At 59.8% G+C, this 230686-nt stretch carries 205 protein-coding genes, 2 pseudogenes and 1 riboswitch (1 of these 208 cut by a window edge); of the genes and pseudogenes, 109 read left to right on the forward strand and 98 right to left on the reverse strand.

Going from position 1 to position 230686, the window contains the following annotated elements:
* The first annotated feature begins 967 nt into the window (after positions 1 to 967).
* From ATO7_RS10990 to ATO7_RS11040, 11 genes are all read left to right on the forward strand, one after another.
* Positions 968 to 1918 (forward strand): restriction endonuclease, encoded by a 951-nt coding sequence (locus tag ATO7_RS10990; RefSeq protein WP_158523166.1) that lies wholly within the window; start codon positions 968 to 970, stop codon positions 1916 to 1918.
* Between the two features lie 668 nt (positions 1919 to 2586).
* Positions 2587 to 3219: a class I SAM-dependent methyltransferase gene (locus ATO7_RS10995; RefSeq protein ID WP_083561844.1), complete on the forward strand. Its 633-nt coding sequence runs from the start codon at positions 2587 to 2589 to the stop codon at positions 3217 to 3219.
* A 137-nt stretch (positions 3220 to 3356) separates the two neighbouring features.
* Positions 3357 to 3941: a nucleotidyltransferase family protein gene (locus tag ATO7_RS11000; RefSeq protein WP_206044900.1), complete on the forward strand. Its 585-nt coding sequence runs from the start codon at positions 3357 to 3359 to the stop codon at positions 3939 to 3941.
* Between the two features lie 776 nt (positions 3942 to 4717).
* Positions 4718 to 5545 carry a hypothetical protein gene (locus ATO7_RS11005; protein WP_083561845.1) on the forward strand — a complete coding sequence of 276 codons (828 nt, stop codon included), beginning with the start codon at positions 4718 to 4720 and terminating at the stop codon, positions 5543 to 5545.
* 906 nt (positions 5546 to 6451) lie between these two features.
* Complete coding sequence (locus ATO7_RS11010; RefSeq protein ID WP_146680301.1) at positions 6452 to 8287, forward strand: hypothetical protein; 1836 nt, start codon at positions 6452 to 6454, stop codon at positions 8285 to 8287.
* A 1279-nt stretch (positions 8288 to 9566) separates the two neighbouring features.
* On the forward strand, positions 9567 to 10235 hold the full coding sequence (locus ATO7_RS11015) for an FRG domain-containing protein (protein WP_083561847.1): 669 nt from the start codon (positions 9567 to 9569) through the stop codon (positions 10233 to 10235).
* Between the two features lie 149 nt (positions 10236 to 10384).
* Complete coding sequence (locus tag ATO7_RS16825) at positions 10385 to 10894, forward strand: hypothetical protein (protein ID WP_146680302.1); 510 nt, start codon at positions 10385 to 10387, stop codon at positions 10892 to 10894.
* Positions 10895 to 11144: 250 nt separating this feature from the next.
* Complete coding sequence (locus ATO7_RS11025; protein WP_083561849.1) at positions 11145 to 11654, forward strand: GNAT family N-acetyltransferase; 510 nt, start codon at positions 11145 to 11147, stop codon at positions 11652 to 11654.
* 391 nt (positions 11655 to 12045) lie between these two features.
* Positions 12046 to 15486 (forward strand): FG-GAP repeat domain-containing protein, encoded by a 3441-nt coding sequence (locus ATO7_RS11030; protein ID WP_146680303.1) that lies wholly within the window; start codon positions 12046 to 12048, stop codon positions 15484 to 15486.
* Between the two features lie 537 nt (positions 15487 to 16023).
* A complete protein-coding gene (locus ATO7_RS11035) occupies positions 16024 to 16314 on the forward strand; it encodes a hypothetical protein (RefSeq protein ID WP_146680304.1) in 291 nt (96 codons plus the stop codon).
* Positions 16304 to 17848: a collagen-like domain-containing protein gene (locus ATO7_RS11040; RefSeq protein WP_206044901.1), complete on the forward strand. Its 1545-nt coding sequence runs from the start codon at positions 16304 to 16306 to the stop codon at positions 17846 to 17848. Before ATO7_RS11035 ends, ATO7_RS11040 begins: the two co-directional genes overlap by 11 nt.
* A gap of 40 nt (positions 17849 to 17888) precedes the next feature.
* Here the strand turns inward: ATO7_RS11040 and ATO7_RS11045 are convergent, their stop codons facing one another.
* The 5 genes from ATO7_RS11045 to ATO7_RS11065 form a co-directional block, all read right to left on the reverse strand.
* Complete coding sequence (locus ATO7_RS11045; RefSeq protein WP_083561852.1) at positions 17889 to 18389, reverse strand: GNAT family N-acetyltransferase; 501 nt, start codon at positions 18387 to 18389, stop codon at positions 17889 to 17891.
* A 166-nt stretch (positions 18390 to 18555) separates the two neighbouring features.
* Positions 18556 to 18879, reverse strand: coding sequence for an ArsR/SmtB family transcription factor (locus tag ATO7_RS11050; RefSeq protein ID WP_083561853.1), 324 nt, complete (start codon positions 18877 to 18879; stop codon positions 18556 to 18558).
* Positions 18876 to 19418, reverse strand: a complete 543-nt coding sequence (locus tag ATO7_RS11055; RefSeq protein WP_240499466.1) for an SRPBCC family protein — start codon at positions 19416 to 19418, stop codon at positions 18876 to 18878. The genes ATO7_RS11050 and ATO7_RS11055 overlap by 4 nt, the downstream gene beginning before the upstream one ends.
* 15 nt (positions 19419 to 19433) lie before the next feature.
* Positions 19434 to 20306, reverse strand: a complete 873-nt coding sequence (locus ATO7_RS11060; protein ID WP_206044902.1) for an alpha/beta hydrolase — start codon at positions 20304 to 20306, stop codon at positions 19434 to 19436.
* A gap of 15 nt (positions 20307 to 20321) precedes the next feature.
* Positions 20322 to 21836, reverse strand: coding sequence for a flavin-containing monooxygenase (locus ATO7_RS11065; RefSeq protein ID WP_083561855.1), 1515 nt, complete (start codon positions 21834 to 21836; stop codon positions 20322 to 20324).
* A gap of 113 nt (positions 21837 to 21949) precedes the next feature.
* On the opposite strand from ATO7_RS11065, the gene ATO7_RS11070 reads away from it, so the two are divergent.
* Positions 21950 to 22972: an AraC family transcriptional regulator gene (locus tag ATO7_RS11070; protein ID WP_158523167.1), complete on the forward strand. Its 1023-nt coding sequence runs from the start codon at positions 21950 to 21952 to the stop codon at positions 22970 to 22972.
* A 134-nt stretch (positions 22973 to 23106) separates the two neighbouring features.
* Positions 23107 to 24987 (forward strand): DUF1302 domain-containing protein, encoded by a 1881-nt coding sequence (locus ATO7_RS11075; protein ID WP_158523168.1) that lies wholly within the window; start codon positions 23107 to 23109, stop codon positions 24985 to 24987.
* A 4-nt stretch (positions 24988 to 24991) separates the two neighbouring features.
* On the opposite strand, the gene ATO7_RS11080 is transcribed toward ATO7_RS11075, so the two are convergent.
* Positions 24992 to 26359, reverse strand: coding sequence for a DUF1329 domain-containing protein (locus tag ATO7_RS11080; protein WP_158523169.1), 1368 nt, complete (start codon positions 26357 to 26359; stop codon positions 24992 to 24994).
* A gap of 176 nt (positions 26360 to 26535) precedes the next feature.
* A complete protein-coding gene (locus ATO7_RS11085; protein ID WP_083562827.1) occupies positions 26536 to 27573 on the reverse strand; it encodes an AraC family transcriptional regulator in 1038 nt (345 codons plus the stop codon).
* Between the two features lie 114 nt (positions 27574 to 27687).
* Here ATO7_RS11085 and ATO7_RS11090 point away from each other — a divergent pair, with 114 nt between their 5' ends.
* A complete protein-coding gene (locus ATO7_RS11090; RefSeq protein ID WP_083561859.1) occupies positions 27688 to 28569 on the forward strand; it encodes a fatty acid desaturase family protein in 882 nt (293 codons plus the stop codon).
* Here ATO7_RS11090 and ATO7_RS11095 read toward each other — a convergent pair whose 3' ends face one another.
* On the reverse strand, positions 28570 to 29331 hold the full coding sequence (locus ATO7_RS11095) for an alpha/beta hydrolase (protein WP_158523170.1): 762 nt from the start codon (positions 29329 to 29331) through the stop codon (positions 28570 to 28572).
* Between the two features lie 118 nt (positions 29332 to 29449).
* Between ATO7_RS11095 and ATO7_RS11100 the strand changes: the two genes are divergently transcribed.
* Both ATO7_RS11100 and ATO7_RS11105 read left to right on the forward strand, forming a co-directional pair.
* The gene (locus tag ATO7_RS11100) at positions 29450 to 30139 is read left to right on the forward strand and encodes an enoyl-CoA hydratase/isomerase family protein (protein ID WP_083561861.1); all 690 of its coding nucleotides are present in this window, start codon (positions 29450 to 29452) and stop codon (positions 30137 to 30139) included.
* Between the two features lie 4 nt (positions 30140 to 30143).
* Positions 30144 to 30632 (forward strand): DUF6231 family protein, encoded by a 489-nt coding sequence (locus ATO7_RS11105; RefSeq protein ID WP_083561862.1) that lies wholly within the window; start codon positions 30144 to 30146, stop codon positions 30630 to 30632.
* On the opposite strand, the gene ATO7_RS11110 is transcribed toward ATO7_RS11105, so the two are convergent.
* Complete coding sequence (locus tag ATO7_RS11110; protein ID WP_083561863.1) at positions 30633 to 31232, reverse strand: TetR/AcrR family transcriptional regulator; 600 nt, start codon at positions 31230 to 31232, stop codon at positions 30633 to 30635.
* A 72-nt stretch (positions 31233 to 31304) separates the two neighbouring features.
* Between ATO7_RS11110 and ATO7_RS11115 the strand changes: the two genes are divergently transcribed.
* Complete coding sequence (locus ATO7_RS11115) at positions 31305 to 32192, forward strand: fatty acid desaturase (protein WP_083561864.1); 888 nt, start codon at positions 31305 to 31307, stop codon at positions 32190 to 32192.
* Positions 32192 to 32344 (forward strand): annotated as a pseudogene (locus ATO7_RS11120) (rubredoxin); the annotation flags it as partial. The gene ATO7_RS11115 and the pseudogene ATO7_RS11120, both read left to right, overlap by 1 nt.
* Before the next feature lie 11 nt (positions 32345 to 32355).
* On the opposite strand, the gene ATO7_RS11125 reads toward ATO7_RS11120, so the two are convergent.
* Genes ATO7_RS11125 through ATO7_RS11140 form a run of 4 tightly spaced genes read right to left on the reverse strand, consistent with a single transcriptional unit; the run spans position 32356 to position 35202 of the window.
* Complete coding sequence (locus ATO7_RS11125) at positions 32356 to 32784, reverse strand: PaaI family thioesterase (protein ID WP_083561866.1); 429 nt, start codon at positions 32782 to 32784, stop codon at positions 32356 to 32358.
* Positions 32781 to 33236, reverse strand: coding sequence for a PaaI family thioesterase (locus ATO7_RS11130; protein WP_083561867.1), 456 nt, complete (start codon positions 33234 to 33236; stop codon positions 32781 to 32783). The genes ATO7_RS11125 and ATO7_RS11130 overlap by 4 nt, the downstream gene beginning before the upstream one ends.
* Positions 33233 to 34012 (reverse strand): thioesterase family protein, encoded by a 780-nt coding sequence (locus tag ATO7_RS11135; RefSeq protein WP_083561868.1) that lies wholly within the window; start codon positions 34010 to 34012, stop codon positions 33233 to 33235. Before ATO7_RS11135 ends, ATO7_RS11130 begins: the two co-directional genes overlap by 4 nt.
* Entirely contained in the window at positions 34012 to 35202 is a 1191-nt protein-coding gene (locus ATO7_RS11140) for an FAD-dependent monooxygenase (RefSeq protein ID WP_206044903.1), read from the reverse strand. Before ATO7_RS11140 ends, ATO7_RS11135 begins: the two co-directional genes overlap by 1 nt.
* A gap of 120 nt (positions 35203 to 35322) precedes the next feature.
* Between ATO7_RS11140 and ATO7_RS11145 the strand changes: the two genes are divergently transcribed.
* From ATO7_RS11145 to ATO7_RS11155, 3 genes are all read left to right on the forward strand, one after another.
* Positions 35323 to 37203, forward strand: a complete 1881-nt coding sequence (locus ATO7_RS11145; RefSeq protein ID WP_083561870.1) for an ATP-binding cassette domain-containing protein — start codon at positions 35323 to 35325, stop codon at positions 37201 to 37203.
* 70 nt (positions 37204 to 37273) lie between these two features.
* Complete coding sequence (locus ATO7_RS11150) at positions 37274 to 37855, forward strand: YceI family protein (protein ID WP_083561871.1); 582 nt, start codon at positions 37274 to 37276, stop codon at positions 37853 to 37855.
* A complete protein-coding gene (locus ATO7_RS11155) occupies positions 37855 to 39060 on the forward strand; it encodes a cytochrome b/b6 domain-containing protein (RefSeq protein WP_083561872.1) in 1206 nt (401 codons plus the stop codon). The genes ATO7_RS11150 and ATO7_RS11155 overlap by 1 nt, the downstream gene beginning before the upstream one ends.
* Positions 39061 to 39095: 35 nt before the next feature.
* Here the strand turns inward: ATO7_RS11155 and ATO7_RS11160 are convergent, their stop codons facing one another.
* A complete protein-coding gene (locus ATO7_RS11160; protein WP_083561873.1) occupies positions 39096 to 42545 on the reverse strand; it encodes a pyruvate carboxylase in 3450 nt (1149 codons plus the stop codon).
* Between the two features lie 107 nt (positions 42546 to 42652).
* Here ATO7_RS11160 and ATO7_RS11165 point away from each other — a divergent pair, with 107 nt between their 5' ends.
* A complete protein-coding gene (locus ATO7_RS11165) occupies positions 42653 to 45151 on the forward strand; it encodes a TonB-dependent receptor (protein ID WP_083561874.1) in 2499 nt (832 codons plus the stop codon).
* Positions 45148 to 45945, forward strand: a complete 798-nt coding sequence (locus ATO7_RS11170; RefSeq protein ID WP_083561875.1) for a sterol desaturase family protein — start codon at positions 45148 to 45150, stop codon at positions 45943 to 45945. The genes ATO7_RS11165 and ATO7_RS11170 overlap by 4 nt, the downstream gene beginning before the upstream one ends.
* A gap of 65 nt (positions 45946 to 46010) precedes the next feature.
* Here ATO7_RS11170 and ATO7_RS11175 read toward each other — a convergent pair whose 3' ends face one another.
* The 4 genes from ATO7_RS11175 to ATO7_RS11190 form a co-directional block, all read right to left on the reverse strand.
* Positions 46011 to 46892, reverse strand: coding sequence for a hypothetical protein (locus ATO7_RS11175; RefSeq protein ID WP_083561876.1), 882 nt, complete (start codon positions 46890 to 46892; stop codon positions 46011 to 46013).
* A gap of 189 nt (positions 46893 to 47081) precedes the next feature.
* Complete coding sequence (locus tag ATO7_RS11180; RefSeq protein ID WP_083561877.1) at positions 47082 to 47660, reverse strand: MOSC domain-containing protein; 579 nt, start codon at positions 47658 to 47660, stop codon at positions 47082 to 47084.
* 17 nt (positions 47661 to 47677) lie between these two features.
* Positions 47678 to 48055, reverse strand: coding sequence for a hypothetical protein (locus ATO7_RS11185; protein ID WP_083562828.1), 378 nt, complete (start codon positions 48053 to 48055; stop codon positions 47678 to 47680).
* Complete coding sequence (locus ATO7_RS11190; RefSeq protein WP_083561878.1) at positions 48052 to 48906, reverse strand: alpha/beta hydrolase family protein; 855 nt, start codon at positions 48904 to 48906, stop codon at positions 48052 to 48054. The genes ATO7_RS11185 and ATO7_RS11190 overlap by 4 nt, the downstream gene beginning before the upstream one ends.
* A 311-nt stretch (positions 48907 to 49217) precedes the next feature.
* On the opposite strand from ATO7_RS11190, the gene ATO7_RS11195 reads away from it, so the two are divergent.
* From ATO7_RS11195 to ATO7_RS11235, 9 genes are all read left to right on the forward strand, one after another.
* Entirely contained in the window at positions 49218 to 52199 is a 2982-nt protein-coding gene (locus ATO7_RS11195) for a hypothetical protein (protein ID WP_083561879.1), read from the forward strand.
* Between the two features lie 3 nt (positions 52200 to 52202).
* Positions 52203 to 52994, forward strand: a complete 792-nt coding sequence (locus tag ATO7_RS11200; protein WP_083561880.1) for an OmpA family protein — start codon at positions 52203 to 52205, stop codon at positions 52992 to 52994.
* On the forward strand, positions 52994 to 53176 hold the full coding sequence (locus ATO7_RS11205) for a hypothetical protein (protein WP_083561881.1): 183 nt from the start codon (positions 52994 to 52996) through the stop codon (positions 53174 to 53176). Before ATO7_RS11200 ends, ATO7_RS11205 begins: the two co-directional genes overlap by 1 nt.
* Positions 53173 to 53589, forward strand: a complete 417-nt coding sequence (locus tag ATO7_RS11210) for a hypothetical protein (RefSeq protein ID WP_083561882.1) — start codon at positions 53173 to 53175, stop codon at positions 53587 to 53589. The genes ATO7_RS11205 and ATO7_RS11210 overlap by 4 nt, the downstream gene beginning before the upstream one ends.
* A gap of 32 nt (positions 53590 to 53621) precedes the next feature.
* A riboswitch (cobalamin riboswitch) is annotated at positions 53622 to 53788 on the forward strand.
* A 131-nt stretch (positions 53789 to 53919) separates the two neighbouring features.
* A complete protein-coding gene (locus ATO7_RS11215; protein WP_158523171.1) occupies positions 53920 to 55788 on the forward strand; it encodes a TonB-dependent receptor plug domain-containing protein in 1869 nt (622 codons plus the stop codon).
* A gap of 11 nt (positions 55789 to 55799) precedes the next feature.
* A complete protein-coding gene (locus ATO7_RS11220; protein ID WP_083561884.1) occupies positions 55800 to 56963 on the forward strand; it encodes an NHL repeat-containing protein in 1164 nt (387 codons plus the stop codon).
* Positions 56964 to 56983: 20 nt separating this feature from the next.
* Positions 56984 to 58006, forward strand: a complete 1023-nt coding sequence (locus ATO7_RS11225) for a FecCD family ABC transporter permease (protein ID WP_083561885.1) — start codon at positions 56984 to 56986, stop codon at positions 58004 to 58006.
* On the forward strand, positions 57970 to 58791 hold the full coding sequence (locus tag ATO7_RS11230) for a heme ABC transporter ATP-binding protein (RefSeq protein WP_083561886.1): 822 nt from the start codon (positions 57970 to 57972) through the stop codon (positions 58789 to 58791). The genes ATO7_RS11225 and ATO7_RS11230 overlap by 37 nt, the downstream gene beginning before the upstream one ends.
* Positions 58781 to 59671 (forward strand): cobalamin-binding protein, encoded by an 891-nt coding sequence (locus ATO7_RS11235; RefSeq protein ID WP_083561887.1) that lies wholly within the window; start codon positions 58781 to 58783, stop codon positions 59669 to 59671. The genes ATO7_RS11230 and ATO7_RS11235 overlap by 11 nt, the downstream gene beginning before the upstream one ends.
* Here the strand turns inward: ATO7_RS11235 and ATO7_RS11240 are convergent.
* Positions 59668 to 60855, reverse strand: coding sequence for a hypothetical protein (locus tag ATO7_RS11240; protein ID WP_083561888.1), 1188 nt, complete (start codon positions 60853 to 60855; stop codon positions 59668 to 59670). The two genes, ATO7_RS11235 and ATO7_RS11240, sit on opposite strands and share 4 nt — an antisense overlap.
* Before the next feature lie 57 nt (positions 60856 to 60912).
* The gene (locus ATO7_RS11245) at positions 60913 to 61749 is read right to left on the reverse strand and encodes a PaaX family transcriptional regulator C-terminal domain-containing protein (RefSeq protein ID WP_083561889.1); all 837 of its coding nucleotides are present in this window, start codon (positions 61747 to 61749) and stop codon (positions 60913 to 60915) included.
* Positions 61750 to 61860: 111 nt separating this feature from the next.
* Here ATO7_RS11245 and ATO7_RS11250 point away from each other — a divergent pair, with 111 nt between their 5' ends.
* The 7 genes from ATO7_RS11250 (at position 61861) to ATO7_RS11280 (ending at position 70585) form a co-directional block, all read left to right on the forward strand.
* Positions 61861 to 62655 carry a crotonase/enoyl-CoA hydratase family protein gene (locus ATO7_RS11250; protein ID WP_083562830.1) on the forward strand — a complete coding sequence of 265 codons (795 nt, stop codon included), beginning with the start codon at positions 61861 to 61863 and terminating at the stop codon, positions 62653 to 62655.
* On the forward strand, positions 62652 to 63572 hold the full coding sequence (locus ATO7_RS11255) for a crotonase/enoyl-CoA hydratase family protein (RefSeq protein WP_083561890.1): 921 nt from the start codon (positions 62652 to 62654) through the stop codon (positions 63570 to 63572). Before ATO7_RS11250 ends, ATO7_RS11255 begins: the two co-directional genes overlap by 4 nt.
* 52 nt (positions 63573 to 63624) lie before the next feature.
* On the forward strand, positions 63625 to 65334 hold the full coding sequence (locus tag ATO7_RS11260) for an acyl-CoA dehydrogenase family protein (protein ID WP_083562832.1): 1710 nt from the start codon (positions 63625 to 63627) through the stop codon (positions 65332 to 65334).
* A gap of 21 nt (positions 65335 to 65355) precedes the next feature.
* Complete coding sequence (locus ATO7_RS11265; protein WP_083561891.1) at positions 65356 to 66312, forward strand: fatty acid desaturase family protein; 957 nt, start codon at positions 65356 to 65358, stop codon at positions 66310 to 66312.
* A gap of 59 nt (positions 66313 to 66371) precedes the next feature.
* Positions 66372 to 66842, forward strand: a complete 471-nt coding sequence (locus ATO7_RS11270; protein WP_083561892.1) for a Dps family protein — start codon at positions 66372 to 66374, stop codon at positions 66840 to 66842.
* Positions 66843 to 67058: 216 nt separating this feature from the next.
* Positions 67059 to 68768 (forward strand): alkaline phosphatase D family protein, encoded by a 1710-nt coding sequence (locus ATO7_RS11275; RefSeq protein ID WP_206044904.1) that lies wholly within the window; start codon positions 67059 to 67061, stop codon positions 68766 to 68768.
* 545 nt (positions 68769 to 69313) lie between these two features.
* Positions 69314 to 70585, forward strand: a complete 1272-nt coding sequence (locus ATO7_RS11280) for a serine hydrolase domain-containing protein (RefSeq protein ID WP_158523172.1) — start codon at positions 69314 to 69316, stop codon at positions 70583 to 70585.
* Positions 70586 to 70605: 20 nt separating this feature from the next.
* Here the strand turns inward: ATO7_RS11280 and ATO7_RS11285 are convergent, their stop codons facing one another.
* From ATO7_RS11285 to ATO7_RS11295, 3 genes are read right to left on the reverse strand one after another with little or no spacing between them, the layout of a single operon-like run.
* Positions 70606 to 72135, reverse strand: a complete 1530-nt coding sequence (locus tag ATO7_RS11285; protein ID WP_146680306.1) for a DUF1302 family protein — start codon at positions 72133 to 72135, stop codon at positions 70606 to 70608.
* A gap of 8 nt (positions 72136 to 72143) precedes the next feature.
* The gene (locus tag ATO7_RS11290; RefSeq protein WP_146680307.1) at positions 72144 to 72950 is read right to left on the reverse strand and encodes an outer membrane lipoprotein-sorting protein; all 807 of its coding nucleotides are present in this window, start codon (positions 72948 to 72950) and stop codon (positions 72144 to 72146) included.
* Positions 72947 to 75439: an efflux RND transporter permease subunit gene (locus ATO7_RS11295; protein WP_206044905.1), complete on the reverse strand. Its 2493-nt coding sequence runs from the start codon at positions 75437 to 75439 to the stop codon at positions 72947 to 72949. Before ATO7_RS11295 ends, ATO7_RS11290 begins: the two co-directional genes overlap by 4 nt.
* A gap of 322 nt (positions 75440 to 75761) precedes the next feature.
* Here ATO7_RS11295 and traF point away from each other — a divergent pair, with 322 nt between their 5' ends.
* The 3 genes from traF (at position 75762) to ATO7_RS11310 (ending at position 81385) form a co-directional block, all read left to right on the forward strand.
* Positions 75762 to 76976, forward strand: coding sequence for a conjugal transfer protein TraF (gene traF, locus ATO7_RS11300; RefSeq protein ID WP_158523173.1), 1215 nt, complete (start codon positions 75762 to 75764; stop codon positions 76974 to 76976).
* A gap of 1168 nt (positions 76977 to 78144) precedes the next feature.
* Positions 78145 to 79842 (forward strand): hypothetical protein, encoded by a 1698-nt coding sequence (locus ATO7_RS11305; protein WP_146680308.1) that lies wholly within the window; start codon positions 78145 to 78147, stop codon positions 79840 to 79842.
* 172 nt (positions 79843 to 80014) lie between these two features.
* Positions 80015 to 81385 (forward strand): DUF1329 domain-containing protein, encoded by a 1371-nt coding sequence (locus tag ATO7_RS11310; RefSeq protein WP_083561899.1) that lies wholly within the window; start codon positions 80015 to 80017, stop codon positions 81383 to 81385.
* Here the strand turns inward: ATO7_RS11310 and ATO7_RS11315 are convergent.
* The 5 genes from ATO7_RS11315 to ATO7_RS11335 all read right to left on the reverse strand — a co-directional run bounded on the left by ATO7_RS11315 (position 81382) and on the right by ATO7_RS11335 (position 87096).
* Entirely contained in the window at positions 81382 to 82194 is an 813-nt protein-coding gene (locus tag ATO7_RS11315; protein ID WP_083561900.1) for an SDR family NAD(P)-dependent oxidoreductase, read from the reverse strand. The two genes, ATO7_RS11310 and ATO7_RS11315, sit on opposite strands and share 4 nt — an antisense overlap.
* 60 nt (positions 82195 to 82254) lie before the next feature.
* Positions 82255 to 84417, reverse strand: coding sequence for a hypothetical protein (locus ATO7_RS11320; RefSeq protein WP_083561901.1), 2163 nt, complete (start codon positions 84415 to 84417; stop codon positions 82255 to 82257).
* An 81-nt stretch (positions 84418 to 84498) separates the two neighbouring features.
* Entirely contained in the window at positions 84499 to 85266 is a 768-nt protein-coding gene (locus ATO7_RS11325; protein ID WP_083561902.1) for a heme ABC transporter ATP-binding protein, read from the reverse strand.
* A gap of 31 nt (positions 85267 to 85297) precedes the next feature.
* Positions 85298 to 86293, reverse strand: a complete 996-nt coding sequence (locus ATO7_RS11330) for a FecCD family ABC transporter permease (RefSeq protein ID WP_146680309.1) — start codon at positions 86291 to 86293, stop codon at positions 85298 to 85300.
* A 23-nt stretch (positions 86294 to 86316) separates the two neighbouring features.
* Entirely contained in the window at positions 86317 to 87096 is a 780-nt protein-coding gene (locus ATO7_RS11335) for a heme/hemin ABC transporter substrate-binding protein (RefSeq protein WP_158523174.1), read from the reverse strand.
* Positions 87097 to 87262: 166 nt separating this feature from the next.
* Between ATO7_RS11335 and ATO7_RS11340 the strand changes: the two genes are divergently transcribed.
* The 3 genes from ATO7_RS11340 to ATO7_RS11350 all read left to right on the forward strand — a co-directional run bounded on the left by ATO7_RS11340 (position 87263) and on the right by ATO7_RS11350 (position 91291).
* Positions 87263 to 87991: a HugZ family pyridoxamine 5'-phosphate oxidase gene (locus ATO7_RS11340; protein ID WP_083561905.1), complete on the forward strand. Its 729-nt coding sequence runs from the start codon at positions 87263 to 87265 to the stop codon at positions 87989 to 87991.
* A gap of 235 nt (positions 87992 to 88226) precedes the next feature.
* Positions 88227 to 88961: an HAD family hydrolase gene (locus ATO7_RS11345; protein WP_083561906.1), complete on the forward strand. Its 735-nt coding sequence runs from the start codon at positions 88227 to 88229 to the stop codon at positions 88959 to 88961.
* A gap of 8 nt (positions 88962 to 88969) precedes the next feature.
* Complete coding sequence (locus tag ATO7_RS11350) at positions 88970 to 91291, forward strand: TonB-dependent receptor (RefSeq protein WP_083561907.1); 2322 nt, start codon at positions 88970 to 88972, stop codon at positions 91289 to 91291.
* 82 nt (positions 91292 to 91373) lie between these two features.
* Here the strand turns inward: ATO7_RS11350 and ATO7_RS11355 are convergent, their stop codons facing one another.
* A complete protein-coding gene (locus tag ATO7_RS11355) occupies positions 91374 to 92258 on the reverse strand; it encodes a LysR family transcriptional regulator (RefSeq protein WP_083561908.1) in 885 nt (294 codons plus the stop codon).
* 109 nt (positions 92259 to 92367) lie between these two features.
* On the opposite strand from ATO7_RS11355, the gene ilvD reads away from it, so the two are divergent.
* Entirely contained in the window at positions 92368 to 94212 is a 1845-nt protein-coding gene (ilvD, locus tag ATO7_RS11360) for a dihydroxy-acid dehydratase (RefSeq protein ID WP_083562835.1), read from the forward strand.
* Positions 94213 to 94265: 53 nt separating this feature from the next.
* Here the strand turns inward: ilvD and ATO7_RS11365 are convergent, their stop codons facing one another.
* Complete coding sequence (locus ATO7_RS11365; protein ID WP_083561909.1) at positions 94266 to 94925, reverse strand: TetR/AcrR family transcriptional regulator; 660 nt, start codon at positions 94923 to 94925, stop codon at positions 94266 to 94268.
* A 137-nt stretch (positions 94926 to 95062) separates the two neighbouring features.
* On the opposite strand from ATO7_RS11365, the gene ATO7_RS11370 reads away from it, so the two are divergent.
* Genes ATO7_RS11370 through ATO7_RS11390 form a run of 5 tightly spaced genes read left to right on the forward strand, consistent with a single transcriptional unit; the run spans position 95063 to position 102744 of the window.
* On the forward strand, positions 95063 to 95866 hold the full coding sequence (locus tag ATO7_RS11370; protein WP_083561910.1) for an alpha/beta fold hydrolase: 804 nt from the start codon (positions 95063 to 95065) through the stop codon (positions 95864 to 95866).
* Positions 95863 to 97347: a carboxylesterase/lipase family protein gene (locus ATO7_RS11375; protein ID WP_083561911.1), complete on the forward strand. Its 1485-nt coding sequence runs from the start codon at positions 95863 to 95865 to the stop codon at positions 97345 to 97347. The genes ATO7_RS11370 and ATO7_RS11375 overlap by 4 nt, the downstream gene beginning before the upstream one ends.
* Before the next feature lie 52 nt (positions 97348 to 97399).
* Positions 97400 to 98860 carry a M28 family peptidase gene (locus tag ATO7_RS11380; protein ID WP_206044906.1) on the forward strand — a complete coding sequence of 487 codons (1461 nt, stop codon included), beginning with the start codon at positions 97400 to 97402 and terminating at the stop codon, positions 98858 to 98860.
* A 45-nt stretch (positions 98861 to 98905) separates the two neighbouring features.
* Positions 98906 to 101395: a TonB-dependent receptor gene (locus tag ATO7_RS11385; protein ID WP_083561913.1), complete on the forward strand. Its 2490-nt coding sequence runs from the start codon at positions 98906 to 98908 to the stop codon at positions 101393 to 101395.
* Positions 101392 to 102744: a serine hydrolase domain-containing protein gene (locus ATO7_RS11390; RefSeq protein ID WP_083561914.1), complete on the forward strand. Its 1353-nt coding sequence runs from the start codon at positions 101392 to 101394 to the stop codon at positions 102742 to 102744. Before ATO7_RS11385 ends, ATO7_RS11390 begins: the two co-directional genes overlap by 4 nt.
* Before the next feature lie 13 nt (positions 102745 to 102757).
* Here the strand turns inward: ATO7_RS11390 and ATO7_RS11395 are convergent, their stop codons facing one another.
* From ATO7_RS11395 to bfr, 8 genes are all read right to left on the reverse strand, one after another.
* Complete coding sequence (locus ATO7_RS11395; RefSeq protein WP_083561915.1) at positions 102758 to 102937, reverse strand: hypothetical protein; 180 nt, start codon at positions 102935 to 102937, stop codon at positions 102758 to 102760.
* Between the two features lie 35 nt (positions 102938 to 102972).
* Positions 102973 to 103668, reverse strand: coding sequence for a class I SAM-dependent methyltransferase (locus ATO7_RS11400; RefSeq protein ID WP_083561916.1), 696 nt, complete (start codon positions 103666 to 103668; stop codon positions 102973 to 102975).
* Positions 103665 to 103931: a hypothetical protein gene (locus ATO7_RS11405; protein WP_083561917.1), complete on the reverse strand. Its 267-nt coding sequence runs from the start codon at positions 103929 to 103931 to the stop codon at positions 103665 to 103667. The genes ATO7_RS11400 and ATO7_RS11405 overlap by 4 nt, the downstream gene beginning before the upstream one ends.
* Before the next feature lie 4 nt (positions 103932 to 103935).
* Positions 103936 to 104748 carry a ferredoxin--NADP reductase gene (locus ATO7_RS11410; RefSeq protein WP_276206690.1) on the reverse strand — a complete coding sequence of 271 codons (813 nt, stop codon included), beginning with the start codon at positions 104746 to 104748 and terminating at the stop codon, positions 103936 to 103938.
* 64 nt (positions 104749 to 104812) lie between these two features.
* On the reverse strand, positions 104813 to 105727 hold the full coding sequence (locus ATO7_RS11415; RefSeq protein ID WP_083561918.1) for an SDR family NAD(P)-dependent oxidoreductase: 915 nt from the start codon (positions 105725 to 105727) through the stop codon (positions 104813 to 104815).
* Between the two features lie 54 nt (positions 105728 to 105781).
* Complete coding sequence (locus ATO7_RS11420) at positions 105782 to 108025, reverse strand: TonB-dependent receptor (RefSeq protein WP_083561919.1); 2244 nt, start codon at positions 108023 to 108025, stop codon at positions 105782 to 105784.
* Between the two features lie 5 nt (positions 108026 to 108030).
* Positions 108031 to 110196 (reverse strand): TonB-dependent siderophore receptor, encoded by a 2166-nt coding sequence (locus ATO7_RS11425; RefSeq protein WP_083561920.1) that lies wholly within the window; start codon positions 110194 to 110196, stop codon positions 108031 to 108033.
* 217 nt (positions 110197 to 110413) lie between these two features.
* The gene (gene bfr / locus ATO7_RS11430) at positions 110414 to 110893 is read right to left on the reverse strand and encodes a bacterioferritin (protein ID WP_083561921.1); all 480 of its coding nucleotides are present in this window, start codon (positions 110891 to 110893) and stop codon (positions 110414 to 110416) included.
* An 81-nt stretch (positions 110894 to 110974) separates the two neighbouring features.
* Here bfr and ATO7_RS11435 point away from each other — a divergent pair, with 81 nt between their 5' ends.
* Complete coding sequence (locus tag ATO7_RS11435; protein ID WP_146680311.1) at positions 110975 to 111781, forward strand: YceI family protein; 807 nt, start codon at positions 110975 to 110977, stop codon at positions 111779 to 111781.
* A gap of 11 nt (positions 111782 to 111792) precedes the next feature.
* On the opposite strand, the gene ATO7_RS11440 is transcribed toward ATO7_RS11435, so the two are convergent.
* Positions 111793 to 112827 carry a sulfite exporter TauE/SafE family protein gene (locus ATO7_RS11440; protein WP_240499467.1) on the reverse strand — a complete coding sequence of 345 codons (1035 nt, stop codon included), beginning with the start codon at positions 112825 to 112827 and terminating at the stop codon, positions 111793 to 111795.
* Between the two features lie 25 nt (positions 112828 to 112852).
* On the opposite strand from ATO7_RS11440, the gene ATO7_RS11445 reads away from it, so the two are divergent.
* From ATO7_RS11445 to ATO7_RS11455, 3 genes are all read left to right on the forward strand, one after another.
* Entirely contained in the window at positions 112853 to 113782 is a 930-nt protein-coding gene (locus tag ATO7_RS11445) for a DUF6607 family protein (RefSeq protein WP_206044907.1), read from the forward strand.
* Between the two features lie 199 nt (positions 113783 to 113981).
* A complete protein-coding gene (locus ATO7_RS11450; protein WP_206044908.1) occupies positions 113982 to 115868 on the forward strand; it encodes a TonB-dependent receptor plug domain-containing protein in 1887 nt (628 codons plus the stop codon).
* 26 nt (positions 115869 to 115894) lie between these two features.
* Positions 115895 to 117133 carry an HmuY family protein gene (locus tag ATO7_RS11455; RefSeq protein WP_146680312.1) on the forward strand — a complete coding sequence of 413 codons (1239 nt, stop codon included), beginning with the start codon at positions 115895 to 115897 and terminating at the stop codon, positions 117131 to 117133.
* Here the strand turns inward: ATO7_RS11455 and ATO7_RS11460 are convergent.
* The 9 genes from ATO7_RS11460 to ATO7_RS11500 all read right to left on the reverse strand — a co-directional run bounded on the left by ATO7_RS11460 (position 117130) and on the right by ATO7_RS11500 (position 126057).
* Positions 117130 to 117681, reverse strand: a complete 552-nt coding sequence (locus ATO7_RS11460) for a GbsR/MarR family transcriptional regulator (RefSeq protein ID WP_240499468.1) — start codon at positions 117679 to 117681, stop codon at positions 117130 to 117132. The genes ATO7_RS11455 and ATO7_RS11460 overlap by 4 nt on opposite strands.
* 31 nt (positions 117682 to 117712) lie before the next feature.
* Positions 117713 to 118588, reverse strand: a complete 876-nt coding sequence (locus ATO7_RS11465; RefSeq protein WP_083561923.1) for an ABC transporter substrate-binding protein — start codon at positions 118586 to 118588, stop codon at positions 117713 to 117715.
* A 4-nt stretch (positions 118589 to 118592) separates the two neighbouring features.
* Positions 118593 to 119783: a YbfB/YjiJ family MFS transporter gene (locus tag ATO7_RS11470; protein WP_083561924.1), complete on the reverse strand. Its 1191-nt coding sequence runs from the start codon at positions 119781 to 119783 to the stop codon at positions 118593 to 118595.
* Entirely contained in the window at positions 119780 to 120460 is a 681-nt protein-coding gene (locus tag ATO7_RS11475) for an SCO family protein (protein ID WP_083561925.1), read from the reverse strand. The genes ATO7_RS11470 and ATO7_RS11475 overlap by 4 nt, the downstream gene beginning before the upstream one ends.
* Positions 120460 to 120795, reverse strand: coding sequence for a cytochrome o ubiquinol oxidase subunit IV (cyoD, locus tag ATO7_RS11480; RefSeq protein ID WP_083561926.1), 336 nt, complete (start codon positions 120793 to 120795; stop codon positions 120460 to 120462). Before cyoD ends, ATO7_RS11475 begins: the two co-directional genes overlap by 1 nt.
* A complete protein-coding gene (gene cyoC, locus ATO7_RS11485; RefSeq protein WP_083561927.1) occupies positions 120795 to 121418 on the reverse strand; it encodes a cytochrome o ubiquinol oxidase subunit III in 624 nt (207 codons plus the stop codon). The genes cyoD and cyoC overlap by 1 nt, the downstream gene beginning before the upstream one ends.
* A gap of 14 nt (positions 121419 to 121432) precedes the next feature.
* Positions 121433 to 123499, reverse strand: a complete 2067-nt coding sequence (gene cyoB / locus ATO7_RS11490) for a cytochrome o ubiquinol oxidase subunit I (protein ID WP_146680313.1) — start codon at positions 123497 to 123499, stop codon at positions 121433 to 121435.
* Positions 123500 to 123663: 164 nt separating this feature from the next.
* The gene (cyoA, locus tag ATO7_RS11495; protein WP_206044909.1) at positions 123664 to 124524 is read right to left on the reverse strand and encodes a ubiquinol oxidase subunit II; all 861 of its coding nucleotides are present in this window, start codon (positions 124522 to 124524) and stop codon (positions 123664 to 123666) included.
* Positions 124525 to 124677: 153 nt separating this feature from the next.
* Positions 124678 to 126057 carry a class II fumarate hydratase gene (locus tag ATO7_RS11500; protein ID WP_083561929.1) on the reverse strand — a complete coding sequence of 460 codons (1380 nt, stop codon included), beginning with the start codon at positions 126055 to 126057 and terminating at the stop codon, positions 124678 to 124680.
* 252 nt (positions 126058 to 126309) lie between these two features.
* Here ATO7_RS11500 and ATO7_RS11505 point away from each other — a divergent pair, with 252 nt between their 5' ends.
* Positions 126310 to 127626, forward strand: coding sequence for a sulfotransferase (locus ATO7_RS11505; RefSeq protein WP_083561930.1), 1317 nt, complete (start codon positions 126310 to 126312; stop codon positions 127624 to 127626).
* Positions 127627 to 127639: 13 nt separating this feature from the next.
* Here ATO7_RS11505 and ATO7_RS11510 read toward each other — a convergent pair whose 3' ends face one another.
* The 4 genes from ATO7_RS11510 to ATO7_RS11525 all read right to left on the reverse strand — a co-directional run bounded on the left by ATO7_RS11510 (position 127640) and on the right by ATO7_RS11525 (position 130689).
* Positions 127640 to 128038: a YbaN family protein gene (locus ATO7_RS11510; protein WP_083561931.1), complete on the reverse strand. Its 399-nt coding sequence runs from the start codon at positions 128036 to 128038 to the stop codon at positions 127640 to 127642.
* A 66-nt stretch (positions 128039 to 128104) separates the two neighbouring features.
* Entirely contained in the window at positions 128105 to 129304 is a 1200-nt protein-coding gene (locus tag ATO7_RS11515) for a methanobactin export MATE transporter MbnM (protein WP_083561932.1), read from the reverse strand.
* A complete protein-coding gene (locus tag ATO7_RS11520) occupies positions 129301 to 130188 on the reverse strand; it encodes an MbnP family copper-binding protein (protein WP_158523175.1) in 888 nt (295 codons plus the stop codon). Before ATO7_RS11520 ends, ATO7_RS11515 begins: the two co-directional genes overlap by 4 nt.
* A gap of 108 nt (positions 130189 to 130296) precedes the next feature.
* Positions 130297 to 130689 (reverse strand): hypothetical protein, encoded by a 393-nt coding sequence (locus ATO7_RS11525; protein WP_083561934.1) that lies wholly within the window; start codon positions 130687 to 130689, stop codon positions 130297 to 130299.
* 214 nt (positions 130690 to 130903) lie between these two features.
* Here ATO7_RS11525 and ATO7_RS11530 point away from each other — a divergent pair, with 214 nt between their 5' ends.
* The 4 genes from ATO7_RS11530 to ATO7_RS11545 are packed head-to-tail and all read left to right on the forward strand — an operon-like array spanning position 130904 to position 135281.
* Complete coding sequence (locus tag ATO7_RS11530) at positions 130904 to 133075, forward strand: TonB-dependent receptor (protein WP_158523176.1); 2172 nt, start codon at positions 130904 to 130906, stop codon at positions 133073 to 133075.
* A 57-nt stretch (positions 133076 to 133132) separates the two neighbouring features.
* The gene (locus ATO7_RS11535; RefSeq protein WP_083561936.1) at positions 133133 to 133408 is read left to right on the forward strand and encodes a hypothetical protein; all 276 of its coding nucleotides are present in this window, start codon (positions 133133 to 133135) and stop codon (positions 133406 to 133408) included.
* Positions 133405 to 135000 (forward strand): PepSY-associated TM helix domain-containing protein, encoded by a 1596-nt coding sequence (locus ATO7_RS11540; protein WP_083561937.1) that lies wholly within the window; start codon positions 133405 to 133407, stop codon positions 134998 to 135000. Before ATO7_RS11535 ends, ATO7_RS11540 begins: the two co-directional genes overlap by 4 nt.
* The gene (locus ATO7_RS11545) at positions 134997 to 135281 is read left to right on the forward strand and encodes a hypothetical protein (protein WP_083561938.1); all 285 of its coding nucleotides are present in this window, start codon (positions 134997 to 134999) and stop codon (positions 135279 to 135281) included. The genes ATO7_RS11540 and ATO7_RS11545 overlap by 4 nt, the downstream gene beginning before the upstream one ends.
* A gap of 158 nt (positions 135282 to 135439) precedes the next feature.
* On the opposite strand, the gene ATO7_RS11550 is transcribed toward ATO7_RS11545, so the two are convergent.
* On the reverse strand, positions 135440 to 135838 hold the full coding sequence (locus tag ATO7_RS11550) for a hypothetical protein (protein ID WP_083561939.1): 399 nt from the start codon (positions 135836 to 135838) through the stop codon (positions 135440 to 135442).
* Positions 135839 to 136018: 180 nt separating this feature from the next.
* Here ATO7_RS11550 and ATO7_RS11555 point away from each other — a divergent pair, with 180 nt between their 5' ends.
* Genes ATO7_RS11555 through ATO7_RS11565 form a run of 3 tightly spaced genes read left to right on the forward strand, consistent with a single transcriptional unit; the run spans position 136019 to position 141689 of the window.
* A complete protein-coding gene (locus tag ATO7_RS11555) occupies positions 136019 to 137368 on the forward strand; it encodes an efflux transporter outer membrane subunit (RefSeq protein ID WP_158523177.1) in 1350 nt (449 codons plus the stop codon).
* Complete coding sequence (locus tag ATO7_RS11560) at positions 137365 to 138591, forward strand: efflux RND transporter periplasmic adaptor subunit (protein WP_083561941.1); 1227 nt, start codon at positions 137365 to 137367, stop codon at positions 138589 to 138591. The genes ATO7_RS11555 and ATO7_RS11560 overlap by 4 nt, the downstream gene beginning before the upstream one ends.
* Positions 138588 to 141689: an efflux RND transporter permease subunit gene (locus ATO7_RS11565; RefSeq protein ID WP_083561942.1), complete on the forward strand. Its 3102-nt coding sequence runs from the start codon at positions 138588 to 138590 to the stop codon at positions 141687 to 141689. The genes ATO7_RS11560 and ATO7_RS11565 overlap by 4 nt, the downstream gene beginning before the upstream one ends.
* Here the strand turns inward: ATO7_RS11565 and ATO7_RS11570 are convergent.
* Positions 141686 to 142507 (reverse strand): prolipoprotein diacylglyceryl transferase, encoded by an 822-nt coding sequence (locus ATO7_RS11570; RefSeq protein WP_083561943.1) that lies wholly within the window; start codon positions 142505 to 142507, stop codon positions 141686 to 141688. The two genes, ATO7_RS11565 and ATO7_RS11570, sit on opposite strands and share 4 nt — an antisense overlap.
* Here ATO7_RS11570 and ATO7_RS11575 point away from each other — a divergent pair.
* Positions 142481 to 143425 (forward strand): diacylglycerol/lipid kinase family protein, encoded by a 945-nt coding sequence (locus tag ATO7_RS11575; protein WP_083561944.1) that lies wholly within the window; start codon positions 142481 to 142483, stop codon positions 143423 to 143425. The genes ATO7_RS11570 and ATO7_RS11575 overlap by 27 nt on opposite strands.
* A 78-nt stretch (positions 143426 to 143503) precedes the next feature.
* On the opposite strand, the gene ATO7_RS11580 is transcribed toward ATO7_RS11575, so the two are convergent.
* Together ATO7_RS11580 and ATO7_RS11585 are read right to left on the reverse strand one after the other, a co-directional pair.
* The gene (locus ATO7_RS11580; RefSeq protein ID WP_240499470.1) at positions 143504 to 145468 is read right to left on the reverse strand and encodes a PhoX family protein; all 1965 of its coding nucleotides are present in this window, start codon (positions 145466 to 145468) and stop codon (positions 143504 to 143506) included.
* Between the two features lie 98 nt (positions 145469 to 145566).
* Positions 145567 to 146514 carry an acyl-ACP desaturase gene (locus ATO7_RS11585; protein ID WP_083561946.1) on the reverse strand — a complete coding sequence of 316 codons (948 nt, stop codon included), beginning with the start codon at positions 146512 to 146514 and terminating at the stop codon, positions 145567 to 145569.
* A gap of 181 nt (positions 146515 to 146695) precedes the next feature.
* Here ATO7_RS11585 and ATO7_RS11590 point away from each other — a divergent pair, with 181 nt between their 5' ends.
* Positions 146696 to 148009: an MATE family efflux transporter gene (locus ATO7_RS11590; protein ID WP_146680315.1), complete on the forward strand. Its 1314-nt coding sequence runs from the start codon at positions 146696 to 146698 to the stop codon at positions 148007 to 148009.
* Positions 148010 to 148016: 7 nt separating this feature from the next.
* Here ATO7_RS11590 and ATO7_RS11595 read toward each other — a convergent pair whose 3' ends face one another.
* Complete coding sequence (locus ATO7_RS11595; protein ID WP_158523179.1) at positions 148017 to 148433, reverse strand: VOC family protein; 417 nt, start codon at positions 148431 to 148433, stop codon at positions 148017 to 148019.
* Positions 148434 to 148529: 96 nt separating this feature from the next.
* Here ATO7_RS11595 and ATO7_RS11600 point away from each other — a divergent pair, with 96 nt between their 5' ends.
* Positions 148530 to 149102: a helix-turn-helix domain-containing protein gene (locus ATO7_RS11600; protein ID WP_083561948.1), complete on the forward strand. Its 573-nt coding sequence runs from the start codon at positions 148530 to 148532 to the stop codon at positions 149100 to 149102.
* Here the strand turns inward: ATO7_RS11600 and ATO7_RS11605 are convergent.
* Both ATO7_RS11605 and ATO7_RS11610 read right to left on the reverse strand, forming a co-directional pair.
* Entirely contained in the window at positions 149099 to 149575 is a 477-nt protein-coding gene (locus tag ATO7_RS11605) for a methylated-DNA--[protein]-cysteine S-methyltransferase (RefSeq protein ID WP_083561949.1), read from the reverse strand. The genes ATO7_RS11600 and ATO7_RS11605 overlap by 4 nt on opposite strands.
* A complete protein-coding gene (locus tag ATO7_RS11610; protein WP_083561950.1) occupies positions 149572 to 151047 on the reverse strand; it encodes an AlkA N-terminal domain-containing protein in 1476 nt (491 codons plus the stop codon). Before ATO7_RS11610 ends, ATO7_RS11605 begins: the two co-directional genes overlap by 4 nt.
* A 317-nt stretch (positions 151048 to 151364) precedes the next feature.
* Here ATO7_RS11610 and ATO7_RS11615 point away from each other — a divergent pair, with 317 nt between their 5' ends.
* A complete protein-coding gene (locus tag ATO7_RS11615; protein WP_158523180.1) occupies positions 151365 to 153347 on the forward strand; it encodes an EAL domain-containing protein in 1983 nt (660 codons plus the stop codon).
* A gap of 19 nt (positions 153348 to 153366) precedes the next feature.
* Here the strand turns inward: ATO7_RS11615 and ATO7_RS11620 are convergent, their stop codons facing one another.
* From ATO7_RS11620 to ATO7_RS11635, 4 genes are all read right to left on the reverse strand, one after another.
* Complete coding sequence (locus tag ATO7_RS11620) at positions 153367 to 153702, reverse strand: STAS domain-containing protein (RefSeq protein ID WP_083561952.1); 336 nt, start codon at positions 153700 to 153702, stop codon at positions 153367 to 153369.
* Between the two features lie 50 nt (positions 153703 to 153752).
* Positions 153753 to 155528, reverse strand: a complete 1776-nt coding sequence (locus ATO7_RS11625) for a FimV/HubP family polar landmark protein (RefSeq protein WP_083561953.1) — start codon at positions 155526 to 155528, stop codon at positions 153753 to 153755.
* Positions 155529 to 155663: 135 nt separating this feature from the next.
* Positions 155664 to 156896, reverse strand: coding sequence for a lytic murein transglycosylase (locus ATO7_RS11630; protein ID WP_083561954.1), 1233 nt, complete (start codon positions 156894 to 156896; stop codon positions 155664 to 155666).
* Positions 156893 to 157309 (reverse strand): MerR family transcriptional regulator, encoded by a 417-nt coding sequence (locus tag ATO7_RS11635; RefSeq protein ID WP_083561955.1) that lies wholly within the window; start codon positions 157307 to 157309, stop codon positions 156893 to 156895. The genes ATO7_RS11630 and ATO7_RS11635 overlap by 4 nt, the downstream gene beginning before the upstream one ends.
* An 83-nt stretch (positions 157310 to 157392) precedes the next feature.
* Between ATO7_RS11635 and ATO7_RS11640 the strand changes: the two genes are divergently transcribed.
* The 4 genes from ATO7_RS11640 to ATO7_RS11655 are packed head-to-tail and all read left to right on the forward strand — an operon-like array spanning position 157393 to position 161784.
* The gene (locus tag ATO7_RS11640) at positions 157393 to 158586 is read left to right on the forward strand and encodes a glycine C-acetyltransferase (protein WP_083561956.1); all 1194 of its coding nucleotides are present in this window, start codon (positions 157393 to 157395) and stop codon (positions 158584 to 158586) included.
* Positions 158583 to 159620: an L-threonine 3-dehydrogenase gene (tdh, locus tag ATO7_RS11645; protein WP_240499471.1), complete on the forward strand. Its 1038-nt coding sequence runs from the start codon at positions 158583 to 158585 to the stop codon at positions 159618 to 159620. The genes ATO7_RS11640 and tdh overlap by 4 nt, the downstream gene beginning before the upstream one ends.
* 1 nt (position 159621) lies before the next feature.
* Positions 159622 to 161133 (forward strand): M20 family metallopeptidase, encoded by a 1512-nt coding sequence (locus ATO7_RS11650; protein ID WP_083561957.1) that lies wholly within the window; start codon positions 159622 to 159624, stop codon positions 161131 to 161133.
* A 54-nt stretch (positions 161134 to 161187) separates the two neighbouring features.
* Entirely contained in the window at positions 161188 to 161784 is a 597-nt protein-coding gene (locus tag ATO7_RS11655; RefSeq protein WP_083561958.1) for a DUF899 family protein, read from the forward strand.
* A gap of 70 nt (positions 161785 to 161854) precedes the next feature.
* Here ATO7_RS11655 and ATO7_RS11660 read toward each other — a convergent pair whose 3' ends face one another.
* The 3 genes from ATO7_RS11660 to ATO7_RS11670 all read right to left on the reverse strand — a co-directional run bounded on the left by ATO7_RS11660 (position 161855) and on the right by ATO7_RS11670 (position 168041).
* Positions 161855 to 165598 carry a beta strand repeat-containing protein gene (locus tag ATO7_RS11660; protein WP_158523182.1) on the reverse strand — a complete coding sequence of 1248 codons (3744 nt, stop codon included), beginning with the start codon at positions 165596 to 165598 and terminating at the stop codon, positions 161855 to 161857.
* 319 nt (positions 165599 to 165917) lie between these two features.
* Positions 165918 to 167354 carry an L-serine ammonia-lyase gene (locus ATO7_RS11665; protein ID WP_146680316.1) on the reverse strand — a complete coding sequence of 479 codons (1437 nt, stop codon included), beginning with the start codon at positions 167352 to 167354 and terminating at the stop codon, positions 165918 to 165920.
* A gap of 15 nt (positions 167355 to 167369) precedes the next feature.
* Positions 167370 to 168041, reverse strand: a complete 672-nt coding sequence (locus ATO7_RS11670; protein ID WP_146680317.1) for a TetR/AcrR family transcriptional regulator — start codon at positions 168039 to 168041, stop codon at positions 167370 to 167372.
* A gap of 30 nt (positions 168042 to 168071) precedes the next feature.
* Between ATO7_RS11670 and ATO7_RS11675 the strand changes: the two genes are divergently transcribed.
* Positions 168072 to 169343: a D-amino acid dehydrogenase gene (locus ATO7_RS11675; RefSeq protein WP_083561961.1), complete on the forward strand. Its 1272-nt coding sequence runs from the start codon at positions 168072 to 168074 to the stop codon at positions 169341 to 169343.
* A 9-nt stretch (positions 169344 to 169352) separates the two neighbouring features.
* Here the strand turns inward: ATO7_RS11675 and ATO7_RS11680 are convergent, their stop codons facing one another.
* From ATO7_RS11680 to ATO7_RS11700, 5 genes are read right to left on the reverse strand one after another with little or no spacing between them, the layout of a single operon-like run.
* A complete protein-coding gene (locus ATO7_RS11680) occupies positions 169353 to 169655 on the reverse strand; it encodes a hypothetical protein (protein ID WP_083561962.1) in 303 nt (100 codons plus the stop codon).
* 33 nt (positions 169656 to 169688) lie between these two features.
* Positions 169689 to 170765, reverse strand: a complete 1077-nt coding sequence (locus tag ATO7_RS11685; protein WP_158523183.1) for a M48 family metallopeptidase — start codon at positions 170763 to 170765, stop codon at positions 169689 to 169691.
* On the reverse strand, positions 170762 to 171679 hold the full coding sequence (locus tag ATO7_RS11690; RefSeq protein WP_083561964.1) for a YjgN family protein: 918 nt from the start codon (positions 171677 to 171679) through the stop codon (positions 170762 to 170764). Before ATO7_RS11690 ends, ATO7_RS11685 begins: the two co-directional genes overlap by 4 nt.
* Positions 171680 to 171694: 15 nt before the next feature.
* Positions 171695 to 172720 carry a 2-dehydropantoate 2-reductase gene (locus ATO7_RS11695; protein ID WP_083561965.1) on the reverse strand — a complete coding sequence of 342 codons (1026 nt, stop codon included), beginning with the start codon at positions 172718 to 172720 and terminating at the stop codon, positions 171695 to 171697.
* A complete protein-coding gene (locus ATO7_RS11700) occupies positions 172717 to 173106 on the reverse strand; it encodes an MAPEG family protein (protein ID WP_083561966.1) in 390 nt (129 codons plus the stop codon). Before ATO7_RS11700 ends, ATO7_RS11695 begins: the two co-directional genes overlap by 4 nt.
* Before the next feature lie 91 nt (positions 173107 to 173197).
* On the opposite strand from ATO7_RS11700, the gene ATO7_RS11705 reads away from it, so the two are divergent.
* Complete coding sequence (locus ATO7_RS11705) at positions 173198 to 175177, forward strand: alkyl/aryl-sulfatase (protein ID WP_083561967.1); 1980 nt, start codon at positions 173198 to 173200, stop codon at positions 175175 to 175177.
* Here ATO7_RS11705 and ATO7_RS11710 read toward each other — a convergent pair.
* Positions 175164 to 175820: a TetR/AcrR family transcriptional regulator gene (locus ATO7_RS11710; protein WP_158523184.1), complete on the reverse strand. Its 657-nt coding sequence runs from the start codon at positions 175818 to 175820 to the stop codon at positions 175164 to 175166. The genes ATO7_RS11705 and ATO7_RS11710 overlap by 14 nt on opposite strands.
* Before the next feature lie 70 nt (positions 175821 to 175890).
* Between ATO7_RS11710 and ATO7_RS11715 the strand changes: the two genes are divergently transcribed.
* From ATO7_RS11715 to ATO7_RS11750, 8 genes and pseudogenes are all read left to right on the forward strand, one after another.
* Entirely contained in the window at positions 175891 to 177414 is a 1524-nt protein-coding gene (locus ATO7_RS11715; RefSeq protein ID WP_083561969.1) for a flavin-containing monooxygenase, read from the forward strand.
* Positions 177411 to 178253, forward strand: coding sequence for an SDR family NAD(P)-dependent oxidoreductase (locus ATO7_RS11720; protein WP_083561970.1), 843 nt, complete (start codon positions 177411 to 177413; stop codon positions 178251 to 178253). Before ATO7_RS11715 ends, ATO7_RS11720 begins: the two co-directional genes overlap by 4 nt.
* A gap of 40 nt (positions 178254 to 178293) precedes the next feature.
* Positions 178294 to 178743, forward strand: a pseudogene (locus ATO7_RS17265) (DUF2157 domain-containing protein); the annotation flags it as partial.
* Positions 178744 to 179258: 515 nt separating this feature from the next.
* Positions 179259 to 180320: a DUF4401 domain-containing protein gene (locus ATO7_RS11730; protein WP_083561972.1), complete on the forward strand. Its 1062-nt coding sequence runs from the start codon at positions 179259 to 179261 to the stop codon at positions 180318 to 180320.
* Positions 180313 to 180819, forward strand: a complete 507-nt coding sequence (locus ATO7_RS11735) for a GDYXXLXY domain-containing protein (RefSeq protein ID WP_083561973.1) — start codon at positions 180313 to 180315, stop codon at positions 180817 to 180819. The genes ATO7_RS11730 and ATO7_RS11735 overlap by 8 nt, the downstream gene beginning before the upstream one ends.
* Positions 180820 to 180903: 84 nt before the next feature.
* The gene (locus ATO7_RS11740; RefSeq protein WP_083561974.1) at positions 180904 to 181884 is read left to right on the forward strand and encodes an NAD(P)H-dependent flavin oxidoreductase; all 981 of its coding nucleotides are present in this window, start codon (positions 180904 to 180906) and stop codon (positions 181882 to 181884) included.
* A 68-nt stretch (positions 181885 to 181952) separates the two neighbouring features.
* Positions 181953 to 183500 (forward strand): carbon-nitrogen hydrolase family protein, encoded by a 1548-nt coding sequence (locus tag ATO7_RS11745; RefSeq protein ID WP_083561975.1) that lies wholly within the window; start codon positions 181953 to 181955, stop codon positions 183498 to 183500.
* 138 nt (positions 183501 to 183638) lie between these two features.
* Positions 183639 to 184490, forward strand: coding sequence for a hypothetical protein (locus tag ATO7_RS11750; protein ID WP_146680318.1), 852 nt, complete (start codon positions 183639 to 183641; stop codon positions 184488 to 184490).
* Positions 184491 to 184540: 50 nt separating this feature from the next.
* Here the strand turns inward: ATO7_RS11750 and ATO7_RS11755 are convergent, their stop codons facing one another.
* Together ATO7_RS11755 and ATO7_RS11760 are read right to left on the reverse strand one after the other, a co-directional pair.
* Positions 184541 to 185026 carry a GNAT family N-acetyltransferase gene (locus tag ATO7_RS11755; RefSeq protein WP_083561977.1) on the reverse strand — a complete coding sequence of 162 codons (486 nt, stop codon included), beginning with the start codon at positions 185024 to 185026 and terminating at the stop codon, positions 184541 to 184543.
* Positions 185023 to 185946 carry a histone deacetylase family protein gene (locus tag ATO7_RS11760; RefSeq protein WP_083561978.1) on the reverse strand — a complete coding sequence of 308 codons (924 nt, stop codon included), beginning with the start codon at positions 185944 to 185946 and terminating at the stop codon, positions 185023 to 185025. The genes ATO7_RS11755 and ATO7_RS11760 overlap by 4 nt, the downstream gene beginning before the upstream one ends.
* Before the next feature lie 92 nt (positions 185947 to 186038).
* Here ATO7_RS11760 and ATO7_RS11765 point away from each other — a divergent pair, with 92 nt between their 5' ends.
* The 16 genes from ATO7_RS11765 (at position 186039) to ATO7_RS11840 (ending at position 196483) form a co-directional block, all read left to right on the forward strand.
* Positions 186039 to 186812: a hypothetical protein gene (locus ATO7_RS11765; protein ID WP_083561979.1), complete on the forward strand. Its 774-nt coding sequence runs from the start codon at positions 186039 to 186041 to the stop codon at positions 186810 to 186812.
* Positions 186809 to 187426, forward strand: a complete 618-nt coding sequence (locus tag ATO7_RS11770; RefSeq protein ID WP_083561980.1) for a LysE family translocator — start codon at positions 186809 to 186811, stop codon at positions 187424 to 187426. The genes ATO7_RS11765 and ATO7_RS11770 overlap by 4 nt, the downstream gene beginning before the upstream one ends.
* A 126-nt stretch (positions 187427 to 187552) precedes the next feature.
* Positions 187553 to 188455, forward strand: a complete 903-nt coding sequence (locus tag ATO7_RS11775) for a hypothetical protein (RefSeq protein WP_083561981.1) — start codon at positions 187553 to 187555, stop codon at positions 188453 to 188455.
* Positions 188456 to 188601: 146 nt separating this feature from the next.
* On the forward strand, positions 188602 to 189432 hold the full coding sequence (locus ATO7_RS11780; RefSeq protein WP_146680320.1) for a hypothetical protein: 831 nt from the start codon (positions 188602 to 188604) through the stop codon (positions 189430 to 189432).
* Positions 189410 to 189700 (forward strand): GNAT family N-acetyltransferase, encoded by a 291-nt coding sequence (locus ATO7_RS11785; protein WP_206044910.1) that lies wholly within the window; start codon positions 189410 to 189412, stop codon positions 189698 to 189700. Before ATO7_RS11780 ends, ATO7_RS11785 begins: the two co-directional genes overlap by 23 nt.
* Positions 189697 to 190167, forward strand: coding sequence for a GNAT family N-acetyltransferase (locus ATO7_RS11790; protein ID WP_240499472.1), 471 nt, complete (start codon positions 189697 to 189699; stop codon positions 190165 to 190167). Before ATO7_RS11785 ends, ATO7_RS11790 begins: the two co-directional genes overlap by 4 nt.
* A gap of 104 nt (positions 190168 to 190271) precedes the next feature.
* Complete coding sequence (locus tag ATO7_RS11795) at positions 190272 to 190952, forward strand: DUF4386 family protein (protein WP_083561984.1); 681 nt, start codon at positions 190272 to 190274, stop codon at positions 190950 to 190952.
* Positions 190953 to 191306: 354 nt separating this feature from the next.
* Entirely contained in the window at positions 191307 to 192173 is an 867-nt protein-coding gene (locus tag ATO7_RS11800; protein ID WP_158523185.1) for an oxygenase MpaB family protein, read from the forward strand.
* A 188-nt stretch (positions 192174 to 192361) separates the two neighbouring features.
* Positions 192362 to 192868: a GNAT family N-acetyltransferase gene (locus ATO7_RS11805; protein WP_083561986.1), complete on the forward strand. Its 507-nt coding sequence runs from the start codon at positions 192362 to 192364 to the stop codon at positions 192866 to 192868.
* 125 nt (positions 192869 to 192993) lie between these two features.
* Positions 192994 to 193449 carry a DUF3465 domain-containing protein gene (locus ATO7_RS11810; RefSeq protein ID WP_083561987.1) on the forward strand — a complete coding sequence of 152 codons (456 nt, stop codon included), beginning with the start codon at positions 192994 to 192996 and terminating at the stop codon, positions 193447 to 193449.
* Between the two features lie 193 nt (positions 193450 to 193642).
* On the forward strand, positions 193643 to 194161 hold the full coding sequence (locus ATO7_RS11815; protein WP_206044912.1) for a hypothetical protein: 519 nt from the start codon (positions 193643 to 193645) through the stop codon (positions 194159 to 194161).
* Between the two features lie 55 nt (positions 194162 to 194216).
* Positions 194217 to 194546, forward strand: a complete 330-nt coding sequence (locus tag ATO7_RS11820) for a DUF2834 domain-containing protein (protein WP_083561989.1) — start codon at positions 194217 to 194219, stop codon at positions 194544 to 194546.
* A gap of 2 nt (positions 194547 to 194548) precedes the next feature.
* Positions 194549 to 195061 (forward strand): GNAT family N-acetyltransferase, encoded by a 513-nt coding sequence (locus tag ATO7_RS11825; RefSeq protein ID WP_083561990.1) that lies wholly within the window; start codon positions 194549 to 194551, stop codon positions 195059 to 195061.
* A gap of 28 nt (positions 195062 to 195089) precedes the next feature.
* On the forward strand, positions 195090 to 195494 hold the full coding sequence (locus ATO7_RS11830) for a GFA family protein (protein WP_083561991.1): 405 nt from the start codon (positions 195090 to 195092) through the stop codon (positions 195492 to 195494).
* A gap of 26 nt (positions 195495 to 195520) precedes the next feature.
* Positions 195521 to 195907 (forward strand): DUF4345 domain-containing protein, encoded by a 387-nt coding sequence (locus ATO7_RS11835; RefSeq protein ID WP_083561992.1) that lies wholly within the window; start codon positions 195521 to 195523, stop codon positions 195905 to 195907.
* Between the two features lie 15 nt (positions 195908 to 195922).
* The gene (locus tag ATO7_RS11840; protein ID WP_083561993.1) at positions 195923 to 196483 is read left to right on the forward strand and encodes a GNAT family N-acetyltransferase; all 561 of its coding nucleotides are present in this window, start codon (positions 195923 to 195925) and stop codon (positions 196481 to 196483) included.
* 22 nt (positions 196484 to 196505) lie between these two features.
* Here the strand turns inward: ATO7_RS11840 and ATO7_RS11845 are convergent, their stop codons facing one another.
* The gene (locus tag ATO7_RS11845; RefSeq protein ID WP_407938468.1) at positions 196506 to 196952 is read right to left on the reverse strand and encodes a helix-turn-helix domain-containing protein; all 447 of its coding nucleotides are present in this window, start codon (positions 196950 to 196952) and stop codon (positions 196506 to 196508) included.
* Positions 196953 to 197011: 59 nt separating this feature from the next.
* Between ATO7_RS11845 and ATO7_RS11850 the strand changes: the two genes are divergently transcribed.
* Genes ATO7_RS11850 through ATO7_RS11870 form a run of 5 tightly spaced genes read left to right on the forward strand, consistent with a single transcriptional unit; the run spans position 197012 to position 199900 of the window.
* Positions 197012 to 197830, forward strand: a complete 819-nt coding sequence (locus ATO7_RS11850; RefSeq protein WP_158523186.1) for a class I SAM-dependent methyltransferase — start codon at positions 197012 to 197014, stop codon at positions 197828 to 197830.
* Between the two features lie 15 nt (positions 197831 to 197845).
* Positions 197846 to 198544, forward strand: coding sequence for a class I SAM-dependent methyltransferase (locus ATO7_RS11855; RefSeq protein ID WP_083561996.1), 699 nt, complete (start codon positions 197846 to 197848; stop codon positions 198542 to 198544).
* Between the two features lie 42 nt (positions 198545 to 198586).
* On the forward strand, positions 198587 to 199147 hold the full coding sequence (locus ATO7_RS11860; RefSeq protein ID WP_083561997.1) for a YdeI/OmpD-associated family protein: 561 nt from the start codon (positions 198587 to 198589) through the stop codon (positions 199145 to 199147).
* Positions 199148 to 199159: 12 nt separating this feature from the next.
* Positions 199160 to 199510, forward strand: coding sequence for an antibiotic biosynthesis monooxygenase (locus ATO7_RS11865; RefSeq protein ID WP_206044913.1), 351 nt, complete (start codon positions 199160 to 199162; stop codon positions 199508 to 199510).
* Between the two features lie 18 nt (positions 199511 to 199528).
* Positions 199529 to 199900 (forward strand): YidH family protein, encoded by a 372-nt coding sequence (locus ATO7_RS11870; RefSeq protein ID WP_083561999.1) that lies wholly within the window; start codon positions 199529 to 199531, stop codon positions 199898 to 199900.
* Between the two features lie 78 nt (positions 199901 to 199978).
* Here ATO7_RS11870 and ATO7_RS11875 read toward each other — a convergent pair whose 3' ends face one another.
* From ATO7_RS11875 to ATO7_RS11890, 4 genes are all read right to left on the reverse strand, one after another.
* The gene (locus ATO7_RS11875; protein ID WP_083562000.1) at positions 199979 to 200830 is read right to left on the reverse strand and encodes a 3-hydroxybutyryl-CoA dehydrogenase; all 852 of its coding nucleotides are present in this window, start codon (positions 200828 to 200830) and stop codon (positions 199979 to 199981) included.
* A gap of 2 nt (positions 200831 to 200832) precedes the next feature.
* Entirely contained in the window at positions 200833 to 202017 is a 1185-nt protein-coding gene (locus ATO7_RS11880; RefSeq protein WP_083562001.1) for an acetyl-CoA C-acyltransferase family protein, read from the reverse strand.
* Between the two features lie 175 nt (positions 202018 to 202192).
* Positions 202193 to 203488 (reverse strand): DsbA family protein, encoded by a 1296-nt coding sequence (locus ATO7_RS11885; protein ID WP_083562002.1) that lies wholly within the window; start codon positions 203486 to 203488, stop codon positions 202193 to 202195.
* A gap of 100 nt (positions 203489 to 203588) precedes the next feature.
* Positions 203589 to 205937, reverse strand: coding sequence for a PKD domain-containing protein (locus ATO7_RS11890; RefSeq protein WP_158523187.1), 2349 nt, complete (start codon positions 205935 to 205937; stop codon positions 203589 to 203591).
* A gap of 158 nt (positions 205938 to 206095) precedes the next feature.
* Here ATO7_RS11890 and rsgA point away from each other — a divergent pair, with 158 nt between their 5' ends.
* Positions 206096 to 207145, forward strand: coding sequence for a ribosome small subunit-dependent GTPase A (gene rsgA, locus ATO7_RS11895; protein ID WP_158523188.1), 1050 nt, complete (start codon positions 206096 to 206098; stop codon positions 207143 to 207145).
* On the opposite strand, the gene ATO7_RS11900 is transcribed toward rsgA, so the two are convergent.
* From ATO7_RS11900 to ATO7_RS11915, 4 genes are read right to left on the reverse strand one after another with little or no spacing between them, the layout of a single operon-like run.
* Positions 207142 to 207621: an SRPBCC domain-containing protein gene (locus tag ATO7_RS11900; protein WP_083562005.1), complete on the reverse strand. Its 480-nt coding sequence runs from the start codon at positions 207619 to 207621 to the stop codon at positions 207142 to 207144. The genes rsgA and ATO7_RS11900 overlap by 4 nt on opposite strands.
* 11 nt (positions 207622 to 207632) lie before the next feature.
* A complete protein-coding gene (locus ATO7_RS11905) occupies positions 207633 to 208649 on the reverse strand; it encodes an SDR family NAD(P)-dependent oxidoreductase (RefSeq protein ID WP_083562006.1) in 1017 nt (338 codons plus the stop codon).
* 5 nt (positions 208650 to 208654) lie between these two features.
* Positions 208655 to 209878, reverse strand: a complete 1224-nt coding sequence (locus tag ATO7_RS11910) for a sulfotransferase family protein (RefSeq protein ID WP_083562007.1) — start codon at positions 209876 to 209878, stop codon at positions 208655 to 208657.
* Positions 209879 to 209880: 2 nt separating this feature from the next.
* Positions 209881 to 211104: a DUF1214 domain-containing protein gene (locus tag ATO7_RS11915; protein ID WP_083562008.1), complete on the reverse strand. Its 1224-nt coding sequence runs from the start codon at positions 211102 to 211104 to the stop codon at positions 209881 to 209883.
* 32 nt (positions 211105 to 211136) lie between these two features.
* Between ATO7_RS11915 and ATO7_RS11920 the strand changes: the two genes are divergently transcribed.
* A complete protein-coding gene (locus ATO7_RS11920; protein ID WP_083562009.1) occupies positions 211137 to 211826 on the forward strand; it encodes a TetR/AcrR family transcriptional regulator C-terminal domain-containing protein in 690 nt (229 codons plus the stop codon).
* Here ATO7_RS11920 and ATO7_RS11925 read toward each other — a convergent pair.
* Positions 211823 to 212575 carry a DUF1295 domain-containing protein gene (locus tag ATO7_RS11925; RefSeq protein WP_083562010.1) on the reverse strand — a complete coding sequence of 251 codons (753 nt, stop codon included), beginning with the start codon at positions 212573 to 212575 and terminating at the stop codon, positions 211823 to 211825. The two genes, ATO7_RS11920 and ATO7_RS11925, sit on opposite strands and share 4 nt — an antisense overlap.
* Positions 212568 to 212954 carry a hypothetical protein gene (locus tag ATO7_RS11930; RefSeq protein WP_083562011.1) on the reverse strand — a complete coding sequence of 129 codons (387 nt, stop codon included), beginning with the start codon at positions 212952 to 212954 and terminating at the stop codon, positions 212568 to 212570. The genes ATO7_RS11925 and ATO7_RS11930 overlap by 8 nt, the downstream gene beginning before the upstream one ends.
* A 112-nt stretch (positions 212955 to 213066) precedes the next feature.
* On the opposite strand from ATO7_RS11930, the gene ATO7_RS11935 reads away from it, so the two are divergent.
* The 4 genes from ATO7_RS11935 (at position 213067) to ATO7_RS11950 (ending at position 215730) form a co-directional block, all read left to right on the forward strand.
* The gene (locus ATO7_RS11935; protein ID WP_083562012.1) at positions 213067 to 213474 is read left to right on the forward strand and encodes a secondary thiamine-phosphate synthase enzyme YjbQ; all 408 of its coding nucleotides are present in this window, start codon (positions 213067 to 213069) and stop codon (positions 213472 to 213474) included.
* Between the two features lie 39 nt (positions 213475 to 213513).
* The gene (locus ATO7_RS11940; RefSeq protein WP_146680321.1) at positions 213514 to 213912 is read left to right on the forward strand and encodes a hypothetical protein; all 399 of its coding nucleotides are present in this window, start codon (positions 213514 to 213516) and stop codon (positions 213910 to 213912) included.
* Positions 213913 to 213985: 73 nt separating this feature from the next.
* On the forward strand, positions 213986 to 214882 hold the full coding sequence (locus ATO7_RS11945; RefSeq protein ID WP_146680322.1) for a hypothetical protein: 897 nt from the start codon (positions 213986 to 213988) through the stop codon (positions 214880 to 214882).
* 29 nt (positions 214883 to 214911) lie between these two features.
* Complete coding sequence (locus tag ATO7_RS11950) at positions 214912 to 215730, forward strand: hypothetical protein (RefSeq protein WP_083562015.1); 819 nt, start codon at positions 214912 to 214914, stop codon at positions 215728 to 215730.
* Between the two features lie 46 nt (positions 215731 to 215776).
* On the opposite strand, the gene ATO7_RS11955 is transcribed toward ATO7_RS11950, so the two are convergent.
* The 5 genes from ATO7_RS11955 to ATO7_RS11975 form a co-directional block, all read right to left on the reverse strand.
* Positions 215777 to 216991 carry an acyl-CoA dehydrogenase family protein gene (locus tag ATO7_RS11955; RefSeq protein ID WP_083562016.1) on the reverse strand — a complete coding sequence of 405 codons (1215 nt, stop codon included), beginning with the start codon at positions 216989 to 216991 and terminating at the stop codon, positions 215777 to 215779.
* Positions 216992 to 217163: 172 nt separating this feature from the next.
* A complete protein-coding gene (locus ATO7_RS11960; protein ID WP_083562017.1) occupies positions 217164 to 218234 on the reverse strand; it encodes a phosphotransferase in 1071 nt (356 codons plus the stop codon).
* On the reverse strand, positions 218231 to 219217 hold the full coding sequence (locus ATO7_RS11965; protein WP_083562018.1) for an NADPH:quinone oxidoreductase family protein: 987 nt from the start codon (positions 219215 to 219217) through the stop codon (positions 218231 to 218233). The genes ATO7_RS11960 and ATO7_RS11965 overlap by 4 nt, the downstream gene beginning before the upstream one ends.
* 41 nt (positions 219218 to 219258) lie before the next feature.
* Positions 219259 to 220092 carry an SDR family NAD(P)-dependent oxidoreductase gene (locus tag ATO7_RS11970; protein WP_083562019.1) on the reverse strand — a complete coding sequence of 278 codons (834 nt, stop codon included), beginning with the start codon at positions 220090 to 220092 and terminating at the stop codon, positions 219259 to 219261.
* Between the two features lie 7 nt (positions 220093 to 220099).
* Positions 220100 to 220807 carry a histidine phosphatase family protein gene (locus ATO7_RS11975; RefSeq protein WP_083562020.1) on the reverse strand — a complete coding sequence of 236 codons (708 nt, stop codon included), beginning with the start codon at positions 220805 to 220807 and terminating at the stop codon, positions 220100 to 220102.
* 221 nt (positions 220808 to 221028) lie between these two features.
* On the opposite strand from ATO7_RS11975, the gene ATO7_RS11980 reads away from it, so the two are divergent.
* The gene (locus ATO7_RS11980; RefSeq protein ID WP_083562021.1) at positions 221029 to 221940 is read left to right on the forward strand and encodes an SDR family NAD(P)-dependent oxidoreductase; all 912 of its coding nucleotides are present in this window, start codon (positions 221029 to 221031) and stop codon (positions 221938 to 221940) included.
* Positions 221941 to 221991: 51 nt separating this feature from the next.
* Here ATO7_RS11980 and ATO7_RS11985 read toward each other — a convergent pair whose 3' ends face one another.
* The 8 genes in view from ATO7_RS11985 to ATO7_RS12020 are tightly spaced (at most 57 nt apart) and all read right to left on the reverse strand, a layout consistent with a single transcriptional unit that may run on beyond the window.
* Complete coding sequence (locus ATO7_RS11985) at positions 221992 to 222402, reverse strand: NINE protein (protein WP_083562022.1); 411 nt, start codon at positions 222400 to 222402, stop codon at positions 221992 to 221994.
* Complete coding sequence (locus ATO7_RS11990) at positions 222392 to 223726, reverse strand: paraquat-inducible protein A (protein ID WP_083562023.1); 1335 nt, start codon at positions 223724 to 223726, stop codon at positions 222392 to 222394. The genes ATO7_RS11985 and ATO7_RS11990 overlap by 11 nt, the downstream gene beginning before the upstream one ends.
* Entirely contained in the window at positions 223723 to 224364 is a 642-nt protein-coding gene (locus ATO7_RS11995) for a LuxR C-terminal-related transcriptional regulator (protein ID WP_083562024.1), read from the reverse strand. Before ATO7_RS11995 ends, ATO7_RS11990 begins: the two co-directional genes overlap by 4 nt.
* Complete coding sequence (locus ATO7_RS12000; RefSeq protein ID WP_158523189.1) at positions 224361 to 226532, reverse strand: sensor histidine kinase; 2172 nt, start codon at positions 226530 to 226532, stop codon at positions 224361 to 224363. Before ATO7_RS12000 ends, ATO7_RS11995 begins: the two co-directional genes overlap by 4 nt.
* 57 nt (positions 226533 to 226589) lie before the next feature.
* A complete protein-coding gene (locus ATO7_RS12005) occupies positions 226590 to 228914 on the reverse strand; it encodes a fimbria/pilus outer membrane usher protein (RefSeq protein ID WP_158523190.1) in 2325 nt (774 codons plus the stop codon).
* A complete protein-coding gene (locus ATO7_RS12010; RefSeq protein ID WP_083562027.1) occupies positions 228889 to 229644 on the reverse strand; it encodes a fimbrial biogenesis chaperone in 756 nt (251 codons plus the stop codon). The genes ATO7_RS12005 and ATO7_RS12010 overlap by 26 nt, the downstream gene beginning before the upstream one ends.
* Positions 229644 to 230180: a spore coat protein U domain-containing protein gene (locus tag ATO7_RS12015; RefSeq protein WP_158523192.1), complete on the reverse strand. Its 537-nt coding sequence runs from the start codon at positions 230178 to 230180 to the stop codon at positions 229644 to 229646. The genes ATO7_RS12010 and ATO7_RS12015 overlap by 1 nt, the downstream gene beginning before the upstream one ends.
* Before the next feature lie 15 nt (positions 230181 to 230195).
* Positions 230196 to 230686, reverse strand: the 3' portion of a protein-coding gene (locus ATO7_RS12020; RefSeq protein WP_158523193.1) for a Csu type fimbrial protein. 40 nt of this gene lie beyond the right edge of the window; the window shows 491 of its 531 coding nt (coding positions 41–531); the start codon falls outside the window, past its right edge — the gene reads right to left on this strand; it ends in the stop codon at positions 230196 to 230198.

Raw genomic sequence — 230686 nt, forward strand, 5'->3', positions numbered from 1 at the left:
ATCCTCCTTTAGCGAAACCCCTCAGGTGTTACACAGTTGCTGACGGCGCACAGGCCAGGGGGATTGGCTGCTCAGCGTTACTTTCGGCACAAATCCAGCAAGCGAGAATTCTTGTCGGTTTTTTGGGTTACTGTAATGTTGAATGTTTTGGCATTCATATATTTGGTGGTGAGTGGGGATGCTGGTCTAATAAACCAGCTAATGCGAGAGATCTGGAGCAATGCTGCCTAACAACACGTTGGAGGTGACGTTTGACCCGCCGCTGACCTTTGCTGCCGCAAAGGCAGGCGCCGCCTCAAACACACCTCAACGTGGGCGTTAGAAGGCAAGTGAATAATTGTTGTGTGTTGGCGTTGTTGCCAGGAGCGCAGGTCATCACATCTTCAAGCTTTCGGTCCTTTCGTTGTGCAGCTGCCGCTAGTTTGAAAAGCCGTGCTTTCGTTTAAGCTATGAACAAGGGAATGCTTCGTTTGGTTTTTGGGGAACGCGAACGTTAGTTGTTGCGGAAAGGCCGGAAGGCCTGTTGGCGCGGGCAAGTCGTTCGCTAAGCGTTGTTTTCCGCACTTTGAAAAGTGTGCAGAGTTGTCGCGTCAGATGGCACATTCAGCATTTGAAGCGGCAGCCATCGGAAAGGGGAGAGGGGATGTTTGGTTCGGCTGTTCTATCAAACTTAGGTGTGCGTGCTCGGACGCCAGGTGCTTTCGTTTGGCTTGGTTCCAATCATTGGTTGGTAGCGAGTTCTTGGCTGCCCGCCGCCGCATCACAATTTGGTTTGTTAAGAGCCGTTGAGGCTTGCCGTTCTAACAAGCTGTTGCAGGTGACGTTTGACCCGTCGCTGAGCTTTGCTACCGCAAAGCCAAGCGCCGCCTCAAACGCACCTAAACTGCGGCGTTAGGCATTTTGGGAGACCCAGTTGGGCATACTAGACTTTCGAGAAATCTGTTCTCCGAACCAGACACATAAGAGTGTGACTGACGCGCCGCTGGGGGTGTCCAACCAGCCGGCCGATTTTGAACTGTTTTGTCAGGAATTTTTTACAGTTCTTAAGCGATTTCAAATCTTTAGGAGTGTTTCAGTAGGTCCGGATGGTGGAATTGATATAGGGGCGTTAGATCCATCTACAGGAACTCGATGGCTAATTAGTTGCAAGCATTACGCGCACTCGTCGCAATCCGTTCCGGTTACGGTGGAAACAGGTGTGGTGGAAACTGTTGGAGAGTGGGGGTGTCAGGGCTTTATCCCGTTCTATACGACACCTCCGTCTGAGAAATTGAGGCGACAGATTGATGGCGCGGAAAAGTACATTAAGGTTGAGCGCTATACTCCTGAACGTATCGAGCGCGAACTGTTGTCGAGCGCATCCGGGCATCCCATTGCAGCCAGATATTTCCCGAAGTCTCTTGTCAACTACTATCCGAAGTTCATTGAAACCATAAGTGCCTTCGATATTTCTGACGTAGTGGTGTCAGCTGGCGTGGCTTCGGTCGAGAATATTTCTTTCGTAGTTGAAGGTGTTTCTGAGAGCGAATCACTCGCGGCACAAGAGAAGCTTGTTGAGCTTGCCAATGCGTTTGCTACATCCAGAATTCACGCACCCAACTTTCATAAGGCTCTTGAGGAGGTTATTTCGCTTTACCCTGAAGGGTTCGATGGGAACGGAAAGCCGGAATGGAGTGCTGAGGCACTTCATGTACTAGATGAGACGTATGGCCTTTCGAAAGCTTACTTTGTTGCATCAGTTTGGTCGTTTTGGGAGTGGTCTCGTGCACAAAGATTGTTCAATGAATTCATGGCCTCGAGAGGAAATGGTAGTGTTGCCATTGGATTGCTAACTCTTGGCGGAATCAACAATAAACTGCCGGATAGAGATAGGGAGTTAGCTGCAAGGCTGCTTGCATATGGCGGAACACCGTCATGAAAATGCCTAACAAATCGCTGCAGGTGACGTTTGACCCGCCACCCACTTTTGCTGTCGCAAAAGCGGGCGTCGCCTCAAACGCACCTGAGCTCAGGCGTTAGAAGGCAAGCAAAGAATTGTTGTGTATTGGCACCGTGCCAAGAACTCGGGCCATCACATCCTCAAGCTTCTAGCCCGTTCGTTTTACGGTCGCCGGCGGTTTGAAAAATCGCGGTTTCGTTTAAGCTGTGAACAAGGGAATGCTTCGCTTGGTTTTTGGGGAGCGCAAGCGATTGCTGTTGCGGAAAAGCCGCGAGGCTCGTTCGCGTGGGTAAGCTCCTTCGCTAAGCGTGGTTTCCTCAGCTTGAAAAGCTGTACAGAGTTGTAGCATCTGAAGTGGCGGCCATCAGAAAGGGGAGAGGAGATGTTTGGTTCGGCTGTTCTATCAAACTTAGGTGTGCGTGCTCGGGAGCCAAGTGCTTCTGTTTGGCTTGGTTCCAATTATTCGTTGGCAGCAAGTTCCCGGCTTCCTGCCGCGTTCACAATGTTTGGCTTGTTAGGGGCCGTTGAGGCTTGCCGTTCTAACAAGCTGTTGCAGGTGACGTTTGACCCGCTGCCCACTTTTGCTACCGCAAAAGCGATCATCGCCTCAAACGCACCTGAACGTGGGCGTTAGCCGCCAAAAGCGAATGCTTGAATATTACGAAAAGCGCTGCTCTGAATATGAGGCAATCTACGCCAAGCCTGAACGCCAGGGCTGCTTGGCTCAGTTAGAACAAGAGTTGTGCTCGTTGGTTGCTGGCAAGCAGGTGCTTGAGGTTGCTTGCGGTACAGGATTTTGGACACGCCGTATGGCCAACTCTGCCGCAAGCCTCTATGCATCAGACGCTTCTCAGCAGTTAGCTCTAGCCGCAAGAGAAAGTTGTGAGGGTGTGAACGTCCAAGCGGGTGTAGTCGACGTGTTCTCAATTCCACAGCGCGAGCAATTTAACTGCTTGGTAGCAGGCTTCTTCTTCTCCCACGTTCTAGTTCAAGAGCGCTCTAGCTTTTTGGCTGGCGTAGCGGAAGCTCTGAGTCCAAGTTCGCGCGTCGTTCTTTTTGATAATCGGTTTGTGCCGGGAAGTAGTACACCTATTTCCCGGACAACGGGGACGGGGGATACGTATCAGAACAGGTCGCTTGTTGATGGCGGTTCTTTCGAAGTTCTCAAGAATTTCCCAAGTACTGATCAAGTAGCCTCTTTGTTGGGCGAACTATGTAGTACCGTTTCCACGTATGAAAACGAGTATTTCTGGCTGGTGTCTGGTGAAACGCTTGGGTAGCTACCCATGTCGGGTGCAACTGGGAGTGTTGGCGGCTAACAAATCGCTGCAGGTGACGTTTGACCCGCCACATACTTTTGCTGCCGCAAAAGCAGGCGTCGCCTCAAACGCGCCTGAGCTCAGGCGTTAGAGCTCACTTGAAAATTTCCCGAGATTTGACTCTGGAACGTAGGCTTGTTGCCATAGCTGAGAGCTGCGATTGGCTCATGGTGGCCTTGGTCGAAGCTCGGGAGTTAGAGCTGAAGGATTGGTGTATCGGTGCCGGAGCGGTACGGTCTGTGGTTTGGGATACTTTGCACGATTACGCCAATCACACCGCAGTAGAAGACATTGATCTGGTCTATTTTGATCCTGATCAAACGGACATAGAAATCGATAAGTCTTTATCCAGTAGGCTGCCAGAGGTTTTCCCTGGTTCAGCTTGGGAAGTTGTGAATCAGGCAACAGTTCATGTTTGGTATCCATCGGCTTTTGGTCACGATGTTGATCCTTTCAAGTCGCTGGAGGAGGGCGTCGGTTCGTGGCCTGAATATGCAACTGCCGTTGGGTTGGGCCTCAACGACGATGAAACAATCCGTGTTATCGCACCACACGGGTTAGAGGATTTGTTTGAAATGCGGGTTCGTCATAACCCATCAAGAGCGAGCGTTGACGCATTTCAGGAGCGCATGAGAACGAAATGCTTTAAAGAGCGGTGGCCACAAGTTACCGTGTACTTATAAGCAATGGGGGCGATTTTGGGCACAGGTACTAAAAGTGCATCACTAGCCAAGGCGAATGGGTTGATTCTTATTCGGGTAGTTGAAGGGAGAGAGGTGAGCTCTAACAACACGTTGGAGGTGACGTTTGACCCGTCGCTGACCTTTGCTACCGCAAAGGCAGACGCCGCTTCAAACGCACCTCAACGTGGGCGTTAGAAGGCAAGCAAAGAATTATTGTGTGTTGGCACCGTGCCAAGAGTTTGGGCCGTCGCATCATCAAGCTGCGTGCCCTTTCGTTTTACGGCCACCGGCAGTTTGAAAAGTTGTGGTTTGGTTTAAGCTGAGAACAAGGGAATGCTTCGTTTGGTTTTTGGGGAACGCAAGCGTAGTTGATGCGGAAAGGCCGGAAGGCTTGTTGGCGTGGGGTAAGTCCCTTCGTTGAGCGTAGGTTTTTTGGTAGTTGCAAGATGTGCGAGGCTGCTGCGTCAGATGGCTCGTTTTGCATTTGAAACGGTGGCCATCAGAAAGGGGAGAGGGAATGTTTGGTTCGGTTGTTCTATCAAGCTTGGGTGTGCGTGCTCGGAAGCCAGGTGCTTCCGTTTGGCTTGGTTTCAACTATCCGTTGGCAACCAATTCTTGGCTTCCCACCGTTCTATCAACGTTCAGCTTGTTAGAGGCCGTTGAGGCTTGCCGTTCTAACCAGCTGTTGCAGGTGACGTTTGACCCGCTGTCCACGTTTGCTGCCGCAAACGCAGCCATCGCCTCAAACGCACCTAAACTGCGGCGTTAGAGCTCACGTGGCTAATTACTCGCAGCTTGCAACTCAGTACTACGATGCTTTTCATCGTTACGACCGCCATGTAGGTTTCTTTACGCGGCACACTCTCTTTGTCTTTACGAGTTTCTTACTATTCGCAGCGTTGTCCGTTTGGCTGCTTGCCTGGATCGTTCAAAAACGCCCTGGATCAGAAGTCACCATACTTGGTGTGCTTACGGCCTCTTCCGAGATCTTGTTTCTCTTTGCTTGGGATCGTGCCAAGAGATGTTTGGAGCGCTCGGCGGTTTCCAAATTAGATGGGGCCTTCGGAATCAAGGCCGCTGACGGGATATACGAGGTCAAAAGGCAATGGTTGAAAAACACGCTGGGAGATCCGCCTACCGAGTACGCCTCGCTTGCGGCCAAAATTAGCCGCGCTGCAGACTTAGAAGAAAAGCACAAAGTGTCCGTTGGGCCTACATGGACACAGCTATTACTTCTGATCTTTCATCCCGAATCAAAGGCGCGGATCATCTCCTTGATCGTAGTTCTACTTTCGATCATTGGGCTGATATTGGTACGCTCCTTTGACTTCACGCAGCCACTGTCAGATCTCTTTTGGAGTGATGATTTTGGCAGATATATGGGCACATGGTTTTCGATTGGATTTGTCCTCTGGTTCGCATGGCTTGGCCTTGTATTCGCAGTAGAATTTCTCTCCGCAGCGGCATTGGAGGGATTGGACCAACTTACTCGGGGAGCTTCTTTGAGCAAGCGAGCCAAAGCTCGGTTGATTCAGGCGCTAATCGAGTATCACGAGGTATCGCGTCAGAAACATCGCCTAAGATCAGGGGAAGGTGCAGAGTGAGCTCTAACAAATCGCTGCAGGTGACGTTTGACCCGCCACCCACTTTTGCTGCCGCAAAAGCGGGCGTCGCCTCAAACGCACCTGAGCTCAGGCGTTAGAAGGCAAGCGAATAATTGTTGTGTGTTGGCGTTGTTGCCAGGAGCGCAGGTCATCACATCTTCAAGCTTTCGGCCCTTTCGTTGTGCAGCTGCCGCTAGTTTGAAAAAACGTGGTTTCGTTTAAGCTGTGAGCAAGGGAATTCTTCGTTTGGTTTTTGGGGAGCTCGAACGTTAGTTATTGCGGAAAGGCCGGAAGGCTTGTTGGCGTAGGTAAGTCCCTTCGCTAAGCGTTGTTTTCCGTACTTTGAAAAGTGTGCAGAGTTGTCGCGTCAGATGGCACATTCAGCATTTGAAACGGGCGCCATCAGGAAGGGGAGAGGAGATGTTTGGTTGGGCTGTTCTATCAAGCTTGGGTGTACGTGCTCGGAAGCCAGGTGCTGTCGTTTGGCTTGGTTCCAATCATTCGTTGGTAGCGAGTGCGTGGCTTCCCACCGCTATATCAAAGCTTGGCTTGTTGAGAGCCTTTGGGGCTTGCCGTTCTAACAAGCTGTTGCAGGTGACGTTTGACCCGCTGCCCACTTTTGCTGCCGCAAAAGCAGGCACCGCCTCAAACGCACCTAAACTGTGGCGTTGGGCGCCAAAAGCAGCCGCATTTCCAGGGGCGTGAGTGTCTAAAAGCTTTCGACAGAAGATTCGCGACGGAGAAATTAAACCTCCGACCCGACCTGGATTTTGTACGCAAAAATGGGAAGAGTCTTGGAAATCGTGCTCGGATCGAACTCGAGAGAGCGTCTCGCTATTTCTGGCTGGTCTCATAACGTACGAGGTTCTGTCCAAGATCAGAGGCCAGTTAGATGAGTTAATGGATGTGGCACCAAAGCTACATCGCGAAGTTGTGATCCGGTCCTACATTGCATTGGTGAATCGGGATCGAGCCATTCTCTCTCGGACTACGCTTCGCCAGCCGAAGCAGCAGGCGGACGTTCACAGCATCACTGTAAAAGGGCACTACGGGGTAAATGATCTGACAATACAGGAGATCGCTGATGGCTCACTTGATGGGTTGCAACTGGCGATTACGTCATGGATCAGAAAAGACACGGCCACTCATGAAGGATCAGCCGAAAACAAAATTGAACCTCTACAATTTATCTCTAAAGAGTCAATGCTTTCTCAGACCTACCGCTCGATGGAAGATTACTGGAATGCTTTGGTCTGGAATGATTATGAGTTCATAGTTCAGGACAAGACCAACAGAAAATATATTTTTCATCAGACTCCGACGCCGTACGAGCTGTCTGCAGCCTTTAGCCAGGTAAGAAAGCAACGGCTAGAGGCTCAATTTGCAGGGTTTGCGTCTTCACCAAAGCTCCGCGCCATCTTTGCAAAAGACGCCTTTCTCATTTGCCCAAAGAAAGTTGGTAAAAGGAAGTCTGTAGTGGCAAAGGCGGTTGCGGCGGCCTCCGAAAACCTTCAAGGGCTTAATGCCATATGGAAAGGTCGGGAGCTTTTTCTTGCAGATGAGTTCCCCGACAAATTCCTAGAAAGACAGCAAAAATATGGATTTTCTGTCTTTGAAGCGCTAGATGTTTTTCGGTGCCTTTCTTTGCTGGCAGAACAGATCATGGAGAGCTATCCCGACCATGATGCTTTCCAGAATCTTACGAAGCTCCGCCAGTTCTGTCCGCAATTGAAACGCGCCGACATGCGCCGAGCTATTTCCAAAGCCACCGGCCTGTCCCTGTCAAAAGTAGGAAAAATCTTATCTTTCCTCTCGTTCCAAGGAAGAGCAAAGGAAGACCTATGGTGCCATCCTCTCATAGAGCTAGAGGGTCAGACACTTGCTTTAGTAACAGCGGCATTGGTGACGCCAGTCATGACACGGGTGGTTGAGCATTGGCTCGTGACAATGGATGTGGATTTGCAGGACAAAGGTTTTACCTACGAATCTACCGTGCTGGCTGCTATCAACGAGGCGCTCAATAAGAACCCTCTTGTGACGGATTACGACCGAGCCAAACAGGTGAAAGTTAAAGTTGGTAGCATTTCTGAGGAGATCGACCTTATCGCAAGAGTTGGTAATCTCATCTTGATCGGTGAAATAAAATCCATTGTCACTACCGATTCACCCATCTCACAGTACAGATCTTTCGAGATACTTGAAAAGGCTGCTGAACAAATATCGAGAAAGGAAGCGTTCGCGCAGGAGCATCTGGAGGAAGTCTTCCAAAAATTGGGGTGGACGTTTGATCCCGAGGTTGAATACAAATTTGCGAAGTTCGTGATCAACAGCAGCCGCATGTTCATCGGCAGCAATATTCAAAACGTACCCGTTGTTGATGAAAAAATTGTTGCCCAATATTTGGGTGACCCAATGGTTCCCTACTCGAGTTACGTCGATGGCCAATCGCGTGAAGTAGTCCATCTGGCGTGGTTCGAACTATACAAAGACGCCGAGGAACTAGAGGGAAACGTCTTTAGATATTTACGTGAGCCACCTCACATGGAGATGCAGGGTGATTTGTTTGAGAACAAACCATGTTTTCTACCGCCAATTGACGCTTCCTCCCCGAAAATCATCTACAACCGATTGGTAATGAAGAAGATTTTGCCGCAGCAAAGACTCTTGCGGAAGACGTCATTTCAGATACATCGTGTCGACAACGCGGAAGAAAAGATGGACGAAATGGATGTGCAAATTTGAGTTTGGCGGAGTTGGCGCCCAACAACACGTTGCAGGTGACGTTTGACCCGCTGCCCACTTTTGCTGCCGCAAAAGCGGTCATCGCCTCAAACGCACCTGAACGTGGGCGTTAGAAGGCAAGCGAATAATTATTGTGTGTTGGCGTCGTTGCCAAGAACTTAGATCATCACATCTTCAATCTGCTGGCCCTTCCGTTCTCAGCCGTCGCCGGTTTGACAAATCGTGGTTTCGTTTAAGCTTGTGAACAAGGGAATGCTTCGTTTGGTTTTTGGGGAACGCAAGCGTTAGTTGATGCGGAAAGGTCGTGAGGCTCGTTGGCGAGGGCAAATCCCTTCGCTAAGCTTGTTTGGCGCAGTTGGAAAAGCTGTGCAGAGTTGCCGCGTCAGATGTCACGTTTTGCATTTGAAGCGGCGGCCATCAGAAAGGGGAGAAGGGATGTTTGGTTGGGCTGTTCTATCAAGCTTGGGTGTGCGTGCTCGGACGCCAGGTGCCTTCGCTTTGGCTGGTTCCAGTCATGCATTCGTTGCAAATTTTCAGCGTCCCGCCGCTTTCATAATGTTTGGCTTGTTAGCGGTCGTTGAGGCTTGCCGTTCTAACAAGCTGTTGCAGGTGACGTTTGACCCGTTGCCCACTTTTGCTGTCGCAAAAGCAGGCACCGCCTCAAACGCACCTGAACCGCGGCGTTAGAAGGCAAGCGAATAATTGTTGTGTGTTGGCGCTGATGCCAAGAACTTAGGCCATCACATCTTCACGCCCCTGGCCCTTTCGTTGTTCAGTTGCTGCCAGTTCGAAAAGCCGTGGTTTCGTTTAAGCTGTGAACAAGGGAATGCTTCGTTTGGATTTTGGGGAACGCAAGCGATTGTTGTTGGGAAAGGTCGGAAGGCTCGTTGGCGTGGGTAAGTCCCTCCGTTAAGCTTATTTTCCGCAGCTAGAAAAGCTGTGCAGAGTTGTCGCATCAGATGGCACATTCAGCATTTGAAGCGGCGGCTATCAGAAAGGGGAGAGGGGATGTTTGGTTCGGCTGTTCTATCAAGCTTGGATGTACGTGCTCGGACGCCAGGTGCCTTCGCTTTGGCTGGTTCCAGTCATGCATTCGTTGCAAGTTTCAGCGTCCCGCCGCTTTCATAATGTTTGGCTTGTTAGGGGCCGTTGAGGCTTGCCGTTCTAACAAGCTGTTGCAGGTGACGTTTGACCCGTTGCCCACTTTTGCTGCCGCAAAAGCAGGCACCGCCTCAAACGCACCTGAACCGCGGCGTTAGATGCCTTCAAGGAAACCTTAGTGAAAGACCATCGCGTCAAGTCATTTTCTGAATTCCATGCCGTGATTGAAGGACTGAATGGAAAGCAGAAGACTATCTACCGTGGCCATAAGGACGTCGATTACGCCTTGAAACCTAGCGTTGGACGCTGCAGCCCTGTTGGCGCGAGGACGAAGCACGCTTCAATGGAAAAGAAGCTTTTAACTCTGTTCAAAGAATCGTCGTTGCCACACCTTTCCTATCGTCCAGAAAACGACTGGGAGTGGTTAGCGATAGGGCAACATCACGGTCTGCCCACGAGGCTAATGGACTGGAGTTATAACCCCTTAGCGGCAGCTTTTTTTTCCGTGGAGAAGGACTTCGACGGAGATAGCGTTGTTTACGTGTTTTGGGGAGGCGGAACTACGGCGGATGTCACCTCAGACCCTCTCGCGATTCAGAAGGTTGTCCGTTATCGGCCCCCACATGTAGCGTCACGCATCGCAGCACAAGCCGGGCTGTTTACTGTTCATCCCGAACCGGAAAAACCGTTCACGCACAAGTCAATGGAACGGATCATCATTGAGACAGCTGCTCGAAGTGATATCAAGAAAACGCTGAACAAGTACGGTGTTAGCCGTCGTCACCTGTTTCCAGGGCTGGATGGAATCGCAGAAGATCTGAAATGGCTGGAAACGGTGTGCCATTGAATGCATCTAACAACACGTTGCAGGTGACGTTTGACCCGCTGCCCACTTTTGCTGCCGCAAAAGCGGTCATCGCCTCAAACGCACCTGAACGTGGGCGTTGGGCGACAAATTCAACTGACCATCGCTAAGCTTGTGCTACGGGGGGAACAATGACAACAACGATATCACTGGACAAGATAGAACAAAGTGTCCTTGCTTCTATTGAGGCTGCCAACGTCAACTGTCTGAAAAACGGTGTGGGCACCTCAGACTGGACAACATCATTCAAAAAAGCTTTGTGCTCAGTAGGAACGCAATTTGGCTTTTCCACTTGTGCCTCGGGTGTTGATGATGCTGAATCAGAGTGGCTGTACGATGTGACATGGTATGAGTACGACCAAAAGGATCGTTTAGTATCAATCCCTTTTGCAGCAGAAATTGAATGGCGCCATGGAGGCTTGCATGGTGTTAAGTTCGACTTTGAAAAGCTGGTCCAATCGACGGCAGACCATAAAGTGATGATATTTGAGGCTAAGGATGTCGCTGAGGCTAAAGCTTGGACTTCTGAGCTTAAAAGATATGTCCATTGCTATCGGCCTAAAATGACGCAAGATCGCTATTTTTTTCTGTCTTACGATTGGGAATCAAACGAAATTTTCCATGACCAGTTGCTTCGCTGATTTCAGACAGTCAATAGTGGCATGCGCTACAGGATTGTTGTCGCCCAACAACACGTTGCAGGTGACGTTTGACCCGCTGCTCACTTTCGCTGCCGCAAAAGTGGCCATAGCCTCAAATGCACCAGAACGTGGGCGTTGGGCGGCAATTTAGAGAAGTTCTGAAGGTTGGCGCAGTGACTCAATTCTTTACCAAGGCTTGTTCCTCAGATCGTTGCTAGACTGGCTCAAACTCCATTCAATTAACCCCTGTATGAGCATTTCACCCGACATCTCGATTCGTCACGCCGAACTCAGGGACGCAGTTGGGCTTCGGGACATGCATGCCCACCCCGATGTGTACAAAGGTACAATGCAGCTTCCGTTTCCACCTGATGATCGGTGGAAACCTCGCTTAGAAGCGTTGCCGCATGGGAGCATCAATTTGGTGGCTGACGCCAAAGGCGTCATCGTCGGGCACGCGTCACTGATAGCGAACCCGAAAGCACTTCGTCGCAAGCATGCGGCTGGCTTGGGGATGGCGATTCATCATCAGTGGCAGCGCCAGGGGATCGCGACTGAAATGTTGCGTTTACTCATTGATGCTGCAGACAACTGGTTGGATTTTAGGCGCCTTGAGTTGGATGTTTTCGCTGACAACCTTGGAGCAATCAGGCTTTATGAGAAGTTTGGCTTTGAATTGGAAGGTCGGCATAAAGCGCATTCTTTCCGTAACGGTAGTTATGTCGATGTTCTAACTATGGCGCGGTTGCGGAATTTGTGAACCGCGGAGTGCTGCGGTTTAACAATATATTGCAGGTGGTTTCTGGCCCGGCGCCCACCTTTGCAGCCTTTGAGCAGGTCATCGCCTCGGCCGCACTGCAATGTGGGCCTTGCCTGGCAAGTGACGGCCGGATGCCGTGACAAAGAGCGCCTTCACCGCTCGTTCCTGGGGTGTAGTATGGTGGATGCGGCCCTAAGGCAGGCTTGTAGCTGAGGATTGTCAAATCGCGCGAAGTTGCTCCCGTCTTGTGGGGAGGCGAAATCCATTCCTTTCTGAAGAGCGATGCGTGTGCATTCGCGGCAGGGGCGATTGCCGGGCAGCAATACATTCGGTCGCCTACCGATTGCGACAGAGGCATTTGGTGGCGGCAGAGGAGCTGGGAGAATGCGCGATGAATAAGAATACGTTCAGTCGGGTCGGGCTCACGAGCTTGGTTTGCTTAATGTTGTTGATCACCAATTCTGTCTTTGGTGCTGAGATTGATTTCAGTAGCAAAAATCTGATCACTCAGCAGCAAGCCGACGCACCTAGATCGACGCATGCCGCTGATTTGGATAGTGACGGAGACTTGGATCTGCTCTTAGCATCTGAAACAGACAATGCGGTCTATTGGTATGAGAACGATGGCGATGGGGTATTTTTTCCTCGGCGTGTAATTAGTGCTTCGGCGGAAAAAGTGCGTTCCGTGTTCGCCGCAGATCTGGATCAAGACGGACGCGTTGATGTGCTGTCTGCCTCGCAGTTGGATGACAAAGTAGCGTGGCATCGGAACATCGATGGCCAGTCATTTGGTCCGCAGCAGATCATTTCTTTAATGGCTGACGGGCCTAGCGATGTTTCAGCCGGCGACTTGGATGCAGATGGCGACATGGATGTCGTCGCATCATCTTCCCTGGATAACACAATCCGTTGGTTTGAAAACACCGGAAGTGGCAATTTCGGGGCTGGCCAAGTCATCACGACCACAGCTGAAGTGGCAGCCGACGTGCATCTGTACGATATGGATGGAGATGGTGATATCGATGTCCTGTCTGCATCGAATCTCGACAACAAAATTGCTTGGTACGAGAACAATGGCTCCGGGGTATTCGGAGAGCCACGGATCATTAGCACTGAGGCCATTCAGGCTTTGGCGGTGTCTGTGGGCGATTTGGATAAAGACGGTGATACGGATGTTGTTTCGGCATCCTTTGGCGACGATAAAATCGTCTGGTACGAAAATCAGGGGAATGAGCAGTTCTCTGCCGCGGTCGTGATTACGAACACCGCAGATGGGGCCGTTTCCGTCGCGATCCAGGACTTGAATGACGATGGGAATTTGGATGTGGTTTCTGCATCTGCACGCGACGATACGGTCGCTTGGTACGAGAATCTCGGAGATGGCAGCTTTGGAGGGAGACAGGTACTCAACGATCGTGCCGATAACGCCAGCTTTGTGCTCACCGCCGACCTTGATGGAGATGGTGCGCCGGATGTTGTGTCTACATCAATTAATGACGACAAGCTGGTCTGGTATCGATCGGACGGCAGCGGGGGATTTGAGCCAGGAACGGACGTTGGGCCAGTCACGCGACGTCCCAGTGCTGTCTATTCTGCAGATATTGATGGAGACGGAGATCCGGATGTTGTTTCCGCATCCACGTTGGATTCAAAAATCGCGTGGTATCCCAATTCAGGGAGTGGATCTTTCGGTATACAAGAGGTGATAACAACCGCTGCTGCGGGTCCAGCGGGTGTTGTTGCTGACGACTTGGATGGCGACGGTGACCTTGATCTGCTGGCGGCGTCCAATGCTGACAACACCATTTCCTGGTTCGAAAACGTTGGGGCAGGGGTGTTTGGCAACCAGCGGATCATCACGACTCTGGCCATAAGGGCCTTTCGGGTTGTGTCTGCTGACTTGGACGGAGACGGTGACCCCGACGTTGTTTCAGCCGCGTATAACCAGAATACGGTCGCTTGGTACGAAAACCTGGGCGCCGGTCAATTCAGTGACCTTCAGCCCATCGCCGATGAGTTCTCAGTGTCGTCTGTTCAAACCGAAGACGCGGACGGTGATGGTGATATTGACGTGTTTGCGTCTGTTTCCCAGAGCGATAAGGTCGTCTGGTATCAGAACGATGGAGATGGAAATTTTGGCACGGAGATAATCATTAGCGACGTGCTGGATGGCGCAGGTTCGATGTCAGTGCTAGATGTTGATGGCGATACAGATATTGATGTGCTTGCGGCATCGCTTCTTGATGACAAGATCGTGTGGTTTGAGAACGATGGTAGCGGGAGCTTTGGGACAGAGAAATCAGTGACTAATGTGATCAACGCGCCGGAACGTGTGGTTGCTGGTGATCTGGATGGCGATGGCGACTTTGATGTGGTTGCAGTCTCTCAGTTTGATGACAACATTGTTTGGTTCGAAAATTTGGGGGGTGGCGTTTTTGGTCCTGGCCAATTGCTCAGCGCCGCAGCCAATGGTGTGACCTCAATGTTTATTCAAGACCTCACGGGCGATGGACATCTGGATGTACTGTCAGCTTCGTATACGCAGGACCAAATCGCGTGGTACCGAAATGGCTTGGAAAGGGATTTCGGAGATGCGCCGGATCCTTCGTACCGCACCTTGCTGAGCTCAGATGGGGCACGGCATGAAATAACGGACTTATTTCTGGGGGCTTCAGTTGATGCTGAGCGCGATGGTCAACCAAATGCTACGGCGACAGGCGATGATTCAGATTCAAGCGATAACGACGAGCAAGGCGTAACGTTCTCTGGGTTGATTGCCGGGAATCAAGAGGCAGCTATTGAGGTTGTTGTAAGTCAAGCTGGCGTCGGCCATCTGAATGCATTCATAGATTTCAATGGCGATGGTGATTTTAGTGGCATGGATGAACATGTCGTTGTTGATGAGCTCATCGACGCTACCAATGAGGCTGTCCCGTTTTCTATTCCCGTGTCAGCTAACAGCGGAAGAACGTTTGCCCGGGTTCGGCTGAGCAGTCTGGGAGGTGACCTCGCATATGGCCAAGCCGAAGATGGTGAAGTTGAAGACTACAGCATCGAAATCGCGCCGCCTCCAGACCCGCCGACTCTCTCCATCGCGGACGCTGTGGTGGCCGAAGGCAACGCTGGTCGAACGTCACTGGTATTCAGTGTGTCGATGTCCAAAGCACATCCAGTTGACGTGAGCTTTGACTTTACGACCATAGATCAAACGGCCTCATCCAATAAAAACGACTTCGAACCCAGCAGCGGTTCTGGTGTTATCAGGGCGGGCATGACAGCGACCAGCATTACCATATTGGTCAACGCAGATACCACATTTGAGGATGACGAAACGTTTCAGGTGATGTTGAGTAACGCTGCCGAGGCGACGATAGCTAATGCCAGTGCGACAGGCACCATCGGAAATGATGACCCGATGCCAAGCGTATCTCTCCAACTGCAGGGTGGTTCTATTGAAGAAGCTGGCGGTTCGACGACTGTGAAGGCTGTTCTAACTAACCCAAGTTATCAGGACGTTAGCATTGACATTGAATTGAGCGGCTCGGCGTCGTCTAGCGACTATTCAATAAGCAGCAACAAAATTATCGTTCCAGCCGATGACACGAGTGGCTCGATACTGATCAGAGCTTTGGACGATACCCTGATAGAGGGAAACGAAACCATCGTCGTTCGTTTGGGCCCTATATCCAATGGCCTGGCAGGTGCGCCACAGAGCCTCGTTGTTGATATTGAAGACAATGACCAACGTGGCAGAAAAGGTAGCGGTAGCCTTGGTCTGCAGCTACTTTTCTTGATGTGGGCGGCTGGACTGTATGCGCGGCGCCGACGTTAGCAAGCGGCGGAGTGAAGGGCCTAGAAGCGAATACTCGAATGTTATGAAGTGAGTCTTTCTGGTTGCTGTCCGGGGGGATGCTTGGGTCGTATTCTATTGCGAGGCGCAGAACCCACAGCCAAATCCGAACAGAAGGCACTAAGCGGCACGCTCCAGGCGAGCGCTTAGCGTGTGCAAGCCTCGAGCGCACGCGCCGCTGGCGCTGTGATTTTGGTCACAAGTCAGGGTGTTATTGCTCGACCCCTGAGAGGCTGTTTTGAGGTGTTCAGGCGCTGTTGATGCATCCTCCTTTTTGCCGGATATCGCGATCCCCTGTGTACTCGGTTTGATCCCGGCTTTTGCATGCGCGCGTACGATTTGGCGCACATTTTCTGCTGCGTGACTGCGGTTTAAGAAGTCGCCGGTTTAACTCCCGAAAGCCGCTCGGCGGTCCTGTTTTTGCATGCGTGATGAGCATTGGGTTTTGGCGGCTCGCGTACTTGACTTGTCGTTCTGGACCGCGTCCCATGAGGTTAATAAGAGTTGCGAGGAACAGACATGTTGTTAGCTGAGCGTTGGGGGCCGCAAGGCGTCATCAGGCTGGTTTTGGTGCTGTGCGCGTCTGTGGGAATGTTCGGTTGCAGCGACAGCGGTTCGGCTGGCAATGGGCTTTCCCACGGCAATGATTCCGGTTCTCAGGGTGCGGCAGGCGTGCTGATGAGCTCTGAGACGCATCAGCTGCAGCTCTTCGAATTTGATCAGGCGGTTTTGGCAACACCTGTTTCTTCCAGTCGTTATGAGATGGTTATTGGTGGACAGGTCTTTGGGGGGCAGGGCGATGGCAATTGATTCCCACATCATGCGGCTCGGTAGGTGGTTTGTGCTTGTTGCGCTGTTGGCGTGTCAGATGGCCTCGGCCCAGGCACCTGAGCTTTTGCGGTTTTCGGGGCGGGTGTTGGATTCGGCCTCGGGCTTGCCGTTGGAGGGGACGCATCAGTTGCATTTGAGGTTCTACGCGGGAGCTGAAGACGATATCTCGGCTTCCGTATTTCCCAGCATCCAGAGCGTTGAGTTCAGCAACGGTTTCTTTACGGTCAAGATCGCGACCGATTCGGGCTTGACGGAAGTGTTCCGCGCCTATTCAAGTGTCTTCCTGGGCATTCAGATTGATGATGACGATGAACTCAGCCCGCGCGTGCAGGTAACGTCTGCGCCCTATGCTCTGTTGGCTGGGGATGTGTTGGGTGAGATCAATCCGGATTCTGTGGTCATTGGTGGCCGCACGGTGATCGACGAAACGGGGCAGTGGGTTGGCGATACGGCAGGGCTAGCCGGGCCTGAAGGGCCCCAGGGCCCTGCGGGACCAGCAGGTGAAGCCGGTACAGCGGGAGCCCCCGGCCCGGAAGGGCCCGCCGGTCAACCCGGTGCTCAAGGGCCGCAAGGGCCTGCAGGACCTCGCGGATCAGCTGGCCCGCAGGGTGCCGCGGGTGCGCCCGGCCCGGCCGGGCCGCCAGGTCCGCCTGGCGTCGCAGGCCCGCCCGGGGCTGCGGGCGCTCAGGGCCCGATTGGACCTGCGGGGCCGCAGGGGCCAGCCGGTGCTGATGCAACCAATAATCTGGATGCTATCGCCGCGATTTGTGAATTGTCGGCATTGGCTGGGGTCGTGCCCGCGGCTGGGGTCGGCTGTCCGATCACGGTAGAAATGACAGCGCCCGCTCAGGGCGCCAGTCCTACCAACTTTATCCTGGTTGGATTCACCGGCACCAATACAGCGGTACCTGGCAATCCGCTGACCTACGAGTTTTCGTATTCCACCAATGATGGGCTGACCTTTGCTGCGGCCACGGACTTTGGCGGGGGCTCGGTGTTTGGCAACCCCACGGTGGTGCCTACACCTAGTGGAGCGCAGACCTGGGAGTGGGACAGCTCTGCAGATATCCGCTCTGATGAAGAGGATGTGGTGTTCCGTGTTCGCGCCATCGATAACGCAACCGGCGACAGCTTCTCGGACGATATTGTTTGGAACATTCCGAACCAGGCCACCTGCAGCATCGACGCGCCAGCGCAACGTTCTACGCTGGTCGGCAATAGTTTGATTTCGTTTTCGACAGTTCAGCCGTCACCCAACGGCTTGGATCTGAGCTTCGAGTATTCCACCGATGGCGGGGCCAGCTTCTTCCCTGCCACCGATGCCGGGGGCGGCAGTAGAACCGGCAATCCGGTCCTAGGCGATCCACCCGGTGCGGACACATGGGAGTGGGCTGTTAGCACCGACCTGCCAGGCGGAGGGCAGACCGACGTGATCTTTCGGCTCACGGTGAGCGACGCGGTGTTTGGCGGTGGCGTGAGCCGCTGTCAACGAAGCTTTGATATCGGCGTCTAGCCGCTGCGTGACAAGCCCCGCATGCGTGCGGGGCTGCGCGTTACACGGGCTTGGCCTGCGCCAACCATTTGTACATGACCAAAGCGTCGACCAGGCCCAGGTCCGGGTGGTCGAAAGCTTTGGGCAGGCGGCCAACGGTCTCGAACCCCAGTTTGCGCCACAGGCGCACCGCACCCTGGTTACTGGATGCGACGAAATTGAACTGCATCGCCTGATAACCCAGTTTGCGCGCCACGTCTTGTGAGTGCTCGCACATCGCCGTTGCCAATCCGCGGCCGCGCGCTGTGCTGGACACCATATAACCGCAGTTGCATACGTGGCTCCCCGGGCCGGCCTGGTTTGTTTTGATGTAGTAGCTGCCGAGTATCTGGCCTTGATCGTGCGCAACATACGTTTTGCGCGGTGCTTCCATCCAGAGCCGATAAGCGTCGTTTTTGTCGATGTCGCGCGGGTAGGCGTAGGTATCTCCAGCCGCAGCGATGGCCTTGAAGAATGGCCATATTTGATCAAAATCCTGCGCGGTCGCTTGGCGAATCTGCATGCGGCTTCCTGAGTCGTGTGAGCGGCTTCAATGGGGGCAGCCTTACGCGGGTCAAGTTGATAAAACAGCACACCGGGCGTGCGGGGTAACCGATTGGAGTCATGAGTTGCACGGGGCGTTGCCGGTCCACTACACAGCGAGTAAGGAATTCCTTCGAAAGCGTGATCTAGGTGTCGTTGTCATGACTCTCGGCAAAGTCTTTCAAGGCCTGCAGCCGTTGATCCCAGAGTTTCCCAAGCTGATCCAGGTGTTGCTGTGCCTGCTGCAGCGTGGCGTGGTCCAGGCGCGCCTCGGTGATGCGGCCACATTGGGTGAGATGAACCAATTGTGCGCTGACCAGCACCTGGATTTGTTTGCGCGCGCCCTGGCGTGAGACGCCGAGGTCCTGTGACAGCTCACCGAGCGTGCTCGAGTTACAGCTGGCCAGGCGTCGCACGATCTCCAGGCGGATAGGATCGCCCAGTGCCTTGTATACGCTTGCCGCGCTCATCGGGCCTGAGTGCAAAATATGAGAAGGCGCTCGAGCATGAAATCCCAGCCTTTGGAATTTTGCGTATAGGCCAAGGCGAGCATTTCGGCGGGCAGATCGGCAAAGCCTGATTCGGTGAGTGTGACGCGGCAGCTGCCGGCATCAAGCGGCACGATGTGAAATTCCACCAATGTGTTGGGCACCGATAAAACATCGCCAAGGAAGTGATTCGCACCGGGCACCCAGCGGTAGGCAAAGTAGTCATCGGGCCTGGCCGCCGCGACGAAAATTTGGCTGCGACCATGCTCGCCAAAGCCAAACACGGGTTGTTCGCCAACCGCATAGCAGCCCTCCAACGTTTCCGGGAACCAGCGTACGACTTGATCAGGGTCAGCGATCGCCGCGTAAACACGGCTCTGCGGGGCATTGATGGTGAGTTCGCGTTGAATGGTGTTGTGCATGACGGTCTCCAGAGCCGCAATAGCGAGCCGCCAGTGAAGCATGCTGACCAACATAATGCAACCAGTTGGTTGCATTATGTTGGTGGCGATTACGGGCATTCAAGCGCGATGGACTCAGCTTCGCTTTTTGAGAAATGACGCAATGGCGCCAATGGCCTGGTCAGCCTCTTTGAGTATGCGGCTGTGCAGCTGAAACACATGCCACAAACCGTCATAGCACTGCAGTTCGCTGACTTGCCCCGCCTCTTGCAAGGCCCGGTGCAGACGCTGCGCGTCATCCAGCAGAATTTCTTCCGAGCCCACCTGGATCAGCACAGGCGGCAAATTGTCCAAGCGGGCAAACAGCGGTGAGCAGGCCGGATCATCCACCGCGCAAGTTCCGCGGTAGTGGGCGCTGGAGGCTTTCAGCCAACTCAGGCTGAGCATGGGGTCGCGGCGTGCATGGCTGGCAATGGTGGACCCGTTCTGACCCAGATCCACCCAGGGTGAAAGCAGGCACAAAGCGGCTGGCTGGGGCAGGCCGGCGTCGCGAATGGCCACGGCCAGTGACAGGCTCAAACCACCGCCGGCGGAATCGCCTGCGATGCTGATCGAGCGCGCATCGTGGCCCTGTTCGAGTAAATGGGCATAAACCGCCAGCGCATCCTGCAAGGCCGCCGGATGCGGGTGTTCCGGTGCCAGACGGTAGTCCGGTAGCCACACCTCGGCCTGGGCGGCCTGAGCAATCGAGGCGGCCAGTTTGCGGTGGCTGGCAAAGCCGCCCATGACAAAGGCGCCGCCGTGCAGGTAAAGCACGACACGCTGCGGTGCCTGAGTGCCGGCCAGGATGCGCAGCACGGGTACGCCCGCGATACGTTGTTCGCTGTAGCGCGCATCCTTGGGGCCCAGCAGGGTCAGACCGATGGCATTGATCCAGCGGCGCTGCACGGCCACCGGCGTTGCACCGGACAAGGCCGGTTTGATCATCAGTCGCACGACCGACTTCATCACGCTACGCATCTGTCAGGCCGCCTGATCGTGTTGCTGCATCTCGCTGCTGGTTGGCTGCAGTTCGTAGTCCTGCAGGTCCAGCTTGCCGGTCAGCAGACGGTAGGTGAAGGTGAAGCCAGGCCAGTTGTTGATGACCTTGCCGGCTTCGTTGGCATACCAGGAATTGCATCCGGCCACCCACACACTGCTTTTGAGCGCGTCCTGCATTTGTTCGCTGAAATGTTGCTGGCGTTCGGCCTTGATGTTCATGTAGGCGAGGCCGGGGTCGAGCAACATGCGCACACATTGCATGACGTAACGAATCTGCGATTCGAGCATGAAGATGATCGAACTGTGGGCCAGGTTGGTGTTGGGGCCGTAGAGCAGAAACAGATTCGGGAAGCCGGATACGCACAAGCCTTTGTAAGCGTCTGCACCGTCTTTCCAGGCTTCGTTGAGATCAAGGCCATTGAGCCCGGTGACCTGCATCGGGGTGAGGAATTCGGTGGCCTTGAAGCCCGTGCCGTAGATGATCACGTCAACTTTATGGTGGGTGCCATCAGCGCTGATCAGACCGTCTTCGGTGATCTCCTGGATGCTATCCGTGATGATATCGACATGGTCCTGGCTGACCGCCGGAAACCAGTCATTGGAGATCAGAATGCGTTTGCAGCCGATTTTGTAATCCGGCGTCAGCTTGGCGCGTTTTACCGGGTCTTTGACATGCTTGCGCATCACCCGTTTGCTTTGCCAGGCCCAGGCTTCAAGCAGGAAACCCAGCTTGGTGAAGCCCAGGGCGCGGACCTCGTTTTTCCAGTAAATCGAGGTGCGATAGAGGCGGTCGATCAGCGGAAAGCTTTCGAACAGCCATTGCTCGAAACCGCTGAACGGGCGGTCCGGTTTGGGGATGACCCAGGCGCCCGATCGCTGAAACAGCTTGACCTCTTTGACCTTGGGCACGATCTGCGGCACGAACTGAATCGCACTGGCGCCGGTGCCTATCACCGCCACCGATTTTCCGGTCAGATCGACATCATGGTTCCAGCGGGCGGAGTGAAACAGTGCGCCCTTGAAACGATCGGCCCCAGGAATGCTCGGGTAGGCCGGCTGGTTGAGCTGGCCTACCGCGCTGATCACGATATCGGCGGTCAAGGTTTCACCGCCCTTGGTGGTTAGCGTCCATTGCGCGCTGGCCTTGTCAAACTGCGCGTTGGCGACTTCCTGATTGAAGCGGATGTGCTCATGCAGGCCGTACTTGCTTGCACAGCTTTCCATGTAGGAGCGAATTTCCGGCTGCAGGCCGAATTTTCGGGTCCAGTCGCTCTTCGGTTCGAACGAGTAGGAGTACAGATGCGACTGCACGTCGCAGGCCGCACCGGGGTAGGTGTTGTCGCGCCATGTTCCGCCCAGATTCGACGCTTTCTCGAGCAGGGTGAAGGATTCGATGCCGGCCTTTTTCAGTTGTATGGCCATGCCCAGGCCGCCAAACCCGGTGCCGATGATCACGATGTGCGGGGTGACGGCTGCGGATGCCTTTGAACGGGCCATGAGGGTCTCCTGATGTCGCATTTGAATGGCGCAAAGTGTAGGGGCTTGGTGCTTGCTCTTGCAGGCCCTGCGAGGACAAAATATCAATAAAAGAGGACATGGGGGGTGGCGGCATGGCCAGCTGGGATTTTGATCGTCAGGTCACGAGCATGCGCTTGCTGGTCGAGTTTGCCCAAGAGCAGGGCATGGATGTGCGCCGGGCTCTAGCCGGCACGCGGCTGCAGGCGGCTCAGCTCAACGATCCTCAGGCCGTGGTCAGCGCCGCGCAGGAGCTGCGTCTGATCCGCAACATGGTCGAGACCCTGGGCGATGACACGGCACTGGGCGTGGCGTTGGGGCAGCGTTATCACTTCACCGCGTTTGGCGCGCTAGGTTTCGCCATGATCAGTTGCCAGACCCTGCGCGATGCACTGGACATCGGCTTGCGTTATTTCCAGCTGACGTTCGCGTTCACCCGCTTTGTGGTCGAAGACGGGCAGGACGACACCGTGGTCAGGCTCAGCGATGAAGAGCTGCCGCTGCAGCTGCGACGCTTCATCGTGGAACGTGACCTGGCCTCATTCGTGACCTTGCAGCGCGACATCTTTGGTGCGCCGCAGGCCATCCGTGCCCTGCGTTTTGCCTATCCGGCACCGCGTGATCAGCGTGCCTACGCCGATTTTTTCGGGGTCAAGCCGCAGTTCGATCAGGCTGAAACCCAGGTGGTGCTGGATCGCGGCCTCAGCCTGCGCCGCCTGCCACAGGCCAATGAACTGGCCCGTCAGGCCGCAGAAGCGCAATGTCGACAGATGTTGCAAGCGCGTGGTCCGCGCAGCGGGCTGGCCGCCGAGGTGCGGGAGCACATCGCCGCCGGGCTGGCAGACGGGATTAGCATGCAGCGCGTGGCGGCCGACCTGCACATGGTGCCGCGCACTTTGCGTCGTCGGCTGGCCGAACAGGGCACCGCCTATGCTGAACTGCGCGATGAAGTGCGCCAGGCCCTGGCCGAAGCGTTTTTGTCCGGGCCGCAACTGTCGGTTGAGCAGATTGCCGCGCGCTTGGGTTACGCCGAATCAACCAGCTTCATCAATGCCTTCCGCCGTTGGCACGGGCGCAGTCCGCATGCCTGGCGCCTGGACGCGGCGCGGCGCCGTTGATGTCAGTCCTGTCCTACACCGCGTTGGGACAATATCCGCTGTGGTCGGGTGCTACCGCTTCACTAGAATAAGGCACTTGTATTACGTCCGCATGGATGACGGGCGAAACCGCAGCGAGATTGAGGAGAATCGACGTGGGTGTGCAACAGGGACGTTGGTGGCCGCGCTTGGCGCTGGCCGCATTGGGGTTGTATTGGGGCGGTTTGGGGTCGTTGTGGGCCGCAGGCAATTTTTCATTGCCAGGCGGAATTGATGGTGAATATCAGCTCAGCGCCAGCTATGCCTATGCGATTCGACTGGAAAAACCACACGACGGGGTGATCAATGCGCCGCCCAGCGCCGAGATTCCGATCCCCGATTTTCTCAAGTACCCGGAATCCAACAATTACGACGATGGCGATCGCAATTTCGATCAGTACGATGCGGTCAACAACCGGTTTTCCATGCTGGGCGAAATCATTCTGCGCAAGAACGATTTCGGACTGATGGTGCGCGGTGATGCGTTCTACGATCTGGTGTATCGCGACGACAACGCCAACGCATCGCCCCACACATTGAACACGCGGCAGATGCCCAGCAACACCTTCACAGACGAGGCGCGGGCGTTCAGCGGCAAGCGCGCCCGTCTGCTCGACGCGTACGCATTCGGCACCTTTTATCTGCCAGCATCGACCTTGAATCTGCGTGTGGGAAAACACATTGCGGCCTGGGGCGAGAGCTTGTTTTTTGGCGGCGTGGCACTGGCCCAGACACCCGCCGATGCGACCAAGGCCACGGTGCCGGGGGCAGATGTGAAAAGCATCCTGTTGCCGGTCAATCAGGTTTCGGCCTCGCTGACGATCAATCACAAGCTGACGCTGCTGGCCCAGTACAAGCTGGATTTCAAAGAGGTTGAGCTGAACCCGGTGGGTGAGTTTTACTCGGTTTCCGATGTGGTTGGGCCCGGCGCCGAATTCATCTACGGCATCAAGAATCCGGTTTATCCCGGCACGCTGGCCGATATTGATCTGCTCAGCAATGACCTGATCGAAACGCTCAACCTGGTCAATGACCTGTTGCTTGGTGGGCTGTTGCCCGAATTGCCGCCGTTGCTGCCGGAGGCTCTGCCGGAGCTGAGTCTGCCGGACCTTTCGGCACTGACGCCGTTTATTCCCGAGGCCATCAACGTTGAGCGGGAGGCGGACATCCGCCCGTCGGACCATGGTCAGTGGGGCGTGGGCCTGCGTTACCTGACCGACAACGGCTCCACGCTGGGCTTTTACCGGCTGCGCTATCACAGCACCACGCCAGCGCCGGTGCAGAACTATGGTGATGGCATTTTGATTCCCAGCCTGTTGGGTCTGCCGCCGATCACCACGGCGCTGCTCGGGCTTGAAGTGCCGGTGACCTACAACATTCGCTATTTTGACGGCATTGACCTCACGGCGGTCAGTCTGGGTACGACGCTGTTTGGGATCAGTGTTGGCGCCGAGCTGATCTACCGCGAGGGTGTGGATGTGCTGGTGGATGTGGATGGCGGCATTCTGGGGCCGGTGCCGACCCCCACACGCGCGGATGTGTGGCAGGGCTTGCTGTCTGGCATCTACGTACTGGGACCGCGCTGGTTCTGGGATTCCATGGCCCTGGTTGGCGAAGTGGGCTATGTGCACGTCGACAAGGTGACGCCAACCCAGGGGCCGGACGGGCGCATGTTTGATCAGCTCAGCAACACCCGCGATGCCTGGGGCTATTCTGCCGTGGTCAACATCGACAAGCGCAACATCCTGACCGGTTGGGATGGCAGCCTGCTGTTCCAGTTCGCCGGCATAGGCGCTGGGCAGTCGGCCCTGACCTCAGGGCTGGGCTCGCTGATGGGTGAGGGCGACTACCGGCTGGGTGCCGGTGTCGCCATGACCTATGCCAACCGCTTTTCTGTAGGTCTTAACTACAGCGGTTTTCTCGGCACGCCGCATTTCGAAAAACGCCCGTATCAGGATCGCGACGTCCTGTCGCTGACCCTGAAATACGCTTTCTAGGCGGTTATCGCCGGGTGGCGACGCTGCGTACGTTGGCCGGGCGGAAGTGCTCTTCGCCGATGGTGACGAACTCGAACAGTGGTTCTTCGTTCATCATTTCCATGGCCAGGTAACGGCGTGAGTTGAAGTCGTAAATCATGTGGCCTGCGGGGCCGACTGATTGCGTCCACGGCAGCAGCACCTGATGGTATTCCTGGAAACGCCAGAGGTCGTCGCGGGCGTCGTAGATGTCGACCATCACGATGGTCCAGGTGTCTTCGTCGACGTAGAAGCGGCGCTGTTTGTACAGGTGACTGGTGCCGCGGCGGATGTCGGATTCCACTACCCACACGCGAATCTTTTCGTAGCGCATGAGATCCTGGTCAGGATGGTCTGCGCGAATGATGTCGTCGTAGTCGAGGCGGTTGTCGATCAGCTTGTAACCGTTGTACGGCGCAATGATTTCGCGTTTGCCGACCAGCTTCCAGTTGTAGCGGTCGGTGGCACCATTGAACACGTCGAGCTGATCGTTGGTGCGCAGGCCGTCGGAGCCGCTGCCAGGGTTGTCGTAGGCCACGTTGGGTGCCCGACGAGTCCGTCGCTGCCCGGGGTTGTACAACCAGGCGCGGCGCACATTTTCCTGCTGATCCAGCGTTTCGTGAACCAGCAGCACCTGCCCGGCTGAACGCGGCGGCGCCATGGTCAGCTGCAGGAAATAGGCCATCACCCCGTTGAGATCTTCCGGCTTGGCATTCGGCATGCTCCAGGAGAAACGCACGTCTTCGCGCAGCCTGTGCGCGATGAAATCACCGTTGGTCTGAACCACGATCTGGGCGTTGTAGCGTTTCAAAGAGGCGCCGCGAAAACGGGTTTTGTGATTCCACATGATCTCCTGCGGGTGTGAGGGGATCGGGAATGGCACGCCAATCGCACCGTTTTCGATGGATTCGCCGAAATTCGTCATTTCTGCTTTGAGGGCATTTTGCCGAGTGCCTTCGTAGATGTATTCCGGCGCGGCGCCGGTGCGTCGTGTTGGATAGACCGGCATCTTGTAGGTGTCGCCATACATCTCGAACAGGCGCAAATGGCCCTGGCTGAGCATGTCGCGGTATTCGTCGAGATTATCCCGGGTGATCACAAACAGCGGGCGATCAGTGGTGATGTCTGAGAATGTGCGCGGCAGGCGTTGGGCATCTGGTGCGGGTGCCCGCGCCATCACATAGCCACCGGTCCACTCCGGTATGCTGCCGTCGGCATTGGCGGCGCGGGTGCCACCAAGCGGGGTCAGATCCTTGCCCAGGCGGGCGGCTTCTTCGGCTGAGACCTTGGCGTAGGTCGAAAGGGGGGTGAGCGCCATGATCAGCAAAGTGATCAGCGAGGCGTATCGGCTCATAGGTGTTGTCTCCGGCGGCCCGTGACGGGTCTTGGCTTTGTGCATTGTGGGGACTTCTTGTGTAGGTGCTGACACGCACAGTGTCCGCAGACTGTTCCCCTGCAGTCAGCATATTGAGCAATGCGGGCTGGATCAAGAAATGCCGGGGGATTTCGCCACCGCGGCATGCAAACCGTTCAGGGTGAGACGGATGGGACCTTATTCTGGGCCTGCTTGCGGAATTCGCCTGGCGAGACATTGTTCCAGCGCCGAAAGGCTCGAGTGAAACTGGCGGTGTCGGAATAACCCAGCTGGATGGCCAGCTCGTCCAGGGTGATGCGGGTTGCGCTGAGCAGGCGCTCGGCCAGTTGGCGTCGCTCGGTTTCCAGGATGTGCCGGAATGTGGTGCCTTCCGCATCCAGCTTGCGGCGCAGGCTGCGTGGGGACAGGGCCATGGCCTGAGCCACATCATCAATGCCGGCAACCAGACCCAGCTCGCCGAGCAAGTGGGCGCGCACCTGTCCGGCCACGCCAGCCTGTTGGCGGCGCTCCAGCTGCTGGCGGCACTGATCCTCCAGCATGCGCACCAGATGAGCATCAAAGGTGCTCAACGGACGGTCGGCATCGGCCCGGGGGATCAGCAGTTCATTGTGATCGCAGCCGCTGTCGGGCTTGACCCCGACCAACCCCGCGATGACCTCGCGGTACTCCAGGTCAGGGGCACGAAAACGGATGTTGTGCACATGCACGCCGGCGAGGCTCAGTTCACGCACCAGGTTGACGGCCGTGGCCATGTCCCGTTCGAGCAGAAACTGACGCAGATGACGCGGAATTGGGGCCGGGTCCATGCGCACACAGAGCATGTCGCCATCCTCGGCCATGCCGATACGGCAATAGGCCGTGCTCAGTGGCAGATAACGCAAGGCGTGGCGGAAGGCTTCGAAAAGCGTGCGGCTGGTGCGCAGGGCGAAACCCCAGATGCCGAAAGTGGCCACGTTGTATTGCAGGCCGAGCTTGAAGCCCAGCGCGGCTTCATCGGGCAGGGCCAACATCAGGTTTTCGACCAGGCGCAGCTCCTGATCGCGGGTGATCAGTGCGTCGGCCTCAAGCAGCGCGGTCGGATCGATGCCGGTGCCGAGCAGGCAGACATCCTCGGACACGCCGTAGCCTGCCGCGAAATTGAGCATGACCTGGCTGATCGCGATGGGGTGCAGGATCTCGGCGTCCACATTCATGCGCCACATTGTAGGCCGGCTGTCCCCAAGTGCATGCATGTTGTCCGTATTGGCCCTGTAGGCACCGCCGCCGGCGGTCTAATCTGGAGACAGATCAAGAACCAGGAGTAGACCATGTCCGCCGATCTTGCTGCACTCAACAAGCAAGCCATAGTGGCCGCCAAGCAACACATGAATCACATCGCCTGGCCCACGGTGGCGCTGGTCGCCTTGGTGCTGGCCGGCATGGGCCTGACTCTGGGCCTTTTTGCGGCCGGCCTGATCTCGGCCTGGCTGGCTACGCCGCTGGTCGCGGCACTGACCTACATGTCCTACACGCCGCTGCATGAGGCCGCCCACGGCAATATCCATGGCGGACGTGATCACCTCAAGTGGCTGAATGACCTGTGTGGTTATCTGGTTGCACCGTTCATCATGGTGCCGTATGCCTCGCATACGGTTGAGCACTTCACCCATCATCGGCACACGAATCAGCCGGACAAGGATCCGGACTATGTGGTCAGCAGCATGGCCAACGGACCGGTCGCGGCGTTTTTGACCGTGTTCCGCTTTCTGTGGGTGCAGAACAGCTTCTTCGTCCACAACCACTGGGCCAAGGCGACCCGACGCGAGCGTGCGATCTACCTCGCGGAGGTTACGGTTTCGCTGGGCTGGCGGGTGGCCTTCATCGCCCTGGTGGCGCAGCCGGGCACGGCCGTGGTGATCGTGCTGGGCTACTTTTTCGGTGGCCTGTTCACGGCCTACTGGTTTGCCTACCGGCCGCACATTCCCTATCAGGACCCGGCCCGCTATCGCAACACCAACAGTCTCATCATGCCGCGCTGGATGAAACCCTTTGAGTGGTTCTGGCTGGGCCAGAATCTGCATTCCATCCATCATCTGTTTCCGCGCGTGCCGTTCTACCGCTACCACGCACTGCACCGCGAAATCGAACCCATCATGCGGGCGCACGGCACGCCCATCGTGGGCATTTTCAGCCGCCGCCCGGTGGACTGATCAAGACAGATTGCTGATCCAGTTGTTGAGATCGTCGGCGACCTTTTCCCAGCCGGCATCCAGCATCAGGTTGTGCGCCATGTTCGGGTAGATGGTGGCTTCGGCGCCGTAAGCGGTGGCCGTGCGGCGCACCACATCGGGCGGGAAGATGGTGTCGTGCTCCCCGCCGATCACCCACTTGGGCAGTTTGGGGTCGGCCTTGGCCGGCTTGGGCAGATCTAGGGCCAGCATGTCGAGAAAAGCCCGAAAGGATTCGTTCTGGGTTTTGGCCCAGTACTGGCGCACCTCGCTCTCGGGCATGCTGGCACTGTAAAACAGGGCCTGGGCGAAGCGCGGTTCGCGCACCAGGTGATACAGGTTGAAGCCCAGACTGGCCACGCCCAGATCAATCGGCCGTGAGCGCAGCAGATGCCAGACCACGCTGAACACGCCCCACGGCGGGGCCGCGCCGAACAGCGCGGCACCAGCCAGATTGGGCGGTTGTCGCTCCATCACTTTCTGCACCACAAAGCCGCCCATGGAGTGGCCGGCGACAACAACCGGGCTGCTGCTGGCCTGAATTTGTGTCTCGACCGCGTCCGCGTAGTCGCGGACCGAAAACCACGGGATGCGGCGTGTATCCTGGCGTCCGTGCCCAGGCAGATCGATGGTTTGCACCTGCAAGCCGTGCTGGCGCAGGTAGGGGGCAAAGCGCTCTTCCCAGCACCAGGCTCCGTGCCAGGCGCCGTGGACGAGCAGCAGTGTGGGGGTGCTCTCGCTCATGCGTTGTCTCCGGGTTTTCATCCATGCAGGCCGGCTTAACACGGCCCGGTATCGCAGAGTAATGTAACCGAACACGTACTCTGTGGTGTCGTCCAGGACACCCTCAAACAGCGACGAAATGAAAGAATTTGTATTGCGCGGGCGCGGCCCCAACACCATGACCCTGGCTTCGCTGCAGGCGCTACGCGACTGTCTGGCTGAACATCCGGACGAGCCGTTGCTGATCACCGGACATGGCACGGCGTTCAGCGCCGGTCTGGATATCGACGCGTTGATTAAGGATGACCCCAAGCGCGTCAGCGATGCGATTGAAGATGTCGCCGCCGCGCTGTTTTTGCATCCGGCCCCCACCGTGGCTGCGGTCAACGGCCACGCCATTGCCGGTGGTTGTTTGTTGCTGCAAGCCTGTGATCTGCGTATTGCTCGGGCTGACGCCACGATCAAGATCGGTATGCCGGGCGTGGCGCTGGGGATCAACTATCCGCCCAAGCTGATGCGCATTCTGCGTTACCGCATAGCTCCACAGTGCATCGATCGGGTGCTGCTCGAAGCGGCCAACCATGCACCGCAGCAGGCCCTGGCGCTGGGGCTTGTGGATGAGCTGGCCGATGATGAGCTGGGCCTGGCGCGTCAGCGTCTGCACAGCCTGGCGGCGCACCCGCGCGAGGCTTACGCCGAGACCAAGCGGGTGCTACGCGAACAGGCTCTGGAGGTCCCCCCGGCAGAGCGTGCGCATTTCGAAGCGCGCTTCAGCAGTCACTGGAATGGCGCGGGTCTGAGCCGCAATCGGCGCGACAAGGCGGGGTAGCGCCATGACGGACAGCAGTGCAAAGCAATCGGCGGGTGAGGTGCTGGCGCGCATCGTTGATACGGCGGCGCCGCAGCGCTTGCTCAGCTGCGGGACCACGGCAAACGAGGTCGGCCAGCGCTGGCTGGCCTGCAATCCTGCGCTGCAACTTGCACTGTTCGAGCCGCCCCAGGCGCAGGACGCCATCGCGGCGATGGCCGGGGCCGATCTGGCCTTGGTCAGCGACACCCTGGATCAGCTTGATCAGGCCGAGGGCAGCCGGCTACTTGGTTTGCTCCGCAACTACGGCACGCAGCGTATCGCCGTGCTGGTGGCGAGCGATGGCCGCTGGCAGTTGAATGAGTTGGTCGCTCTGGGCTTTCGGCGTCATGTCGAGCTCAGCGATGGCCTGACCCTGTACAGCTACAAGCTCGACAGCTACAACCACAAACGCAACTGGAACAATCCACGTAACTGGGCCAACCCCGAAATGTGGGACAAGGCGCGCTGGTGACTACTGCGGCGCGTGGATCAGCCATTGCGCCAGATTGCTGAATTGATCGATCAGTTGGTCCCGGCTAATGCCGGGCGCGGGCTCGGCGATATAACGGATCAGGGTCAGCATGATGCCGTTGACCAGCACATAGGTGCGGACCTGGACATCCGCCACAGGCTGTGGCGGCGGATGGCGCAGCAGCACCTGGCTGATGACCATGAGCATCTTGTGCTCCAGGGCACTGAGATAGCGCCCGCTGTCCATCTGGTTCCAGTAACGGGACAGATGCAGGTAACGCGCCTCGTCACGCTCCAGAAAATCCCAGATTGCATTCAGCATTTCACGAACGAATTCCGACAGGGTGGCCTGCGGCATGCGCGCGTACTGATCGTTGATCAGGGTCGACATCTCATCGACAAAACGGTTTAGCACCGCAGCGTACAGATCCTCTTTGCGATCGAAATACTGGTACAGCGAGCCGACGCTGATACCGGCGTAGCGGGCGATGCGTGCGGTGGTTGCTGCGTTCAGGCCTTCGCGTGCGATGCACAGCAACGTGGCATCGAGCAGGCTTTCAACCAGCGCGCGAGAGCGTTGCTGGCGGGGCTGTTTGCGCATGATTAAAGCGAATTGAATGCGAATAAATAGTCACATTAGGATGGGATTCCGCTTTTGTCGAGGATCTGCCGCATGCGTCACAACGTCGTCGACCTGAACCTGCTCAGTCCCCAGGATCAGCTGCGTTTCAAATCCCTGACCGCCACGCCGGGGCTATCGTGGCCGGTGCTGCTGCTGTGGCTGCTGGTGCTGGGGGCGTATGTCATGTCGTGGGTGGGTGGACTGGCCGGTTGGCTGCCGCTGTGGGCGGGCATGCTGATCAACAGCGTGGCCGGTTATTACGCCTTCAGCATTGCCCATGACAGCATCCATCGCGCGGTGTCCCGCAACACCCGGCTCAATGATGCGATCGGTCAAAGCGCGATCATGCTCGGGGCGCCTTACGTCAGCCTGTCGCTGTTTCGCTGGGCTCACATTCTTCATCACCGCTTCGCCAACAGTGCGCGCGACCCCGACTGGATCCTGCATGGGCCGGCATGGTCCTTGCCGTGGCGCTGGATGTTCATCGATGTGCTGTATCTGCGTCACACCCTGAAAAACCTCGACCCGGTGTCACGGCGGCATTTGCGCGCCAGCATGCGTTGGGCGCTGGGCAGCCTGGTGCTGTTCACGGCTTTGATTGCGTCGGGCTACGGCTGGCACCTGCTGATGCTATGGCTGATCCCGTCACGCGTGTTGTTCGTGACTCTGGGCTTTGCGTTTTTCTGGTTGCCACATGTGCCGCACGACACCGCCCAGGCCGACAATCTGACCCGGGCGACCACCGTGCGGCTGGGCCACGAATGGATACTCAGTCCCTTGCTGCAATGGCAGAACTACCATCTGATCCATCACCTGTGGCCGACCACACCGTTCTATAACAACCGCCGGGTCTGGCGTCTGGTTGAGGGCGAGCTGCGCCAGCAGGATCTGTCGATACAACATGGCCTGGCCTTGTATCCCACGCGACAGGAGGCCTAATGGACTACCGCCGCTACCGCTGCATGTATTGCGCCCATGTGTATGACGAAGCCCGCGGTGACCCGGACAGCGGGATTCCCGCGGGCACCCGGTTCGAGGATATCCCCGATGACTGGATGTGCCCCGAATGCGGGGCCAGCAAGGCCGACTACGAACGAATCGATTAGGTCGCCGGATCTGAGGCGCTGTCGACGTCGCTTTCAAGCAAAAAATGGCCGCGCCCGACCGACACCGGTCGCTGCGGGTCGTCCTGCCAGCAACGCACCTGAACCTGCGCCACGCGCCGGCCTTTACGCAGCACCTCGCAATGGGCGTGGCTGTCGCGGGCCTGTGCGGAACGCAGGAAATCAAGCGAAAAATCTACCGGCTTGGGCACCCGCTGCTGGTCTTCGGTGATGCTGAGCCAGATCATCGCGGCATTCTCCAGAAAACCACCGATGGCGCCGCCGTGGACGGCTCGCAAGTGCATGTTGCCGACCAGGTCATCACGAAACGGCAGGGTGAAGATGCCGCTGTCGCTGTCCAGGCAGATGCCCAGGTAAGCGGCGTAGGGGATGCGCTGCAGCGCGCTTTGAAAGCGTTCGTGGGTCATGTTGCAGGCTCCAGCACGGACGGGGTCTTGTGCGCGGTGCGCATGAAGGCGGCGCGGGCCAGTGCGGTGGGCTGCTCGGCATCGTTCTGCCACACACGCCCGCTGACGAACACGATCTGCCGGGCGATGCGGTCAACCTCGGCTTCCAGGATCAGATCCAGTCCGGCTACGGCGGGGCGGTGGTAGTCCATGCGCAGATCGATCGTGGCAATGGGTTCGGGGGCGTCCAGGGCACTGAGGATGGCCGCCCCGAAGCCGGAATCGACCAGCGACAGCTGCACCGAGGTGTGGATCAGTCCGCGTTCGGCATCACCGAGCAGGAAGTCGGCATAGGGCTGACGCACGCGCACGCGGCCGCGCTCGACCTCCTCAATGACCTGGCCCAGGGCGCCGCAATGCGGCACCGAGGTGGCGTAATAGCGTTGCAGCGGATGCTCTTTGCTGGCACTCATCGCGGCTCCAGCAGCAGGTTCTGCGCCGCATCCGCGATGACGCCTTGGCTGTCCCACACGCGGGTTTCCGCCAGGCCCAGACCAAAGGACTGAAAATGGCTCATGGCGTCCAGACAGACCCAGTCACCGACCGGGTAACGGCGAATGTTGACGTTCAGGTCTGGGTTCATGAAGGCGTATTCGCGCGGGTTCACTGCGGCGCTGACACCACTGCCGGAGTCCACCGCCAGCATCAGGCGTTGCAGCGGGCTGATGGCGCTGTCGTCGATCAGCGGCATGCGCGGGCGCATCCACATCTGCGCATGACCGCAGCCGGGGCCGCCGCTGACCCGGCAGGATTGCATTGCGGTGTGATAGCCGACCGGCCCGTCGAAAAAATCGAAGGTGAAATCCTCGCCGCTGGCGGGTTCGGGCGGCGCCTTGGGGTCATGCGATGGCAGTTCGGGGGTGGCAACATCGCACCGACGCAGGAGCAGGGCCAGCGCCGAAATCACGGTCTGGTCGCTGTCGCGATCGATCAGTCGGGCTTCAATGATGCGGCGTCGCTTGCCGCCGGTGCGCTGGGTCAGTTCCACACGCAGGCGGGCGATCGGAATCGGACGCAACAGGTCCAGACTCAGGCGCGCTACATGCATGGGGCCGGCTTCGGCCTCCACCGCGTGCGCGATCAGGGCCGCCGGTGGGCCGGCATGCTGAAAGCCGCGTGCCCAGGGGCCCTGGGTGTGCTCGGTGGCGATGAAGTCGCCGTTGTCGCTGCGAAAAAAACAGTCGCTCATCAGGTGTTTTCAGAAGTGGGGTCGGTGACATCGTAAGCGTAAAGCCAGTCCTGACGTCGGTGGAAAAAATCGGGCCACAGGCGGGCCAGCAGCCACAAGGGCCAGTAAGCGGGGGCGGGGCGGTGGAAGACCTTTGCGTTGGCGCGTGAGGCGGCCTGAACGCGGGAGGTGCGCGGCTTGCGCCAGCTTTCGTAGCGGGCCAGTGCCGGGCTGATCTGTGCGGCCGCGTCGAGGCTGCTGGCCAGTGCCCAGGCATCTTCGATCGCCATGGCCGCGCCCTGGGCCATGAACGGCAGCATGGGGTGGCAGGCATCGCCGAGCAACACACAATGGCGGTGCTGCCAACTTGTCAGCGGTGGGCGGTCAAACAGGGCCCAGCGATGATGCACGGCGGCGCTTTCAATCAGCCTGGTGACGATCGGATGCCAGCCGGCGAAGTCTGCCAGAACCTGTTCACGCGGGCCTTGTTCGTGCCACGACTCGCGCTCCCAGTGGGCCTGCTCAATCACACCGACGAAATTGGCCAGGGCACCACCGCGCAGGCGGTAGGTCACGGCATGCCGCTGCGGTCCGGTCCACACGCAGGCGCTGGGTGGTGGCCGGTGCTGCCCCAGCGCCTCGACCGGGGCCACCGCGCGCCAGGCCACGTGGCCGGTAAAGCGCGGGCGGTCCGGGCCGAACAGAATTTCGCGCACGCGTGAATGAATGCCGTCGGCGCCGATCAGCAGATCGCCATGCAGGCGCTGTCCGCAGCTCAGCTTGACCTCGACGCCACTTGCGCTGTGCTTCAGCTGCTCCAGGCGTGCATTCAGCCGCAGTGCACCGGGCACACGTATCATCAGGCTCTGCGTCAGCACCTGCAGCAGGTCGGCTCGATGCAGATGCAGATAGGGCGCGTTCCAGCGCGCCGCAGCAGGCGCTTGCAGGGCGATGCGAAAGATTGATTGCCCGCTGCGACCCAGGCGCATTTCCAGGGCTTGCGGGGCGAAACTCAGGGCGTCGAGTTCGGGTAGCACATCCAGGGCCTGCAACACTTTGCAGGCATTGGGGCTGAGCTGCAGGCCAGCCCCGACTTCGCGCAATTCTTCGGCCTGCTCGATGACCTGCACCGACCAGCCGCGAGCGTGCAGAGCCAAGGCCGCACTGAGACCGCCGATACCGGCGCCACAGATAATTGCGTGGCCGCTCAAGGCAGAGCCACGTCGGAGCATGAGGGGATCAACATCAGACCATTCTCGCCCAGCTCTCCACAGCAAAGAAACCGCTGCGCCTGCGGTACACTCGCGCGCCATCCTTCCATGTGTTTGTGTATGCCTCTTCTGAGTGCCAAGAATCTCCAGCTGCAGGTCGGTTTACAGGTCCTGCTGGATCACGCTGAGCTGGTGATAGAGCCGGGCGAGCGTGTCTGTCTGCTGGGGCGCAATGGCGAAGGCAAGTCGACCTTGCTGCGCGTGATTGCTGGCGAGGTGGCTCTGGATGGCGGTGAGATCCAGCGCGAAAACGGCTTGCGTGTGGCCCAGCTGCCGCAAACCGTACCGGGTGATCTGGCCGGCAGCGTGTTCGAGGTGGTGGCCGAAGGTCTGGGCGAACTGGGCCGCACGCTGGCGCAATACCATCAGCTGATCGAAGCCGAAGCGGCTGATCTTGAACGGCTGGGACGCTTGCAGAATCTGATCGATGCACAGGACGGCTGGAATCTGGACAACCGTGTCAGCGAGGTGTTGTCGCGTCTGGATCTGCCCGCTGGGACGCCTTTTCGGGCTTTGTCCGGTGGGCTCAAGCGCCGCGTACTGCTGGCCCGCGCGCTGATCACCGAGCCGGATTTGCTGCTGCTGGATGAGCCGACCAACCATCTGGATGTCGACAGCATCAGTTGGCTGGAGGAGTTTCTGCTGCAGTGGAACGGCACTTTGCTGTTCATTACCCACGACCGGGCATTTTTGCGCCGTCTGGCCACCCGCATCATCGAACTGGATCGCGGACGCCTGACCAGTTGGCCGGGGGATTACGACACCTATGTGCGGCGCAAGCAGGAGGCGCTGGATGCCGAAGCTGAAGCCAATGCCCAGTTCGACAAGAAACTGGCACAGGAGGAGGTGTGGATACGCAAGGGCATCCAGGCGCGTCGCACGCGCAATGAAGGGCGCGTGCGGGCTTTGCATAAATTGCGAGAAGAACACCGCGCGCGGCGCAATCGTCAGGGCACGGCCAATGTCGTGATCCAGGAGGCCGAGCGCTCGGGCAAGCTGGTCGCCGAGGTCGAGGATCTGAACTTTGCCTGGGACGGCAAGCCCATCGTGCAGGGGCTTACGACCACCATCCTGCGTGGTGATCGCATCGGCTTTATCGGGCCGAACGGTGCGGGCAAAACCACGCTGCTCAATCTGCTGCTCGGCAAGCTGGCTCCGGACAGTGGTCAGGTGCACCACGGTACGCGCTTGCAGGTCGCCTATTTCGACCAGCTGCGCGATACCCTGGATGAGGACAAAGCGGTGTTCGAGAACGTCGCCGAAGGCCGTGATCATGTAGAGATCAATGGTGCCAGCAAGCATGTGCTTGGCTACCTGCAGGAATTTCTGTTCACCCCGGAGCGCGCGCGCAGCCCGGTGCGCAGCCTGTCCGGCGGGGAGCGCAGTCGCTTGCTGCTCGCCCGCTTGTTCACCCAGCCATGCAATCTGCTGGTGCTGGATGAGCCGACCAACGATCTCGATCTGGAGACCCTGGATCTGCTGGAAGAACGTCTGGCGGAGTTCGGTGGCACGCTGTTTTTAGTCAGCCATGACCGTGATTTTCTCGATCGCGTGGTCACGCGCAGTCTGGTGTTCGAAAAGCCGGGTCATATCGGCGACTACGTCGGTGGCTATCAGGACTGGCTACGCCAGCGTCGCCCTGCGCCTGCAGCGCCGAGCAAGGCACCGGCGAGGGCACCCAAACCGGCCAAGCCAGCAGCGCCGCAAAAGCCTGCCAGCAACAGTTTGAGCCGCGAGGAACGCAAGGAACTGGGCCGCTTGCCGGGCCAGCTGGAAAAACTGGAGGCGCGCCAGCAGACCTTGAGCAACGCACTGGCCGAGCCGGATATCTACCGCGAAGACCCCGCCCGTGCTCAGGCTCTGCAACGCGAGCTGGCTGAGCTGGAGGAGCAGATCAGCAGCACCTTCGAACGCTGGGAAGCCCTCGAAAGTCGGGCATGAACCGCGCGCCGGGCGTGTGGTCGAAGTCGGGCATTCACATCAACCATGACGTTTTAACAGGGAGTTGTTCATGAACACGCTGAATCGCATCTGCAGCGCTGCGCTGCTGGCTGTTGCTGTGGCAGCACCGGCCCAGGCCGCCGACAAGTACAAATTCGATACCGTGCATTCGCAGGTGATCTTCTTCGTCAGCCATCTTGGTTTTTCCATGTCGGAAGGCGAGTTTCTCGACTTTGACGGTGGTTTCAGTTTTGACCAGAAGAACTGGGGCAATTCCTCGGTGGATGTCACCATCAAGACCGCCAGTATCAGCCTGGATGACAAGAAATGGGACGACCACATGAAGAACGAGGACTTCTTCAACGTGGAGAAGTACCCGACCATGACCTTCAAGAGCACCAAGGTCGAGAGCAAGGATGGCAAAACCGGCACCATCACCGGCGATCTGACCCTGCTTGGTGTGACCAAGCCGGTGACCCTGGATGTGACCTTCAACAAGGCGGGTGCGCACCCGTTCAACCCGAAAAAACAGCTGATCGGCTTTTCCGCCACCGGAACGCTGAAGCGTTCGGAATTCGGCATGAAATACGCCTTGCCGGCGGTGGGTGATGAGGTTGAAATCCGTATCGAGGTAGAAGCGGAGAAAATCTAGTGTCGCGAGAGCTGCAGCAGTGGACGCGACTGGCCGTCGCGCTCCACTGGCTGGTCGCGCTGCTGATCGTTGTCAATCTGGGGCTGGGACTGCTGGCCGAACGCATGGCCATGTCGCCGGCAAAGCTCAATGTCTATCTCTGGCACAAATCGGTCGGTATGGCCGTGCTGGCGCTGGTGGGCCTGCGTCTGGCCTGGCGTTGGACGCACGCACCGCCTGCACCTCCGACCAGTCTGACGCCCCTTGAGAGGCGTGCAGCCAGCACCACGCATATGCTGCTTTACCTGCTGATGCTGGCGCTGCCCCTGACGGGCTGGTGGCTGAATTCGGTGGCCAATTTCCCGTTCCGTTGGTTCGGCTTTTTCGAGGTGCCGGCCATCGCTGCACCCAGCGAAGCCATGGCAGCGCTGGGCGAAACCTTGCACGGCGCGCTGGCCTGGGCCTTGCTGGGCCTTTTGGTCCTGCATGCCGGGGCCGCGCTCAAGCATCACCTGTGGGACCGTGATGATGTGTTGCGGCGCATGTGGCCACGCCCGGTCGGCGCCGTGGTGCTGATGGTGGCCGCAGTGGGGCTGCCTGCATTGATCTGGTCGCAGCTTGGTGGCGTGAGCACAACGGCAGGCGCCGAGCATGGTTCGCCACAGGCAGACGCCGCCATGGCCTCTGTGGGCCCGCACGATGTGTTGTCCGAGCGCGCCGCCGCGCCCGCCTGGAAAACCGACATGGCGCAATCGCAGTTGGGTTTTGTTGCCCGCTACGACGAAGTCCCGGTTGAGGGTGTGTTTACCCGGTTCACCCCGGATATCCGTTTTGATCCGGACAATCTGGCCGGCAGCGCCTTTGACGTGAGCATTGCGATTGCTTCGCTGGACACCGCAAGCCGTGACCGCGACGACATCATCCGCCAGGATGCCTGGTTTTTTGTCGAGCGTTTTCCCAAGGCCCGTTTCGTCACCCAGCGCTTCAAGCCGCTCGGCGAGGGCCGCTTTGAAGCCGATGCGCGCTTGAGTCTTCGTGGTCGCGAGCAAGCCGTGCCATTCGTGTTCGAGTGGCGGGAGCAGGGCGATGGCAGCGTGCGTCTGCGCGCCCATGTGGTGCTTGACCGGCGCGATTTCAACATCGGCACCGGATCATGGGCGTCAGATGATTCGGTGGGCTTCGCGGTCGACGTTCACGTCGACCTGCGTCTGCAAGCCATGCCCTAGCTGCGCCGCTTGATAGGCCGCGCTGGCCAGGCTGGCTAGTCGCTTAAGCGCAGCAGCAGATCGTGCATGTCCACGCTGTTGCCTGCCGTCACCGTGATATCGGCCACCGTGCCATCACGCGGTGCGGCAATCACGGTTTCCATTTTCATCGCTTCCAGCGTGATCAGTGCCTCGCCCTTGCGCACGGCATCGCCATTTTTGACCGCCACGCGCACCACCATGCCGGCCATGGGGGCGCCGATTTCGGCCTCATTGTCGGGGTTGGCCTTGGCCTTGCCGACGCTGCCCTGGGCGTGCTGGTTTTCCACCCGGATTACCCGCGATTGGCCGTTGAGCTCGTAGAACAGGCGAGTCACACCGTCCTCTTCGTGGAAGGCCATGCTCTGCAGGCGGATGATCAGGCGTTTGCCCTTGTCGATGTCGACGCTGATTTCCTCGTTCTCGTCGAGACCGTAGAAAAAGGTTTCGGTCGGCAGGGTGCTGACGTCGCCGTAGCGTTTGCGGTGTTTGACGAATTCCTCGAACACCTTGGGGTACATCAGCCAGGAGGCCAGATCGGTGTCGCTGATTTCGCGTTCCAGACTTTTGCTCAGTTGCTCGCGCGCGTCATCCAGATCAACCGCCGGGATGTGCGCGCCGGGGCGCCCGTCAATCGGTGCGCTGCCCTTGAGGACCTTGGCCTGCAGGGCGCCGGGCCAGCCGTCAGGCGGGGTGCCGAGTTCGCCACGGAACAGCGAGATCACGGATTCGGGGAAATCGATATCACGTTCGGGATCCAGGATGTCCTGTTCGTTCCAGTTGTTGGCCACCATGGACAGGGCCAGGTCACCCACCACCTTGGAGGAAGGGGTCACTTTGACGATATCGCCAAACAGACGATTGACCGTGGCGTAAGCGCGGGAGACTTCGGGCCAGCGCGGGCCCAGGCCCATGGCGCGAGCCTGTTCACGCAGATTGGTGTATTGCCCGCCCGGCATTTCGTGCTGGTAGACATCGGCCGTGCCACTGCGGATATCGCTCTCGAACGGGGCGTAGACCTTGCGCACATCCTCCCAGTAATCCGACAGCTGACGCATCGCTGCAAGATCCACATCAGGCGCTTTGTCGGCGTGCTGCAGGGCCGCGGCGATGCTGCCCAGATTGGGCTGGGAGGTCAGCCCGGACATCGCATCCAGGGCGCCATCTACCGCATCGCAGCCGGCATCGATGGCGGCCAGCACGCTGGCTGCGGCAATCCCGCTGGTGTCGTGGGTGTGGAAATGGATGGGCAGATCGATTTCCTGCTTCAGCGCGGTGACCAGAGCATGTGCCGCGCGTGGTCGGCACACCCCGGCCATGTCCTTGATGCCGAGCACGTGGGCGCCGGCCTCCTGCAGGGTGTGGGCCAGCCTGAGGTAGTAGTCGAGGTTGTACTTGGGCCGGCTCGGGTCGAACAGATCGCCGGTGTAGCAGATGGCGGCTTCGGCCACGCCGCCGGCCTCGCGCACCGCATCAATGGCCAGGCGCATGTCATCCACATTGTTGAGGCAGTCGAAGATGCGGAAGATGTCGATGCCGTTGTGCGCGGCCTGGCGGATGAAGTACTGCACCACGTTGTCGGCGTAGTTGGTGTAGCCCACCGCGTTGGCCGAGCGCAGCAGCATCTGGAACGGGATGTTGGGGATCTCTTCGCGCAGGCGGGCGAGACGTTCCCAGGGGTCTTCCTTGAGGAAGCGCATGGCTACGTCAAAGGTGGCGCCGCCCCAGCATTCCAGCGAAAACAGCCCGGGCAGCAGGCGTGCGTAGTGCGGTGCAATTGCCAGCATGTCGCGGCTGCGCATGCGTGTGGCGAACAAGCTCTGATGAGCATCGCGTAGGGTGGTATCGGTGAGCAGCGTGCGTGGCTGCGCCTTCATCCAGTCGGCAAAACCGTCCGGGCCGAGCTCGCGCAGCACGTCGCGGGTGCCACTGGGGGCAGGGCTGGTCAGATCGGTGGCCGGCAGGCGCGGTTGTGGCAGCGGTCGGGTCGGCGGCTGGCGGTCTTTCATTTCCGGGCTGCCGTTGACCACGATGTCCCCGATGAAGCGCAGCAGCTTGGTTGCGCGGTCGCGTCGCGGGGTGAACTGGAACAGCTCCGGCGTGGAATCGATGAAACGCGTGGTGTAGCTGGCGTCGGCAAACTTGGGGTGGCCGATTACGTTTTCCAGAAATTGCAGATTGGTGGCCAGGCCGCGAATGCGGAATTCACGCAGGCAGCGGTCCATGCGTGCGATGGCTTCTTCCTGGGTCGGCGCCCAGGCGGTGACCTTGACCAGCATGGAATCGTAGAACGGGGTGATGACCGCGCCGGAATACGAGGTGCCGCCGTCCAGGCGTATGCCGAAGCCGTTGGGGCTGCGGTAGGCGATCAAGCGGCCATGATCGGGGGTGAAACCATTTTCCGGATCTTCGGTTGTCACGCGACACTGCAGGGCATGACCGTCGAGGCGGATCTGATCCTGGCGCGGCAGTCCCGGATCGCCGATCCTGTGCCCGCTGGCGACCTTGATCTGTGCCTTGACGATGTCGACGCCGGTCACTTCCTCGGTCACCGTGTGCTCGACCTGGATGCGCGGATTGACCTCGATGAAGTAGTAGGCGCCGGTGTCGGCATCAAGCAGGAATTCCACCGTGCCGGCGTGGGAGTAGCCAACGCTGCGGCACAGGCGCAGTGCGGTCTGGCACAGGTCTTCGCGTTGCTGGTCATTGAAGTAGGGTGCCGGGGCACGTTCCACCACTTTCTGGTGGCGCCGCTGCACCGAGCAGTCACGCTCGAACAGGTGGACCAGCTCGCCGTGCTGGTCGCCGAGGACCTGCACTTCAACGTGCCGGGCATTGCGGATCAGCTTCTCGGCATAGGTTTCATCGTTGCCGAAGGCGGCTTTGGATTCGCTGCGCGCCGAGGTCAGCTGGGCTTCCAGCTCGGCCTCGCTTTCGATCACCCGCATGCCGCGCCCGCCGCCGCCCCAGCTGGCCTTGAGCATTACCGGATAGCCGATCTCGGCGAGTATCGCTTTGCAGGCTTCGATGTCGTCGGGCAGGGCCTGGCTGGCCGGCAGCACCGGTACATCGGCATTTTCGGCCGCACGCCGGGCCGAGACCTTATCGCCCAGAGTACGCAGCACCTCAGGGCTGGGGCCGATGAAGCGGATGCCGGCCTCGGCGCAGGCTTCGGCGAAATTGGGGTTTTCCGACAGAAAGCCGTAGCCCGGATGGATCGCATCCACACCGGCATCGCGGGCAATGCGAATGATGTCGGGAATGTCCAGATACGCCGCAATGGGCTTTGCGCCGGCACCGACCGGATAGCTTTCGTCGGCTTTGAAGCGGTGCAGCGAGAAGCGGTCCTCGTGTGCGTAGATGGCCACCGTGCGAATGCCCATTTCGGCAGCGCCGCGCATCACGCGGATGGCGATCTCACCGCGGTTGGCGACGAGCAGCGATTTGACCGGCTGGTGTTCACTCATGCGGACGGGTTCCGTTGTGTGCAAATGCCCTACCATAACTGATGTAAAGGCCTGCAACAGATCAAAGCACAAAACGGGCCAGAGGAGTGATTTTGCAAGGGAAGCGCATGCGCCAGTGGCTGTTGGGGACAGCCATGCTGGCGTCGTGGGGGGCTTGGGGCGAGGCTGAAAACCAAGGCCAAAACCACGACGGGATTGAATCCATCGAGTTGCCGCAGCACAGTCCGCCGGCGGTGTCCAAGGCCCCCGAGGTGCTCGGTGATGTGGTGGTCACCGCGCGGCGGCGCGAGGAACGCAGTCTGGATGTGCCGGTCTCCATGACCGTACTGGATGGTGATGCGCTGGGCGAGGCCGGCCTCACCCTGGCCACCGACATCCAGGAGCGGGTGCCCGGCATGGTTGTGTCCATGCCCAATGCCCGGCTGACCAGCTACACCATACGTGGTCTGGGCTCGACTTCGGCCAACGATGGCATCGAAAGCAGCGTGGGGCTTTTTCTGGATGGCGTGTATCTGGGCCGTCAGGGCCTGTCGATCTTCGATCTGATCGATCTCGAACGGGTCGAGGTCCTGCGCGGGCCGCAGGGCACCTTGTTCGGCAAGAACACCACGGCCGGTGCGCTCAACATCGTGACCCGTCTTCCGGTCGATTATTACGAGGCCAAGCTTGAAGTCGGCATGGGCAACCTGCGCAGCCGACAGCTGCGTGGCGCCGTAAATGACAGCCTGATCGATGGGGTGCTGAGCGGGCGTTTGACCGGCTATATGAGCGAGCGCGAAGGGACCATTCACAACATCTTCAATGACAGCACCATCAATGCCCGTGACAAACACGGCTTTCGCGGTCAGCTGCTGTGGACGCCGGATCCCGATTTCAGTGGCCGCTTGATTGCCGAGTTCGCATCCAACCACGAGGATTGCTGCGCCTATCCGCTGACCGGGCCGGTGCGAAACGCGGTGGTGCAGCGTGATGCTTACATGGAATACAACCGCGTTGGCACCGACCCCGCTCAACGGATGACCGACTCCGATACGCCGACGCGTTCGGACATGCGTCAGCATGCCGTGTCGGCCGAGTTCAACTGGGATATCGGCGGTCAGCACCGGCTGACCAGCCTGAGTGCCTGGCGCAGCTGGTATTTTCTACCCACCAATGACGATGCCACCTCGCTGCATCTGGCCAGCACCAGCACCGAGAACGATCATCAGCAGTTCAGCCAGGAGGTGCGCCTGAGCTCAAGCTTTGAAGCGCTGGATACGGTGATCGGTCTGTTCTACATCCGCCAGCGCCTGGACGGGCTGGAGCGGGTGGTGATTGGTGATGACATGGTCGGCTGGGTGTTCGGCGGCTTGTTGCGTGAAAATGGCTTGAGCTTTGCCACGGAATCCAACACCGGGCCTTTGCTGTACGCGGTGATTCCGCCGGAAACCCTGGATGGCACCACCGTTGATACGGATTACTTCCAGACCACGGATTCCATGGCGGCGTTCGCGTCCGCCGATTGGCATATCGCGGAACGCTGGGATCTGTCGCTGGGGCTGCGCTACACCTATGAGGTCAAGGATTCGTTTGTCGATCGGAGTCGCTATGGTGGCGACCCGGATGCGACGGTGCTTGCTGCGCCTGACCCTTTGCTCAACCTGGCGGCGCCGGTATTGGAGATTGCCGAGCCGCTGATCAATATCATTGAAACGGCCGCGGGTACACAGCTGCCAACCGGGGGCTGGACCGGCATTCTGGATGACATCGCGGGGGGCGAATATCAGCGCGCCACCGATTACGACGAGGGCGATTTCTCCGGCAAAGTATCGCTGTCCTACAAACCCTGGCCCGACACAACGCTGTTTGCGTCAGCGGCGCGCGGCTACAAGGGTGGTGGCATCAATCTCGGTTTCACCGGTGAATCGGTGGATCCGACATTCCGTCCGGAGCAAGCCACATCCTTCGAACTGGGCGTGAAGTCGTATCTGTTCAAGAAGCTGGCTTCTCTGTCGTTGACTGCCTATCACACCGACATCAAGGATTATCAGGCGCTGACCTTCGACAACGAGCCGACCCTGCTACCGAATCCGCGGCAGATCAATTTGCTCAATGTCGGGCGCGTCAGGCTGCAAGGGGCGGAGCTTGAAGGTTACGGGTATCTGGCCGAGGGATTGGTCATGCGTGGCGGTGTGGCTTACAGCCGGGCGGTGACCAGCGTGTTTCCCAATGCGCCGAACGAGGACACGCGTGAGAACGACAAAGATCTGTCCGGTGAGGATCTTTACAACGCGCCACGTTGGAGTGTGGTGCTGGGCGGGCAATACCGTTTCGCTTTCGAGCGCGGCTTCGACGCCTATACCGGGCTTGATTACATGTACCGCAGCGGCTACTGGGGCACCGTGGAGCACGGTCGCGCGAGCTACATCGAGGCCTATGATGTGGTCAATCTGCGTCTTGGCCTGCGTGCGGCCGACCGCGCCTGGGATGTCTCGCTGTGGGCGCGGAATCTGCTCGATGACGACTATATTGCCACCGTGTATCCCTTGTACGGGGTGGGCGATTATGGTGCGGTGCCGGCTGATCCGGTGACCTATGGGCTGACCGTGCGGGTGTTGTTGCAATGACCGAGCAAGTGCCTGTTATCGCCGCTGTGCTGGGCAGCTTCGTTCTGCTTGAACTGGTTTTACGGCGTTTTCCATGGCGCGGGATTGCGCCGCGCGAAAGCTGGCTGGACCTGGCCGCATTCTCGCAGGCCACGTTTCTGGTCGGGCCGCTGATTGTTTACGGCAGCGCGGCCATCGAAATGTGGCTGCTGCCCAACCACGCTGGCGCCTGGTCCGGCGTGTCCTGGTATTGGCAGTTGCTGGCTTTTCTCATTTTCGAGGACATGGTGCAGTACTGGTGGCACCGCGCCTGCCACACCTTCCACTGGATGTGGCCGCTGCACAAATTCCACCACACGCCACCCTATATGGGTGTGCGCATCATCTGGCGCAACGGTTTTTTCTATGATTTGCTGCTGCCCAACCTGTGGCTGGCCGGCATACTGGTTTACCTCGGCTTTGGCGAAGTGTACTTCTGGTATTACCTGAGCAAGCTGGTGATCACCATGGGCGCCCACAGCGAACTGCGCTGGGATGCACCACTGTACCGCTATCGTGCCCTTCACCCCTTGGCCTGGTTGATCGAACGCAGCATCTCGACCCCGGCCACGCACTTTGCCCATCACGCCTACAGCGCCGATGACGGGATCGGCCACTACAACGGCAATTACGGCAACTTGCTGTTTTTCTGGGATGTTTTGTTTGGCAGTGCACGGATTACCCGGCGTTACCCCGCGCGTTTTGGCATGCCGCAAGAAGGTGGCGCGGATCCGTGGTACGTGCTGATCTTCTATCCGCTGTTTCGGCGACGCTGAAACATCCGGGCACAAAAAAGCCGATGCCGGAAACCGGCATCGGCTGTGTCAGTTGCCTGTTAGATTCAGGCCGGTTCTGGGGTCGGCTCAGGCGTGGGCTCCGGAGTCGGTTCCGGCGTTGCGTTGGGCGGATCGAAGAAGGTGCCGCCCAGGCACAGTTCATGAGCGTGCAGTTGCTCACCAACGTTCACCGAAAGCAGCTGTGACGCCACACTCAGGGCAACGCGATCGAACGGCTTGGTCGACTGCAGACCGAAGTACACCGGCTCGCCGCCCGCAACACCAAAGCCCAGCAGGTCGATTGCGGTGCTGCTCAGCAGAGCGGTTTCCTGCTCTTCATCATTCAGGTAGGTGGTGATCGCGACCTGGTCCAGCAAGGACAGATCCAGGGTGCCACCCGGGAAGCTCAGGGCGTAGACGGCGTAACCGTTCTGTGCGCCCGGCAGCAAAGCATTGAGCTCGACTGAATCGAGCACACCAGCCAAGCCGCCCAGGGTGGTGGTGAACACCGCAGCGGTGCCAAGGTTGGCATCGATGGCGTCATTGGCGCTGGTTACGCTGTTGGTCAGCGTGGTCAGCGAGCCGCCACCCAGTGCGCCCAGCAGGCCGCCTACCAGACCGCCAACCAGACCGTTCGCACCCACTTCGGTGGTGGCGCCAGACGTCGTGCCGGTGCAAACAAAGCCTTTGCCTTCCTCGACCAGTGCATCAGCTTCGCCGTCATCGTCGGTGTCAACGAAAACGCTGGTGGCCACGCGGCCATCATTGGGGCCGAAGCCGCCGTTGTCGTCATCGGTTCCCGGAATGCCGTCGTCGCCGTCATCCTGGGTGGGGATGCCGCCGGAGCCTGCGCCACCAGTGCCGCCGCCATTGGCCTGACAGCCCGCGATGGCGGCCGCAGCCAGCGCCATCAACAGGGCATTCCGTAGTTTTTTGGATTCGCGCATGAGTAAGTCCTTTTGAGGTGTCGTGTGAGTTCTAAGAACGCAAGTTCTTTCCGCCCAAAGTCATGGTAGTTATAGGGCTAAAGTGTAGACCAGCGGATAAAATTTCGCAGCTTAAATAGTCATGCGTGGGAAAAACGTGAGTTCTGACTGTGACGCGGATCGCGTTGCGCTTACGTCAACCGCGTCGAATCACAGGCTGCCGCGTGAAATTACGCGAATGGGCGCACCAATCCAGACCTCGCCGGATTCGATGACACGCCAGTAAATACCACGCAGATTCTGTTCGCGTGTCACCGTTTGGTTGACGAAGCGCAGGGCGTCTGCGCCAAAGCGTTGATTGAATTTGGCACACCCGTTGTGCGGTTTTGCAGTGACTTCGACCAATGCATCCCCCACCATCAAACGGGTGCCGAGTGTGAGGTTGGCGGCACTGATATCAAGGTCAACGAACAAATTGTCGCCGAACAGCTCAAGGTCCTGGCCATTGGCAATGAGTTCTGCGACCTGACGGCGAATGACCGCCAGCTGGGCCTCCGGGTCGCGCGGAGGACGCCGGTCCCAACCATCACCGGCTAAGCCTTGCTCTACGCTGAGATGGGCTCGCTCGGGCTTTTCGCGATGGCCATCGGCAAGTCGGCGCACTATCAAGCTGACCCAGCCTTGATCGCGGTCGTCTTTGGGCAGGGTGGGCAGGATCTGGCTGAGCTCCTGCAAGGACATGTGATAGTCGGGATGACCTTGCGGTCCGTAGGCTTCTGGCTGCAGCATCGTGGCTCCTGGAATGGTTACATGCCGTATCGCCGCCATAACCAGAGCAGGGATGCGGCGAGCAACCCGCCCAGCGCCAACCAGTCAATCAAGATGACGCGGCGGATTGCTGCATTGTACGCCTCGCCGCCTGCCAGCAGAATGAAAGAACCGGTGCTCAAGATGCCGGCCAGCAAGGCTAAAGGTTGCAGCTCGCGGTGCCATGCCGCCAGGGTCAGAACAGCGCCCAGGATGCCGAACAACACCGCTCGGTGACGCATGAGCAGAAGCATATCGGGGTCATGGACGCTGACTTCATAGAGTTGGCGCAAGCGCTCTGGGCCCAGTACACCGAGTGCAGGCGCCAGATGTATGAGTCCGACGGCGATCAATACGCCCGAGATCAGGTGGTTCACGCCCGCGCTATCCATTGTTTGATGGCCTCGACTGTGGGTTGAGGTTCGCGCGCCCATTGGTAATGGTCGGCGGGGCGTGTGTAGTGATCGGAGCGGATCAGCTGGTAAGTGAGCTCAGCATCACCGAACTTGTCGGTCACGGCGCGCGTGGCCGCTTCGGGTGCCAAGTCGTCATCCGCGTAGCGCAGGCTTAGCACCTGGCCGGCGTATTGGTTTACCGCGTTGTCCAGATCATGGGCGACGCCCTGGGCGGCATAGCGGTTTGCGCGCAGCATGTGGTACCAGTCGCGCATCAAGGTTCGGGCTTCGCGGCCACCGAAGCCAAGTACGGAGCCGGGGTAGTAGCCCAGCGTCGGTCCGCTGAATTTCACCGCAGCCGCAAGCACGGCCAGCTTCATGCGCATGGGTGTCGAATAGGCCGGTGGCCATGGTGACGCGCAGGCGCTCAGAATCAGTCCGTTGACACGCTCGGGGTAAAGACCGCAAGCCATCGCGCCCAAATGTCCACCCAGGCTGTGACCCAGTAAAAAACGACGCTCACCCGGCAGGTGGTGCCAGGCCCAGTCGAGGGTGGCGGGGATATCGTCGCGCAGCCATTCCCGAAAGCCATAGTCACACTGGCGAGAAGGGCGCCAGGCGCTTTCTCCGTGGCCGCGCTGCTCCATGACAACCACATCCAAACCCTGTTCTGCCAGGGCCTGAGCAATGCGGGCATAAAACTTTGCTGCGATGCCGAGCGCCGGCAGTATGACCAAGGTGATCTCGCGCCGCTGCGGTGTACCGCGATACACCTGTAACGGAACCCGGTAATGCGTGCTGGTCTGGGCCTGGAAAGATTGTGCTGTGCTCATAATGGGGTTGAAGACAAGGAGCTGTGGCGAGCTTCGGTGCTACGAGGTCATATCGTCAATTACCCGCCAGGTTATCCGCGCATGAATATTGCAGGCCGTGACATGCCGTTTGGGCACCAATTTCTTTTGCGCTTGTCAACCCTTTTGCAAACAGAAGGTGTAGATTTAACGGTCCTGCAACGTAGTTCCGATTAGTTTATGTCGGGGTGAGCTCGCCACCTGATTACAGCATTGCAGGAAATAAGGCTTTAGCCGCATAAAGCGAGCACCGGGGAATGGGATTTGGTTTCTGTATTCGAAGGTGCGAGTGAATGGAACACACGACGACTCTTTACCTGACCTGGGGCATCATCGGCGTGATTGCCGTCATGACTGCTTATGCCTTGGTCAGCCGCCGGCCCGGTGTGGCGCTGAATGCGCCATCCATACTGACAAGTCTGGGTATATTCGGGACGTTTCTGGGTATCACCATCGGTTTGGCCGGTTTTGATCCGGCCAATGTGGCGAGCAGCGTTACCTACCTGTTTGGTGGGATCAAGCTGGCCTTCTGGACCTCGGTGGCTGGCATCCTTGGCGGTATCTTGGTCAAGTTCAGGCATCTGTTCCTGTTCCGCACTGCCGAGGGTGGCGAGAAGGTCAGTCTCAAGGATCTGATCGCGGCCATGCGTGGCGTTGAAGCGAGCCTGACGGACGACAAGAAATCACCGCTGCTGGCGTCTTTGCGTGACATTCAGGCCGAATCGCGCGATCAGGCGCGCAGTCAAGCCGAAACACTTAAATCTTCGGTCGATGCGGTGGCCGCCGCGCTGGATGCCTCAGAGCAACGCGATCAGGCTTTGCTTGATCAGCTCAAGGCCATGGACAGCGCGTCCGGCGCCGGCTTTGACAAACTCGCCGCCGCCACCAGTGCGCTGGAGGCCGGACTGGGTGAGCGTCTGGACGGACAGGCGCAACGTCACAGCGAATCCACTGCCGAACAGATGCGTGCAGTGGGTGAGGCGATTCAAGGCTTGCGGGGGGCGATGGGCGAAGACACCGGCCAGCTGATTGAGCAGCTGGATCGTCTGCGCAGTGGCTCGGATGCTTTGGGTGAGCGACTCAACGAGGCCGTGGCTGACAATGCTCAGAGCCTGGCCGACAGCGTGCAGAAAATGTCCGGCGCCTTGCGTGAGGCAGCCGAGCGCGACGCGAGCAGTTTGCGTGACAGCCTGACTGAAAATGCCGAGCGCAGTACCGAGCAAATGCAGGCGGTGGCGCGAGCGATAGAAACCCTGCAAGGCGCGATGGGCGAGGACAGTGCGCAGCTGCTGCAGCGCATGGATGCCTTGCGCAGCGGTTCCGAAACACTCGGCGACAAACTGGCCGATGTGCTGGGCGCCAACAATCAGGCCCTGGCCGAGGCTCTGCAGAACAACCGTGATGCCATGGCCGCTCAGATCACCACGGCGGTCAGTGAAATTCGCGATGCGCTGGTTGGTCCGGATGGCGCCGCGGCCGGCCTCAAGGCCGCGCTGCAGAGCGGGCAGGCTGACCTGGCGGGCGCGCTGGCACAGGTTTCGCAGAGCTTGCGTGGGCAGGTCGAAAAGGACCTCGCCAAGCTCAATGCAGGCCTTGCGGCGGGCAGCGAAATAACCGCCGCCCAGATGTCCGATGTGGCCAAAGCCATTCATACCCTGCAGAGCGCTTTGGGTGGCGACAACGCCGCGCTGCTCGAGCGGATGGACACGCTGCGCAGCGGCTCCGAAGCGCTCGGCGACAAGCTGGCCGATGTGCTGGGCGCGAACAATCAGGCCCTGGCCGAAGTGATGCAGAACAACCGCGATGCCATGGCCGCCCAGATCACCACGGCGGTGAGCGAGATTCGCGATGCCCTGGTCGGCCCGGATGGCGCCGCAGCGGAGCTCAAGAGCACCATGCAAGGCGGCCAGCTGGAGCTGGCCAAGGCCCTGGCGCGTGTGTCCGAAGGACTGCGTGGTGGCATCGAGAAAGACCTCGCCGCGCTCAATGCCGGGCTCACGTCCAGCAGCGAAAAGACCGCCACTCAGATGTCCGGCGTGGCCAAGGCGATCGAATCCCTGCAAACGGCGTTGGGTGGCGACAATGCCGCACTGCTTGAGCGTATGGAGAACCTGCGCAGTGGCTCCGAAGCGCTGGGCGACAAGCTGGCCGACGTGCTGGGCGCCAACAATCAGGCCCTGGCCGAAGCGATGCAGAACAACCGCGATGCGATGGCGGCCCAGGTCACCACAGCGGTGACCGATATCCGCGATGCGCTGGTCGGTCCGGACGGGGCCGCCCGCACGGTCACCGCCGAGCTGGGCAAACAGCTGCAGCAGGGGCAGATGGAGCTGGCCAAGGCCCTGGCCCGGACCAGCGAGGCTCTGCGCGGCGCGATGGGCGAGGATGCTGCGGCCTTGATCGAGCGGCTCGACAACGTCAATACCGGCCTCGGCGAGCTGTCCGACGGCATGGTCGGGGCGCTCGGCGAAATGGGTGGCGGGCTGTCCGGCGACGTTAACAACCTGGCCACCACGGTGGCGGATGCGGTGGATGATCTGCGCATGGCCATCGTTGGCCCGGATGGTGCCCGTGATGGCATCGTGGACGAAATGCGCAATGCTCACGACGACACCAAGAAGCAGCTCAGCGCCATTCACAAAGCGCTGGAGGAGAACACCCAGCGTCAGGTCGACTACAGCCCCAAGGGCCTCATGGATGTGCTGGAGGAACTGATCAAGCAGTTCAATACCCAGTTCTCCGGCCAGTTCTGGGAAAAGATCGGCGGCTTCAACCATGCGATCAGCGAGCTGATCGAGTGGATGGAAACCTACCGCACCCAGCTCGACGACATGGTGGCCATGCAGTCGCGCAGCACCAAGAACATGGACACCGCCACGCGGCGCTTCGACGAGATCGCCTCCAAGTCGGAAATCTTCATCGACGTGTCGCGCAACATCTCGGCATTGCTTGGTGGCATCGATTCACAGCGTGTGCAGATCGAGAACCATCTCAAGCGTTTCGCACATATCGTCGATGAGACCAGCAAGTCGCTGGAAAACATCGAGGAGCGGATTGTTGCCGGCAACAGCGACATGAATCGCCATCTGTCCGATATCGCCGAGCGCATCGAGGAGCAGGTGATCCGTGTCGATCACGCCATGGACGATGAACTCAAGCGTGCCCTGACCACCTTTGGCCAGCAGCTTGCCGCGCTGTCGGAGAAGTTTGTCGAGGATTACACCCCGCTGACCAATCGCCTGCGCGAAGTGGTTGGCATAGCCCGGGAGATGTAAGTCATGTTGAGCGACGACACCCTGGATGCCAGCGGGCGTGACGACCACTGGATCTCGGCCGCCGATTTGCTCGGCGGCGCCTTGATCCTGTTTTTCCTGCTCATGCTGTATTTCATGCTGACCCAGCAGGAGGAAAGCGCGGCCCATGAGCAGGCCTGGAAGCAAACCGTGGAAAGTCTGCAGACCAAGCTCAAAGGCGCGCAGATGAATGTCGACAGCGTCAAGGAAGTGGCGGTGCTGTACGACAAGAAGCGTGACGAGCTGTACCACGAGCTGATGCTGGAGTTCGGCGCTGATCTGCCCAAATGGAACGCCGAGATCGAGGATGACTTAACCGTGCGCTTCAATGAGCCGGAGGTGCTGTTTGCGGTGGGCTCATCGACCATCACCGATGAGTTTCGCGACATCCTCAATGACTTCTTTCCACGCTATCTCAAGGTCATTACCCAGGACGGCTTCGGCGACAGCATCGAGGAGCTGCGTATCGAGGGGCACACCTCAAGCTTCTGGAATCGCAGCAACCCGGCTTCGCCGCTGGATGCCTACCTCAAGAACATGGATCTGTCCTACGAGCGTTCGCGCAGCGTGCTGCGCTACGTGATGCTCGACAACCCGCGGCTGGGCAACTATTTGCCGTGGTTGCGCAAGCATCTCACCGCCAACGGTCTGTCCTCGTCCAAGCTGATCTACAAGCCCGATGGCACGGAAGATTTCGCCCGGTCACAGCGGGTGGAATTCCGTATTCGGACCGACATACAGTCCAAAATGGCCAAGATTCTGGAGTTGGAAAGCTGATGAGTTTGCCGAATTTCGTCAATTTCGAGCCCTTCAACATCCTGCGTCGCAAGATGCGCGCGGAAGGCATGGGGCATTTCGATTTCCAGATGCCGGAGCGGGCGGCTGAACAGCCGGCCGCAACCAGCAAGCCGGTGCGGCGCAGCCGGCGACGCAAGCCAGCTGCCAAGGTTGACGAGTGAGCAGCGGGGCCACGCCGCCGGACTGGACGCGCTGGCTTACCCTGCGCCAGCTGCCGGCTTGGCAGTGTCTGGCCTTGAGTGTGGATGTGGAGCCGGACACGCTGGGCGTGGACAGTTTCATGGTGCTGCATGCAGCGGACTCAGAATTGCCGATGGGCGGGCAGGGTGACCCCGACTGGCTGGCCAGCATGGCCAAGCGCCAGTCCGGGTTGATCGCTGCGCTTGCTGACAGCAAGACGGGGTTGGCGGTGCGCGCGGTCAAACAGCCGCATCTGGATACGCCGGTCAAGCTGGCGGCTTTCGTGGCCTGGGCACGAAAGCACAAGTGGGCGCTGCCCAAGGCGCTCAAAGACGCGTTTTCCGAGCCTGTGCCCAAGACCAAGAAAAGCACGCGAAAACCCGCCAAATCCTGATTGGATTGCCCCGCATTGGCCGCATGGCGTATTCTGCCGGCCGACATCCACGGTGTTGGCCCGATAAAGCAGTGTTGGGTCGACTGAAATGGGAAGTCCGGTGAGGCACCGATAACTTCGGTGAGCAATCCGGCGCTGCCCCCGCAACGGTAGGAAGCCCGACTTCAAGCCCGATACCAGCCTGGATGTGTTCATCGATTCAGCGGAGGGCTGTGATCGTGGAAGTCGTCGCCTGGGCATCGCCTGACTCGTCGCTTCCCCGGCCCCCCTTTGCTGAAGCTGATTCAGGCATGGGGCTCGGGTGTGAGGCGCTGGTTATTTCTTCTTGTTTTGAACACTGCGGTGGTCGCGCAAGCGACGGCCGAAGATGCCGTGCGTCTGCCGGTGGTGACGGTGCAGAGCCAGGGCGTGCAGAGCACCCATGCGGTGACACGCATTGCCAACAGCCAGGATCGTACCCGCGAACTGTCGGAGTTGCTGGCGCCAGCGGCCGGTGTGCAGGTTCGCAGCAGCGGAGGTCTGGGCGCATACGCTGAAGCGAGCTTGCGCGGTAGCGCGGCACGCCACGTTCAGGTGCTGTTCGATGGTATTCCGCTGGAACTGGCCGGTGGTCAGGCGATCAATCTGGCCCTTTTTCCCACCGCAGTGGTCGGGCGGGCGGATATCTACCGTGGTGGTGCGCCGTTGGCTCTGGGCGCCAGTGGGGCCGGGGCCATTGATTTGCGTCCGCCTGAGCAGGCTGTCAGCGGGGTGCAGGCCGGCTACGGTAGTTTTGCGACCTGGCGTGGCGCGGTGCTGGGCGGTTGGCGCGGCGGTCTTCTTAGCCTCGGGCGCGAGATGTCCGACAACAATTTCCCCATCCGCAATCCGTACAAGCCATTCGACCCGGCTGATCCGCAGCGCCTGGCCGAAGAACCACGCGCGCATGCCGGGCGTGATCAGCATTTTGGCCTGTTGAGGCACAGTTGGGCTTGGGGTGATGCCGGTATGGATGCACTGGTGTACGGCTTTTCGCAAGACCAGGCGCTGCCAGATCGGGTCAATTCCAGTGACCCCGGCACCACGCTTGGAACCGATCTGAGTCTGGCCAATCTGCGCTGGCGCACGGCGGACGAAGCCTACGTGGCCCTGCAATGGCAGCACCTGCGTGAACACTACGCCGACCCCGGCAGTCGCATCGGTCTGGGTGATCAGGATTTGCGTATGCGCAGTCGCCGCCTGGCTTTGAGCAGCGGGGATGATGGCACTCATTTTGGCTGGTTCGGACAGGCCGCCTGGCACGACTATCACAGTCTGGATGCCACTGCACCGCAGGCGGCGCGCCGGGTCAGGCGTCATCAGCTCACTCTGGCCGGTGTGTGGCATGCCCGACCGCGTCAGGCTTTGGCGCTGGATGCCAGTTTGCATGTCAACGCGCTGCGCGATGATGTGGCCGATCAGGACCCGCGCAGCCGCAGTCAGGACGAACTGTTCTTCGAACCCCAGCTGGCCTGGCGTTATCAGCGTGCCGGCGCATGGTGCGCGCCACTTGGTCATGTGGCCTACCGCCAGCGGGCGCCGGGCTTTGTCGAGCGCTATGGCGATCGCGGCTATATCACCGGCAACCCCGCGCTGAAACCCGAATCCCTGACTCTGCTGGATGCGGGGCTGGCCTGTCAGGCCGAGCGCCTGAGCGTGCGCGGTGCGGTGTTCGCACAGGACCTGCGCAATGCCATCAGCTTTGTCTACGACGCGCGCGGGGTCGGCCGCGCCGTCAACACCGACCGGGCTGTGATCTACGGCCTGGAAGTGGAAACCGACTGGCATGTCTCAGCGCTGACCGATCTGAGCGTCAACTTCACCTGGCTGGAAAGCGAGGATCGCACCGAGGTGCGCGCGGCGCAGGGACGCCAGCTACCAGGACGGGCACGTTGGCAGGGCTATGCGCGCATCAATCAAGGCCTGCCTGCAAGCGGGTTGCCCGGTCGCTGGCGCCTGTTCCACGAGTTTCTGTTCGAGGGCGAACAGTACTACGACACCAGCAATTTGCTGAAAGCGCCGACAACACGCCTGCATTCCAGCGGCTTGCATGTTGATGCAGGTGGCGTGGGCCTTGGACTGGAAGTGCGCAATGTGCTGGATCAGACCCACGCCCAGTTCAACGGCTTTCCGCGCCCCGGGCGCAGCTATCACCTGAGCTTCAAAACCACTTTCGATTGAGGAGAAAGAGAATGAAACGACATTATCTGCTGGCCGTCAGCGCCGTGATTCTGGCTGCGTGTGGCAGCGACAACAACGGCGCGGGCGAGCCGGTCGACAGCGGTGCTGTGATTGGTACGCGCACCGCAGGTTATGACGCCGGCGCGCACAGCGTACTCAACCTGGATCTGCCCATTGTTGCCAGCAACGAGCTGGATGGTTCCTCCAGTTCGGACGTCACCGTCGTTGGTGGCGCGGGCCATTTCTATCGCTTGCTCAAGTTTGGCACCAACACCGTCAGCCGTTATTCGGTGGATGACCCGACCACGCCGATTTACACCTACTCAACCGAAAGCGCGGACGAAGACAGCCAGAGCAATCCGTACAGCATCATCGAGGTCAGCGACAGCAAGGCCTATGTCCTGCGTTACGGCAGCGGCAAGATGTGGATCGTGAATCCCTCGGCGGCAAGCGAGGCGGCTTTCAAGATCGGCGAAATCGATCTGTCTCACTATGACGCCGACGGTGTGCCGGAAATGGCCACAGCCCTGCTCGATGGGGATCTTCTGTACGTCGGTATGCAGCGTCTGGAATTCTTCTCCGCCACGCGCTCGTCCTACGTTGCCGTGATCGATACCACCACGGATGAGGAAGTCGACACGCGTGTGGCCGGCTCGGATCAGACCCTGCTGGGTATCGATCTGGGCGTGCGTAACGTCACCGGCCTGAGCCGCAATCCGGACAATGGCGAGGTGCTGGCCATTGCCGTGGGCGGCTATGACGAGAACTTCGCGCCGGTCTACGACGGCGGCATTGTTGCGATCGACAGCCTGGACTACACGGTCGAGGTGATTCTGGATGACGGCGACCAAAGTGCTGCGCCCTATGGTCAGTTTCAGGGGCTGACGGTGGCTGGCGGTGGTCGTGCCTACTTCACCGCGAGCACCGGATTCGGCTCCACCAGCGTCTATGCGATCGATCCGCAAAGCGGTGAGTTGGGCTACGAAGGCGCCCCGGTGGCCGCTCTGGCCGACCTCAATCTGGGTGATATCGCACTGGATTCGCGCGGGCGTCTGTGGGTTGCTCAACTGGATGCGAGCGCACCGGGCGTGACCATTCTGGACAGCGATGACACGATACTGGTTGAACGTGTCGACACCGTGCTGATTCCCACCAACATTGACTTCATTCAGTAAAGCGCTGCCCGAGGCAGTCTATGCGTAGGTCGGCGCCGCTGGCGCTCGGCGTGCTGGCGTTGGCCAGTGCGCTGGCCGCGATCGCCAGCCTGCTCACCGGGCCGGCTGGCATCTCGCCCGGCGATGTGCTGGCGGCCTTGGCCGGCAGGGCAACGAGCGGACCTGATCCGGTCGTGGTGCTGTGGGAGCTGCGCGCGCCACGCACCGCGCTGACGTTCGTCGTCGGTGCGGTGCTGGCCTTGTCCGGTGCGGTCATGCAAGGCCTGTTTCGCAATCCGCTGGCCGATCCATCCATCATCGGGGTGACCAGCGGGGCCTCGCTGGGGGCCAGTCTGGCGATCGTGTTTGGTGCCTCGGCCGGGGCGTATGCGCAATGGTTGGGTTTGTCGGTGGTGGCCGCCGGCGCGTTCGCCGGTGGCCTGGCAGCCAGCGCTTTGGTGTATATGCTGGCCACCCGCAGCACAGGTACATCGGTGATGACCATGCTGCTGGCCGGTATCGCCATCACCGCGCTGGCGGGTGCCATCAACAGCACGCTGGATTACTTCGTAGACGACGACATGCTGCGGCGCATGAGCCTGTGGCAAATGGGTGGTCTGGATGGCGCCAACTGGGCCCGGGTCGGATTTGCTGCGGTCCTGCTGCTACCCCTGATGCTGGTCCTGCCGCTGCATGCGCAGACCCTCAATGCGTTTCTGCTCGGGGAGTCCGAGGCGCGTCATCTGGGTGTCGCGGTGGAGCAGGTCAAGCGCCGCTTGGTCATATTGGTCGCCTTGAGCGTGGCCGCGTCAGTGGCCTTGGCCGGGGTGATTGCCTTTGTCGGGCTGGTGGTGCCGCACATGTTGCGCCTCTGGGTGGGCCCGGATCATCGTCGTTTGTTGCCGGCCACGCTGCTCGGTGGTGGTGTTCTTTTGCTGGTTGCCGACACGCTGGCGCGGGTACTGGTGTCGCCGGCGGAAATGCCTACCGGCATCGTCACCGCCTTGCTTGGCGCACCCGTATTTGTATGGATGCTGCGCAACGCGCCGGGCGTGCCAAGATGAGCGCGGTGATCGAGCTGCAGCAGGCTGGCGTGCGCGCCGGAGCGCGAGAGGTGCTGCACCAGATCAGCGCCAGTATTCGTGGTGGCGAGCTGTGCATGTTGGTGGGGCCGAACGGCGCGGGTAAATCCAGCCTGCTTGCGGCGCTGGCGGCGGATCTGCCGCTGCATTGTGGTCGACGTACCACGCCGCGCTGGCCGCCGCGCGACGCACGCTGGCTGGCCCGGCATCTGGCCGTGCTGCCTCAGCATTCGCAACTGAGCTTTGCTTTTACCGCTGCCGAGGTTGTGGCCCTGGCGCGCACTCCACATGCCAGTGGCGCGCTGCGCGATGCCGCCATCGTTCAGGCGGCGCTTAAAGCCATGGACGTGGCTGAACTTGGCGACGCCTTGTACACCCGTTTATCCGGCGGAGAACGGCAGCGCGTGCAGCTCGCCCGTGTGCTCGCTCAGGTGTGGGAGGCGGAGGATGACGCGCCGCGTCTGCTGCTGCTGGACGAGCCCACGGCGGCGCTGGATCTGGCCCATCAGCGCCAGTTGATGCGCCTGCTCAAGGCGCGGGTTGAACAGGCCGGCGACGGGTTTGGCGTGGTCGCCGTGGTCCACGATCTGAATCTGGCGGCGGCTTACGCTGATCGAGTGCTTTGCCTGGATCACGGCAAGCTAGTGGCTCAGGGGCCGGCGCATGAGGTGCTGAACGCGCAACGTGTGGCCGAGGTGTTTGGCTGCGAGGTTGATGTCATGACCCACCCGGTGAGCGGACGCACGGTGCTGGTGTATGCAGACTGACGGGATTTTTCGCTTGTGGCTGGTGTGCGCCGGGCTGTGGTTCAGCCTGTCCGCATGGGCCGGATCGGGGATTCGGGTGGTCGACGATCTGGGCGAGACCGTGACGCTGGATGCGCCGGCCCAGCGCATTGTGGCGCTGGCGCCGCACCTGGTGGAAAACCTCTATGCCATAGGCGCGGGCGAGCGCGTGGTCGGCACGGTGGAGTGGGCCGATTACCCGGCGGCCGCCAAGACGATTCCGCGTATTGGCAATTTCAAAGCGTTTTCCAGCGAGGCCGTGCTGGCACTCAAACCTGATCTGGTCTTGTTGTGGGCCAGTGGCAACGGCCAGGGTGCGATGCGTCGCCTGCAGGGGCTGGGTTTGCAGGTCTATGCCTCGGAGCCACGTGGGCTCGACAGCGTGGCCAAGACGCTGCGTGATCTGGGCGCGCTGAGCGGGCGTGAGCAGGCTGCGGAGCACATCGCGGCTGACGTTCTCGCGCGCTACGCGGCCTTGCAAGCGCGGTATCGCGATGTCACGCCGGTCGAGGTGTTTTATCAGGTCTGGCATGACCCGCTGCAGACCATCAATGGCGATCACCTGATCAGCGCCGTGATCGAGCTGTGTGGCGGGCGCAACGTGTTCGCCGATTCTGCTGCGCTGGCGCCCAAGATCAGCGTGGAATCGGTGCTGGCACGTAACCCTCAGCTGATTGTGAACAGCGATGCCGTGGCGGATCTGCGTCGCTTCTGGGCGCCATGGACACAGATTCGGGCGGTGCGCGATGGCCAGCTGGTGAGCATTGATGCGGCGCTGCTGCAACGTCATACACCGCGCATACTGGTGGGTGCCGATGCCTTGTGCCAGCGTATCGACAGCGTGCGCAAGCGGGCCGGTTAGACCCGCCCGAGCAGGCCAATGCCGGTTTCCCGGCTGAGCATGCGGGCAGCACTTTCGGTGTATTCAAGCGTGGCCAGCCCACGGCACAGATCAAGTGGTTTGGCCTGCTTAAGGCCCAGTTGCAGGGCGTAGTACAGAGTGCTGCGTGTGCCGCTGGTGGCGCTGCCGATGCGCCGCCACTGCAGGCCTTTGACAGCATCACGTTCGACCCGGCGCGTGCTGATTGGCAGCCCGATCCAGTACAGGCGCGTGGCGACGTAATCGTTGGCCAGCAGCACGTCGCGGCGCAAGCCGAACAGCCACAGCGCGAGCATGATCAGCAGCGCGGCGCAGCCGCCGACCATCAGCGACACGGCCACGGCCAGGCCGCCGGCATGCCACAGGAACAGGCTGGAGGCGAGGCAGGCCAGGCCGAACAGCATCAGACCCAGGGCGGTTTTCCAAGCATGACCGGTGGCTTGAGTCAGACTCAGACCATTGTGGCGGCGGGTTACGTGCAGATCACGGGCGATGTGCTCGTCGTGCTGCGGGGCAATGGCGCGCATCCTGCGCCGCGCCAGCGGGTTGTCGCCTTCGCCGGCGAAAACCGGAATATCAAAGCGGCGGACCAGATCCGGGCCGGCTTTGTGCACGCGCAAAGTCAGTGTCCATTTGATGTGGCTGCTATCACGCGGGGTGCACGCGGGCAGGCCCTCGGGCAGTTCGAAATGAAACCAGATCTGGCGCTCGTGCGGGGCCAGTGGCTGGAGCTGCAGTTCGCGCATCCACTGGGTGGTCAACTGGTTGCTGCGTTGGCCGCGCTGCTGGCGTTGGCATTCGACGCTGAGCGTGATGCTGTGCGCATCGGGAAGGCGCGGAGTCAGCTCAAAATGCCCGGCCAGTGCGCCACCGATGGCCGCAGGCCAGGGCGACAGATGCAGATGAACCTCGCCAAACTGCTGCCAGGCCAGCCATTCACGTCCCGCGGCAAGCAGCAGGCCGGCACCGATCAGCTGGAACAGCAGGACGCTGAGGATGGCCCAGTTGCCTTTGCCAAGTTCTTGCGGGATCGCCAGTGTCGCCGGCATGGCCAGGGCGATGACAAACGCAGCCATGCCCAGTAACCACCAGTGATTGCGCCGGGCGCCGCTGGCCATGCGCTCTGTTTGCCACTGTTTTTCCTGCTGCCAGTCGAATTCCGGCATGCGGCTGCTCCTGTGCGTCTGAGCCGCACTATAGCGAGCCACGAGGGCGCGCGGAACTCAGCGCTTGCGTGGCGTATTGAAGGCCGAGGCGGTGCCGGTCAGCGGGTGAGCCGGGGCCATATCGAGCACGTCCTGCCAGATTGCTTTGCCCGCGGCGTCCATGGCTTCGGTGGCCTGCACAAAGGCGTGGCGGGCCGGTCCATCGACCAGCGGTTCCGGTAACCACGGGTCAAACACCAGCATGCGGATGGCCTCGGCGCCGGCCAGATAGGATTCTCGCGCCGCCACATCGCGTTCAAGTTCGTCATGGCGTGCCAGCCACTGGTTCAGACGCTGGGTCTGCTCGCGATAGCGTCGATTAAGCGCATCGCCATCCCACAGTGCACGGATTGCATCGTCCTTGCGTGCTTCGAAGGCGCTGGCCAGAAAGACCGTGGCGTCGTCGGGTACGCCCAGATCGTGCAGGCGATGGCGGACCTCGGCGACACCGCCGCTGAGATTGTCCGGGCGTATATGCAAGCCTCGCTCAAGCTCGCGCAGGCCGAGCATGTCGAGTGCGCGTTCACGTTGGTTCAGGGCCTTGCGATCGCTGCGTCCCATCATTCCGGTGTGCACCGCAATGTACGCGCCGCTCCAGTCACACAGGCGCTGCTCGGCATTGTGCCAGCGCGCCACCTCCTGAGCCGTGTTGCGGGCCTGTGGACCAACCCCATAGGCGCCGCGACCGCGTGACTCGATCAAGCCCTCGGCCGACAGGCGCACCAGGGTCACGCGCACATTGTTTTCTGTGATCCGGAACAGAGCACAGGCGCGAATGATGCTTTGCACCGGCATGGCCTGGTCGGGGTCGGCAACCATCAGGCCGAGGATGAGTTTTTTGGCAGTGAGTTTCATGGGCGATGAATCAGCGCGTCGAAGGCGACCTGATTATTTACAATAAATAATTAAATTGAAAGAAAAGGTAACAAAGGCTACAGTCTGGGTCCTCGCAATATGGCTTATCCGATGACCACAGCCCGGCAAGACAGTGTGCTTTTTCAGACCCACGGCGCGGTCTGCGTCGTGACCATCAATCGTCCCAGCGTACGCAACTGCGTGGATGGAGAAACCACCCGTTTGCTGCATGAGGCCTTTGTGCGCTTCGAGCAGGACGAGCAGCTGCGCGTGGCGGTGCTGACCGGGGCCGGCGAGCACTTTTGTGCCGGCGCCGATCTCAAGGCGGTGAGCGCCGGTGATGAAGAAAAGATGCGGCGTATCCGCGAAGACCAGGATGGCCCGATGGGGCCGACACGTATGAGCCTGTCTAAGCCGGTTATTGCAGCGGTTAGTGGTTACTGCGTGGCTGGTGGGCTGGAACTCGCTGCCTGGTGTGATCTGCGGGTGGCCGATGAAAGTGCAGTCTTCGGCGTGTTCTGCCGCCGCTTTGGGGTTCCGCTGATTGATGGCGGCACGGTGCGTTTGCCGCGGCTGATCGGCATGAGTCATGCGCTGGATTTGATTCTGACGGGCAGGCCTGTGCAGGCCGAGGAGGCCGCTCATATGGGGCTGGCCAACCGCGTGGTGCCGACCGGTCAAGCGCTGGATGTGGCGTGTCAGCTGGCCGAGCAACTGGCGGCTTTCCCACAGCAATGCATGCGTGGTGATCGGCAAAGTGCCTATGAGCAATGGGGACTGAACGAGCACGACGCGTTGAGTAATGAAGCCCGCCATGGCCGCGCCACGCTGGCCTCGGGCGAAACCGGTGCGGGTGCCGGTCGATTCACCGCCGGATTGGGCCGGCACGGAGATTTTGGCGCATGAGCGAAACCCTCACCACCATGACCTACGCGCGTGATGGGCGGATTGCCCGGATCACGCTGAATCGCCCCGAACGCGGCAACGGTATTACGGCGCAATTGCCCCAGGAGCTGGCCGCCTGCGTTGAGCGGGCCAATCTTGACCCGCAGGTGCATGTCATCGCGCTGGCTGGCAACGGCTCCGGATTTTGTGGAGGCTACGATCTGGTTGAGAGCGCCGAAAGCCTGAGCATTGGCGAAGATGATCCGCAGCGTTCGGTCGGCTCGCCGCTGGATCCGCGGGTGCAGATGGACAACCATCGTCCGGATTCGACCTGGGACCCGATGGTCGACTACGCCATGATGAGCCGTAACGTGAAAGGCTTCATGAGCCTGTTTCATTCGGACAAGCCGGTGGTCTGCAAGGTGCACGGCTTCTGTGTCGCAGGTGGCACAGATATGGCCCTGTGTTCCGATCTGCTGGTCATCGCTGATGACGCCAAGATCGGCTATCCGCCAGCGCGTGTGTGGGGTTCGCCCACAACGTCGATCTGGTTTCATCGCATCGGCCTGGAGAAGGCCAAGCGCCTGCTGTTTACGGGCGACTGCCTGAGCGGCAAACAGGCTCAGCAATGGGGGCTGGCGATCGAGTCCGCGCCTCCTGATCAGCTGGATGAGCGCTTCGAAGCCCTGCTTGCGCGCATCGCGCGCATGCCGGTGAATCAGCTGATGATGATGAAATTATTGCTCAATCAGTCGGTGGCCCAGCAGGGGCTGCATACCACGCAGATTCTTGGCACCGTGTTTGATGGCATCACCCGCCATACCCGCGAGGGCCACGCCTTTCAGCAGACCGCCATGCGTGAGGGCTTCAAGGAGGCGGTGCGCCAGCGTGATGAGCCCTTCGGCGATTTTGGCCTGGATGCGTTCCGCCGAGGATGAGCGCGCAGCGGCATGTTTTACCCATTACCCCATTCAGTCAGGATTTGAAGCCATGAACCAGGCCCATCTCGGGGAAACCCATCGTGTAGAGAATGTGTCGACCGAGCTGGTCGACTACAACCTGTTCACCACCGATACGCCGCTGGTCGAGGCCGTGGCACGCGAGGGCGGCGCCTGGGGCGCTACGCAGATTCATGATTTTGCGGCCCATATCGGCCGGGCCGAGTACCTTGAACTGGGTTATCTCGCCAACCGCTACACCCCCGAGCTGGACACCCATGATCGCTTCGGGCGGCGTCTTGATCTGGTGCGCTATCACCCGGCGTACCACCAGCTGATGGATACCGCCCTAAGCAACGGTTTGCACAGTGCGCCGTGGACCGATCCCAGAGCCGGTGCTCACGTGGTGCGCGGGGCCAAGTCCTTCATGCATTCGCAGGTCGAGGCGGGGCACGGCTGCCCGGTTACCATGACCTTCGCCAGCGTGCCCAGTCTGCGCCATCAGCCTGAGCTGGCTGATATCTGGCTGCCCAAAGTGCTGGCGCGCGGTTATGACCCGCGTAACCTGCCGGTCGAACAGAAAAGCGCTGCGACCATTGGTATGGGCATGACCGAAAAGCAAGGCGGTTCGGATGTGCGTGCCAATTCGACCACGGCCACGCCGCTGGGCGAGGGCGGTGGTGGCCAGCTGTATGCCCTGGTCGGGCACAAATGGTTTCTCTCGGCGCCCATGTGCGACGCCTTTTTGGTGCTGGCCAACACGGCCGCCGGTGTGTCGTGCTTCCTGGTACCACGCTGGTTGCCGGATGGCGAAAAGAACGCCCTCAACGTGATTCGCCTGAAAGACAAGATGGGCAACAAGTCGAATGCCTCCAGCGAGGTTGAGTTTCGTGGCGCACGCGGCTGGCTGGTGGGGGAAGAGGGGCGCGGCGTGCCGACCATCATTGAGATGGTCAGCCTGACCCGCTTCGACTGCATGGGTGCATCGGCTGGCCTGATGCGTGCCGGTCTGGCCAATGCTATCCACCACTGCCGTGAACGCGCCGCTTTCGGTGCACGCCTGATTGATCAACCGTTGATGCGCAATGTGCTGGCCGACCTGGCTTTGGAGTATGAAGCGGCGATTGCGTTTGCCATGCGTATGGCACGCGCCCTGGACAGCCGCGCCAGCGATCAGCACGAGGCCAATCTGGCCCGCCTGGCCACCGCGGTGGGCAAATACTGGAACTGCAAGCGCGCGCCCAATCACAGCTACGAAATCATGGAATGCATTGGCGGCAGCGGGGTGATGGAGAATTCGATCTTCCCGCGGCTGTACCGCGAGGCGGTGATCAACCCGATCTGGGAAGGCAGTGGCAACGTGCAGTGTCTGGATGTGCTGCGCGCGATGGGCAAGAGCCCGGCGGTGGTGCACAGCTTTATCAGCGAATGCGAGCAGGCGCGTGGGGGCAACGGGTATCTCGACCGTTACCTGGATGCGCTCAAAGCGCAGATCGGCAGTCTCGATCCTGGCGATGATCAGGCCCTGCAGTTTGGTGCCCGCGCCCTGGTTGATCGTATGGCGCTGGCTTTCCAGGCGGCCCTGCTGGTGCGCCATGCACCGCAAGCTGTGAGCGAGGCATTCTGCGCCTCGCGCTTGCACGGCGACGGTCAGCACAACTTCGGTGCTTTGCCGCAGGGCACGGATGTGGCAACGATCATCGAGCGTGCCGACCCGGCCTCGCCGTGTGCGCTCAAACAGATCATGGCCAACGCGGCGTAATGCGCGGGCGGAGACACTGAGATGACGACGCGTATCAAGGATATTTTCAGCGCTGCCGAGATTGAGCAGCTCACGCGCAAATCCAACCTGGCCGGGCTGTGGGTACTGCTGCGCACCTGGGGCGTCAGTGCGGGGTGTTTCGCGGCCCTGGCGCTGTGGCCGCATCCGCTGATGTGGCTGCTGGCCATCGTGCTGCTGGGTGGACAGCAGCTGTGTTGCGCCGTGGCCACCCACGAAGCAGCCCATCGTTCACTGTTCAAAACCCGCTGGTTGAATACCCGGCTGGTTGATTGGCTGTGCGCACGCCCGGTGTGGCTGGATGTGGAGCGCTATCGTCAGCACCACATGCATCACCACGCGCACACCGGCACCGCGCAGGATCCGGATCTGACACTGGTGGACATGTACCCGACCGACACCGCGGGGATGCGTCGCCGCCTGCTGCGTGACGCCCTGGGGCTGACCGGGCTCAAGCGCGTGCTCGGGCTTTTTCTGATGGATATCGGGGCGATGCACTACACCGTTTCCGGTGATGTGCGCTGGCGCCCGCGCGCGCAGCGCGGGCTGACGGTTTATCTGCGCAATGGGCTGCGCAATCTTGGTCCCATGGTGCTCAGCCAGCTGGCTTTGTTTGCGCTGCTGTGGGCCTGCGGCGCGGCTTGGGTCTACTGGGCCTGGCCGCTGGCCTATCTGACCAGCTTCAGTGTGTTTCTGCGCATACGCGCCCTGGCCGAGCACGCCTGTCTGCCGGGCGGATCAGAGGTCTTTGCCAACACGCGGACCACCCGGGCCGGCTGGCTGGCGCGTTGCTGTGTGGCACCGCTCAATGTGAATTTTCACCAGGAACATCATCTGATGGCCTCGGTGCCATACCACCGCCTGCCGCAGATGCACCGCATGCTCAGAGTCAAAGGTTTGAGCGACGCGCCGCAAGGCTACTGGTCGGTGATCAAGCTGGCAGCCAGCCGCAGCGCTTGAAAAGTCCATATATGCCCACAGGGTATATGTGCATTCACGCACAAACCGAAGGAACCTAGATGTCTGACATTGATATTGGTATCAATCAGCAGGACCGTCACGCCATTGCCGACGGCCTCAAGCGCCTGCTTGCTGATTCCTACACGTTGTATCTGCAGACGCACAATTTTCACTGGAACGTCACCGGCCCGCAGTTTCGTGATCTGCACCTGATGTTCGAAGAGCACTACACCGAGCTGGCGACCGCAGTGGATGAGATCGCTGAGCGTATCCGTACGCTGGGTGTGGCTGCACCGGGCACCTACAAATCGTTTGCCGAACTCAGCTCCATCACCGAGGTTGAGGGCGTGCCGGAAGCCGGCGAGATGGTCGATCTGTTGACCAAGGGCCATGAGCAGGTGGTTAAAACCGCGCGCGAAGTACTCAAGGCAGCGCAAGACGCTGATGATGAATCGTCTGCAGCGCTGGTCTCAGACCGTATGCGTATCCATGAGAAAACCGCCTGGATGCTGCGCGCACTGCGAAACTGACAAGGTATTGCGCTTAAGTCAGAGCAACTGAGCGCACCGAACCACCAAACTCAGCCGACCGCTGTCCGGAAACGGGCAGCGGTTTTTTTATGGCTGCAGTGTTTGTCGCAAAACTGTCACGCCCATGGATTAGCCTGAGTTGTTTGTCTGGCCGTTGGAGCGCGTTCGACGAACGCGATAAAGTGGCAGAAAAAACAGTCTTCAATGGGGAGTCACATGAGTCAGCATCATTCGGGTTTGAACCGCCGCCGGTTTTTGCAGGGATCGGCATCGGTGGCCACGGCCGCCATCAGCGGAGCGGCACTGTCAGGTTGCAATGCCAGTGATGGCGCGGTTGTTGGCGACGGTAAGCTGGCCTTTGTGCACGGCGTGGCCAGTGGCGACCCATTGCCTGATCGGGTCATTTTGTGGACCCGCGTCACCCCTCAGGACACTGCTGCGGCGCTCACGGTGCAGTGGCAGATGGCAACGGATCCAGACATGCTGGATGTGGTGGCCAGCGGCAGTGTGGTGACGCAAGCCAGTCGTGATTTCACCGTCAAAGTTGACCCCACAGGCTTGATGGCGGGCACAACGTATTACTACCGCTTCTCCAGTGGCGGGGTGCAATCCCCGATCGGGCGCACGCGCACCGCGCCGGTAGGGGCCGTAGACCGTCTGCGGGTCGGGGTGGTGTCGTGCTCAAGCCTGGCTCATGGCCTGTTCAATGCGTATCGCCGCGTGGCTGAGCGTGCTGACCTCGATGTGGTTCTGCATCTGGGCGATTACATCTACGAGTATGGTGACGGCGAATATGGCAGTGCGCGGGCCTACGAGCCGGCGCACGAAATTGTCACGCTGGAGGATTACCGTCTGCGTCATGCGCAGTACAAGCGTGATGCCGACCTGGCGGAAGCGCATCGCCAACATCCGTTCATCTGCGTCTGGGACGATCATGAAACGGCTGACAATTCCTACCGCGACGGTGCCAACAACCACACCGAAGGCGACGAGGGGGCGTGGACAGATCGTCTGGCGGTGGCTGTTCAGGCTTACTACGAATGGATGCCGATTCGAGTCGTCGACCCGCTCAACCCGGTCAGGATTTATCGCCAGTTCAAGTATGGTGATCTGGCCGAATTCGACATGCTCGATACCCGCATCATTGATCGTGACCAGGAAGTGCTGATCGATCAGGGCGGGATGGTCAATTCAGCAGCGCTTAACGACGAATCACGCACGCTGCTGGGCGAGGAGCAGTTGCAATGGCTGTCCGACAATCTGAATGCCTCGACGTCACAGTGGAAATTCCTGGGCCAACAGGTCATGTTCGGTCAGCTGCGTCTGCTCGGTACGCCAGACTTGGCTCAGCTGCTTGGTGAGGCCGGCAACACGCTGCGCCTGTTGCCTGTGGCTGGCAGCGGCGGGCTGATTCTCAACACCGACCAGTGGGACGGCTACGCAGCCGAGCGCCGTCGCGTGTGGGACATCATTCGTGGTGGCCAGAGTGGGCCCGATGTGGCGATCAACAACGTGGTGGTGCTGACCGGCGATATTCACACGTCCTGGGTCATGGACATCACTGAAGACCCCAGTAACCCGCTGAGTTACAACCCGCTCAACGGCAATGGTTCCATGGCGGTCGAATTCGTGTGTACCTCAGTGACCTCGCCCGGCCTCGGTTTGCCGGCCGAGAACGTGGTTTCTGCGCTGGTGCCGGCCATGAATCCGCACATGAAGTACGTCAACCTGACCGATAAAGGCTACATGCTGCTGGATATCACGCCGGAGCGAACCCAGGCCGAGTATTACTTCGTGCCGACGATTGCCGAGGTCGATGATGGCGAACAGCTGGGTGCTGTTTATGCGACCCAGGATGGGCAAAACAGGATTGTGGCAGGCGAGGCCAGCGCAGCGCGGGAGAACCCGCCGGCGCCGGCGCCCTAGTCGCTTCGGCGTCCACCTCAAGCGGTGTATTGCAGGTGCTTTTTTGAGGCTACATTGCACAGGTGATTTCTCAAAAAATTCACGTAACTTGCGGTAGTGCAATGAAAAACCTGAGTCATGCACAGAGCCTGTGGATAACTTTGTGAATATCGCCATTGTGGGAGCCGGGAACAGCGATAGATACAGGCTTTTTGCAGCGCTGATTAATTCGTAACCAGTTTGTCTTAAGCCAATAAAAACAACAACTTAAGATTGTTCTCATGTAAGTTTGTCAATTTCTTGACAAGCCGATTTGAACGTGATTCCGGATTTTCTTTTTTGTGCATAACAGCAAAGCTATGTGGTACGTGGCTTTGTGACTTTATGCACCAAAACGGCTCGGCAATATTTGCGCGTGGTGCGTTTTGCGCCTGTTGTATGCAGCACCTGGGACGCTTGTGTCGGCGGTCAGCTGTTTTGCCTCTGAGACCGAGCGTGCATCAACCTGAGGTCCTGATATTGTGCGTGTCATAAAGCGGCCGCGCCAGCGGCGGATGGGGAACATAATGATTAAAGCATTGCGACGCTGGTCAATACTCAGCGTGGTGCCCGATGATTTGGCGTCAGTGACCGATACCGCATCGGGTGAGGTTGCCGAGCACACGCTGGGGCTGCGTGACGGCAGTGTGCAGGCATTGTGGCAATGTTTCGAACGGCTTTATGCCACTGGGGTTCAGCCCGGTCTGCAATTGTGTGTCCGCCATCGTGGTGAGGTGGTGATTGACCGCGCCATAGGTCATGCGCGCGGAAATGAGCCGGGTACTTCGGGCAGTGCGCTGGTGCCCATGACGGTTAACACTCCGATCAATCTGTTTTCGGCCGCCAAGGCGGTCACAGCCATGCTGGTGCATCGGATGGTGGAGCAAGGCGCACTGAGCTTGGATGATCCGGTTGCCTCGCATCTGCCGGGCTTTGAGCGCCATGGCAAGGCTGCCATCACGGTGCGTCAGATTCTGACCCACCGTGCCGGGCTGACCCGTATGCCTATACTTGACGATGGTGATGAGCTCGATGCGCTGCACGATGATGAAAAGCGGCGTGAGTTGGTGCTGTCGTTGCGTCCGCAGGGCCGGGCAGGTGGGTTGCCGGCCTATCATGCGATCACCGGTGGCTTTGTGCTGGCTGAAATGCTGCGTGAGCTGACTGGCCAAGATCCCCGGGCCCTGCTTCAGAAATGGATTAAAGGGCCCTTGGGCGCCCAGTGGTTGGACTACGGCTTGCCAGCGGACCGCGCTGACCAGATCGCGCTCAATGCAGCAACGGGCTGGATGCCGGGACCGATCGCGTGGCAGTTGTCGCGAGTGGTTGGTGCGCCGTTTGCGCAGGCCATCGCCAAGTCGAATGACCCGCGGTTCCAGTCGGCGGTTATTCCTTCCGGCAACGTGGTTTCAACAGCGCGTGACATCGCGCGCTTCTACCAATGTCTGCTCAATGGAGGTGAGTTCGACGGGCAGCGTGTGTTTGCCGAGCGTACGGTGCAGTCGGCCATTCGACCCGATCGTCAACGGGCCAGCTTAGACCGGGTGATCGGCATCCCGATTCGCTATTCAGCGGGTTTTATGCTCGGCCATGGAGGCGTTGGGCTCTACGGGCTCAACCGGTATTCAACCTTCGGCCATCTGGGCTTGTCGAGTACATTGACCTGGGCGCGCCCGGACACCGGTTCAGTGGTGTGTCTGGTCACAACCGGCAAGCCGGTGCTCGGGCCTCACATTCCGGAGATGCTGAGTATGTTTTCGGCCTTGAATCGGTTCTGCGAGAATCGGTTGGTACGCTGAAGCCACGGTCGGCGAGGTCCTCAGAACGACCATTTGATTTCGGCAAAAACGCGGTCGTTGTCGCCGCTGACGTTGAAGGGCGCCTGGTCGCCGCCCTGATAGAACACCGCGCCGGCCACAACCACCAGCGCCGAGGCAAATTCATACTCGGCGTTGATGCGGTGTATCGCGCCGCCGCTGTCGCTGAAGATCTCTCCGTCTCGGTTGAACAGCACGCTGATGAGATGCAGGCGCAGTCGTTCATTGAGAAAGTCACGGGTCATACGCACAGCGGATTCGCCGCGCCACTCAAGATAGCCAGACCAGGCCAGGTCCTGGTCGAAGTCCTCGATATGTCGGGCGGCAAATTCCACACTGAGCGTGGTCTGGGCAAGGCCGAAATATTCCAGGCCTAACAGCATGTCGTAGCGGCGCACTTCACGCACATCAGTGGGCAGCAACTGGCCGCCGTCGGGCACCAGTGCATTGATAATCGGCAGTGCGTTGAGCAGTGGCAGCGGGTCTTCAAGGATGCTGCTCGAGGTCAACTGCAAGCCATCGATAAGCGCCGCTTCATGTTTGAACAACCAGCCTCCGCGGGTGATCTGCACGCCGTAGCCGAACTGGTTGACGCGGCTGTGGCGCAGCACGGCGTCGCGCTCAAAGTCCTCCTGGCTTGCGTTGCGGTCGCTGCTGTCGAAGGCGCGTGCATCAAGATACGGTTCGTCAAACCAGCGGCGCGAAGCGGTCAGGCTGAGATCCCAGCCGCTGAAGCGCCCGGTCAGGGCGGCGGCATAGTCCAGCTCCTCGAAATCCTCGGGTTGAATTTCACGGTAGCTCACCGCATTGCCTTGGCCGTCGGTCACGCTGTAGAAATCACTGCCTATCGGTGGATTGCGTGAAAAACGCTGCTCACCAATCAGGATGGCCGAAGCCTGCCAGGGGCCGGCATAGCGATCCAGGCGCAGCATGCCCACCGGAAGCCGCAGGTCTTCGATGTCGGCCAAGCCCGGCTCCAGATTGTCCAGCGGGTTGAGAACATCGAGCACGCGCAGATTGTCGGCAAAGCCCCACACCACGACCTGCCGGCCGAGCTTGCTGTCCCAGTTTGAACCGAGGCGGGTTGAGATCCAGGCGTCCTGAACGTCAAGCACCTGCTCGTATTCGCCGATCACGGCCTCGGTGTACGTGGTGTCACGCAAGTCATACGCAAAGTCGTGCCAGGCACTGACATTAAAGCTGCTGCGCCAGTGCTCGCCGAACTGACCGTCCAGGCCCAGATTCAAACGCAGGCGCAGCTTGGACAGACCGTCGTAGTCGGTGCCGGTGGATGAGCGATGATTCTTCAGGTTGTAGCTGCTGGCCAGGGACAGGCTGCCGCTGGGGTCCCAGGTTTTCTGTTCAAAACCTTTGCTATCGGTATCCAGTGCGATGACATCGTCATAGTTATCCAGCTCGTCAAAACCGCCCAGCACGTCATCCATGCTGTCCTGGGCGAGGACGCCGTGGCTGGCGAGCAGGCCGCCAACAAGGGCCGCAAGGGCCGTCTGCCGTCGCAACGGATGCCGCATCGCCATCCTTACAAGCCCTGGCTTAGACGACGCTGGGTGAAAAGATCGTCGTCCATGGGCTGGTTGTATTTGACGTCGTCCCAGCGCAGCACGCTGGCGTGCTCGGTGTGCTTGCCTTTCTTGGTCGTCATGACCATCTCAAGTGGCGTCCAGATGCCGTCGATCTGCTCCAGCTTCTTGACCTCCATGAACTTCAGGCGGCCACCTTTTTCCAGCCAGTTGACCGCGCGAACGACCACGTAGTTGTCCTGACGGATGAAGCTGACCGATTTGCTGTAGCCGGTGCGCTTGATTTCGTCCTCGGTCTTGGGGGTGGACAGAATCTGCCAGACCTTGTGCCCGTCAACCTCGGTCTGCTTCATCACCTCATAGGTGTAGTCGTCCAGGTCCGGGCTGCTCATATCGGCATAGGTGAAGTCCGAGCCCATGAAACTGCCGCTTTTGTCGGCCGCCGCGATGCGTTTGACCTTTTTCAAAGCAGGCAGGTAGAGCCACTGATCGTCATCTTTGCTGCCGTCGTCGTAGTCGTAGGTCAGAAAACCGGTGTCCTCGACATTGGCCGGGCTGAGAAAGAACATGATGCTCTGGGTGTCTTTGGGGTTGTCCGGTGCGTTGCGCCGGAACGAGCGAATATGCCGCTCGCGGGTGTCCCCGCTGTCGTTGATCAGCACCATCTGCATGTCCATGACCGCGTTTTCGCCATCATCGCGGTCCTTGACCTTCTGCATGATGTCGCGCCCCGACAGTTCGGCGTGGCCGGTCAGTGGCAGGCTGAGCGCGCAGCCCAGCAGAATGAAGCGTATGCAATGTCTCATGCGATGGACTCCTTGTGAGAACGTTCTTTCCAGCGGGCCAGCAGCACCATCAGGGCCGGGGCCAGCAGCACATCAGCGAGGAAGGCCACGATGATGCTGGTGCCGGTCAAAAGGCCAAAATCCTGCAGGTTGTTCATGGTTCCGAACAGGTTGACGAAGAAGGCTGCCGACAACACCAGCGAGGTGATCATCAGCGCTTTGCCCGTGGTGCGCAGTGTTTCATGCACGGCGCGTGGCGCGTCGCCCGTTTGGACGTAGTAGCGCTGGAAGTTGTGCATGAAGTGAATCGTGTCATCCACCGCCAGGCCCAGTGCGATCGAGCCGATCAGCAGGGTGAAGGCATCCAGCGGTATGCCGAGGATGGGCATGAGCGCCAGGGTGAAAATGATCGGCGCCAGATTCGGGATCATGCTGATCAGGCCGGTGCGCACCGAGCCGACCAGCAGCATCATCAGCGGCGCGATGATGCAGAAGGCCAGGATGTAAGAACGGATGGTGTCGCCGATCAGAACCTTGACGCTGCCGGCCAGAAGCATGATCACGCCGGTGAACGTAACCTCGGCATGATCACCCACGATGTCGCGAAAGCCTGACTGCAGGGCGTCCAGATAGTCGGGGTAGAGCACCCCATCAACAAACGGCATCTTGGCGGTGATGCGCATTTTGCTGAATGCGGTGTCGACGATGTCTTCCAGATCATCGCTGCCCGAATTCTCGAACAGCAGCAGCTCCTGGGCGATCAGGGCGCGGTCATCGGGGATCGCGTAATACGCCGGATCGTTGCCGTTCAGCGCCTGATGCAGTTCCTTGTTGATATCGAGCAGCGAGGTGGCCTTGCCGGACTGAACGCCGTGCACCTCTAGCTGATCCAAAAATTGCATGGCCCGGTCAACCGCATGCAGCAGCAGCGGATCATGCAGGCCGTTTTCGCGCCCGCTGTCGACCACGATTTCACTGAAGGTGGAGCCGCCGAAATTGCTGTCCAGGGCCTCGGTGACATCGCGGATTTCCATCCCTTGTGGAAACCAGCTGAGCGGGAAGTGACTGGGGCGAATCTGTGCCACGCTGACCAGGCAGGCCGCGATCAGCACAAACCACAAGGCCACCACGCGCAGCGGATAGGTGGTGGAGATTCGGGCGCAAGCCGTCAGGAACCGCTGGAACGGGCCGTTGGAATCGTCCTTGAGACCTTTGTCCTTGAACGGGGTGACGGCAATCAGCGCCGGCAACAGGGCCAGCGAAAACAGCAGGGCGCTGAGGATGCCCATGGGGGCGATGATGCCGATATCGGCCACCGGTTTGAGGTTGGCGGTAACGAAGGACAGCAGGCCGCCTGCGGTGGTCAGTCCGGTCATCATGACCGCCAGACCCGAATGCCCGAGTGCGTAACGCAGTGCCTGACGCTTGTTATCGCCGCGGTCGACGGCCTGGAAATAGGCGGTGAAGATGTGCACCGAATTGCCCACCCCGATGGCCAGCAGCAGCGATGGCAGAATCTGCACCGAGGTGGTCACCACCATGCCGAAAAAGCACATCAGAGCGAAGGTGAAATACACCGAAAGTGCCGACACGAACACCGGCAGGCCGACGATCACCCAGCGCCGGAACACGGCGAACAGCAGCGCCGAGATCAGCACGATGCCGATACCCGAGAACAGGAACATGTCGCGTCCCAGTATGAAGGTCAGCTGATGCATCATCAGCGGTGAACCCGCCATGCCGATGCGAAAGCCGGCATCGCCGTGGCTATCTTCCAGGACCGCAATGCTGTCGATGATGCGGTAGATCTCTTCGTCGGTGATGAACTCGGCCTCCGCCGTCGGGGCTGCCGCTGCGCTGTCATCCAGCATGGCATCCATGTCATCGAAGCCGGCGCTGAAATCGAAATCATCCAGGGCGGTTGCAGCGTCCGCATCCGAAGGGCTGGCCGCGTAGGTGTCCGGTGTCACGATGAGCACCGTGCGGGTCAGCGATGCATCCACGAAATGATTGCGGTACAAGGGGTTTGCGCGGATGCGTTGACGCAAGGCGTCAAACTCGGCCGGGTTCTGTGGCCGATCCTCCAGCAGGTCCTTGACGATCAATTCATCGCCGCGCCCCACGGTCATGCGTGCGTTGATCAGGCTGTCGACCTTGTCCACCTGGGGGATGTCTTCCAGCGCCGTGTGCAGCGTCTGGAGGCGGCGCAACACCTGATCGTTGACGATGTCGCCATCGGTTTCGACCAGCACCACGATGCGTTCGTCCTTGCCGAATTCGTGCTGGAAGGCGTCATAGACCAGACGAGCCGGGTCCGACTCGCGCAGATAGCTCTCATTCGAGGTGTCGACCTGCATGGTCGGGAACCAGGTCGAGAAGAAGACCAGTGCCACTGTCAGCGCGGCGATCACCCACCACGGATGGTCATGGCAGATTTCACCCCAGCGGCCGAAAGCGGATTCGATGCGCGAGCGCAGGCGGTCTAACGCTGAAAATTTCGGCGTGGTCATGAGTTGAGCAGGAGGCAAGGTGGAGGACAGGCACACGTTCATGTGCCGTTAAGGCAGTGTCCTTAATTTAGCAGAAACACCGATGCACGCCAACGACACGCCGCTGAATATTCCTGCTGAATATGTTCAAGCGAAGTGCAGGCACCCTAAAATGGTCGGTTGATCATTAACGGTCTTTTTTTGGGGAATCTGAATGTTGAATGTTGTGCCCACGCGTTTTGGGCGGGTTGTTCTGTGTCTGGTCTCATTGAGTGCAGTGGGAGTGACGCATGCTGCGGTTCCCGGCAACCTGCCGGCCGGTTCAAACCTAACAACGGCCGCAGTGTCCATACCGAATATGGCGCCTGCGGGCAATGGCAATCCAGCCCTGCTTGCGCGTTCTTTGGGGGATCGGCGCTGGGCATTGCACGGTTTTAAGTTGCCGGCGATCGCGCTGGAGCTTGGTCCGGTTGATGACTTTGTCGACAAGCTGGATGCGCTGGAAGCGCGGGTCGATGATGCGGAGACCGACGGCCAGATCACCGCAGCCGAGTTCCAGGCCATCGAGGCCGAGTTTCAGCCGTTGCTGGCAGAAATTGGCGCTAAGGCTGAGGTCGGTATTGATGTCAGCATGCCGCTGCCGACCTTGCCTGTTGTCTTCAAAGCGTTCGACGGGGTCATGGCGGTGCACGTGGATCTGGCGGTCTCGGCGCTGGCCAATGTGATCGACGGCGACCTTGAGCTCGACGTGGCCGATGAAGAAATCCTGACCAACAGCGCCGTATACGTGCGTTCGGGACAATTCGTTCAGGTTGCGGTGGACTATGCCCGTGATCTCATGCCCTTTGCGCTGGGCCAATTTGATGGTGCAGTCAGCGCGGGGGCGCGACTCAAACTGATTCAGGGTGAGCTGAGCCGCCAGATTGCGGCGCTGGATTCGGATGATGACGAAGACACGGCGTTTGACCGTGCGGGCGACAACTATGACCTGAACAAGGATTCCGCCTTTGCTGTAGGCCTGGATGTCGGGGCCGGCTTCGTCGCTGAAAACCTGGCATTGGGCGCTACGCTACGCAACCTGATTCCAGCCAAATTCGACTTTGCCAACATCGGTAGCAACTGTGCCAATCGTGCGCAGGAAACCGAACGGCAGGATTGCTTCGCCGCAGCCGAATTCATCGCCCGTGGTGACGCGCCGGCCCGTGACGACTTCACGCTGGATCCGCAGCTGTTCGTTGAGGCCAGTTATGCCCTGGCCGACAGCGGTGTGACGGTCTTCGGTGGATTGGAGCTCAATAAGGTCGAGAACATTGCGGGTAACGATTACCAGTGGCTGAGCGTTGGCGTCAGTTATGTCGGCCCGTGGTGGCTGCCGGCAGCCCGCGCAGGCTGGCGTAGCAACCTGGCGGGTAGCAAGCTGGATGTCATCAGCGTGGGCTTCAACCTGTTCAATGTACTCAGCATTGAAGCGTTTCAGTCGCTCGACAGCGCCCGCTACGATGGCGATAAATATCCTCGCAGCGCGGGCGTCACCATTGGATTTGGAGGTCGTTTCTAAGCTGTCTGATCTGATCCCGCAATGCCTCAGAGCTACTCCATATTCGGTAGGAGTGCGGGGCGAAGGGGCCGCATGATGATGGCGGGGGCAGGGATTGCTCCCGCCGTTTTGTGCATGGGATGAGGCATGACAACAACATTTTGCAGCCTGTAGGCACTGCCGGCTTGCCCAGAATGACCACCCCACCGAACACGCGTGAGACAAGAGCTTGCACAGGTGGCAATTTGAAACGCAGTCGAATCAGGCCGCGCAGAAAGGTCTGCAACGGGCCTACGTGATGCAGGTGGACGGGCCGTGCCAAGACCGGTAGCTCAGCATCGAATGCAGGGTGACATCGCAGCAGGCACGTTTGGCCAGCTGGGTTGCCGCCGGCATGGTCGAGGAACATGCTGCGGTGATTGCACGTATCCAGGCTGATTTCGTCCGTCAGTTCTGTCGCCCGGGAGGAAGCCGCGCGGCTGCTCAGCGAGGATGGTGCGAGTCTATCCGGCCGAACAAAGTCATCCTTGCAAGGCCTCGATCAATTTGAGTTATGACTCAGTTGTCGGCGCCAGGAATAGGCGCTCAAGATCTGCGCTTCGCGACATTGATTTCAGCCGGCGTGCTCGGAAAACGAGTAGAAGGTCTTGCCATCTTTGATGCGCCATAGAGGCTTTCCGAATGTTAGGAAAGCCCTAGCTACAGGGCTTTTTCAGGTGTGCTTAAAGCGGCTCTCCAGCTATGAATAATTTTCAACAACATTCTTATCATCTGTTCGTGGTTGACGTGGCCAAGTTTCGCGTGGCAGCGTGAGTTGCAATAAGAAATGCCATTCAAACGGGGGTTTAGATATGGCAAGCCACATGTGTGGATGTTATGGGAGAGAGCCGCTGAAAGGGCTGGCGTGGTTTCGCGCAGCAGCGCCTTCGCGCACCAGACCGTGGCGCATCGTAAAGGCCGATCGCCTGACGTTGTAAATCTGCGTTTTCAATATGTCATGTGTCAGGGCAAGTTCTGTGTCCTACGCAGGGTCGGTGTTGTGTCCACGTGTCCGGCTGGAATTCTTGGTCTGATTTGTAGTTCATCGGCGGTTGATTAATAGCAGCAGCTTGTCGTCGGTGTGTTCGTTAACGCTGGATTTAATGGGGATTAAATTCAGTGGTTTTGCCATGAGTGAGGGAGAATAAGAATGTTTGAATGGAAACTGCAGCGTGTCGCGGGCGCGGGGCTTGTTACCTTGTCCGTATTGTTCAGCGCGTGTGGTGGCAGCAGCGGGGGAGACTCTGATGATGGGGGGGCGGGCGATCAGCCTCTGAATCCAGCGACACAACCCAATGAGGTTATGAAGGTTCTGGATATGCGCGTTGGAAACACCGATGCGGAACTGCAGACCGGCAACCCTCCGGAGAAGTCGGGCACAGCTGGGGACCCCTCCGTGGCCGTGGCCGACGATGCGTTGGAAGTCAACTCTGGCGGGGGGCTCGACATTGATGTCGATTTTGATTCCAGCTCTGCGTTGGCCAAGCTTTTTGTGCAGGTGGTTGGCGCAGATAGCTACGCAGAAATTGAGTTCACTCAGGGCTCCACGAAAGCCGTCGAGTCGCTGAGTCTTGCCGTTGTTGTGAATACCGATATCGGATCGGGCCAGTTTTGCCTCGACATCAGCGGACAAAACGTGGATGAGCTGGTGTCCAATGCAGAGCGGGTCTGTGTGACGGTAGACCGGACTCTTCTCGATGCCTTGCAGGGGCGTTGGGTTGCTGACTGCTTGGATGGCGGGAGCGAATCGTTCCACGTTGTCTGGGACGTTGACCACGCAGATGTGTTGAGTACGGAAACGCTCTATCTGGGTACATCCACCTGCGCTGGCACGGCGGATAGTACCTACAACGAAGAACTTTTCTTAAGCGTCGGTGGCACCACCGTTGCGAGTGACGGGGGAGAAGCTTATGAGGTGGACATCGTCAATCTCAGCGAGGGAAATGCCAGTTCCTTGTGCATCATTCGTCCTGAGGAAGAGCAGTTCCTGATAGGGTGCGGTGACGGAACAACCCGAGCCAGTGAGCTCAGCGAAGTATTTGCTCGTGAGCAGGCCGGTTCGGGAGGCGCGAAGTTCACCAGTGAGTTTCTGGCTGGGCGCGTGTTCTACCTGGAGGTCATTGATGAGGCTTCAGGTACGGATGACTCAGTTGCTCAGTGGGTATTTAACGCGGATGGCAGTGGATCCGTATATTTTTTGCCCAGCGACGACAACGATTTTGACACCGATGACGTCAATCCCATTTCCTGGGCGGTGACCAATCAAGGTGTCCTGGAGTACACCGAGTTCGGCTCTGATGGTGAGGAATACCGCGTCACCGTGACTGCCAGTGCGGTTGACAGCAATTCCGCCTTGTTCTCCTGCACTGTGGAAGAGGGCGGACAAACCTTGTTTGCCTGTGCAGAAGATTCGTCCATGACTGCGGCTGATGGAACGCTCTACGACTTTTTGGCGGGTCGTGCGTTCGTGCCCGACATTGCAGACGGTGATATCGAGCGCTTGGTATTCAACCAGGATGGCACCGGATCGATCCGTTTTGAGCCGAACCCGGACAACGACTTCAGTAACAATGATGTCAATAGCATCCACTGGCGAGCCGTGAGCGGCAACCGGCTCGAATTCACCGAGTTTGGCGGGGACGGGCATGATCGCGGACAAACGAATTGTGAAAATGACCAGTTCATAGACTGTGAATTGGCTCACTACGATTTCACATTTTCATTTACTGAGATTGGCGGGAGTTCCGCGACGTTTAATTGGGAACTTGACTACACCGAATACAACGAAAATGGCGCTGTCGAAGAGACCGGATCAGCATCTGGATCAGGGTCGATGCAGGTTGAATAATTCACCTGTGACGTCTTTTTAGGACGTCGTTGCTAAACCATCTTAAAAACCCGGCTTGCCGGGTTTTTCTTTTCCGGCTACTTCATTTCTAGTACGTCGTCGTGGATCACGGCCCGCATGATGACCGCGGGGGCAGGGATTGCCTCCTCGGTTTTTGTGCACGGGATGAGACATGAGAAAAACACCTTGCAGCGGTCTGGCACTGGGCCTGATGCTGGTCCAGTTGGCCTGGGCCGATGCCACTCCGCAGCAGATTGATCAGCTCGGCGGTGATGAGCTGACCTGCATGGGAGCGGTGCGCGCAGGCACACCTGGTGGTGTGGCGGCATACACCGGAAAGTATCAGGGGCAATGGCCGGGGCTGGACAAGCCGCACGGCTGGGTGCCCGGCCCCTACGCTGATGAGCAGCCACTGTATGTGGTGACACAGGCCAATATGGCGCAGTACGCCGATCTGCTGACTGATGGGCAAAAAGCCCTGCTGCAGAAGTATCCCGAACACTACCGCATGCGGGTTTTCCCCAGTCATCGCGATTTCCGCCCGCACGAATGGGTCTGTGATGTGGTCAAGCGCAATGCCGAAGTGGCCGCGCTGCGTGACGATGGTCTGGGTGTGAGCGGTTACACCGGCGCGCATCCGTTTCCGTTTCCAGACAATGGTCTGGAGGCGATCTGGAATGTCATTGTCCCGCACCGGGCTGGCTCGGAGCAGGTGGTTTACGACATCGCTGATGTCTATCCCAATGGCACCGTGGCCTGGGGCAAGAGCGAGTTTCGCACCTTGGGTACAGGCACCGGCGCGCCCGGCCAGCCCTTCGAGCTCGTGCCTTTCGACAAAGAACATGCGGCGGCACTGTTCTTCATGAAATTCCTGGCGCCGGATCGCCTCAAAGGCCAGGTGGCGGTGGGTTATCAGCCGAACAATTTCTCCGGCGATGCAACGCAAGCGTGGCAATACTTGCCCGGCCTGCGGCGCGTGCGTAAAGCTCCCGAAGTCGGTTTTGATTATCCGGTGCCGCCCTCGGGTTTGCGCACCTCTGATGATGACTACCTGTTCAACGGCTCACCACACCGCTACAACTGGACTCTGGTCGGACGCAAAGAGGTGCTGATTCCGTATCACAACTTCGAGCTGAACAGCCCCGAGCTGAGCTACGACGACATCATCCAGCTGCACACCATCAATCCCGACCACTTCCGTTACGAATTGCACCGCGTCTGGGTGATCGATGCGCAGGTCAAAGACGGGCTGCGCCATGTGTACAAGCGTCGCCGTCTGTATGCCGATGAAGACACTTGGCTGGCGATGTGGGCCGACAACTACGATGGCCAGGATCAACTCTGGCGCGTCGCCATGGTGGCGTACTTCTATTCGCAGGAATCTCTGACCTTCCACCGCGGCGCATCGATCTACCACGACCTCACCTCGGGGGCTTACGAGGCCACCTATCTGACCAACGAAAGTGACGATTGGTGGCGCCTGAACCAGCCCATGGCGCGACGTAATTTCAGTCCGGAAGCGGCTGCCAGGGCGGGCAATTAGCTGTCGTTCTGCGCCTCATATTTCATCGCCATCGCAGCGATACGGGCTAGAAGCTGACGCGGCATGAAACGCACCTGAAATGCGTTGATGGCGTTGATTAGGCCGGTGACGATTTCCGGGCGGCCTTTTAGCGTGCGCTTGAGGGCCATGCGTGCGACCTCCCGGCTGCTCATCATGGTCGCGTTGTGGAAACGGTTGCGTGCCTGACCTGATACGCGCAGGAACTCGGTTTCGGTCACGCCGGGGCAGACCACGGTGCTGGTCACGCCGGTGCCTTTGAGTTCGTAGTGCAGCGCATGGCTGAAACTCAGTACGTAGGCCTTGGCCGCGGAATAGGCACCATAGCCAGGCGAGGGCTGGAAAGCGCCAACCGAGGAGATCTGCATGATCCGGCCGTAGCCGTTTTCCACCATCGGGTTCACGAACAGGCGGGCCAGGTGGGTCAGCGCGACGATATCCAGCTGCAGCATCTGATCGGTGCGCTGCCACTCGGTGTGTCGGAAATCACCAAAAAGACCGAAGCCGGCGTTGTTGATGAGGATGTCGATGTGGATACCGGCGCTGGCCAGGTCAGCGGCCAGAGCTTCGCGCGCACCTGCGTCGCTCAGGTCACAACAGCGATATTCCGCAGGTGTGCCGAATTCATCCTGGATGTCGACACTGAGCTGCTGCAGCAGCTGCTCGCGCCGGGCCACCACAATCACCCTTGCGCCCATGGCGGCCAATTGCTTGGCAAAGTCGACGCCCAGACCGCTGGAGGCGCCGGTAACCAGCGCGGTTTTTCCTTCAAGTGATGTTTTTCCGAACATGCGATGCAACCGAACAAAGAGGCCCACAGTGTGCCATGTCCATCTTTGCCGGTGTCCGCGTTACGGGGCTTGATGCATTTCCAGCGCAAGCACGCGCATGATGGCTGCTTGCAACACCAGATCGGCCTGATTGCGGGCGATGCGTTTGTCGACGATAGCCTCTGCCAGGGCGGCCAGGCCAAGCTTGCGCATCTGCTGCTGCGCGCTCAGGTAGTTGAGCCAATCACCCAGATGTCGTCCACGTTGCAAGGCGAGTTGATTGCGTGTGCGCAAGGCGCCGGGACTTGCGGTGCGGCCTTGCATCCAGGCACGTAAATCCAGATCAACCAATGTGCTGAACGACTCGCGGGCAGCCTCTTCGGCGCGCTGAGCGCTTTTCAAAGTGCCGGCAAACTTGCGAAGTTGTTCGTACAGGCGCGGGCGCAACTTTTGTTCCAGAACGCGTCTTAGCGGGCCTAGCGGAACGCTCTGTATGGCATCTGCAAGCGCCAATGTGGCGATGGCCTTGCGCAGCATGGCCTCGGAGGTCACCGAGCCGTGGATCTCCATCTCCATGCCCTTGAACAGAGCATGCTGCTTGCGGAATTGGGCCCACTGGGCCTGACCTGCGATAAGACGCCCCTGTGCGTCCACGTCCTGGGCCAAATCACCAATGCTGCGCTGGTCATCGCTGGCCAGATCGCCAAGTGTGTTGAGGGCCTGCTTGAGCGCCCGCACTACGCTGGCGATGCCGTGCTCGGGATCAAGCAGATTGCAGCGGTTGTCGCGCAGCGGGGCCTGTTCGGCCAGGATGGCGTGCAGTTTGTGATAAGTCGCCAGCGCATCCTCAATGGTGTGCTGATGCTGCTGACGCATCTTGCGAATACTCAAGGTCACCCGGTCCGGCAGGCTGAGAATGCACTGGCCGAGCTTGGCGCGTTCCCCCTGGTACTCACGTTGCACTTTCAGATACCAGGCGCGCAGGGTCTCGGCCATGCGCACGTCGGTGTCAGGCCCTTGATACAGCCGCCCTAGATGTTTGGCGTAAATTGGATGGTCGTTCAGGGCCTTGAGGGAAATCGCGTATTCGATGAGGCTGGGCAATTGCGCACTGATATCGGCCAGCACAATCTCGTCATCCAGGCAAAACTTGAGCAACTCCTGGCGCACGGCGCGCCCGCGTGTGTTCAGCCACAGGTTGGACTTGCCGCCGTCCAGGGCGCTGCGTATGCGCTCAAGCTGATTGATTGAAGGCAGGGCATTCAGGTCAAACTGATTGCGTAAAAGCTCGGCGCGCTGATTCAGGGTTTGTAGTTCTCGGTGCAGATGACTGAGCGCTTTGTCAAACTCCGCCTGCTTGAGCGCGGGGTCACGCCATTGCAAAAACGAGTGCGGGACCGCAGCGATTGCAGCGAGCAGCTTTTCCAGTTCATCCAGACCCTGGCAACTGGTGGCAAACACGGGGTCGCCGGGCAGGCGCAGGGCTGCGGTGAGTTTGTCGAGTTCCGGCGCCAGTCGATTGAGGTCGCTGATGAATGTGTCTGCACGCAGTAAGACATCGCGCAGCTGCCCCAGGGTTGTGTGTGGCGCCAGATGGGTCGTCAAGGTGGCGATGCCGCGCTGATGACGCTGCAGACACTGCGCATCAAACATGTCCCAGGGACTGACTCGGCTGGCCAGACGGATCGACAGCGCACCCAGTGACAGAAACATGTCGAGGCCGTTGCGCGACTGTTGCAAACGCTCGCCACTGAGCGCCGGCAGATACTCCCAGATGACATCTTCGTCCGGTTCCGGCAGCTGCTCCAGGGCGTCGATCAGCTCGCCCAGTTGGGTCATCGGTAAGCCCGCATCGGCACCTGCAGGTAGAAAATGACGCAGGTCCGCAAGCAAGCCGGACACGGCAACCAAACTGGCCTGCCATTCGGTCAGGCGTTCGCTGACCTGACTGAACTGAGCGGGATCAAGTTGTGTGTTGTTGATACCTGCCCAGGGGTGACTGGCCAGATCGCCGGATATGGTCAGCTGGCTGAGGACCTGATCGTGACTTTGGATAAAGCGCTGCAGCAGCTGGCTCAAACGGTCGCGCATGGCCGCCGTCAGGGTGTCGCCATTGTGGCCCTGCGGACAATACGCATCGACCTTGTCGCGCAACTTGAGCTGCAGCTGTGCCGCTTGCAGCTTGATGTCGCGGGGGCTTAGGCCGGTGGCGCGCCAGGTTGATGTCGGGTGAAGCTCTGACATGAAAATCGCTCAACGCTAATCCGCACAGTCTAATGTGCGCCGAGGCGGCTTCCATGCGCCGAACAGAGGATACGCTAGGGCTCAGGCGACAGCGTGCAGGTAACGGTGCCCGTCATGTCGCAATCGGGCAAAGTTTAGCTGGTAAATGCGGTCAATGCGCGGGTCGTCCAGGACCTGCTCCGGCGCGCCGTCGAGCGCGACATCACCGTCATGCAGTATGAGCAAGCGGTCTGCATAGCGGCTGGCCAGGTTCAGATCGTGCAACACACAGATCACGGTCCAGCCGCGCGCGGCGCAGTCTTTGAGACATTGCATGGTTTGATGCTGCCAACGTGGATCCAGGCTGGCTGTGGGTTCGTCGAGAAGGCACAGCGCATCGGTGCTTTGCTCATGCAGTTGGCACAAGCTGCGGGCGAACTGCACCCGCGCGCGCTGGCCACCAGACAGGCGTGAGTAAATCGCTTGATGCTGATCACTCAGCCCAACCTGATCCAGGGCTGCAGCAATGGCCTGTTGGCCGTACGCAGTATCTTCGTCGGTGTACGGGCTGCGGCCCAGGGCCACAACCTGATGCACAGGCCACGCGGGCTGGTTGGGCACTTGTTGTGAGAGCACCGCGCGACGGCGAGCCAAACGCAGGGGCTGCCAGTGGCGCAGGTCCATGCCGTCCAGGCTTATACGTCCGCTGCTGGGCCTCAGTTCGCCGCTGAGCAGGCGTATGAGCGTGCTTTTTCCGCTGCCGTTTGGCCCGCCAATGACGCACAGCTGGCCGGGCCTGAATGCCACGCTGATGTGATCCAGGCACAGACGGCGATCATGCCGGTGACTCAGGTGATGGGTTTTCAACATGATGCTCAATCGCGGCTCGGTGTTTGTGTGCTCACAGGCTTTCCAGTTGGCGTCGTTTGGCGTAGAGCAAGGCAATGAAGAAGGGCGCACCGCACAAGGCGGTGACAACGCCGATGGGCAACTCGGCTGGCGCCACAACCAGACGCGCAACGGTGTCCGCAGCGACCGTTAGCACTGCGCCGGTGAGCATGGCGGTGGGTAGCAGACTGCGGTGCCCCGGGGCACAGAACATACGTGCAACATGAGGGACCACCAGGCCGACAAAGGCGATGACTCCGGTGTAGGCGACCACAGCGCCAACGCTGAGCGCGACCGCTGCGATCAACAGTCGGCGGCTGCGTTCCACCGCAAAACCCAGATGGCCGGCGGTCGCATCTCCCAGTGTTAATGCATCCAGCACGCGGGTCTGGCGCAACATCACGGCGCCGCATACAACAAGCACGGGCGTTAGCAACGCAAGCTCTTGCCAGCCGGTGCGAGCGACGCTTCCAAACAGCCAGAAAGTGAGGGTGCGTAAAGCCGGGTCGTCGGCCGCATAGGTCAGCAGGCCGAGAATGGCGCTGGCCAAGGCGTTGACGGCAATGCCTGCGAGTAGCAACGTCGTGGCCGGCGTGTGGCCGTCTACGCGAGCCAGTGCCATGACGCCGAAGCACACCATAAGGCTGAGCGCGAAAGCAGCTGCAGGCAACCACATCAGCGCGCCACCGAACACGATCACCAGCGCAGCGCCGACCGCGCCACCGGTGGAAATACCGATCAAGGCGGGTTCGACCGGCGGGTTGCGTGTGAGCCCTTGCAACACGGCGCCGGCGCCAGCCAGGGCGGCACCGGTGAGCATTGCGGTGAGGGTGCGTGGCAGCCGGATCATGGTAATGGTGGCGGTTTCGTGCGCGGGTAGCTGTGTTTCGCGCTGCAACAGCCATTGCCACAGAATGTCCAGGATGCGCTCCGGGGCGATGCGAATGGGCCCCAGACTGAGACTGAGTAGGAGCACCACCACACCGACCGCAAAGGCCGTGATGCGCATTGCCTTGGCGTGCTGCAAAGGCCTCACGAGCCGCTGTCAGTCTGAAGGCCGATGAAGTGCTGGCTGAGCAGCTGCGCCGCGGTGCCCACACGCGGTCCCATGGCCAGGATCATGAGGCTGTCCATCACCAGCACTTGCTGCTTTTGTCCGGCTGGCGTGGCGGCAACACTGGGGCGCTGAAGAATACCCTGGCGGCCGCCCAGCATGGGCAGCGCGTGCTGAGGAACGATGATGATGTCGGGGGCCAAACTGATGATGGCCTCATCACCAACAGGCCGGTAGCCGCTGAAACTGCTGGCCACATTGCGCGCGCCGGCCAGAGTGACCAGCGCGCCCGCGGCGCTGTCGCGCCCTGCAGCCATCCACTGACCGCCTTGTCCACCGATAACCACCAGGGCGCCCGGCTTATGCTGTGGCGCCGGGGGCAGGGCCTTGATGGACTCCTCAATGCTCTTGATCAAAGCGCGCGCTTCGGCGTCCTTGCCCACAGCTTGCGCGATGCTTGAAATCATCGCCAGCGCCTCGGCCAGGGGAGGCGGTTCGGGCAGCACGACAAGCTTGATGCCGGCGCTGCGCAGCTTTTGCAACACCGCCGGTGGACCGGCATGGGCCGAGGCAAGCACCAGATCAGGCGCTGCCGAGAGAATGCCTTCGGCGGCGAGTTCGCGGTAGTAACCCACCTTGGGTAGGGCGTGTACGGCCGGTGGCCAGACGCTGCTGGTGTCTGTTGCCACAACCTGTTGGCCTGCGCCCAAGGCATAGACCGTTTCGGTGACCGTGCCGCCTAGGGTGACGAGTCGCAATGGCGCGTTTTCGGAGGATTGTGCGGAGCTAAAAGGGCTCAGCAGCAGGATCAGAACCAGCCAGCAGCGGGAGGGGTTAATAAATTTCATCGCGAATATTGAAAATAAGAATGATTCGCATTAAGTTAATCCCTCAGGTAGTTCAATTCAAGCACTGAGGACCCTCATGCACCAGGCCGCACGCGACGCATATCAACTTTTGAGCAGCCGCCAATACGGGATTCTTTCGTCTTTGAGCGTAAAAGTGCGCGGCTATCCGCTCGGTTCGGTGACCCCTTATGTGCTGGATGGCGATGGCAATCCGGTGATCCTGATTTCGGATATCGCCCAGCACACCGCAAATCTCAAAGAAGACACCCGCTGCAGTCTGACGGTGGTCGAGAACACCGACGGCGATGTTCAAGCTCACGGCCGAATCTGTGTGATGGCCAATGCCGAGCCGTTGTCGGAGCATGGCGTCAGCGCGGTTGCTGCTCGTTATCTGCGCTTCTATCCAGACGCCGAAACATATTTCACCGCGCACGATTTCAGCTTCTGGCGCCTGTTGCCGCTAAAAATTCGCTACATCGGGGGCTTTGGTCAGATTCATTGGCTCGATCCTGACGACACGCTCAAGGCCAACCCGTTTTCTGGTCCGGCAGAGACAGCAGCCTGTGTGCACATGAATGAACGCCACCAGGAAGCGCTGAGGCGCTATTGCGATTTCTCGAATATTGAATACAGCGGCGAGCAGCCTTTGATGGTTGGGCTTGATTCCGAAGCGCTGTATCTGCGGGTGGGGCTGGCCGTTCACCGGCTCGCTTTCCGCCGCAATGTGCTGACCAACGATCGCCTGCGTGAAGAGACCCTTGCCATGTGTCGCGCCGACTATTGGCGCACCAGGCGTGCGGCTTGATGCAGCTCGCTTACACAACACAGGCGTGTTGTTCCGGCGCTGGGCCGGGGTGGCTGGCGCTGCGCGTCAAGGCATGCACGTTGCCGCAGCCGGGCGCGCCAAGCGCTGACCAAAATGACCATATGACACATCACGACGAGGCCGGCATTCCGCGCATTCGCGCGTCAAGTTCGACCCGCTTAAGCCTGAAGCGGTTGCGACGGGCACATGACCACAACTCGCGGAGAGCACACCTATGAGTACTGTTATTCAGGCCCGAGAATACTTTCGCCCACGTCGCCAGGTTTCGCCCGCCGGGCCCGGGCAGATCGTGATCGATCTGGAAAGTTTGATTCTGGATGCCAGCGCTGGAGTCCAAGACAGCCTGCGCTTCACCGTACGAACGCTTGGCCTCAATGTCAGCGATGAAGAACTGATCAAAGTGGCGGGCTGGGAGCCTGTCTCCGCGCTGTTGTTTCGCTGGATAGGCGAACCCGACGCGACCCGTCAGGCGCTGCAGGTTTATCAGGATCATTTCGACAGTCAGGGACGCTACCTGTCGCAGCTTCGCCCGGGTGCGGCCGCCGTGCTCGCGGCTGTTCGCGCGGTCGATTGGCAGGTCCACTATTTGACCCATATCGGCAAGGATGCGGCATTCAAGCTGATGAACCAGTTTGCGCCCGATGCCGGTATCCACTCCATCATAAGTTCGGTGCGCCCCGGCAGCGGTTTGATGCGGCCCCATTTGCTCAGCGGCCTGCTGCACAACGGAAAAATCGCTGCAGAGCAAACCTTGCTGGTTACCGATCACCCGTTGGAAATGTCCGCTGCGGCTGATCTGGGCGTGCCAGCGATGGCTTTGGGCTACGGCCGGGCCCCGGCGGTCATGCTCATGCAATACCGGCCTGCTGCGATGGCGCGTAATTGTCGCGATGCGGCGTCTTTGTTGCGTCTGCATTGTATGGCGCTGGCCCGCAACGCCATCAACTAACACGATAGATGACTGAACGTGAACGGCGATTGGCCCCGCTGGCGGGGTTGTTCGCTGCAACCATTCTGCTGCCCGCGCATGCTGAAAGCACGCCTGAGACCTATCCCGATGTCATTCAACTGGATGCGCAGCATCCTGATGACGACGCTGCGGACCGCACGCAACTCGACACCGTCATTGTGCTGGGTGAAAAGCTTGGGCGCAGCTTGCGGGAAACCAGCACGTCGGTTGAGGTGATCGGTGCTGACGATCTCAATCAGCGGGGCAAGCTCAATCTGCAGGATGTGCTGGAAGACACGGTCAATGTCAGTGCTGGTGAAGAAGGCGGCTTGTCCATACGCGGCATTGATCAGACCGGCGCCAGCGGCGGGGCAGGCGCCCCGCTGATCAGTGTTCAGGTTGATGGCGTGACCCTGGACGGTGTGTCCCAGGAATCCGCCCTGGAAACTTTGTTCGACGTGCAGCAGATTGAAGTGCTGCGTGGCGCTCAGTCGACCAGTCAGGGACGTAATGCTCTGGCCGGCGCCGTGGTGGTCAAATCCAAGGATCCCACCTGGTATCCGGATCTGTATGCGCTGGCACGCTATGGCAGCCTGAATACCTGGCAGCTTGGCGTGGCGGGCGGTGGACCGCTCAATGATGTGTTGGCCATGCGTGTGGCGCTGTCGCACGATCACAGCGACGGTTTTATCACCCATGAGCCTGATGGTGCGGACGATTTTTCCGCCCATGACCACAGCATGGTGCGGCTCAAATTGCTTTACGAATCGCTTGCGTTAGCAGGCTTTCGCAGCCTGCTGAACTACAACCGCAGCCGGACCGATGGGCAGCCCGACTACAACATGGAAAAGGGCACCGCGGGCACCGACATGCGCCGGACCAGTACGGTCAACACGCAGACGCGGGATCTGGTGACCAGTGAACTGGTGTCCTGGGACAACCGTTACACCTTCGAGTCAGGCTGGACCTTGAGTGCAATCAGCGCCTTGATGCGGACGGAACAGGACTACATTCGTGATTTCGACGGCACCGAGGAGCAGGGCGGTAGCAATCCTCTGTACAACGACGGTGACAACCTGACGCAGGAAATTCGCCTCAGTACTTCAGACAACGGTCGAGTGCAAGGCATGCTGGGGCTTTACGCCGGGCGTTTTCGCACACGCAATTCAACGTATTCGAATGATGTGCGCATTCCGCTGAGTTCCCAGGTAGCCATACCCATCCTGGCTGATGCGCTGGAGCTGGAAGTCGATTTCCTCAGCCAGGAGCGCAAAGATGCGGACAATCTCGCCGCATTTTTCGAGTTTGATGTCGAGGTGCTGGACTGGCTAACGGCCACTGTGGGGCTGCGCTATGACCGCGAGACCTTGGATGCACGCAATCGCTTTGCCACCCAGCGCGCTGAGGCCTTTGTGGTGGCGCCGGATGGGCTGGTTGCGGTGCCGCTGGTCGGCTTGACGCTCGAATCCGTGCTTGCGGCGTTGCCCGGTCTTGATGTGCGTACGCTCGCGGTCGCTGCTGGGGTGGCACCGGAAACCAATGGTTTTCAGGGCGGTAAAACCAGTTATTCGGCCTGGTTACCCAAACTGGGTTTACGGGCTGCTTTGGGCGAACACTGGAGTGTATTTGCCAGTTATGCCGAGGCCTACCGTGCCGGTGGCGTGGATGTGGACTCAACCACCGGTGAGGCGGTGGGTTTTGATCCGGAGTACACACACAACTATGAACTCGGCGTCCGCTGGCATTGGGGGCAGGCCGTGCAGCTTGCCGCCAACGTTTTCTATGTGGATTGGACCGACCAGCAAGTTCCCGTTCCTACTGGTTTGTTCTTTGTCACTCAGAACGCAGCCAGCTCGCGCTTGTACGGCGCCGAGGCCAGTTTGCGCTGGCGTTTCTCGCCGCAGTGGCGAGTGCATCTCGCGCTGGCCACGGTGGACACGAAGTTCATCGACTATGTTGATGGCGAGAACGACTATTCGGGCAACCGCTTCGTAATGGCGCCGGAGCGCAGTGCCAATCTGGGGCTGGTCTGGGAGCATCCGGATGGGCTGATGGCCGCCCTTAACGTGTCGCACCAAAGTATGGCTTTTACCTATCCGAGCAACAGCTCGGAGGATCGCAGCGACGCCCGTGAACTGGTCAGTCTGCGTATTGGCTACCGCCGCGGCCAGTGGGCTGTTTATCTCACCGGGCGCAACCTGCTTGATCAGGATTACATCACCGAAACCTACAACTTCCCCAATGGCTATCTTGGCGCGGATTCACCGCGTGGCTATGGGGCATACGGAGCACCGCGCACCGTCAGCGGCACGCTGGAGTGGCAGTTCTGAAGGGGAACGCGCGCGGCGGGCGTCACGTCCTTGGGCGTGGCGCCCTTTTTTAGGGGTTTGCTGAACCTCTTATGGCGCAGGCTCAGCGGCTTGCCAGAAGAAGCTGGATGAAGTTGTCTGCCAAGGGATTGCGTTGCTGGATGGGGCGCACCACACCCAGTTCAATCAAAGCGGGAGTGCCACGCAGGAAGCGATACTGAACGCCTGGGCGTTTCAGGTTCTGCACCGATGCCGGCACCAGGGCGACGCCCATGCCGGAGGACACCAGGCCAATAACGGTTTGCATCTGACGTGCGCTCTGCGTGATGCGCGGCGAGAATCCAGCGGCGTGACAACGACTGATGGTGAGGTCATAAAGCCCAGGCGCAATGTCGCGCGGGGGCACGATGAACTCAGCGTGCGCCAGCGAGGTCAGATCGACGCCGTCACCGTCGGGCCCACTATGTTGCCAGTCATCCGGTGCGGCCAGCAGTAGGGGTTCCTGATGCAAGGGCAGGAACTCAAGATCAGTCTCATCGACCGGTGCCAATCCAATGCCCAGATCAAGTCGGGAGCTGCGCAGGGCGCGAATCTGCGCGTCGGTGGTCAATTCCTGCAACTGCACATCGGCATCCGGATAGTCGGAGCGGAACTGTTTGAGCGCGGCGGGCAGGATGCTGTAGTCGGCGATGGAAACGAATCCGATCGTCAGCGTTCCGAGCTGCCCGCGCTGCGCATGCTGAGCCCGCATGCAGGCTTGATCCAGGCGTGAAAGCAGCGTGCGAATGTCTTGATAGAACTGGGCGCCGGCCAGGGTGGGTTTGACCCCGCGATTGCTGCGCTCGAGTAGCTTTACGCCAAGATCGTGCTCGAGCGCTTTGATCTGGGTCGACAGCGGTGGCTGGGAAATATGCAGGCGGCGGGCCGCTCGCGAGAGGCTGCTTTCCTCTACCGTCGCGGCAAAATAGCGTAATTGGCGCAGTTCCATTATTCGTAAAAGATATGGCTAGATGCCCAATATACTATTGGATGGTATAGCCAGTCCGTCGCACAATAGCGCCCCCTTCAGAACGCTCAACATGTTTGAGGACGTCGTCATGCCCAATTACCGCTCCCGCACCAGTACTCATGGCCGCAACATGGCCGGCGCCCGCGCCTTGTGGCGTGCCACCGGCATGAACGATGGCGATTTCGAAAAGCCGATCATTGCAGTGGCCAATTCGTTCACCCAGTTCGTGCCGGGCCACGTTCATCTCAAGGATCTGGGCCAGCTGGTCATCGAGGAAATCGAAAAGGCCGGTGGGGTGGGCAAAGAGTTCAACACCATTGCGGTGGATGATGGCATTGCCATGGGGCATGACGGCATGCTGTATTCGCTGCCCTCACGCGACATCATTGCCGACAGTGTGGAATACATGTGTAACGCTCACACCGCCGATGCGCTGGTGTGCATTTCCAACTGCGACAAGATCACCCCCGGTATGCTGATGGCGGCAATGCGCCTGAACATCCCGGTGGTGTTCGTCTCCGGCGGACCGATGGAAGCCGGCAAGACCAAGCTGGCCAACTCCGACGAGATCATTCCGCTGGATCTGGTGGATGCCATGGTTGCCGCTGCCGATGACAGCGTGTCGGACGAGGACGTCAACCAGATCGAACGTTCGGCCTGTCCGACCTGCGGTTCATGTTCCGGTATGTTCACCGCCAATTCCATGAACTGTCTGACCGAAGCTCTGGGCTTGTCCTTGCCCGGCAATGGTTCGCTGGTGGCCACCCACAAGGATCGCGAAGCCCTGTTTAGACGCGCCGGCGCGACCGTGGTCGAACTGGCCAAACGGTATTACGCGCAGGGCGATGAGTCGGTGCTTCCGCGCAATGTTGCGAGCAAAGCCGCGTTTGAAAATGCCATGACCCTGGACATTGCCATGGGTGGCTCGACCAACACCGTGCTGCATCTGCTCGCTGCGGCGCAGGAAGGCGAGGTCGATTTCAGCATGCAGGATATCGATCGCCTGTCACGCAAGGTACCGAACCTGTGCAAGGTCGCGCCCTCCAGCCATCATCATCTGGAAGATGTGCACCGTGCCGGCGGGGTGATGGCGATTCTGGGTGAGCTCAATCGCGCCGGCTTGCTCGATGCCAGCGTCAGCACCGTGCACAGTCCGAGCATGGCCGATGCCCTGAATCACTGGGATATTGCGGTGAGCAATGATGCCGCCGTGGGTGAGTTCTACCGTGCCGGTCCGGCCGGCATTCGTACCACCCAGGCTTTTTCGCAGGATTGCCGTTACGACGATCTGGATGCGGATCGCAGCACCGGGTGTATTCGTGATCTGGCCCACGCCTACAGTCAGGACGGTGGTCTGGCGGTGCTGTTCGGCAATCTTGCCGAACGCGGTTGTATCGTCAAAACCGCCGGTGTGGACGAGAGCATTCTCAAATTCAGCGGTCCGGCCGTGGTGCTGGAGAGTCAGGACGATGCGGTGCAGGCCATTCTCAACGGCCAGGTCAAGGAAGGGGATGTGGTCATCATCCGCTACGAAGGGCCGCGTGGCGGGCCGGGGATGCAGGAGATGCTCTATCCGACCAGCTACCTGAAATCCAAGGGCCTGGGCAAAGCCTGTGCACTGATCACCGATGGGCGGTTCTCCGGCGGGACCTCGGGGCTGTCGATCGGGCATGTGTCTCCGGAGGCTGCGGAGGGCGGCAACATCGGCTTGATTCGCAGTGGCGACCGTATCGACATCGATATTCCCAATCGCACGATCAGCATTGCGGTCAGCGATGATGAGCTGGCCGTACGCCGCGCCGAACAGGATCAGCTGGGCTGGAAGCCGGCCGAAGCGCGTCCGCGCAAGGTGACCACCGCACTCAAGGCCTATGCCAAGCTGACCACCAGCGCTGATCGCGGCGCTGTGCGCGACCTCTCGCTGCTCGACTGAGCGGGGCACAAGCGAGCCGATGGGCGCTGCGGCGCCCATCGGACTTGGCGTTGTCAGTCGGGCGTGGTCAGGCCGACGATGCGGGCTGCAAATTCGGCGAACTGGTCGGCAATCTGGTCGATGCTGCGCCCGCAGTCCGGACTGAACCAGAAGGCCACGCGGGTGCCGATGGCACTGATCGCGCGCAGGGTCAGCAGGGTGTCGCTGACCTGAAACTGGGCGTGGGCAATCCCACGTTCAAGAACATCAACCAGCAACGATTCGGATTGCCGACGAATGGCCAGTATGGGCTGTGACTTGGCTTGCGACAGCGCGTGCAGCTCGGCACTGGCCACCACCGCCAGCATCGGAAAGCTGCAGTGCGAACTCACGTGGGCGCGCACCAGAGCGCGCAGTTGCACGGCCGGATCCGGCTCGACCTCAAGCAGGGCGGCGCGCAACCGCCGATAGTGTTCGTCGTGCCCAATGCGCAGCAACTCCGCCAGCACATCTTCCTTGGATGGAAAATGAGCGTACAGCGTGGTGGGCTGAACCCCGGCCTGGGCGCAGATATCGCGCACCGAGGTCCCGCCATAACCAAGATCGGCGAACAGGTGCAGCGCGGCGGTCAGCACCCGCCCGCGGGCGCCGCGCAGATCGACATCAGCCGGCAATTCGGACTCTTCGGCGGCGATGCGGCGATTGCTGTTCGGGGATGTCGCGGTGACCGGCATGGTTAACAAGTGTTGCAGTACAAGGCTTTCATCATACCCCTTGTTATACCGAGGTTCTATCGCCCTATTGACTTAAAAATGGAACGAACGTTAGTGTAGATAAAACGCGATGTAAGCGCGACCTGAGGAGACAGGCGATGCACGACACCCGTCGACTGCCCCGCGAGGGCGGTCATCTTTGCTACACCGTTGCCGGCGCGGGACCGGCGGTGTTGCTGATTCATGGTCTGGGTTCCTGTGCGGCCGACTGGACGCCGCAGATCGAGGTGCTGGCGAAAAGCCACACGTTGATCGCGCCGGATTTGCGCGGGCACGGTGAATCATTAGCGGCGAGTGGTGTGCTGCCGATCGCGCAGCATGTGCGCGACCTGTGCGACCTGCTGGCTCACGAAGGGTTCGACGAGGTCGATGTTGTGGGCTTGTCGATGGGGGGCGCGGTGGCGTTTCAGCTGGCCCTGGAGTCAGTGCCAGTGGTCCGTTCGCTGACCATCGTCAACAGTGCCCCGGCCTTTGTCGTGCGCAACTGGCGTGAGCGGTTGATGGTGGCTCAACGCTTTGCCATCGTGCACCTGCTGGGCCTGCCGCGCATGGCGCGTGTGCTGGCAGGGCGTCTGTTTCCAGGGCAGGACACGCTGCAAGCCGAGTTCGTCGAACGCTTTTCGCGTAACGACAAGGCCAGCTATCTGGCGGCCATGCGTGGCCTGCTGGGGTGGTCGGTCCAACAGCGCCTGGGCGAGATTCGCTGCCCGGTGCTGGTTGTTGCGGCGGATCAGGATTACATGCCACTGGCCGACAAGCAGGCTTATTGCGCCGAGATCCCGGATGCCCGCCTGGTGGTGATCGAAAACGCTCATCATGCGGTCACCGCAGAGCATCCGCAGGCCTTCAATCGTGCCTTGACAGCCTTTCTCGATAGCAACGCTGTGGGGCAGGCCGCATGAGGGCGCATCTTGTGCTGGCGCTGATGCTGCTGAGCTGCCCGTTGTGGGTGGGTGCCGCGCCGGCTGTGGTGCAACTGGCTGATGGCGTGGTCCAGGGGCAGGCTGAAGCCGATGGTTTCCCGGTCGTGCACTACCTCGGTTTGCCCTTCGCGGCGGCGCCGGTCGGTGAGCGGCGCTGGCGCGCGCCGCAGCCACTTGAACCCTGGCAGGGCGTTCGTGACGCCAGTCGCTTTGCCCCGGCCTGTGCTCAGACCGGCAATTTTTTCGCCAGCGACGATGAATCCACGTTCGGCCAGCTGTACGGTTCGGAAGACTGTCTTTATCTCAATGTGTGGGCTCCGGCCGCCGCGTCGGATCGGCCACGCCCGGTCCTGGTCTTTGTGCACGGCGGTGCCGGTGTTGCGGGCAGCAGCGCATTGCCGGCCTACAACGGTCGCCGCCTGGCTTACGAGCTGGATGCACTGGTGGTGACGATCCAGTATCGCCTTGGGGTGTTCGGCAGCCTGCATGTGCCGGCCTTGCAAACAGGCGATGCACTGGATGATGCCGGCGCCTTCGGTTTGCTTGATCAGATCGCCGCATTGCGCTGGGTTCAGCGCAACATCGGCGCGCTGGGTGGTGATCCCGCTGAGGTCACCGTAATGGGCCATTCGGCCGGCGCGGTGAGTCTGTGGACCTTGATGCGTTCGCCGCTGGCCAGCGGGTTGTTTGCCCGTGCGGTGTCGCTGTCGGGGATTCCTATGAGCCACGAATACAAGGATGTGCTGGCTCGCAGCGAGACCTTTGTGGCCAATCTCGAACAGGCCGGGTTAAGACCGCAAGATGCTGCGGCCTATCGCGCTCTGTCGACGGCGCAGGTGCTGGCGGCGGGGCAGGGGCTGAAAGCCATGGGAGCCTATGCCGATGGCGTGGTCCTGCCGGCCGATGATACGCGTGACGGGCCGCTGATCAACGCGGTGCCGACACTCATCGGCAAGGTTGAAAACGAGGCCAGCATGCTGCTGCTGTTGCGCTACAGCCGGGTTGATCGCGATGGCCTGTGGGATGCGATTCAGCAGCACGACGAGATTCGCCGCGCCGATCTGCTGTCTTGGTGGGGCCAGCTGCGGCTGCGTGTGGTCGGGCGCCTGTTCAATGGCTTGGTAGAGCGACGCATCAAGCGCGCCGCCGATGCCCTGATCGGCCAGTCAGTGCCGGTCTACCGCTATGTCTTTGAATGGGACGACTTTGCCTCACCGTGGCAGGACATTGCGGGCGCCAGTCATGGCCTGGATGTGCCGTTTGTATTCGGCAACTTCCAGGGTGACAGCGCACATTACTTTCGTTTCGCGTGGTCGCCGGCGAGCCAGCCGCAGCGCGAACTCATCCATCGCCAGCTGAGCGTGGCGCTGGGCAATTTCATACGCCGCTCCGATCCCGATCCACTGGGTGAGGACTGGCCAATCTGGGATGAGCGTCGGCAGCTCAGGAGGGTGCACTGACATGATGGCTTGCATCGCAAAGCTTCGGGGGGAGCGCCTTGCACTGCGCCTGATGGGGTGTCTCTTGTTGCTGCCGACGCCTTTTGCCACAGCGGCTGATGCGGCGCCGGTTGCGGTCGATCAGGCCACCATGATGGCGTGGATCACGCGCATCGATGAGCAGGGCATACGCCTGCCCGGCTACGTCGCAGATGAGTGGATGGAGCGCTGGGGACACGATCAGTTCGTGGCCTTCGGCCTGCAGGATGTGCGCCTGGAACCGTTCGAGGTGCTGCGCTGGGAGGCACACAGCTGGTCGCTGAGAGTGTGGCCGCGCGGTCGACAGGATGACAGCGTCATGCTCTCGGCCTGGCCAGTGCCCTTGTCCGGTAACGCAACTGCCTTGCACGGCGAGTTGGCCCTGACCACGGCGGATACACCGCCTCAGCCCGGGCTTATTGCAGTGGAGCCGTACCGCCTGATGCAGTTTGATCAGGCCCACATGCGTGATGAGGTGGCTCGCTGGCACTACGACCCTGATGGGGATTTCGACACCCTGCAGCAAACCGTGCCCATGGGGCCACGCTTTCAGCATGTGCTGGAGCCGGCCATGGCTGCCGGGGCCAAGGCCTGGATCGGAATACTCGAATTTCCGTGGCAGGAGGATCGTTACTTCGTGCCCTATGACGCCAAGCTGCGCGATATGCCAGGGCTGTATCTGAGTCAGGCCGAAGGCCAGCGACTGCTTGCGCTGATGGCTCAAGGACCGGTTGAGGCTCGCATCAATGTTCACCGCGAGGCCCGTCCGGCGATCTCGCACAATGTGGTGGGTGTGCTGCCAGGGCGCTCTGATGAATGGATCATCATCGGCACCCATCACGACGGGCCGTGGAATTCCGCAGTTGAAGACGCCAGCGGTGTGGCCCTGGTCATGGCCCAGGCGCAGTACTGGGCCCAGGTGCCGCAGGATCAGCGACCGCACAACATGATGTTCCTGCTGCAGGGCGGCCATATGTCGCGTGGCGCCGGCTTGCATCACACGGCCAAGACCTACGCCAAGCGTTTGCGTGAGAACACCGTGGCGGTTATCCATCTGGAGCATGCGGCGCGCGAGGCCCATGTGGTCGACGGCGCGCTGATACCTGGCGACAAACCGGAAGTGCGCTGGTGGTTTACCAGCCACATGCCGCAACTTGAGCAAGTCGTGAGCGATGCGATCTGCGCGCATCAGCTTGATCGCTCCCTGCTCATGCCGCCTTACGGCTGGCCTAAGCCTGAAGCCAAACGCCCGCCCACCGATGCGTCGGTGTTCTTTCTGACCACGCCGGTGATCAGCCTGCTGGCCGCGCCCATGTATCTGTTTGACCCGGCCGACCGGGTCGACATGGTGCACGAAGCCTCACTGGAGCCGATCACCACCGCTGTGATCGACATGGTTAATGGCCTGGCGGATACCAGCGCGGCTGCGCTGCACGCCAGCGAATATCAGCCGCCACAAGCGCAGCGCCTGCCGGGCTGCGAGGCCGGCCTGTAACAACACAATGAAGCCGCGCACTGACGCGGACGCAGAGAGACAGCTATGAAAAAGACGCACAGGCCGTTGCACGCCTTGTGGGCATTGATCCTGCTCGTACCGCTGGGTGTGGCGCAGGCCGAGGATGATCTGGATGCGCTGTTTGGCGAGCCGCAGCCCTCCGCAACAGCCGCGCCTGCTCAAACCGGCTCGGCCTCGAGCGCTTCCGCACCAGCAGCTGAGCAGACCCCGGCGCCGGCCGGCGATGCGGTGATCGTACTGGAGGAAGAGCAGACCCCGCGGATGGCGCCAACACGCAGTCCACACACCGTGCTTGAGGAAATTGTGGTCACCGCGACCAAGCGCGAGAAAGCCCTGCGCGACATTCCCATTTCCATTGCCGCCATCGACGGTGAGTCGCTGGAGGCGCAAGGCATTCTCAGCATCAATGATGTGCTGGAGAAAACTCCGGGGGTTACTGGCAACTCCGCGCGCCCCGGTGATCAGCGCATCGTTGTGCGGGGTGTCTCGACCAGCGCTTCGCCGACCAGCACCGTGCCGTATCCGGTGGGCGTGTTCATCGGTGATACCGCCCTCAATGAGCCGTATGCCGCGAGTATCACACCCGATCTTTCGGCCTTTGATCTGGCCGCTGTCGAAGTGCTGAAAGGACCGCAAGGCACGCTGTTCGGTGGCGCCGCTTTGTCCGGCGTGCTGCGTTACCGCCTCAACGACCCGATGCCGGATCGCTGGGAAACACGCTACTTCGCCCAGTACATTGCGCCGGAAGACGGCTCGCAGGCCTTTGCCCAGGGGCTGGTGGTGAATGCGCCGCTGTTTGGGGAGCAGGGCAATCTCGGGGCTCGCCTGGCTTACATTCGTCGGGAATATCCGGGTGTGATTGATGACTTGCGCGCGGGTCAAGCCGCCGAGGATGTCGATCGCGGTGAGGGTGATCAGATGCGGGCGGCGTTGCTGTGGCAGCCGGATGACCGACTGCAGCTCAAGTTCACCTATCTGGATCAGGACTACGCAGCCGACAATGGGCTGATCATTTCCGATAACCCTGAGGGCCCGCGGGCGACCAGCGGGGCACTGATTCCCTGGCCCAACCGCCATCGATTCGGCCTGTACAACCTGGAAATCCAGTACGACTGGGATACCTTGCGGCTGGTCTCATCCAGCTCACGCACCGAGAAGGAACGTTTCAACATCATCGATTCCTACGGCGGGATTCTTGGCACGCCGTTGCCGGGCACGCCGGATGCGCTTGCGATACCGTTTCTCAACGATCAGGAATCGCGCTCTTTTCAGCAGGAATTGCGCTTGCAGTCCAACAGCAGTGGTGATCTGGAGTGGCTGGCCGGTGTTTACTATCTGCGGTCGCCGATTCGCTACTTCCTCAAGCTTAATGTGGAAGCGCTGAATCAAACCGGGGCATTGGGCCAGGATGTGCTTGATGGCGTCTTGGATCTTGCAGAGGCGCTGGGGCTTGGCGATGTGCTTGGGAATACGCTGGATGCACTGCTACCGGGCGTGACCAATTTGGAGTGTGAGTTGGCCGTGTTGTGTGCGGAGACCAACGCTCTGGCCGAGGAAAAAGCACTGTTTTTTGATCTGACCTGGCATCCCTGGCGCTCTTTGGAGGTGTCTTTGGGGGCGCGCCTGTATCGCACCAGTGTGGCCGGTGGCTTCACCGGTCAGGGGATTGGGGCACGGCTGGTCAACAACGGCATGTCGCCAGCCGATTTCACCACAACCATTACCGAGCAGGGCATCAACCCCAAGTTCGCATTGACCTACCGCTTTACCGACCAGCATTCGCTCTACGCACTGGCCAATCGCGGTTTCCGTTTTGGTGGCATCCAGAACATACCCGAGGATGAACTCCAGAACGTGCCCGCCACCTACAAGTCGGACTACATCTGGAACTATGAGCTGGGTCTGCGCACGCGCTGGTTTGACCAGCGCTTGGAATTCGATGTTACCGCCTTCCATATCGACTATTCGGATGCGCTGGTGGTGCTCAAAAATGCCATCCAGATCAACTATTACGACAATGTGGGCAGTGCGCGCAGCGATGGTTTTGAGGCCAATCTGCGCTGGCTCACGCCGATCCCTGGGGTGATTCTGTCGCTGGCCGGCGGCACCGTGGATGCGCGCACCACCGAAGATTTCATGGCCGGGCGCGATGAAATCCCTGCCGGCAAACCGCTGCCGGGTTCGGCTGAGTATCAGTACAGCGCCAATCTGGCGTTTTTCGGCTCGCCCAACTGGAAGGTCAACGTGTCTGGCCTGCTGGGCTACGCCTACGTTGGCAAGAGCTACAACGACATTGCCAACGAGGACATCGTCAATGATTACGGCACTTACAACGTCGGTCTGAACTTCAGTGTGCCGAGCTGGCCCGGTCAGCCGACCCTGGCGCTCAATGTGCTCAATCTCACCGACGAGACCGCGCCGGTCAGCGTGATTCGGGCCGCCGTGGGCAACGATTTCTATGTTCTCAATACCCCACGCACCATCACCGCGCGCTTCAGCCTGGAGTTTGAATGAATACGCTCAGCCGGAATCTTGCGGGCTTGATGCTGCTGGCCAGTGGCATCGCGGCCGCATCGCCGCTGCCAGTCGCTACGGCGCAGCATGGGTTCAAAGCCGAACAAGCCATGGCGGTGGCGCAGACTTTCAAGCCGGGGGACATCGCCGCCGCTGGCGATCATGCGCTTTATGCCTACCTCAATATGGCGCAGTTCTTTCCGCACCAGCTGGTCAGTCGGCAGGGTGCGGTGCGGGTGCTGAGTGCGAATCCCGATGCGGCCCTGGGGGCGTTGCGCGTCACCACCGCATTGGGCGATCTGAGCCTGGACGAGATGCTGGCGCATCCGCAAACCCGGGTGCAGGGTTTCATCGTGCTGCATCAGGGCGCGGTGGTGTTTGAGCGTTATCCCGGTATGCGCCCGGACGATGCGCACCTGTGGTGGTCGGTGGCCAAGCTGTTCGCCGGGCTGTTGACCGAACTGCTGATCGATGAGGGCAAGATCGAGCGCCAGCAGAACATCGTGACGTACCTGCCCGAACTGGCCGGCAGCGGTTGGGATGGGGTGCGTGTTGAGGATGTGCTCAATATGGCCAGCGGCGTGGACGCCATGGATTCGGTGCAGGGTTACATGGATCGCGAATCCGGCATCGGCGGCCTGATCTACGCAGAAGGCGTGCTGACGCCAGCCGGGCACCAACCGGCGCTTGGGCATGATGAAGCTTTGCAGCGCATGCGCGCGGTGCGCGAGCCCGGCACGCTGTACCAATACTCCTCGGCCAACACCAATGTGCTGGGCGTGCTGATTGAGCGTATTACCGGACAGCGCTACGCCGATGTGGTGTCACAACGGATCTGGGCGCAGCTCGGTGCGGAGGGGGACGGGCTGATGGGCATGGCGCCGGACGGCCGTGCCATTGCGCACGGCATGTTTTCTTCGCGGCTGCGAGATCTGGCCCGTTTTGGTCAGCTGTTTACGCCGAGCGGGCGCAATCCTGCGGTGCTCCCCCAGGTTGTTCAGGCGCGCATGACCGATACCTCAAAGCGGGCGCATTACGAGACGGCCGAGGCGGCCGCTACTGCGGCGCAGGCGCGTCTGGGCGAACGTCCGGTGAGCGCACTGGCGCAGTGGGATGCGCTGTTTGAAGACGGGGATCTGTACAAGTCCGGTTTTGATGGGCAGGCCCTGTACGTTTCACCCTCACGCGATGTGGTGGTGGCCATGTTTTCGACCTCACGGGACAAAACAGCCTATGCGTACCTGCGTCCTCTAGCCCGGGCTTTCCCCGCAGGTGCGGCAGCGCCTTCGAGCTGTATTGCTGGCGGTGGTCCGCGACGCCGATCGCAGCACTGCTCCAGCAGGCCCTAGCTGATCAAAGCGCCTAGCGCATCGGACTTGCCTGAACCACTTCGGCACCGGCGAACAGGGCCGATGCGAACAGGGCCAGCCAGACCAGGCCCTTGATCAGAAAAAACCAGAAACCCAGTGCCGCCGCGTATCGGCCACATCGCGACCATCGATTGGGTTCTGGTTTGCGCGAAAGCGGCGCTGGCGCGCGCATGTGTGGGTGAGGGCGCAGCACTACGTTGCACGCTCTCATAGTGTGGGGCCAGCGGCTTGGCAAAGCATCATGTGTATGGTTTTTTGCACCATCTGCCCCCGGTTGCTCAGGCCGCTTTCGATATGGCGCTGGTGTTTGCTGATCTGCCAGCCATGACTTTCAAGCAACGCTTTCATACCGTGCTCGTCGTAAAGGGCAAAACCATGCCGGGTAAACGGCAGCTGATGCATGAAGCTGCGGTCACCGAATGCCAGGCACAGCTGGCCGGAGGGTTTGATGACGCGTCGCAGCTCTTGCAGATGAGCTTGCGGGTTATCCCAGAAATACACCGTGTGAACCGCCAGGACTTTGTCGAAACTGGCGTCGGCAAAATGCATGTGTTTGGCATTGCCATGCTGAAACACGACCGGATAGATCGCGGCCAGTCGGTGATTGCGGCGTTGTGCTTCGAGCACCATGTCGTGCGACCAGTCCAGGCCAATGTAGGCGACATGCGCGGCGGCGGTCACGATCTGTGCAGCAAACGCGCCGTTGCCTGGGCCGATCTCCAGTACTTTGTTGTGCGCTTTCAGACGCAGCAATTCGATGGCGCGACGATTGGTCTCACGGTTAGCCCGGTTCATGCTCGCCGCGGTTTCGCGCGCGTTCTCGCCACTGGGTTGGCGCAGTTGCGCGGCCAGGGCTGCATCGCTGAGGGTGGTTTGAGATTGTGTGGACACCAACTTGCTCATGCCCAGATTCCAGGCGCCCACTGGCTGAGCAGGGCCGCCGCACCGGGCAGGCTCACAATCAGCCAGGTCGCCAGCGCTTTTCGCGCAGTCAGCCCGATGGCCAGCGCAGCGAGATAGAACATGGTGGTGCCACCCAGCAGCAGTGTCAGTTTGCTCAGGTCCATGTGGTCGAGCTGCCCGCTGAATTGCGCGCTGCTGGCGTGCACCAGTATCAGCGCACCCAGCGTGGCGGCCAGGCCACGGTTGAGTATGTCCAGGCGCATGCGTTTAACCTCGTTCGGCAAAGGCCCGCTCGATGACATAGTCACCGGGCTCGCCGATACCGGGGGAGACTTCGAACCCGCGCGCATCAAGCAAGGTGCACAGATCGTCGAGCATGGCCGGGCTGCCGCACAGCATGAATCGATCATCAGCGGTGTTCAGCGGTGCAAGGCCAAGGGCTTCAGTAATCTGGCCGCTGTTGATCAGGGTCGTGATTCGGCCCTGTGTCTTAAACGCTTCGCGGGTCACGGTTGGCAGGTACAACAGCTGCTTGCTGATCTGCTCACCCAGATATTCGTGCTTGGGCAGTTCGTTTTCGATCATCAAGCGGTAACTCAGGTCGCGCACGCGGCGAACACCGTGGACCAGGATGATCTGCTCAAACTGCTCGTACATCTCCGGGTCTTTGACCAGGCTCAGAAATGGCGCGAGTCCGGTGCCCGTGGCCAGTAGCCAAAGCCGTTTTCCGGGGTTGAGGTCATCCAGTAGCAAGGTGCCGGTCGGCTTGCGACTGACCAGAACTTTGTCGCCAACCTTGAGGTTCTGCAGTTTTGAGGTCAGCGGGCCGTTGGGGACCTTGATGCTGAAGAATTCCAGGTGCTCTTCATGGTTGGCGCTGGCAATACTGTAGGCGCGCAGAATAGGCCGCGTGGCAGTGTCCAGGCCGACCATGACGAACTGGCCGTTGCGAAATCGCAGCGATGCGTCGCGGGTGGTGCGAAAGCTGAACAGGCTGTCGTTCCAGTGGTGGACATGCAGAACTTCTTCGTGGGCAATAGCAACCATGCAAACCTCGCGATCAATGGAAACGATACGCAAATAATAATCATTATCACTAAATAATGAAAGCGCTCAGTCCATCTGCAGGGAGTTGCTACGCGGTTTAGCCTTCGTGGGGTGACCAGTCGATCTGGTTTAGTTCCAGACTTATGCGCCAAAGATCAGCGGCCAGATCGGGATCCTGCGCTTTGAGTCCAGGCTCACAAATGCCGGTGGGCCCGGCGTACTGTAAAAAACCGCTTGGGCCGAGAAAGCTACCCGCTGGGTAGTCGCCGCGCGCTGCGAGTTCGATGGGGGCTGCAGCTTGCTCGGGTGTCTGGCCATAAAACTGCATGCCTTTGGCCAGAAACCAATAGGACAGCCAGCCCAGCAGGCCATCGCCGCGCTGGCGCGTGCGGTTGGCGCCCAGTTGGCTGCGGCACACGCCTGGGTGCATGGCATAGCTGCGCACCCGGCTGTGTCCAGCTTGCAGGCGTCGGTCCAGTTCGAGTGCGAACAGCAGGCAGGCCAATTTGGCCTGCTGATAGGCGCGGATCGGGCTGTAGCCATGGGCCAGATCCAGGTTGCTCAAGTCGATGTGTGCGTTTTTCTGGACCAGACTGCTCACGCTGATCACCGCCGCGCGAGGCGCGGCTTGCAACAATGGCCACAGTCCCGCAGTCAGGCGAAAGTGACCGAGATGGGCAATCGCAAATGTCAGCTCGTGGCCTTGGGGCGTGGTGATGCGCTGCGCGGGAGGGAAAATGCCGGCATTGTTAACCAGCACATCAATCGGGTCGTTCGCCGCACGCAGTTGTTCGGAAGCGGCATCGATCTGGTCCGGCTTGGCAAGGTCAATGGCCACAAAATCAGCGCTGAGCTGAGGGTACGCCTGGCGCAATTGAGCCAAGGCGCGGTGCCCGCCGTCCGTGTCGATATCACACAGTGTGATTTTGCGGACCTGCGCTGCAAGACGCTGCGCGCATCCCCAGCCCAGGCCACTGGCGGCGCCCGTGATCAGCACATGAGAGTTGTTCATGCACGGATGCTACGTGGCCCTTTGCCCAGGCGGCGTCATCCGTTCTGCGTAGGCCTAGTTGAAGCTCAGATCAATACCTACCATCAAACTGCGCGCCGGGCCGGCCACGAACAAACCGAACGCGCGTTGCTCAAGGTAGAAACGATCAAGCAAGTTACGACCGGCCAGATAGATGTCCAGCTGGTTGTGGCGCCAGCCCAGGCGACCGTTGACCAGGGTACGGGCATCTGAGGTTTGTTCCGGGTCGTTGTCAGCGGTGCGGAAGCTGTCGTCTTGGTAGTTCGCATCGAGTTGAGCGTAAAGACCGTCGCCCTGCGTATCCCAGGACAATCCCAGCGCGGCGCTGCGGCGTGGCGCGCTGGGGAATTCGTTGCCACTGTAGTCACCGGTTGTGCTGTCGAATTCGACGAATTCGGTGTGCGTGTAGCCCAGCGATGCAAAACCGCGCAGTGCACGCCACAGGCGTGCATCAATTTCGAGTTCAGCACCGTACAGCTTGGATGCGCCGGCGTTTTCGGTCTGCGTATCGTTGGCATTGTCGGAAAGCTGCACGGACACCTGCTGGTCTTGCCAGTCGGTGTAGAACAGGTTGCTGCGCAGCCGCACCCGGCGATCGAACAGGGCAAGGCGCAGGAACACTTCCCCGGTTGTGGTGTATTCCGGATCGAAGGTGTTGAAGGTGCCGCGCACGAAATTGACCGACAGCCCGCCGGCCCGATAAGCCCGCTGCGCGGTGATGCCAACTATGGCGTCTGGTGTCAGCTCAAAACGCAGGCCCAGTTTGGGTAGCACAGCGTCGGAATCAGCCGAACCCTGGCCTTCACCGTCAGCCGGCAAATCGACAACGGGCCCGATGATGTCGCCAATCAGATCACCAATCAGCGGCGGTCCATCTCGGGTCAGGGCGAGGTCTGCGTTATTGAAATACTCGAAATCCAGCGATTCTGTGTCGTAGCGCAGGCCGGCGATCAAGGTCCAGCGCGAGGCCAGCGCCCACTCCACTTCGGTGAAGGCCGCATAGCCCTTACGTGTTTGGTCCACCAACGTCTGTATATCCACGTAGGCGCTGAAGGGCTGGCCGCCGAGCACGTCACCATCACGGATGTAGAGATCCATCGCTCCATCGCGGTGTGAAGCAAACACCCCGGCGACACCCTGCAATTGACGACCCAGCACGCTCAGATCGGCGAAGTTCACGCGCAGCTCGTGGGTCCAGGTTTCGTCATCAGAAAGATTTTCGATCGTACCGTCGTCTTCGGCGCTGGCGTTGTAGTCATCCAGGCGCTGTTGTTCGGTGGTGCTCAGCCCGGATTGGGCGCTCAGGCGGGTGCCATCGGACAACAACCAGCTCGCTCGCAGACTGGCGACATCAGACACGTTGTCAACGTACTCAGGATCGTTGGCGACGGCCTGACGTTGGCGCGGATCACCACTGATCTGAGTCTGGCCGCGGTAGCTGTCGGCCCGGCCGTAAGACAGCACAACTTTTGCACTTTCGCCATCTGCGCTTTGCCAGCCCAGTTTGATGCGGTTGTGTTCCAGGTCTTCGCGGTTGCCGAACTCCTCGCGCGTAACATTGTAGACCTCCCCATCGCTTTGACTTTGCTGATGGGTCAGCCGTGCTGAGAAGCCCCCTAGCAAGGGCAGCCCGAGCGCGGCGGCGTATTGGCGCAAGCCGTCGTTTCCATGGCGCACGCGGGCGCGTGCATCAAAGAATTCGTCGGGATCACGGGTCATCAGATGGATGGCGCCAGCCAGGGCGCTCTGACCCTGATTGGTGGATTGCGGCCCACGCAAGATTTCAACCGAGTCCACGTCCCACAGGTCGAGCGGGCCGCCCAGGGCGCCGGCGATAGACAGGGGGATGCCGTCGACGAAAACGCTGGACAGCGGGGTGTTGGTCGCGAAATTTTGAGCGGTGACGCCATTGTTGCTGATGCCGCGAATGACGAAACCGCCGACCTTGCCGAGGCCGGCGTTGTCCATGCTGACGTTGGCGGTGCGCTCGTAAGCGTCATACAGGTCATCCATGCTGCTGGATGCAATGTCTGAGGCGCTGATGACCTGCACACTGCTGGCCGTATCTTCAAGACGGCGTGACATCTTCTCGCCCGACACCACAATGGGCGCCAATTCAACAGCGTCCTGGGTTGCTGGCGGCGATTCGGCGGGCAGTGTGATGACGGCATCTTCAGCTTGCGGCGCGTCGTCGGCCGGCTCGGCTGCGAGCAACGGTGCAGCGGAGAGCAAGCCACCCAGGCCGAGGTAGAACACTGTGCGGGGGTGAGATTTTTTCATGCGTATCAGAAGTTGATCGTCAGGCTGCCTACAACCGAGCGGCGTGCGCCATAAAAGCAGTCGCCGCGTTCCAGGCACGCGGAAATAACGGTTTTGTCTTCCAGATTGCTGCCGTTTATTGCGAGGCGCCAATGTGCTGTGTCGTAGGCGATCATGGCGTCCAGCAAGGTATACGAAGGGGTGGTTACGGTTTGGCTTTCGTCGGGTATGGCGCCGGTGTAACGCAGCCCAGCGCCAATCGATAAACCGGGCAGGCCGGCAAAGCCGAACTGCAGGCGCAGCCAGGCCGATGCCACTTCTTCGGCCACCGCCGGCAAGGGCCTGTTGCGGTTGGTATCGTCGCTGTTGGGGCCGCCGTCGCTGCCGCCATCCAGCTTGGTGTAGGCCAGGATGACATCCATGACCTGCGGCCAGCTGACCATGGCCTCAAATTCCAGGCCTTCAATATTGGCCTCGCCAAGCTGCACCTGAACGGTGGGGTTTTCCCCCGGTGCCAGGCGGTTTTCTTCGTTGATATCAAAAACGGCCAGGGTCAGCAGCACGGGCGCAGTGCTGGGCTGAAACTTCACGCCGGCCTCATACTGACGTGAACGTATCGGTTCGAACGGGTCGCCGCTGTCGTTGACCTGGGTGACCGGCAAGAAGCCTTCGGTGTAACTCAGGTACGGTGACCAGCCTGAGTCGAAGCTGTAGAGCAGGCCGGCGCGCTTTGTGGTGGCGTCGTCTTGGATGTTTTCACTGCCTTCGACCTGGGTTATCGCTTCATCGCGGCGCAGACCCAGCAGTGCAATCAGATGATCGCCCAGGCGCATCTGGTTTTGCAGGTAATACCCACGCTGCTTGGTGGTTTGTTTGGGTTGCTGGATCTTGTTCGGCGCTATGAATCGACCATATTGCGGATCGTAGAGATCAAACTGACCTTGCAGCAGTATCTGGGCTGGTGTGCTCTGGGCACTGAGCAGGCGCGCTTCAACTTCGCTGATATCGATCCCGGCTAGTAACAGGTGCTCAACTGGGCCGGTGGTGAAGCGCCCGGTCAGACGGTGGTCGGAGGTCAGGGCCCTGGATGTGGCGTCACTGCTGTAGGCCACGCGCAGCACGGAGCGTCGCCGCAGCGGGTCCAACAAGTACGGATCGCCGGTGTAGATATTTGGAAATAGGGTGTTGTAGACCGCGCCGTTTTTCATATAGCGCAAGGTTTGAGACAGATTCCAGTTGTGACCGAAATGTACGCTCAGCATGGATGTCAGCGCATCCTGTTCTGAATCGTAGGCGTCGAAGCCGGGCTCGCTGGCAAAACGTTCGGTTGGAATCTGACCGTTGCGGTTGTCCTGAATGGTCCCTTCCCACGGAAAGAAACCGGTGGTGGTGCCTGATTCATCGCGTTGGCTGTGACCTAGCAACGTCCAGGCAAACCAGGTCGCAGGTCGCCAGGTGAGGGAAGGGGCAACAAACCGGCGAGATTCGGAAACAAAATCCACCTGCGTGTCGTTGTCACGCTGCAAGGCCACCAGACGCATATCCAGCACACCGTCATCAATCACCGGCCCGGTGATGTCGAGGGCAAACTGTTCGCGCGAATAGCTGCCAAATTCGGCCCGCAGTTCGCTGGCAAAGACTGATTTCGGGCGTTTGGTTGTGAGATTGATCATCCCGCCGCTGGTGCCCTGGCCGTACAGCACGGATGACGGGCCGCGAATCACTTCGACACTGTCCAGCGCGTAGACGTCGCTGCGGACATTGTTGAAATTGCCGAACAGGCCGCGCAGCCCATCCTGATATTGCACGTAGTTGGTGCCGCGGATCAGCGCGGTGTCATTGCGTGAATCCAGGCCATAGGAATCGGCGCGTACCCCGGCGGTGTAGCGCAAAGCCTCCTGGATGTTGAGGGCGCCCAGATCGCGGATCTGTTTGTCGGTGATGACCGAGACCGATTGCGGTGTTTCGATCAGCGGCGTATCGGTTTTGGTTGCGCCTTTACTGCTGTCGGCCGCGTATTGCGGTAGTGCTTGTGACCGACTTTCGACGGTTAGCGGGCTGAACTCAGTCTCGTCATCGCCCCCGACCGGAATCACGTCATACGCGTCAATTTCTGCGTTTGAGTTGTCCTGGGCAAATACAGGATGGCAGAGCACAGCACAGGCGGCGGCAATTCCGGCAAGGCGCTTCACAGTGGGTGACCCTTATGGCATGGCATGAGCGGCGTGCGACCTGCACTTCATATGCTGTGGCGCACAAAAGTGGATAATAGCGCACACGCAAATGAGAGTGAAATGCATTTGCAATATTGTGCGTGCCTGTTGCCATGCAACGGTCAGCCCTGCCGGGACTGTGCTGTTGAGTCTCGAGCGGTGAGGCGTGCCCCGCCTGCACCGCTGCGCCCGGGGGTTAGGCCGGCGAGGCGTTCAGCTGCGCCTGCTGATAGTTCTGCAAACCGATCATCGTGATCAGGCGCAACTGTTGCTCCAACCAGTGCGCATGGTCCTGCTCGGTGTCGTCAAGCTGTGTGACTAAAATCTGTCGTGAGACATAATCGCCTTCCTGCTCGCACAGTGCGATGCCCTGTTTCAGATTGGCGCGCACTTCAAATTCCGTATCCAGATCTTTGCGCAGCATCTCTTCCACATCCTTACCCGGGGTAAAGGCGCTGGGTCGCATATCCGGCTCGCCTTCCAGCATGAGAATACGGCGCAGCAGAGCATCAGCGTGCTGGGTCTCTTCTTCCATCTCATGATTCAGACGTTCGTAGAGGGCTTGCAGACCCATGTCTTCATAGCGGCGGGAATGAATGAAGTATTGATCGCGCGCCGCCAACTCGCCGCGCAGAAGCTCTTTTAGATAGTCGACAACCGCTTGTGAACCTTGCATCAGATTCCGCTCCAATGATGATGTGGCGCGCAGTATGCCGAAAAATAAAAAATCATGGCGAAAACAAAAACTTAACGATATTTGTTCGCGTTTATTGTAGGGCTCGGATGTAAGCTGGAAGCAGGCGGCTTTTTATGTCCAATGACCTGTGCCTGTCTGGACATGAACTGCTTGGCGTCGCTAGGGTCCCAGCATCTCAATCAGAACAAGCACTCTCCAATCATGATGATCAATTCACTTTTTCCTCGACATGGGGTTGCCACGCTTCTACTGGTCATGTCGTCGCTTGCGGCCTGCGCGCCCGCAGCTGACCCCCAAAATACTCAGGCCGATGAGGTCTCGGCAGCTCCAACCTCGGTGCCATCCGGGGATTGGTCCCTGCAAGCGGCTGATTCGCAGCTCAGTTTTGTTTCGATCAAGAACAACGCCATCACTGAGGTGCACCGCTTCAACGATCTGAGCGGATCTGTTTCCGCCGATGGCATGGCGAGCCTTTCAATCGAACTGGACTCAGTGGATACCGGAATTGAAATTCGCGATCAGCGCATGCGCGAGATGCTTTTTGAGACCAGTTTGCATCCTCAGGCACAGGTGTCGATGAAGGTCGATCCGCAGCTTGTATCCGGCCTCAAAGCGGGCGAGTTCGAGCGCCTCGAGACATCCGCAACCTTGGCACTTCACGGTTTGTCAGTGAGTGTGCCCGTCGTATTGCGTGTGAGCCGCTTGGATGCTCATCACTGGCTGGTCACCAGCGAGCAACCGGTTGTGGTCAATGCCAGTGCATTCAACCTGTTGGAAGGACTGGACAAGTTGCGTGAGATCGCCGGCTTGCAGGCCATTGGCGGCGGTGCGCCGGTGACGTTCGCATTGCTGTTCAAGCGCGGTTGATGCACTGACGCTCAGGCGCCAAAAAGTGCGTGCAACATTTTGGCGCTGAGCAAAACCAGAACACCCGCGAATACTTTTTTCAATGCGGCCACCGGCAAGCGATGGGCGAGGCGCGCCCCCCACGGCGCAGTGATCGTGCTGACTCCAGTGATCAGCACCAGGGCGGGCAGGTAAATAAAGCCAAAGGTCAGCGGTGGTGTGCCTTGAGCATGCCATCCGTTGATGATGTACCCAACGGTTCCAGCGACTGCAATGGGCAAGCCGACCGCCGCCGAGGTGCCTATGGCGTTGTGGATCTTGACATTGCACCAGCTCAAAAAGGGCACGGTTAGCGAGCCGCCGCCGATCGCAACCAAGGCAGAAACGCCACCAATACCGAGACCAGCAAGCGACAGCCCAACGGTGCCTGGCAATTCACGGCTGGCTTTAGGCTTGACGTTGAGCAGCATCTGGATCGCGACGTAGGTCATGAAGCAGGCGAAGAAGATGGCCAGCGGGGCGGAGTCCATCCGTGAGGCGATGAAGGTGGCGGCAAAAGTGCCGACCAGGATGCCCGGTGTTATGCGCTTGACCACCGGCCACAACACAGCGCCGTGGCGATGATGTGAGCGCATGCTGGAGAGTGATGTCATGACGATTGCAGCCATGGATGTGCCGAGCGCCATGTGAACCAGTTTGTCAGGCGCGAAGCCTTGTGCCGCGAACAGACTGGCCAGTACCGGCACCATGATGCCGCCGCCGCCAACACCCAGCAGGCCGGCGAAAAAGCCCACTGCAGCGCCCAACAAGGGATAGCTGATCCACCAAAGATCTGGAGTCATGTTCAAAAGCACCGTGAGCATGCTTGCGGCATGCAAAACGCAGCATTCTAGCGTGAGGGCGGTATCGCGTAGGCCATGCGGCGCGGAGCGCAATTGAGTCCACAGTAACTTCGCGCTAGTGTAGTGAGAATCATTCTCATAAATTAATCCTATGCGTGCTTTTGCAGTGTTGTGTTTTTCTCTTCCCGTGCTGGCCGCTTGTGCCGCGCCTGCACGCAGCCTCAAGGACACCGCGCCATTATTCGCTTATGTGGATCAGCCAGGCCTGCTGGCGCGCACCGCTGTTCGGCGTGAGCTGGAGCGCGACCGGCAGGCCATCCTGTCGATGGCAGGTGAGTACGAGGTCGATTTCAGGTTTGAAGAAACGGTGGTGCTGCAAAGCGCGTATCAACGTCAGGATGCATATCGCTCGGCGGGCTACGAAACGGTTGTTGTCGTGGCCGACGACGGGCACTTTCTATCCTTGCAGCACCTGCTGGTTTCGAAGGACGGCGCTCACGTCACCAAGCATTGGCGGCAAGACTGGCACTACATGGCCGACGAGCGGTTGGAGTTCAGTGAGGTGAAGACCTGGCGAATGCGCCCGTTGGCACAACGCCAGGGTGTGTGGACGCAGTGTGTGTATGAAGTCAATGACGCCCCACGCTACTGTGGCAGCGGCGCCTGGCAACACGGCGCTCAGGCTTCAACCTGGACCTCCGACCACAGCTGGCGTCCATTGCCACGTCGTGAGTACACCCGGCGTGATGATTACAACGCATTGCGTGTGATCAATCGGCACACCATTACTGCCAGCGGCTGGACCCACGAGCAAGACAACACCAAGCTGAAGCGCGAGGGTGAGGCCATTGATCACGCGATTGCGCGTGAGGTTGGCTTCAATGACTACCGGCGGATTGATGGATTCGATTTTCGCCCGGCCTACGACTACTGGGCACGGACGCAAGACTATTGGCGGCGTGTACGCGAGCAATGGCAAAACCGTATCGCAATGGGGCAGGGTATTGCCTTGAATACCGCGATCAGTGGAATGGAACTGATCGTGCCGCTGTTCCAGCAGGCCGAGCAAGTGCGCCGAGGTGAAGAGATTAGTGACGCGACGCTGGATGCGACATTCTCGCGCTGGACCCGACAACCGCGGCAGACGCTTGCGCACACTGGGAACGCACAGCTGGACTGACTACATCACATATCCAGCATAATAAATACGAATCATTATCATTGCGATAAGCGTTTGTATTGGATAGAGTGCGGGTATGTATCGTGGTCTGCCGGCGCAAACTTGCGCTCTTCTTCCTAATATCCTGCTGTTGGCTGGGCTGTGCACACAGCCGGCTCAGAGCTGGGCATCGCCATCGCGTGAATTTGAGCCGCTTGTGGTGACTGCAACACGCACTTTGCAGGCGCAGAGTCTCGCGCCCGTCCGTGTTGAGTTGGTCGACGCAAGCGAATTGCAGCGCATGCATGCCCAAACGCTGGCTGATGCACTGGAGAACGTGCCTGGTTTGCAGCTGCGCGAAATTCACGGCAAATCCGGCCACGAGTTGTTGCTGCAAGGCTTGTCCGGGGATCAGGTGCTGGTGCTGATCAATGGGCAGCCACTGGCCACCTCAACCGGATCAACCGTTGATCTTGATCAGTACGCATTGGCCGAGGTTGAGCGCATAGAAATCGTTAAGGGCGCCTCGTCGGCCCACTATGGCAGTGCCGCCATGGGCGGGGTGGTCAATGTCATTACACGTGACGTTTCCGATGGCTTGAGTCTGGGCGCGCGGTTCGAGGGCGGTAGTCGACCGGGCCAAAATCCAGGCGGTGAGGATGCCGAGGCCAGTGCACGCAGCTTTCAGGTGCAGGTCGAGGGCGGCACCCCGGCATTGCGCATGCGCCTGGCGGCTGATCAGATCAACGATGATGGGTTCAAGTTGCATCCTCAGGATTGGGCTCAGCCTGGCGATCGATCCCGGCGCCAGCAATATGCAGCTGAGTTGAACTGGCAAGCCGCGCCTGCGCTCTCGGTTCAGCTGAATCACAACCGTTATCAGGAAGACGACGAGAGCCGCTACGAATACTACGCCGCGCCGGCCTACATCGATCAGCGGCGCACCGAGGATATTGAGCGCATCCGCAGCAGTGTGGATGCAGGCTATGTCTGGCAGCACGCAGGCGCGCTCAGTGTAAGCGCGCTGGATGAACGCTACAGCAGCCATTCCGTGTCGCACTCTCAAGCGGCGGTGGTGACCGATCGCCGCGCGCATATCGATCAGCAGCAATGGTCAGTGCAGTGGGATGCGCCGCGCTGGAAAAAGCAGCTTCTCAGCATCGGCATTGAGCAGCGCCACGAATCCTTGCGGCAGCAATCCAATGGCCAGTCTGAATTGCAGGGGGCAGGTGAGGTGCGCAGGCGTGGTGATGATGTGTTTGTGCAAAACCACATCAAGCTCGGCCAGCACAGCATTCTAGCCGGTTTGAGGGCCCAGGACGATTCGGATTTTGGCGGCCACGTCGCGCCGAAGCTGGCCTGGCGATGGGGTCGAGCGTGGCACCAGGATGGGCAAATCCATCTGCGTGCGAGTTTCGGTGGTGGCTACCGCGTGCCCAATTTGAAGGAGCGCCACTATCTGTTCGATCACTCGGCTTTGGGTTATCAGGTGGTGGGTAATCCGGCCTTGCAGCCAGAGTCCTCGAGCAGCTGGCAACTGGGTGTCACCGCGCAGAGGCCGGGCCTGGAGCTCCACGCCAATGTGTTTCGCAACGATGTCGAGGATCTGATTCAGACCGATCTCGACAACGCGCAGGTGCTCAATGGTGTGGCGCTGTACTCCTACGCCAACATCGCCCGGGCGCGAACTCAAGGACTGGAAACCTCAGCACGCTGGCGTTTTACGCCGTTGTGGAGCCTGCAGCTTGCGTACACCTACACCGATGCGCAAGACCTCAACGCCGGGCGCTCATTGACCCGGCGGCCGCGTCACATGGCCCGCATGGGCCTGGACTGGGATGCCCCGCTTGACCTGCAAGTGTCGTTGCGGGGGCGCTATCAGAGTGACGAACGCGTCGATGCGGATAGCACTACGCGCTCACCGTCCTGGGCCACCGTGGATCTCAAGCTCAATCATGCGCTGGACAACCGCCTGAGCGTGTTTGCCGGCATTGAGAACCTTTTTGATCGTCAGCGTGATTTCTCATCCGCCAACGATTTCGGGCCGCTCTACGGCCGCTATGTCTATCTCGGATTGGATTGGCGTTGGCGCGTCGAGTCATCGTGAACGCCGAGTGATAAACGGAGTTATCCATGCAATACAAAACCCATCTCAACTTCACACATATGTTGCTGCCTGTGGTCGCAGCATTGGCCGTCAGCGCGTGTGGCGGCAGCAGCAGTTCAGATGCCCAGCCAGACCCAGATCCCGGTCAGGCCGCATTTTCCGAAGAGCTTGTATCCTGGCAGTTTGTGATGCCGGACGCGGGGCAAGCGCTGTGCTTCGACTTCGACCTGGGCGAAGAAACGCCCTGTGATGGCTCCAACACCTGGGATTTCAAAGTCGACAGTGGCCAGCGCGGCGTAAGCTTCTGGAGCAATGGTGGCGTCAGCGGGAATGGCGACGGCGCGGCCTTCGGCATGTTCGATTGGGATGTCCTGCTGCAATGGGACAATGCAACGACTGACCCCGCCAGCGGGGCGGATGTCAGTCAGCACTACTTTGCAGATTCTGCGAGCAGTATCTTCAGTGAGCAGCCCTGGTACGCCTACAATTTGCTCGGTGCGCACCAACTGCACCCGAACTACCGGGTCTATCTGATCAGCACAGATCCTGAAGATGACGGAGCGACACAATTCGCACTGCAGGTCACCGGATACTACGGAGGTGACAGCGGTACGACGTCCGGCAACCCTTCGATACGCTGGGTTGAGCGCAGCACCCCGGATGCCGTGCAACAAGCCAGCGTTGACGCCAGCAGCTATACCGATTGGGTCTATTTCAGTCTGCTCACAGGCGCGCCGGTGGCCGATGAATCCGCAGATTGGCATATCGCGTTTCGTCGCTCTGAGATCAAGCTCAATGGCGGCGCTTCCGGGGATGCCGGTCTGGCCGGTGCCCTGGGTCTGACCCCGGAAGGCTTTTATGACGAAAATGGCGAGCCTGTCAGCGAAACCTTTACCAGCACAACCCCGGAACAAACCCTGGCGGCGCTAACGTCGGATCAGATTGAGGAGCCGGCGCAGGCGCGTGACTGGACCAGCGACAGCGAACAGTCGGTGCTCAATCCGGATTACACCGGCAGCTATCCGCAGCCGCTGGATTACGGGTGGTTCACCTACTACCCAACCGGAGATGCGGCCAGCGGGATACCGGCGCATGGTCAGACCGCCAATACGGATAGCGGTGCACTGCTGCGTTCAGGCGCAGGCGACAGTTACGCACGCCTGCGCTTGGCTGAGCTGAATTACGCAGACCCGGCAGACATCAGCAGCGCCCAGACCTGGGTCTTCGAATTCAATGTTCAGCCGGCGCCAGAGGCTGCGCGCTAGACCTTGCTGCGCTTGGCAGATTTGGCATCTTTGTCACCAAAAAACTTGGTCACTTTGCCCCCGAGTTTCATCAGGTGCTGCATGGAATCAGGGGACAGGCGTTGCAACTCGTCAAACCAGTTGTTGGCCATTTCCGCCAGATCGTACATTTCGCGCATGCGGTCCTGGGCGTGCTGGTCACGTCGGTTGTCAGGCTCATCAAGCAAGGCCTGGCGCAGCATGCTTAATGTGGGCTCGACTTCACGGCGGCGTCGCTCGGCGGCGACCGCCTTGAAGATGTCCCACACGCTGCCAATCGTGGTGAAGTATTCACGCCGGTCGCCGGCATAACGAAACACCCGGATGATCTGCCAAGCCTGCAATTCCTTCAGGCTCATGCTCACGTTGGAACGCGAAATACCCAGCATCTCGGCCAGTTCGTCGGCGTGCAATGGTTGATCCCATACGAACAGCAGGGCGTAGACCTGACTGACCGAACGGTTGATGCCCCAACGGCTGCCCATTTCGCCAAAATGACTGACGAAACTTTCGATCAGAGGTGTTTGCACGGTGTTCTGCGAATTCAGGAATCGCTGAATCTTAACGCAGGGCGTGACTGATGCGTTCAGCTATTTGCAGTAGAGACAGGGCGCCGCCATAGGGCCACAGGCGCGGCAGGATCTGGATGTGTGCGCTCAGATCGTGCTTTGCGATGGCGTTTTTCCACTGCGCGTGCTGGCTTTGCGGGGCAAACAGCAGCACCTGAGGCGTGGTGTTCAAGGCCCCTAGGTCGTCAAGCGTGAGCGGGCTTTCACCCCAATGTGTAGCGGGGCGGATCAGGCCTGGTGTGAGGCCCAAGGTGCGCAAGACATGACCGGGCAAGCTGTTGTCGCCAAACAGACGCAGTTGGCCTTGTGGGGTGGCTTGCAGCAGCACCACGGTCTGGTCCGGGTTCAGTGCGCCGGCCAGTTCAGCCATGCGCTGATCCATGGCTTGCAAGGTCGCTTGTGCCTGCACCGTTTTCTGAAACACGGCCGCCATCTGTAGCCAGCGTTCGCGTGCCTTGCGCCCGTTGGTGCGGTAGCGGTCGCTGAAGTTCTTGAAGTAGATCACCTTGGCGATGCGTGACAGCGGCCGGGCCAGCTCCTTCTGCCCGGTGCCGATGATGATCAGATCCGGTTCAAGGGCGCGGATGCGGACCGGGCTGGGGGCCACGCGCAGGCCAATGTCATTCACACTGGCTGGCAGTGTGGGTTGATCAGGCAGCGTGCGATAGTGCGCGGTCTCGGGTGCGCCAACCGGCACCACGCCCAGGCGCAGCAGGTTGTCGAGAATGGTCCAGTCGGTGACCACCACACGCTCGGGTACCTGCTCAAACCAGTGCTTGCCGAAGGAATCGGTGATTTCGTACGCGCCGGCCAGCGCCTGAGCCGAGATCAGGCTCAGGCCGAGCAGGGCCAGGGCGCGCCCAAGCATGGCGTTACAGGCGCACCTGATGTTCGCGGCTGGCCGCGATCAGACATAACAGCCCGGCGATCATGATCGCGCTGACCAGATACAGCGGCAGACGGAAGCTGCCGGTTAGCTCGGCGATGATGCCGCCCATCACCGGCGAGAGAATCTGTGCCACGCAGTAGCCCAGCGTCATCCGCGCCATGATCTGGGTGGCCTTATTGCCGAAGGCCCGGCCGACGGTGGACAGGGTCAGCGAGACGATGCCCATGAAGGTGAAGCCGAACAGGATCGCGGCCAGCGCGGTGGTGGCCAGGGAAAAGGTCAGGGCCAGGCACAGGTTGCCGGCGATGTTGAGCACAAAGGCCGCGCGCAGGGCATCCATGCGCCCGATGCGCCGGGCAATGCGGTCCCAGATGAACGGCGCCGGGGTTGCGGCCAGACCAACCAGCATCCACATCTTGGCGCCCCAGCCATCCAGCGGCTGCAGCTCGGTAATCAGCGAGGTGAAGGTCACGTTCAGGGTGTTGCTGAAGCCGGCGCAAAAGTAGGCCGCCTGCATCAGCCAGACCCAGCGCAACGGTGGCAATGCGGTGATGCCCTGGCCGATGTCTTCGTCACGCGACATCTCGATTTCCTGTGCCTTGGGCATGGGCAGCAAAGCGGTGGCCAGCACCGCCAGCACGGCGCCAACGCCCGCCAGAGCCAACCACTGGAAGCGCCAGTTGAGCTCGATCAGGCCGCCGGCGCTGGTCGCATCAACCACCACTGCACTGGCGATGATGCCCAGACCAATGCCGGAGAAGTGCAGGCCCAGCTCGCTCTTGTGGTCATTGTGGTGAAGCCAGTTCAGGATCAGGCCGGTACCGAGCATGAAGCCAGCGGCCGAGGCGATGCCGGCAAAGAAGCGGCTGACATACCAGACCAGACGATCATCATGCGCGGCCATCATCGCGGTGGCGACCACCGCCACAACCAGGCCGTAGCGGTAGAAAAAGTCCTTGGCGCGCAGGTCGGAAACCAGCCACACAATGAACAGGCCGGTGAGATAGCCCATGTAATTCCAGCCTGCCAGCCAGCCCGCCAGACTCTCGCTCAGGCCCAGCTGGGCCTGCATGCTGGGAATCATCGGGGTGAAGGAATAGCGCGCCAGCCCCATGCTGAGAATCAGCGCGCAGATACCGGAAAACAGGACAGTGGTGCGGGTGGCTTTGATCATGAATCGGCTTCCACGGCAGCGGTGGCCGGTGCGCTGAGCAGCTGGCGCACACGGGTGGTGAGTTCATTGGGAGTGGTGCTGTGGCGCATCGCGTCGATCAGCTCGCCATGCTGGTCGACCACGTAATAGCGCGACGAGTGGCGAAAGAAATAGCTGGGATCATTGCGGTCTTCGTCGCTGATCTTGTAATGCGCGCCGTACAGGCGTGAGACCTGATCGATCTGGCGCTGGCTGCCGGTCAGGCCGATGATGTTGTCATGGTAACTGTGGGCAAAGCGGGCCAGCGCTTCGGGCGTGTCGCGGGCCGGATCGATGCTGATGAGCATGATACGCACCGCGTCCTGCTCTGCGGCGTTCAGGCGCAGCATGCTGTTTTGCAGCACCCGCATGGAGTTGAGGCAGACCTCCTCGCAGTTGAGAAAGCCGAAATAGACCACAACCACCTTGCCGCGGTAGTCGGAAAGCGACACCGGGCCGTCGGCGCTGGTCAGGGTGAAATCACCGCCCAGTTTGCCGTTCTCGTCACCGAAACCGCCGATCGGGGCGTCGCGTCCGGCGACCAGCGTGCTGGCCAGCAGGGCGACGATGATCACCGTCAGCACGGCACTGATCAGTAGCCACACCCGTGCGCCCAGATCAGAGCGCACCGAATCGTTATGCCAGGTTTGCGCGCTCATCAGTGGCCCATCAGCATATTGTGATTGAGGTGATTCATGATCCAGATCGAGCCGACGATCAGGATCGCCACCAGCACCACCGAGAACAGTGCGCTGATGGTGTTCCAGGCTTGCTCAGATGAGGCATTCATGTGCAGGAAGAACACCAGCTGGACCATCACCTGAGCGACCGCGCAGAGCAGGATCAGCGTGATGCTGACAACCTCGCCGGCAGCGCCACTCATGACCGCGCCGAAGGGGATCGCAGTCAACACCACCGACAGAATCAGGCCGATGATGTACTCCTTGACGCTGCCGTGGGCGGCGCCGCCGGCGTGTTGTTCGTGATGACTCATCAGACCGCTCCCATCAAAAAGACAAAACTAAAGACACAGATCCAGATGATGTCGAGGAAGTGCCAGAACAGCGACAGACATATCAGGCGAGTGCGGTTTTCGTTGCTGATGCCGTCACGCAGCAAAAGACCGACCAGCACGATCATCCACACCATGCCGGCAAAGACGTGCAGGCCGTGGGTGCCGATCAGACCGTAAAAGGCCGACCACGCACCGGAAGCCCAGGCGGCGGCCCCTTCGTGGGTGAAGTGCACAAACTCATTGACTTCCATGTACAAAAAGCCGGCGCCGAGCAGCCAGGTCACACCCAGCCAACCGAGCAGGGCTTTCATGCTGCCCTTGTTAGCGCCGAGCATGGCCATGCCGAAGGTGAAGCTGGAGAGCAACAACAAGGCGGTTTCGCCGGCCACATAGCTGAGGTCAAAAAGCTCGCTGGCCTCGATGCTGCCGGCAAAATTGTGCTGCAGCACCGCGAACACGGCGAACAGGGTGGCGAACAGCACGCAGTCGGACAGGATGTAGATCCAAAAGCCGAAAACGGTGTCGCCGGCATAATCGTGATGATGCTCTTCGCTGATGTAGCCGGTGTATCCGGGCGGTGGTGCGGGCAGGGCGGTGTTCATAAGCCTGTCCTTTGTTAAACGGAGATGGTGACGGCCTGATCGGCCGACGGTGTGGACGCATGCGGCTGTTCGAGGCGGCGATAGCGTTCGTTTTCGATCGCTTCGATCTCCTCGACTTCCACGTAGTAGTCCTTGTCACGCGAGCAGGCGTAAGCAATCCACGAGCCGATCACGCCCGCAAAGCCCAGCCCGGCCATCCACCAGATATGCCAGACCATGGCAAAGCCCAGCATCAGGAAGAAGCCACCCATCACCGGCCCGGCCCAGCTGTTCTTGGGCATATGGATGCGCTGGTAGCTTGGCGGCTGCTTGTAGGCCAGATCATGGGCTTTCATGTCATGCCAGTGATCGCGATCGCGCACCTGCGGCAGATGGGCGAAGTTGTAGAACGGCGGCGGCGAGGAGGTGGCCCACTCCAGGGTGCGCCCGCCCCATGGGTCGCCGCTGTGGTCACGGTTCTTGTTCTGGTCACGGATGCTGGCGAAGATCTGATAGAGCTGAACCAGGATGCCGGCGAGCACGATCAGTGCGCCTGCGGCGGCAATCAGCAGCCAGATGTTCCAGGCTGGATTGTCGTAGTAGTTGAGGCGGCGCGTCATGCCCATGAAGCCGAGCACGTAAAGCGGCATGAAGGCCAGGAAGAAGCCCACCGTCCACAGACCACAAGCCCACTTGCCCAGGGTTTCGTCCAGCTTGAAGCCGGTGGCCTTGGGGAACCAGTAGGTGATGCCGGCGAAGTAGCCGAACAGGGCGCCGCCGATGATCACATTGTGGAAATGCGCGATCAGGAACAGGCTGTTGTGGAGTACGAAGTTGGCCGCCGGAATGGCCAGCATCACGCCGGTCATGCCGCCGATGCCGAAGGTCAGGAAGAACGCCACGGTCCACCACATCGGCGAGGCGTATTCGACCTGACCGCGGTACATGGTGAACAGCCAGTTGAACAGTTTCACCCCGGTGGGAATCGAGATGATCATGGTGGCGATGCCGAAGAAGGCGTTGACGTTGGCCCCGGCGCCCATGGTGAAGAAGTGATGCAGCCACACCACGAAGGACAGCAGCATGATGCAGGCGGTGGCCCAGACCAGCGAGGTGTAGCCGAACAGGCGTTTACGCGAGAAGGTGGCGGTGACTTCGGAGAAAATGCCGAAGGCCGGCAGAATCAGGATGTACACCTCTGGATGGCCCCAGGCCCAGATCAGATTGACGTACATCATCTGGTTGCCGCCCATGTCTCCAGTAAAGAAATGGGTGCCGATGTAGCGGTCCAGGGTGAGCAGGGTGACGCACACGGTGAGGATCGGGAAGGCGGCCACGATCAGCACGTTGGCGCACAGCGAAGTCCAGGTGAATACCGGCATCTGCATCAGCTTCATGCCTGGCGCACGCATGCGCAGGATGGTGACCACGAAGTTGACCCCGGTGAGTAGTGTCCCGATCCCGGATATCTGCAAGGCCCATAGCCAGTAATCAACCCCTACCCAGGGGCTGTATTCCAGGCCGGACAAAGGCGGGTAGGCGAGCCAGCCGGTGGCGGCAAATTCGCCCACAAAAAGCGAGATATTGAGCAGCAGGGCACCGACCACAAACAGCCAGAAACTCAGCGAGTTGAGGAACGGGAAGGCGACGTCACGGGCGCCGATCTGCAGCGGCACCACGATGTTCATCAGGCCCACGATCAGGGGCATGGCGACGAAGAAGATCATGATCACGCCGTGGGCGGTGAAGATCTGATCGTAATGCTCCGGTGGCAGATAGCCGGCGCCGGATTCGGCGGCCACCGCAATCGCCTGTTGCGAACGCATCAGCAAGGCATCCGAGAAGCCTCGCAGCAGCATGATCATCGCGGTGATGATGTACATAATGCCGATCTTCTTGTGATCGACCGAGGTCAGCCATTCATCCCACAGGTATTTGACCTTGCCGAAGTAAAAGACCGAGCCGACGATACCGAGCGAGCCGATCAGCACCACGGCAAAGGTGGTGACCAGAATCGGATCGTGATACGGAATCGAATCGAGCGTCAGTTTGCCGACCAGCCAGTGCGGGTCGGTGACGATGGTGTGGTGGGCTGCTGCCATGGCGTGAATACCGGGTCAGATGCTTAAGGTTTGCGGGGTTGGGCGAACACGTGCTGCGTTGTCGCGGACACGCTCAAGTACGTCCGTGTATCGCTTGTCATCGGCCGTCCAGGCCTCTGACAGTCCGCGACAACGCAGCACGTGTTCTCTGGCGGCAATTGCAGTCATCGCGCATTCCCCAAGGCCCCGGCATAGCGCTCGATGATTTCGCTGAACAGCAGCGGGTTAACCGAGGCGTAGTGAATCGGGGCCACATCGCGGGATTTTTCCCGCAGGTGGGCAAGCTCGCTCTCATCGAGAATCTGCGGGGCCGCTTTGACCTTGGCCACCCAGGCCTCAAAGCCGGTCTGATCCGTGGCGATGGCATCAAACTTCATGCCGGCAAAGCCAAAGCCGCTGTAGTTGGCCGAAAAGCCGCGATAGGTGCCGGCTTCGTCGGCCATCAGATGCACCCGGTTTTCCATCCCGCTCATGGCGTAGATCTGGGTGCCGAGCTGAGGAATGAAGAAGGAGTTCATCACCGTGTCGGAGGTGACCAGAAACTCCACCGGGGTATTCACTGGCATGGCCATTTCATTGATGCTGGCGATGCCCTGTTCGGGGTAGATGAACAGCCACTTCCAGTCCATGGCCACAACCTGCACAACCATGGTGGGTTTATCCGATTCGATCGGCTGGCGCGGATCAAGTGAATGAGAAGTGATCCAGGTGATCGTGGCCAGGGCAATGATGATCAGAATCGGGATGCCCCAGACCACCGCTTCGATCTTGTTCGAATGCTCCCAGTCGGGCTGGTATTCCTCGGTGCGTTTGCCTTTGCCATAACGCAACGGGAACCACACACCCATGATGGTGACCGGCACGACAACAATCAGCATGACCGCGGCACACAGGATGATCAGAAACATCTGTTCATCTGCGATCGGGCCTTTGGGGTCAAACAACCAGTAGTTGCAGCCGCTCAGGCTCATGGCTACGGCGGTCGTGATGGAAACCTGGAACAGGCGGATCAGCGTTCTTCTCACAGGGTCGTCCGAGTTAACTTGGCTTGTTCGAACATAAGTTCTGAAAAAGCAAACAAGTTCGTAATTTCAGAAAATCCTGAAAATTATAAACGAAGTTTCAGCAGGCGGGTAGCGTGGGCTCGATAGCGCTTCTGTGGCGGGCTTCGGCTGGGCTCAGAGTCCGCCTTGGGTCAGCTTGGCAGGGTCCAGCAAGGCCTCCAGTTCGGCAACGCTGAGAGTTGTGTGCTCGGCGGCCACGTCGACGATGGGGCGGCCTTGTTGGTAGGCCAGCTTGGCGATTTCCGCCGCTTTGGCGTAGCCGATGATCGGGTTGAGCGCGGTGACCAGGATCGGGTTGCGAGACAATGGGCCCTGCAGCTGTTCCTCACGCACGCGAAAGCTGGCGATGGCCTTGTCTGCCAGCAAGCGCGACACGTTACTCAGCAGCTTGATACTGCTCAGCAGATTGGCTGCGATCATCGGGAGCATGACATTCAGCTCGAAGTTTCCGGCCTGGCCACCCACGGTGATCGCGCTGTCATTGCCAATGACCTGGGCTGCAACCATGGCGGTGGCTTCCGGAATAACCGGGTTGACCTTGCCGGGCATGATGGATGATCCCGGCTGCAGCGCTTCAAGTTCGATTTCCCCCAGTCCTGCAAGCGGGCCCGAATTCATCCAGCGCAGATCATTGGCGATCTTCATGAGACTGACGGCGGTGGTCTTGAGTTGGCCGGACAGGGCAACGGCCGTGTCTTGCGAACCAATGTAAGGAAACGGATTGCGGGCTGCTGAAAAGGGGATCTGGTACAGCTGGCTCAGCTGCTCACAAAAATGTTGGGCGAAATCCTTGTGGCAGTTCACCCCGGTGCCGACGGCGGTTCCGCCTTGGCCCAGGGTTTGTATCTTGGGTTGCAATGCCTGCAAGTTTTCAAGATTGGCCTTGATCTGGTCGGCCCAGCCATACAGGGCCTGACTCATACGTACGGGCATGGCATCCATCAGGTGGGTGCGACCGGTTTTGACGTGCTTGTCGACGCTTAGGGCTTTTTCACCAATTACGCGCTGCAAATGTAAAAGCGCCGGCAGCAAATTGTGCTGAAGCTCTGCGGATGCTGCGACGTGGATACAGGTCGGGATGACGTCATTGCTGCTCTGGCCGTAATTCACGTCATCATTGGCGGAGACAGTGAGGTTGGCGCGAGCGCTGGCCAGCGTTGCGATGACCTCATTGGCATTCATGTTGGTGCTGGTGCCTGAGCCGGTTTGAAAAACATCGACCGGGAAATGGGTCATCAGGGCATCGTCCTCGAGCAGTTGCTCGCAGGCCGCAACGATGGCGCCGGCTTTTTCGGGGGGCAGTAGATTGAGCCCCGCATTGGCTTGCGCGGCTGCACTTTTGATCATCAGCAATGCCCGTATAAAGGGCTCGGGCAAGGTTTGCCCACTGATCGGAAAGTTGTCGATTGCGCGCTGGGTCTGCGCCGCATAAAGCGCATCCGCCGGAACGCTGAGCTCGCCCATGCTGTCTCGGACGATACGTGTGTGGCTCATGCTGGGACTCCGCAAGGCAACTGGCAGGTCAGGTTATGTTGTCACAATGCGCGTATAGGCTGAGCTTTTGCCCCGGCAGGCATTGAAAATGGCAATCAATTCGGGGCCCACGTAAACTTCCCGCGCACTCGGTATGCCGTGATGGTAGGGCACGCGGCATATCTGTTGCTTAAGGACTACAAACATTCTCATTCGTACCTCAGGCCCAAAGACGTGGGCCGCTGTACACCTTAAGGACAAGGTATCCAAACCATGACCGTTGCGACTTCTGACGTAGAGGCAATTGTTTTCGAAGTAATCGAAGAGTTGCTTGACACCATTGACACGGATTTCGAGGACGAGCTGTCGTCGTCTGCACTTCTGGTTGCCGACGTGGGTTTCTCTTCGATCGATTTCGTTCAGATGATCGTATCCATTGAAGAAAAGCTCGGTGCCAAAATCGGCTTTCAGGACATGCTGATGAGCGACGGCAAATACGTTGAAGATCTCAGCGTGGGGCAGGTTGTGGACTTCACCGTCAACCGCTTGAACAACCCCCAGCTTGCAGTCGCAACGCCTGAAGCGGTCGCTACGCCAGAGCCGGCCGCGGCGACTGGTCCGACGATTACCGAACAGGACGTCAGTGTGTTCACCACGCTGATCAAGCCGCGTCAGGCGGCTGGTGCGCCGCCGGCCGCGGGCAAGAACCCGCGTGCCGTTTTTGTCTTGTCACCACCGCGTTCCGGTTCGACCCTGTTGCGGGTCATGCTGGCGGGTAATCCGGCCTTGTTTGCGCCGCCTGAATTGCATGTGTTGTCGTACGCCAGCATGGACGAGCGGCGTGCCGATCTGGATGGCGAGCGCGGTGATCAATTGCGCGAAGGTGCGGTGCGTTCGCTGATGCAGACACGGGACTGGAGTGCCGAGCAGGCCCGGGATCTGATTGAATCTTACGAAGCGCGGGGCGAAAGCACCGGCGAGTTCTATGCTCAGTTGCAGCAAGGGCTGGGTCAGCGCCTGCTGGTTGATAAGACGCCGACCTATGCGTTCAGTGTCGACATTTTGCGTCAGGCAGAGACATTTTTTGACAATCCGCTGTACATCCATCTGGTGCGTCATCCTTGCGGCATGATCCGCTCGTATGAAGAGTCGGACCTGACCCGCATGATGCCTCTGATGATGAAATCGAGCGCGTTTTCATCCAGTGCCGTTGCAGAGATGATCTGGTTGATGAGCAATCGCAATATCATGCAGTTCTCGCAGCAGATTCCGGCTGAGCGCTGGTGTGCGGTGTCGTACGAAAACATTGTCAACGACCCGCAAGGCCAGATGGGCCGGTTGTGCGACTTCATGGATGTGGACTATCACGAAGACATGATTCACCCCTACAGCGACAACAACGCGCGCATGACCGATGGGGTGGATAATTCATCCAAAATGAGTGGCGATCTCAAATTCCATCTGCACAGCCAGATTGATCCGGCTGCGGCTACGCGCTGGCGTCAGTTCTGTTCGGAAGCGATGCTTGGGGAGCCAACCCTGGATCTGCTCTCAACCATTGACACCGAGGTTGCCAGGATTCGCGTCTAGGTCTTAGGCGCGTTCAAAGCTCTGGTGGCGATGGGCGCGTCAGTACGAAGATGGCCGAGCAGGTCAAAGCGATACCCTGAATGGCCAGCACCATTGGGTTGAGCTTGAGGGCCAGTGACAGGGAAAACGCGGCAATCATTGAACCGACGCCAATGATCTTGGTTTTGCGGTTGATGGCACCGTGCCGATTCCATTCATCAATGATCGGGCCGAAAACGCGGTGACGATGCAGCCAATCGTGCCAGCGTTGCGAAGAGCGTGAAAACGCGAATGCGGCGACCAGCAGGAAGGGCGTGGTGGGCAACAATGGCAGCACCACGCCAAGCGCGCCCAGAGCAACCGAAAGTACACCAAGGCTGAACCACAGTACGCGGGCTTCACGCAGATGTCGGCCTATGGTTTTTAGGTTCATGCGGGGTTGACGGGGTCGGTGATGGCCAGCCCCGCATGTTAGTCGATTGTGTGCGTTGACCGTTATCTAGGGGCAACTTTGGTGCATCGGAATGTTGCCAAACGGGTCGGCCAGCTGCGGGTCACAAACGAAACTCCAGTCGGTCAGGGCGTGCAGAAAAGCAAGCAGATCGTCCACTTCGCGGTCGCTGATTTGGAATCCGATCATCAACGGATCAGCGTACGGACTTTGCGCGCCATCTCCGGCGTCTGGGCCATCTTCAATCAGGCGGCCGCCGCGGGCATAGTGCTCCACGATTACCTCACGCAGGGTCGCGATACTGCCATCGTGCATGTAGGGCGCGGTCAGTTCGATGTTGCGCAGGGTCGGTGCGCGGAATTTGCCCATGTCTGACGGGTTTTCAGTGAATTCATAGAGACCGTGGTTGCCAGCTGGATAATTGCCGCGGTTGAGCGGCAGGCCCGGCGCCGGGCCAACGATGTTGTACAAGCCGTTGTTCTTGAACTCGATGGTTTCGATCACGCTGCCGTCGTGCTGAACCGATTGGGAAAAATTGAAGCCGCCGTGGCAATGAAAGCATTCCAGCCGTTCGGAGAAAAACAGATCGCTACCGCGTTGGGCTGCCGCTGACAGGCTCTCGCGCTGGCCGCTCTGAACCTGATCGAACGGTGCGTTGGCGGATATCAGCGACGCCGCGAAGGTGGCGAGCGCACGGGCCACGTTGTTTACTGTGATAGGGGCTTGTTCATCCGGATAGGCCGCAGCGAACAGACCGGGGTAGTCGGCATCAACACGCAGTCGATCAAGTATCTGTTCTTCGTTGTTGCTCCAGCCCAGCTCGATCGTGTCTTCGTTGAACATCACCGCCAGCGCCTGTTGGCGTAGATCGGTCAATGTCGGGTTGGCCCAGTTCTGGCGCGCGTTGTAGACCACGTTGGTCAGGCTCATGGCATTGCGCAGGTGCACGTCGCCGGTTGGGCCAACTGAGCGGGCGAGCCCGTCGGTGAAGGCATGGCGCTGTTCGTGGCAGCTGGCGCAGGAGCCGGCTGCGTTGATTGACAGGCGTTGGTCGTAGAACAGCCGGTGGCCCAACGCGATCTTCTCCGTGGTCAGAGGATTGTCGGCCGGGATCGACGGCAGCGGGAAATGAGCGGGAAGCGTGATCGGCAGCTGTGCAGCGGCGGAGGTGTTGCCACCTCCACCACCGCATGCGCTGATCAGGCCACACAGCACGGTGACAAGCAGCAGGCCCGATCGCACAATCATTGGAACAGCATCCCGTCCTGAGGCGGTACGGTTTGGCCATTCAGTCGGTAGGCCAGCCCAAGCTTGGGCATGATGTCAGCGCACTCCGGGTCGTCGATGAAGCTCATGCAGCCGGCCGCGGTGCCTTCGGTGTTGCTGGTGATGTCGGTCGCGCTCATCAGTCGAGCGGGGTCGACCGATACCGTCGGGTTATACCGGTTGCTGGGCGTCAGGTTCAGGCAGTAGGTTGGCGTGTTGGGTGCGCTGCAGGCCTGCGAGGGCGCCTCGGTCATGGATGCGCTGTCGCAACCGGTGCTACCCAGATGCAGATTGAATGCTTGATTGACGCCGTTGGGATCACCGAAGCCGTCAAAACGCATGAATTTGCGTCCACCACGCCAGTTCCAGTTCATCGCCGGCAGATTCAGTGGGCTCGGGGTGTCGCTGGCGGTGACGTCGCTGTGGTTCAAGGCGAACGGCACGCCCAGGGTGAAGCACAGCTGGGTGTAATCGCCCGGAGCAACCTGGGCGTCAACGGTGAAATTGCTTGGCGGCGTTTCGGCCCCGGTGTCACAGCCCGAGACCAGGCCCAGCAGCGCAACATTGTGCTCGCCGGAGTCGTATTGCAGGCCATCGCCGCGATCGTCGAGTTCAAGCGCGTATTGGTTGTCTGAGGCATCACGCATATGGAAGTCGCTGGCATACCAGCGGTATTCAACCAGCTTGTAATCGCTGGCCGGTTGGCCAACGCTGCTGGGGTACAGGCCGTTACAGGTCAACGCTTGCCCAGCGAGCTTGGCGTCAAATTGAATGGATACGGCTTCTCGGTTGTTGCTGGAGCTGTCATCGCATGCACTCAGTGCAATGCCGAGTGCAGCCAGCGGCAAAATCAGTTGGATTTTCATTGGGTGATCCTTGCAATGCCCACGCAGGGCAGGGCGCGCAGTGATTGCGCGCGAAAACATCAGGCGCATACAGGCGGCGCCTTGCAAACGTTTAGAGGTCGCCTTGAATCAGGCGGTGCAAGGGGGTGGGGCGCGCGACTGGTAGGCGGCCCAGGTGCGCATGCTGCGCGGGATGTCGCGTGGGGGTACGGCGTGCGAAGAAACGCGCAGAAGATAAAGCACCAGCGCGATGGCCAATACAAAAGCGCTGGCCAAACTGCCCAGGCTGAGACACAGCTCCAATTGGCCTGGATGTGTATCGTCGGCAGCAACAAGCCCTGGTGGAGCGATGTCACGCATTTTGGCTAACAGTGCCGGCGAGATGGTGCCGCAAAATGCGTAGAGCAGCCCGTCGCCATTGTGTTTCGCCCAGTTGCTGGCGTGCAGCGTCGGCGTCACCAGCTGGCTGATCAAAGCCAGGATGATGAGCAGACTGGGCAGACTACGAAGAGGGCGACGCATCACCTAAGAATAGCATTGAGCGCATCGCAAAGGCGCCGCTAAGGTGCCCCTGTTGGGCTGGCGGTACTGTGGCGCCGATTGCGGCGCAGGCTGGGCCGAACTTACAATTAATAATCGTTTTCATTATTAATCGTGCTTGCTCATGTTCAGCTCTACCTGCGTGTCGTTCGCACCCGCTTCGCTCATCCCGCACCGGACACACGCAGGCGCTGCATTGCTGCTCGCACTGTATGGCGCCACCGCGGGGGCTGACGAAGTCATCACCTTGCCTGAGGCGACGCCGGCGCCGGTCAGCGCTGATGCCGCAGTGGAGCTGACGCCACTGACCGTCTCGGGAGAGAAACTCGGACGTGCGCTGGAGGAAACCACCAGCAGCGTGGTGGTGGTGACGCAGGATGATATGGATGCTGCACCGGTGGCTTCGGTAAAAGACGTGGTGACGCGCTTTGCCAACGTGGTGGGGGCTGCAGGTGACCGCGAGATTGCAATTCGTGGTGTTCCGCAGGGCGGGATCGGCGGCGAGGGCGACACCATCAGTGTGTACCTTAACGGTGTGGCCTTGCCGTCGCGTGCGGCCTCATTTGCCGGGCCGCTGTCCGCTTGGGACCTGGAACGGCTGGAATTGCTGCGTGGGGCCCAGTCGAGCAATCAGGGACGGAACAGTCTGGCTGGGTCAGTTGTGCTGGAGACCGTGCAACCGACGCAAGACTGGGATCTGCGCTTGCGTGCGGGCGTGATGAGCCGTGATGGCCATGATTATGCGCTCGCCGCTGGCGGACCATTGGGCGATAGCCTGGCCTTTCGGGTTGCCCTGCAGGACCGCTATGACAACGGTGATGTCACCAATGTGACGCGCAATGAAGATGACGCGCAGCGCTACGACAACCGCAACGGTCGCGTCAGTCTGGCCTGGGCGCCTGCAACAGACAGTGATTATCAGCTGCGCTACAGCTACATCCGCGCTGACACTGAATTTGGCGAGGCGCTGCATGACGCCTCTGGCGGTGAGCGCACCGCTACCAGCAACGTACGCGGTGGAGAAGATGACCGCACGCAGCTGCATAGCCTGCGCCAACAGATCGAATTGGGCTCGGCCTGGCGGCTTGAAGCCATCAGCGGCTACACCCGCTTTGAGAACGTCAACGTGATTGATTTCGACCGCACCGAGAGCGAGGGCGGGTATTCGGACAACTTCGAAGATGACCGCATTCTCAGTCAGGAATTGCGGGCTCAGTACACCGGCCAAACCATTCGTGCGGTGATCGGGGCATATTACGCTGACGGTGATACGGATACGCTCACCCTGGGGCGAGACGTATCCAGCGCGGGTGGACTGGTGCTGATCAACGGTTTTGTCGACGGTGAGTCCAGCACTCGTACAGGCGCGCTGTTTGCCGAGGCTGATTGGGACTTTGCATCAGCCTGGCGCGCCACCGCCGGGGTCAGGATCAATCGTGAACTGAACAGCTATCGCGGTGTTTCGGATCTTGATCTGACTCTAACCGGTTCGGTGCCGGGATTGCCACTGGACCTGCCGATCGGTGTTCCATTGCCCGATGCGCTAAGCGATGGATTGGCCGTGCTGCTGCCCAGCTTTGTGCCGCCCGACTACGATGACGGTGATCGCAATGCGTTTACCGATGTGCTGCCCAAGCTCGGGCTCACCTGGTTCGTCAGCGATGCCACAACTTTGGGCTTGAGCTATCAGGAAGGCTACCGCTCCGGCGGTGTCAGCATGTCGTTTTTCGGTGGCGCGGTGAGTCCCTACAAACCGGAATACACCCGCACGGGTGAGCTGGCCGTGCGCAGTCGCTGGTTTGATCAACGCTTGATGCTCAACGCCAATCTGTTCTACACCGACTGGCGTGATCAACAGGTCACGATCGGTGAAACCTCGGGTTTCGAAACCGTAACCACCAACGCCGGGCGTTCCCATTACTACGGGATCGAAACGGAACTGGTCTGGGCCTTCAGCGGACCCTTTGAGCTTTTCGCATCGATAGGTTTGCTGCGCAGTGAATTTGATGAATTCGTCAACGAGGGCGAGGATTACGCCAACAATCAGTTTCCCTACGCGCCGGAGGAAACCGCCAGTCTGGGGCTCAATTTGTTGAGTTGGAAAAATCTGTCAGGGCAGCTTTCGGCCCATTACATCGGCGAGTTCTACAGTGATCCCGACAACGATGAGCGAACCTTGTCCGACGAACGCGTTTTGCTCAATGCCAAGCTTGCCTATCAGATCAATCGGCAATTTAGCGTGGCTGTGTTCGGACGTAATCTGACCGATGAGCTCAACCAGCAAGGCGCGCTGGTTTCGGGTGATCGTGTGGCCAGCCGTTACGGAGAGCCACGCAGTGTGGGTGCGATGATCGAATGGCAACTATAAGGTGAGCACATTGAGACCGACCTACAACAGCGACCGCGTCAGCGGGCTGGAAGACTTATGAACTACCGACCTTGGGTGCGTGGTGTACTGGCTGGTCCGCTGAGTTTTATCTGCAGCTGGTTATTGATGGCCGGGGCGGCGTTGTATTTGCCAGGCGGTCGAGCCGGTGTGGACAACATGGTCTTTCCGGTGGTCCTGTTTCCGGTCGTTTGGAGCCTGCTGTTTCTGTATACGCTGTTGGACCGGCGCCTGATCAGGGCTTACGCCGTCGTGCTGGCACTTGGGCTTATTCACGCCGTGCTGATCGCGCAACAATTGGGGGTGGCGACATGATCAAACTGTCGCAAGACAACACACGTCGTGTGCTGGATATTCATGGTTGGTCGGGTGTTGTGCTTGGCCTGTTGCTCTATGCGGTGATTTGTACCGGCACCGTTGCTGTGTTTTCGGAGGAAATCAGCAATTGGTCGAGTCCTCTGGCCGGCGAAACGGTTGAAGGCTTTCCGGTCGGCTTCGATGAGGTATTCCAGCGTCTGTATGCGGAGGTTGACCCGCGCTGGCGCGAGGAGGTGGCTGCTTTCGTGGCGCACGGTGGGCGCATTTATTTGCGCTTTGAAGGCGAGCTTGAAGCACAAGACGAGGACGCCGGCCATCACGAACACTATGGTGTGGAGTACCAGATCGACGGCAATACGCTGGAGGTGCTCAAGCGCACCGAAGGTCTGGAGGAGGAACTCGCCGCTTCGCGCGAGGCCGGAGCCTTGGCCGACTTCTTCGTCGATCTGCATGTGCGCCTTCATCTGCCCAATCCCTGGGGTTTGTTCCTGACCGGCGTTCTGGGGCTGGGCATGATGGTGGCGGCCCTGACCGGCTTTGTCGTACACCGCCATCTGATTCGTGAGGCCTTCACCATCCGCCGCAACAAGGAAGCGTTGCTGCGCTCCCGCGATGCTCATGTCATTGCAGGAACCTGGAGTTTGCCATTCGCTTTTGTACTGGCGTTTACCGGCAGTTTTTTCAGTTTTGCCAGCAGCGTGGGGCTGCCGGCGATGGCTATGGTGGTGTTCAGTGGCGACCAGGAGCGCGCCCTGGCGGAGGTGTTCAATGTGCATGAACCCTACGATGAAAGCCCGGCAGCAGTGGCCAATATTGACGACATGCTGGCCGACGCAAGCCGCCGGGGTGGCGCGGACGCGGTGTTTATTTCGATGAACTATGTAGGACGCAAGGATGCGTTTGCGCGCGTTTTTACGCGCGTGGAAGAGGGGCATTTAAGCGGGCGTGCATTTGATTATTCTGCAGCCAGCGGGGCGTTCCTTTATGAAAACCCGGTTCTGGTGGGTAAGCAGCCGTCTGCAGGTAACAGTGTTGCTGCACTTATGACGCCGCTGCATTTTGGACATTTCGCCGGTTGGGTATCCAAAGCCGTTTGGTTTGCGCTGGGTTTTGCTGGGGCCTACGTCACCCTGACCGGCATGTTGTTGTGGACTTTGCGAAGGGCTGAGCGGCCTGCCTGGCAGCGCATGTCGGGTGCCGTGCACTGGATGGGGTATGGCTTGCCGTTGGCCATGGTCTTAACCGCTCACGGGTTTTTCTGGGCACGTGCGATCGAGGCCCCGGTGGGGCAGGTTCAGTGGGCGGTGTTCTGGGCAACGGCTGTTGTGGCGGCCATCGTGGTCAAAGCGCTTTCAGCTCAACACGCACGTCACTGGATGGTGCGCTTTACTGGGGTGGGTTTGCTGCTGCTTCCGCTCAGCCGCTGGCTGTGCGATGGCATTTCGTGGGTGCAAGCCCTGAGCTATGGGCAGCATGTTGTGCCGAGTTTGGATATGGCCTTGTTGCTGGCAGGCGGGTTCTGCCTGTGGCCCCGCTCAAATCGCAAGGCCGAGCATGATGTCGTGAGCAGCGCGGAGGCCACAGCATGACCGTTGGACTGCTCGCGGCATTGATCAGCATCGTGCCTCTGTGGTTGCTAGCCGGTGGCGATCCCAAGCGTCTCAGGGCGACGCGGCAGCGTGAACGGGCGCCGCATGGTCGCGGTATGCGCATGGGTTTGTTTGGGCTTGCCCTGTTACCTGGGCTGGTACTGGTTGTTGTGGCCGGTGCGGCGGCGGTGCTGATCTGGTTCGGAGCGGTAACCGTTGCGGGTTGGCTGATTGCCGAAACGCGAGCGCCACGGTCGCTGATTTCATCGGGCGCCACATAGTTGCGGCGCGAGCGCGCAGAACGATTCCTAAATAAAAATTGTAATAAGAATCATTCTCATGTTATAGTGGCCTCACTTGGCGGTTCCCATTCGTCAAGTCTCCTCATCGTGTTCAGCCGGGGCGGGTTTCCGCTCCGGCTGTTTTCTATCCGATGAGTCTAGATTGAGCCTTTTTCAAACACGTCCAGTTCGCCCAGCGGTCGCTCCTGGCCTTGCAAAAGGATGCGATAGCTGCCCAGCGTGTGTGCATGAAAATGCACCGCTGTAACCTGGTCGGCAAGCAGTTCGGCGTGGACGCCGTAATCCTCAATCGTGAGCGTGTATGCGGCATCACTGTCAATCAGCAGTTTGACGTTCATACCCAACGGAATGCGCAACTGATTGGTGCCCAGCACCAGTTCGCCATCACCAATAAACCATTCCACGTCCAGGGTCACCGCGGCTTCGTCGGGTTTGGCCGCTCCGCTGATGCCACCGCTGGATGACGTCATGAACCACGCCAGCGCGGCTGCTGCGAGCACAAAAACACCTAACGCCAAGACGGCGATTTTCTTCATTGTCCCTCTCCCGACGGAATGATCCGCCCCACATCATTTATTGTTGAGGGCGTGATTGGACCTAATCTGATCACAACAATCAACCAACAAAGTGTTTGCTTGCCGTTACAGGTCAACCAAAATGCTTGCGCTGCGTTGTCGTGTTTCGCGCGCACTGCACACCAGAAATTCAGGGGATTGATGAAAAGACTATTGCCGGTTTGGGCCTTGGTCGTGTCCGCTTGCACGGTCACGCCCGAGCGCGCCAGCGTGGAACCGTCGCTGCCGGATCAGTTTGTTCATGCCGGTGAACAAGCGGCGCCTGATCTGTGGTGGCAGGCCTGGCCACAACAGGAGCTCGGCCCCCTGATTGAGCAAGCATTTTCTGACAATCCAGGCTTGGCCCAGACCCAGGCACGCCTGGGCGCCGCACAGGCCAGCCTGGCGAGTAGCCAGGCCGAACTGTTCCCCAGTCTGAGCGCCTCCGCCGAGGTCAGCGACGGATTTGCCGACAGCACGGCGCAGCACAGCACCCGTATCGGTCTGGCTGCCGCCTATGAGGTCGATCTTTGGGGGCGTGTGCGTAACCAGCGCGCGGCATCTTTGCTGGAAGCGCAAGCCACCGAGCAGGATTTGCGTGCAGCGGAGATCAGCTTGTCGGCCAGTGTGGCAAGCTTGTGGTTCCAGATCGGTGCTGCACGTGAACGCCTGGATCTGATCCGCATTGACCGGCGCAACTATGAGACAACCCTGAGCCTTATAGAAACACGTTACCGGCAAGGCCAGCTGAGCGCCGGCAATGTGCTGCAACAGCGTCAATTGTTGGAGTCCACCCGTGCCAGCGAGGCTTCTGCGGTGAGCGAACTGGCGGTCCTGCGCCACGCTTTGAGCGAGACGCTTGGCGGTGACTGGCAGGAGGACTGGAACGGTGCCAAGAACTGGCAGGTGCCGCCCATGCCATACACCGGCGTGGCGGCCCGGAGTGTGATGCGCAGGCCCGATGTCGAGCAGGCCTGGTTACGCGTGCTGGCAGCTGATCACAGTGTTGGTGCCGCGATTGCTGCGCGTTTTCCGCAACTGGATTTGAGTCTGAGTGCGACCAGCAACAATGCCGGTGCGCTTGATGTCTTCGATCAGTGGATCGGGAGTATGGCCGCGTCGCTGCTCGGCCCGATTTTTGATGGCGGTGCGCGGCGTGCAGAGGTGGAGCGCCAGCGCGCCATTCTGGATCAGCGCATTGCGGAGTTCCGGGCCCAGACTCTGCTCGCTTTTCGAGAAGTTCAGGATGCGCTGGTGAACGACCGCGCCCTGCAACAGCGCGTGGCCAGTCTGCTTGAGCAGCAACGCCTGTCCGACGCGGCGGTGCAAAGCCTGCTGGTGCAGCTGCGTCATGGTGCGAGTGACTTTCCGAGTCTGCTCGATGCTCAGATCAGCTTTTCTGCCGTCAAACGAGACTTGCTCAGCGCGCGCCAGCAACTGGTTGAAAACCGTATCACCCTGTATCGCGCTCTGGCCGGTCCATTGCCCCAACAAGAAGACATCAACGCATGAGTGAAGCGCACTCCCTGACTCGCAAACCCTGGTTTTTTGGTTTGCTGATTTTCGTCATTCTTGCCAGTTCGCTGCTGATCAGTCGCGCACTCATGAACAGTGCACCAGTCGCTCAGCGCAAACCGCCGGAACGGGTTGCCCGACTGGTTGCAGCAAGTCCGGTGCTTGCCGCCAGTGAACGCGTGCAGATTCTGGCCCATGGGGCCGTGGAGGCCGCACAGCGCAGCGTGCTGGCTGCCCGCGTGAGTGGCGAAGTGGTTGAGATCAGCGATGCATTTGTGCCCGGCAACCGAGTTGCGGCAGGCACCACATTGTTGCGACTGGACCCCGCCGACTATGAGTTGGCACTGGTTGAAGCACAGGCGTCGTTGGCCACCGCTCGGGCCAGTTTGGCGCAAGAGCAGGGCAACCAGGCCGTTGCGCGCGCTGACGCAGACATTCTGAATCTGGAGGTGTCCGAGGATGAGCGGCGCTTGATGCTCAGGGAGCCGCAGCTGAGCAGTGCACGTGCCAATGTAAAGCTGGCCGAAACGGCTTTGCAGCGTGCGCGCCTGAATCTAGAACGTACACGCGTGCTGGCGCCATTCGATGGTCTTGTGCTGTCGCGCGATGTGGCACTGGGCAGTCAGGTGGCAGCGAACGGGGGTGTGCTGGGTGAACTGGCGGCCGCAGCACCTTATTGGGTCGTTTTGCGCGTACCTATCGATGCCTTGCGCTGGATCGAGTGGCCTGACCAGGATGGTCAAAGCGGTTCAGCGGTTGAGCTGCGCGATGCGGGTGATCGCAACAGCCCGAGCTGGCAAGGGCGGGTGATCCAGCTGCTCGATGCTCTGGAAACCGAGGGGCGGCGTGCCGGGGTGCTGGTCGAGATCAGTCAACCGGACGCGGGCGAGCGGCCCTTGCTGCTTGATACCTATGTTCAGGCCACTATTCACGGGCGTGAGCTGGTCGATGCATTGCGCCTGGAAAACACCTGGGTCCATGACGGGAAAGTCTGGGTGGTGGCCGATGGGCGCTTGCAGTCACGACAGATTGAGGCCGCGTATCGCGCCAGCGACCATGTGCTGGTGACCAAGGGGCTGACGGCTGGTGAGCACATCGTGACCAGCGTGCCGTCCGGTTTTGTTGACGGAATGCGCGTGCGCATTCAGGGCCGCGATGACAAGCCCGCGCGCCAGGAGGGCAAGCCCCGGGCGGCTGAGTCAGCGGAGCGGCGTCCATGAGCTCACCCACTCACGGCATGATTGCCTGGATGGCGCGCAATGGTGTTACCGCCAACTTGCTGATGATCGTGATGGTGTTCGGTGGTTTCTACGCCAGCACGCAAATTAAGAAGGAAGTGTTTCCCGAGTTCACGCTGGATTTCGTGACCGTCAGTGCATCGTATCCCGGCGCCAGTCCGGAGGATGTGGAGCAGGGCATCGTTCTGCCCATAGAGGAAGCGTTGGAGGGCGTGGTCGGTATCAAGGAGATCAACGCCACAGCGTCGGAAGGCAGCGGCTCGGTGGTGGCCGAGTTGCAGGAAGATGCCAACGCCTCCGAGGTGCTGCAGGATATTCAGCAAGTGGTGTCGCGTATCCAGACCTTTCCGGCCGATGCGGAACAACCGCAGGTTGAGCTGGCCAAGCGGGTGCGTGATGTACTCGACATACTGATCTACGGACAGACCAGCGAATGGCAGCTGCGTGAGCTGGCCGAGACGGTCCGTGATCAGTTACTGGCCTCGCCAGGAATCACCCAGGTTGAGCTTCAAGGGGCGCGTGACTACCGTATTCATGTCGATGTTTCCAGCGCACAGCTACAAGCATTCGGCTTGAGTTTGCCGGCACTTTCGCAGCGGGTGGCAGCGGCAGCCCAGGATGCCAGCGGCGGCAGTGTGGATTCGAGCAGCGGTGAGATTCTGGTGCGGGTGAATGAACGTCGCGATTGGGCGCGTGAGTTTGCGGCGCTGCCGGTGATCACCGCAGCGGATGGTGCGGTGGTGACCCTGGGCGAGATCGCTGCAGTGACCGAGGGCTTCGACGACACTCAGGAAAACTGGGCCATGTTCGATGGCCAGCGCGCGATCGGGATAGAGGTGTTCCGCATCGGCGATCAGACCCCGACCAGCGTGTCCGATGCGGTGCACGATGCGCTGGCGCCGATACAAGCCAGCTTGCCGGATGGCGTCAGCGTGGTGGTGCTTGACGATGATGCGGACATCTACCGCCAGCGTTTGGCGCTGCTGCTGAAGAATGCGTTTCTGGGCCTGATTCTGGTGTTTACGCTGCTGGCCTTGTTTCTGGAGTTCAAGCTGGCCTTCTGGGTCACCATGGGCATTCCGATTTCGTTTCTCGGTGCGTTGCTGTTCATGCCGGGGATGGCGGTCAGCATCAACATGATCTCGATGTTCGCCTTCATCATCAGCCTGGGCATTGTTGTTGACGATGCTGTGGTTGCCGGCGAGAACATCTACGAATATCGCCAGCGCGGGCTCTCCTTTCTGGAGGCCGCGATCCAAGGCGCGCGGGATATCGCGGTACCCATTACGTTCAGCGTGCTGACTAATATCGTGGCCTTCCTGCCGCTGCTGTTTGTGCCGGGCTTCATGGGCAAAGTGTGGGGTGTGATCCCGCTGGTGGTATGCACCGTATTCGCCATCAGTCTGATCGAAGCGCTATTCGTGTTACCGGCCCACCTTGCGCACTCCAAACCTTTGGCCCGTGAGTCACGCATGCGTGGCTGGCAGCAATCGTTCTCGAGTGGCTTTAGTGCCTGGGTCGAACGCATTTACCAGCCATTGGTTGAGCGTGCCGTGTCGCACCGTTATCTGACGCTGAGCATTGGCTTGGGCGCCCTGATGATAGTGATGTCTTACGCCATGAGCGGACGCATGGGCTTTGAAATGATGCCCAGCGTTGAAGGCGACCGTGCAGAGGCCACAGTGGTTCTACCGGAAGGAACGCCGCCGGAACGCGTCATCGCTGCTGAACAGGCGCTGCGCGCCGCGGCGCAAGAGGTGATTGATGGCAATGGCGGCGACCGCCTGTCGCACGGGATTTACACCAGGGTGCAACCGAGTCAGGTGCGTGCTCAGGTCTACCTGACCGAACCCGGCGTACGCCCCATCAGCACAGCTGAATTCGCACGGCAATGGCGCGAAGCGACGCCGGGACTGCCGGATGCGCGATACATTCGTTACGCCTCAACCGGGCGAGGCCCCGGTGGTGGGCCGGGTTTGAGCCTGGAGCTGACCCACCGTGACAAAGCCATTCTGGATGAAGCCAGCGCCCGTTTTGGCAATGCGCTGCGGGAGTTTCCCCAGGTCTCTGATGTAGATGATGGCGTGCGTCCGGGTAAAGACCAGTTCAATGTGCGCCTGAGCGATGCCGGACGCAGCCTGGGCCTGACCGCGCAGGACGTCGGGCAACAGATTCGCGCGGCTTTTTATGGCAACGAAGTGGTGCGCCAGTTGCGAGGTCGCAGCGAGGTGCGCGTGTTGGTGCGTTTGCCTGAGAGCGAACGCAACAGCGAGAGTGCGGTCGGTGACCTGCTGATTCGCACGCCGGCCGGAACCTATGTGCCGTTGAATCTGGTGGCCGATCTGGAGCGCGATCAAGCCGAGGGTCGTATCGTGCGGCGCAACGGTCGGCGCAGCATGGAGGTGAGTGCCAATGTCGAGCCGGACAGCGAAGCACCGCAAGTGCTGGCTGCGGTTCAAGCGCAAACCGTACCTCAGCTGATCACCGATTACCCAGGCTTGAATATTGGGTTGTCGGGGCGTCAGCAAGACATGCAGGAATCGCTCGATGCCTTGGGTACCGGGTTTTTAATTGCCTTGGCTTTGATTTACGTGCTGCTGGCCATACCGTTTTCCAGCTACTTGCAACCGGTACTGGTCATGCTGGCAATCCCGTTCGGGATTTTCGGCGCGATTATTGGTCACTGGATGATGGGCTACAGCATGAGCCTGATTTCCATCATGGGGGTGATTGCACTGTCTGGTGTCGTGGTCAACGATTCGCTGGTGATGGTGCACTACGCCAACCAACGTTGCGCCGCAGGTGACACGCCGTTCGAGGCCATCGTGAAATCCGGTGCGCGGCGCTTTCGCCCGATCTTGTTGACCACACTGTCCACCTTTGGTGGCTTGGCCCCGATGATTTTTGAGACCTCGCGTCAGGCGCGTTTCATGATCCCCATGGCCATATCAGTCGGCTACGGGATTTTGTTCGCTACCGCCATCACGCTGATTCTGGTGCCATGCCTGTATATGGTGATCGAGGACCTGCGGGCTGCAGGACGACGTGTGGCGCAGCGGTTTGCGCTGGCCTTTGACTAACGGCGTTTGTTGCGTTTTTTACCGCGGACTTTGGCACTTTCCGGGCGGCGTGTTTGCGACGTTTCGGCGGGCTTGCCGCGCAACTGAATCAGCCAGATGATGCCGGCCAGGGTGAATGCTGCGGCCACATATTGGGCCGGTGTGGCACCGAGGTAGCGGGCATCCTCCACGCGCAGGCTGTCGAGCAGAATGCGAATCGGCCCATACAAAGTGAAGAACAGGGCAATGTAAAAGCCGGCCGGGCGATCTTTATGGCGCAGCAGGTAATAGGTGATGGCAATCGGAATGGTCAGCAACCACTCGATCAGTCCAAGATCCAGACGTGGGCCATCGGGGAAGTTGACCGCAATCCAGGCGCTGCTTTCGATGCCGATGTGGTCATGCGCCAGGGTGCAGCCAAAGCGTCCAAACAACCAGGCAAAGGGAAAGGCCCAGGCCACCATGTCGACAAAGCGCAAAGCTTGCTGTGCAGGCCAGCGCTTCAAGCGCAGGATCACGGCCGCACCGATCAAACCACCCATGATGCCGCCGAACGACGACATGGATCCCCAGAATTTCAGCAACTCCAGCGGGTTGGCCATGACCTTTTCAGGGTAATATGCCAGCGCTGAAAACCAGTGCGAACCGACCAGGCCGCAGACGATTGTCCAGAACGCCAGTGCGCTGGCGTCTTCGGCGTCGATGCCATAGCGCGGTGCCTGACGTTTGACCAATTCAAGCCCCACGAATATCGCCAGCGCCACCATCAGGCCGAAGGCGTAGATGGTGTGGCCAAAAATCGTAATCGAGGGATGTTCAAGATAAGGAATCATGGCCATAGCTTAGCCGGGATCGTGCTCAACCCGCATGCCGGGTCTCTGCGACGCCGACGCTGGAACGCGAAGCGCTTGCAGCGACGCCTGGGTGAGCGGGTCAGGGTGGTGGAAACCGGCCATGTTGATGAGCTGCCGATGGCCTTGTCCGAGTTGCGTGCAGCCGGGGTCAATATGCTGGTGCCATTTGGTGGCGACGGTACCTTGTCGCGGGTGCTCTCGGCCGCGATTCCGCTGTGGCAGGAGAATTTGCCGGAACTGGTGGCGCTGCGTGCCGGCACCATGAACATGATCGCCAGTCACCTGCAGATGCCGCGAGAGGAGCCGGTAAAAACCCTCAGCGGATTGCTCGCAAAGCCGGCCAAAAGCCATGTGCTGCGGCGGCGCGCCATGCTCAGTGATGGTGGGGATGCCGGATTTACCTTTGGTTTCGGTGCGCCCGTGCGTTTTCTTGAACACTACGATGCGGGTGGGGTGCGTGCGGCTGTGCAGTTGATTGCCCGCGCGGCCTTGAGTCTGCGCAAGTACGACGGCGTCGCGGCGAAGATTTTCGAACCCATGACTGTGACCTGGGCAGGTTCGGGTGATCCCATCGAGCAAAGTCGTTTGCGTTTGTTTCTGGCCATGACCATCGACGAGTTGCCGCTGGGTTTTTGCGTGGCACCGGGCGCGGGTGAGGACACCGAGCATATGCAACTGATTCACGGCAACATGACGCCTGGTTTTGTGATTCGCAATCTGCATCGTTTTCATGCCGGCAAGCCGGTCAGCGGGCCGCAGCTGGTGCGTGAGCGTGACACCATGCTCGACTTTACGTTTGAGCAGGAGACCCGCTGGATGATGGATGGGGAGATTCATCCGGCCTGCCGCCGCTTACGCCTGGACCTGGGACCGCATGTTGAGTTTCGGGTGCCCCGGCGCTGATCTGCGTGTGCCAGCCTTGCATAAAAAAGCCCCGCTGAACGTCTCCAGCGGGGCTTTTCGGTTTTAGGCCGGTCAGGCTTAGATCACTTCGCCGCCATCTTCACGGCTGATAACCACCGTGGTTGAGCGCGGGCGTGAGGTGCCGTCGTTGGCCGGGAAGCTGCCGCCCGGATGCTGAATGTTGACGAACATGGTGCGGTAGTCCGGCGTCATCGTTACACCGGTCACTTCACACCCCGCCGGACCGACGAAGAAGCGCTTGAGCTCAGCCTGGGTGTCCGGATTGATGGTGCGATCGCCACTGAGACTGGCTGGCACGACCGCGAGCATCTGATCGTTGCCACCAAAATCCAGCGGTGCGCCATTGTCGGTCTGGATCCAAAGCACACCGCGTGGGTCGAACCAGATGCCGTCCGGGCTGCCCAGTTCGTTGTCCTGAGTCAGGCCGGATTTGTTGAAATCCGCGTCCGCATTGGCATTGGATGCAAACAGGAAGATATCCCAGTTGAAGCTGGTGGCATCAGCGCGGCTATTGTTTTCGGCCAGACGAATCACGTGACCATGACTGTTGGGGGCGCGTGGGTTGGCGGCGTTTTCATCACCTTCCTCGCGTCGTGTGTTGTTGGTCAGGGTCAGGTAGATTTCGCCCGTGGTCGGATCTGTGGTCGACCATTCCGGGCGATCCATCGGGGTCGCGCCAAGAATATCTGCGGCCGTGCGGGTGTTGACCAGCACGTCGGCCTGGCTGGAGAAATCGTTCTGCAGTGCCGGGTTGGTCGCATAGTCCAACTTGAGCCATTCGCCCGAACCGTCGGCGTTGAAACGGGCAACGTACAAGGTGCCGTTGTCGAGCATATTGGGCGACGGGTTGGCCGGGTTGTAGTTTTCCGCAGTGACGAACTTGTAGAAATACTCGAAGCGGTCATCGTCGCCCATGTAGAAGGCGACCGGCTCGCCCGCGCGGATCAGGCCTGGTTCACAGCCTTCATGGCGGATACGGCCCATGGCGGTGCGCTTGATCGGTGTGGCCGACGGGTCTTTCGGGTCAATTTCAACAATCCAGCCGAAGGTGTTGGCTTCGTTGCGATAGTCGCCGGTGGCGCTTTGTGCACTGGGAGTCAGATCAAAGCGAGCGAACTCGCCGTTCTGTTCGCTGGCATCACCGGCAACAGCGGACCAGAAGTAGCCGAATCCTGAGGCGTTGATACCCATACGGGTGGTCTCGCGCGGGGCGTTTTCATCATTGGTGATGAAATAACCCTGGATGTTCTCCTCGCAGGCCAGATAAGTGCCCCAGGGGGTGTGGCCCTTGGCGCAGTTGTTCACGGTGCCACGGGTGGTCATGCCGGTGGCATCGTAGGCGGTCTGCATGAAGCTGGAACCGGCAGCCGGACCAGACAGATTCATCGGCGTGGCTGCGGTGATGCGGCGGTTGTAGGAACTGCCCGAAACAATGCTCACGCTGCCATCAGCGGCACGTTGGACCTCGACAACGGCGACGCCGTGGGCGTTGATGTCCTTGCGTACCTGCTCCGGATCGGTCGGTTTGCCATCGGCGTCCTGACTGCGGCCATCACCCGGGTAGAGGGTTGAGTTGGAATACTCGTGGTTCATGACCAGCAGGCCGCGATCACCGCTCTCGTCCAGCGGGAAGTAATGCATGCCGTCGTGGTTTTGCCCCATCTGCTGGGCCTGTTCCGCGGCGGTATTGGTGCCATCCGCTTTGAAGGCGGGCAGTGTGCCGGTGATCGGGGTGCCCCACGGGGCGAGAATGCTGGTTTTGAAGCCGGGCGGTACGATGACCATGTCGGCATCGGTTGAGCCGGGTACTGAACTGAAGCTGAGCTTGACCGGCGAGCCATTGCTGTCGCTGTTGCAGCCGCTGATGCCGGCGCCAGCGAAGAATGTCCCGGCGGCAAGGCCAAGTCCACCGCGCAGGGTGTCGCGACGTGACAAACGTGTTTGCAGAACGTCGTTCATGCTCGGCACGTTGTCAGGGGAAATGCGCGGCTGACCCTCTTTTAGGTCCTGTCGATCGGTCACGTGTAAGTCCTCATCGTGGTTTGCGTGGTTGTAATCCGCGCAAGGCTAGAGGGCTGTTGTGACGGTTTTATTGCTGCTTTGTGACGATCCGCGCCGGGTTAGGCGGTGGATGGCAAAAACGTAAGACCCTGCGCCGGTGATGGGTCTTTTGAGCGACGCGCGGTGACCAACTCGGCCAGCTTGTGGATGCGTTCTGGCAACTCGAGCAATTTCTCACGCAAGCGTTCGCCGCTGCTCGACAAACTGTTGGCGGTGGCAATACGCCAGGTGTCCAGCAGTTGGCTGACAATCGCGGCGTAATCACGTGGGCCGTAGATGCCAGCTTGATGCGCGATATCGGAAAGCTGGCGATAGCCGGGAATGGTGTGGCCGGGCATGATCATTTTGGGCATAACCGCCCAGGCTGCCTTGAGTGCGCGCTCTGGGTCGGCCTCGAGCAGCAGCGCAAAAGTGTCGCGGTAAAACTTGTGATGGCGCGATTCGTCGGCGGCTACGCGCGACAGAATGTGTTGCAACTTGGGTTCATGCGGGGCCGCCAGCCTGGCCAGATTGGCGTGTGAGAGCTGGGTCGCTTTCTCCTGCAGGCTGGTATACGCAACCAGACGGTAGGGATCGGAGTGCCACTGAGGATTGAAGCCGGCTTCCAGGTATTCGTACTGCAGCTTTTCCAGGCCCAGCATGTCGAAGACTTTGGCGTCGCGGGCGTAGTCGCGCAGTATGCAGCCGTGGCGGTCCTCTTCTGCGGTCCACATGTTGTTCCAGTAGCCCCATGCGCTGTCTTCGCCGGTGTGCTGAGCGATCAGGCGGTGGAAATGCGGCAGCCCCTCTTCGGTCAGCAGATTCAAAGCCAGGCCGGCGCGGACCGATTCAGGCAGGCTGCGGGCACGCTGGGCCAACTCGTCGCGTTCATCGGCATCCAGCAATTCTGCGGGGAACCATAGATTGCGCTGTTCGATGTGCCGTGCAATGAGCTTTTCTATGGCCGGGCTGAGCTCATTGAGCAGACCGAGTTTCTGCTCAAGTTCCGGGCTTTGCGTGTTTTGCATGAGGGTCTCCGCGAAGGCTGGCCGATGTGCAATCGGCTCTGATGAATGCGCTAGCGTGGCGTGTTTTCATGGCGTCACGATGACAGGCATCGGGCAGGGCGAACGCGCAGGCAAGCTGGACAGGTATTCTTGCACAGTGATGCTTCGCCCCCACACTTTGCCACCATCGCCACCGAGCTGGATGCACATTGTCCAGCTCGCTTGGCCGATCGTGCTGGCCAACTGTGCCGCGCCCTTGCTGGGGCTGGTGGATACCGCAGTCATCGGGCGAACCGGGCAAACCCATGAACTTGGCGCCATCGCGCTGGGGGCATTGATCTTCAGCTTCCTGTTCTGGGCTTTCGGCTTCTTGCGCATGGGCACCACAGGATTTGTGGCGCGCGCGGCGGGCGCTGCCGATACGCTGGAAGAGCGCGCCATTGCCTGGCGCGGAGTGGGGCTTGCACTGGCTTTGGGGCTGGGTCTGCTGGTGTTGCAAATACCCCTGCTGTGGCTGGCGTTGAGCATTTTTGATGCATCACCGGCGGTTGAAGCCGCGGCACGCAACTACTTGTTGATTAGGATCTGGAGTGCGCCAGCGACCTTGGCGGGATATGTGCTGATCGGTTGGCTGATCGGTGTGGGGCGGAGCAAAGATGTGCTGCGTATTCAGCTGCTGCTCAATGGCCTGAATATCTTGCTGGATGTGTATTTCGCCGCCGTATTGGGCTGGGGACTTGAGGGCATCGCGCTGGGAACGGTGGTGGCAGAATGGCTGGCGTTGGCCTATGGCTTGCGCGTGCTGCTGCGCTGTATGCGCGAGCGGCATGTTGATCAGGATGCGCTGTTGCCCTGGTCGCGTTTGTGGGATTCGGCGGCCTTGTTGGCGCTGTTCAGTGCCAACCGCGATCTCATGATCCGTACGCTGCTCATGCTGGCAGCATTCGCCGCTTTTACCAATGCCGGCGCGCGCTTCGGAGACAGCGTGCTGGCGGCCAATCATGTGCTGTTGCAGTTGATCAGCTTCAGTGCGTTCTTTCTTGATGGCTTCGCGTTTGCGGCCGAAGGTTTGATTGGTCAGGCCATTGGTGCGCATCGTCGCGAGGTGTTCGATGCTGCGGTGATCAGATCGTCGTGCCTGTCGGCGCTAACCGCCAGCCTTATCGCGCTGTGTCTGTGCCTGTTAGGTGAGCAATTCATAAGTCTGCTCACCGATCTGAGCGCCGTACAGGAGCAGGCTCGCTTGGCTTTGCCCTGGGCTGCGACGTATGTGGCGCTATCGTTTGTGGCATTTCAGCTGGATGGGGTGTTCGTTGGTGCCGCGCGAACCGCCACCATGCGTGATACCTCGCTTGTCTCAGTGCTCGGTTTTGCCATGTTCTATGTGGTCCTTGATGCAGATCGCTACCCACATGCGTTATGGCTGTCGTTCGTGGCCTATGTGGTGTTGCGTGGCCTGACCTTGCTGGTGAAATATCCGGGCTTGCGGCGTGAAGCTTTTGCTCGCCCGGATTAAGCTCGGCTTAGAGGCCGCCGCCGAAATTTTCAACCAGCTCGATTTCGTGTCCGTCTGGATCGGCGATGTAGGTCGAGCGCGAATGCGGATATACGATCAATCCGTCATTGTGATTGGTGTATAGCCATGCAATGTTGAGTGCTTTGAGTCTGTCTCGGGCCTCATCCAGATCACCGACAACGAATCCCCAGTGACCGATGAAGGGGCGCTCAGGTGTGGCCATCTCGGGTTCCTGATGCAGGGCCAGAAACACGCGGTGGCCGCTGCCCATGATGACGTAGGGGCCATCGTCCCGATGGCGTTGATCCTCGCGCACATCAAAACCGAGTGTTGCGGCGTAGAAATCTATTGCACGGTCAAGGTCGCGAACCGCCATATTGATGTGGTCGATACCTTGAACCGTGAGCGGGGTGGGTGTGTTCATGGCGCATCTCCTGTGAGGTGTGGCGTCAGTGTGCGTACGAATGGCCGGAATATGGTCTATATTGACGATGTACAGACAAATGGATGATTCGCCGACATGGTCAAGCTGTCGCGCCATCTGGCCGAAAACGTTCTGGCTTTGCGCCGCAACCGAGGGTGGTCACAGCAACGTCTTGCGGATCTGGCGCGAATTCCACGCAGCACGCTGGCAGGCATGGAGTCGGGCGGTGGCAATCCCTCATTGAACAACCTGGCCGCGGTGGCCACCGCCCTGCACGTCAGTATTGAAGAACTACTGGCCAAACCACGTTATGCCTCACGTTTGATTGCTGCTGCTGATGTGCCGGTGCAGCGCGAGCGGGGCGGTGCGGTGCGTGTACATGATCTGTTGCCCGAGCGCGTGCGTGGGCTGGAGATCATTCGCCTTGAATTAGACGCCGGGGCGCAGCGCAAAGGGCATCCGCACCTGCCTGGAACGCGTGAATATCTGCATGGTCTGGAAGGGCAGATCAGCGTGATTGCGGCGGGTGAATTGTTTGCCGTCAACGCTGGCGATGTTTTGGCCTTCCCCGGCGAGGCCGCCCACAGTTATCTGAACCGGAGCAGCCATCGGGCTTGCGCCATCAGCATTGTGGTGCCGTTGAGCGCGGCGCAGGAACTGCAATCTTAAGACCGTGGTGCACGCTCATGATCCAGCAGCCAGCGTTTGGCCTCGATCCCGCCAGCAAAGCCTGTCAATGAGCCATTCTGGCCGATCACGCGATGGCATGGGATGACAATGGGCAACGGGTTGCGGGCGCAGGCTGTGCCCACCGCGCGTGCCGCTTGAGGGCGTTCCAGGATGTGCGCAAGCTGGCCATAGCTGCGTGTTTGACCAAAGGGGATGGCCAGCAATTGTTCGAGCACCTGCGACTGAAATGCGCTGGCATCCGGGGCCAGCACAAGATCGAAGTGTTGTCGCTGGCCGAGGAAGTACTCACGCAGTTGCTCACAGGCTAACTTCAAGCCGCTGTCGGAGGCGTTCCAGCTGTCGGAGGCCTTTGCGGGTTGCTCATTGTGTGGAAAATGAATGCTGCGCAGGCCTTGCTCGTCGCCTGCGATCAACAAGCGGCCGAGCGGGCTGTCCAGATAGGTGTAATTCATTGGGCTTTTCCTGTGTTTATTTCGGTCGCCCGCAGCCACAGTGCAAGCACGGCATAGGCACGCCAAGGTTGCCAGCAGCGTGAGCGCGCTTCGGCCTCTCGAGCACTCAGTGCCTTGCCAGGGGCGCCCAACGCCTTGCGCAAGACGATGTCGCCTGCGGGAAAGGCGTCAGGGTGTTTGAGGGCACGCAACTGAATGTATCCGCGGGTCCAAGGGCCAAAGCCCGGTAGTGAGGCCAAGGTGGTATCCACATGCGCCGCATCGGGATGGTGAAGATCCAGTGTGCCGCCGCAAATCGCATCACACAGGGCCTTAAGTGTGGCGATACGTTGCCCGGTCAAGCCGAGGCCGTCGAGCGAGGTTTCAGCCAGGGTGGGGGCATCTGGGAACAATAGAACCGGACGGCCCCCGGCATCCGGCAATTTGCGTTCACAGCGTTCAACAACGCGTTGGGTGAGTGTGCGCGCTGCAGCCACACTGACCTGTTGGCCGAGCACCGCGCGCACGCACAATTCGAATGGGTCCCAACAGCCTGGCACGCGTAAGCCTGGGTGTGCCGCCAGGGCTTGCGCCATGAGCGGGTCCTGGCCCAGCTGAGCCGTGATCTCAGCGGGTGCCGCGTCCAGGTCGAGGAGATGGCGGGCCTTTTGAACTGCCGGATATAGCGCTTCGGTTCGAGGATGCTCCAGGCTTAAGGCAAAGCACTGCCGCGGCCCATCATGCTGCAGCTGGATGTGCCCGGCTTGGCCGGCAAAGGCAAAGGATCGGCTGTAGGTGTCGCCGTCCAGTTTCTCAATGCCGTGAATGGCCCGGGTGGCGAGAAACTGCCGCATGGCCGTCCAGTCGAACGGATTGCGATAGCTCAGCCTGAGTTGATAGCCCGCTGGGGCTGCAGGCCGTTGGCGCCGCACTTGCGACGGGGTCATGCGGTAGATTCGCTGAAATGCGGCATTGAAGCGCCGCACATTGTTAAAACCGGCTGCGACGGCGATGTCCTGCATGGGCATCGTCGAGTCGCTGATCAAACGCTTGGCAAACAGTGTGCGTCGCGTCAGCGCAAGTGCGTTGGGGCTCGCCCCGAGATGGTCGCTGAACATACGGCGGAGATGACGGTCGCTGATGCCCAGCTTGCTGGCCAGTACGGGCACACTTGCCTGATCAAGCTCGCCATTTTCTATCATCGACAACGCAGCGCGGACCAGGGGCGGGTGCTGTGGCCAGTATGGGTTGTCAGGGGCAAGCTCGGGGCGGCAACGTAGGCATGGGCGGTAGCCTTGCTCACTGGCTGCCGCGGCGGTGGGGAAGAAGCACACATTCTCAGGGCGCGGCAGGCGTACCGGGCAAACCGTGCGGCAATAGATGCCGGTGGTGCGAACAGCGATGAAAAAACGCCCATCAAAGCGCGGGTCGCGGGCAACGCGCGCGCGCTCGCAGGCGGCATGATCAAGGGGTTGTGATGAGGCGCGGTTCATGGGCGCAGCATACCCCGCGTTGCGGCCTGGTTCTGGATGATTTCGGACATGGTGAAGGGCGCACATTAAACGGCATCGTCAGCGGCCTGTACTCGTGTGATGCCCGCACGCACGTTCTCGTGGGGCAAAGGTATTTTTATGACCCGCTGGAGAGGTGCGATCGGCAATCATGCTTTAAAATCACGAGCTTATTGTGGAAAAAAGCTGCGTTGATGCCTTTTCTGGATGTTTTGTACGAGCGCTACGGGCGATTGAAAGTCGGCTTCTGGTTGACGCTGGTGCTGTTCGCAATCATTTGTTGTTGCGGATTGTTCATCTTGAGCGAACTGGTGCTGCGCCCGGCGATTGCCGAGTTGCCGTACTCCGCCAGCTCCGATCAGGTCCTGGATGTGCTGTTTCCATGGTTCGTGGTGTTCGCCATCGTGGCCATTGTTTCGGCCGCTGGATTGATACGGTTCGGCCTGGTCGCACCGGTGTTACAGCGGCGTCGCGAACTGGAAGCGGATCTGGCCAGTGCGCCACCACGCGAGCAAATCGAAACGCTCAGCGAGCAGAAAGCGCGTTTGGGCGATCAGCTCGATGCGGTACTTGATGACAACATCGTGCTGCGCGAAGACGCGGTTGTATTGCGTCAGGGGGTCGCTTTGGCCCAGGACGTGCAGCGCGCGCTTGTGGCCAGTTCCAATGAGGCGCTGTTGCTGGTGGGGCCCGATGCCAGCGTGCAGCAAGTGTCCAGCCCGATGGCGGCTTTGCTCAAGATTCGTGTTCAGGATGCGCCCACACAACCGGCTGCAGAGCTGGTCAAGGTGTTTGATGCGAGCAAGGACAAGCCGTTCGAATATCCGCTGAAACGTGTCGTCGAGGATGCCATCGCGCAGGCCTCTTCGATTCCCAAGCTGCATGATGTGGTGCTGGTTGATCAAAGTGGCAATGAGCATCGTGTGATGCTCAGCGTGCAAGCCATGCAGGATCGCCACAATGCGGTGTGCGGCGCGCTGGTTCGGGTTGAGGGCAGTGATGTCGGAGCGGGGCGCTCTTCAGAGCGAACCCGTGGCAAGGGCGGTGGCATGGCGGGCCTTCCTGGTCGCGATATGTTCGATACCCGTGTGGCCGAATTAATGAGCATCGCGAAATCGCAAACAGCCGAGCATTGCCTGGCGCTGGTGGCCTTCGACAACATGGCGGAGGTGTATCAGGCGCACGGCTATTGGGCTGTTGAGGAAATGCTGTGGCAACTGGCTCAGCTCATCAAGGATGAGTTTGGCAGCGCCGTGGAGTTATACCACGCCAACATCATGCACTTTGCGGTTGTACAGGCTTTCGACAGCCCGGAGATCGTTCAGATTCGTGCAGAGCGCCTGCGTAAGCTTGTTGAGGCTCACGAGTTTCGCTGGAACAAGAAGACCTACCGAGCGACGATTAGCGTGGCGCTGTCGGCGCTGAACCAGACCACCGATAGCATGACTCGGCTGGTTAACGACTGCGATCAGGAGTTGCGTGAGGCTCGTGCCCTTGGGGGCAACCGTGTCAGCTTGCAGCTTACCGACGAAGTCGAAGTCATGGCCCGCTCGATTGACGAGCGTCTGGTCTCATGGCTGGCGATGGATGCCGACGAAACACGGCTGCAGATGCAATCCTTTGAACTGGCCGGTGAGGGTGAGGACAAGCCCTGGATCGTGACGCAGATCCGGGTCGAGATGGAGGACGGCTTCTGGGCAGATCCGGGTGCATTTTTGACCTCGGCTGCCCGTGTCGGCTTGCTGCCCAAAATCGATCTGTGGTTGGTGGGGCGCGTGCTCGGTGCGATGCAGGCAAGCCCCGCATTGGCGACCAGCCATGGACCTGTGTTTGTGCCTTTGCATATCCAGTCTCTGGCCGATGAGGGCTTTGTGGACACACTCAAGGATCAGGTGCTTGATTCCGGTGTGGATACCCAGCGTCTGATTTTTGGTCTCGACGATTTTGATTGTGCCACTCACGCTTCAAGCGCCGCCGAATTCGTCAAAGCGATGCGTGAAGCCGGCTTCGGATTTGCGTTGACCGGGGCACGTGTGGCCTCGGCCAGTCAGAACATCACCGCGCTGAAACCACAGATTGTGGCTTTGCACCCGACCATTTATCACGACGATAATCAGAGCCGAGCCGCAGCGACGCTGGGCTACATGAGTGCGCTGGGCGAAGCCCTGGATTTTTTGCCGGTCGTTTTGGAACCGGTGGATGCCTCAACCAGTACAAGCTTGGCTGAGGCGGGCGTAAAACGGGTTGCACGCAGCGCGCTGGGTGTTGGGCCGCTGTACTGACCGTTGTCGCAGGACGCGCTCAGCTGAGCGGTAGCTCGCTATCGAAATGTTCGATGGGGATGACCGTGTCCATGCGTAAGAACTGAAACATGTCGGCGGGTTGTCCTGACAGTTTCACGATCTTGATGGGAACATTCGCGCGTTTGGCCAGCTTGCCCAGATAGGCAATCAGACCGATGCCGGTGGAGTCTACGGATTGCAGTTGACTGGCGTCGAGGATGAAGGCCTTGGCCGGTTCATCTTTGACTACCGACTCAAACTCCGCCCGCAAATCATAAAACTGCTGACTGTCGAGTGTTGCCGGGAAACGGATGGAGACCAGTCCATCGTCGTCTTTCTCATACCATTGGCTCATGTGCGATAACCCCCATTATCGGTTGAGCGGTGAGTGTGCAAACTTAGGTTCTAGTCATCCGATGACGGTTTTAGTCCTGACAAAATAGTGTGCGCCTGGGCTAGATTGCCGCGCTCAAAAAAGGCTTCTGCGACCTTGAGTTGGCGTTGCGAATCAGAGGGCAGGGCTTTGCGACGTAGCTTGTTGATTTTGTCCCGGAGACGGCGCTGTTCGAACTCTGACGGTTGCGAATCAGTTGGCTCCGAAGGTGCAGTATAAGACGTGTTGTTGGCTGAGGGCTCGGTATCCGTCGATTTTGCTACGACCGGCGTGCTTGCGACGCGGTCGGCCAGTTCGTCAGCCATGCGCTGTGCCTGATCGGGTCGACCGCGTTCAAGCTGGGCTTGAGCAACCTGAGCCTGGCGTTGAACATCGGGATCGCTGGATTGCAGCGCAGGCATCAGGCGTTTCTGGATGCGTGCGTTTGCACGGAGCTGCCGTGTTATGTGCTGATCCTGGCTTGGTGTAACCGCTGCTGCAAGCTTGTTCGAATCTGTGGGTTGCGGGCCGTCGGTCGAAGGCGATGAGGCACGACGTCGCCATTGCCAGATGCCCAAGGCTGCCATAGCCACGAGCAGCCACGGCCAAAGTGGTCGTGCAGCCGATTCAGGCTGTGGAGGATTGTCGGCCGTTGTTGCGGTGTCACCGGACGTTTCTGGTTCGGCTTGCGGGGCGGGTTGATGGGGGGCGGCGACTGCCGGGTTTGCTGGTTCGGTGACAGGCGCCTCTTCGGGCGCTTCCCGGAGGGCCTGCTCCTGCACCTGTGGCGTTTGCGCCTGAGGCATCTTGTCGGTTGCTTCAGAGTCGTCGTCCGTGTCCACCGGCTCAGGTGTGGATATGTGGGCTGCGACCGGCGCTTTGGCGGGGGGCGTTGCGGTTGTCGTGGCGGGCGTTGTGCGACTGAGTGTCCAGTCCGCCTTGAACAGTACCGGCTCTTTCGCTTCCAGGGCTTTGAGAGTGGGCGTCAGATCGACCGGCCGAATGGCCTCGTAGCTGAGAAATTCGACGCTAAGGGCCCACAGGCGCCCGCGTGTATAAACCGCGCGGGGCAAAAACGGTGGCGGCCCTTTTGCAGTGCTGGCACGTTGCCGCGGGCGGGATTGCGTAGGGCGCTCGTCGAGCAGATCGCTGATGCGTGACGACGCACGAATCTGGCTAACGTCGGGGATGCGCAGGGTAACGCCCGCTTTGAGGCCATGGGCATCACCAAAAAAGGCATGTGGGTTGGCCTGCATCAAGGCACCAGCCATCTGCTCCAAGGAAATGGAGCGGTCCGGTCGGACCCGCTGGGCGATGCGCGAAAGAGATTCGCCCGAACGCACCGGGCCATAGGACTGTGTTACCCGACGGATCGATGGACGCGTTATTTGAGGCGCTGCCGCACGCATGGAGCTTGATGGCCTGACCGGCGTGCGCTGATTCGATGGCAGGTCGAGCAATAGATCAATCTTGCGCACCAGCACCTGTTTGTTGTTACGCAGCTCCAGCAGCAAGCTCAGAATCGGCTCGGTGATCGGGCGTTGGGTTGCGATTTCAACATAGGGTTCGGCATCACCGTCCTGACGCCAACGAACGCTGAGGTCGGCTGGACGGTGGTGGGGGGCGCTCAGCCCATAGGCTGCGTAGGCCTCATCAGGCAGCAAGCGCAAGCGAAACTGCTGCGGGCTTACGCGCTCTGACCAATCGGAAACCGGCAGGTGAACCTGCAGCGGTTCAGACAAAAAACTCAGCATCTGCGGATCGCCTAGCGTCAAGGCGTGCGCCTGCGCGCTTGCGGCCATGGCCATAGCGCAGGTTATCTGCCGTCCGTAGTGCGTGACGATGTGTTTTAGCGTGTGTTGTTTATTCGTCAAAGCTCCCCCCCAGCACTGCCCAGGTGCCAGGGCACATTGTATGTTGCTACGGCTTGGCTCGCGAGCTTGCTAGCGCGCGACGGTCAGATCTACGCCCAGCGCCTGGAAGACTTCGGCCGAGTGATAGCCGTCGGCAATCATGCCGCGGGAGGCCTGAAACGCGCGGATGGCGGCGCGTGTTCCGGAGCCAGCGATGCCATCTGGCTTGCCGGCATCAAAGCCCAGCGCGTTAAGGCGCTCCTGCAGGGACTTGATCTGTGCGCGACTGATGCGCTGGAGTTCGCCCTGTGGAGGATGCACCAGCGGCGCGGCGCCGTTGATCCGATCGGCAAGCAAACCCACTGATAATGCGTAAGCCTGAGAGTTGTTCCAGCGCATGATGATGCGGAAATTCTGGTAGACCAGAAAGGCCGGTCCGGTGTGGCCAGCGGGCACAATCAAGGCCGCGTCGAAGTCGGCGACGGGCAGCGTGCCGCCAGCCGCGTGGCGCACGCCAAGACGTTGCCATTCGCTGAGCGGGCGGGGCGATTTGATGCCGGCCAGGCGGTAGTCGAAATCGCGCGGCAGGCTGACCTCACGGCCCCAGCGCTGGCCGGCCTGCCAGCCCAGCTGTTGCAGGAAATTCGCAGCCGAGGTCAGCGCATCGGTGGTGCTGTTCCACAGATCGATGCGACCGTCGCCATCGCCATCCACGCCGTAGCGTTTGTAGTTGCTCGGCATGAACTGGGTGTGGCCCATGGCTCCGGCCCATGAACCGCGCATGCTTTGCGGATCCAGCTTGTGTGTTTCCACCAGGCCCAGCGCATTCATCAACTCGGCGCTGAAGTAGCGGCTGCGTCGTTCATCACAACCCAAAGTGGCCAGCGCGTTGAGCGTTTGGGTGTCGCCAAGATAGCTGCCGTAGTTGGTTTCCAGCCCCCAGAAGGCAACCAGAATGTTCTGTGGTACGCCGTAGTCGCGGGTCAGGCCGTCAAGCAGCTCGCTGTGTTCGGCCAGCAGCGCCTGGCCTTTCTCGATGCGGGTGTCGGTCACGCGTCGGTTCAGGTAGTTGCCGAAGGTGCTGCTGAATTCAGGTTGGCGGCGGTCCAGTTCGAGCACGCGCGGCAGATACTCAAGCTGGGGAATCAGCTGTGCGCGGGTCACTTCATTGAGCCCCTGTTCACGCGCCATGTCCTGCCAGCGGGCTTTGCAGGCGTGCATGTCCGGTGCGCTGATGGGGTCAGCAACACTTTGCGACCAGACAGGCGCCAGGGGCAGCAGGGTGAGGACGAGCGCGTGGCGTAAAGGGCGATACAGGGTCATGCGGGCATACCAGATTCGTTGTTCAAAGCGTCGATGATGGGGCAGTGGTGAATGCAGCCTTCGCCGTCGCAACGCGCGGCCAGAGTTTGCAAAGCGTCGCGCACGCTGAGCAGATCTTCAATCTTGCGGTTGACCACGTCCAGATGTTGCAGGGTCAGCGCACGCACCGAGGCTGATGCACCGTCGTTGTCGGTCAGGCGCAACAGGCTGGCGATGTCATTGAGTTGAAAGCCCAGCGCCTTGGCGCGGCGGATAAAACGCAGGCGGCGCAGACTGTCCTCGGCATACAAACGGTAGCCCGATGTGGTGCGTTGGGGTTGTGGCAGCAGGCCCTGACGCTCGTAGTAGCGCACCGTATCGATGGCCACGTCAGCGGCTTTGGCCAGCTTGCCTATGGTCATGTTTGGATTCATCACGGCACTCCTTGAGCCTTCATGGCTGACGATAAATACATTGATGTATAGTTGTGTTTTGACGCCATGTTATGGGCTGAATCATGTCAGACAACGGCTTTGCCGCGCTATTCGACGATGCACTTAATCAGCTGCGCGAGGAGGGCCTGTACAAGCGTGAGCGAACCCTGATTTCGCCTCAAGCCGGGCGTATCGCGCTGGCCGATGGTCGTGCAGTGATCAATCTGTGCGCCAACAATTACCTCGGACTGGCGGATGACCCGCGTTTGATCGCCGCCGCGCATGAGGCGCTCGACAGTCACGGTTTCGGCATGGCCTCGGTGCGCTTCATCTGTGGCACCCAGGATCTGCATCGCAGTCTGGAAACACGTCTGGCGGCCTGGCTGGGCTGCGAGGATGCGATTCTCTTCCCATCCGCTTTTGATGCCAACGGCGGGGTCTTCGAAGCGTTGTTCAACGAGCAGGACGTGATCATTTCAGATGCGCTCAATCACGCCAGCCTGATCGATGGTATCCGCCTGTGCAAGGCTCAGCGCGCGCGTTATCCGAATTGCGATGTGCAGGCGCTGGAAGCGCATTTGCAAGCCCATGCCGACAAGCGCTTTCGGGTGATCGTAAGCGACGGCGTGTTCTCCATGGATGGCACCATCGCGCCGCTTGACCGGATCTGCGAGCTGGCCGATCGCTACGATGCCCTGGTCATGATCGACGACGCGCACGCCCATGGCTTTCTTGGTCCTGGTGGGCGCGGCACGCCGGCGTTTCGTGAGGTGGAAGGGCGCGTCGACATCATCACCGGCACGCTGGGCAAAGCGCTGGGCGGCGCCTCTGGTGGTTTCGTGGCCGCGCGGCGTCCCATTGTTGACTGGCTGCGCAATCGGGCGCGCCCCTATCTGTTTTCCAACAGCGTGGCACCAGCGTTGGTCGCCGGCGCTATTGAGGCCCTGAATCTGGTGGCGGATGACGATCAGCTGCGCGCGCGGCTGTTCGACAACACGCGCTACTGGCGCGATGGCTTGCACCGGCTGGGTTTCACCCTCAAACCGGGCGAGCATCCGATCGTGCCGGTCATGCTGGGCGATGCACAGCTGGCCAGCCGCATGGCCGATGAACTGCTGGCCTTGGGCGTATACGTGATCGGTTTTTCCTATCCGGTGGTGCCGCACGAGCAGGCGCGTATTCGTACGCAAATGTCGGCCGCGCTGGACCGGCGTCAGCTGGATCAGGCGCTTGAGGCCTTTGCCACGGTCGGACGCGCGCTGGGAGTGATCGCATGAGCGCGCAGATGCACGCCCTGTCCAAGCTCAAGCCTGAGCCGGGCATCTGGCAGGTCGAGGTCGAGATTCCCCAGCCGGGGCCCAACGATGTGTTGATCGAGGTGGCTGTCAGCGCCATCTGCGGTACGGACATGCACATCTATAACTGGGACGACTGGGCCCAGCACACCATTCCCGTGCCGATGGTGGTCGGACATGAGTTCGTCGGACGGGTCGCTGCACTGGGCTCGCATGTCGACGGTCTGCAGCTCGGTCAGCGGGTTTCCGGCGAAGGCCATATCACCTGCGGGTATTGCCGCAATTGCCGGGCCGGCACCCGTCATCTGTGCCGCAACACCATTGGCGTCGGGGTTAATCGACCAGGCAGTTTTGCCCAGTATCTGATGATCCCGGCGGTCAATGTGTTCCCGATTCCCGATGCGGTTGACGACCGCCATGCGGCGATCTTCGACCCTCTGGGTAACGCGGTGCATACCGCGCTGGCGTTCAATCTGGTCGGAGAGGATGTGCTGATCACCGGCGCCGGACCGATTGGCCTGATGGCCGCGGCGGTGGCCCGGCATGTGGGTGCACGCCACGTGGTGATCACCGACGTGAATGACTATCGCCTGGATCTGGGCCGGCAGATGGGTGCTGATCGGGTGGTCAATGTGAGTCGTGAAGCCCTGCCCGAGGTGATGCGCGATCTGGGCATGCGCGAGGGTTTCGATGTGGGTCTGGAAATGTCCGGCAACGCCGCCGCCATGGACCAGATGTTCAGCGTCATGAACCACGGCGGACGCATCGCCCAGCTGGGTATACCCGCAGCGCCGGTCGCCCTGGACTATGAAAAGCTGGTGTTCAAGGGTCTCACCCTCAAGGGTATTTACGGCCGCGAAATGTTTGAAACCTGGTACAAGATGACGGCGATGCTGGAGTCCGGCCTGAACATTGATCCGGTCATCACCCACGAATTTTCCATCACTGATTTTCAGCAGGGATTTGACGCCATGGCCTCGGGCCAGTCCGGCAAGGTCCTGCTGAACTGGAACTGATATGAGCACTTTCGATCTGGCCGCGGCTCGTGGCTTCATTGACCAGCGCTGGGACGAGCAGATCGTGCCCGAGCTGATTGAGTACATCCGAATCCCCAACAAGTCGCCGATGTTTGACGCGCGCTGGCGCGAGAACGGATACATGGAGCAGGTGGTCGAGCAATTCGCGCGCTGGTGCCGGGGCTGTATCGAGGCCGGCGAGCTGCGCGGTGCCCAGGTCGAGGTGGTGCGTCTTGAGGGGCGCACACCGCTGCTGCTGATCGAAATTGAGGGTGATCCGAACTGCAGCGATACGGTGCTGATGTATGGCCATCTGGACAAGCAACCGGAGATGGAAGGCTGGTCGGATGGGCTGGGGCCGTGGGAGCCGGTGCTGCGCAATGACAAGCTTTACGGCCGCGGTGGCGCCGATGATGGTTATGCCTGCTTCGCCTCGTTGACCGCCCTGATGGCGCTGCAGGCGCAAGGTGTGGCGCATGCCCGTTGTGTGGTCATGATCGAAGCCTGTGAGGAGTCGGGCAGTCCGGATTTGCCGTATTACGTCGACCATCTGGCCGAACGGATTGGCGCGCCGTCGCTGGTGGTGTGCCTGGATTCCGGTGCTGGCAACTACGAGCAGATGTGGCTGACCACCTCGCTGCGCGGCAACCTGGCTGGCGAGCTGCGCGTCGACATTCTGGAGGAGGGTGTTCACTCCGGGGCGGCCAGCGGCGCGGTGGCGTCCAGTTTCCGGATCGCCAACCAGCTCATCGCGCGGCTTGAAGATCGCGACAGCGGACGTTTGATTCCGGACTGGTTGCATGTCGAGATTCCACAGGAACGTATTGATCAGGCCGAGCAGGCAGCCGCCATTCTCGGCCCGGCCCTGTTCGAGACCTTTCCGCTGGTCAGTGGCGCGCACCTGATGAGCGCCGTTGGGGCGGAGCTGATCCTCAACCGCACTTGGTGCGGCACGCTGTCATACACCGGTGTGGGCGGCATGCCCGCGCTGGCCGATGCCGGCAATGTCTTGCGTCCGCACACCAGTCTGATGCTGTCCTTCCGTTTTCCGCCGACTCTGGATGGTGACGAGGCCAGCGCCCGGATCAAGCAGGTGCTGGAGAGCGATCCACCTTATGGTGCCAAAGTCAGCTTCCGGGCCGACAAAGCGGCCAGCGGCTGGCATGCGCCGCCCTTGGCCGCCTGGCTGCAAACGGCCGTTGATGGCGCCTCCGAGCGGGCCTACGGCAAGCCAGCGGCGATGATGGGCGAGGGTGGTTCAATTCCGTTCATGGGTATGTTGGGCGAGAAGTTTCCCAGTGCCCAGTTCGTGATCACAGGCGTGCTCGGGCCGGGTTCCAACGCGCACGGGCCGAATGAGTTTCTGCACATTCCGTTCGCCCGTCGCCTGACGCTGGCCGTGGCCGACATCCTTGAGCAGCATCGCGCGGCCAGCGCAGCCGGTTTGATCGATTCCAGCGCAACGGCCACTGCAGTCGCCGGTCATCGTCATTTCGACGAAAGCTGCTGTTGACCCGGGCCGCGCCTCGGTCAATGCTGGCGGGCCAGAAACCGGAGGAGACCGGGTGTGAACGAGATTGAAAAGCTCGAAAAGCAGATATTTGAACTTAAGAAACAGCTGCGCGATTTACGCGCCAGCAGTGAACCTCAGCGTATTCAGAACTACGCCCTGCGCGATCTGAGTGGTGAACTCAGCCTGCTCGACCTGTTCGGTGAAAAGAGCATTCTGTTCGTGATTCACAATATGGGGCAGGGCTGCCGCTATTGCACCTTGTGGGCGGATGGGCTGAATGGCTTCGTGCCGCATCTGGAGGATAAATTCGCGCTGGCTATGGTGTCCAAGGACAGCCCCGATGAGCAGCGGCGTATGGCTAACGCACGCGGTTGGCGTTTCCGCATGGCCTCACATGCCGGTTCCAGCTATGCGCAAGAACAGACGGTGTGTCCGGGTGAGGACAACTACCCCGGTATCGTCTGCTATCGCCGCGATGGCGAACGCATCTTCCGCATGAATGCAGCCAGCTTTGGGCCCGGCGATGACTACTGCTCCATGTGGAGCATACTGGCGCTCGCCGGCCATGATGAAAGTTCATGGACGCCGCAGTACAGCTACTGGAAACGTCCGTCGACCATGGACGATGGTGGGCTCAACCTTGACGACTGAGCTATCTGAGCAGTAACAGGCGTACATAAAAAAGGGCTCCGAGGAGCCCTTTTTTGTGCGCTTTGTTCGCTTATGGAGTCACGGTGAGGGAGGTTGAGGCCTCAACATCACTGCCCGGGTCAGCTGCACGAATGCTCGTGACACCATCGGCAACGCCTGTGGCCAGCCCGGCGTTCATGCCGCCGTTTTCGATGGTGGCGATGCTTTCATCCAGGGACGACCAGTTCACCGACGCGGTGATGTCTTCTGCCGGGCGTCCATCGGAGTAATTCCCCATGGCGGTGAATTGCAGGTCGTCGCCTGCGGCAACGCTGTCGTTGGCGGGACTGATCTGGATTGAGACCAGTTCGCCATCGGTGACCTGTACATCGGATGTGTCAGTGATGCCGTCAGCCTGCGCGGAGATGGTAACAATACCGCCAACCGAGGCATCCGTCTTGACGAACACGAGGCCTTCAAAGCCAGTCGCATTACTGACGTCCGCAAGTGCCGGATCGGAAGAACTCCAGGTCACCTGATCGGTCACGTCAACATCGGTCGCGCCATCGCTGAACGAGGCCATTGCGGTGAACTGGCGGTTCGTGCCCTGTGCCTGATCGGTCGGGTCATCGTTGGGCGTGATGGTGATGCTGGTGATGACAGCGTCGGTCACCGTCAAGGTGATTGCGTTGCTGTCGATACCATCGTCACCGGCGGCGATCTGGGTCACGCCTGAACTCAGCCCTTCGGCTTCACCTTCGTTCGGATCCACATTGCTGATACTGGCTACAGAGGCTGCCGAGGAGACCCAGGTCACCGAGTCGGTGACATCAACCGGGTTGACTCGGCCAGGATCGTCGGAGTAGTAACCGGTTGCAGTGAACGCCAGTGTTTGCCCTTCAGCAATGCTGGTCACACCACCTGCAGAACTAATATCGATCTGCTCCAGAATGGCATCAGTCACGGTCAAGCCGGTGGACGCAGACTCCCCGCTGGTCGGGTCGGTTGCGGTAATCGTGACATTACCAAGAGCGGTGGCCGTGGCTACGCCGTCGGCGCCGATCGTGGCGTTACCATCCATGTTAGGGGTAGCGGTCCAGTTAACGCTGTCAGTCACGTCGAGCACGGCACCGTTGGTGTAGGTCCCTGTGGCGGTGTAGGCCACTTCGTTACCGTTGGGCACGGAGCTGTCCAGCGGCGAAATTTCCAGCGTGGCTATCTGCTCATTGCTGACCGTGACAGTGATGTCATCGTTGGTTTCGGTGGCATTGCCAGGATGCGTGTGCTTGGCACGAATGCTGGTGGTGCCCAGATTGCGTGCATTCAGCATGCCGGTCTGGCTGACCGATGCGATACCCGCGCTATCTGAGGTCCAGGACACCTGATCAGACAAGTCACGTGCTGGCACGGTATGGCTGAATGTGCCCACGGCAGCCAACGGGGTTTGCAGACCTTTCGGCAAATCCAGCGGACCGCTGTTGCCTTCGTTGCTAATGGTCAGCGAGTCCAGGGTTGCAACCGTGACCTTCATCGTTGCCGAGGCAAACTCTCCGTCCAGTACCGCCTGTATTGAAAACGTGGAGCTATCGCCAGGCACGCTGCCCGCCGGCGCTTTGCTCAGCGCGCGCCCGGAGTTGGCTCCGATGTTGCTGATGCTTGCCCAGTCCGCATCGGACGACGACCAGTTGACGTCGTCCGTGATATCACGGTTGCTGCCATCGGAGTAGAGCCCGGTTGCGCTGTAACGCACATAGATACCGTCTGCGAGGTTGACGTTGGCAGGCTGAATCTGAATGCTCTGCAGCAGGGCATCGGTGACCGTGAGCACACTGCTGCCCGAGAACTCGCCCTGCGTGGCAGTAATGGTCGCGCTGCCCTGGACATTGCCGCTGGCCAGACCTTTATTACCGCTTTGGTTGCTCACAATGGCGACGTTTTCGTTCGAGGACGACCACTGCACATTGGCGGTGATGTTCTGCTCGGTGTTGTCGCTGTAGCGGCCGGTTGCGGTGAATTGCTGGGATTGCTGAGCAGGGACGCTCGGGTTCACCGGCGTCACGCTGATGCTTTGCAGCACCGCAGCCGTCACGGTAATGGGCAGGTCGCCGCTCACGCCTTCAAGGGTTGCTGTGATGTCAGTTTGACCCACGCCTTGGCCGGTGACCAAGCCTTTGGAGGCTGCGTCGTTGCTCACTGTGGCAATCGCATCGTTGGCCGAGGTCCAGGTTGCCAATGTGGTGACGTCATCGGTAGAGCCGTCGGCATAGTTGGCAACAGCGATAAGCTGCTCGGTGGTCCCGTTGGCAAAGGACGCACTGTTGCTCGCGCTGACAATGATGCTGCTGACGGTGGTGTTGGGGTTGACCGTAAGCTGGGTCGTCTGCGTGAAACCGGCATAGGTGGCGGTCACGGTGACGCTGCCTTCAGCCTGTGGTTGCGCCAGACCTTCTTCGCCGCTCAGGTTGCTGAAGCTGACGATCTGCTGATCATCGCTATCCCAGGTGGTGCTGCTGGTGACGTCCTGGGTGCTGTTGTCAGTGAAGGTGGCCGTAGCGCTGAATTGCTGGGTGCGATTGAGTGCAACCGAGCTGTCCAGCGGTTCGATTGCCAGCGCGGTCGGTGTTGCGCTGGTCACGGTCAGTACGGTCGTGACCGGCGTTTCGTTCTGCAGGGTTGCCGTGATCGTGGTTTGTCCCACGTCCAGCGCAGTGGCTTCGCCGCGGTTGGCCGCCAAATCGCTGATAACTGCCACGGTTTCGTCGGAGCTTTCCCAGCTGACATCGGAGGTCACATCTTCATTGCTGCCATCAGAATAAATGGCCGTGGCGGCGAACTGCTGCTTGGTGCCGTCAGCAATGCTCGGATTCGCCGGATCAATTTCAAGGCGATCCAGCACCGCGTCAGTCACGGTCATTACGGTGGACTGTGAGGTGCCACTGAAGCTGGCTCGGATCGTGGCTGTACCGACGGCCTGGGCGGTGGCGATGCCTTTGCTGCCGGCCGTTGAACTGACACTGGCCACATTGGGGTTGTCGCTCAACCAGTCTGCATCTTCGGTGACATCTTGCGTGGAGCCATCGGCGAAGTTGGCTTGAAGAGCGAAATCAACGGTGCGGCCGTTGGCTATCGACGGTGACGACGGACTTAAGGTCAGGCTTTGCAAAGCAACGCCCTGAACCGTGATGGTCGCGCTGTCAGTGAAGTCCCCGAAACTGGCGTTCAAGGTGGTTGAGCCAACTTCTACTGCATTGACACGTGCGCTGGCACTGTCGGGCCGGGTGACGGTTGCAATGTCGGTGTTTGCAACGCTCAGCGTTGCATCTTCGGTGACATCCAGCGTGGTGCCGTCACTGTAGCGGGCGCTGATCGTGATATCACGGCTGGTGCCCTTGACCAGACTGATGGACGCAGGGTTGATATCGATGCGTTCCAGTGTGGCATCGAGCACCGTAAAGCTGATGTCGGTGGAAACGCCCCGAAAGCTTGCGGTGATGGTGGCATTGCCGGAATTGGCGCCAAATACCAAGCCTTTCGTGCCCGCCGTATTGCTGACGTTGGCAATATCGTTGTTGGATGAAGACCAGTCAGCCAGTTCGGTCACGTCAAAATTGCGAACGGCCTTGCTGGTGCCGTCGTCAAAACTGGCAATCAGATTGAGTTGGGTCGAGCTGTCTTCGGAGGCGACAGCCTGCAATGTGTTTTGCTGAAACTGCACACTGCTGGGTGCCCCGCTTGGAATGCCTGTGGTGATCGGGCCGTTGTTGCTGCTGCATGCAGCAACGAACAGCATCACAAACGCGACAAAAAAGTGACGACTGTATGCAATCTGATTCATGATTCCCCTGCCCATGATTTGGCTTGTCGGATTAGCTGGAACAGCTGATCTACTTGAGATTTTTGTCAAGAATACATGGACATTCCTTTGAAATAAAGGAATTTACGGTGTGGCGAGGGGCGTATTTTGCGGGTTAAAAAAACAGGCTAAAGAAAACCACACCTATAAAGTGTCCGCGTTAGGGTTCGACTGTTTTTTGACGCTCGCAATCGCGCGGCGGCAATTTAAGCCCAAACACGTCAATTTGATTGAGCGTTTGTCGGTGAAAATTACAGGCCGTGTGGTATAGCCCCGGGCATGCCCTGCCAGAGCAACGCGATCAACACTCGGTGTGGTTGACCGCAATATTGACCGCCAGTCCGCCCTGTGAGGTTTCCTTGTATTTGCTGTGCATGTCGCGCGCGGTGTCGGCCAGGGTGCGTATCACCTCGTCCAGCGAGACACGGGCCTCATCCGGTGCGCGCGCCAGGGCCAGATGGGCCGCGTTCACGGCTTTGATTGCACCCATGGCGTTGCGTTCTATACACGGGATCTGAACCAGGCCGGCGACCGGGTCGCAGGTCATGCCGAGGTGATGCTCCATGGCAATTTCGGCCGCAACCAGGGCTTGTGCCACACTGCCACCCATGGCCTCGGTGAGTGCCGCAGCGGCCATCGCCGAAGACACCCCGATTTCGGCCTGGCATCCACCCGCGGCGGCTGAGATGGTCGCCCCCTTCTTGAAATGAGTGCCGATTTCCCCGGCGACGAGCAGAAAGTTTTCGATCAGACGGGTATCGTCCGCGGCCGCCTGGCTGCACAGCAAATGCATCAACACGGCCGGTATGACGCCGGCCGCGCCATTGGTCGGTGCGGTTACGATGCGTCCGAAGCTAGCGTTCTCCTCGTTCACGGCCAGTGCGAACATGCTGAGGCCGCGCAGGGTCGTGCCGAAATCCTGGTGCGCGCGCCGCAAGCTCTGGAGCCATTGCTGCGGACTGTTCGCGGCTGCGCGGCTGTCGGCCTCACCCAGCAGCTGCTGATTCATCGCCGCCGCGCGACGGACCACATGCAGTCCGCCGGGCAGTTCGCCTTGGCGATAACAGCCCTGATGCATGGCGCTGAGCATGACCTGCCACAGCTGTGCGAGCTGGGCATCAATGGCGGCATCGTCGCGCCAAGCGCGTTCATTGGCGCGAACCATGTCGGCGATGCTGAGCGCGTTGCTGCGACAGTGTTCGAGCAGATCAGTCGCACGGCTGCAAGGGTAAGGTAATGATGGTCCACTGGCGCTGGTGTGGGTGTCGTCGTCGGCCACCACGAAGCCGCCGCCCACCGAATAATACGTACGGGTGAACACCTCGCCCAAAGCCAGCTCAGCGTGACAGCGCAAGGCATTGGCATGGCCGGGCAGGGCGCTGTCGGCGCGAAATATGATGTCCTGCTGCGGGGTGAAGCGGCATACACGAGCGTGCGGCAGATGAATCTCGCCGTGGGGCTTGAGAGTTTCCAGCAAGGCGCCAATGCGGTTGGTGTCGATGCTTTCAGGGTCCTGGCCGAGCAAGGCCAGTTGCACGGCCATGTCGGTGCCATGACCTTTTCCAGTCAAGCCCAGCGAGCCAAACAGTTCGACGCGTAGGCGCTGTATTTCGCTATCGCCGGGCAGCTCCTGCACAAAGCGCTGTATGGCACGCCATGGCCCCAGCGTGTGGGAACTGGACGGGCCGATGCCGATCTTGAGCATCTCGAACACGCTGATGCTGTAGTGCGCGCTCATGAAAGGTGGCGGGTTTCAGCCGCGGTAAGCCTTGCGGTAGGCCGTGCCGCCCAGCACATTGAGATAGCTCTGCAAATTCTGCTCGCGAATTGCGGTCGGTTCTTCCACCCCGATCGTGTAGTAGCCGATCTGGTGGGTGTAGAACACGCGCGCTCGCACCCGCGCTTCGGTGCACGGATAGCCCAGCCCGGAAAAGACCTGCTCCAGCGAGGCGATGCGTTCGTCATCAACCTGATGCACGACTTCTGCAACCGGCTTGGATACACGAGCCCATTCGCGGATGGCCATGTCAAATTGCGGATCAAAGCCGAGTTCGTGAATCAGATTGCCGCAGATTGCGTCCAGGGTCTGAGCCGCATGATCAACCGAGTCGACCTGCATTTCTCGCGGAGTGAACAGATTCTGTTCGCGCCAGCTGTCGAGCAGGGCCTCAAGCAGACCGTGGTGGTTCTTGAAATGGTAGTAGAATCCGCCGCGGGTTACGTTGAGGCGCTTGGCCAGTCGGTCGACCTTGACCGCGCCGATGCCTTCTTCGATCAGCACCACCTTGGCGCATTCGATCCAGCCTTCGCGTGTAACCTTGATATTGCCTTTGCGGCCTGGCGCGGGAATCGACAATTCACGCTTCTGGCGTTTGCGCGCGCTGAGGTTGTTGGCCATGTTGTTGTTGTCGAGTGTTCGATACACAGTTGTACTGTACAGTGAATTGCCCCGGAAATGAGTGATCCCAACGGCGTAGTTGTGATCGGAGGCGGTCTTCTTGGTCTGGCGTCCGCGTGGGCCCTGAACGAACAGGGCTACACGGTGAGCGTGCTGGATGCACGTGATGAGCTGGCCGCTGCGACCAGCTATGCCAATGCCGGCATGTTGACCCCCTCCATGGCAGACCCATGGAACAGTCCGGGCATCTGGCGCAGCTTGCTGCGCTATGTCGGCCGTGAGCAGGGTCCGATTGTACTGCGTCCGCGCGCCTTGCCGGCATATTTTTCCTGGGGCCTGCGTTTTTTGCGTCATTCTGCAGCGGCCCATCACCGTCGGGCGACCCGGGCCAATCTCAGTCTGGCCATGCACAGCCTGCACCAGTTTCAGCGCCTGCGTGAACAGGTGCGTTTCAGCTACGACTTGAGAACCGCCGGGACGCTGCAGCTGTTTCGCGATCAGCAATCCCTGGATCAGGCCAGTGTGCATGCCGCGCATCTCAGCGCGCACGGCTTGCGTGCGGATGTCATCGATCGAGCCGAGGTGCTGCGCCGTGAGCCGAGCTTACGCGCCTCGTCTGCGCCGCTGCTTGGCGCCATACATTATCCGGATGACGAGACCGGCGATGCGCGGCGCTACTGTCTGGCCCTGGCCGAACTGCTGCAGGTCCGCGGGGTTCGTTTCGAGCTCGGCGTTGAAGTCCGGCGCTTGCGGGTGGAGAACAACCGGGTGGCCGCCTTGCACACCAGCGCGGGTGAGATGGATGCGCAGCAGGTGGTGTTCTGCAGCGCGGCAGCCACACCGGCCTTGGTTGCGCCACTTGGTATTCACCTGCCGATCAAGCCGGTCAAGGGCTATTCGCTGACATTGCCGGTGGAGAGGCCCGAAGCCTTGCCTGCGCGCTCATTGATTGATCACCACCTGCACGGTGCGATCACGCCACTGGATGATCGTGTGCGCCTGGCCGGTACAGCAGAGCTGGCCGGTTTTGATCCGCACTTGCGGGCGTCACGCCTCAACCAGCTGTGGCAGCTGATGTGCGAGTTGTTGCCGCAGCTGGCCGATCAGCTTGATCGTGATGCGGCGCGGGAATGGTGCGGCTTTCGACCGATGTCGGCGGACGGGGTGCCGTATATCGGCGCGACGCCGGTGCACGGCGTCTATATCAACAGCGGTCATGGCCATCTGGGCTGGACCCAGTCGATGGGATCAGGCCAGTTGCTGGCCGATCTGTTCAGTGGCAAGACGCCGGCTATCGATCCGGCGCCTTACCGTGTGGGACGGCCCTAGAGCGCCGACTCAGTAGAAGAAACGGCTGCCGGGCTTGTCGCTGCTATTTTCCGCGTCGTCATCCTTGCGCACCGATGCGCGCGCTTTGTCGGTTAGATCATCCGCAGTGTCGGCGGCTTTACGGCCGAACTCGGCGGTTTTTTCACCGGCTTTCTTGCCCAGATCAACCGCTTTGTTGCCGACCTTGCCGGCGGTGTCCTTGATCTCCTGCCAGTCCTCTTTCATTTGCTGCTTCATGGTCGGCTCTTCGGCCTGAGCAGTCAGGCAGGTGCCGGCCAGCACAAGTGCGGCGAACGTGGAGATGGTTTTCATCCGAATACCTCTGGCGTATGTGGGGACAGCAGATTAACCCGAAATGCTCTGGTTTTGCGTGCACATGTTTTGCACCGCCTGCCATTGCTCAGGCGACAGCGCTGGCCCGCCTTGCAGGTCGGCAAAAGCTTGTGCCCGCTGGGCCGCATGAGGGTGTGTGGAGAACAGCTCAGGCGCTTGTGTGTGGCTGTAGCTGAGGCGTTCGAAAAAGGCCTGCATGCCGGCTCCGGAAATGCCGGCCTGCTGCAGGCTGGCGTAGGCCAGCGCGTCGGCCTGCTGTTCCAGTTCGCGGCTGTAGGACAGCTTGAACAGGACATGTCCGGCGTCGGCGGCCAGGCCCGCCAGGGTGGACAGGTCACCCACCAGCGCAGATACGACCAGACTCAGGCCGAGATCTCGAATCAGCCCTTGCATGACATGGCGCTCGCGCACATGAGCGAGTTCGTGGGCCAGCACCGCAGCCAGTTCCTCGGGCGTTTCGGCAAATTCGAGCAGGCCGCTGAACACGATGATGTGGCCACCCGGCGCAGCTAGGGCGTTGATGCTGGGCTCCTCGACCACATGGATGCGGATCGCAGTGGCGGCCTCCTGCTCGGCTGTCAGGCGTTGGGTCAGCGCGTCGAGTGCAGCGCGCCCCGGTGCTTTTTCACAGCGCGCATCCTCATCCACAATCCAGTCGACGATGTGCGCGCCCAAACGCTGCTCCCAGGTGCTCGGAATCAGCTGAGCCAGCGGCGCACTGGCCCGCGGGATGGTGTACACCGCGGCAACGCTGATGAGCACGAGCACGGGGATGGCTATGGCCAGGCGCAGCCCCAGCGCCTTGCGGTTCTGTGCCCCATGAAAGCCGGGAATGCGCCCGCGCAGCCAGCTGATCAGTGCCTGGTCGTGAATGATCAGACGTGCATCGGGCGTGGCTGGGTTGTGCAGGCGCAGCGGCTGGCCGCTGTAGTGCTCGTCGGTGCAGCGGATCTGCTTGAGCGGCCAGCTGGCCAGTCGCTGATGCTGCTCGTCCTGTATGACCAGCTCATCGACATGGGTCCACACATCGACCGTCTGCACAGCGGCGCTGCGACCATCAAGCCACTGCGCCGGGTAGTGCAGCTTCAAAATACGCCGACGTCCAGCGCGTCGGCCAGTCCTTCGCCGGTGGCATTGGCTTCAGCGGCACTCTGCTCGATGCTCGCGTAATCCAGCTCGCCATCCAGCTCGAGTCTGTCGAGCATGAATCGGATGCTGCGCAAGGCTACCCACGGCAGCGCCAGGCCCAGGGTGAACAGCAGCAGCAACAGGTTGCTGAGCACCAGCCAGAAATACGCACCGCCGCTCAGGTGGCTGCCGAACTGGACCTGATCCAGGCGGGTGTGCCGGGTTTGATAGCGTATTTCCCGTCCGCGATACCACAACCAGATCAAACCCACTGTTGGGATGGTGAGCAGGACAGCGAGGAAGAACGGCCCGGCCATTTGTGCGCCGCGCCCATCGTAGGCAAAGCGCGCGGAGCCAAAGCGCATGTGATTGATCAACTCCCCATACAGCGCCGAGCGTACCCACGGTGCGGCCATGCCCAGGGTGAAGAACAGCAGCAGGGTGTAACCCAGAACCATCAAGGCGTAATCCGAGGCTTTGCCATCAAGCCCAAAACGCACCCCGCGCAGGCGGGTGTGGGACAGGCGATAGCGCATCGCGCCGTAGATCGCCAGGCCCATCAGAAAGGGCATGGCCAGATACAGCAAGGCCAGTAGTGGCGGGAAAAACACGATGCCAATACCCAGTGCCACGAAGATCACGAACACTTTCAGGAACCCGATCAGAAGCTCCAGCCCCTGGCCGGTGTATTCCAGGGTGTGGCCTTCTATCAGGGTGTGGCTCCAGATGTAGCGGCGTGTCCGGGTGATGGCCCAGAAGCGGTAGATGCCCAGGGTCAGGATCGTCAATATGAGATTGACGATGAAAATCATGAACAGCTCGCCGCCCTGGCCATGTTGAACGATACGTTGGGTTTCGGTGTTGTTCTGCAGCATGTGGAGTTTCCTGAACTAGGGCGCGGCGGTGGCTGCGCAGCGCAAGACGGCCAGCAGTTCGTCGCCAGACCAGTCGCGTCGGCCGCCTTGCTCGGCTTCGCGGATCAACTGGATAAGCATGCGATTGACCGGTGCCTGCTGGCCCAGCGACTCAGCCAGGCGCACCACCTCGCCGTTGATCCAGTCGATCTCTGTGCGCCGGCCCCGTTCCAGGTCTTCCCACATCGACGAGCGGGCCTGCGGGTCTATGGCCAGCATCTTGCCGCCGAGGATGCGGAACAACCAGTCGGGCACGCTCAGGGCATGCGGTAGCCAGGGCGTCGGCAGGGCGATGATTTTGGCGGTTGCGATGTTGGCCTGTTCAAGCAGGCGCAGCGTTTCGATCTGCGCCAGGGCCAGCGCGCGTCGATAACTGCGTTGTGACAGTTCGGTCTTGAGCGGAATGCCGGCCAGCGCATTGATCGGATTGTTGAGATTCAGAATCAGCTTTGACCACAGCACGGCCGCCATGTCCGGATGCTGCTGCAGGGTCAGACCCGCCGCATCGAACGCCGCACCGATGCGGGCGATGGCTGTTGCCTGCTGCACCTCCAGCTGCCCTTGCGAGCCCTGATGAAAATGCCCCTGGCCCTGGTTCACAACATTGAAAGGCACCATGCCGGTCAGCACTTCGCAGTGCGGCAGCGCCTGGGCCAGAACCTCGGCGTTATGCAGGCCGTTCTGGAAGCTGATCACCAGCGTGCCGGGCGCAAGAACGTCAGCCAGCGCCGCGCCGGCCTCGGCCGTGGCGGCGGATTTCACGCACACCAGAACCACATCGGTCGCGGGAAAGTCATCGCTGACATCACTGGCATAGCGGAACTGGTCACGGCGGGCATGCCAGCGTCCGCCCAGATGATCGCTGGTCTGTATGCCGTGCTCATCCAGCGTTTCACCGAGCGCCGGGCGGCCGACCAGATGCACCGCCGTGCCGGATGCGGCCAGACGCCCGCCGATGTAGCAGCCGATACTGCCGGCACCGAAAATGACCAGCGGTTTCATGCGCTGCGCTGAATGGCCATCCACAGCAGCGACAGTGAGGCGCCGAGCAGGGCAATGAAGGTCAGCACGGTGCCGCCGACGCGTCCGGGTGGGAAGTTGTCGTGAAAGCAGAAGGTATAGCCGTGCAGCACGCGCCCGATCAGCAGGCAGGCCGCCCAGGCATGAATCCATATGCTGGCCATGCCCTGATATTCGGCCATTGCAATGAGGAGCAGAATCATCGGCGTGTATTCGGCGAAATTGGCGTGTCCGCGCATCAGCCGCAGCATCTGCGCATCGCCCCCGTCGCCAATGCTGATGCCGCGTCCGCGCCCCTTGATGACGCGGACGCTCAGGACCAGAAACCATAGGCCCAGCAGTCCGCCATAAATTGATGTGATCAACATCCCCGTCTCCCTTGTGTTGTTGTCATGGTGAGGCATCATAACCAAGCTGCGCGCTGACGCAGGACAAACAGATTCAAACAAGGGGAGATGAATGAGCGCATGGCGTGTGTTGGGTATGCTCGGCGTGTTGGGTTTGGTGGCTTGCGAGCAGGCCAGTTTGCCGTTGGAAGAGGGCAGTGATGCGCAAGGCCACAGCGCTGCGACGGCACACACCGCACGGGCCAACCAGGAGCTGGCGCAACGCCTGCCGCTGGACGACCCCAGAGATTTCGAGGACGCCGGCCGTGGCTTGATTGCCAAGCCGAACTCGCTGGTGGTCAAGATGGATGATGGGCGCGTGGTGTGGGACCAGGACGCCTACGCTTTTCTTGACCAGGACGCGCCGCAATCGGCCAATCCCAGCTTGTGGCGACAGGCCCGTCTGAACAGCCTGTATGGCCTGTACAAGGTGACCGAGGGTATTCATCAGCTGCGTGGCTTCGATCTGGCCAACATGACCCTGATCGACAGCGACAACGGCTGGATCGTGGTCGATCCCCTGACCGTGGTTGAAACCGCGCAGACAGCGCTGGATTTCGCTCGTCAGCACCTTGGCGACAAGCCGATTCAGGCGGTGATCTTCACCCACAGCCACATCGACCACTTTGGCGGTGTTGAGGCGATCACCCGCGACAACCCCGCTGTGCGTATCGTGGCGCCGGTCGGTTTCATGGATGAGGCGGTGAGTGAGAACGTGATGGCCGGTATCGCCATGCAGCGCCGCGCCGGCTACATGTACGGCCGTTATCTGGCCCGCTCATTGCGCGGGCATATCGACACCGGGTTGGGCAAGGAGCCGCCGCTGGCCGGCACCATCAGCATTGCCGAGCCTACGGACATCATCGATCACACCGGCCAGACCCTGAACATTGACGGTGTTGAATTTGAATTCCAGAACGCGCCGGGCTCCGAAGCACCGGCCGAGCTGACATTCTTCCTGCCGCAGTTCAAGGCTTACTGCGGCGGCGAGGTGGTGTCGCGCAATATCCACAATGTCTACACCCTGCGCGGGGCCAAAGTGCGGGATGCACTGCGCTGGAGCGGGTACATCCAGGAAGCGCTGGAGCTGTATGCGCAGCGCGCCGATGTCTACTTCGGCACCCACCAGTGGCCGTTGTGGGGGCGTGAGCGCATCGTGGATTTCATGAAGAAGCAGCGTGACATCTACAAGTACATTCATGATCAGACCTTGCGCATGGCCAACCTGGGCTACACCCCGCGCGAGATTGCCGAGCGTTTGCGAATGCCGGCGAGCCTGCAGCAGGAGTTTGCCAACCGCGGCTACTACGGCACCCTGAAGCACAATGCCAAAGCGGTGTATCAGGCCTATTTCGGCTGGTACGACGGCAATCCGGTCAATCTGGACCCGCTGCCGCCGAGCGACGCGGGCACGCGCTATGTTGAGCTGCTGGGCGGCGCCGATGGGGTCATGGACAAAGCCACGGCGGCTTACCAGGCCGGGGAATACCGCTGGGCTGCCGAGCTGCTCAATCATCTGGTCTTCGCCCAGCCGGAACATGAGCAGGCGCGGGCATTGCTGGCCCGGGCATACGATCAGCTGGGCTATCAGGCCGAGTCCGGGCCATGGCGCGATGTGTACCTCAGCGGCGCCTATGAACTGCGCCACGGTAAGGTCAAGCAGGGCACTGCGCTTGCCGATGCGGTGGCGCTGCTGCGCGAGATACCGCGTCAGCAGTTCTTCGCATCAATGGCCGCGCGGCTCAATGGATTGCGTGCCGAAGAGGCTGCGTTCAAGGTCAATTTCACCTTCACCGACCTGAACGAAAACCATGTGCTGTGGATTGAGAATGCGGTTTTGCACCACCGCAAGGCGGCGCCTGATGCCACCGCGGATGCCACGCTGGCGCTAACCCATGAGCTGTTCCTCAAGCTGATCATTGGCCAAGCCGGACTCAAGGACACCCTGATGTCGGATGACCTCGCGGTTGAGGGCAGTCGGTTGGATCTGTTGCGTTTCTTCCGTCTGTTCGACAATCCAGACGGGACCTTCGCAATCGTTACCCCGGACTGATGGTCTGCTCCAGCAGGCCGGTTTGTTGGCCCAGGCCGCGGAAGATCAGCATGCAGTTCGCGGCCAGCTGTTCGGGCGTTTGCCGATAGCCTTTGATGACCCAGCGCTGGGCCATCTGAATGCACACGCCGACAAGACCGGTGGCGAGCAGTTCCAGATCCACATCGGGATCGTCCGGCGGCGCTGGCAGAAAGCGCTGCATGAACTGCAGCAGCATGTCCGAGAATCGCCCGATGGAGCGTTCATACAGCCGCTGTTGATCATAGGGTACGCCGTAGATCTCGATCATCAGAATGCGCGCCATGTGCTGATCATCACGCAGGGTGCGGAACAGGCTGAGCAGGCCGTCAACCACGATCTGCTCGACGCTGCGCGTGCCTGAGGTCAGATTCTCCAGCAGGGTGGTGAACAGCAGGTCGAGTTTTTCGTCGTAGCAGGCGGCGAACAGATCTTCGCGACGCTTGAACGACTCGTAGAAGTAGCGTTCGGTGAGTTCGGCTTCGCGACACAGTTTCTTGACCGATGCGGCCTGATAGCCCTCGCTGCCAAACAGCGCATGGCCCGCCTCGATGAACTGGCGACGGCGCTGCTCGCGGCGCGCTTCGCGGCTCATGCCGCGGTATTTTCGATCAGAGGTGGCCATGCGCATATATTGACATGAAGAATTGTCAGATGTAAAAGTGACAACATCAATTGTCAAAAGAGCAGCACGCATGACGCAGATAAATCAGCCCGCGGTTGACGTGATCATTGTCGGCAGCGGATTTGCTGGCCTGGGTATGGCCATCAAACTCAAGCAGGAAGGGCGGCGCAGCTTTGTGCTGCTGGAGAAGGAAGCCGATCTGGGCGGCACCTGGTACGTCAACAACTATCCGGGCTGTGCCTGCGATGTGCAGTCCCATCTGTATTCGTTCTCGTTTGAGCAGAACCCGGGTTGGAGCCGCTCGTTCTCGCCGCAGCAAGAAATCCACGCCTACCTGGAGCATTGCGCGGACAAATACGATGTGCGTCGCCACATGCATTTCAACGCCGAGGTCACCCGTGCCCGCTACCTGGACGAGCAGCATCTGTGGGAGGTCAGCACCGCAGACGGGCAGGTTCGCCACGCACGCGCTTTAGTGCTGGGCACCGGTGGGTTGAGCCGGCCCGCCTTGCCGGATATTCCCGGCCTCAAGGACTTCAAGGGCAAGATGTTCCACTCGCAGCAGTGGGACCACGACTACGACCTTAGCGGCAAGAAAGTCGCCGTGGTCGGAACCGGCGCGAGTGCGATTCAGTTCGTGCCGGAAATTGCGCCCCAGGTGGCCCAGCTTGATCTGTATCAGCGCACGCCGCCGTGGATCATGCCCAAGCCGGATCATCCCATGGAGTCGCGCACCCAGACCCTGCTGCGCAAGGTGCCTGGCGCTCAGAGCGCCTACCGCAACGGCATTTACTGGATGCTGGAAGCACGTGCTGCCGGTTTTACCGGTGGCCCCAAGCTGATGAAACTGATGGAGCCGATGGCGCGTGGTTTCATCGAGCGCAAAATCAGTGACCCGGTGCTGCGCGCCAAGGTCACGCCCAGCTACACCCTGGGTTGCAAGCGCATCCTGTTGTCCAACAACTATTACCCGGCGCTGACCCGCGACAATGTCGACGTGATCACCAGCGGCATAGAACGCATAACCGCCAACGGGGTGGTCGACCGTGATGGCCAGGCTCGCGATGTGGATGCGATCATTCTAGGCACCGGCTTCGCCGCCACCGCGCCGCTGCCGCCGGGCATGATTCTTGGTCGGGACGGGCTGGATATTATCGAGGCCTGGAAAGACACCGGACCGCAGGCTTACCTGGGCACCAGCGTGGCCGGTTTCCCCAATATGTTCATCATGACCGGGCCGAACACCGGCCTGGGTCACAGTTCGATGGTGTTCATGATCGAATCCCAACTGGCCTATGTGATGTCGGCGCTCAAGGCGATGGATCGCCAGGGCTTGCTGGAAGTGGATGTGCGTCCTGAGGTTCAGGCCCGCTTCAACGACAAATTGCAGCGCAAGATGGCCGGCACGGTGTGGAGCCAGGGCGGTTGCAACAGCTGGTACATGGATGCCAATGGGCGCAATCCTACGCTGTGGCCATACTTCACCTGGCAGTATCGTCTGGCGACACGTAAGTTTGTCAGCACTCAATATCAACTGGTCCGGGCGCGCGGGGATGCCCCGGTCTGGCCGCAACTCGAGGAGATGGCCGCATGAAGGATTTCACCAACAAGGTTGCCGCGATCACCGGCGCGGGCTCTGGCATGGGGCGCACGCTGGCGCTGAACCTGGCCGGGCGCGGCTGTCATCTGGCGCTGTCCGATGTGAACACCGAGGGGCTTGAGCAAACCGTGGCGCTGCTCAAAGACGCCGGGGTCAAAGTGACGGCCGACAAGGTCAATGTGGCCGACCGCGAAGCCATGTATCAATGGGCCGACAAGGTGGTGGCCGATCACGGCAAGGTCAATCTGATCTTCAACAACGCCGGTGTGGCGCTGGCCAGCACGATCGCCGCCGTCAGCTACGACGAGCTGGAGTGGATACTCGGCATCAACATGTGGGGCGTGATCTATGGCACCAAAGCGTTCCTGCCGCATCTGGAGGCCTCCGGCGAAGGTCATGTCATCAACACCTCCAGCTTGTTCGGGCTGTGTGCCCAGCCGACCCAGAGCGCCTACAACATCAGTAAGTTTGCGGTCAGAGGGTTCACCGAATCCCTGCGTCAGGAACTGGACGTTCAGAAGTCCTGCGTGAGTGCGACCTCGGTTCATCCGGGCGGGATCAAAACCAACATCGCACGCGACAGCCGGGCCAACGAGAGCATCGAACAGCTCACCGGCAAAACCCATGAGCAGGGCGTGGCGGAATTCGAGAAGTTCTTCATCACCAGCGCCGAGAAAGCGGCGGAAACGATCATTCGTGCGGTGCAGGCCAACAAACGGCGGGTGGTGGTCGGGCCGGACGCCAAGGTGCTGGATGTGATCGTGCGCCTGTTCCCGGCCTCGTATCAGCGGCTGATCACCTGGGGCTTCAAGCGCAATCTGCAATCGCACTGAGTGCTATCGTGTGACGGCCTGACGCAAGAGGAGGCCGGGCATGGACAGCAGGTCGCACAACCGCCAAGCGCTGGTCGAACTGATTCGTCGCGGGCACATACCCATGGCTGCGCGTGCCTCGGCCATCGCATTGGCCGGCATCCATCCGGGGGCGGCGCAGTGGCGTCACTTCGCCGACCGCGCGCTGCTTGTGGTCGGCGCGCTTGCCCTGGTCGCCGCCGCCGGGTTTTTCATCGCTTATAACTGGCTCGAACTTGGCCGGGGCGGCAAGTTCGTGCTGATTCAGGGGGCACTTGGCCTTGCGGTTGCGAGCGGCCTGATCCTCGGGCGCGATGCACTGGCCGGGCGCATCAGTGTACTGGTCGCTGCTTTGCTGGTGGGCGTGTTGCTGGCGTTCTACGGGCAGACCTACCAGACCGGCGCCGATCCCTGGCAGTTGTTTTTCTACTGGGCGGTGCTGATCACGCCGTGGGTGGTGATCGCACGGCTGGCTGCGTTGTGGCTGATCTGGCTGGGCCTGTTCAATCTCAGTGTGGTGTTGGCCCACGCGCAGACCGTCCACTGGTTTGCGATGCTGCCGGGGCGTGAAACCGGCTTGTATCTGGCACTTTTTGTGCTCAACGGCGTGGCCCTGAGCGCTGCGCAGTGGGGCGCCATGAAACAGCGTCAAAGCGCGCGCTGGGGCTTGCGCGTGGTGGCCGTGGCCTGCGCGGTGCCGGTGACGCTGCTGGCCTGTTCGGCGGTGTTGCGTGGCGCAGTGTCGTGGGCCTGGCTGCTGCTGTGGCTGGGCTGGTTCGCGGCCAGCTGGGCGTTTTATCGTCAGCGTGATCTGTTGGTGCTGGCCGGCTTGTGCCTGTCCGTGATCGCCGTGATCAGCACTGTCGCCGGGCGTCTGTTGCTGGCTGACTTCAACCCGGCCGGTCTGCTGATGATGGCCTTGCTGCTGGTCGGGCAGGGCGCCGCTGCGGCGCGCTGGCTGCATCAACGTTACCGCGAGGGCTTGTCATGACAGCGCGGGAGCACGTGTGGGCCCGACTGCGCGAAGGCGGGCTGGTTGCAGGCCCACTGCCGATGGAAAGCGCCACCAGTGCGCCGTGGTTTGTGAGTCTGCTGCTGGGCCTGTGCGGATGGTTTGCCGCGCTGTTCCTGCTGGCCTTCGTGGCCGTCGGATTGACCCCGGTGCTGACACGGCCACTGGCTTGTCTGGTGCTGGGTGGCATGGCGCTGGTGGCGGCTTATGGCCTGTTGAGTCGTCAGCTCAACGTATTTCTGGACAACCTCGCACTGGCCATCAGTTTGGCCGGGCAGGCGCTGGTGCTATGGGCTGGGTTGCACTGGCTGGAGTCTGAATCGGCCGCGCTATGGTGGGCGCTTGCGCTGTGGCAGCTGGCTCTGACGGTGATCATGCCGAATGACATTCACCGCGTCTTTTCGGCCTTTGCTGCAGCCAGTTGCGTGGCGGCGGGGCTGGCCTTGCTGGGCTGGGGTGGTGTGTATGCGCCGCTGGCGCTGGCCTTGACGGCCACATTATGGCTTAAGGCGTTGACCGCAACGCAGGACATCCAGCGTGTGCGCATGCCGGCCTGGGGGCTGACCGGGGCGCTGCTGGCCGCTCAGGGTTTGGCGCATGTCTTCGGCGTACCGACCAGCCCGCTGGCGCTTTCAACGTCGCAGCTGTGGGCGTCCTGGCAGGGCGAGCTGCTGTGCCTGCTGGTCATGCTCGGGGTGTGGTTTGTGCTGCTGCAGCGGGCCGCTCTGGATTGGCGGCGACCTGGCGTGGTGCTGAGTTTGGTCGGATTGTTCCTGATTGGTCTGGCCTGCGTGCCGGCGCCCGGGCTGTGCAGTGCCATCACCCTGGTCCTGCTCGGTTTTGCACTGGCCGATCGACTGCTGCTGGGGGTTGGGGTGCTTGCGCTGCTGTTGTTTGCCGCCCGCTATTACTACTTGCTGGATCTGACGCTGCTGGAAAAAAGCGGCGTGCTTTTGCTTGTCGCTGTGCTCATGCTGAGCGTGCGTCTGCTGCTGCGCCACTTAAGTGCAGGCGCGCCGGAGCCCGATCATGTTTAGATGGACATTGCTGCTGGGCCTGGTGCTGGTCTTGGCGGTGGTCAATGGGCGCATCCTGCAAACCGAGCGGCAGCTGCGCGATGGCGAACTGGTGTACCTGCAGCTGGCGCCGGTTGATCCGCGTTCCTTGATGCAGGGTGATTACATGGCCTTGAACTTCGCCCTGGCCAATGCCATCCGTCGCGCCGGACACTCTGGTTCCCAGGTCGGCGGCGGTGCGAATAACGGCCGGGTGATTGTGCGCCTGGATGCGCAGGGTGTGGCCCGTTTTGTCGCCCTGGATGATGGCCGTGAACTGGCTGCTGGGCAGCGCACGCTGCGCTATCGTCAGCGCAAAGGCAGGGTGCGTTTCGCAACAGATGCCTACTTTTTCCAGGAGGGCACCGGCGCACGCTATGAAGCGGCGCGCTATGGGGCGTTTCGGGTCAGCCAGGCCGGCGCCATGCTGTTGGTTGGCCTGCATGATGAAGAGCTGCAGCGTATTCAGCCGCAGCCGTAATACTGATCAAAAGGTGGGTGTGAGTGGCCTGACCCTGTGCTATGTTACTCATCAGTTACATTTCTGACAGTGGAGACCCGATTCATGGCATTGCCCCCGATTCTTAAAGACCGCCTGCAGCTGCCGGTGGTGGCTTCACCGATGTTCATCGTGTCCAACCCCGATCTGGTCATTGCCCAGTGCAAGGCCGGTATTGTGGGGTCGTTTCCGGCATTGAATGCACGTCCGGTTGAAGTGTTCGAGGAATGGCTGATTCGGATCACCGAAGAGCTGGATGCCTACAATCAGGCCAATCCGGACAGCCCGGCCGCACCGTTTGCAGTCAATCAGATCGTGCACAAGTCCAATCCGCGTCTGGAGCAGGACATGGAACTGTGCGTGAAATACAAGGTGCCGATCATCATCACCTCGCTGGGTGCGCGGGTCGATATTTTCGAGGCGGTGCATTCCTACGGCGGTATTGCGCTGCACGACATCATCAACCAGAAGTTCGCCCGCAAGGCGATCGAAAAGGGTGCGGATGGCCTTATCGCGGTGGCTTCAGGCGCCGGTGGTCATGCCGGTTTGCTGTCGCCGTTCGCCCTGATTCAGGAGATTCGTGAATGGTTTGACGGCCCGCTGCTGCTGTCCGGCTGTATTGCCACTGGCGATGCGATTCTGGCCGCCCAGGCGATGGGCGCCGATCTGGCCTACATGGGCAGCCCGTTCATCGCGACCGAAGAAGCCCGCGCCGTTGATGACTACAAACAGATGATTGTCGACTGCGGTGGCGAAGACATCGTCTACACCAATCTGTTTTCCGGCGTGCACGGCAACTATTTGCGTCCATCCATCACCCGCGCCGGCATGGATCCGGACAATCTACCGCAGGGCGATGCCAGCACCATGGACTTTGCCAGTGCCGATGGCAGCGGCGAAGGCAGCATTTCCTCGGCCAAGGCCTGGAAGGACATCTGGGGTTGCGGGCAGGGCATCGGTGCAATCAAAAAAGTGCAGCCGACGGGCGACTATGTGGCCCAGCTCAAGCGCGAATATGCCGAGGCCAAGGCGCGTTTGCTGGGCTAAAACGCACGCCGCATAGGGCTGTGTAAAAGCACTTGCATGGGCCGCGGAATGTGCGCATTCTGCGGCCCATGAAACAGCCCAAACTCTACGTTCGTACCGCCCTGAAGAAAGACATTCCGGCCATTTACCGGCTGGTCAAGAAAATCTATCCGGGCAATGGCTACACCCGCGAGCAGATCCGCGGGCATCTGAACAACTTCCCGGAAGGTCAGCTGGTTGCCAAATACGACGGCGAAGTCGTTGGCTATTGCGCCAGCCTGCGCATCAGTGGCGAACGCGCCCTGGCACCGCACACCTGGGACGGCATCACCGGCGACGGCTTCGGCAGCACCCATGACGCCAAGGGTGATTACCTGTATGGCTATGAGGTCTGCGTAGACCCCGACTACCGTGGCCTGAAGATTGGCGAGCGCCTCTACGCCGCGCGTCGTGCCCTGTGCGTGGATAACAACCTGCTGGGCATCGTGTTTGGTGGGCGCATGCCCAGCTACGCCCGCCGGGCCAAGGATTACGAATCGGCACAAGCCTACGCCCAGGCGGTGGCGGACAAAAAACTGCGTGATCCGGTCATCACCTTTCAGATCCGCCAGGGGTTTGAACTGATCGGCGTGCTGCCCGCCTATTTGCCTTCGGACACCGCCTCGGCCGGCTACGCCACACACATGCTGTGGCGCAATGCGGCCGAAGCGGACTCGCTGACCGATGCGATCACCGCGCCGGATCGAGGGCCCGATGTGGTGCGCGTGGCGGTGGTTCAGTACCAGCAACGGCGCATCGAATCGTTCGACGACTTCGCTGCCATCTGCACCTACTTTGTGGATGCGGTGGCGGAATACAAAAGCGATTTCGTGGTGTTTCCCGAGTACTTCGCCACCCAGTTGCTGTCGATCGAGAACGAGGAACTGACCCCGCGACAGTCGATGCTGCGTCTGGCGGATTACAACGACCAGCTTGAAGAACTGTTGCAGGGGCTGGCGATCCGATACAACGTCAACATCATCGGCGGTTCGCACCCCGCGCGTGACAAACAAGGGCGACTGCTCAACGTGGCCCATGTGTTCCTGCGCGATGGAGCGGTGTACGAGCAACCCAAGATTCACCCCACGCCAGGCGAACGCTACTGGTGGCAGATCGAAGGCGGCGATTACCTGCGCGCCATCGAAACCGACTGCGGCACGATCGGCGTGCTGGTCTGCTATGACTCGGAGTTCCCGGAACTGGCCCGTTATCTGGTGGACCAGGGCGCAGACATGATTTTTGTGCCGTATTCCACCGAGGAACGCCAGGGGCATCTGCGCGTACGTTACAGCTGTCACGCCCGCGCCATCGAAAACCAGATCTACGTGGCTACGGCCGGCAATGTGGGCAACCTGCCGCGTGTGCGCAACATGGACATCCACTACGCCGAGAGCGCCATCCTGACCCCATGCGATTTTCCCTTCGCCCGCGACGGAATCGCAGCCATCTGCACTGAAAACACCGAGATGCTGGCGTTTGCCGATCTCAACCTGGAGCAGCTGCGTGCGGCGCGCCAGTACGGCACGGTGCAGAATCGCAAAGACCGCCGTCATGATCTCTACGGGGTGCGTTGGCGTGGTGCCTCAGCACCTGATTGATAGCCCTTCGCCCACGATGTGATCGGCATCACAGCTGTGGGCGTCGATACGCCAGACGGGCTGGCTATTGTGCGATGGCCGGCCCAGAATGCGGCTCATGCGGGTCATGCCCGCGGGATCGGGATTAAGGAGAGTGCAATGAACATGCGCAAACACATGATCAATGGATTGGCAGTGGTCGCGATGCTGGCCGGCGGCTCGGCCTGGGCTGGCGTTGCCGTGCTGAAAAGCGGCAAAGACGTCATGCAGATGGAATATGTCGGCGACAACCTGCTGCGGATGGGCAGCGGGCGCGACGGCTACATGGTGTTCCGTGACGGCAAGATCTACATGGTCAGCGGCGAGCCGGGCCAGGAAACCGTGATTGACGCGGGCGCCGCATTCCAGATGATGCGCGGCATGATGCCGGACACCCAGCCCAGCGCCTCACGCGTGAACAGCATGACCAACACCGGGCGTAAGGAAACAGTGGCCGGTATCGTTGGCGAGGTGTGGTCGGTCAGCTACGTGGACGAAAACGGCAAGACTCAGCAGGGCGAGTTCGTGCTGTCGGGCGACAAACGTGCCCGTGAGCTGCGCAACGCGATGCACGGCATGAGCCGGGCCTTTCTGAAACTGGCTGGCAAAGACCCGTCCCAAGCGGATGTGATGGTCAAAGAACTGAAGCAGCGTGGCAAAGGCATCCTGCGCTTCAATGATGAAATGACCGTTACCTCACTCTCCGGTGAGCGGGTGGCGTCGTCGCGCTTTGACCTGCCGGCCGAGCCGATGGCCATGCCCAATATGCAGGGATTCGGCGGTGGCGCCAGCCAGGCGCAGTCGAATGAAAAATCCGGTGGTGGTTTCAGTCTGGGTGGCCTGTTTGGCAAGAAAGCCGAGCGTCAGGCTGACCGGGTGGAAAACCGCACCGAAAGCGAAGTCGACCAACAGACCGACAAAGCCGTGGACAAGGCGCTCGACAAGGCCTTCGGCAAACTGTTCGGTAACTGATCAACGCCCTTGGCGTTGCAAAGCCCCGGCCTGACCGGGGCTTTTTCGTTTCAGTCGTGGGCCAGGGCGGCGAGCGCCTCGCCGTGCAGCCGATAGGTGGTCCACTCGCTTTGCGGGCGCGCCTTGAGCGACTCATAAAACCCGATCGCCGGGCTGTTCCAGTTCAACACATTCCACTCCATACGGCCGCAGCCCTTATCTACGGCCAGCTGGGCAAGGCGAACAAGCAGGGCTTTGCCGGCGCCATCGCCGCGGTGCTCGGGCAGCACGAACAGGTCTTCAAGAAACAGACCCGGTTTTCCCAGCCAGGTTGAATAGCTGAAGAAATACACCGCAAAGCCGATCGCTACGCCGTCGCGCTCGCAAATCAGGGCGCTGGCCACCGCGTTGTCCTGCAACACATGGCGCAGGATGTCGTCCTCGCTGGCCAGCACCTCATGTTCAGCTTTTTCGTAAATGGCCAACTGGCGAATGAAGTCTAAAATCTGCGCGGCGTCTTCACGCACGGCGGGGCGAATATTGAGTGAGCGTGTCATGCGATCAGTGCCTGAACGTGGGCGAGGGCGCACTGGCCCAGTGCGTCGAGGTTGTAGCCGCCTTCCAGGCTGGACACGATGCCGTGAGCAGCGCCGGTCAGACGGACGATTTCTGAGGTGACCCAGGCGTAGTCATCGGCCTGCCAGTTGAGTCCGGCCAGGGGATCATCGGCGTGCGCATCGAAACCGGCGGAAATCAGCACCAGCTGCGGCGCGTAAGCTTCCAGTGCACTGAACCACTGGCTGACGGCGGCCTCGCGAAATGCATTGCCGTCACTTTCCGGCGGCAGGATGATATTGATTTCCGAACGCCCGGCCACCGGCACCTCGTCCAGCGGATACAGCGGGTACTGGCAGGACGACAGCAGCAGAATGTTGCCGTGATCGCGCAGGATGTCAGAGGTGCCGTTGCCAAAATGCACGTCAAAGTCGATAACAGCCACGCGCTGCAAACCGTGCTGCTGAATGGCATGCAGGGCGCCGATGGCAATGCTGTTGAACAGGCAAAAACCCATGGCTTTGTCGCGTTCGGCATGGTGGCCCGGCGGGCGCACGTTGCAAAAAGCACGCGCTGTCTTGCCCAGCACAACCTCGTCGACTGCGTGCATCACAGCACCCGCAGCCCGGCGCGCCGCATCCAGCGAATAGCTGTTTATGGCAGTGTCAGGGTCCAGGCGAATGAACTCACCGGGTGCCGGCTCAAGCTTTAGTAGCGTACTCACATAATCGGGGTCATGGGCCAGGCACAGGCTGTCCGGTTCAGCCAGCGGGGCTTCGATGGCACTAAGGGCCGCCGCAATTTCCGGCGCACCACGCAGTGCTGCATCAACGCTGGCGATGCGTGCCGGTTGTTCCGGGTGCCCTGGCGCAATCTCGTGGCGCGCGCAGTCCGGATGAGTGATATAGGCAAATGGGTTCATATCCACAGTGTACGGATTGAGCGCTGAGTTGGCTTTGCTAGAGTGCGCTTCACCAACGGGGAGCGGGGTGTGATCAGTTTGAAAAAACAGGCATGGCAGCGCGCATGCTGAGCGTTTTGCAATCGTGCCCGTCGCATGAGCGGCACGGCTGGCTGGCGCGTTGCATGCACAGCGTTGAGCAATGGGCTGCGGCGCAGGGTTTTAGCTATCGCTGGATAGACGATGAGCTTTTTGACCTGTTGCCAGCAGATCTGCAGCCGGGGCAGCGCATAAGCCCAGTGATCGCCAGTGACATCGCACGCCTGATCTGGATGCAGCAACGCTTGCACCACGGCGACAAAGCCGTGTTGTGGCTGGATGCTGATGTTCTGGTGATCCAGCCGGAGCAGCTTATGTTGCCGAGTGCACATGCTGCGGTTGGCCGTGAAGTCTGGGTTCAGGCTGAGCCTGCTGGTGGCTGGCGTGTGTATCGAAAAGTGCACAACGCGGCCTTGCTTGCGCGGGATCAAGGCGCTGGTCGTAACAGTTTTATCGATTTTTATCTCGACACCGCTCAGCGCCTGGTGCGGGCAAACGGCCACGGCATGCCGGCCCAGTTTGTTGGTCCCAAACTGCTTACGGCCTTGCACAATGTTGTGCAGCTTCCTGTGATGGAAGATGTTGGCATGCTCAGCCCGGCGGTGGTTGCAGACCTTCTGCATGGCGGCGGGGGTGCACTCAAACGTATGCTCGGCAAATCCACCCGTTCAATGCATGCAGCCAACTTATGCCGCTCGAGCACGCATGCGGGCGACTTGGATGACGAGCAGATGCTTAGGCTGGTTGATCAGCTGCTAGCCCATCCTGAAAGCGTGGCACTGGCATGAGCCTGAATGAATGGCTGTTCGTTTTGCTGGCCTGCACGGCGGGCGCGGTGTCGCCAGGCCCGAGCCTGCTTTTGGTATTGCGGCATGCCTTGGTCTCGTCGCGCGCCGGTTTGGTCTGCAGTTGGGCGCATGCGTGCGGCGTGGCCTTGTATGCCAGCGCGGCCATAACCGGTCTTGCACTGTTGATTGCCGCATCGCCACTTCTGATGCAGCTCATTTGGTTGTTCGCCAGCGTGTGGTTGAGTTTCCTTGCGCTTCAAATCTGGCGTGCCCCGGATCAGGTACTCATGCCCCAGGCGGCCATAGGAACAGCCGCGCGTGACGGCCTGCTTATGGCGCTCGCCAATCCCAAAGTGATGCTGTTCTTTGTGGCGTTGTTTTCTGCTGCAGTGCCAGCACAGGTTAGTGAGGCGGGCCGCGTGCTAGCCGTAGGCACCGCCTTTGTGGTTGATGGGCTGTGGTACAGCGCGATCAGTCTTGGGCTACGGCACCAAAGGCTTAAAAACGTGTTGCAAAACAAGCAAAGATTGCTGAACCGATTCAGTGCATGCATATTGTGGCTATTCGCCGCCGCCGCACTGGGGAGAGTTTGGGTGGAGCGCGTTCATGGCTAAAAGCCGAATTACAAATTTAAGAAAGCGTGAGTTGTTTCGCACACCAATACGCGTTTTGCGGGATTGGTGTGAGGTTTTCACGCTAAAAAGGCGTTGGGCGACAGAAATTACATTGGAGGGGATTGTATGAGATTTATTGTGCTCGTTTCGTTTCTATGCCTTATCAGCATTGAGGCTTATGCTGAAAGTGTCAAAAAGGTATGGGTGTGTGAAACGGAAGGCTATATTGTCGAGAAGCAGGCGTATTTTTTCGATCACAATGCGGAAGATGCAGTTGGTTTTGCTGCGGTGCCAAGTTGGGTGCCGGAAGATGCACAAGCTTTTCTACGGAAAGCTAGAAACCTTCCAATCAATGCTAGCCATCAGGATATTGTTGCATCTTTTTCCGACATGCCGCAGTTCAAGTATTCCGGCGGAGTTATGGAGAAATATACTTGGAACGTGAACCAGGCTGATCAGTACAGAGTAATCAAGTACAAAGGGTGTATTTCACAACTGGTGGTTTTTTTAAGGGATTTTAATGGAAAATCTGTTTATCTCAATCAGGAAAACAGGGTTGCGGACTCTGGGGGGTACGGGGGAAAACCTAAGAAGGGCGATTGTGCATATCGAACTTTACACGAAGCATGGGCCTACTTGGTTGACGGAAAATATAGTAAGAATTATTCCGAAAGGCCCCCTTTGGACCTTGTCGAAATTGACCGCGCGTTCGATGGGTATAACAGGCGAAGGGAAGTAATGAAATCCAAGGTTGGTGAACCTGAGGTTGTAGACGGCAAACACGTTTGGGAAATCGAGTTTGGGGGCGGTCAACTGGCCCAGATATCGCTATCGGTAACCGATAACTGTGTGACGGATAGAGTGGTTAGCTGGAAGGGCCAAGATGGTCTCATACGTAGAATTGTTGGAAAGTTTGAGTATCGCAACAAGCAGGAGCGAGAGTGGTACATCGACGCGCTTGATTTGGTTTTAAGGGCTTGGTCCTGGTTTAAGACTGGGTGGGCGGAATTGACGGCAAGTTTTAAGTAAAGGCCGACCGTAAGCGTGCAGTCGCCCAACAAATCGCTGCAGCTGACGTTTGACCCGCCACCCACTTTTGCTGCCGCAAAAGCAGGCGTCGCCTCAAACGCAGCTGAGCTCAGGCGTTAGAGCGCGGGAATACCTGGGGAGATAAAGTGACAACGTTTGAAATCGTAAACTTTTCCGTCTCGATTGCTCTAGGCTTGTTGTCTATTGGGCTTGCGGGATTTGCTGTCTGGCTCAGCTTGAGATTCGATGACCGCTCCTCAAAAGCGTTGGAATCGATACGGCAGATCAGCAGCAAAATTCAAACTTCATCAGAAGTGTCCCTAGAGCATCAAAAGGAATTTTCGTCAAAGATGCTCGATTCCCTGCTGGATAAAAACCAATATGGTTCAGTGGAGGGGGGAGATTCACCTGTCCAATCAGCGGAAAAACTGGAGAAACTGATAAATGCCCGGCTAGAGGTTGCCGAAACAACAATTGGCGACAGCATTGCTGCGCAAGTGCGATCTCTGCAATCTGAAAATGGGGCCAACTCGAAAGAGATTGCCGAGGCCATCTCATCAATCAGGGAGCAAGTATCGCGTCTAGGTGATGCAGCACGTGAAGCCTCTTCCGAGGCAATTCTGCCCATTGCCATTGGTAGTAGGTTAAAAGAATTCTTGGATTTCCCAGCCCATTTTTTGCTGCTGCAGGCAATCGTCGAGACCGGGGCAAGCTCCACTGAGGAACTGGATAAGCTTCAGGAAAAATACCATCTGCCAACTGGCTTTGAAGACGGTGTTGAGAACTTACTAAAAGAAGGGCTGTTGGTAGGTAGCCTAGAACACTTTCGTCTGCCGTCAGGTGCTCAGCAGAGCTTGATCGAGTGGGTCCAAAGGAATGAGCCTAAGCTGAGAATGCTGCAATCCCGCTACAAGGACAAGACATCAATAGTAGTAGATGAAGGCGAGTTGGAAATTGCAAGAAATCTTTCCTTCTAGCGTGCCGCGCTCTAACAAGTCGCTGCAGGTGACGTTTGCCCCGCCACGCACTTTTGCTTCCGCAAAAGCACGCGTCGCCGCAAACGGTTTGGGGCGACGTTTAATGCGGGCGGCAGAATCTGCTTTGGAGGCGCGTGGATGTCCAAAACTCAATATTCAAGTCCGCAGCACCAATGAAGCCGTTTTGGCGTTCTACAATAAATTGGGCTACACAGTTGATCCGGTGGTGAGCCTCGGAAAACGCCTCATACAGGACACACAGCAGTGACATTGAGCTTGGATATTCGCCGGGGTGATCTTGGCAATCGGGCGGTTCGGCAATTGCTCCAGGAACACCTCAATAGTATGGCTGAACACTCCCCTCCAGAAAGTATTCATGCCTTGCCTATCGAGCAATTATCGGCAATAGATGTTTCGTTCTGGTGTGGTTGGGATGGTCAACAGCTAGCTGGGTGTGGGGCTCTAAAAGAACTCAGTCCAACCGCTGGCGAGATCAAAACCATGCGAACTGCAAGTTCGTACCTACGTCGTGGTGTGGCTGCTCAAATTCTTGGCCATGTGATGGCTGAAGCAACGAAACGTGGTTACACGTCGCTCAGTCTGGAAACAGGGTCTGCTGATGCTTTCCTGCCAGCACAACGGCTTTATCAAAAATATGGTTTTGGCTACTGTGAGCCATTCGGGGACTATGAGGCTGATCCGTTCAGCGTATTTATGACCAAGACTTTGGCTTAGTCGTATTGGCGCCTGACACCACATCGCGGGCGACGCTCCACCCGTTTCCCACTTCTGCCGCTGCCAATGCGGCCTTCCCCCGAAACACCTGATGTTGAGGAACCATGAAGCTTGAAATGCGAATCGGCGGCGTGTCCGCATTGGTGCAGGCGCTCTGTTACCTAATTGGCTTCGGCTTGTTGGCGACGTTGATGAACCCAGGCAGCACCGAGGGATGGACGCAGGTGCAGAAATTGGAATTCATTCTTGAGCGTCAATCGCTGTTCGTATTCTGGAACGTTGTCATTTATGTGGTGTTCGGTGCGGCGTTGGTGGTTCTTGCCGTTGTGCTGCACCGTTTGCTTGAACCATTGAGTTCACTGCTTGTGTCAATCGCGACACCATTCGGGCTGATCTGGGCAGGCCTGGTTGTTGCGAGCGGAATGCTTGCGAACGTAGGACTTGCCTGGGTTGCACAGGCCTATAAAACAGGTGCAGAAGCAGCGGCGCAGACTTGGACGATGATCGGTATTGTCCAAGATGGAATCGGCGGCGGCGTCGAAGTGGTTGGCGGGCTTTGGGTTCTCGGCATCAGTGCTGCGGCGCTCCGGTCACGGTCAGTGCTGCCGAACTCGATTAACCTGCTTGGCCTTGTTGTCGGGGTTTGTGGGGCCGTCACAATCGTTCCGGCGCTAAGTGGAATGGGAGCGGTTTTTGGACTGTTGCAAATCGTTTGGTTTGTCGGCGTGGGGATCGTGCTGCTCCGTGCAAAAGACGCTCACCAATACGCCGTGGCTAGGGTTTGATCCGCCTCTATCGTCGTTGTCTTAAAAGCGAGAAGCTCAGACGCTCGCTTTTGAGTGCGTGCAGCGGACGTATGAATCGTATTGATTCAGCGATGCACAGCGTCGCTCAGGGTGGGCTGGCGAAATGTTGCTCGGCGCCATCGCTGTGGCCGAAAACCACGTGTGCATCTTCAAATGCGAACTGCTGGTGTCGCCTTGTGGCCATCCGGTTCTGATTTTTAGGCGTCTAGCTTCGCTGTGCCTTGTGCCTGGATACCTGAGCACGCTTGGTCACGGGTTGCACAAAATGCGATTTGAATGCGATTAAAAAGTCGCATTAGTGTTTGGCATATCATTTCTAATCGGAAATTTGTCATGTCTAAACAACGCTGGAGCTGGGCGCGCAGTGAAATCTCCACCCTTGATCCCAGGTCTGATGCGCAGCGGATGGCTCATTTAAGTTTTGAGGTTAGATTCGGTACGCCGATTTTCCTGCACGCTTTGTTCAATGTCGCCTTTGCCTACAACATGGGCATCCCGGACACGGCAAGAATCCTTTACCGGGAGGGGCGTGGAACGATCATGCGACGGACACGAAAGCGCAATTTCGATTCAATGATATTTTTCGGTGAGCTGTATCGGCATGGTGACAGTCCCGAAGGCGTTGCCATTTGCGAACGCCTCAACCGAATCCATGCCAATTTCCCCATACATAACGATCTATCGCTGTATACATTGGCGACGCTCGCATGTTTGCCGTACAGGATTGGTCAGCGATTTGCTGGGCTTGGTGGACCTTCTTATGCCGAGTATGAGGCGCAGTTCAATTTCTGGTGCCGAATAGGCCAGCTACTGAATATTCAAGATATACCTGAGACGCTTCCAGCCTTCATGACGTGGATGCAGTGCTATGAGAAGAAACATTTCGCTCATACCCTTGCCGCCGACGCCGTTGTTGAAGCCATGGCTGATGAGTGGGCGGACTATTGGTTTCCCGCATCCTTGCAGCACACCGCGAAAGGTGTTTTTCTTCACCTTATCGACCCTGAAGTCCGTGAAAGGATGCAATTAAAGCACCCCACGGCTGGGCAGCGTTTTATTGGTGATACGGCCATCAAGGCGTTTTTCTTGGCCAAGCGAATGCTTCCAGATCCAGAGGAAAGAAGCATGGTGGAATTCTTTGCGCAGAACTATGCTGTAGGAAGCGGATTAGAAAGCGTTGGTGTTGATGTCGAGCGCTGAGGGTTTTCGGCCAGCGGCGTTAAGGTGCCAGGCCTGCAAAAGAAGAAGGTTTTTATGACGCCACATCTGTGCCTGCCCCCCTTTGGGACAGAGATCTTGAGCCCACGGTTGCGTTTTACGGAAGTGGCCTGGGCTTGTTTGAGCGCAAGCAAACCACACTTTTGGGCCGTGCCAAGCGCTAAAACACGATGCTCAAACTCGTGCCTGCCGATTATCAGTATGCCGCCGATCTGTTTGAGGCAGTGCATGAGTCACGCGCTGATCTGGAGCCTTGGTTGGCTTGGGCCAAATCGACATACTCGATGGATGACGTCAATCATTGGCTTGGTCACATTGCGCCTCAAGGCTACGAGTTCTTTGTGCTGGATGCTGCCGGCCGATATGTCGGAAGTGTTGGGTTGAATGCCTTGAGGCCTGCGAACAGGATCGCAAATCTTGGCTACTGGATACGCTCCTCAGCGAAAGGTCGGGGCTTGGCTACGGCTGCCGTAACCGCCTTGGTAGCCTGGGCTCGGAGCAATACGGATTTCAATCGTCTGGAAGTGGTTGTCGCTGTTGGCAACACGGCCAGTCGACGGGTTGCTGAGAAAGCTGGGGCGCACTATGAAGGCGTGGCCAAAGCCAGACTGCTGCTGAAAGGCCAGTATCACGACGCGGCAATGTATTCATTTACCAGCGGCGCAGACGTTGCTTAACAAGTTTTTGCAGGTGAAATATAGTTGCTGCAAAAAAGACGCAGCCCCAATTGTCATGTGATCTATGCCCTTGAGGTTAGGCGGCAGCAAACCGTGACCATCCAGTTACTGTGGAGACACCGAACGTGAGAAAACTCGTAGTAGCGGCGATTGTGCTCGCCGGCGCCTATCTTGGTTATGCCGAACTCGGTGGCTCCGGGCTTTCACAAGAGCGACCATTTTCGGGGGCATCCAACCCCGCATTCACGGCGACCGCTTCGGCCCCTCTTGCATTTGATCATCGCCATGCCGGGCGGCAGGTACAAGGACATGGCTTGGTGCATAAAATTTTACCTGACGACAACAAGGGCAGCCGTCATCAGCGTTTCATTCTGCGCTTGCAATCAGGCCAAACGGTGCTTGTCGCCCATAACATTGACCTTGCGCCCAGGATTGGGTCGCTTAAACGTGGTGACAGGGTGGAATTTAATGGTGTCTACGAAACCAACGATCTGGGTGGCGTGGTGCATTGGACCCACCATGATCCCGCAGGCCGCCATGAGAACGGCTGGCTGAAGCACAACGGAAGAGTCTTCCAGTAGTCGCTGTCTGATTTCGGTGGACGTTTTCCAAGGCTCGGCGTGCACCTGCAGTTGAGTCATCAGGCAAGTTGAATCAAGAGGAGCAAAGCGAGCTATGCAGAAATTTATTGTCGTTGCTTTGGTCTTGAGTTGTTCCGCCGCATGCTGGGCCGGCGCTGGTGTGATTGCGGGTCCTATACCGGAAGGATGGTTTGTGTATCGCGATCCTGCGGGCACCCGCTATCAGGCATTTTTGGATAGATCTACAGCCTTCGAAGGTGAGGCCTGCGCGGTTCTTGATTCGCTGGGCGCACCAGATGTCCAATTTGCCACACTGATGCAGGCCATAGACGCATCGTCGTATCAGGGCAGGCGGGTTCGATTGCTTGCGCATGTTCAATCCAAGCAGGCAAACAATGCGTGGTTGTGGCTGCGTGCCGATCGGGCCGACGGCACCGTGGTGGCCTTCGATAATATGAGCGACCGCAGGATCGAAGGCACCCTGGGCTGGCAGGCATACGTCATTGTGCTGGACATTCCCACTGAGGCGGTGACCTTGGCCTATGGTGTCGGTCTGCGAGGTGGCGGGAAGATTTGGCTTGATGATGTGTTTTTGGAAGAGGTCGGTCCGAGTGTTCCTGTCACCGCTGCAGCGGGCTTGGGGCCCCACAAGGCACCTGTTCCTGAGGCGCTTGTCTTGCCGGCGCCAGCGAATCTGGGTTTGGAGCATTGAAGGAATGGCCCAGACCCGCCACGCTGTCTGATCAGTGTTAATCGAGCGTGTTGAGATGAGTGAAACCGTTTATCGCAGTTTGTTATGGCTTCTGGCTTTGGGTTTTGCTGCGGCTTTTGTGTATCTGTGCATTCCGCCACTGATGCAGAACCCGGATGTGTGGGCGGCGTTGATGGCGGGTTTCGTCAATCCCTACGCGGCCGGTTATGCCACAGACACCATCATGTGCTGGTGCGTGCTTGCGGTGTGGGTTGTGTACGAGCGCGGCCTCGGCGTGAACTATGGCTGGGTTGCTCTGTTGCTGGGTTTGGTGCCCGGCGTGGCCACCGGGTTTGCGGTGTACCTGCTGATCAGATCGAAACAAGCTGATCTTGCGAAGGGATAGCGTTGGCGCTGCGCTACCAACGTCTGAACCCGCATAACGCTGAGGACGTTCAGGCCTACCAAGCCATGCTGGAGCAAGCACCTGAGTATCACCGCGTGGTTTCGGGCCAGCCGGCAGCGCGGGATGCCGCCGCGAGAGACATGCTGCTCCTGCCGCAGGGAAAACAGCTGGTCGATAAGTTCTCACTGCTGATACGTGAGAACGAAGTGGCTGTGGGCTGTCCTGATCTGGTGCGCGCATACCCCTCGAAAACCAGCGCTTTCATCGGTCTGCTGCTGTTCGCAGAGGCGCATCAAGGGCGCGGTTTGGGGGGTGAGGCGCTTGGGTATGTGCAATGCCTTGCTCAGTCCTGGGGCTGCACCCAGTTGGGCATTGCTGTGATACCAAGCAACCGAAAGGCGATGCGGTTCTGGCAGCGTGCAGGCTTCAAAGAAACGCGGCGCGGCAACAACCCGCATTTTGTTGCTGATGCGGTGGTGATGCAGGCTAAATTGCCGTTAAGCTCAGCCCTGTAGTGCTGGGTTTGAGCCAAGGGGACAACATATGAAGCAAACCGGTGGATGTCATTGCGGCGCGATTCGTTACGAGATTGAGGGCGAGTCGCTCACCCATGCGTTGTGTCATTGCTCCGACTGTCGTCGGCATGCGGGCGCGCCGATGGTGGGGTGGACGATGTATCCGCAAAACGCGCTGCGTATCACTCAAGGGGTGCCCAAGGTCTATGCCTCGTCTGAACATGGTCGGCGGCAGTTTTGTGCGGAATGCGGCACAGGCTTGTTTTACGCCAACGCCGAAACCCTGCCGGGGCTGATCGATATTCAGAGCGGGACCTACGATGATCCGGAGGCGGTACCTGCGCGGATTCAGATTCAGGTGGCTGAGCGGGTGTCGTGGATGGCATCTGCACATGAACTACCAGCCTTCGATCGTTACCCGCCCGTGGGCTAGCGGTGCATGATCAACCGGAGAGTTGTATGACGTTTTCCCGCTTGCTGGTGCAGCTCACTGCCCTGGTGTTTGTCGCATACGGTCTGGCCTTTGCTATTGCGCCAGCGTTTATGGCTGAGTTCAGTACAGCTGCGGTGCCGCAGTCGGCCTCCGCGTTGATCGACATGCGTGCCACCTATGGCGGCATGTCGGTGGCCGTCGGCTTGATTCTGTTCTTGCTCGCTTCGCATGCCAATACCATTCGTGTGGGATTGCAGGCCGTATTGCTGCTGATGCTGGGCATGGCGGTTGGGCGGATGCTGGGTATGGCGCTTGACGGTGCGGCTAACACGCTGATGTTTGTATATCTTGCGCTGGAACTGGTGGCGGTTGCGCTTGCGGGCGTCCTGCTGAGTCGCGAAGGTGCCGGCTAAACGCAAAACAACGTCATGGTCGCGTTGATCGAGCCACTGAGCGCGCGTGTTCGTTTGCGCCAGTGGCGCGAGAGTGATCTTCCTGATTTTGCTGCGCTTAATGCGGATGCCCAGGTCATGGCGCATTTTCCGCAGCTTCTCAGCCGTGTGCAAAGTGATGCCCTGGCTCAGCGTAATCGAGACTTTATTGCTGAGCATGGTTGGGGCTTTTGGGCCGCAGAGCACAGGGCCAGTGGTCGTTTCATGGGTTTTGTCGGTTTGAACCGTCCTGGCGTAGCGCTGCCGTTTTCGCCCTGTGTAGAGATTGGTTGGCGCTTGAGTGCCGATTTCTGGGGCCAAGGTCTAGCCACTGAAGCGGCAAGGGCGGCGCTGGCTGTTGGTTTCGAGCAGTTGCATCTGCCTGAAATTGTTTCGTTTACAGCACTGAGCAATCGACGCTCCAGCGCGGTGATGCAACGCCTGGGCATGCGGGCTGATACAGCTGGCTTTGAGCACCCGGCTGTGCCGCCGGGCCACGCTTTGCGCCCGCACTGTCTGTATCGCTTGCAGCGCGACCGGTGGGCAAGCACACGCTGAAGTTCAGCGGGCTGTTGCCAAATCAGGCGGGTTTGGCGCGCTTGCCTTTGGCACTGGCCAGATTCAGCAAGCGCTGGAATTTGGGACAGGCCAGATGATCTTGTGCGGGGCAGGCTGCCGCGTGCACAAGACCGTCACGCATGGCCGTTAACCTTCGAATTTGACGGTCGAGTTCGTCGGCTTTGTTGCGCAATTGCTGGCGATCGATCTGGGGCTGTCCCTTGGGGGTAAACATTTGGCGGATTTCGTCGAGCGAAAAGCCCGCTGCACGCCCCAATGAAATGAGCGCCAGTTGATCGAGAATTTGCGGGCCGAAGACGCGGCGCAGTCCGTGACGACCGAGCGAGCGGATCAAACCCTTATCTTCGTAGTAGCGCAGGGTGGAGGCGGGCAGGCCAGATTGTCGGGCTACCTGGGAAATGTCCATGAAGGCTTGACTTAAAGTTAACTTTAAGTTGTAGCCTAGCACGCACTGTTGGATTGCGAGGCATAAACACAATCATGGACGTCAGAATGCGGGGTGAACCTGTGAATTTGAACGCGGACGAAGCCTGGTCCGGAAACGCTGGGGATATGTGGTCAAAAGCACAGCCCATCGTTGATGTGCTGTTCCAGCCGATTGATCAGGATCTGGTTGATTGGGTTCGCCCGCATGCGCCGCGCCGCATACTTGATGTGGGCTGTGGGGCCGGCAGCACGCTGCGCACCTTGACCCAGGCGCTCGGCGTAGCCGCTGCGGGCATCGACGTTTCGGCGGCCCAGCTGGAAGTCGCGCGGCAGCAGGCGAACGCTGAGCGACTGGACCTGAACTGGCTGCATGGCGATGCGCAGCACCATGAGTTCGAACGCGGTGAGTTCGACCTGCTGGTGTCGCGCTTTGGTCTGATGTTCTTCGAGCAACCGGTGGCTGCCTTCGAGAATCTGCGTCATGCCACCCGAACAGGCGGCCTACTGGCGGCCGTAGCCTGGCGCGGTATGGCCCACAATCCGTTCATGACGGCAGCCGAAGCGGCGGCGGCAGCACATTTGCCTGGCTTGCCGGCCCGTGCGGATCATGAGCCTGGACAATTCGCGTTTGCGGACGAGCAGCGCGTTCGCACCTTGCTGCAACAGGCCGGTTGGCAACGTGTGCACATTGTCCCGGTCGAATATGACTGCGTGATGCCGGAATCCGATCTGGTGCGCTATTTCAGTTTGCTGGGCCCGGTTGCCCGTGCGCTGACCCGAGTTGATGCGCCAACGCGCGAGAAAGTCACGGCTCATGTGCGCGACGCTTTCCAGCCGTTTGTGCACGGTAATCAGGTGCGCTTCAGCGCGGCCTGTTGGAAGATCCAGGCGCAGGCGTAGCAAGGAGGACTTCTTATGCAGGCTGACGAACTCACCGCGCTGTTTGACCAACAGGCCAAAGACTACGATGCCCGATGGTCGCGCACCGCGCCCATTCGCACCTGTCTGCACCTGCTGCTGGAGTCGTTCTTCAGCACCTTGCCGTCACATGCGCAGTTGCTCTGCGTGGGCGCAGGCACGGGCGCAGAGGTGGCGTACCTGGCCGAGCGTATGCCGCATTGGCGCTTCACCGTGGTCGAACCCTCGGGCGCCATGCTGGAGAAATGCCGCTTGCGGGCTGAAGCCGAGGGCTTTGCGAGCCGCTGCCAGTTGCATCACGGGTATCTCGACCAGTTGCCACAGGGCGTCGCGTTTGATGCCGCAACCTGTTTCCTCGTGTCGCAGTTCATGCTGGATCAGGATCAGCGCAGGCGGTTTTTCGAGTCGATAGGGCGGCGTCTGAAACCCGGCGGGTTGCTGGCCAGTTCAGATCTGTCGGCCGATACCCAAAGCCCGGACTATGCCACTTTGTTGGCGGCTTGGATGAGCATGATGGGGCGCGCCCAACTGTCCGAGATTGATATCGCAAACTTGCGTGAGGCGTATGCCAAAGATGTGGCGATCGTCGCGCCAGGCGAGCTTGAAGTGCTGATCAAAAATGCCGGTTTTTCATCCGTTGTGGGGTTTTTCCAGGCCGGATTAATGCGTGCATGGTGCTCACGCTGGCAGAGCTGATAGTGTTGTGGTCGTCTGTTCTCAGGCCAACAAAGCTTGTCCATGGCAAAAAGCGATTCACAAACTCAGTTTGACGCGCCGGTGGTGTGGGCTCACCTGCCGTCGGGCGGTGAGCCGTGGGCTTTTTCGGTTTTGCCGCGTGAGGCCAGTGCGGTGTTGCCACGGCGTGGGCGCACCAGCGTCCATGGGCATATCAATGGCGTGGCCTTTAGCGCAAGGCTGGAACCCGATGGACAGCGTAGTCACTGGCTCAGGATTGATCAGAACCTTATTGAGACTGCAGCGCTGAGCCCGGGCCCAGCGTGCATGGCACATTTCAGTATTCAGCCGCTGGACCCGGAGCCTGAGCCGCAGGTGCCTGAGGATTTGCACGCCGCCTTGCAGGCAGCGCCTGAGGCTCTGCGGGGATGGCAGGACACGAGCACACTGGCCCGGGTGGATTGGATTCACTGGGTGGAATCCGCCAAGCAGACCAAAACGCGTGACAAGCGCATTCGTGGTGCCTGCGATATGTTGAGCGAAGGTAAACGGCGGGTGTGCTGCTTTGACCCCTCCGGCGTATACAGCAAGGCGCTGAGCGCACCCAAACCTGCCGATGCTTGAGGAGTACATTGCGTGGATGACGTAACGACAAAATTCTGTGTGGTTTACCAATTCATGGTGCGCGCGGGTTGCGAGGCCGCGTTCGAGCAGGCGTGGCAGGATCTGACATTGGCTATTCGTGAGCAGTGCGGCGGTTTGGGCTCGCGGCTGCATAAAACGGATGATGGGTGGTGGCTGGCCTATGCCCAGTGGCCAGACCGCCAGACCTGGGAGCAGGCGCAGGCGCGAACAACCCCGGTTCATCCTGACGCGGCTCAGCGTATGGCGGACGCGATCGAAGGGCGTCGCCCGCCGATTTTGCTGCAGCCACAAATCGACCTGTTGACGCCGGCCCGGGCAAGCGCCCCGGCCGACGAACATTGAGCTGGGTGAACCAAGCCCATGTCTCAACTTGAAGATCCCCGTGTGCTGTTCGCCGCTGAGCGCACACTGCTGGCCTGGAACCGCACCAGTCTGGCGCTGATCGCTTTTGGCTTTTTGGTTGAACGGGCCGGGCTGCTGATGCAGGCGCTCAAGCCGGACAGTGTAGATACCGGTTCGATGCTGGCCAGTTTCTACATCGGACTCGCGTTCATTGCGCTGGGCGGGTTCGCGGCACTGTACTCATGCCGCCAGTACGCCAGCGTGTTGAAAACGCTGCAGGCCGCGGAAATTCCGCAAGCTTACAGCCCGCGCTGGGGCATTGTGGTGAATGTGCTGATAGCGTTGCTGGGCGGCGCTCTGATTGCTGCTTTGTTTGTTGCGCGTGTTTAGACCGGCGGCGCGCAAAGCTGGGCTTGAGACACAAAAAACCCGGCGCAAGGCCGGGTTTTTCAAACGCAGATAAAGCGCTCAGTACTGGTAGAAGCCGCGTCCGGTCTTGCGCCCGTAGTGGCCTGCGGCAACCAGTTCACGCAGCAGTGGTGCAGGGCGGTATTTGGGGTCGCCAAACTCCTGCACGAACACCTCCATGATGGCCAGCAAGGTATCCAGGCCGACCAGATCAGCCAGAGCCAGCGGGCCGATCGGCTGATTGCAGCCCAGCTTCATCCCGGCATCGATGTCTTCAGCCGTGGCAATCCCATCCTGCAGGGCGAAAATCGCCTCGTTGATCATCGGGCAGAGGATGCGGTTGACCGCAAAGCCCGGTGCGTTCTTGACCGAAATCGGCGATTTGCCGATGGCGCTGGCGAAGGCCTTTACGGTGTCGTGGGTGTCCTGGCTGGTCTGCAGGCCGCTGATCACCTCCACCAGGGCCATGACCGGCACCGGGTTGAAGAAATGCATGCCGACAAAGCGATCCGGGCGACTGGTCGCCGCACCCAGCTCGGTGATCGACAGCGACGAAGTGTTGGTCGCGATGATCGCCGCTTGCGGCAGGATGTCATCCAGCTGCTTGAGAATCTTGACCTTGATGTCGCGGTTTTCCGTGGCCGCCTCGATCACCAGATCAACACCTTTAAGCTCGGCGTAGTCCGTGGTGGTGGTGATGCGTGCCAGGGCCGCGTTGCGCGCGTCGGCCGACAGCTTGTCCTTGGCAACCAGCTTGTCCAGGCTCTTACTCAGGGTGGCCAGACCACGTTCCAGCGCGGCCTCGGCGATGTCGACCATGACCACATTGAGACCGGCCACGGCAGAGACCTGGGCAATGCCATTGCCCATCAGGCCGGCACCGACCACACCAATGTTGCGAATCTGCGCCATGATCAGACCTTCTCGAATACGGCAGCAATGCCCTGGCCGCCACCGATGCACATGGTGACCAGCGCGTAACGACCGCCAATGCGCTCCAGTTCGTACAGCGCCTTGGTGGTGATGATGGCGCCCGTGGCACCCACCGGGTGACCCAGCGAGATCCCGGAGCCGTTGGGGTTGACCTTGTCCGGATCAAAACCGAGTTCGTTGGCCACGGCGCAGGCCTGGGCGGCAAACGCTTCGTTGGATTCGATCACATCCATGTCGGCAACGCTCAGGCCCAGTTTGTCGAGCACCTTGCGTGAAGCCGGCACCGGGCCAATGCCCATGTAGGCCGGGTCGACACCCGCGTGGGCGTAGCCGAGCATTTTGGCCAGCGGCTTCTTGCCCAGTTTTTCAGCAGCGCTGGCGGTGGCCAGCACAATCGCGGCGGCACCGTCATTGATCCCCGATGCGTTGCCTGCGGTTACCAGGCCGTCTTTCTTGAACACCGGACGCATACCGGCCAGCGTGTCAGCGGTGGTGTCACCGCGCACATGCTCGTCGGTGTCGAACACCGTCACGCCCTTGCGGGTCTTGATTTCGACCGGAACGATCTGTGATTTGAAGCGGCCTTCTTCGATGGCGCGGGCGGCGCGGCGCTGGCTTTCAGCGGCCAGGGCATCCTGCTGCTCACGGCTGATGCCGTATTTCTCAGCCACGTTCTCGGCCGTGATGCCCATGTGCACGTTCTGGAACGGGTCATGCAGCGCGCCGGTCATGAAGTCGAGGATCTGGCCGTCGCCCATGCGTGCGCCCCAGCGACCGCTGGGCAACATGTACGCGCCCTGGCTCATGGCTTCTGCGCCGGCGCCAATGGCGACTTCGGCGTCACCCAGCATCAGCGATTGCGCGGCCGAAACAATGGCCTGCAGGCCGGAACCACACAGACGGTTGACGTTGAATGCAGGGCATTCCTGCGGCAGACCTGCCTGAATGGCGGCAACACGCGAGAGATAGGCATCACGCGGCACCGTGGGGATGACCGTACCCATGGCGAGGTGGCCAAACTGATCGGTGGCCACACCGGAGCGTTCGATCGCGGCTTTGACAGCAGTGGTCGCCAGATCAGCCAGCGGGACTGATTTCAGGGAACCGCCAAAAGTGCCAATAGCTGTGCGCGCAGCGCTCAGGACAACGACTTCATTGTTCGACATGCGAGGATCTCTCTGTTGTAAGAGCCGATACGGCTTATGCTTGGAGGCGTGACCAGCCGTGTGGCCGTGCCCGGGTCCAAGTCATGCAATGACCGTGGTGCGGAAAGACCTTCCGCTGACTCTGGGATGGATGTCTGATGCCGGTAGAGGCGAAGCCCCAACCGATCGGTCAATTTTAACCGGTTTGCGCCACTTGCGCAGCGTCAGGCTTGCTGAGCAGTTGTTTGAGCATGGGCAGACGGTCATTGCCCCAGCACACGAAGGTGCCAAGGCGAAAGGTCGGCACACCCCAGGCACCGGCCTCAAACAAGGCTTTGCGGTTGTTCTCGGCGTGCTCAAGATGGGCGGTGTCGAGCAGGTTGGCCTGTGCTTGATGCCAATCGATGCCGCTGCGTTCGCAAACCAGACGCAGACCATCGTCTGTGGCCACATCCACCGCTTCGCTCCAGATGGCGTGTGCCGCCTGGTAGCAGAACTCGATTTGCTGCGCGGTATCACGGGCCAGCGGGAAAACCTGCAGGCAGCGCTGCGCGCCAGCGCCGATCGGGTCGGCAATATGACCGAAGGCAATACCCAGACGCTGCGCTTCACGGTACACGTCGCGGACGATGTAAAAGCCTTTGGCCCGGGGGATTTTCATGCCGCGCATGGCCATGGGCAGCACCGGGCGGATACGCACCGGGTTGGGCCAGTTCTGATAGTCCTCACGCAGCTGGGCCATGCTCAGATACGAGTAGGGACTGCGGAAGCTGAAGAACACCTCGATGGCCTCATCCGTGCGCGATGCCGGCAGGGCGTAGTGTTCAGGTTTGACTTGCAGCAGCGGCGCGGGATCGGTGTACGCGTCCTGTTTGCGCAGCGCAGTCTCCAGATAGGTCATGCGGTCCAAAGCCCAGAACCAGTCACCGCGGTACTGCCACATGCCCGGCAGGTAGTGTCCGTGGTGAGCGCGGTGTTGGTGGTTTTGTGCCAGCACGTCGGCGCTGTCCGGGGTGAGGTTGCCTTCAATGGTCTGGCCTGCGAAAAGGGCCGTGGCCAGCACGGCTTCGCGTTCGAGCCAGAGGTTCAGATCCGTCTCTACGGCGGCCAGCAGTCGGCCGGCCCGCTCGCGTTGATCGGCATCGGCAAGCTGCGCCTGCAGCGGCCAACTCAGGCCGCACGCTGGCGCGATGCGAGCAGCATCGAGCATGGCCATGCGCCGCTGGCTGGCTTCTTCGGGGTAGGTCTCGGCGGCCGGCGGCGGCACCATGCGAATACGCAAGGGCGCCTTGATGCGCTGATGATTGGCCCGCAGCCACTGCGCACACAGATGTGAATGGGCATCCCCGGCCTCGTAATACAGCACCAGCTCGGGCTTGCCGCCGCTTAGGCGGGTCAGCCCAAAACGCTCTGCGCGCAGACGGTTGAGCGGGCCGCGGCTGGCGGCGACACGGTCGGTGACCAGGGTTTTTATCCGTGTGCTGAGGGACATGGCGCTGAGGTTGCGGGATCAGAGTGGACTATGACGACCTCATCGTGGACCCGCAAGTGTGATCGGCAGGTGCCAGACCTGCGCATGCAGGATCACCCGCTCATAAGCATTCAGCGTACCCCGCGATGGCATGGCCCACGGTGAGTTCAACGCCCAGTGGAGCAACCAGTTTGAGTCCGTTGACGGTGATCTGGTCATCGTCGATATGCTGGTGGTTAAGTATCAGCTTCAAGTTCGGCGCAATCTTCAAACGTGTATTGCTGTCGGGTTCTAGCAAATCGCGGACCAGCTGTTTGCCATTGACGCGTAGTGAAGCGATCGACATGTAGCCGCGATGGGGCGTGTCCTTGGCACTATTTGTCTGTGCGATCACCTTGAGGCCGACCAACTCAAGCTTGAGCAATGGGCTGAGCTGCGCTGACAGATAGGGTATGTACACGCTTGCCTTGCTGCCGCTTGGGTCTACATCCACCTCAGTGGCAATGGCCTGCGCGCTAACGCCGGGTATGGCCACGCCAATGAACTCGCCATGGCTGCTGGCTGGACCGCCACAACTGTCACGTCGTTGGGCTCGCGCCACTGGCTTGAGCAATGGTTTGAGTTGCAGGCCGTAAGCTTTGCCGTAGTGCATAAGCGAGGTTTGTTCGACACGCAGCATTTTGCACAGTTGGTCTGTTGCGGCATCGTCATCCTCTACGCGAAGGCAGACGAGGTAGTCACCGGCTTGACCGTATTGATGCACAGGATGTTGTGCCTGGCTGATGGCACCGTTACCAAAATCCCAATGCCAGGAGGTGATCTGGCCATCCGCATCGTCGCTCAAGTCAGTAAACGATGTCGGGCTTGTCGTATTGGCGGGGGATGAATGGGTAAATTCAGCATGTGGCCCCTGATTGCGCACCGTTATGATTTGGCAATGGGTGTCCTGGCGCTCAATGTGGTCGAAAACCGTCAGGCATACCGAGTAGTTGCCATCATCGTCAAAGCTGAACGATGGATTTTGCAATTCACTGTGGCCGTGCCCATCAAAATCCCAACGCCAGCTTTGTAGCCCTTCATCAGCATGGCTGGTGTCGATGAATTGAATCGATTCGCCGGTGAGAGGCGCACTGGGCAGATAATCAAACTGAGCGGTAATGCCGCAATTTGTCCCGGCATCAAAGGTATAAGCTGCGCCGGCTTTGTCGTGTTGATCGCTGGGCGTTGTTGTTGCGCCAATGATGCTGTGAGTGCCGTTTAACGCTACTGATGCACCCAGATTGCTGCCGGGTTCGCCTTGCCAGATGCAGTAATCTTGCCACTGGCTTTGGGCGCCGCGCTTGATCCGTGTGACATTGCCCTGTGCGCCGGGTGAGGTGCCACCTCCGACAAGCAGCAAATTGTTGTCCAGGGCCAGCGCGTGGCCAAATTGTATGCCTGCGCCAGGAATGTCCGTGCCGGCGTGAATTTCGCGCTCCAGCGTCCAAAGCTGGTTGTCACGTTTGTAAATGGCGACAAATCCATTGCCACCGATGACGGCCAAGTTGCCGTCGAGCTTGACTGCACGACCTGATCCGCTGGTGCTGCCACAACCGCCAGCGCTGGGCGGGCGTAGCCGCTGTTCCAGCGCCCAGCCAGTGTCCGTTCGAGCATAGATGTAGCTATGTTGGCAGTGCGCAGAGGGTTCGTTGTCGGGATACATTCCGCCGTACGCGCCGACCAGCAGACGTGCCTGATTGATATCCACAGAGAAAGGCTGAGTGGCGTAATAGCTGAAGCCGATCGGATCGCCTTGGGCCTGAAAACTTGCCACCTGTTGCCAGTCGCCATTGTCTTGTCGCTCAAAGATGTAAGACGTGCCGTGCGTGCGGCGTTGGCCTGTTGCCACGTTATAAATGCGTTCGCGGCCGCCGATGGCAATCATGTCGCCATCAACGCTGACGGCCAAGCCGGACTGTAAGTCTTCCTGCAGATAATCACCAAAATGTGGGCCTTGCCCCATTAGCCGAGCTTTCATCTGCCACAGCCCGTTTACATCTCGTTCGTAAACCCAGGCTGCGCCGGGGGCATCCGGATCGTCTTTAGGCGTGCCGTTTGCTGCGTAGTCACCGACGACCAGAATGTCGCCGGACAGATCAATCGAATAGCCAAAGCTTCCACTGTGGCGGCTATTGGGCTGCTCGGCCAGCGGCGAGTGCAACGTTTGGGTCAGATTCCAGTTGCCCAGCTCGTCTTTCAGGTAAACCTCCACCGCGTCCGAGAACGGTGTGCTGCTCTGGTCTCGCAGGCGGCTTACGGCAGCTGTGTTGGAGTCAATAGCAACCGCCCACCCGAAGTGATTCAAGTCCATCGGCGTGGCCGCTTGAAGCCGTTGGTCGTAGGGCAGTAGTTGTGCGATCGCGGGGCCGCTCAAGCCCAAGGACACAAGCACGATACAACGAAAAATTTGGGTCAAAACGGCTGGCTGCATGGCCGGTCTCCTACGCCACGAAAAGCAGACACCATTACAGCGAAGCCGGGACAACGGCAGCGTCACCACAACTGGTGACGAAGATTTCGTGGTGTGAACAGGATCACAGCTTTTTGGCGTTAAAATGCAGCGCATGAATCGTTCGCATCTCCGTTGACTTGAACCCCGAGCAACTTTCGCGCCTGGGTTTTGCCGAGCATTGGCAGGCCGTCTGGCAGGCTCGGCCGGATGCGGTGCCGGCGCGTCTGGCGCGTGTTGATCGTTCTCGCGCGGTGGCCTGGTCGGTCGATCAGGTGTTCGAGATCGACCTTGCGCTGTATCCGGGCAAGTACGATCTGACGGTGGGCGATTGGTTGTTGCTTGAGGTCACTGATGGTGTGGCACTGCCGCTGGAGCGTTTGCCGCGGCATGGCTGCATCCAGCGGCGGGCGGCCGGCGAGCGCGCCGATCAGCAGCTGATCGCGGCCAATCTGGACACCCTGTTCATCGTCAGTTCCTGCAATACCGATTTCAGCCTGGAACGTTTGGAGCGCTACCTTGCGCTGGCCCTTGATGCGCAGGTCGAGCCGGTCATCGTGCTGACCAAAATGGATCAGTGTGATGCCGTGCAGGATTATGTGGGGCCGGCCTCGGCGTTAAGTCCCGGTTTGCGGGTAGAGGCGGTGAATGCCAAGGACCCGGCCTCGGTCGAGGTGCTCAACGCCTGGTGCGGGGCAGGCCAGACGGTGGCGCTGGTTGGCTCCTCAGGGGTTGGCAAGTCAACCTTGATCAATGCCTTGTGTGACGACGAACAAGACACCCAGCAGGCCCGAGATGGTGATGACAAAGGCCGCCACACCACCACCGCGCGGTCTCTGCACTGGTTGCGTGCCGGTGGGCTGATTGTCGATACACCGGGCATGCGTGAGTTGCAGCTGCCTGGCTGTGAAGATGGCCTGGATGCACTGTTTGAGGATGTTGTCGGCCATCTTGGGCAATGCCGCTTCAACGACTGTGCGCATCAGGGCGAACCCGGTTGCGCCATTGCCGCCGCCATAGACAGTGGCGCGCTCAGCCAGCGGCGCTGGCAAAGCTACGAGAAATTGCAGCGCGAGCAGGCCCAGAATGCCCGCAGCATCGCCGAGCGCAATGCCCACGACAAAACGCTAACCCGTAGCTACAAGCGTTATCAACGCGAAGCGCGTGGGGTCAAAGGCCGTCGCAGCTAGGCCGTTTGCCCGGCCAGGGCTTCGCAGCGCGCCTTGAGTGCCGCAGCGTGGCGCTCGAAACCGTCCTGAACCTGTTTGATCGGCGTGGCCCAGGACAGCCAGCCTGTCAGGGTTTCTTCGGTGTGATAGTGGGTCTGGCCGACGCCACGTTGTTCGATGAGCTGCGGGCGCTGCCCACGCACCAGATTCCACTCATGCAGAAAGCCCGTGAACATGTACTGCAGGGCGGCGCGCTTGATGCCCGCATGCTCGGCCGGCGGCTCCAGCCGAGTGATGCGTTCAATTTCCTGCCGCTGCCAGCCGTTGGAGAAGTGGATGTGCAGGGTCAGATCGCTGCCCAGCCGTAGCGGCGTATCGGCGCATTCGATGTGCTCGACAAAGGGATTCCACTGGCGGTAGTTGTCGATGTCGGTCATGACCTGCCAGACCAGATCGATCGGCGCGTGGATGAGAATGTCGGCTTGAGCGCTAGGCATGATCGCTGTCCTCAGTGGCTGTGGGCGTCAATCAGGGTTTGCATGCGCGTCCACACGGCGCGGCCCAATTGCGGGTCCAGCGCCTGTGCGGCGGCGTCCTTCTTGACCATCAGGTGCACATACAGACCGGTCTGGCCTTCGACATCGGGCGAGCTGGACAGATAAATCGCCGGGCGCGCGGCCTTTTCGGGGCTCGCAAACATCAACCCCATCACCGCCTTCAAGATCGGTTTGAAGGCTTTGGGCGCCTCGCGCGCGATGTTCGAATTGATCGGCCCGGGGCACAGCGCGTGGACGGCCACCTCGACCGTGTTGCCCGGGTTGAGTCGGCGCGACAGCTCCATGGCGTAGTTGGTCATGACCAGCTTGCTGTGGCCGTATTGGGCAATACTGCCCATGGCGCTGTATTCCACCGGTTGGCCGAGGCTGTCGAGTTCGATCGGCGTGCCCGAGCGATGGGTTTCGGACGACACGAACACGATGCGCGGGATCTTGCCGGGTTCGGCATTGGGCGATTCGGCAAAGCTTGAGTTGGCAATGCTGCCGTCGTGCAGCAATTGCTGCACAAACACCCGATTGCCCAGCGCGTGCACGCCGAACATCATCTCGAAACCCTGCTTGGTCTTGAGTGGCTTCTGCGGCACCAGACCGGCATTGAGCACCACCCGGTCAAGCCTTACCCCTTGCTGCTTGAGCGTGGCGCAGCACGCGCGGATGGCCTGGATGTCGGACAGGTCCAGCTTGACCATGTCGACCTTGTCGCTGCCGCTGGCCTGCTTGACCTCTTCGCCAGCCTCGGGGATGCCGCTGCGACAGGCCATGATGACGTGTCCGCCACGCCGCGCGAAATCAATCGCGATGGCTTTGCCGAGCCCGGAGTTGGCCCCGGTGACCAGGCAGGTGAGGCCGTCGAGGCGATCGCTGTCGCGAATCTCGCCAATCGGTTCTTTGTGACGAAACAGGTCGACGATGCCATTGAGCGTGGCCAGGACCGGATTGCCGTAGGTGCTGTTGTTCTTGTCGCTCATGTGTCTCACTCGTGCGGAATATTGAAACGTTCGCGGTAGGTGGCGTAGCTGCGTTCGACTTCTTCGCGGCTCAGGCCAAATTCCTCCAGCGTGTAGTTGTGTTTGCCGTGACGGTTTTGCTTGTTGACCTGGCGTGACGCTTCCATGGCGGCACGTGCTTCATCGCTCAGCGTGATGCCGGCGAAGGCGTAGATGCGCTCGACCTGAGTCATCGGATCTTTCATCAGGTCGTAGTACGAGACATCCATAAAAGCCTGTGGATGTTGCTGGCGCACCTGCCATGCGGCTTCCACCATATTGGCGTTGATGGCCAGCCAGTCGCGGGCAATGCGCGGCGCATCGACCTGATCGGAGAACACCCCGAAGCCGTGGGCCAGCATGCTGGAGAACGAGGCCGTGGTGCGCTGCGGATCGCGGTGGGTCTGAATGATGCGGGCGTTGGGAAACACTGCCAGCAGCACATCCAGATTTTCCAGATGAGCCGGTGTTTTGAGCACCCAGCGCTGGCCGGGGCGCTGCCATTGCAGCACCTGGAGCAGAACCTTGAGATAAGCGTAGGCCGGTCGCATATCCTGCTTGCTCAGCCAGGCGCTGTAGAGGGGTAGGTGCAAGGTTGCTTGCGGCACCTGGCTGAGGAAGCTGTATTCCATCAGCAGTACATCTTCTTCCGGCGCGGTGGCTTCCACCGGGTGGATAGAGAAGAACTCCGGCGCCAGGTATTTCAAGCCCTTTTCAGCCGTGCGGGCCTGCTTGATACGCCACTGCGGGTTGCCCGGCTCTTCTTTGGGGTGCGGCATGGGGTTGACCGCTTCCCACGAGGCCAGGGCCCGTGTCGCCGGATCGGCCGCGAGCAGGCGATGCAGCATGGTGGTGCCGGTACGTTGAAGCCCGGCAATGACCAGCGGCGGCTCGATCGGCAGGTCCAGGATTTCCGGGTGCTGGGTGATCAGATCCTGGACGCGCAGGCGTGTGGCCAGCATGTCGAGCAGGCGCTTGCGGAAAATCCAGCGCCCAAACGGATGCATGTTGGCGTCCTGGATGGCCGAACTGCACAGCTGATCCAGAGCCGGGCGAAAATCGTCTTCACCGAAATCGACAAGTCCAGTGCGCTTGCGCGCGCTGGCGATGAGGTTGTCCGGCGTCAGATTGGCACGCCAGCCGAGCGCTCGGCCCACGCCATTGAGGATGGCGATCGCCGTGGGGCGGTACGGGTGAAAGGCTTTGGTCATGATCAAACGGGCTTTGTTGGGGCGGGCTGGGCGCTGAGCGAGGCGAACTTGACCACCTTGCAGCGCGGCTGCGGATGCTGCTCGGCGCGTATCCAGCGAAAGGTCATGCCGCCGCAATCATGGCCAACGGTGTTGATCCAGTTGGGCAGGCCAGGGTCCTGGTGGGCGACGATGATGCGCACGCTGCCATCGTCGTTGTAGACCGCCGTGTGCTTGTTCACGTGTATCGTGAAGTAGCGGTAATCCAGCGATTCAAACCAGTGGTTGTCGAGCTGGAAGTTCCAGCTTTCACAGGCCGGCGGTTCGGCTTCGATCACCAGTGCTTCATCCGGCGCCAGCTTCCAGTAGCTGTGGTAATAGATGATGTTGGGATCGCCGCCGGCCTTGGTCGAACGCTCCGGGTCGAACATCGGCAGTTCGTTGGTGTGCTTCTGGAAGTCCCGCGCCCACTTGGCGAACAGCATGGACGCACCGGCCACCAGGGTGCTGGCCATGTTGAGGCCGTGATCGACCGACTGTGCGGTGACCGGGCTGGGGATGCCGTCGCCACTGATGCGTTCGATGCTCAGTTCGGCCGGCACTTCGCGGCTGCGATCCTTGAAGGTCTGACGCACGATCACCATGCTGGAGTCAGCCTCCATGGGTAACCAGTTGCCGGGCTGCTGGCGTGCGCTGATGATCAGCTCGAAGCTGCCATCCGGGTTGATCTCAAGATCATCGGCTTCGACGTAGCCGGTGGTCGGCATCTCGCCGCCCTGGCCGTAATGGCCTTTCTGGCTGCCGAAGCCAAGGTAGTGCACGCTGCCGCGGGTGCCACGGATGCGGTAATCGAACGCGCCGCTGATCTGGGCGTTCATGTAATTGTTGTCGGGATTGTCTGAACCCATCTTGACCGTTTCATGGGCCAGACGACGCAGCACCGGTGCCTTGGGATCAGCGTATTCCATGAACGCCTCCAGCCCGGCACGGGTCAGACGGCTCAAGTAGCGGTATCCTTCGGCCTGATTGAACGCATCCATCGGCGCGCCCGGAAAAACCATGGCGCTGCCGGCGGCCTTGAGGGTGTCGCAGAACTCTTCCCAAGCCTGGCCCGAGACGATGCGTTCTGCCGCCACATCATGTTCGGTTTTGCCGCGCAGACGCAGCATCCACAGCCGCAGTTTCTTGAATCCCTGCAAGCACTTAACGATAAAAGCTTTGATGGCGATCCCCCCTTTGGATACCATGCGAGCGAAATAACGTACGCCATACGGAAATAATGTCAAGCTCCGAAAAGACCAGCTCGAGCAGCCGCCCACGCAAGCGTGGACGACCGGCCCATTTGTCGCGCGAACAGATTGTTGAGGCGGCGTTGCGGCTGTTGCGTGAGGCGCCGGACAAGGCTCTGACCATGCAGGCGCTGGCGCGCGAGCTGAACGCTGCGCCGATGTCGCTGTACACCCACATCCGCAATCGCGAAGACCTGATGAAAGCCATCGCTGAAGATGTGCTCAGCAATGTGCAGGTCGAGGTCGCGGATCACTGGCGCGACACGGTGGCCAACTGGGCCCGGGCCTTGCGGGTGCGTTTTCTGCAATATCCCTTCGTCGCGGCGTTGCTGCAGGACGGGATTGCCACGCCGGCGGCCTGGTTAACGGTGTCCAATCCTTTGCTGCAGGCGCTCAAGCAGGCCGGCTTCAGCGCTGAGGAGCTGGCCGATACGCAGCGCTGGATCAGCCGTGTGGTCACCGGCAGCGTGCTGATGGAACTGGTCCTACCCAAGGTGGTGCCGGAAGAGCTCATAGGTGTGCGCCGCGCGCTGGACGCGTTGCCGCCTGAAAGTCAGGCGACCTGGCTGGAGATTCTGCCGGCCCTGGGCCAACGCAATGACGAAGAGGTGTTCGAGTACACCCTGGCGCGCACGCTGGATGCGGTCGAAACCTTGCGGCAGAGCCGGCCTGGGGGTTAGAGCAGGCCGGGAATCAGGGCTTTGCGCTGGGCGGGATAGTCGGCAAAGGTGGCCCGATACCAGCGATGGTGTGACAGTGCACGCGGGCCCAGCTTGGCGATCGTGAACAGGGCAAAGATGAGGCCGGCGGCGGTCCAGCTCATCAGCGCCCAGCCGCACCAGAGCATGATTTCGCCGCTGTAGTTGGCGCTGGAGACCCAGCGAAACAGGCCGCCTTGAGGAATCTTGTAGCCGTCGCTGCCATCATCTCGCAGGCCGATCAGGATGGAGTCCGCCTGGAAGTTGATCCACCAGCCGACCACGGCTACGGCCAGACCGATTAAAAAGCGCGGATCAGCAAACCAGGTCTGAATCAGATGAGGTGCGTGCACCACCGCATAAGCGTTGACGAAGCCATTGAGCGCGTTGAACAGGAACCCGAAAACCACCCCGCTTACGGGAAAACGCTTGCCCCGCTTGTGCGTGCGCAGTGGGTAGATGATGGCGCGGTAGATGTAATGGCTTTGCCACAAGGCATACAGCGCAAGCTGTACCGCCGAGGGGTCATCAGCCAGCCACCAGAAGGTGATGGTAAAGGCCCACACCTGGGGCGATTCGAAGATCAGCCAGGCGGGCAGGGCGGGCAAGGTGAAACGTTGGCCGGGCGTCATGTGGCGGCCGTAGGGGTTGGTGATCCAGAAGCCTGAGATAAATGTCAGCAGCGCCAATCCGGCGAGAAAGATCAGACTGCCGTGGTAAAACTCATGCATGTCCGCGTGCCCCGAACACCGGCACACCCAAGCCGCGCAGGGCATGCCAGGTCCACAGACCGCCCAGGAAATCACCTGCGGTAAGGGCGATGTAGATCGGTCGCATCTCAAACAACAGCACCAGGGCGAGGAACACCAGCGGGATGGTCAGCCGGGCCTGGGCGCTGAAGCGGCAGAACACCTCAACCTCGGCATTGCCCAGGCGCCAGTAGTAGTAGGCCACGATGGTGGTGACCACGCCGAGCATGCGAATCCAGTCCAGACCCTCAACCGGAAATCCGAAGATCTGCAGTGGCAGCTGCGGTGCAAACATCATGGTCAGCCCGGCGCTGGCCGGGTACAAGGCAAACCAGCGGATGGTGTTGCAGGCTGGATTCATGGTGTGTCTCCCTGTCATTCTTGCTTGTCCAATCAAGGCTAGTCGTCAGCGGCGACGGAAAATTCATCCAAACGTGCGGTATGACGACAAACGGCAGACTACGGAGAGATTCATGCATGAGCGGTTGATCGTGCCGACGCCGGGCCGCGGTTTGATCGAACTGAGCACCCGTATCAATCAGTGCCTGGCCGAGCGCAGGGCAGGTGATGGGCTGCTCAATCTGTTTCTGCGTCACACCAGTGCATCGCTGATCCTGTGCGAAAACGCGGATCCCGATGTGCTACAGGACCTGGAGCAGTACATGCAGGATCTGGTTACCGATGGTGATCGTCGCTTTATACATCGGGCTGAAGGGCCGGATGATATGGCCGCGCATATCCGCAGCGTGCTCACGGCCAACTCGCTGAGTATCCCGGTGCGCGCGGGTCGGTTGGCGCTGGGTACCTGGCAAGGCGTTTTTCTGTGGGAACACCGCTATGCCCCGCATCAGCGCGAGCTTGTCTTGACGCTGCTGGCCTAGCGTCGCTAAAGCCAGCCATTTCGGCGCTATAATCGCCGCATGCGTATACGTTCAATGGCCTCGATTCTACTTGTGCTGGCTTTGCTGGCACAGGCCAGCGTGCCGTTGTTGCACGCGCAGAATTGGGCGCGCATGCAAAATGACGGCGGTCTGAGCTACGCCTTCTGCGGCACGGTATCGCCGGTTTTGCTGGCCAAGATGAAGGCCGTTGCACCGCCCGGTCTGTATGCCCAGGGCGCGCCTGCGCAAACGGCACAAGACTGCAAGCTGTGCCTGATTATGGGGGCTTTGGGCGCCATGCTGGGTGCGCTCGCCGTGGCCTTGCTGGTGGCGGCACATCGGGCGGCGCATCCGCCAGGGGGCTCACCCACAGATGGTTTTGCGCTCAAACACGCGCTCTTTCAGGCGCGCGCGCCTCCCGTTTTGTCCTTGAACTGAATCCGCGCAGGCGTGATCGCTTGCGTATCAGATGCCGCACGCGATGTGCGGTGTGTTGGACCAAGGACAATTCATGAAAATCTCTTATCTGAGTCTGCTAGGCGGACTCACGTTGGCTGCTGCAAGCAGTTCCGCGCTGGCGTGCTCAACCTGCAAATGTGGTGATCCCACGATCACTTTGCTGGGTTCGGAGAAGGCCTTTTCAGGGCGCTTTCGGCTCGGGCTTGATCTGTTGTGGCGTTCGGAAACTCAGGGTGCGGACAACAACCCCAGACAGATCACCACCGATGAATCGCGCGCCGTGCTCGGCGTTGCTTACAGCGCCAGCGAGCGTCTTAGCTTCGCGCTACAAATGCCCTATGTGGAGAAGACCATTACCCGCCGCGATTTCTCACGCGAGCAAGGACGTGGCTGGGGCGATGCGGAACTGACGGCGCGTTACCGTTTGTGGAAAACGGGTCCGATGAGCGGTCGCCATATTGCCGGCCTGCAAGCCGGCGTACGTGCGCCAACAGGCGATACCGTGCGCAACAATCAGGGCCAGGTGTTGAATATTGATGCTCAGCCCGACGCGGGCGCATGGGCGGGCAAATTCGGCGGCTGGTACGCCTTTCACCAGTTTCCCTGGTTTGTTGCAGTGTCGGCCAAGTACTACCAGTTCGGTGACGCCGAGCAGGGGTTTGAGCCGGCCAATGTGTGGGTCGCCAGCGCGTCCAGCCAATACGGCCTGACGCCGCGCTTTGCCGTGGAACTTGGCCTGGATGCCCGCTATTCGGCTGAAAACCGCTACAGCGGTGTGATCGATCCGGATTCGGGTGGCACCTTGGTGGTTGCCCGTATCGGTGCATCGGCGCGCCTGGGCCAGGAGTTGGTCACTCGGCTCGCGCTGCAGTTGCCGGCTGTCGATGAGCTTAACGGCGATCAGGAAGAAGACCCGACAGTGCAAGTTAGCCTGGCCTACGACTTCTAATAAAAACAGCGTAATACGGAATATATTTAATGATTATTCGAGTTTTTGCTGCCGGCCTGCTGGGGTTGGCTTTGACGGCCTGTGACAGCAGCAGCGGCAGTATCCATGAAGGCGCGCAAGCGCGCTTTGCGGTCACAGCGGTGGGGGCGGCGCATGCTGGCGATGAGCACAGCAAGCACAGCAAGCACAGTTCCAGCTACATCACTTTTCGTACGCTCGACGGTGTGCGCATTGATCTGCAATTGGGTCTGGTCAATCTGGTGCCGGTTGAAGTCAAAGCCTGCACCAGTGTGGCCTCCATGCTGAAAGGTCTGGGGCAGCGTCTGGTCAGCAGTGCCTGGGCGCATGCCGGCTCACATGACGAGGCCGAACCCACCGATGTGCTGGATGCCTTGTCCGGGCATGAGAAATACATCGGCGCGTTGCCTCTGGAGGTTGGTGACTACTGTGGGGTGGTACTGGCGCTGGAGCCGGTGCTTGCCAGTGCGAGCAAACATGCCGACAGCGGCCTGGAGCTGAGTGGTCATGCGGTGAATGTTTACCCGTGCTACTTCCACAATACGGCGCAGCTCAGCGATGAAGAGTACGCCGCAGGCGGTTACGACACCGCGCACAGTTGTGTGCAGTTTCAGGCTGGTCATGCCAGCAGCACGCTGGAGCTGGATTTCGCCGAGCCGGTATCAATCAGCGCCGAGCGCCATCATCTGAACATCGAACTGGCGGCACATTTCGAGACCTGGTTCGATGGCGTGGTCATGGACGATGTGCCCACGGTTGAAGCCGAGCAGGCCAAGATGCTGGCCAACATCCGCAATTCGATACACATCGATACGCTGACTCTGGAGTGAGTCTGAGCGGGCCGGCCTGAGGCCGGCCCGCGTTAGCCGCTAGCGCTCAAGCGGGCGCCATCTGACGGCCGAATTCCATTTTGGCGATGGATTGGCGGTGCACTTCATCCGGCCCATCGGCCAGCCGCAGCACGCGCGCCCAGGAGTAGGCCTGGGCCAGCCCGAAATCGGTGGTCATGCCGCCGCCGCCATGGGCTTGTATGGCCCAGTCAATCACCTGACAGGCCATGTTCGGCGCCATCACCTTGATCATGGCAATTTCCTGGGCGGCCGCTTTGTTGCCCACCTTGTCCATCATGTCAGCCGCTTTGAGAGTGAGCAGGCGGGCCTGGTCGATCAGAATGCGCGACTCGGCGACACGCTCGTACCACACGCTCTGCCGCGCCACCGGCTTGCCGAAGGCGGTCCGTGTGGCCAAGCGATGGCACATCTTCTCCAGCGCACGCTCGGTCAGTCCGATCAGGCGCATGCAGTGGTGAATGCGGCCCGGGCCCAGGCGGCCCTGGGCGATTTCAAAGCCGCGCCCTTCGCCCAGCAACATGTTGGAGGCCGGTACGCGCACATCCTTGAAATCGACTTCGGCATGGCCATGCGGGGCATCGTCAAAACCGAACACTGGCAGATGCCGCATGATGGTGATGCCCTCGGCATCGGCCGGCACCAGGATCATCGATTGCTGGCGATGACGGCTTTCATTGTCCGGATCGCTTTTGCCCATGAAGATGAACACTTTGCAGCGCGGGTCATTGGCGCCGGAGGTCCACCATTTGCGCCCGTTGATGACGTATTCATCACCGTCGCGCACAATCGATGACTGGATGTTGGTGGCGTCGGATGAAGCCACCGCCGGTTCGGTCATGGCAAAGGCGGAGCGGATTTCGCCTTTGAGCAGCGGCGTCAACCAGGTGTCTTTCTGCTCCTGCGTGCCGTAACGCGCCAGCACCTCCATGTTGCCGGTGTCTGGTGCTGAGCAGTTGAAGATTTCGGGCGCCCACAGCACCCGGCCCATCTGCTCACACAGCGGCGCGTATTCCAGGTTGGTCAGGCCAGCGCCTTCTTCAAACTCAGGCAGGAACAGGTTCCACAGGCCGGCCGCTTTGGCTTTGGCCTTCATCTCTTCCATCACCTGAGTGGGTTGCCAGCGATCACCCTCAGCCACTTCGGCCTCAAACCGATGTTCGTTGGGATAGACGTGCTCGTCCATGAACGCTTTGACGCGTGCAAGCAGGTCCTGGGTTTTGGGGCTGTAATCAAAATTCATGGTGTCTCCATATGCGCGTCAATATCGCGCCATGCGGTGATGAAGAGACGTTGAACAGGCTTTTCGGGACCGTCGCCGGACAGGATGTCCGGCGACGAGCGATCCATGGATGGACTTGAGCGTGTCCCGATAAGCCTGTTCAACGGCTCATTTTCGAATTGCGCTGCATTGTTCAGGCGCGCGCTTGGATGCTTTCGACGAGCTTCCAGGCCATGTCGGCCAGGGGAAAGGCCATACGCCCGATGGCCTCGGCCTGTTTGTTGGCCGCGGTGCCATCTTGAACTCGACCAAGAATGCCGTGGGCAATGCCGGCCAGGCGGAAGAAGTTGTAGGCCATGCAGAAGTCCCACACATCCGGTCCGGGCATGGTGAAACCGGTGCGCTCGGCATAGCGGGCCACGTAATCCTGCTCGGATGGAATGTTCAAGGCCGCCAGATCTTGCCCTGCCAAACCCCGCATCTTGCCGGCCGGCGGCATGCGCCAGGTCATGCAGTGGTAGGAAAAATCAGCCAGCGGATGGCCCAGGGTGGACAGCTCCCAGTCGAGCACCGCGATCACGCGGTTCTCGCTGGGATGGAAAATCATGTTGTCGAGCCGGTAGTCGCCATGCACGATGCGGGTTTCGTCACCCGGCGGAATGTTCTCGGGCAACCATGCAATCAAGCGATCCATGGCCGGGATGCGCTGTGCTGCGGAACTCAAGTATTGCTTTGACCAGCGCCCGATCTGGCGCTCGAAATAGTTGCCGCTGGAACCGTAGTCGGCCAGGCCCAGCGCAGCCGGATCGAGTTTGTGCAGCTCGGCGATCACGCGGTTTTTGTCGTCGTAGATCGCGGCCCGATCTTCGGCGGACAGATCGGGCAGGCTGGGGTCCCAGAAAATCCGCCCTTCGACGCAATCCATGACGTAAAAGGCCGTGCCGATCACGCTGTCGTCTTCACACAGGCAGTAGGTTTTGGCCACTGGCACGTTGGTCTCGGCCAGCGCGGTGATCACCCGATACTCGCGGTCCACCGCGTGGGCGGATTTGAGCAGCTTGCCCGGTGGCTTGCGGCGCAGCACATAGTTGCGCGTGGGGGTGATCAGCTTATAGGTCGGGTTGGACTGGCCGCCTTTGAACTGCTCCACCGTCAACGGTCCGGCAAAACCGTCGACTGTTTCGCTCAGGTAGCTTTGCAGGGCCTCGACATCAAACTGATGCTTGTCGCGCACCGGCATGGTGCCACTGAAGTCCTCACTCATGCCGGGCGCTCCATGGTCACCACCACCTTGCCGGAAACTTTGCGGTCCATGAGGGCGCGAATGGCCTCGGCGCCGCGCGCCAGCGGATAGGTGTCAGCAATATGCGGTTTGATGGTGCCCTCGTTGAACCAGCCAATCAGGGTCTTCAGATCCATCATCAGGTTCATCGGTTCACGCTTGCCGAAATCGCCCCAGAACACCCCGACTATGGCGCAGCCTTTGAGCAGGGCCAGGTTCAGCGGGATCTTGGGGATTTCGCCATTGGCGAAACCGACCACCAGATAACGGCCGCGCCAGGCGATGCTGCGCAGGGCCGGTTCGGCATATTGGCCACCGACCGGATCGTAGATGACGTCAGCACCCTTGCCGCCGGTGAGTTCACGGATGCGCGTTTTGAGGTCTTCATCGTTGTAGTTGATGAGCTCATCCGCGCCGTGTTCCTTGCACACGGCAAGCTTGTCGGCGCTGGAGGCACAGGCAATCACCTTGGCACCGAGGGCTTTGCCGATCTCGATGGCGGCCAGACCCACACCACCCGAGGCGCCCAGTACGCACAGGGTTTCACCTTGTTTGAGGCGAGCCCGGTCCTTGAGCGCATGCAGCGATGTGCCATAGGTCATGACAAAGGCCGACGCGGTGACGAAATCCATCTCCGGGACCATCGGAATGACCTGCATGGCCTTGCACAGCACCTGCTCGGCAATGCCGCCCCAGCCGGTGAAGCTGATCACCCGATCGCCGGGTTTGACGTTCTTGACCTTGGCGCCGACCTTGGCGATGACGCCGGCCGATTCGCCGCCGGGAGAAAACGGCAGCTCCGGCTTGAACTGGTAAAGATTGCGGATGATCAGGGTGTCGGGGAAGTTCACCGCCGCGGCGTGGACGTCGACCACCACCTCATCGTCACCTGGCTCGAGATCGGGAATGTCTTCCACCACCAGGGTTTCGGGCAGGCCATGCTGTTTGCAGAGCAGCGCTTTCATGTTGTCTCCGTAGCGTTGTCGTGGTTGCGTCGCTGGCCGCGTCAGGCCAGCGAGTTGTGCGGTGTGCGTTCGTCAAGAATATGCTGCAGACGGCCTTCGATCGAGGCTTTGATCTTCTGGTGCGGGAACACGTAGAAGCGTTTTGCCTTGACCGCATCCAGAGTGATGCGGGCCACGTCGGCCGCGCTGAGGCGTCCGCTGGCCACCGCTTGTTTGGTCATGGCATCGCTGCTTTTGGTCATCGGGTGCGGGTTTTTCGGCGCATCCTGCGGACGCAGATTTTCTGAATCGGCGATACCGGTGGGCACGAAGGCGGGGCACAGCACGCTGACTCCGACATTGGCCTTGAGCATGCCGAGCTCATGGTGCAGACATTCCGAAAGGGTGACGACGCCATGCTTGCTGACGCAGTAAATGCTGCTTCCGGGTACCGACAGATGGCCTGCGGCGGATGCCGTGTTGACGATGTGGCAGGCTTCGCCGGAATCGATCATGGCCTGGGTGAAGCTGCGCAGCCCATGCACCACGCCCATCAGATTGACGTCCATGACCCAGCGCCATTCCTCCAGCGTGGCCGTCCATACCGGCCCGGTCACGGCGACGCCGGCGTTGTTGAACAGCAGATGGACATTGCCGAAGCGCTCGCGTGCTGCCGTGGCCAATGCTTCAACCTGCTCCGGTTTGGCAACGTCGCAGGTCTTGAGCAGCACGGGGGTGTCTGCATCGAGCAGCGCGGCGGTGGCCTCAAGCCCTTCGTGTTTGAGATCTGCGAGCACCAGATTCATGCCCTCGGCCGCGCAGGCCAGGGCGAACTCGCGGCCGAAGCCGCTGCCGGCGCCGGTGATGACAGTGGTTTTGCCTTTCAGCTCTTGCATGGCGGTTTTACCGGTAGGTGATCAGGGATTCGCCGGACAGGCGTTCGAAGTGGGCGTGGCTGTTGAGTGCACTGAGGGTCACATGGCCAGGCTGAAACAGGATTTTGGTGGTTGAAGCGTTGATGATGCTGCTGTTGAGCTTGGCCGCTTCGCTGTCCGGCATCTTAAGTAGATGCTGGGTGATGGCGCTGATCGGGCCGCCCGAGGTGAACACCGCAATGTGCTGTGAGCGCGCTGCGCTGTCGATCAGTATTTCGAGACCACGGATACAGCGGGCCCGAAAGGCCTGCCATGGTTCGTCGTAGTCGGCATCATGCTGGCCGCCGATCCAGCGGGCGAACGCGGCGCTGAAGATGCGTTGAAATTCCTTGCGTGGGTCGGGGTGATCCATAAACAGGGCCTTGACCCAGGCAGGGTCGGCAAAGCCTGGCTCCTGGCGATGCAGCATCTGCACATGATCATATTCATTGAACTCGCGCAGGGTTTCCCAGGCGCTATCCGGCGCCAGGTCCGACGCAAGCGTTTCGCAGCACGCGCTGGCCGTTTGTTTGTGGCGCGCAAGACTGCCCGTCACGATGCGATCCAGTCGCGTCTGACAATCACTGAACCAGCGGCCCAGTTCGCGACCCTGACGAAAACCAAGCTCGGACAGCTGGTCGTAGTTGGCCTTGCCGAATGAGGCTTGGCCGTGGCGAATCAGTGTGATGGTCCCCATATGCCTGTCTTGTTCATGTGCCGCGTTGTGCTTGCAGACTACGCGGCAAGGCGGCGCTGGCAAAGGATCAAGCGTAGCGCCGCAATGAAATAACAGCCAATGATGTTTGTGTATGGTGAGCCATGCACAACGTTAATGATTCAAGGCTCGGAATTTGCGCCCGAATGCTGAAGAATAGGCGCCGCTAAATGTCATCACCGCAAACCTGAGGAGAACACACTATGACAATTCGCTTTGACGGCCAGGTGGCCATCGTGACGGGTGCCGGCAACGGTCTGGGGCGCGCCCATGCACTGGCCTTTGCCGCGCGCGGCGCCAAAGTGGTGGTGAATGATCTGGGCGGCGCCCGTGATGGCACCGGGGCGTCGTCGGCGGCTGCACAAGCCGTGGTCGAGGAGATCAAGGCTGGCGGCGGCGAAGCCATGGCCAATGGCGCCGACGTGACCAACTACGCGCAAGTCGAAGCCATGGTGGCCGAGGCCAAGGCGGCTTGGGGGCGGGTCGATATTCTGGTCAACAACGCCGGGATTCTGCGCGACAAGACGTTCGTCAAAGGCTCGCTCGACGACTTTCGTGTGGTGCTCGAGGTTCATCTGATGGGCTCGATCAACTGCACCAAAGCGGTTTGGGAGACCATGCGCGAGCAGCAGTACGGTCGTATCGTGATGACCAGTTCCAGCTCCGGGCTGTACGGCAATTTCGGTCAGACCAACTACGGCACTGCCAAGATGGGTGTGGTCGGGGCCATGAACACGCTCAAGCTGGAAGGCGAAAAATACAATGTCCGCATCAACGCACTGGCGCCGACAGCGGCCACACGCATGACCGAAGAACTGTTCCCGGCTGACCAGCTGGAGCTGATGGGCCCGGAGCAGGTCACCCCGGGTGTGCTGTTCCTGTGCAGTGAAAATGCACCGAATGGTGAAATTCTGTGCGCTGGCGCAGGCTGTTTTGCACGCACCCGCATCGTCGAAACCCAGGGCGTCTTTCTTGGCTCGAACGCCTCGCCCGAAGCGGTGGCCGAAGCCTGGGATGGGGCAATCTCGGACGAAACCGGCGCGCGCGCCCTGCGCCAGGGTATGGAGCAGCCGGCCAAATTCGGCAAGATGGTGGCGGCAGCCCTGAAAGGCTGAACGGATGCGCCGCGAGGCCTGTTCAGGTTTCGTGGCGCTTCATCAGCACTCTCATCCCGCCATGGCTTCACGGCGATGGCGTTCGTCGATCTGATCGTTGAGCGTGCACCAATCGTAAATCACCCCGATCAAAAGCAAGCCGCCGGTGAACAGGTAGAGAATGCCGGTGATCCATTTGCCCTGATAGAAGCGATGGATGCCGAAAATGCCCAGGAAGGTGAGCAGTATCCAGGCCAGGTTGTAGTCGATCGGCCCTTCCAGGTAGCGCCGGTCGGCGGAGCGGTCCATGCCTGGAATCAGGAACAGGTCGATGATCCAGCCGATGAAAAACAGCCCCAGGGTGAAAAACCAGATGATGCCGGTGATCGGGCGGCCGTAATAGAAGCGGTGGGCGCCCATGAAGCCGAAGATCCACAGTATGTAACCGATGACCATGCTGTGGCTGTTGTTTTCATTGCTCATGCGGGGTCTCCGAGTGGGTGATGGCGCTTTCCATCCAGGCTGCACTGAGCAGGCTGGTCAGGCAGAAGCCAAGAAACATGAAAAAGCCGAGTTCCAGCGAGGTGCCGTTGGTGGTCAGCACATCGACCTGCTCGGTGGCGTCGGCAAAGCCACTGAGCTGGCTGGCAATGATCCCGTCAAAGCCGATATACGCCATGAAGATGGCCACAACCATGACATCAGCCATCGACCATTTGCCGGATTTGAGGGCAAAAAAGCGCACCACAGGATTGCCGCGCAAGCGCGCCTTGCCGTAGAGCCAAAGCACCGACGAGGCCAGTTTGGCCATGGGAAACAGCACGCTGAAGGTCATGATCAGCAGCCCCACCGCGATCATGTCGTAGGCCCCGGTTGAGGTCAGCACCTCGACCATATCGAGCACGCTTTTGCTCTGGAAATAGAGCATCTGGTTGGCGAACACCACCGGCTCGCCGAGCAGCACGAAACGCAGCTCGGAAATACGCGCCTCGACATCCATCATCGGGGTCAGCACGCCGCAAAGCATGAGGATAGTCGCGCCGACAGCCAGGGCCACGAAGCGATCGCGGCTCGGTCGTGGTGACTCCAGACGCAGCAGCAGGAAAAGGCTCAGCATCAGCGCCAGGATGGCCATGGCATAGCGCTTGGCCTCGTCCTGATGGTTGCGGATACGCGCCTCGATCAGGGCGCGACAGAACATCCATTCGGTGCATTCGTACTTGGCTTCAATGGCTTCTATGCGGCTGAGATCGAGCGGCGAGAAGGTGCGCTTGGATAGATCAGACAGGACATCACGCAGAAACAGGTTGAGTTCGTCTCGCGCTTCCGGTTCTTCCAGCTCGGCAAGTATGCGATCAGCATATTCGGGGATCGCGGTTTTGATGTCTTCGACATCAATGAAGATGTTCTGCACGCCCTGTTTGATCTGGCCGCGCACACGTTCCCACCAGGTCTGGCCGGACAGATTCTGCTTGCGCATGTAGTTGTCGACTTCGGTGATCAGCGTGTCGAGCATGCGGCTGAGACTGCGTTTGATCGCCTCGCGATTTTCCTCGCCCAGATCAAACTCACGAATCTTCTTTTCCAGAATGTAGGTGACGTGCTCGACCCACACATTGGCGTTGAGCAGGCCGTAGCGCACATCGTCCATTTCCGCCACGTCGATGCTCATGGCCTGCTGTTCGTCGAGCAGCTCAATCAGCTGATGGGCGAGATAAGCCATGGCGGCGAGGATGGCCACGACCATCAGCGAAATGACAGCTGTCTTGATCGATGCTTGCTGCGGCTTTGCCGCGGTATTGCTCATGTGTCTGGCAGGTCCAGCATCCCCATACGTTCCGCCGCGAGCGTGGCTTCGGCCCGCGATGAGATATCCAGTTTGGCATAGACCCGTTTGATGTGGGTCGAGACGGTGTTCAGTGACACCCCAAGTTGATCGGCAACATCTCGGCTACGCAAGCCTTGGGCGATGCAACGCAGCACGTCTTTTTCGCGCTCAGTCAGCGGTTCAATGGACGGCTCGGGGTTGACGAAGAACTGCATGATGCGCTGGGCCACAGAAGCCGACAGAGGAGGGCGGTTCTCGAGGATGCCTTGCAACTGCGCAATCAGCACGTCACGCGGATCGGTCTTCAATAAATAGCCACGTGCGCCAGCGCGCAAGGCGGGGAGCAAATGGGCGTCGTCGTCATAAACCGTGGTGACCACGCAAATCGTACGCGCATCGCTGCGCATCGATTCCTGGATGAACTCATGCCCCCCGCCGTCTGGCAGGTTGAGGTCGACCAGAGCCAGATCGGCTGCAGTACTGGCCAGGGTACGGCGCGCCGCACCCAAGGTTGGTACATGCTGAATTTGGGTGCGTGCGCCAAATACATCGCAGACGATGTCGCTCAGCCACTGAGCGGCATCAGGCATATCTTCGACAATGATGACTTTTTTCAACGCGGCGCCATCACAGGTGTGGTGAGCGGAATCTCACATGTTACCCGGTAATGGTGCGCATCGAGATTGGTCTGAAAATGACCTCCGAGTTCTTGTGCGCGGCGCTTCATATTGTGCAATCCACGACCCTCGCCATCCGGTACGGGTTTGTCCACGCCGTTATTGCTTAGCACAAGCCGCAGCACATTGAGTTCGCAGCTGATGGTGGCATGGAGTGTGCTGGGTTGCGCGTGTTTGAGTGCGTTGGTGACGGACTCGCGCAGAATGCGGGTGATATTGGTGTTGTGCCGGGCGCTGAGTTCAATGCGGGCAAGGGCGGGCTCGTCGGGCTGTTCCCACCTGAGACTGATGCCTGATCCGCAACGTTGGCGGATTTCGGCGCGCCAGGCGTTCAAAGCATCATGCAGCGGCACGGATTGCCGCTCCAGGCCGCGAATCACCGTGCGCAGTTCGGTCATGGCTTCGCGTCCCATCGCAGCGATTCCGGATGGCGGGGGCAAGCGGTCAGACTCAGCTTTGAATATCAGTGTCATCAAGTGGGCGCTGACATCGTCATGCAGATCACGGGCAACCCGCTCGCGTTCTTTGAGTGCACCGGCTTTGTAAGCCGACTGGAACGTTGCGACTTGGGAAAACATCATGACCGCCGCATCGGCAAGGTCACGGTCATCGCGGGTGAACAAGCGCTGGCCGTGTTGTTTGAGTTCCAGCTCAATCGGTGCCACCTCGGCGAAACCGGGAATCCGGAGCATATTGCCGTCGTCGGCGATGGTTGCCTGGGAACAGCTTTGTATGTTGCGGATTGCCGCAGGTTGAAACAGACGCTGGAGCTGCAAGCGCCATTGCGCCGCAAGTTCACTTGGATGTGTGCTGGCTAGCGCTGCGCTGAGCATATTGCGCCAATCTCGTTCGTTGATGCCTTGTCGATTTATGCCGACAGCACCCCACATCAGTTGACGCAAGGGAAAGTACACCCAGCCAATGAGCGCGACAGCCAGGGTCAATGCAGTGCCTTCACCAACCGGCAATAGACTGATTAAAAGAACGTCCAGGGCAATGACCAGCACGCCGCCAAAAAACCAGATCCAGCAGGCAAATATCCAACGATCGAGATCGAACACGCGGTAACGCAAAATACCCAAGGTGATGGCCAGATAAATCAAGGCAAAAAGACCATATGCCCAGGGTTTCTCAATGAGAGGCGACTGTCCGGCGATCAAGGGCAGGTTATAACTGACCAGGAACAGCAGAGAACCGAGTAGCCAACAGGTTACGTACCAGCGAAGCAGAGCACGGTCGGCCGGCTTGTTGCGCAGGGCCCGGCTGTGCAGGTATCCCAACGCAGACATGACGACGCAAACCAGTGCGATGGGCAAGTTGCGACCAGCGGAAAAAGTCTCGGGCCACTCGAGCAGGTTGTTTAAAAACAGCAGGCTCATGAAAAGAAAAACCCACAAGCCCACCGGCCTGTGAGGCCAAAGGGTTCGGGGGAAATGGCAAACCGTTGTGATAAAGCCCCAGCCGAACAATGTGACACCGAGCGAGTTGAGTTTTTCCGCACGTTTGAGCACCTCCCCGGGCACAGCCAGTTCGCGGCTGACATACAAGGTGGCAATGCCGACGAACAGGGCGACCCCTATGCCTGTGAGGAAGTAATAGCTGACGGCACGATCGTGGGCGCGAAAGGCCCATACGCCTAAGCCCAGCAAGAAGCAGAACGACCCGACACCAATCTGGTACCAGAATGAAGCGGGCAAAGCACGTAGCGGTGTTCGTGCTGCGGGTTGAATAACAAAGGTTTGGCCACGCGCCGTTTGTATGCTGATTTGAGCATGATCGAGCAGGGTGGCCAGGATGCTCTGACGTTTATAGAAATGATCTGCCTGAGCGTAAGTTTTGAGCATATCGGGCGCGACGGTGACATCCAGTCCGTCGAGTTTGGCGGTATGCCCGCCGCCACTCACAGCGGTCAGAATCATGCCTTTTGTGAGCAGGCCATGACTTGGGCCGTCGGCATCTACAGCGAACACCGTGACGCGATCGTTATGGTTTTGCAGGCTTAGGCCCAGCCAGGGCTGAGACAGCATGTATGTGCACAAACCCCATAACCCTACAATCCACACGATCAGGCCGATGGACATTCGTTGCGCAGGTGCCAGTCGCGGCATGCTTATCGCTCCGGGTGAGCCTTTTTTAGCCATATCTTACGGTGTGACGCTGGTACTTCAGGATGCCGTCAAGCTGCAGGATATAACCCCAAGATCGTTGAAGCTCTGGTTGCTCTGCGGCAGATGCAGGATCATGTGACAGGATTCATCTTTAAGCAGAACCTCGGCGCGGTACTCGCCAGGCGGAATCTGATCCAGATATAGGAAACCGTTTAGCCCCAGGGCAATACGCTGGCTGTCACCGTTGTTTTGATGCAGGACGAGAGCGCCGAACTGGGCTGGTTGGCGTTGGCCATCCGGGGACAGCAAATCAATGCGCCCTTCATAACTGTTGAGTTGCTGCAGTGCCAGCGACACCGTGCTGCCACCGCCATCCCAGACACTGAGCTTGTGTTGGGTGGAACTGACGCGGGTGCCCAGTGGCAGTGAATCCGGCAGCTTGAAATTGATGCTTTGCGGATAGTAGGGCGTTAGATTGGGCAACAGCAGAGGCATGGCCCCGCTGTTTCCGGCGAGCTGATTGTTGTGAAACACATCGACATTGGTCTTGCCGGCATCGACAATGGCGAAGCCGCCACGTATCGGGCGCCCGAGCGCGAGCTTGCCATCGGCCCAGGCCGTGGCACCAGACAGGCGCAGGCTCCAGTGATCTTCGCCGTTACGGTCCAGTTGGTCGCGTCGATAACCCAGGCGCGCCGTAGCATAGCGTGCGTTCAGGTCGTAATCGGCGCGGGCGCTGCGCAGCGGCTCTGCCTGCCCATCTGCTTGGCGTTGTTCCAGTTCCACCGTCCAGCCGTCGCGCAACTGACCATCACCACTGCGGCTGATGCGATTGACCCAGCTGCGCTGATCATCATCGCGCCAGTCCAGGCGTGAAGATGCCAGTTCGCGCCCGAACAGCCAGTTAAATGACAGGCTGATTTGTGACTGGTGACGGATGGTGTCGTGCCAGGCTTGAGCATTGACTGCCAGACCTCGGCCCAAATTGCGGCTGAAGTTCAGTCGCCACTGGCGACTGCGCGCGGAAGGCGTGTCGCCGACCGCGTTGGTCAGCTCACCATCCGCCCAGGAGTGGCTCAAGTTCAGACCGCGTAACCAGCCGCTGCTCAGGCCCATGCGCACATTTGCGCGGCGCAGTCGGCCTGCGCTGAGTCCCACAGTTTGATAGTGGGCGTCGCGCTGAAAGGCCGAAGCGGAAAAGAGCACATGATCCATGCTGCGATTGAGTGAAAACTGCATGGCGTGACCGCTGTTGGCGGCGTGTGCGCCGCCATGGCTGTAAGCCAGGGACCATTCACCCAGCCATGGCCGCGCACCGGCCAGTTCCAGGCCACTTTGCCACTGTGTGTCATCCACGGAACCGGACAGGCCGGCGGTGATGTGATCATTCAAGCCGATGCGGTGTTCAAATAATGCCGTGGGCTGATTGGCATAACGGTCTGTGGCCAGCCGGGGCAGGCCGATGCTGTAACTGAATTGATGTACGCCCCGGCCCAGTTGGCGGGAGGAAATGTACACGTCGGTTTCAATCTCGCGAACTTCGCCGAAGGCATCACGGATCAACAGGCGCACATTGCCGCTTCTGCCGCCGTACAGGGGAAGGTTGTTCAGCTGCAAGGGGCCGGCCGGCACTGATTCTGTGGCGACGCGGCGGCCATCGAGCCAGATCTCCACTTCGGCGGGGGTGTCCAGCATGTAGTTGAGTTGCAGGGATGGCGAGGCCACAAAACCGGGCTGCAGATTGAAGGCCGAGGATACCCGCAGACCGGCCAGTGCTTGCGTTCCACCCAGTGGCCCGGCCTGCGCGCCTACATCACCCAGCGCCAACCGCCACATCCCGGCGCGATCATCGCGTTGCAGTACGGTTTGCCCGCGTTGACCTTGCCGTTCATCCAGATTGTAGGTGCTATTGAGCAGCCAGGCGTCATACCGCAGGCCCAGCTCGAACGGTGCCTGCCAATCCACATCTTGTTCGCCACGCCGGGTCGCATTGAATGCGTAGTTCAGATAAACCGAACGGTTGTCCAGCGGTGCGGGAATGGGCTCGCGCCCTGACAGATCACGCTGGTTTGGCGGTAACCAGTCAGCCGGCACCTGTAGCGCAAGGCTGCCGGATTCAGGATCGAACGTATGGCTGAGCGCGAAATCCTGTGGGGCCAGCCAGGCGGCAGCGGGCAGCTTGTCTTCAGCCAGACCGGCGTCAAGCAGCACCTCTCGAGCGATGCGAATGTGCTGATGCTCATCAAGCTCGACCAGGTGCACGCCATGGTCTTCGGCATTGATGCTCAAGGCCAGCGGAACGGGTTCAGCGAGGACTTGCGTGATGCTGCATAAAGCCAGCAGCGCGGCGACGAGTTCAGGGCGTCGGGGCCAGGCACACATCAACACGGGCAAAGCGGCGGGATTGTTCGCCAGCATCCTGGCTGTGAGCGGTGACGAGCAAGCTTGCGATGTTGTTGGCGCACAGCGATGCACGCTCAGCCGGTGTCAGCGCGAAGTCATAGCGACCTCCAGCCAGCACTCGCCAGCCGCTGGCTTGCAGGCTGTTGATCGCGTGCTCATCGGCATCGTGCGCCTGCACCGAAATCTCACGGATGCGGATGTGCTGGCTGCCCTGATTGCTAATGGTGACGCTGAACTGCTGCCCGCTTTGCTGGAGTTCACTGATCGCCCAACTTGTCCCGGCATCCTCGCTCCCCCCCACGAACACCGGCACGCGAATCTGGCTGGCGAAATTGACCGGCGAGGCGCTGGACGACAAATCCGGAAGCTCACGCACCGCCAGCCGGTAGGCCACTTCCTGATCACCGTCGGCAGCTTGCAGCAAACCAATGCGGATCGTGCGTGAAGACTGTGCATTCAAGGTCAGCAGCTTTGGAAAATAGGCCAGCTCATTGCTGTCCTCGTAGCGGTCCTTGCCATCCTGTGTCCAGCGAAGCAGCAAGACCTGAATATTGCGTGATTGCTCAGAAGTGTTGCGTACCTGCAGACTGGCATTGCGCTGCCCCGGCCCGAGTTCCAGCTGGGTCGGGGCAACGCTGAGAGCGGCCTGAGCGGCAGGGATCAAGCATCCAAGCAGCAGGCTGCACATCGACAAAAAACGCATGGCCATCAATAGTCCAGCGTGACCGTAACAGTGTCGGTATATTGCCCCGCAGGGAGATTGGGCAGGGGGATGAAATTCAGCTGGCTGAGAATGGAGGCTTGGGCCACCAGGACTTTCTCACCTACGCCGCTGACTGGATCTCCCAGCTTGGTTGATGATCCGTCGCCCCACAGAGTGCCGACCGGATTCGTACTGTCGATATGCTTGAGGGCATATTCAAACCCTATAGCCTCGAAGTACATAGGCTCGTCTGGCGGGTAGATGTATCGCAACATGCGACCGTATGTCCTTTCTTCAGTATCGCCTCCCAGCGAGACGGTCCAGTCCATGTTGTCCGGGCAGCTGACGGCAATCTGAGTGCTTTGGGTCGTGCCAATCAGCTGTGTTGTCGTGCCTGAGCCAAAATTGATGTTGCTCGCGCTGATGCTGCAAACTTCAATCACTTCGGCATCGACGGTCATGCTGGTTGTTTGCTGCCCAGCGTGGGCATTTAGGGCGTAAATGGCAGCCGCTAACAGGCTGCCGAAAGTGACCATACGCATGATCATCTCCCCTTATCAGTAATCCAGCGTGACGGTGATGGTGTCGCTGTAGAGACCCGCGGTGTTGCCGCCATTGGGATGGTCGAGGAAGCCCGAGACCATGTGAGCCCTGGCTTCGAGAACGGCTTCACCTGATCCTGAGACGGGATCGCCCTGTGTGGCTGAAGTGCCGTCCCCCCAGTTTTGTGGTGTGCCACCCGTTTGGTATTCCACGTAATAGCTGAACGCGCCGGCACCGTAGGTACCGCCATCGGCGTGGTGCATCTCTCTGTGTCCGCCGCCCTTGGTGGCGCCGGTATGAAGCCCGCCGTCCAGCGAGACCGTCCAGTTCACGGAGTCGGAGCAGTTGACGATAATCTGGGCGGTACTTTCTGCTGCTAGAAGATCGTCAAATGAACCCGATCCAAAATTGAGATCGCCGCTACTGAGGCTGCAGACCTCAAACATTTCGGCGCTGACGTTCATGGTGCTGACTTTTTGCCCGGCCTGTGCGTTCAGTGTGAATG

It is taken from the genome of Oceanococcus atlanticus (assembly GCF_002088235.1).
Lineage (GTDB): Bacteria > Pseudomonadota > Gammaproteobacteria > Nevskiales > Oceanococcaceae > Oceanococcus > Oceanococcus atlanticus.

Bases quoted from the DNA above. Each gene is read 5' to 3' on its own strand.
- ATO7_RS11055 (WP_240499466.1), bottom strand. From the start codon at position 19,418: ATGCCCGTAATCGCCACCAACATAATGCAACCAACTGGTTGCATTATG.
- ATO7_RS11575 (WP_083561944.1), top strand. From the start codon at position 142,481: ATGTTCAAGATAAGGAATCATGGCCATAGCTTAGCCGGGATCGTGCTC.
- ATO7_RS11550 (WP_083561939.1), bottom strand. From the start codon at position 135,838: ATGAAGAAAATCGCCGTCTTGGCGTTAGGTGTTTTTGTGCTCGCAGCA.
- ATO7_RS11135 (WP_083561868.1), bottom strand. From the start codon at position 34,012: ATGAGCGACTGTTTTTTTCGCAGCGACAACGGCGACTTCATCGCCACC.
- ATO7_RS11835 (WP_083561992.1), top strand. From the start codon at position 195,521: ATGACGTTTTCCCGCTTGCTGGTGCAGCTCACTGCCCTGGTGTTTGTC.
- cyoC (WP_083561927.1), bottom strand. From the start codon at position 121,418: ATGAACACCGCCCTGCCCGCACCACCGCCCGGATACACCGGCTACATC.
- ATO7_RS11060 (WP_206044902.1), bottom strand. From the start codon at position 20,306: ATGAAGTCGGTCGTGCGACTGATGATCAAACCGGCCTTGTCCGGTGCA.
- ATO7_RS11270 (WP_083561892.1), top strand. From the start codon at position 66,372: ATGTCTGACATTGATATTGGTATCAATCAGCAGGACCGTCACGCCATT.
- ATO7_RS11600 (WP_083561948.1), top strand. From the start codon at position 148,530: ATGGTCAAGCTGTCGCGCCATCTGGCCGAAAACGTTCTGGCTTTGCGC.
- ATO7_RS11795 (WP_083561984.1), top strand. From the start codon at position 190,272: ATGAAGCTTGAAATGCGAATCGGCGGCGTGTCCGCATTGGTGCAGGCG.
- bfr (WP_083561921.1), bottom strand. From the start codon at position 110,893: ATGCAAGGTTCACAAGCGGTTGTCGACTATCTAAAAGAGCTTCTGCGC.
- ATO7_RS11250 (WP_083562830.1), top strand. From the start codon at position 61,861: ATGACCACAGCCCGGCAAGACAGTGTGCTTTTTCAGACCCACGGCGCG.
- ATO7_RS11305 (WP_146680308.1), top strand. From the start codon at position 78,145: ATGTTTGAATGGAAACTGCAGCGTGTCGCGGGCGCGGGGCTTGTTACC.
- ATO7_RS11195 (WP_083561879.1), top strand. From the start codon at position 49,218: ATGGAACACACGACGACTCTTTACCTGACCTGGGGCATCATCGGCGTG.
- ATO7_RS11830 (WP_083561991.1), top strand. From the start codon at position 195,090: ATGAAGCAAACCGGTGGATGTCATTGCGGCGCGATTCGTTACGAGATT.
- ATO7_RS11840 (WP_083561993.1), top strand. From the start codon at position 195,923: ATGGTCGCGTTGATCGAGCCACTGAGCGCGCGTGTTCGTTTGCGCCAG.
- ATO7_RS11310 (WP_083561899.1), top strand. From the start codon at position 80,015: ATGAGAAAAACACCTTGCAGCGGTCTGGCACTGGGCCTGATGCTGGTC.
- ATO7_RS11625 (WP_083561953.1), bottom strand. From the start codon at position 155,528: ATGGCCATGGCCGCAAGCGCGCAGGCGCACGCCTTGACGCTAGGCGAT.
- ATO7_RS11935 (WP_083562012.1), top strand. From the start codon at position 213,067: ATGCATGAGCGGTTGATCGTGCCGACGCCGGGCCGCGGTTTGATCGAA.
- ATO7_RS11255 (WP_083561890.1), top strand. From the start codon at position 62,652: ATGAGCGAAACCCTCACCACCATGACCTACGCGCGTGATGGGCGGATT.
- ATO7_RS11070 (WP_158523167.1), top strand. From the start codon at position 21,950: ATGGCCAGCTGGGATTTTGATCGTCAGGTCACGAGCATGCGCTTGCTG.
- ATO7_RS11285 (WP_146680306.1), bottom strand. From the start codon at position 72,135: ATGCGGCATCCGTTGCGACGGCAGACGGCCCTTGCGGCCCTTGTTGGC.
- ATO7_RS11890 (WP_158523187.1), bottom strand. From the start codon at position 205,937: ATGCAGCCAGCCGTTTTGACCCAAATTTTTCGTTGTATCGTGCTTGTG.
- ATO7_RS11975 (WP_083562020.1), bottom strand. From the start codon at position 220,807: ATGGGGACCATCACACTGATTCGCCACGGCCAAGCCTCATTCGGCAAG.
- ATO7_RS11540 (WP_083561937.1), top strand. From the start codon at position 133,405: ATGATCAAACTGTCGCAAGACAACACACGTCGTGTGCTGGATATTCAT.
- ATO7_RS11745 (WP_083561975.1), top strand. From the start codon at position 181,953: ATGAAACAGCCCAAACTCTACGTTCGTACCGCCCTGAAGAAAGACATT.
- ATO7_RS11510 (WP_083561931.1), bottom strand. From the start codon at position 128,038: ATGAACCTAAAAACCATAGGCCGACATCTGCGTGAAGCCCGCGTACTG.
- ATO7_RS11365 (WP_083561909.1), bottom strand. From the start codon at position 94,925: ATGCCGGTCACCGCGACATCCCCGAACAGCAATCGCCGCATCGCCGCC.
- tdh (WP_240499471.1), top strand. From the start codon at position 158,583: ATGAGCGCGCAGATGCACGCCCTGTCCAAGCTCAAGCCTGAGCCGGGC.
- ATO7_RS11345 (WP_083561906.1), top strand. From the start codon at position 88,227: ATGAGTACTGTTATTCAGGCCCGAGAATACTTTCGCCCACGTCGCCAG.
- ATO7_RS11130 (WP_083561867.1), bottom strand. From the start codon at position 33,236: ATGAGTGCCAGCAAAGAGCATCCGCTGCAACGCTATTACGCCACCTCG.
- ATO7_RS11925 (WP_083562010.1), bottom strand. From the start codon at position 212,575: ATGCATGAGTTTTACCACGGCAGTCTGATCTTTCTCGCCGGATTGGCG.
- ATO7_RS11280 (WP_158523172.1), top strand. From the start codon at position 69,314: ATGATTAAAGCATTGCGACGCTGGTCAATACTCAGCGTGGTGCCCGAT.
- ATO7_RS11220 (WP_083561884.1), top strand. From the start codon at position 55,800: ATGAAACGACATTATCTGCTGGCCGTCAGCGCCGTGATTCTGGCTGCG.
- ATO7_RS11760 (WP_083561978.1), bottom strand. From the start codon at position 185,946: ATGAACCCATTTGCCTATATCACTCATCCGGACTGCGCGCGCCACGAG.
- ATO7_RS11045 (WP_083561852.1), bottom strand. From the start codon at position 18,389: ATGCAGATTCGCCAAGCGACCGCGCAGGATTTTGATCAAATATGGCCA.
- ATO7_RS11555 (WP_158523177.1), top strand. From the start codon at position 136,019: ATGAAAAGACTATTGCCGGTTTGGGCCTTGGTCGTGTCCGCTTGCACG.
- ATO7_RS11860 (WP_083561997.1), top strand. From the start codon at position 198,587: ATGGCAAAAAGCGATTCACAAACTCAGTTTGACGCGCCGGTGGTGTGG.
- ATO7_RS11545 (WP_083561938.1), top strand. From the start codon at position 134,997: ATGACCGTTGGACTGCTCGCGGCATTGATCAGCATCGTGCCTCTGTGG.
- ATO7_RS11520 (WP_158523175.1), bottom strand. From the start codon at position 130,188: ATGAAAATCCAACTGATTTTGCCGCTGGCTGCACTCGGCATTGCACTG.
- ATO7_RS11910 (WP_083562007.1), bottom strand. From the start codon at position 209,878: ATGACCAAAGCCTTTCACCCGTACCGCCCCACGGCGATCGCCATCCTC.
- ATO7_RS11870 (WP_083561999.1), top strand. From the start codon at position 199,529: ATGTCTCAACTTGAAGATCCCCGTGTGCTGTTCGCCGCTGAGCGCACA.
- ATO7_RS11145 (WP_083561870.1), top strand. From the start codon at position 35,323: ATGCCTCTTCTGAGTGCCAAGAATCTCCAGCTGCAGGTCGGTTTACAG.
- ATO7_RS11955 (WP_083562016.1), bottom strand. From the start codon at position 216,991: ATGAATTTTGATTACAGCCCCAAAACCCAGGACCTGCTTGCACGCGTC.
- ATO7_RS11035 (WP_146680304.1), top strand. From the start codon at position 16,024: ATGTTGTTAGCTGAGCGTTGGGGGCCGCAAGGCGTCATCAGGCTGGTT.
- ATO7_RS11900 (WP_083562005.1), bottom strand. From the start codon at position 207,621: ATGCCTAGCGCTCAAGCCGACATTCTCATCCACGCGCCGATCGATCTG.
- ATO7_RS11990 (WP_083562023.1), bottom strand. From the start codon at position 223,726: ATGAGCAATACCGCGGCAAAGCCGCAGCAAGCATCGATCAAGACAGCT.
- ATO7_RS11665 (WP_146680316.1), bottom strand. From the start codon at position 167,354: ATGAGCGCGCACTACAGCATCAGCGTGTTCGAGATGCTCAAGATCGGC.
- ATO7_RS11675 (WP_083561961.1), top strand. From the start codon at position 168,072: ATGAGTGATCCCAACGGCGTAGTTGTGATCGGAGGCGGTCTTCTTGGT.
- ATO7_RS11090 (WP_083561859.1), top strand. From the start codon at position 27,688: ATGTCCGCCGATCTTGCTGCACTCAACAAGCAAGCCATAGTGGCCGCC.
- ATO7_RS11170 (WP_083561875.1), top strand. From the start codon at position 45,148: ATGACCGAGCAAGTGCCTGTTATCGCCGCTGTGCTGGGCAGCTTCGTT.
- ATO7_RS11820 (WP_083561989.1), top strand. From the start codon at position 194,217: ATGAGTGAAACCGTTTATCGCAGTTTGTTATGGCTTCTGGCTTTGGGT.
- ATO7_RS11025 (WP_083561849.1), top strand. From the start codon at position 11,145: ATGAGCATTTCACCCGACATCTCGATTCGTCACGCCGAACTCAGGGAC.
- ATO7_RS12010 (WP_083562027.1), bottom strand. From the start codon at position 229,644: ATGGCCATGCGTTTTTTGTCGATGTGCAGCCTGCTGCTTGGATGCTTG.
- ATO7_RS11160 (WP_083561873.1), bottom strand. From the start codon at position 42,545: ATGAGTGAACACCAGCCGGTCAAATCGCTGCTCGTCGCCAACCGCGGT.
- ATO7_RS12005 (WP_158523190.1), bottom strand. From the start codon at position 228,914: ATGTGTGCCTGGCCCCGACGCCCTGAACTCGTCGCCGCGCTGCTGGCT.
- ATO7_RS11880 (WP_083562001.1), bottom strand. From the start codon at position 202,017: ATGTCGAACAATGAAGTCGTTGTCCTGAGCGCTGCGCGCACAGCTATT.
- ATO7_RS11525 (WP_083561934.1), bottom strand. From the start codon at position 130,689: ATGCGTCGCCCTCTTCGTAGTCTGCCCAGTCTGCTCATCATCCTGGCT.
- ATO7_RS11295 (WP_206044905.1), bottom strand. From the start codon at position 75,439: ATGACCACGCCGAAATTTTCAGCGTTAGACCGCCTGCGCTCGCGCATC.
- ATO7_RS11610 (WP_083561950.1), bottom strand. From the start codon at position 151,047: ATGAACCGCGCCTCATCACAACCCCTTGATCATGCCGCCTGCGAGCGC.
- ATO7_RS11770 (WP_083561980.1), top strand. From the start codon at position 186,809: ATGAGCCTGAATGAATGGCTGTTCGTTTTGCTGGCCTGCACGGCGGGC.
- cyoB (WP_146680313.1), bottom strand. From the start codon at position 123,499: ATGGCAGCAGCCCACCACACCATCGTCACCGACCCGCACTGGCTGGTC.
- ATO7_RS11905 (WP_083562006.1), bottom strand. From the start codon at position 208,649: ATGAGCGACAAGAACAACAGCACCTACGGCAATCCGGTCCTGGCCACG.
- ATO7_RS11640 (WP_083561956.1), top strand. From the start codon at position 157,393: ATGTCAGACAACGGCTTTGCCGCGCTATTCGACGATGCACTTAATCAG.
- ATO7_RS11635 (WP_083561955.1), bottom strand. From the start codon at position 157,309: ATGAATCCAAACATGACCATAGGCAAGCTGGCCAAAGCCGCTGACGTG.
- ATO7_RS12000 (WP_158523189.1), bottom strand. From the start codon at position 226,532: ATGCCGCGACTGGCACCTGCGCAACGAATGTCCATCGGCCTGATCGTG.
- ATO7_RS11805 (WP_083561986.1), top strand. From the start codon at position 192,362: ATGCTCAAACTCGTGCCTGCCGATTATCAGTATGCCGCCGATCTGTTT.
- ATO7_RS11260 (WP_083562832.1), top strand. From the start codon at position 63,625: ATGAACCAGGCCCATCTCGGGGAAACCCATCGTGTAGAGAATGTGTCG.
- ATO7_RS11660 (WP_158523182.1), bottom strand. From the start codon at position 165,598: ATGAATCAGATTGCATACAGTCGTCACTTTTTTGTCGCGTTTGTGATG.
- ATO7_RS11205 (WP_083561881.1), top strand. From the start codon at position 52,994: ATGAGTTTGCCGAATTTCGTCAATTTCGAGCCCTTCAACATCCTGCGT.
- ATO7_RS11065 (WP_083561855.1), bottom strand. From the start codon at position 21,836: ATGGCCCGTTCAAAGGCATCCGCAGCCGTCACCCCGCACATCGTGATC.
- ATO7_RS11125 (WP_083561866.1), bottom strand. From the start codon at position 32,784: ATGACCCACGAACGCTTTCAAAGCGCGCTGCAGCGCATCCCCTACGCC.
- ATO7_RS11535 (WP_083561936.1), top strand. From the start codon at position 133,133: ATGAACTACCGACCTTGGGTGCGTGGTGTACTGGCTGGTCCGCTGAGT.
- ATO7_RS11950 (WP_083562015.1), top strand. From the start codon at position 214,912: ATGATTATTCGAGTTTTTGCTGCCGGCCTGCTGGGGTTGGCTTTGACG.
- ATO7_RS11715 (WP_083561969.1), top strand. From the start codon at position 175,891: ATGACGCAGATAAATCAGCCCGCGGTTGACGTGATCATTGTCGGCAGC.
- ATO7_RS11455 (WP_146680312.1), top strand. From the start codon at position 115,895: ATGCAATACAAAACCCATCTCAACTTCACACATATGTTGCTGCCTGTG.
- ATO7_RS11885 (WP_083562002.1), bottom strand. From the start codon at position 203,488: ATGTCCCTCAGCACACGGATAAAAACCCTGGTCACCGACCGTGTCGCC.
- ATO7_RS11945 (WP_146680322.1), top strand. From the start codon at position 213,986: ATGAAAATCTCTTATCTGAGTCTGCTAGGCGGACTCACGTTGGCTGCT.
- ATO7_RS11705 (WP_083561967.1), top strand. From the start codon at position 173,198: ATGAGCGCATGGCGTGTGTTGGGTATGCTCGGCGTGTTGGGTTTGGTG.
- ATO7_RS12015 (WP_158523192.1), bottom strand. From the start codon at position 230,180: ATGCGTATGGTCACTTTCGGCAGCCTGTTAGCGGCTGCCATTTACGCC.
- ATO7_RS11175 (WP_083561876.1), bottom strand. From the start codon at position 46,892: ATGCGCGAATCCAAAAAACTACGGAATGCCCTGTTGATGGCGCTGGCT.
- ATO7_RS11595 (WP_158523179.1), bottom strand. From the start codon at position 148,433: ATGAACACACCCACCCCGCTCACGGTTCAAGGTATCGACCACATCAAT.
- ATO7_RS11390 (WP_083561914.1), top strand. From the start codon at position 101,392: ATGAATACGCTCAGCCGGAATCTTGCGGGCTTGATGCTGCTGGCCAGT.
- ATO7_RS11290 (WP_146680307.1), bottom strand. From the start codon at position 72,950: ATGAGACATTGCATACGCTTCATTCTGCTGGGCTGCGCGCTCAGCCTG.
- ATO7_RS11720 (WP_083561970.1), top strand. From the start codon at position 177,411: ATGAAGGATTTCACCAACAAGGTTGCCGCGATCACCGGCGCGGGCTCT.
- ATO7_RS11115 (WP_083561864.1), top strand. From the start codon at position 31,305: ATGCGTCACAACGTCGTCGACCTGAACCTGCTCAGTCCCCAGGATCAG.
- ATO7_RS11650 (WP_083561957.1), top strand. From the start codon at position 159,622: ATGAGCACTTTCGATCTGGCCGCGGCTCGTGGCTTCATTGACCAGCGC.
- ATO7_RS11700 (WP_083561966.1), bottom strand. From the start codon at position 173,106: ATGTTGATCACATCAATTTATGGCGGACTGCTGGGCCTATGGTTTCTG.
- ATO7_RS11570 (WP_083561943.1), bottom strand. From the start codon at position 142,507: ATGGCCATGATTCCTTATCTTGAACATCCCTCGATTACGATTTTTGGC.
- ATO7_RS11050 (WP_083561853.1), bottom strand. From the start codon at position 18,879: ATGAGCGCGGCAAGCGTATACAAGGCACTGGGCGATCCTATCCGCCTG.
- ATO7_RS11240 (WP_083561888.1), bottom strand. From the start codon at position 60,855: ATGCCGGAATTCGACTGGCAGCAGGAAAAACAGTGGCAAACAGAGCGC.
- ATO7_RS11505 (WP_083561930.1), top strand. From the start codon at position 126,310: ATGACCGTTGCGACTTCTGACGTAGAGGCAATTGTTTTCGAAGTAATC.
- ATO7_RS16825 (WP_146680302.1), top strand. From the start codon at position 10,385: ATGACAACAACGATATCACTGGACAAGATAGAACAAAGTGTCCTTGCT.
- ATO7_RS11915 (WP_083562008.1), bottom strand. From the start codon at position 211,104: ATGGTATCCAAAGGGGGGATCGCCATCAAAGCTTTTATCGTTAAGTGC.
- ATO7_RS11100 (WP_083561861.1), top strand. From the start codon at position 29,450: ATGAAAGAATTTGTATTGCGCGGGCGCGGCCCCAACACCATGACCCTG.
- ATO7_RS11750 (WP_146680318.1), top strand. From the start codon at position 183,639: ATGAACATGCGCAAACACATGATCAATGGATTGGCAGTGGTCGCGATG.
- ATO7_RS11630 (WP_083561954.1), bottom strand. From the start codon at position 156,896: ATGACCCTGTATCGCCCTTTACGCCACGCGCTCGTCCTCACCCTGCTG.
- ATO7_RS11325 (WP_083561902.1), bottom strand. From the start codon at position 85,266: ATGTTGAAAACCCATCACCTGAGTCACCGGCATGATCGCCGTCTGTGC.
- ATO7_RS11400 (WP_083561916.1), bottom strand. From the start codon at position 103,668: ATGAGCAAGTTGGTGTCCACACAATCTCAAACCACCCTCAGCGATGCA.
- ATO7_RS11355 (WP_083561908.1), bottom strand. From the start codon at position 92,258: ATGGAACTGCGCCAATTACGCTATTTTGCCGCGACGGTAGAGGAAAGC.
- ATO7_RS11375 (WP_083561911.1), top strand. From the start codon at position 95,863: ATGAGGGCGCATCTTGTGCTGGCGCTGATGCTGCTGAGCTGCCCGTTG.
- ATO7_RS11245 (WP_083561889.1), bottom strand. From the start codon at position 61,749: ATGAAACTCACTGCCAAAAAACTCATCCTCGGCCTGATGGTTGCCGAC.
- ATO7_RS11560 (WP_083561941.1), top strand. From the start codon at position 137,365: ATGAGTGAAGCGCACTCCCTGACTCGCAAACCCTGGTTTTTTGGTTTG.
- ATO7_RS11965 (WP_083562018.1), bottom strand. From the start codon at position 219,217: ATGAAAGCGCTGCTCTGCAAACAGCATGGCCTGCCCGAAACCCTGGTG.
- ATO7_RS11475 (WP_083561925.1), bottom strand. From the start codon at position 120,460: ATGAGCGCGCAAACCTGGCATAACGATTCGGTGCGCTCTGATCTGGGC.
- cyoD (WP_083561926.1), bottom strand. From the start codon at position 120,795: ATGAGTCATCACGAACAACACGCCGGCGGCGCCGCCCACGGCAGCGTC.
- ATO7_RS11755 (WP_083561977.1), bottom strand. From the start codon at position 185,026: ATGACACGCTCACTCAATATTCGCCCCGCCGTGCGTGAAGACGCCGCG.
- ATO7_RS11030 (WP_146680303.1), top strand. From the start codon at position 12,046: ATGAATAAGAATACGTTCAGTCGGGTCGGGCTCACGAGCTTGGTTTGC.
- ATO7_RS11620 (WP_083561952.1), bottom strand. From the start codon at position 153,702: ATGAGCCAATGGTATGAGAAAGACGACGATGGACTGGTCTCCATCCGT.
- ATO7_RS10995 (WP_083561844.1), top strand. From the start codon at position 2,587: ATGCTTGAATATTACGAAAAGCGCTGCTCTGAATATGAGGCAATCTAC.
- ATO7_RS11800 (WP_158523185.1), top strand. From the start codon at position 191,307: ATGTCTAAACAACGCTGGAGCTGGGCGCGCAGTGAAATCTCCACCCTT.
- ATO7_RS11180 (WP_083561877.1), bottom strand. From the start codon at position 47,660: ATGCTGCAGCCAGAAGCCTACGGACCGCAAGGTCATCCCGACTATCAC.
- ATO7_RS11740 (WP_083561974.1), top strand. From the start codon at position 180,904: ATGGCATTGCCCCCGATTCTTAAAGACCGCCTGCAGCTGCCGGTGGTG.
- ATO7_RS11585 (WP_083561946.1), bottom strand. From the start codon at position 146,514: ATGCAAAACACGCAAAGCCCGGAACTTGAGCAGAAACTCGGTCTGCTC.
- ATO7_RS11225 (WP_083561885.1), top strand. From the start codon at position 56,984: ATGCGTAGGTCGGCGCCGCTGGCGCTCGGCGTGCTGGCGTTGGCCAGT.
- ATO7_RS11920 (WP_083562009.1), top strand. From the start codon at position 211,137: ATGTCAAGCTCCGAAAAGACCAGCTCGAGCAGCCGCCCACGCAAGCGT.
- ATO7_RS11940 (WP_146680321.1), top strand. From the start codon at position 213,514: ATGCGTATACGTTCAATGGCCTCGATTCTACTTGTGCTGGCTTTGCTG.
- ATO7_RS11330 (WP_146680309.1), bottom strand. From the start codon at position 86,293: ATGCGCATCACGGCCTTTGCGGTCGGTGTGGTGGTGCTCCTACTCAGT.
- ATO7_RS11470 (WP_083561924.1), bottom strand. From the start codon at position 119,783: ATGATCAAAGCCACCCGCACCACTGTCCTGTTTTCCGGTATCTGCGCG.
- ATO7_RS11040 (WP_206044901.1), top strand. From the start codon at position 16,304: ATGGCAATTGATTCCCACATCATGCGGCTCGGTAGGTGGTTTGTGCTT.
- ATO7_RS11395 (WP_083561915.1), bottom strand. From the start codon at position 102,937: ATGCGCGCGCCAGCGCCGCTTTCGCGCAAACCAGAACCCAATCGATGG.
- ATO7_RS11230 (WP_083561886.1), top strand. From the start codon at position 57,970: ATGGATGCTGCGCAACGCGCCGGGCGTGCCAAGATGAGCGCGGTGATC.
- ATO7_RS11775 (WP_083561981.1), top strand. From the start codon at position 187,553: ATGAGATTTATTGTGCTCGTTTCGTTTCTATGCCTTATCAGCATTGAG.
- ATO7_RS11275 (WP_206044904.1), top strand. From the start codon at position 67,059: ATGAGTCAGCATCATTCGGGTTTGAACCGCCGCCGGTTTTTGCAGGGA.
- ATO7_RS11930 (WP_083562011.1), bottom strand. From the start codon at position 212,954: ATGAATCCAGCCTGCAACACCATCCGCTGGTTTGCCTTGTACCCGGCC.
- ATO7_RS11710 (WP_158523184.1), bottom strand. From the start codon at position 175,820: ATGGCCACCTCTGATCGAAAATACCGCGGCATGAGCCGCGAAGCGCGC.
- ATO7_RS11855 (WP_083561996.1), top strand. From the start codon at position 197,846: ATGCAGGCTGACGAACTCACCGCGCTGTTTGACCAACAGGCCAAAGAC.
- ATO7_RS11695 (WP_083561965.1), bottom strand. From the start codon at position 172,720: ATGAAACCGCTGGTCATTTTCGGTGCCGGCAGTATCGGCTGCTACATC.
- ATO7_RS11235 (WP_083561887.1), top strand. From the start codon at position 58,781: ATGCAGACTGACGGGATTTTTCGCTTGTGGCTGGTGTGCGCCGGGCTG.
- ATO7_RS11320 (WP_083561901.1), bottom strand. From the start codon at position 84,417: ATGTCAGAGCTTCACCCGACATCAACCTGGCGCGCCACCGGCCTAAGC.
- ATO7_RS11080 (WP_158523169.1), bottom strand. From the start codon at position 26,359: ATGAGCCGATACGCCTCGCTGATCACTTTGCTGATCATGGCGCTCACC.
- ATO7_RS11765 (WP_083561979.1), top strand. From the start codon at position 186,039: ATGGCAGCGCGCATGCTGAGCGTTTTGCAATCGTGCCCGTCGCATGAG.
- ATO7_RS11350 (WP_083561907.1), top strand. From the start codon at position 88,970: ATGACTGAACGTGAACGGCGATTGGCCCCGCTGGCGGGGTTGTTCGCT.
- ATO7_RS11500 (WP_083561929.1), bottom strand. From the start codon at position 126,057: ATGAGCCACACACGTATCGTCCGAGACAGCATGGGCGAGCTCAGCGTT.
- ATO7_RS11265 (WP_083561891.1), top strand. From the start codon at position 65,356: ATGACGACGCGTATCAAGGATATTTTCAGCGCTGCCGAGATTGAGCAG.
- ATO7_RS11680 (WP_083561962.1), bottom strand. From the start codon at position 169,655: ATGAAAACCATCTCCACGTTCGCCGCACTTGTGCTGGCCGGCACCTGC.
- ATO7_RS11110 (WP_083561863.1), bottom strand. From the start codon at position 31,232: ATGCGCAAACAGCCCCGCCAGCAACGCTCTCGCGCGCTGGTTGAAAGC.
- ATO7_RS11415 (WP_083561918.1), bottom strand. From the start codon at position 105,727: ATGAACAACTCTCATGTGCTGATCACGGGCGCCGCCAGTGGCCTGGGC.
- ATO7_RS11690 (WP_083561964.1), bottom strand. From the start codon at position 171,679: ATGCTGCAGAACAACACCGAAACCCAACGTATCGTTCAACATGGCCAG.
- ATO7_RS11985 (WP_083562022.1), bottom strand. From the start codon at position 222,402: ATGAGCAATGAAAACAACAGCCACAGCATGGTCATCGGTTACATACTG.
- ATO7_RS11420 (WP_083561919.1), bottom strand. From the start codon at position 108,025: ATGAAAAAATCTCACCCCCGCACAGTGTTCTACCTCGGCCTGGGTGGC.
- ATO7_RS11385 (WP_083561913.1), top strand. From the start codon at position 98,906: ATGAAAAAGACGCACAGGCCGTTGCACGCCTTGTGGGCATTGATCCTG.
- ATO7_RS11085 (WP_083562827.1), bottom strand. From the start codon at position 27,573: ATGAATGTGGACGCCGAGATCCTGCACCCCATCGCGATCAGCCAGGTC.
- ATO7_RS11200 (WP_083561880.1), top strand. From the start codon at position 52,203: ATGTTGAGCGACGACACCCTGGATGCCAGCGGGCGTGACGACCACTGG.
- ATO7_RS11735 (WP_083561973.1), top strand. From the start codon at position 180,313: ATGTTTAGATGGACATTGCTGCTGGGCCTGGTGCTGGTCTTGGCGGTG.
- ATO7_RS11150 (WP_083561871.1), top strand. From the start codon at position 37,274: ATGAACACGCTGAATCGCATCTGCAGCGCTGCGCTGCTGGCTGTTGCT.
- ilvD (WP_083562835.1), top strand. From the start codon at position 92,368: ATGCCCAATTACCGCTCCCGCACCAGTACTCATGGCCGCAACATGGCC.
- ATO7_RS11565 (WP_083561942.1), top strand. From the start codon at position 138,588: ATGAGCTCACCCACTCACGGCATGATTGCCTGGATGGCGCGCAATGGT.
- ATO7_RS11190 (WP_083561878.1), bottom strand. From the start codon at position 48,906: ATGAGCACAGCACAATCTTTCCAGGCCCAGACCAGCACGCATTACCGG.
- ATO7_RS11605 (WP_083561949.1), bottom strand. From the start codon at position 149,575: ATGAATTACACCTATCTGGACAGCCCGCTCGGCCGCTTGTTGATCGCA.
- ATO7_RS11380 (WP_206044906.1), top strand. From the start codon at position 97,400: ATGGGGTGTCTCTTGTTGCTGCCGACGCCTTTTGCCACAGCGGCTGAT.
- ATO7_RS11590 (WP_146680315.1), top strand. From the start codon at position 146,696: ATGCACATTGTCCAGCTCGCTTGGCCGATCGTGCTGGCCAACTGTGCC.
- ATO7_RS11105 (WP_083561862.1), top strand. From the start codon at position 30,144: ATGACGGACAGCAGTGCAAAGCAATCGGCGGGTGAGGTGCTGGCGCGC.
- ATO7_RS11095 (WP_158523170.1), bottom strand. From the start codon at position 29,331: ATGAGCGAGAGCACCCCCACACTGCTGCTCGTCCACGGCGCCTGGCAC.
- ATO7_RS11730 (WP_083561972.1), top strand. From the start codon at position 179,259: ATGACAGCGCGGGAGCACGTGTGGGCCCGACTGCGCGAAGGCGGGCTG.
- ATO7_RS11970 (WP_083562019.1), bottom strand. From the start codon at position 220,092: ATGCAAGAGCTGAAAGGCAAAACCACTGTCATCACCGGCGCCGGCAGC.
- ATO7_RS11340 (WP_083561905.1), top strand. From the start codon at position 87,263: ATGCACCAGGCCGCACGCGACGCATATCAACTTTTGAGCAGCCGCCAA.
- ATO7_RS11315 (WP_083561900.1), bottom strand. From the start codon at position 82,194: ATGTTCGGAAAAACATCACTTGAAGGAAAAACCGCGCTGGTTACCGGC.
- ATO7_RS11465 (WP_083561923.1), bottom strand. From the start codon at position 118,588: ATGCTTGGGCGCGCCCTGGCCCTGCTCGGCCTGAGCCTGATCTCGGCT.
- ATO7_RS11405 (WP_083561917.1), bottom strand. From the start codon at position 103,931: ATGCGCCTGGACATACTCAACCGTGGCCTGGCCGCCACGCTGGGTGCG.
- ATO7_RS11370 (WP_083561910.1), top strand. From the start codon at position 95,063: ATGCACGACACCCGTCGACTGCCCCGCGAGGGCGGTCATCTTTGCTAC.
- ATO7_RS11960 (WP_083562017.1), bottom strand. From the start codon at position 218,234: ATGAGTGAGGACTTCAGTGGCACCATGCCGGTGCGCGACAAGCATCAG.
- ATO7_RS11980 (WP_083562021.1), top strand. From the start codon at position 221,029: ATGACAATTCGCTTTGACGGCCAGGTGGCCATCGTGACGGGTGCCGGC.
- ATO7_RS11875 (WP_083562000.1), bottom strand. From the start codon at position 200,830: ATGGCGCAGATTCGCAACATTGGTGTGGTCGGTGCCGGCCTGATGGGC.
- ATO7_RS11165 (WP_083561874.1), top strand. From the start codon at position 42,653: ATGCGCCAGTGGCTGTTGGGGACAGCCATGCTGGCGTCGTGGGGGGCT.
- ATO7_RS11515 (WP_083561932.1), bottom strand. From the start codon at position 129,304: ATGATTGTGCGATCGGGCCTGCTGCTTGTCACCGTGCTGTGTGGCCTG.